Genomic DNA, 226,968 nt, shown 5'->3' with positions numbered 1-226,968 from the left:
CGAGCGCGACCATCAGCAGGCTGCCCATGAAGGCGTTGGCGAGACCGCCACCGTCTTCGCCGGGCGGCGGCGTCATTTCGGTGACAAGACTGGGGCCTAGCGCCGACAGGCCGTGTATCAGCGTCGTCCAGAGGATCCAGACCAGAAAAACCAGGCCGAGCACGGTGGCGAGACCGCAGAGCGTCAGCGCAATCGCGCTGCCGATCTGGCGGCGGCGGTAGAGGGAGCCCGAATAGGTGGCCATGATTACTCTCCCCTCTGTTTTGCCATGCGCACCAGCATGAGCTTGGCGGCGGCCAGAACGATGAAGGTCACGACGAAAAGAATGAGGCCAAGCGCGGAGAGCGACGATCTGTAGAGATCGTCCGAGGCCTCGGCAAACTCGTTGGCGAGCGTCGCGGCGATCGAGGTGCCCGGCTCCATCAGCGACACGGCGATATTATGGGTGTTGCCGAGGACGAAGGTCACCGCCATGGTCTCTCCAAGCGCGCGGCCGAGCCCGAGGAAGATGCCGCCGACGACAGCGGTGCGCGTGTGCGGGATGACGATGTCACGCACCACTTCCCACTTGGTCGAACCCAGCGCATAGGCCGATTCCTTCAGTTGCGCAGGAACGACCAGAAAGACGTCGCGCATGACCGAGGAGATGAAGGGGATGATCATGATCGCCAGCACGATGCCCGACGTCAGCATGCCGATGCCCAGCGGAGCGCCCGAGAACAGCGCGCCGATCACCGGGATCGGGCCAAGCCAGTCGATCAGCACCGGCTGAACGTAATCCGACATGAAGGGGGCGAAGGTGAAAAGACCCCACATGCCGTAAATGATCGAAGGGATGCCGGCGAGAAGCTCGACGGCGCCGCCGATCGGGCCGCGGATGGAGCGCGGCGCGACTTCGGTGATGAAAACCGCAATACCGAGACTGACGGGAACGCCGATGATCATGGCAAGCGCCGAGGTGACCAGCGTGCCGTAGATCGGCACGAGACCCGCGAACTGCTGGGCAACCGGATCCCATTCCGTGCCGGTCAGAAAGCCAAACCCGAAGGTCCGGAACGCCTGAAGCCCGCCCAGGGTCATGGAGGTTGCGGCGGCAAGCAATGCTGCGAGAACAAACAGGCCGCAGCCCAAAACTATCCAATAGAAAATACGATCGCCGGTCGCGCCATCGCGACGCTTCACGCCCGCTCCGGAGGCAGGCAGCGATGCCAATGCTTCGCTCATATTATACGCTCGACTGCTTTGAGGGGGTATCAAAGTCAAATGTCAAAGGCATTCGGAGCGGAAAGCCTGGCTTCCCGCTCCGAACGCGTGTCCTGCAGGGATCAGCCCTTGAAGGAAGCCGTCCAGTAGTCCTCGATCTGCTTCACCAGGGTCTCCGGAAGCGGAACGTAATCGAGGGAGGAAGCTTCCTTCTGGCCGTTTTCGAGGGCCCACTTGAAGAAGGCGAAGGCAGCCTTGGAGCGTGCCGCGTCCTTCGGGTCCTTATACATGATCGCCCAGGTCGTGGCGGTCACCGGCCAGGCCTTTTCGCCCGGAGCGTTGGTCATGATCAGGTAGAAGTCCTGAGCCTTGGTCCATTCGGCGCTCGCAGCGGCAGCCGAGAAGCTTTCGGCGCTCGGCTTCGGGTACTGACCGGCCGCGTTCTGGATCAGAGCGTAAGGCAGTTTGTTCTGCAGGGCGTAGGCATATTCGACGTAGCCGATCGAATCCTTGACGCGGGTGACGTAAGCGGCAACGCCTTCGTTGCCCTTGCCGCCGATGCCGACCGGCCAGTTGACGGCGGTGCCCTCACCGACCTTGCTCTTCCAGTCCTCGTTGACCTTGGAGAAGTAGTTCGTCCAGTTGAAGGAGGTGCCCGAACCGTCCGAACGGTGAACGACGGCGATCTGGCTGTCGGGCAGCTTCAAGCCCGGGTTCAGATCGGCGATGGCCTTGTCGTTCCACTTGGTGACATTGCCGAGGTAGATGTCGGCGAGAACCTTACCGGTGAACTTCAGCTCGCCCGACTTGATGCCCTTGACGTTGATGACGGGCACGATGCCGCCGACAACGAGCGGGAACTGGCCGAAGCCGCCGTCGGACAGCTCCTTCGGCTCGAGCGGCTTGTCGGACGCGCCGAAGTCAACCGTTGCAGCCTTGATCTGAGCGATACCGCCGCCCGAGCCGATCGACTGATAGTTCAGCTTGTCGCCGGTCTGCTTGTTGTAGTCCGCAGACCACTTGGAGAGGACCGGATAGACGAAGGTGGAGCCGGCGCCGGTGATGTCGGCGGCGGACGCCGAAACTGCCAGCGCGGCAACCAGACCCGCGCCGAGGCAGGCCGAAAGGAGTGTCTTGGTGAGCATATGAAGCGCTTCCCTAATGGAATTGAAGGACAACGAGACCAGCACCATGGAGGGGGTGTCCATTGTCGGGGGCGCTGAAATTCCCGTCACACGAGGCGGGCTAGGCGCGTTTTATTGCAGTTTGATGACGGATTTTGACCGTTGAAACCGACTGAGAGGCCGTGCATCGAAGGCTGCGCCCGCAGTCTTTCCGCCGAATCCGGGATTTAACAAAGCCTTAGCAAAAACATTGGGATAGATTGACGCATCGCTGTGGTGGATTGCCGCAGCCATGGCCGAAAATGTCGCTCTCAGACGTCAGAATTAAATCCCGAGCCGACCTCCTCCGTCAAGGCAGCGACGGCGGAATCCAATGGGCACTAAGCGGCGGTCTCTTCCCGCAGCTTGGTGGATATGTCGCGCGCCGACATAGGCTTGCCCATCAGATAGCCTTGAAGCTGATCGCACCCGGCGTCTCGCAGGATCGCAGCCTGGCGGCTGTTCTCGATCCCTTCGGCGGTGACCGGAATCTGCAGAGCGGTCGCAAGCGAGATGGTTGCCCGAAGAACATCCGCGCCATTTGTAGCCTCGTCGAGAGCGGACACGAGCGATCGGTCGATCTTCATGCGATCAAAGCCGAACTGCCGCAATGCGCCGATGCTTGCGTAGCCGCAGCCAAAGTCATCGAGCGCGAACTTGATGCCGACGCGCTTGAGCTGGTCGATCGAGCGCCGGGCCTGATCCGGATTGGTGATCAGAACGCCTTCGGTGATCTCCAACGTCAGTCGATGCGGATCGAAATCGAGTTCCCGCAGGAGCGAGATCACCTCGGCGGCAAATTCCGGATTGCAGAGCTGGATCGGCGAGACATTCACCGACAACGCCAGGTCGGGCCAGTTCCTGGCATGTTCGATCGATGTTTTCAGCATGTGAGCGCCGAGCGCATCGATGAGGCCGCATCTCTCGGCGAGAGGGATGAAAATCTCCGGGCTGATATTGCCTGTCGCCGTTCTCCAGCGCGCCAGCGCTTCAAGACCCGTGACAGCACCGGTCGAGGCGGAGACGAGAGGTTGGAAAACGGCTTCGATCGCGCCATCATTGATGGCGCTCTTCAACTGCCCTTCCAGCTCGGCGATACGTTGGCGCTCACGGTCCAGCTCGAAATCGTACTCGACCGCCTGGCCACGGCCATTTGCCTTGGCGCGATAAAGAGCCATATCCGCTCTACGCAGGAGCTCCAGCGGCGACACGTCGGTTGTGCGTGCAGCGGTGCCGATGCTTGCTCCAACCTCGATCGTTCGTCCGTCGATTTTGAAGGGTTCGGCAAAGAGCGCCAGAATGGCTCTTTCCATCTCCTCGCCCGAGGCGGACCCGACCTGCACGAGCGCGAACTCGTCGCCTCCGAGCCGGGCCGCATCAACGACTTCGGGATGACAAGACATCAGGGCGGCCGAGACCATCCGGATCAAATCGTCCCCAACCGCATGCCCCCAGGCATCGTTGACGGCTTTGAAGCCATCGAGGTCGACCAGATGGAGGCGGCGTGGAGAACCCGAGTCTTCCAGCTCTTCCAGCAGGTTGAGAAGCCCATGTCTGTTCAACAGTCCGCTCAGGCTATCATGGGTGGCCTCGAAAAGCGCCGTTTGCGCCAATTGGTGCAGGCGTCGAGCCTCGGATGCGCCCACCAGCAGAACACCGGACAAGAACAGCATGAGGATGATGGTAGCGGCTGCAATATAAGGATAGACCTGATGGAATACGGCGCTTCCCGGCGCTTTGCTGGGCCAGACGAGATGGCCGATAACCTGACCCCACATGTCCTTGATCGGCGTGTCCAGCAGGCCCTGTTCGGGCGCGGCCGCAAGGCGCAACCCTTCAAGCTCGTGTTCGTTCGAAAGCGTGTCGAGAACTTCCGATGTGAATTCCTTGTAAAGGGTCAGGACGCTGAGCTTCGGCAGCTCGCCATCTATCGTGAACGGCTGGATTGCCTGTGACGCGATCACCGCGAGACCGTTTTCGGTCCTGATGAAATTGATGATCGGTGCCTGTCCCGGATCGGCGGCCGCGTTGATCTGCCGATAGAAGGCTTCACCGAAAAACGCGCCCGGCTGGAAAGGCTTGCCTTTTGCATAAGCGGAAATGATCGAAGACCCGTCAGGCCCAATCACGATCGCCCCGTCGTATAGCGGATAGTCCTCGCTGGTTTTCCCCCAGTTTTCATAGGCCCAATCGGCTGCAGTCGGAGATGAGGTCGCGCTATAGGCGTCGTCCCATACGGCGTTATCCCTTGTCGTCGCGCTAAGGCGACTGACAAAGGCCGCAATCGCCGCACGGGCGGCGCGATTGGCCCTGGCGTCGTCGATCTCGTTTGCCGACCGAGTCATCGTGATGACCACGTGGCTCATGAGGCCGGTCAGTAAGAGGGCGACGACAAGAAAGCAGACGGTTGTCGCAATGATGGAAAACGTCTGGGCTCGAACGTGCCTACCTGCAAGTTTCGACGACATGCAAATTCCGAGAAGATCGATTGCAAGGTCATGTCTATGGGGACGGCAGGAGACATCATGTCCGCAATGCGCTGCGGATAAGGTCTAGCATTTGACGATGTAGGCGGCGTTAATGCGAAAGATCAAAAGCGTTTTATCTGGCAAAGAGACGCGGCAATTCGCAGAAGAAACGGCTGCAGTCGCCGCAAAGCGGGACAGGCCCCGTGTCGTCGCCGGTTTGCGGGGCGCTGCTCAGACCTTGATCACATAGTCCTTGCGAGTCGTTTCAACGACTTCCCACGTTCCCTTGAAGCCGGGTCTCAAGATCATCCGGTCGCCCGCCTTCAGATGAACCGGTTCGCCGCCGTCCTCCGTCACGATCGAATAGCCGGAGAGCAGGCTGAAATATTCCCACTCGTCGTAGACGATCCGCCATTTTCCCGGCGTCGCCTCCCATATGCCGGAATAGAGGCCACCTTCGGCCTCCTCCAGGCTCCAGGTGCGGAACTGCGGATCGCCGGAAACGATCCGGCCAGGCTCCGGAGCGCCGAACTCCGGATCGAGGTCATCGATGCCGAAGGTGATGAAATTCGCGGTGGTTACCATGGGTTCCTCCGATCTCAGTGTTCTTCGAAGCGACGCTTGCGGGGGCCAAGGCCAAGGTTGAAATCGTTGGATTTTTCATGCGCGTTCGCAGTATACGTTCAACATCTTCGCAGCATACCATTGCTCGGCCCCAATGCTCTCGCAGCATACCTATGTTCAGTTTTGCAACCGCAAAAAAGCGTACATTGCGACCAAGAAAATCATGCGCCTGTCCGCTGGAGCGGGGCTGACCGCCCAACTTTCGCAGGGAACGAAAGCTGGTGCGGACCGAGGCCGCATTGCGCATCGCAATCTCGAAGAGGGGTGTTGTCAAGACGGAGCGTCGGGTGATCATGTCATTCTCCTGAGAAAGAACCTGCCGCTACGGGACCTAGCACACCTCCTTGGCCAGGTGATCAATTTGTCGCGGCACTGGCGGCAGTTATCCTGTCCGTTAAGGTCGTGGTGATCTTGCGCTTTGCGATCCCAGGGCCACTCTATCAGGAACAATCGCAAAGCCCGCGAGTTAATGCTTCAGTCGGGCGTAAGCGTAATCGGAGCGCGGCGCTCTCCCCATCCCTCGGGTATCCGAGGTTGCTTCCAGCTTTCGAGCTGTGACGCGGGGTTCGAATCCCTGCCCCGACAACCATATTCGATACAAGCGAACAAAGCCTGCGATTTCTCGTCGGGCTATCTCAGCCTGACGTCGACACGGCACCCCTTCTCCGAGGGATGCCTGATCACCTCGCCATGGAACTGCGCCGCCATCGGCTTGACGAGTTTCGATCCGATCCCATCGCCAAGGTCGGGCGGGCACCCTGCCCCGTTGTCTGCCACAGTGCGGAGGATGTCCGCTCCTTCAAAGGTCAGCGTGATCTCCACGCTCCCGCCATCGTCGTTCGGGAAGGCGTACTTGAAGGCGTTTGAAGTCCGCCTTCGGGATGGTGATCAAAGTTTATGCCACTCAGTGAGAGGTAATCGCACGACCGCTGGACGCGAGATGCTCTGTAATGGCGCGCCGGATTCGGTAACCGTGTCGAAGAGCCTGTTGTCCAGGTCGATGACATTAAAGCGGACAGCGATGAATTTGAGGCGGTTTTCGGCAGGGACCGCGATCCCGACTTCCTGACCGTTGAATACGACAGCTTGCCTTTGCATAGCAGACCTCGGGCGCGCCACACAGGAGCACCATCTTAGAAAAGTGGAACAAAGGGGTACGACGCGTCAGATTGCCGCCGTAGGTCGGTATCGGATCGAGACGAGATCACGCACTCGCTGCGCCATGGCGAAGAAACGAAGTCGGACAAACAAAGTCATCATCCTCCCTCAAGCGAGGTCAAACGACCGCTGAGTATCGTCGGCGTGGGACGGTTATTCGGAACTCTTCTGCAAAAAATCTAGTCGAGAAACATCGAGCAAGCAACTGATTTTTGTGAGTATTTAGCGTTTTCAATCGTATGATAATTACCGCAGGTGCGAAGCAACAAATGATGTACGTTCGTCCGGCCCCATTGTCGAATGCCGCCGGCGGGGCCGAAGCATTGGCGAGGGCCGTAATTGGGGTGGAAGGTATTGTTGAACGCCACGTAAGAACGGTAGTGCGCATAGCACCAACGCTCGTGAGGCTAATTCCTGAATACTAGGGTCGATGTTCCGCTCCCACGCAGCCCTTCCAGACAGTAGCGATAGCCCTGACGGCTTCAGAAGTACCTGATTACGGTATATCCAGCGATATATCCGAGAGGGAACATTGTCGCCACAATGTGGCTAGATCGATAGTTCGACGTCATGGCAATGACGCTGGTTACTAGCCCGGCTGCAATTCCAACCGCGAGGACAGCTGGAAGGGCATTCGCCGCAAACGCGCCGGGGCCATCCCCTGATCCTCTGGAATACAAATAGACAACAACCATTGCGACAGTTGCCGTCATAAGCGTCCACCCTTGTCGCCAGAACGCGAGCGCGACAAAACCGACGATGTACGGCAAAACAAAAAGGATAAAGAACAACATCAGCATACCAAGGCGAAACCTTTAACAGCTACTAAACGGTAGTGGGCAAGAGAGGCGGACAACTTTCGACGCCGCAAATGTCGGCACAGCAGAAATAGACCGTATGTTCGTGGGGTGAAGGTGGCCCGCCCCCGCGCTAAGCTGAATTCGGGGATTGCTCTGGATAGGCCGGAGCCGAGCCCCACGCTTAAGCGAGGGCGAACCATGGAAGAGAATAGCGTAACTTTCATCGGCTTGGATACGTCGAAGCTGAAGATTTCAGTGGCGGTTGCGGATGGAGAGCGCAACGGCGAGGTGCGGTTTTTCGGCGACATCTCCTCGGAGCCGGCGTCGGTGGCATCGATGGTCAACAAGCTTTCCAAGCGTGGAGCCAAGCTTCATTTCTGCTATGAGGCAGGTCCGACCGGTTACGGTCTTTACCGGCAGATTGTCGAACTGGGGCATGACTGCGTGGTGGTGGCGCCGTCGCTGGTGCCCAAGCGAGTGGGCGACCGGGTGAAGACCAACCGCCGGGATGCCGTCAGCCTGGCGCGCCTGCACCGCGCGGGCGAGTTGACCGCGGTCTGGGTTCCGGATGAAGCTCATGAGGCGATCCGCGACCTGGTGCGGGCGCGCGAGGCTGCCAACGGCGCGTTGAAGCAGGCACGCCAGCAACTCCAGTCTTTTCTCCTGCGCCACGGCCGGATTTATACCGGTCGCACCCCATGGACGCGCGCCCATACAAGATGGCTGGCACGCCAGACCTTCGATCACCCCGCCCACCACATCCTGTTGGCGGAATATTGCCAAGCCATCGAAGATGCCGGCGTACGCCTGGACCGGCTGACCGAGTTGGTGGTGGAGACTGCAGCATCCTGGTCGATGGCCCCGGTTGTGGCCGCCTACCAATCGATGCGCGGCGTTGCATTCATGACGGCGGTTACCTTTGTCGTCGAAATCGGCGATGTCAGGCGCTTTGACAATCCTCGTCAGCTGATGGCCTATCTCGGTCTCGTGCCATCGGAGAGCTCAACCGGCGCACGGATCAAGCGGGGCGGGATCACCAAGGCGGGCAACGCAAGGGTGCGTCGGGTCCTCATCGAAGGCGCCTGGACGTATCGCTTCCCCGCACGTGTAAGTCCGAAGATCCAGACCCGGCTAGAGGGATTACCGAGGACAGTTCGAGAGATTGCCTGGAAAGGCCAAGTGAGGCTTTGCGCGCGGTATCGCAAGCTGATGGCGGCAGGCAAGCCGAAGGTCATCACAGTCACTGCCATTGCTCGGGAAATGGCAGCATTCCTGTGGGCGATCGGGCAGGAGGTCGCACCCACGGCAAAAGGCTAGACCTCATCGGTCAGCTTGAAGAGCAACGCTTTAGTGGAAACATAAAGGTCATCTGCTGTTGGACAAAGATGGAGGCAGGGCTCCGGTGGGGAATCCTCGCGCCTACTATGTGGCGGACACCGTCCATGCCCGATCCTAGATCGAGGTAGCCCCAGACGAACAAACGGAAATGCGGTATCCAACCCGCGCATAAGAGTATGCCAGCCGTCGTCAAAACGCCCTGTCTCCTCCTTTGTTCAACAGCTTCACACTGGTCCCTCCGTCGTCAAAGTCGGAAAGGAAAATCATGACCAAAAAGCTTGCAAATGAACATAAGAGTAGGCTGGCGGAACGTCCGGCGACCCGACCATTGCCTTCTGCCTGCCACATCTCCTGAACCCTAAGCCGCGGTATCCGCGGAACCGGAACTGGAAAGCTCGTCCATCTCTGTAAGTATTGTGGGCAGAAGCGTCCGGTTGGAGGCCATGACCGACATTAGTCCGATCCGCCGAGGGTGTGGTCGCCTGACATGGCCGAATGCCGTGCAACTCGATTACGAATTTCGTTTCGTTGTACCTGCGCATACGCCGCCCGACAACTAAGTCCTCGGCCATAGCGCTCGTGGAACCATTTAAGAGGCACGCAGCTTCTTTTGTGTGTTCAGCGCCGATGCAAAGTGGAACGCAGACACCGGTACAGCAGCGAACGCAAACTGACGCAACGTCGAAAGGAAGCTCGACTGCAACTCAGGTTGCATGAAGCCGCCGAACATCGACATAAATGCTGCAAAAACCAAGCCCTGGAGGATAGCGTATTCAGCTATTCGGGCTACGGAGCGTTCCCGCAGATTCTCGGGGGGAAAGAAACCAGCCAGTCCCTTCATCGCCAGCAAAAAGAGCGGAAACAGCAAGCCCAGCTTGAAGAGACTGGTCGGCGAGGAGGTCTGATCAGTGAGATATAAGCCCAGCGGAACGGCAAACGCGGGCACGAGAAAGACAAGGTAGTCCTTGAGCACTTGGCTTTTCACTGGTCAGCTTCCGTACTTTATCAATCGAAGATTGTAGTCTCCAGCGCGTTGATGTCAACGAGATGTGTGCTCGAAACGGATTCTGGAAACTAGAGCAACATATGTTGCAGCTCTCATATGCCGCAAGTGCCACAAGGCGCCTGTAGAATACGGAAGTAGACGTCAGCCCTCACAAGCTCTAGACCGAGTTCTTGCGAGGTCTTCGTCGCGGCTCTGAAAATCCAGCGAGGGCCGCGGCTTCCTCGGCGTCCGTCACGTGACGACCCCTTCGCGGGTGATCCGTTTCTTAACAAAAGAGTGCGAAATTTTATGGGGCATGCCAGCTCCGAGGACCGTCACCGAATTGCTAACCATGTTTTCAGCCCGTTCGCGAAAGCCCTACTTTTTTGAATTTTTCCGCCCTTCCAAAACGAAATCAGCGCCCGACTCTGCTCGAATCGGACGCTGATCCTATGGTTGAATTAGGCAAACATAGTCTGCGAAATTGCAAACGTTTGCTGCGAAGGACACTCAGATCTTCGAGAGCGCCTGCTCCAGATCGGCGATGATGTCCTTGACGTCCTCGATGCCGACGGAAAGGCGCACAACGTCGGGTCCGGCGCCGGCCGCGATCCTTTGTTCGTCGTTGAGCTGCCGGTGGGTCGTCGAGGCGGGATGGATGACGAGCGAACGGGTGTCGCCGATGTTGGCAAGGTGGGAGAAGAGCTCCAGCCCCTCGACCAGCGCCTTGCCCGCTTCGTAGCCACCGTTCACGCCGAAGGTGAAGACGGAACCTGCGCCCTTAGGCGAGTAGCGCTGCTGCAGGGCGTGGTTCGGATCGTCTTCGAGACCGGCATAGTTCACCCAGGCGATCTTGCTGTGCGCCTTCAGCCATCTGGCGACAGCGATCGCATTGTCGCTGTGGCGTTGCATCCTGAGCGGCAGCGTCTCGATGCCGGTCAGGATCAGGAAAGCATTGAAGGGCGAGATCGCCGGTCCGAGGTCGCGCAGGCCGAGCACGCGGGCAGCGATCGCGAAGGCGAAATTGCCGAAGGTCGCGTGCAGCACCATGCCGTTATATTCCGGCCGCGGGCTCGACAGCATCGGGTAATTGCCCGACTTCGACCAGTCGAAGGTGCCGCCGTCGACAATGAGGCCGCCCATGGAATTGCCGTGGCCGCCGAGAAACTTCGTCAGCGAATGCACGACGATGTCTGCGCCATGCTCGATCGGGCGGATGAGATAGGGCGTTGCCATCGTATTGTCGACGATCAGCGGCAGGCCGTTGCGGTGCGCGACGTCGGCGATCGCGGCAATATCAACGAAAGTGCCGCCGGGATTGGCCAGGCTTTCGATGAAGATACCGCGTGTCTTGTCGTCGATCTGGCTTTCGAAGCTTGCCGGATCGGCGGAATCGGCCCAGCGCACCTGCCAGCCGAAATTCTCGAAGGCGTGGCCGAACTGGTTGATCGAGCCGCCGTAGAGCCTGCGGGCTGCAATGAAATTCTCGCCCGGACGCATGATGGTGTGGAAGACGATCATCTGCGCCGCGTGGCCGGAGGCCACCGCAAGGGCGGCCGTCCCGCCCTCGAGCGCTGCGACGCGCTCTTCGAGCACGGCCTGCGTTGGGTTCATGATGCGGGTGTAGATGTTGCCGAAGGCCTGCAGGCCAAAGAGGGCAGCGGCATGATCGGAATCGTTGAACACGAAAGCGGTCGTCTGGTAGATCGGCGTTACGCGCGCACCGGTCGCCGGGTCGGGCTGTGCGCCCGCATGAATCGCTAACGTGTTAAATCCCGGATCGTTCTTGGCCATGTCGTCCCCCAGTTGTTATTGACGGGCGGATCATAGCCGCTCCGCGATGAAAGTTAATCGCGATCCATTTCAACCCGTGGGCGTTCCGTGGAAAATCCATCCAGCCGATCGCAGTTCAGGCGACGAGACGAGGATACTCGATCGCGGGGCAGCGGTTCATCACCATCTTGATGCCGGCGGCTTCCGCCTTGGCCGCGGCAGTATCGTCGCGTACGCCGAGCTGGGACCAGATGACTTTCGGCAGCGGCGTCAGCGCCAACGCCTCCTCGACCACTCCATCCAGATATTCGGAGGCACGAAAGACGTCCACCATATCGATCGGCACGGGAATGTCGGCAAGCCGGGCATAGACGGTGCGGCCGTGGATCTGTTTGCCCGCCTGCCCCGGATTGACGGGAATGACCTCGTAGCCGCGCGACAGCAGATAACCCATGACGCCGTTGCTCGGTCGGGCCGGATTGGGCGAGGCGCCGGTCAGCGCGATGGTTTTTACCGAATGCAGGATTCCGGCGAGATAATCATCCGTGTAGGCGTCGTGATTCATATCCGTTTCTCCACTTCCGAAAGCCCCTTGGCGCGGCCTGCAGGTTTTTTAGATTTCCTTGAAACCGGCCGCACGCTTTTGCGGTATATATGAAGTGGATACCACACGAGGATAATTCGATGAAAAAAATCGCTCTTGCCCTCACGCTCGTGCTCGCCGCATCGCCGGCCATGGCAATCTCGCGCTACAATCCACTCACCATGAACTGTGCCAGTGTGCGTGCGGCCATCCACAATCAAGGCGCCGTCATCTTCCGCTACCAGTCTCCCCGAGGGCTGCCGCTCTACGACCGCTATGTCCGCAACAGCGATTATTGCGACGCGACCGATTATGCGGAATGGGCCCATATCCCCTCGAAAGACGATCCGCGGTGTCCGGTCCTGAACTGTCAGAGCATCGACAACCTTGACGGGATGTTTTTCGTTCCGCATCATCAGCTTTGATGATTTTCGCGGATCAGACAGACGCGGAAACTGCTCGCCTCTCGCGCCTCATAATAGCCTTGGCTCAATCGCGCGCTGCGATTTTTTCTGGATTATGCAATCATTGGCTTAAATTTCCAGCTATATCAAAGTTATAGAATAATATCTATATTTCAGCGGCATAGAATAGTCGCCAATGGGAACCCTCCGGGCTATTTCTGTTTTTGTTCATGGTAATTCCGCCTTATGTTCCCTCGTCCATTAGAAACATCTCATAGTTGAAAGCCTAACGCAGATTGAACGCATGTCGCGCGCACGTAAAAATTGCCCCCTTGGTGGTCATTGTTGGCCAATTGGAGGGATGTCATTCGACGTTCTGACCGCAAGGCGCGACGGCTGCCGTTGATTTTCGTGCAAATCGCAGTTGTCTTTTCAAGAATTTAGGTCGCCTATGACGAAGCGTATGCTCTTTTTCGTCTCCTTCCGGATTTTTTCCCTTGCCTGTTGACGTCATCCTACTCGTTCTCTTCGGCGCATTGCTGCATGCGACATGGAACGCCATCGTCAAGGCCGGCAGTGACAAATCGCTGGACGCGGCGCTGATCTCAGCCGGCGGCGCGGTTTCGGCGCTGCCTTTCCTCGCCTTCCTGCCGTTGCCGCAAACCGCCGCCTGGCCGTTTATCGGCGCTTCGGCCGTCCTGCAGTTCGCCTATTTCCAGCTGGTCGCCGCCGCTTACCGGACCGGCGATATCGGCCTCGTCTACCCCCTCATGCGCGGCTGCGCGCCGCTGCTGATTGCCGCGACGAGCGGGGTCATCCTGCATGAAAGTCTTTCCGCCGGCGCTCTTGCGGGCATTATGACAATCTCAGCCGGCGTGCTGACGCTCGCTCTGGAGGCGCGGGCCGGCAGCGGCCGTGCCGTCATTTTCTCGCTCGCCAATGCCTGCGTCATCGCCAGCTATACCTATGTCGACGGCATCGGCGCGCGCCTTTCCGGCAATGCGGTTTCCTACACGTTGTGGATGTCGCTGCTGCCGCCCGTCCTGCTGTTTGCCTGGGCGACATTCCGGCGTGGCGCTTTCGCCGTGACCAAGCATATCCGCCACAACTGGTGGCGTGGCCTGATCGGCGGCGCGGGTTCGATCGCATCTTATGGGCTCGCACTCTGGGCGATGACAAAAGCGCCCGTCGCCACCGTTGCCGCTTTGCGCGAAACCGCAATCCTCTTTGCACTGGTGATCTCAGTCACCGTATTCAAGGAAAAGGCGAGTATCTGGCGCTACGCCGCCGGTGTCGTCATCGCCATCGGCGGACTGGTCCTGAAATTGGCGTGATCACTCGCCCTTCCATTCCGCCTTCCGTTTGCCGAGGAAGGCGCCGATCCCTTCCTGCGCATCCTGCGTCAGCATGTTTTCGACCATGACCTTGGCGGTGTAATCATAGGCCGCCTCCGCCGGCAGTTCGAGCTGGCGGTAGAAGGCCTCCTTGCCGATCTTCAGGGTCAGAGGCGATTTGCTGGCGATCACGCCGGCATATTTGGAAACAACCTGCGCCAGATATTGCTTCGGCACGATGCGATTGACGAGACCGAAATCCTTGGCGGTCGAGGCGTCGATCGTTTCGCCGGTCAACAGCATCTCCATCGCCTGCTTGCGATAGGCGGCACGGGTAACGGCGACCATGGGCGTCGAGCAGAACAGGCCGATGTTGACGCCCGGCGTGCAGAATGTCGAGGTATCCGTGCAGATCGCCAGATCGCAGGAAGCCACGAGCTGGCAGCCCGCGGCCGTGGCAAGCCCGTCGATCTCGGCGATGACCGGTTTCGATAGGTGCGAGATCCTCAGCATCAGATCGGCGCAGAGCCGGAAGGTTCTTTCGAAGAAGCCGGCGCCTTGATCTTCATCGGCGCGATGGGCCGTGAGTTCCTTGAGATCATGCCCGGCCGAAAAGACGTTGCCGGTCGAGGCAATGACGACAACGCGCACATCCGGGTCCACTTCGGCCTTTTCAAGCGCGGCCATCAGCGTTTCGAGAAGGGCGATCGATAGCACGTTGGTCGGCGGATTGTTGAGCACGAGCCGCAAGACGCCGTCCTGCAGCGAGCGTACCAGCAAGCCACCCTCCTCCATCCTGTCTGCGTCCTTCCGGAAGGATACGATCTCCGCCATGATGCTGCTCCTGCGCTCGATTTCCAGACAGCCGTTGTGCCACAAGGCGCCGGCAATTTCGAGCAGGATCGCCCTATCCCGGAGCACGCGGCCGCGGTCAGGACCAGAACCAGGACTTCGATGCCTCGGCCCTCGCCTGCGCACCGGTCAATCCGATATCGCGAAGCTCGTCCTCCGTCAGCTCCGAAAGCCTTCGGCGGCTGTGACGCTTTTCGAGGCGATGCTCGATGGCTGCCAGCAGCCGCCGACCCCGAGACATGATCTCGCGCAGTTTCGATCGGCCGACAACAGGGAATGTTTCAGTAAGCTCGCTTGTTTCCAAAGCCATCTCTTCTTCCTTTCCTCAACGAAGAGAAGATGCGCTGGAAGAAGCCGTGAAAGAAGCTTATGGATATTATGATATGCATAAGGATTTCTTTTGTATGCCTCTCAACCTCGATCAGCTCGCAACCTTCGTCAACGTCGCCGATCTCGGAACCTTTACGGCTGCGGCCGACAAGGAAGGACTGACGCAACCGGCCGTCAGCCTGCAGGTCAAAGCGCTTGAGCAGCGGCTCGGCGTCCGGCTGATCGAGCGTGTCGGCCGGCGGGCGCAGCCCACCGCGGCGGGGCACGACCTGCTCGTGTATGCACGGCGTCTGCTTCGCGAATCGGCGGCCGCGGAAGAGGCGATGACGCCATACCGAGACGGCGCGAGCGGTCGCGTGCGCATCGGCACCGGCAGCACGGCGTCGATCCATCTGCTTCCCCGCGTCGTCGCCGCCGCCAGGAAAAGCATGCCGGGCCTCGAAATCACCGTCCACATCGGCAACGCTGACAACATTCTGCGCGATCTGGAGGCCAACAACCTCGATATCGCCGTCGTCGCCCTGCCGGCCGCCGGGCGGAATTTCGAGATCGAACCGTTCTATGAGGAGGAACTGCTGGCCGTTGCTCCGGCGGGCAGCTCGATGCCCGAAGACGGGCCGGACGCCGCCTTCATGCGCGAGAAGACGCTGCTGCTTTATGAAGGCGGCAACACGCGGCGCGCGATCGACGAATGGTTGGCCGCCCCGGACAGCAGGATCCGGCCTGCGATGGAGTTCGGCAGTATCGAAGCGATCAAGGAGCTGGTGGCCGTCGGCCTCGGCTGGTCGATTCTGCCAGGGCTGGCGCTGAAGCGCGATCGCGCTGGCCTCGTGACGACATCGTCGCTGAAGCCCAAGCTTACGCGCCGGCTCGCCATGGTTCTGCGCCGGGACAAACATCTGACGCGGGGTTTGCGCGAAATGATGACATGCCTGCGCGAATTCAAAAGCTAGGCTGCGCGTCGCGACCGGCCGGAACGCCGCGGCACGGACGACACTAAAACAGCCAAACGTCGCCGGCCGTGAGCTGCAAATGTGAGGTATTATAATACCTCAGTCATAACCATTTGTTTTTGCTTATGATTTTTTCAGGCCGCCGGAAATGGCGATATTGACCCGATGTCATATTCCCTCTATACACCGCGCCAGAACGCAGCCTTTCCGGGCTGCTTTCTTTTTGGCATGCCTAAAGCGTGCCAATCCAAGCAACAAGAAACGCCCTTCAAGCTCCGGCCAAGGGTCCTAAAAGAGAGTATTCACTATGGCAACCTTCTCCCAGAAGCCTGCAGAGGTGGAGAAGAAGTGGGTGATCATCGACGCCGAAGGGCTGGTCGTTGGCCGTCTCGCTTCCATCATCGCTATGCGCCTGCGCGGCAAGCACAAGGCAACCTTCACGCCCCACGTTGACGACGGCGACAACGTCATCGTCATCAATGCCGACAAGGTCGTTTTCACCGGCAAGAAGTATTCCGACAAGGTCTACTACTGGCACACCGGTTATGCCGGCGGCATCAAGGAGCGCACCGCGCGCCAGATCATCGAAGGCCGCTTCCCGGAGCGCGTCCTCGAAAAGGCCGTCGAACGCATGGTTCCGCGCGGCCCGCTCGGCCGCCGCCAGATGAAGAACCTGCGCGTCTACGCCGGCGCCAACCATCCTCATGAAGCCCAGCAGCCGGTCGCCCTCGACGTCGCCGCGCTCAACAAAAAGAACGTAAGGAGCGCCTGATATGGCTGACCTCTCCTCCCTGAAGGATCTCGGCACGTCTTCCGAAGCTGCTGCTCCGGCACACGTCCGCAAGGTCGATTCGCTCGGCCGCTCCTACGCGACCGGCAAGCGCAAGAACGCTGTCGCCCGCGTCTGGGTCAAGCCGGGCTCCGGCAAGATCATCGTCAACGGCAAGGAATTCGCGGAATATTTCGCGCGTCCGGTTCTGCAGATGATCCTGCGCCAGCCGATCGTCGCGGCTGCCCGTGACGGCCAGTTCGACATCGTCGCAACCGTTGCCGGCGGCGGTCTCTCCGGCCAGGCCGGTGCGGTTCGCCATGGCCTGTCCAAGGCGCTCACCTACTTCGAGCCGGGCCTGCGCTCGGTGCTGAAGAAGGGTGGCTTCCTGACCCGCGACAGCCGTGTCGTCGAACGTAAGAAGTACGGTAAGGCCAAGGCTCGCCGTTCGTTCCAGTTCTCGAAGCGCTAATCGCTTTCAGACATGCTTTCATGGAAAGGCCGGGTTTTCGCCCGGCCTTTTTGTTTATTCGGGCTTGTGGAAGAAAGCCTCAAGCCGATAACCGTCGGGATCGACGATGAAGGCGGCATAATAGAACTGGCCATAGTCCGGACGAATGCCCGGCGCGCCGTTGTCCTCGCCGCCATTGGCAAGTGCGGCGGCATAAAAGGCGTTGACGGCTTCCTCGCTCGTGGCGACGAAGCAGAAATGCAGCCCCGAACCTCGATCGGCCGGCACCGGACGCTCCACTTCACTCACCCAGAAGGCAGGCCTCTCGGCGCCGTAGCCAATCGTTCCGTCAAAATTCGACAGCCGCTCATAACCGAGCGGCACCAGTGCAGCATCATAGAACTGGCGCGATCTATCGAGGCTTTTTACCCCGATCGAAATGTGATCGAACATTGCCTGTGGCTCCCTTGTGATTTGCCTGTCGCAGCTTCTTGGAAGCGATTTGAGAAGTCAACGCACGACCGAAGCCAAAGCGGCATCCGCTTGCAATCGGCCCGCCGCTCCCCTAGAGATCAAGGAACCCGCTCATGTCGACTGCATGGCCCTCTCCCTTTGCCAACACGCCCGAACCACCCTATTACGTCGTGACCTTTTCTTCTGTTCGCACAGAAGGGGACATGGTTACGGTGCTATGGCGGATCGGATGGCGGAGCTGGCGCTGCAGCAGCCGGGCCGTCTCGGGGCCGAAAGCGCGCGGGATGCCGACGGCTTCGGTATCACCAATTCATACTGGGCCGACGAGGAAAGCCTGAAGGCGTGGAAACAGGTCGTCAGCCATCTCGCCGCCCAACGCCTCGGCCGTGAGCGTTGGTACAAGCAATATAAGGTTCGCATTGCGCGGGTAGAACGCGCCTATGAATCTACCGCAGAGGAAGGAGCTTCCCATGGCGAATAAATCGATCGATCATGCCTTTACGGCGACCAGTCTCACCTCCGCCGCCACCGACCCGACCTTTGCCGGCGCGCTGTCCTTCATGCGCCGCCGTTTCACCAAGGACCTTGCCGGTGTCGACGTTGCCGTCTGGGGCATTCCCTTCGATGCCGCGACATCGAACAGGCCCGGCACGCGCTTCGGGCCGCAGGCGATCCGGCGCGCCTCGGCCATCTTCGACAATGATGCGCAATATCCTTTTAATCGCGATCTTTTCGCCGAGATGGCAGTGATCGACTATGGCGATTGCCTTCTCGACTACGGCAACCATCAGGACACGCCGGCCGCCATCGAACGCCAAGCGAATGTCATCCTCGACAGCGGCGCCTTCCTGCTGACGCTTGGCGGCGACCATTACGTCACCTGGCCGCTGCTGAAAGCCCACGTGGCAAAACATGGGCCGCTGGCGCTCGTGCAATTCGACGCGCATCAGGACACCTGGTTCGACGAAGAACGCCGCATCGATCATGGTTCTTTCGTGGCGCGGGCCGCCCGCGAAGGCATCATCGATCCCGACCGCTCGATCCAGATCGGCATCCGCACGCATGCGCCGGAGGATTGCGGCCTCAGTATCCTTTACGGTCACCAGGTCGAGGAGATGAGCGCCAGCGACATCGCCTCGGCGATCATCTCGCATACACGCGGCGCGCCTGCCTATCTCACTTTCGATATCGATTGCCTCGATCCGGCCTTTGCGCCCGGCACCGGCACGCCGGTTGCCGGCGGACCGTCGAGCGCCAAGATCCTCTCGGTGCTGCAGCGCCTGCACCAGCTCGATATCCGCGGCGCCGATGTCGTCGAGGTGTCGCCGCCTTACGACCATGCCGATATCACCGCCATTGCGGGGGCAACGGTGGCAATGTATATGCTGGGGCTTCATGCGGAGCGACGCGCCATCGCCGTGTCACAAGGCTGACTTATCATCGCTCAAACTGAATCCGGAAACCTTCATAACCCATTGAAAGCGCAGGTCTAACATGGCACCGAAAATCTTCATCGACGGCGAACACGGCACAACGGGTCTGCAGATCCGTACGCGCATGGCCGGCCGTCGCGATGTCGAGCTTCTGTCCATTCCCGAGGCCGAGCGGCGCAACGCCGCCATGCGCGAGGACATGCTGAACAGCGCCGACATCGCCATTCTTTGCCTGCCCGACGACGCGTCGAAGGAAGCGGTCCAGATGGTTTCGGCCAATAACAACGTCCGCGTCATCGACACCTCGACCGCCTTTCGCGTCAATCCGGGTTGGGCCTACGGTTTTGCCGAGATGGACAGCGAACAGGCCGACCGGATCAAGGCCGCCCGTTTCGTCGCCAATCCCGGCTGCTACCCCACAGGCGCAATCGGTCTCATCCGGCCGCTGCGCGCTGCAGGCATTCTGCCGGACGGCTATCCCGTCACGGTCAACGCGGTCTCCGGTTACACCGGCGGCGGCAAGCAGATGATCGCGCAGATGGAAAACCCCGATCACCCGGATGCCATCACCGCACCGCATTTCCTTTACGGCCTGCCGCTGACCCACAAGCATGTGCCGGAGATGACCGTGCACGGCCTGCTCGACCGCGCGCCGATCTTCTCGCCGTCGGTCGGCAAGTTCGCACAGGGCATGATCGTTCAGGTGCCGCTGCATCTCGGCGACCTCGCCGAAGGCACGACCATGGAGAGCATCCATGCCGCGCTCGTCGCCCATTATGCCGGGCAGGACATCGTCCATGTCGTGCGGCTCGCCGAAAGCAAGGCCCTGCCCCGTGTCAACGCCGTCGAACTCGAAGGCAAGGACACGATGAAGCTCTTCGTCTTCGGCACATCGGGCGGCTCGCAGGTCAATCTGGTGGCGCTGCTCGACAATCTTGGCAAGGGCGCCTCCGGCGCTGCCGTCCAGAACATGGACCTGATGCTCGCCTCGTAAGGCTCGGCCAGCCCGGCTTTACCACCAGTCTTCATCATGATCTGCCACCGCGGCCGCCTGCTCATGCTGGCGGCCGCGGCCTTGCTTTCAGCTCGATCAACACGGAGGATTGAGCTATGAGCAGGTTCCCGCTCGCAGCCAATCCCAAACAAGGAGACTGAGTCATGACGCTGGGTGCGCTCATCGCCGGCGTGCACGCATGGTTTACAACAGCCCTGCCCGACCACGGCATCTATGCGTTGATGGCGTTCGCCTTCATTGCCGGGCTCGCGCGCGGCTTTTCGGGGTTTGGCGCCGCGCTGATCTTCGTTCCGCTCGGCGGCGCGATCGTCGGTCCGAAAATGATCTCGCCGATCCTGCTAGTCATCGACGGCATCGCGTCACTCGGGATGATCCCGCCGGCCTGGCGCGGCGCCAACCGCCGAGAAGTCTTTGTCATGGCGGCAGGTGCCGCCCTCGGCGTCCCGGCCGGCACGGCGATACTGGCGTTGCTCGACCCACTGATCCTGCGCTGGAGCATCACGATCATCGCCATCAGCCTGCTTGCGCTGCTGGTATCGGGATGGCGCTACCATGGGGAGCCGACAGCGCCGCTCACCAGCGGCGTCGGGCTGATTGCCGGACTTTTCAGCGGCGCGGCGCAGCTCGGCGGGCCGCCTGTTGTCGCCTACTGGCTCGGCGGCAAGAGCGACTTCACACGCGTGAGGGCGAATGTCGTGCTCTATTTCTCGATTTCGAGCGTCTTCAGCGCCATCAGCTATTATTTCGGCGGACTGTTCGTGCCTGCCGTCTTCGCGCTCACCGTCGTCATCCTGCCGAGTTATGCGGTCGGCCTCTATGGCGGCTCGAAACTGTTCGGGCTTGCCGAGGAGCGGACCTTCCGCATCGCCTGCTACGTCCTCATCGCCGCCGCCGCGATCATCGGCATGCCGCTCCTCGATGGGGTGCTGCGCTAAGCTCGCCCGCTCAATCGCGTTCGGCGATCACCGTCTCGCGCGGATATTCGCCGTAAAAGCCGCGCCAGTTGGCGACCGCAAAACCGAAAACAACAAGCGCGCCGGCCTGATGCAGCAGGCCCCAATGAAGCGGCACTTGCATCAGCAAGGTAGCGATGCCGATCGCCGCCTGCACCGTCACCAACGAAAAGAGCACGACGGCGCGGCGCGCATGCGTGGTCCAAGGTGCTGCGCGAAGCGAGATCACCATGTTGATCAGCGTCAGCGCGAAGAGCGTATAGGCGCCGAAACGGTGGATGAACTGCACGGTTTTGGGGTTTTCGAAGGCATTGATCCAGAAGGGCTGCTGGATCAAAAGATCCGACGGGATGATGGCACCATCCATCAGCGGCCAGGTATTATAGGAAAAGCCGGCGTCGAGCCCCGCCACCAGAGCGCCGAGATAGATCTGAAACAGCGCGAAAATGGCGATCGCGGCGGCAAAGCCGCGCGAGCTTCGTGCCGGCGCCGGATCGTCCGAATGTCTGGAGAGACCGCGCATGATCCACATGCAGCTGGCAAAGATCAGGCAGGCCATGACGAGATGGGTCGCGAGCCTGTACTGGCTGACGTCGGTGCGGACGGCAAGGCCTGACGATACCATCCACCAGCCGATGAAGCCCTGCAGCCCGCCGAGCGCCAGAATGCCGGCGAGCGGCCAGCGCAGGCGTCGCTCGATCCGCCCTGTCAGCCAGAAATAAATAAGCGGCAGCGCGAAGATGACGCCGATGCCGCGGGCGATCAGCCGATGCGCCCATTCCCACCAGAAGATGCCCTTGAACTCATCGACAGTCATGGAGCTGTTCAACTGCTGAAATTCGGGAATGCGCTGGTAGAGGCGGAATTCCTCCTCCCATTCGGCGGCCGACAGCGGCGGAATGACGCCATGGATCGGCTTCCACTCGGTGATAGACAGGCCGGAATTGGTCAGCCGTGTGGCGCCGCCGACGAGCACCAGACAGAAGAGCGCCAATAGGACGAAACCAAGCCAAAGGCGAACGGCGCGGCGGTCGCTGTTCTGCTTGCGCATTTCACTCAGGATCGCCTGTTCCGTGGTGAGGTTCGCGACGGCCATGATGTCTCCTTCTGATCCGGCAGTTGATTTGCCCCACCGGCTCATGCAAAACAAGCCCCGAACCTTTGCGGCATGCCGTCGCGCCGGTTCGACCCCTCTATTGCAAGAGATAACCGATGCCCGTCCGTCTGCGCAAATTCATCGGCACGATCCTCATCATCGTGCTCGTGCTCGTCTATGCGCTGGTGGCGAACACGATCGCCGTTGCAACGCTCGGCAACGCGCCCTGGTGGGGACATCTGCTCTATTTCCTGCTGACCGGGCTGCTTTGGGTCTTGCCGGCAATGGTGATCATCAAATGGATGGCCGGACCGCGGCAGCAGTGAGCCCATTACAGCGCGTCGCATTGAACTTGATTCATGCGCAGCACACTTCCGCGCGGCATGCATTAATAGTGGAATAACCGTGATCGGCGGAAAACTTCGCCCATCGCGTGCGGTTAAACCAATTATACGTCCGGCACCCCTACCTTCCGCTCAATATTCTTGACCGGAGACCACCCGTGCAGACGCAAAAGCTCGATGTCCATGTACAGCCGTCGGACGGCGCAGCGCTGGCCGAGACGGCCATTTCCCGTCTGCGCCAGCTGAGCATGAAGCTCGCCATGGCCGAAATCGACATCAGCGTTTTCGACAGCATGCAGCCGCTGGAGGACGACTGGCGGGTGTTGGAACGCGACAACCTTCAATCCTTGCATCAAAGCTACGACTGGTGCGCCGCCTGGGTGAGCGCCTTTCAGCGGCCGCTTGCGATCCTCAAAGGCACCTATGCCGGCCAGGCCGCTTTCATTCTGCCGCTCGAGATCGTCAGGTCCCGAGGGCTTTCCATCGCGAAGTTCATCGCCGCCGACCACAGCAACATCAATACCGGCCTGTTTTCCGAGAATTTCGCAGAAAGCGGCGGCAGCATCGACGCCGAAAAGTTCGCCGGCCAACTCCAGCACGCGCTGAAGGGTCGGGCCGATCTCTTGCTGCTGCAGAACATTCCCCTGGAATGGCGCGGGCGGCAGACCCCGCTCACGGGGCTGCCGATGGTGCAAAACCAGAATCATGCCTATCAGCTGCCGTTCCACTCCACTTTCGAGGAAACGCTGAAGCAGCTCAATGCCAAGACCCGGCGCAAGAAATTCCGTGTTCAGTCGAAGCGCCTCGAGGCAGCCGGCGGCTTCGAATATGTCATCCCCGATACGTCGGAAGAACAGCACCACCTGCTCGATACGTTCTTCCGCCTGAAGAGTGTCCGCTTCGCCAACCTCGGCCTGCCCGACGTTTTCGCAGACAAGGAGACCCGGACCTTTCTGCACGGCCTCCTCGACAAGCGGGATGACGCCAACCAGTATTTCGCTCTGCAGATGCATGTGCTCCGACTCAAGGGCGAAAATCAGGGCCGCATCGCCGCGATTTCAGGGATTTCACGCAAGGGCGACCACATCATCTGCCAGTTCGGCGCGATCGACGAGGCGCTCGTGCCGGATACGAGCCCAGGCGAGTTCCTTTATTGGCAAACCATCTCGGGACTGCATGGCAAGGAAGTCGCGCTGTTCGATTTCGGCCTCGGCGACCAGACCTACAAGCGCTCGTGGGCGCCGGTCGAGACCGCGCATTACGACGTGGTGCTGCCGGTTTCGCCTTTCGGCATCGTCGGCGCCGCCGCTCACCGGATCGTCACCCGCAGCAAGGCGCATATCAAGGCGCTCCCGAAGCTCTATAAATTCGCCCAAGGCATCCGGGCCCGGATCGGTTGACCATTCAGGCGGCCCGGCCGAGTTCCTGCTCTGTCCCGTCGCCGTTCGACATCAGCACGACGCGCTCGTAACCCGCCGCCTGGAACTCCGTCATCAGCGTCACGAAAATCGTCTCCTCGACGTCCGGCAGGGAGAGGATGATCTCGACGTTCCGGCTGCGTGTCAGCCGTGAGACGCCGGCGACATCGGCAGCTCCGCATTCGACCACTACCAGGTCATAGGCGGCGGCGAGCGCATCAAGCAGCAGCGACAGCCTGTCGACGCCGCGCATGGCGCGGCGAACATCGCTCTGGCCCTGCGGGATCAAATGGGCATCGGACAGGCGATCGCTGTGGATCGTATCGCCAAAGGCGGCCTCGCCGCAAAGCAGATCGGTTACGCCAAGGGCGGACCGGTCTTCGGCCATCAGTGCGGTCGGGCATCCGGAACCGGTCATGTCAATCAGGATGACGCGACGGCCGGTATCGGCGAGCATGCGGGTCAGCGAAACCGTCGCCGCCGAACCATTGTCACCGGTCGGAGATATGGCGATGGCAAGCGGCGCGCGGCTGCCTGTGAGATAATCCGCAACGGAAGCGACCGAGAATTCATTGTCGTCCTCCGGCACCTCCTCAGCAGCCTTCGCTTCCTCGACGGCGTCATCTTCGTCCGCGACAATAGCGAGCATGCTTGGTTGAACGGGCTTTCTGACGGTCGCGACGACGACGGGAGCCGCTTCCCGCACGTCCTCTTCCTCGATCGCGCTGTTCTCCTCGGCCCGTCTCGGAGAAGTATCGACGGGGCGCAGCGCCCGGCCGCTGAAGAGCTCGGCCAGCATGATGACGATGGCGCTGACGATCAGCGTCGCGACGGCCGCTACGATGACGATGGGCACGACCTTGGGGAAATAGGGATCGACCGGCTCGATCGCCCTGGAAACGATGCGGGCATCGGCGGGGCTTGAATTGCTGTCGGCGCGGGAAGCGGCCTCGCGGTAACGCACCAGATAGGTTTCGAGCAGCTGGCGCTGGGCGTTTGCCTCGCGTTCCAGCGCGTTGAGGCCGACTTCGTCTTCGCCGGCGCGGGCGCTGTTGGCCTGAACCGCGTCCTTCTGGCGCTCGAGCTCCTTCGCTCTGAGATCGGCAACCTTGGTCTCGTTCTCGATGCTCGCTAGGATCTTCTGGGTCTCCTGGCGGATCTGGCCGCGAATATCAGAGAGCTGGGCGCGCAGGCTTTTCAGCCGCGGATGATTGTTGAGAAGGCTGGTCTGCAGGTCGGAAATCTGCGATTGCAGGCCCGATTCCGTCGCCTTCAGCCGCTGGATCGCCTGGGAGGACATGATGTCAGGCAGCGTATCGGACGCCTCGCCCGAAGACAGCGCGTTGCGCACCGCCTGCGCCCTCGCCTCGGCATTGGCCTTGTCGCCGCGCACGCGGGTCAGCTCGGCGGAAATATCGTTCAACTGCTGAGCGGGAAAGGTGGTCGTGCCGTTCGTCTGCAGCAGCCCATGGGTGGTGCGGTATTCGGCGACCTTCTTTTCGGCGTCGCTGACCTTCTGGCGCAGGCTTTCGATCTCCGGCTCCAGCCAGCGCGTCGCCTCGGAATTGGAGTCGAGCTTGGCGCCGCTCTGGGTCGAAAGATAGACATTCGCCATCGCATTCGGAATGGCGGCGGCGAGTTTCGGGTCTTTCGAGGTGAAATTGATGCCGATGACGCGCGAACCCGGTACCTGATAGACCTGCAGACGCTCGATGAAGGCGTCGATGATGCGCTCCTCGGGCGGGTTTTCCAGCGGGTTCTTCTTCAGGTGCAGCTTAACCAGGATGCTGCTCATGGCCGAGCCGTTGGCGGCATCGTCGAATTCCGGCAGGTTATAGAGCTTCAGGTCGTTGATCACCTTCTTGAGGAGATCGGCCGACTGCAGCAGCTGCACCTGGCTCGCAATATTCAGTTCGTCCATCAGCGGGGCGGCGCTGGCGTCGTTGATCTGCTGGGTATTGGCGAAAGCCGGCGCGCGCGGTTCGATGAGGATGCGCGTTTCGCTGCGATATTGCGGCGACATGATCTTGGCGCCGGCAAAGGCAACGCCCGCCCCCACGAGGGTAATCGCCAGAATCCTGAAACGGCGGGCCCAGACCGCGCGGACCAGCTGGCCAAGGTCGATGTCCACATCCTGATCACGAGCTACGCCGGACATGCTCTTACTCCACAACAAAGGTGCCGCAAGCGTAAACGACCATGGTAACTCAACGGTTAATGGTATTGCGCCTAGAAATGAGCGACGATCTCGAAAGGAACTCCGGAAATTGCTGCGCCCTTTACCGGGCATTAACCCTAACGGATCGATAACGGCTTCACCGAGTTCATTTTTTTCTGTGAGCAAAAGCGGATGCCCCTCGCCCGGCCCAATATCCTTTTGGCCCTGAGCCTTGCAGCCATGACGGCAGCATTGGGCGGCTGTACGACGTACAAGCCGGCTCCAAAGGCTTTCAACGAGGCGACCATCCAGCCCTATACGCTCGACAGCGGCGATCGGCTGCGCATCACCGTGTTCGACCAGCAGAGCCTGACGAACACCTATACGGTGGATCAGGCCGGCTATATCGCGTTTCCCCTCATCGGACAGGTCCCTGCCCGCGGCCGAACCCTGCAGCAACTTTCGGGGCAGATCGCCCAGAAATTGCAACAGGGCTATCTTCGCGATCCGGACGTCACCATCGACGTCGATCGCTACCGTTCGATCTTCCTCATGGGCGAAGTCGGCCAGCCAGGCCAGTATGCCTATGTTCCCGGCATGACGGTGCAGAACGCCATCGCCATTGCCGGCGGCTTCACCAGCCGCGCCAACCAGAGCATGGTCGACGTCACCCGCAAGATCAATGGCCAGGTGCTGACCGGCCGTATCAACATATCTGGACCGATCATCGCAGGCGATACGATCTACGTTCGCGAACGGCTTTTCTGAGCGATGGCAGAACAGAGGCCGCTCCGCATCCTCCATTGCTTCAGGTCGCCGGTCGGCGGGATCTTCCGTCATGTCCGCGATCTCGTCGAGGAGCACAGCAAGGCCGGTCATGAGATCGGCATTCTCTGCGACAGTTCGACCGGCGGCGAATATGAGGACCGCCTGTTCGACGACATTCGTCCCTTCCTCTCGCTCGGCCTGACACGCGTCCCGATCCGGCGCTCGATCAGCCCGTCCGACATTGCGACGATGTGGGATACATACAAGAAAATCAAAAGTTTGCGGCCGGATGTGCTGCACGGACACGGCGCCAAAGGCGGCGTGCTCGCGCGACTTGCCGGCTCAGCGTTGCGGGTGAACAGGTATCGCGTAGCCCGCCTCTATACCGCGCATGGCGGAAGCCTGCACTATTCGCGCTCGTCGCTCGGTGGACAGTTCGTCCTCAGGATGGAGCGCCTGCAGGAATATTTCACCGATGCGCTGGTCTTCATCTGCGAATACGAGCGCGACACCTATTCGCGCAAGGTCGGCCGGCCACGGACGAAGACCAGACTGATCTATAACGGCATCGGCGAGCGTGAATTCGCGCCAGTCTACACCCGGTCGGATGCCGTGCATTTCATCTATGTCGGAATGCTGCGGGACCTTAAGGGTCCCGATCTGTTTATCGATGCCTTCGCCAAGACCGAGCGGCTGCTCGGCAGGCCGCTGTCGGCCCTGATGATCGGCGACGGCCCCGACCGCGATCGCTACCGCGAGATGATGGTCGAGCGCGGACTCGGCAAGCGCATCGGCATGCTGCCGGCGATGCGCATCCACGAAGCCTTCGCCATGGCGCAAAATCTGGTCGTTCCCTCGCGCGCCGAAGCCATGCCCTATATCGTGCTCGAAGGGCTCGGCGCCGGCAAGACGATCATCGCCAGCCGCGTCGGCGGCATCCCCGAGGTGCTCGGCAAGGATAGTGCCGCACTTGTGGAGCCCGGCAATTCCGACGATCTCGCCCGCGTCATGGCGGAATCGTTGAGCACGCCCGGCTGGCACGCCAAGACGATGCCGCCGCCCGAAGCGATAAAGGCCGTGTTTTCCTCAAGCGTCATGGCGCGCGATGTCCTGAAATTGTATTATGAGCTGGTCAATCCCGCTGCCGGCCAAGTAATGCCCATCGCCTCGTAAATGTTTCTTAGGGGCTTCCTGTTATTTCGCTTGTGACAACGAGCGATAAAACCCCATGAACAAGCTGGAAAAAAGCGATCAATTCGACGTGGAAGCACTGCGCAAGCAGGTTTCCGACATCGAAGTGCGCGGCGACGCGGCTCAGGAAAAACCTTCCGAGCCGACAGAGATCAATCCCTATGCCCGGCAGATCGCCGAACAATTCCGCGACGGACCCTATTCGCCCGCGATCATCATCGGGCAGCTGCGGCTACTGGAATTCCTGGCACTCTTCGCCATCGCCCTGATCGCTCACACTTTCTGGTCCGGCGACGGCAGCGATTCCCTGTTGGCGCGGGCGGGCATGGCGGCGATCGCCTCGGCCCTGACCGTCATCGGCCTGCAGCTTGCCGATACCTACACTATCCCTGCGCTTCGGGCCAAGCTCCGGCTAATGCCGCGCATCCTCGGCTCCTGGACGATCGCGCTTCTCCTGACAGCCGGCCTGTTCGCGCTGGTCCGCGGAACGACCTGGGCGATGTTCGATGCCTATATCCCTTGGTTCACTGCAGGTGCGCTATTCCTTGCGGCCGAGCGCTTCCTCGTCGCCTATGGCATCCGCAACTGGGCGCGCAACGGCATCATGGAGCGGCGCGCCGTTATCGTCGGCGGTGGCGAGCCGGCCAAAGACCTGATCCGAATGCTCGAACAGCAGGCAGACAACGACATCCGCGTCTGCGGTATCTTCGACGACCGCGGCGAGAAGCGCTCGCCGATCATGGTCGCCGGTTATCCGAAGCTCGGTACCGTGGCGGAACTCGTCGAATTCGTGCGGCTGACGCGCATCGACATGCTGATCATCGCGTTGCCGCTTTCGGCCGAGGCCCGTATCTTCGATCTCCTGAAGAAGCTCTGGGTTCTGCCGGTCGATATCCGCCTTGCCGCGCATGCCAATAGGCTGCGGTTCCGGCCGCGCGCCTATTCTCATGTCGGCTCCGTGCCGATGCTCGACATCTTCAAGAAGCCGATCCGCGACTGGGATTCCGTCGCCAAGCGCGGTTTCGACATCTTCTTCACGATCGTCGCTCTTGCGCTGCTCTGGCCGCTGATGCTCGTGACCGCGATTGCCATCAAGGCGACCTCGGAAGGCCCTGTCTTCTTCATGCAGAAGCGCCACGGCTTCAACAACGAAATCATCAACGTCTTCAAGTTCCGCTCGATGTACACCAACATGAGCGACCCCACAGGCAAGGCCGCGGTCACCAAGGGTGATCCGCGCGTCACCCGTGTCGGCCGCTTCATCCGCAAGACCTCGATCGACGAGCTGCCGCAGCTTTTCAACGTGCTGAGGGGCGATCTCTCGCTCGTCGGCCCGCGTCCGCATGCCGTTCTCGCCCAGGCCCGCGACCGCGCCTTCGGCGATGTCGTCGAGGGTTATTTCGCCCGCCACCGCGTCAAGCCCGGCGTCACCGGCTGGGCGCAGATCAACGGCTGGCGCGGCGAGGTCGACAATGACGAGAAGATCAAGTTCCGCACGGCCTACGACCTCTATTACATCGAAAACTGGTCGCTGTGGTTCGACCTCAAGATCCTGTTCCTGACGCCCGTCCGGCTGCTCAACACGGAAAACGCCTATTGAGCGCGATCGAGGCGACATATCCCCGTGTCGCCCAGCCGCAGCGGATGACGCTGCGCCTGATCGGCTCGGCCTTCGTCGCCTTCGGCGTCTTTCTGTCCGGCTTCGTGATCGATGAGCCGGCGCCCTATGAGCTGTGGATGGCAGGACTGGTCGGCCTATGGTTCATTCTCGGCCTCAAGATCTCGCGCGGCGTGGCGCCACTGCTTGCTCTGCTTCTCACCTTCAATATCGGCGGCATGCTGTCGCTGACGCAGATGAAGGATCTGGCGACAGGGCCGATGTATATCGCCGTTTCGACCTTCCTGGCGCTGACGGCGGTCTTCTACGCGGCAATCATCGAGGATAGCCACAAGCGGCTGCCGCTGATGTTCAACGCCTGGACCTTTGCCGCTGTCGTCACTTCAACGCTTGGTGTGCTCGGCTATTTCCACGCCTTTCCGGGCTCGGAAGTCTTCACGCTCTATGATCGCGCCAAGGGCGCCTTTCAGGATCCGAACGTCTTCGGCCCCTTTCTGGTGCCGCCCTCGCTCTATCTCGTCCATGGCATTCTCGCTGGCGACCTGAAGAAAGCGCCGATGAAGGCCTTGGCCTTGCTCGTGCTCGCGCTCGGCATTTTCCTCTCCTTTTCCCGCGCGGCCTGGGGGCTTTTTGCCCTCGGCGTCGTGCTGCTGATCTTTATCATGCTGCTGAAAGAACGCAGCGGCGCCTTCCGCTTGCGGGTCCTGGTCCTCTCGCTGGCCGCGATCATCATGCTGGTCGCCTCGCTCTTGGTGGCCCTGCAGATCCCGAAGGTCAGCCAGCTGTTTTCAGCGCGCGCCCAGCTGGTGCAGCAGTATGACGGCGAGCATCTCGGCCGCTTCGAGCGCCACCGGATCGGCTTCACCATGATGATGGAGCGCCCGCTCGGCATCGGGCCGCTGGTGTTCGGCACGATGTTTCCCGAGGACGAGCACAATATCTGGCTGAAATCGCTGACCACCTACGGCTGGCTCGGCTTCGTCAGCTATGTCGGCATGCTGCTCTGGACGCTCACCATCGGCTTCCGCAACCTGCTGCTCGATCGGCCCTGGCAACCCTTCCTGATGATCGCCTGGATCTCCGTTCTCGGTCACGCGTCGATCGGCAACGTCATCGACATCGACCACTGGCGCCATGTCTATCTGCTGCTCGGCACGGTCTGGGGCTGTGTGGCACTTGAAGCACGCCACAAGCGCGGACGAAATCCCAAGGCAACGGCGTAAGGTATCGCCCCCATCGACCGGTACGAGGACGAAAAGACGCGCCGCGTTGCAGTGGCGCGGCTCTCTATTTCGTTGCTCCGGCCGTCAAGCCGGCAATGAACCGCCGCTGGAAGACCAGATAGGTCAGGATGAGCGGGGCAATGACAATAACCGCACCGGCGGTCAGAACCGGCGTGTTGACGGTGTAGCGCCCCTGGAAAAACAGCATGCCGAGAGGCAGCGTCCGATAGGCGTCATCGTTGACCAGAATGAAGGGAATGAGAAACTCGTTCCAGGTCCATATGAACAGGAACAGCGCCAGCGTCGACATTGCCGGCACCATGAGCGGGACGACGATCTTGCGCAGGATATAAAAGCGCCCGGCGCCATCGAGGACCGCCGCCTCGAGAATTTCTTCGGGCAATTGCTGCATCGCGCTGGCGAGGAAGATCGTCGAGAATGGTATCGACATCGCGATCTGCGGCACGATCACGGCGGCATAGGTATTGATCAAGCCAAGATAGCGCATTTCATAATAGAGGGGGATGATGAAGGCCTCCGCCGGCACCATCATGCCGATTGTCAGGATGCCGAACAGCGTGCGCCGGAGCGGAAATGACAGGAAAGCAAAGGCAAAACCCGTGAGCAGGCCCAAAAAGACGCTGGCTGCCACCACAGGGATGACAACGATAATCGAATTCCAGAAGTAGATGTTGAAATGACCGGCGTTCCAAGCGTCCAGGTAATTTTCGAAATGCGGATATGCGGGCAATGCGAACGCGCCCTTCAGGACGTCAGCCTTGCTCTTTATCGAGGTGAGAAGCAGAAGCAGGAACGGCGTGATCGTTACGAAAGCAAGAAGCCAGAGGATCAGGCGAAATGACAGCGTAGCGGCGGGGATGTTAGACGAACGGCTCATCAAGCCTGCCCTTTATTCTGCGAGCCCACCAACCGGTGAATTGCAAAGTTGATTGCGAATGTGAGGAGCGCACCGACAATGGCGATGGCGGCTGCGGCTCCGAACCGATTGAGCTCAAAGCCGAGCTGATACATGTAGATATTCGGCACGAGCGTCGCATTGGCAGGCCCGCCCCGCGTCATCGTGAAAATCAGGTCGAAACTCTTGATCGACGCAATGACCGTCAGGAGCAAAACCACCCTGATTTCAGGCATCAAAAGCGGCAGCGTAATCCAGAAAAAGGTCTTTCGCGCCGAAGCACCGTCGACCTTGGCGGCGTCGAAAAGCGATGGGTCGATGCGCTGAATTCCTGTGAGGAAGATGACCATGCAAAAGCCGAAGAAATACCAGGTCGCAACGATGCCGACTGCGGGAAGCACGAAGTCGAAATCTCCCAGCCATGGGAGTGCCAACATGCCCAAACCCACCCCTCTCAGAAACTGATTGAATGGGCCAAATGCGGGATTGTAGAGCCACGCCCAGATGATGCCCAACACGGCAGTCGGCATGATATATGGCAGGAACAGGAACGTACGCAGGGCAAGCTGTTCGCGTTGCTTCAGATTCCAGACGCACGCAGCAAGGGTTATGCCTAGCACGAGCGGCAGGACACAATAGAAAATCATGAGCTCGGCGTTATTGCGCAGGGCAATATAAAATCGATCATCGGAAAAGAGATCGACGTAATTGCCGAGGCCAACCCACTTGGGCACAGTGAGGCCGTCCCAGCTAGTCAGACTCAATCCCAAAGCCGCGACAATCGGCCCGAAGACAAAAGCCGTGTAAATGAGCAATCCAGGCAATAAATAGATCCAACTGGTACGTTCGGATCCATCAAGTGGGGAGCGCTTCATCCGGTACTCCATGAAGCCAAAGCTATCGTCGTTGCCCCGCAAGCCTGAGATCGCGGCGCTGATTTTTACCTAAAGCGCGTCGCGCTTTAGCTTTAGGTCTTTGTTTTTACGCATGTCGTTATCGCAAAACCGCTGCACAGTTTTATGCGACATGCTCTAAGGTCGACGAGACGCAGGCCACGAACGCGGCCTGCGTCCGCGCCATTTATTTCTGACCCTTCAGGTACGCCTGATAATCCTTGTCCATCGCGTCAACAAAGGCTTCGGGCGTGATCTTGCCCGACAAGAGAAGCGGCGTGTTGTCGTCGATTGTCTTCAGCATCGTCGGGCTCGACCAATCGGGGTAGTGGCCGAGCGCGTCGTTGGCGTTGAGCTTCTTCCACATATCGATGCCGGCGCTCAGAAGTGGCGTCAGCTTCGGCTTTGCGTCCGCCGCAAGCGATGTTGCCGGAAGATAGCTGGCATTGGCCCAGGTTTCGGCAGCCTTTTCCGAAACCATGTAGTCGATATATTCACCGGCCAGATCCTGCGTCTTCTTGTCTTTGGCAAGGCTCGTTATCGCCCAGGCAAGGTCCACGCCTCCGACACTCAGGGGCTTGGAAATACCCTTCGGGGCGGGAATGGCCATGAAGCCGATATCGGGATTGTGCTGCATATCACCGAAATACCAGGTCCCGGAGATCAGGAAGGCGCCCTGCCCTGATATGAAAAGCTGGACGGCGTCGTCACCCGAGATGCCCTCGAAACCGGGATAGAAATAGCCGCCCTGCGCCCACTTCTGCACAAGTTTGGCGGATTCGATATTACCCTTGGTGTTCCAGGAGCCGCCCTTGCCGTAAATCAGATTGTCAAGTTCGGCACGATTGCTCGCATCGATATGGGCCTGATCGATGGCGCCGATCATATGCAGGGCCAGATGCTGCTTTGCCGAGCCCATCATGAAGGGCGCGACACCTTTTTCCTTCAGCTTGTCGAGATCGGCCAGGAGCTCCTCGAAGGTTTGCGGCAGCGCTACGCCCGCATCATCAAGGATCTTCTTATTGTAGTAGAGGCCAACGATTTCGGCGAGGCCCGATATGCCGTAGGTCTTACCCACTCCGAATTTCGGTCCGTCCCAGCGGTCGCGAGCAAGTACGGAATCCGACTGCCGCTTGTCCCAGCCATATTTCTTGATGTAGTCGTCGACGGGCAGGAGCAGGCCTTCCTTGACCATCGCGCCCATATCGCCGGCGCCCTGGTTGACCTTCGTGATCACAGGGCCGTCGCCTGCCGAAACTGCAAGTTTCAACGTCAATTTCATGTCGTCGAAGGTTCTTGCGGTGCGTTTGATCGTGACACCCGAATGGGCCGCTTCGAACTCCTTGTTCAGTTGCTCGATAACCGCGCTCTGACCTTCATAGGTCTGGTCATCCCAGACAGCCAGATCGTCGGCGCGCGCCGCTGCTGAAAGGCTGAAGCTGACAAGCGCCGCGCCGGCGAGCGCGACGGCTGCTTTCAATTGCCGTGTTGACAGTATGTTGATCGACTTCAAGCTTCTATTCATCTGTTCCACCTCACTTGGTTTATTCTCCACTCTCCGTTCGGTCCTTGCGCTTAACAGCGGCCGAACGTTTTCTTTCCCCAGAGCTTTGCCGGGCTGGCGAATCTGAGGTAATCGTCAATGCATGAGCCTCCCTCGCAACCTGAAATGACAAAACGCCACGCAGGAGGTGGCAAAGTGATGGACAGCAACTGCTTCATCCGCCCGGCGACTGACGCGGACAGCGAAGCCCTTTTCGAAATCTGCCTCAAAACCGCCAATGGCGGCAAGGATGCCAGCGCGCTTTACAGCGACCCGCACCTGCCCGGTTACATCTGGTCGGTGCCTTATCTCAAATTCGCCGGAGACTTTGCCTTTGTCCTGGTCCAGGACGGCCGTACGGTCGGCTATGTCGTCGGCACGCCGGATACCAATAGGTTCGACAAAGACCTGGCTGCAAACTGGTGGCCGTTCGTCCGTGGGCAAATCGCCGACTTGGCACCCGTCTGTGCGCGCGACGCCGACGTGATAGAGCGAATTCACAATCCCCGCAGCGGAACGCCGTGGCTTCAAGACGAATATCCCGCGCATCTTCATATCAACATCCTTCCCGGCCTTCAGGCAAGCGGTTGGGGACGCAGGATGATCAGCACCGAGCTTCAGGCGCTTCGAAATCACGGAGTCGGCGCCGTACATCTCGGTGTCGACCCGAACAACGAAGGCGCCAAGGGATTCTACCGCCACCTCGGCTTTTCGCAATTCGAACGGGATGGCGCCATGGCCTTTGCAATGCGGATCGATGAAGGATCTTGCTAGAGCCGACGGCGCCGTAATGTTCATGACACTGGCTCCGCATTTGCAGCGTCCAGCCCATATTTCAGAACCGTTGCCGCCGGCATGGCGCTCCAACCTTGAAGCAGGGAGCCGCGCCCATAAGGCGGCGAGAAATATTCCACTGCGCCGATCCAGCCATTGTCGAGGCAGATTTCCCACCAGCGCGTCAACGCGTAGCGTGCGCCTCCAAGCCCGTGGCGAAGGCGCTCTTCGGCATAGGCTCCATCCCAATATGGCCAGTCCGAACCATTATGGTAGCGGTAGGGAAAAGCCGTCTTGGATCGTAAATCGCTCTGCCGCTTGAACGGCGGATAGGCGCACATGACACCCCAACTGCCATAGGGCTGCTGTCGATTGTTGCGTGTTTCCAGCTTAGTTTCAAAAGCCTGCAACAAGCCCACGGCCCGCTGCTTCGAAATCGCGCCGAATCGCGACAAGGTCAGGCTGTCGAGAACCAGATGATCCTCGACAAAAGCGCCGGGCGTTCCGTAATCGATATATCCTCCCGTTGCCGGCACAAAGAGTTTGGCTTCGATTTCCTGGCGGGCCAGATTTGCGGTGTTCAGCGCGCGTTCTGCAAGAGCCAGGTCATGCTCCTTGCCCAGCCTCGCCACCGCGTCCATGGCGCCGACAAAAAGTCCCAGATCATAAGAGACGAGGCCCTCACGATAGACATTGTCGGCCCAATCCCGGTCGTTGCGCGGTTTGAGCGGCAGAACGCTGCCGGGACCAGCCAGACTAAGATAGCGGTCGGTGATCGCCTTCACGACAGGCCAGTGTCGCTCCACCTCGGCCAAGTCTTTGGTTGCACTGAAATATTCGTCCAGGAAAAGAATGAAGAAAAGCGGGCTGTCAAAATGGTCGCTCCACCAGTCCTGCGGACGGTTGTGATATTCCGGAACTGCCCTTTTGTGATTTTTGGGATTGGCCTTGCTGTCGGCTACGAAGTGCTGCCAGGCCTGCGATTGCGCCGGCCCCGTCAAGATCACGCCGCTGGGGGCCTCTCCGTCCGGCTGTACCCCCTTGGCGAGAATCCGGATCTCGTCGCGCACCGCCTCCGGCGCCAGCGTCAAAAGGGGCTGCATCGTCCAGTAACCATCGCGGTAATAGGTCCGCGCGGGAGCACTGTAGGCCTGCCCCGCAGCAAGGCCCGCAAAGGCGCCGTTTTCGTCGCGCCTTATGCTGGAAAGGGCGGCATGCACACCCTGACTGACCATGCTGCGCATCAGTGGATCGGCCTCGGGCATCATATCGCAGCGCGCCACATATTCAGCGGCTTCTGCAAAGATGGCTTCGCTGCTGAGGCTCAGAGCTTTCTCGGCCTCATCTCGTGAGGCGCCGACGGCAATCCGCAAATCCGAACCCGAGGCTTCCACGATGAGAATGCCCCATGCCATTTCAATAGTCTGTCGATGATGGCTCCGAGTGGCCTTCGCCCTGGCGCCTTTGCCATCCGGCTCATGCCACCATGCGCAACGGCGCGCCGGATAGATGCCCTGGAGTGCGGCTCCCCTGATCAACATAACGGGCAGCGACTGTGCGACAAATACCCCGCCATGCTTCGAAACGACCCGGTTGGGGGCATAAGTGTAAGGGCCACCGATCGGGGAAAATCTCACACGTCCCAAAGTGCCTGCCCCCCACAAGGCAAGATCGGCATATCCTTCCGGATGGATGTCCCCCTGCAGGCGTGGCGCCATGATAGGCAGTAAGACGGGCTCTTGAGCGGAAAGCTGTCCATCGGTCGCGGGCTTTATCATGCGTAAATCCCCGGCAGCCAAATCAAAGAGACAACAGGACGCGAAGGAGAGAACAACTGGATGAGATCAGGCCAGTTCCTCTTTGGGCGATCTTCGCGGGCACGCAGTCAACCAGAGCATATGTATGGTGCATACTTCTCCTCGACCCTCTTTATTTCCATCGCGCATTGCATCGCACGTTTATCCCAGCCTACAGACGGCCTCCCATTTGTCAAGGACATAGACAAATTGTTAGTCCCGGTGTATGGAATTCCAAATTGTCGCGATAATTGTGGCTCCGCATGGCCCCAATTAAGTATGCGCTCCGAACTAATTGGAACGAGCTAGCCGGATGGCAATGACATCGCCCGTCACACAGACTCCCATCGCACGTAAGATTTCAACCAATGCCGTGATCAGAACCGTCCTGGCAAACGGGTCGATCTCCCGCGCCGATATCGCCAAGCTGACCGGCTTGTCGAAACAGACGATTTCCGATGTCGTGCGCGGCCTTGAGGATGACGGATGGCTGAAACCTGTCGGTCGGACCGATGGTCGCCCGGGCAGGAATGCGATCACCTACGAAATCAATGCCAGCGCGGGGCTGGCTGTTTCCATCGATCTGGGGGGCACCAAGATCGCTGCTGCCATCTGCGATCTGTTGGGAAATGTGGTTGCCGAAACCAAAATATCCACCGACCCTCGCGGCGGCACGCATCTCGTCAATCAGTTCAGCGACGCTATCGTCGAACTCGCGCTTGCGGCCGGAACGACCGCTGACAAGCTCCGTCTCGTCGTTTTAGGCAGTCCCGGCGTGCTCGATCCAGCTACCGGACATATCAACGTCGCGCCGAACATCCCCGGCGTCGACGCGATGGATCTGCGGCAAGTTTTCAGCGACAGAATGGGTATACCCGTGATCGTCGAAAACGACGTCAACCTCGCTGCGCAAGGGGAGAAATGGCGGGGACATGGTGTCGAAACCGACAATTTTGCCTTCATTGCCCTCGGAACCGGTGTCGGCATGGGCATTATCGCCAACGGAGCCCTATTGCGCGGCGCGCGCGGTGCGGCCGGAGAGATCGCCTATCTTCCGATCGGGGGGGATGCTTTTGACCCCGGCGGATTTACTCTCGGAACGTTCGAGAGCGCGGTTGGCAGCGTCGCGATGCTCCGCCGCTACATTGGCTTTGGCGGACGGAACGCATCCACGGTGGCCGATCTCTTTGCCGCATTCAATGCAGGAGAAACGAGTGCTGAGGCCGCGATCGAAGAGACCGCGAGGCTGGTGGCCGTCGCCATTGCCGCCATCGGAGCCACTCTCGACCCTGAACTGGTGATCATCGGCGGCAGCATTGGCGCAAGATCAGAACTTGTAGACGCGATCCGGCGCTTTCTGCCGCGTTGTACACCTTACCCGCCGCGTATCGAGATCAGCCGTTTCGGCAGCCGGGCCGCTCTCATGGGTGGAGTGGGGATCGCGGTCGAGCGCATGCATGACGATCTGTTTGGTGTAAAGCTGCGGGAAGTCTGAAGAATGCATGCAGCAGCAGTACGTTCGCCAATGAATCGCTACACCACTTGAGAAGCGCTGCAAATGCGCTAGATTTTCGACCATGATAACGGCAACGCAGATACGCGGCGCGCGCGCCATGATCGGAATGAGTCTCGAAGAGCTCGCCGCCGCAAGCGGCCTGCCGGTCGAGACCTTGACGGCGCTGGAAACCGGCGATTTCACGGGCGAGCTGCACGCGCTGTTCGACGTGCGCAACGCTCTCGAGGCACACGGCATCATCTTCCTGTCCAGTGGCAATCAGGACGAAGGCGGTCCCGGGATCCGGCTGCGTGCCCGCACCTCCAGCGACGACGGCATACGGCCGGAAAACCTCAACGCCGCCAACGACGACTGAGGGAACCAATTGGCCGCCAAGGCGTTTTCGCTGTCCCATCACAAATCGGGGCAGCCTCTTGAACCGCAGCAATAGTCTCTACGTCATCATCGCCGTTCTTGTCGTCGCCGTCATCGGCCTCGGCGCCTATGTCTTCCACGAGGAAAGCAAGCCGCAGGGGGTCGAACTCAGCATCGACAAGAACGGTGTGTCGATCGAGCAGAATTGAAGGTTAGAGATAGGTTTTTGCAAGGTCGGCGAGTTTGCCGCTGTCCTTTACGCCTTGCCTGTAGAGCTGGATGATGACCGCCCCGATCCGCTCGGCTTCCGGTGTCGTCTTGAGAAGGCCGCGTTCGTCGCAAACCTTGTCTAGCACTTGCGAAAGCAAATCGAGATCTTCCGAAAATAGCGGTAAATCATGGGGGTGAATTGACGATCGCAGCATCACGCCACAGCTCCCTCCGAGGGCAGACGCATTCACCGCCTGCATCGTCGGCCGCCCTCCACAACCGACAATAAAGTCATTATGCGCGAGCGCCTGAATTTTAGCAACGGCGCAAATTCTATGGAACAATATTTTGTCTCAGGCGTTAAGGCGCGTTTCGCGGCAGGATTAACAAGTGCAGACGCGAGCGAAGAGCGCTTGCCCTCCCCCGCGCGAATCCCTTCGTCAACGGCAACGGCAGCCTGCCCGTTCTCACCGATTTATCCGAAGAGATGGCCGGCCAAGTGCGGGCGCGATCATCCTTCGTTACGTTTGCGAAGACGGACGCGTTTCGCGAGCGCTAAGCGCTACGCACTTTGGCGCGACATGCTCCAGCTAGCTGTTGCGCCGGCTACCCGAGGCTGCGACCTGAAAAGGCATGAAGCCCTCCGTGATCACCTTGGCGCTGATCTCGATGACCCGCTCCTCGGCGAGTTCCGCGAGCGCCAGGGCAACATCGCCCTCCGACCAGCCGGCTTTGACCGCCTCGTCCGACAGAGCTTGGAACGCGCTGGCGAGACTCTGCCTGCAAGTTACATTCTGCTTAATATCGGCCATGCGCTCGCACTAGGCTATCTGTGACAGGGATAATGTCAATCTACACGTATTCGCGAGAATGCGAAGCGGTTTCAGATTACTTTCAATCCAAAACTGGGGCATTCAACTAATAAACTGGTATAGCCTTAACAAAAAGCAACAAGCACTTCACACTCCAATTGAAGGAGTGCCAAAATGAACTAAGGGATTTTCTTGCGACTACACCCTGGGGGAGCATTTCATCGCATTGTTTATTTTAAATGGTCGGGGCGACTGGACTTGAACCAGCGACCCCTTGACCCCCAGTCAAGTGCGCTACCGGGCTGCGCTACGCCCCGACCTGCCGAAACGGCTTGCTTCGTTTAGTTTTTCAGCGCGTGCAATGCAAGCGGAAAAAGCCTGCCTCCAAGAAAAAGAGACACTTGGCAGTGACGCTCAGACGCTTGCCAGCATCAACCGGCCATCAGCGGTTTGGCGAGGTTGCCATGTCTCATAATTGGCGATCGAAAAATGCGGTGTTTCGAAGGGTGTCGTGTGGGTTTCGGTGATGACGGTCACGTCGGCGCCGGCAGCCTCCCCGGCGAGAATGCCGGCGACGGCATCTTCGAAGACCAGGCATCTCGACGGATCGACACCGAGGCGGCTTGCGCCGAGCAGGTAGCCTTCGGGGCTGGGTTTGCCTGACTTGACCTCGCCACCGCTGACGATGACCTTCGGCATCGGAATGCCGGCAGCGGCCATTCGGCGCCTGGCGAGTTCGATCGGGGCCGAGGTTACGATTGCCCATCGTCCATCGGGAATGGCTTCGAGGAAGCGGACGGCGCCGGGGATTTCGACGATGCCGGTGACATCCTCCATCTCCTCGGCGAGGAGCAGGTCCGCTTCGTGGGCCGGATCGACGCCGGGCAGGCCCAGCCCGCGGATGACATCGCTGGCGCGAATGCCGTGAATCGTCTTCAGGAAAACCTCCGGCTCGAAGCCGTGGCGCCTTGCCCATTCGCTCCAGACACGTTCGACGACGGCGATGGAATTCAGCAGCGTTCCATCCATGTCGAAGAGGAAAGCATCATAAGACCTGTCGCGGATATCATGGAGAGTGGACACGGGTTTCTCCTTACGGGCGTGAGGCCGGGGCGCCTCCACGCAGGCGAGTAGCTGAGAGCAGCGGCAGCGTCAACGTCAGTCGTTGACGTCGGGGTGGGTGATCTTGCGCAGGTCGGCGAGGCCGCGTGTTGCATCGCGGCTGCCGGTTGCGGCGGCGGCTTCGAAGATGCGGCCCGCATCGTCGTACATTTTGAGATTGAGATAGCTGTAGCCACGCAGGACCATCAGGTCGATGCGCTCCTGCTGCAGCTGAGCGCGCTGATCGAGATAGATGAGGGTTTCGCGGTAACGCCCGGCGTCGAAGGCCGAAAGCGCGCGGTCGGCGAGGATCGCCACCTGCAGTTCGGCAGCGCGCTGGCGGTTCTGCGGCGCCTTGGTGGCCGCCACGGCGGCATTGCTGGAAAGGCCGGCGCGCAGATAGGCGAGGCTCTGACCATAGGCAGCGTCCTCACGAACCTTGCGGACCGGGCTCTGCAGAGCCGCCTCGAAGGCCGCAATTGCCTCCATCGGCCGATTGATATCCATCAGGCACCAACCACGCGACAGCGCATCGGCCGGGCTGAGTTGCCCGGCATCGAGGGTCGTCGAGCAGCCGCGCGTCTGGCGCGGGCCACGCTCGATGGTGACCGTCTGCATCGCGGGCTTCGATGGGCGAACGGCGGCTTCCGATCCCGGCCGCACCTCGGTACGACGCTCGACCGGATGCGGTTCATCCGCGACAGGACGCTGCGGCGGCAGGGTCGACGGCCGGGAAGCGGGTTGCTGCGGAGTGGCCTCACCCTTTTCCAGCGGCGACGTGACGGCATTCATCGCCTGCGACGAGGTGTCTTCGAGATTGGCGATCCGGGCCGACCGGCCGACCCAAGCCTGCTGGATGTCGCGCACGCCCTTGCGGTCGCCCAACTGTTCGCGGGTGACGACAAGGCCATAGGCGGATGGTTCGTCGTCAGGCTTCCACGCAAGCGCCGTCTCGAACCAGCGGGCGGCGGTCTGAAACTGGTTGAGAGAGCGGGCATACCAGCCGAACTGCTGGGCCGTCGGCACATATTTACGGGCGATGACTTCCACGGCGATGCGGTGCAGCACGTCTTCGCTCAGATCGGCCGGCGGCTGCAGCGCCATCACGTTGGCGGTGGCGGCGAGATAGGTGGCGGTCGCATCCTCGGAATCCGCGCGCCAGCGGAACATGACGTCCTCGGCCTCCACAGGCGCCTTGCGGGCGATCAGCGCCAGCGCCAGTCCCTGCGACGCGATTGCCGAATCCTCCTTGGCGCGGGCGGCCCGGAACCACTTCTCGGCATCGGCGTCGTTGTTGCGACGAAGCTGATACCAGCCGAGCAACAGCGCATCGGAGGCAAGCCCTTCAGTTCCCACAAGTTTTTCGATGCGGGCGACATAATCTGGCGCAACGGCAAGATTCGGGTCTTCATTGCCTTCAGCCATGAAGCGCCGCGCAAGATTGTCGCGGATCGCGTCGAATTCCTTGCTGCCGTCGGCTGCAGGCTTTTCCAGCGCGAGCAGTGCCTGCATCGGCTGGTAGCCAAGCAGCGTCGAGGCCTTTTCGACCGTCGCCTGCCGCTCGGCGGGATTGGTGCAGTTCTTCAGGATATAAGTGTAAGCATCCTGGCCGCGCTGCGCCCTCTTCGTGTGAATGAAGGCTTCGGCGACACGCCAGAGAACGTCGACCTCGCTGCAGGTGAGCAGGCTCGGGGTCGCGGCACCGATGTCGACTACCGTCGCATATTGCTTGAGGTCCGAAGCGTTGACGAGACGTGCGCGAGCTTCGGCGACATCGAGCCGGTCAAGCAGATCTGCTGGCGGCTGCCAACCTGCATCCGTTGCCTGGCGGTCGGCGATCGCCTTGCGCAGCTCCGCATAGCGGCTATCGGAATAAAGCTTCCACATGGCTTCGAGCTGCTTGTCGCCATTCTGCGGCACGGCGAGCGGATCGGCCGGCGGGACCCAGTTCGGGTAGAGCGCCTGCAGGCGGGAGATTTCGGCCTGCAGGCGCACCTTGTCGCCGCGGCTCGCGAAATAACGAAGCGCACTTTCATCGACGGCAGGCTGCGGCTGTGCCGCCGCTTGCTGCTGTGCCGGCGGCTCGGAAACGATGGGCGGGGTGACCGGCGTCGGCTGGGCCGCCGTTTGCGGCGCGGCCGGTTGTTGTGCCTCGGGCTGCGGCGCGGCGGTCTTCGGTTCAACCGTAACCGGTTCGGACGGCGGCGAGGAGGTGATCGCCTCGATCCTGTCGGCGACTGTCTGCACATTGAAATCCGGATCGGCGGCAGGAACCTCCGTCGGCTTGATGCGTCCCACCATCATCAACTCCGGCGCCGGCTTGGCGCCAGAGGCGAGACCGAACCTCTCCTGCAAGGCGGCACGGTCCCTCAGCCCGGTGACGAGGGTCCCGACCACGACTGCCGCTGAAATCGCCACGAGAGAAGACTTCACAGACACTCCGGATGCTTCTCCCCGATATAAGCCAGCCCCAGCAGCTGAAGCGTGGACGGATAATAGAGCTTGGGCGCAAATTGCAGGGCGGAGACCGGAAGCTTGGTCCCGTCGACTACACAGGCCACAACATCGTTAACAATTCGATAACCGGGGTCCGACAGCACGGTCTTCGGCCGGCCGGTGGTCAGGTCGACGGTAGCGAGGACACCACCTTGCGATATTCCCTGCCGCAAGCGGGTCAGCAGCGCCTTGTCGCTGACGCCCCCGCGGACGAGATAGAGCGGAATACGGATGGAGTTATAGGCGAATTCGGCATCGAAACCCTCTGCCGGCTGCGGCTTGCCGTGCAGACTTACCCATTCGGCCGGAAGTTTGCGTGGGCCGAACTGCATGGCGCTCAACAACGCCACGCCGTCTTCCGACAACTTCTTCCACTGATCCGACGGAGCAAGCGCCGCCATCACGGGGATAGCCTCGTAAACCCAGTAGGACGGGTTCACGACGGGACCGTCGTCGCGGTCGGCAGCGGCAAAGCCGTCGGTCCCCGGCATCAGCAGGGTCCGGTCGCCGGAACGGACCACGGTTTTGGCAAGCAGCGCCTGCGCCATCCGGGAGGCGGCGACGATATAGTCCTCGCGTTTCCACGCCGTGCCGGCAAGCGCCAGCGCATAGGCGATCAGCATATCGCCATCGGAGGCATTATTGGTGTCGGTGACGTGCGGCTTGACGTTCGGATCCCATTTCCACACCGCCAGGCCATCGTCGCGCAGCAGCAGCTCAGTGCGGGTGAAATACCAGATCTGCTCGAAATCGGCGGGGTTCGCCGAGAGATAGGCAAGCAGCATGCCGTAGCCCTGCCCCTCGCTGTGGCTGATATTGCCATTGCCATTATCGATGATGCGGCCGCTCGCATCGAGAAACTTCGCCTTGTAGGCGGACCATGCGCCGGCATTGATCATCGCCTGCTGCGCGATGGCAGGCGAGCCCGCGGGGGCGAGCGCGACCATTGCCGCCAGCATGAGCGCGCGCCACCTCCTCACTTCGACCGACCCAGTTTTCTCAGCATGCTCGCCGTGGTGAGGCCGATCAGCAGCAGGAAGACGACGAGCAGGAAAGCGTAGGAAAGAATATTTGTCGACAGCCAGTTGGCGGCGATCAGACGGTAATTGCCGATCGACCACGGAACGGAAGGCACGAAATCGAAGCGGGTGACGGGCACCGTCTCGATCTTTCCGGTCTTGCTCGAATAGGTGGTGATGTGGCCCGCGATCTGCGGCCAGTTCGATTGCGCGGTCACGACCTCGAGCCCTTCGCGCAAATCCTTCGCCGACGGCGCCGTCACCAAGGTCCATGAACCGCCTCCCGTAGGGCTGGAGCCTTGGGCGACCAGAAGCGTGGCGGCGTTGGACGGTGTGAAAATCTCCTCGGCGCCGGGGACGAATTGCAGCGAACTGCGGGAAATATCGAAGTTGCGCCAGAGCCAATCGCGGAAGGCGGTGATCCGGCTGCGCAATACACCACCGCCGACCTTGGAATTCCATTGCTCGAAGGCCGTGCCGGTATCGACGACGCCGGTTTGCGCATCGACGACCGGACGCCACGATGCCTGGCTGGCCGTGGAGATATTGGCCTGCGTCAGCGCGGTTGCCGGCATCTGCGAGATCGAGCCGATGAAGATAGCGTCATGATCGCCGATCGTATTCGGCGAGGCGACGGTTTCGACGGGGATCGGATGGCCGGCCATGATCGCCATCTGACCGAGCAGCGTGGCGGCGGCCGAAAGCGTGTCGGCATCGACGCGGTCGATGAAGAGCGGCGTCGGCTCCGCGGACCGCCCATAGGGATAGCCGGTACCGGCCATGGCAGCCAGATTCGGCCGCTGACCGACGCGGGCGAAATCGGGAATGTGCAATTCGGATGTGTCGAACAGGGCAAAGCGCGGATTGGCACCGGCGGTCGCCCCGGGCGCGCAAGCCGCATCGTCCTTGGTCATCAGGATCGCCTCGATCGCCACCGAATTGAGACCGGGCTTGAAGTGCCGCATCGTCACGCGGATCGGCAGATGACGCAGGATGCCGCCCGTGGTCGTGGTGATCGGCACGGTGGAAGCGATGTTGTCGTTGACGTAGATGTCGATGTGGCTACCGGGCAGCACGTTATCGGTGTAGGCGGCGTCGAGCAGCACCTTCGCCTCGCCGTAGGCATTGGCATAAAAATCGGCCGGCACGGCGACATTGAAGCTGGTACGGAACCGCCGGCCCGAAAACTCGGTGGTCTTCACGCCGAGTTGGGACAGAGCGATGTTCGTATCGGAAAAGACGAGCGGCGCGTTCGGTGCGCTCCAGCGCTCGGTGGTCAGCGCGTCGCGACGGATATCCTGGGATCTGTCCGTCGGCGAGACGATGGTATCGATCGCCGAGGAGACGGCCTGCCAGGAAGGGCCGCTGATGAGAAGCACCGGCGAACCGCTGCGCGGATCGGTGACGAACGCGGCCAGTGCCGCGCTTTCGGCGCCCGGCGGCAAGCCGGGGAAAAGCGGCCTCAATTCCGCCGCGGTACCGACGAGCACGCTGAGCTTGCCCGGCCCGGCGGCCGGAAGCGAATCGGTGCTGAAGGCGAAGATCTGGTTCGGCATGCTGCTCAGCACCGATAGGCCCTGCGCAAGCCGCAGCAGCGGCTTGGTGGTTCCGGGCTGTTCCAGCGCCGGAACAACGATGTCAAACTCGGTCTTGCCGGCGCCATCGACGCCGATCGCGCGGACGGCGTCCGCACTTGCCAACTGGGCGGCATCGCTGTCGGCGAAACGCAGATAGGTTCCAGCCGGATCGATGTTCGACCACAATTCGTAGGTGGATTGAATGCTGCAATCGGTGCGGTGGCGCTGGTCGGCCTCGAAGGTGACGACGTTGGCGCCCGGCTGCAACAGACCGGAGGGAACTTCGAAGGTGACGGCGGTCGGTCCATCCGGAGAGCCGATACGCTGCTGGCCGATCGGACGATTATTGAGATAGACGGTCAGCGCGGACGCTTCGGGCGCAACGACGATCGAATTCTGGTAGGCGAAGGTAAAGCTTGCCTTGGCCGCCGCCTGTTCCGGTGTCAGATAAACGGACCACGAACGCCGGTCGTATTCGCCGCTGAGACTGAGGTTCGAAAAGGGCAGCACGTAGCGACGGGCATCGCCGGCGCGCGGTGGCGCAGCTGCATTTGCCTCGACGGTAGGCTGGGATGCGGGCATGGTCGTCTGCGGCGGCACGGCGACCGGCGGCGCGGGCACAGCCGGAGCGGCAGGCGCGGGTGTGACCGAAACAGGAGGCGTGACGGGAGCCGGCGCGGTGGCGGCAGGCGGGGCGGCCGGCGTCAATCGCGGGGTAGCGGGCGCGCCGGGCGGCCGCTCGCCGGACATGTCGAAAGGCGATGTCTGCGCCTGGGCGAACGCAGAAGCATTTAGCAGGAGAAGCGAGGCAGCGAGGATTGTTCTCATCCGGCGTTGACCTTTGCCGCCTGCTGCTGCGCTTCCCGCTCCGGCCGCATACTGCGGAAGAAATAAACGAGGCCGCGGCTAGTCTGATAGAACGACAGGCCGAGGAACCAGATGGTGCCGCGGATGAGACCGGGGTTGCGGCGGCGTGACGTCTGGAACTGCGTCCACTGGTCGGAATTGGCGAACATCAGATCGGCGATCAGACGATGGTCAAGCGCGCTTTTCGGCACGTATTGGCAACCGAGATTGGTGATGTCGCCTGATGGCTCGATGTTGCGCACGATGAGCGGCAGCGTTTCCATATCCGCGCCGCTATAGGGCTGGAAGCGGATCTCGCCCGGCACGCCGACCACCAGTTCGTCGAGGTGCTTGTTGAAGATGTGAAGCCTGGCGCCATGGACGGAGACATCCTCGATCGAGGCTGCGTACGACTTGCCGTTGGCAGCGAATTCGCAGCGCCGGTTGACGCGGACGCGGCGGGACAAGGCGCGCTCGCCGCGCTCCGACACGACGCCGAGCGCGCAGCCGGCCATGATCAGGTTGATGACGTTCCATCCACCAACGACGAGCGTGACGTCGGCCTTATAGGGCTCGGCATAGATCCTGTAGATGGTGATGACGAGCGCGATGATCTGCACTGCAAAGATGACGAAGAACGGACGGCTGATTTCCGACAGGCGGCTGACGGCGATCGATTCGTCCTTGGCGGTGACCTTGAAGGTCGGCTTCCTCGGATTGAGCATGACCGAGACGACGGCCGGCAGCAGATGCACGGTCTGGACATATTCGTAGAGCTCGGAAATCCACGGCCACCGGAACGACCCGTAGAGGTAGTTCTGCATCATCAGGTTCACGAGCATATAGGCAAGCGTATAGGCAAGGAATTCGCCGCCAGAGGCGGTGAAGATTTCCAGATCGAAGAACAGGTAGAAGAGCGGCGCAAACAGGAAGATCGTGCGGGGGAACGGAAAGAGCCAGAAAAGCGTCGAGGACATGTAGCAGAGGCGCTGCGGGATCGAGAGCCCGCGCTTCAGAAGCGGGAAACGGAAGCGCAGGATCTGCATCATGCCCTGCGCCCATCGGCTACGCTGGCCGATGAAGCTTGCGAAGGTGGCCGGCTGCAGACCGGCGATCAGGGGCTTGTCGACATAGATGCTGTTCCAGCCGCTGCCGTGGAGCGCCAGCGCCGTCTCGCAATCCTCGGTGATGCTGATGCCGGAAAAGCCGTTCTGGGATTCGAGTGCCCTGCGGCTCAGAACCGCGGCCGAACCGCAGAAGAAGGCAGCGTTCCACTTATCGAGGCCGCGCTGGATGATGCCGTAGAACATCTCGTTCTCGCTCGGCATCCTATCGAAGGTGCGCAGATTGCGCTCCAGCGGATCGGGATTGATGAAGAAGTGCGGGGTCTGGACGAGAAAGAGCTTCGGATCGTCATCGAAGTAACCGACCGTCTCGAGCAGGAAATCGCGGGCCGGCGCGTGGTCCGCGTCGAAGACGGCGATGAGTTCACCGGTCGAATGCTTCATGCCGTTGTTGAGATTGCCGGCCTTGGCGTGCTCGTTGCGGTCGCGCGTGAGGTATTTGACGTCGAGATCCTCGCAGAGCTGCTTCAGCTCGATATGGCGGGCGGCAGCAGCCTGTGCCTCGAGCAGCTTGCCCGAATTGCGCTTCTGCAAAGTACCGCCATCGTCGAGCAGCCAGACATGCAGCTTCTCAGCCGGATAATCCATCGCCTTCGCGGCGGCCAGCGTGTTTCCAAGAAGACCGGCATCCTCGTTGTAGGATGGCACGAAGACGTCGACATGTGGGAAACGCTCGTTCTTGGCCGCCCGCGAGGGCCGCGACGGCAGCGGTGTGGCGACGATGAAGAGGCTGAGCGCCAGCATTGCGACGCTATACATTTCAGCAAGATAGAGCAGCAGGCCGGGGATGAAGTTTTCCGGCTGGTTCACCGGCGGCAGCGTGTTTGTGGTGCGCCAGTAGACATAGCGCAGCACGATCGAAGTGCCGAAAGCGAGCGCCACTAGGCGCCACGTTCCCTCGCCTTTCAGAATCTTGATGAGCGCCATGACGGTCACGACAGTGATGCTGGTGATGAGCTGGGTCTGCAAATTGACCGGCAGCGTGATCAGCACGATCATGCAGAGCGAAACCACGGCCCATATGATGACACTGCGGGCTTTGCGCATAGACGTTCCTTCGAAATTGCTCAACCGGGACACCGTGGGCGTTCCGGGCATGCTTATTATCTCCGGCAGACGGCTGTCATGGCCGCGTCGCCTACGCAGTCCGGCGACGGCACGGCGGCACCGATCGCCCTTGCTGATTGATCGTCCGGCCCGGCTGCTGCCGCGTCCGGCTTTGCGTTCGTCTGAGGTGTCTCGCCAGGCAGCGGCACACGCGGGCCAACCGGTGCCGGCAGCGGCGCGACGCCTTGAACTGGCGCGGCCGAGGCGCTGCGAACAAGAGCGGCGCGTGGCCGGCTGACAACGGCAGGCGCAGGCTCGTAACCGATCGGCATCGGGCTGGCGCGATAACCGCCCTCGTCGGGGTAGATCGGCTGACCGGAGCCTCCGAGTGCTGCGTCGGCGGGGGGCGCGTGGCCGTACGGGTTCCAGATCTCACCGTCGAAGGTGCCGGTGACGGTGTAGCCGTAGACGATACCGAGCAACTGACGCTCGCTCGCCCTGGCGTCACAAAGACGCAGGCGCAGCTGGATCATGCCGAAATTGCGCGCCTGAGTATTGGCGGCGACGCTCGAACGGATCTGCTGCCAGGCATAGATGCACGTGTCGCCGGCACGGCTAACGCCGGACGCGTAACCGAAGGGACCATAGCTGTTCTGCAGGAAGGTTGCGGATGTCGCCATTGGAACGCCCGGGGCCGAACGTGCCACCTCGCGGGCAATTCCACTCTCGTTGATCATGCTGAAGCCCGCATCGCCCGTGCCAGGATTTGCCCCGGAGGCCCCGAAGAACTGGACTTTCAGGAAATTCTGGCCAGGCACGGAGGATGAGGTAAATAGTGAGATGTTCTGCTCGACGCCATTGCCACGCTTGCGCTCGACGACGCTGACGATCGACGGACCTCCCGGCGGCGGCAGGACCAGCGCCTTTTCGGGCGCCACTGTCTCCGGCCCGGAAGGCTGACGCACACCGCCTGTCGATGTGCAGCCGGCCATCATGCCGGCCACGGCCACCAGCGATATCGTCTTACGCAAGTGCATGTTTCGAGCCGCCGCAATCGTCTTTCCAGATATCCATTCGCAAGCCGAAACGCGAGGGATCTTCGAATCAACGACCAGCAGGCCGTTCAGCTGACATAAACCGCCAACATGGTTAACGAAACGTAAAGAACCGAGTCCTGGCATCACCGGAAGAACCCGTGGACATTGTTCGGACGCTCAACCGTATGATGCACAAAACGATTCGCCAACAACTCAATCGTTCTCTCCCCGCGTTTGTCTCATCGGCAATGGCCGAAGCACGCGCGTCGGTAAGAGGGGAATTTCGACTGCCAAGCATCGACAAGCCCATCCGCGCTGCGAAAGGCAGACACGGGAACTATGCAGCATTGTCCGCGTTGCGTTGATGTCTGGGGCTGGAAAAGGAGAACTCCCATGCACAAGATCATGCTGGCCGCAGCAGCAATGCTGACCATCAGCTCCGCCGCCTTCGCGCAGAGCACCGTCATCGTCACCGATCCTGCACCGACAGGCTCGGTCGTACTGCCTGGTGAGGTGCGCACATATGTGATGGAGCAAAACACACCGTCTGTCGTCTATGACGGCGATATCACGGTCGGCGTAACGCTGCCGGATACAGTCGAAGTGCATAGGGTGCCGAATGTCGACAGCTATGCCTATACCGTCGTCAACAACCGGCGCGTGATCGTCGAGCCGCAAACGCACCGCGTGATCCAGGTCCTGGAATAACGCGATCAAAGCCTGTGAGCGTGCGGCCGCCTTGCGGCCTCACGTCCGCTCGCCTTCCCTTCTCGCAGGCGCATTGAGAAGCTCGCGGATCTTGTGGGCGAGCTGCTCGAGGCTGAAGGGCTTGGCGAGCAGGGAAACGCCGTGATCAAGCACGCCGTTGTGAACGATGGCATTTCGGGTGTAGCCCGTTGTGTAGAGGATCCTGATTGCCGGCCATTTTTGCTGAACGATATCGGCAAGCTGGCGTCCGCTCATCTGCGGCATGACGATATCGGTGAAGATCAGGTCGACGGCCGCATTCTGCTCCAGAAGGACAAGCGCCTCCATGCCGCTTGCCGCTTCCAATACGGTGTAGCCGAGTTCATGCAGGCTTTCGGCGGTCATGCTGCGGACGTGCTCATCATCCTCCACCACCAAAATCGTATCGTTGACGCTACCCTGGGGGATTGGGTGGGCGCCCACAGCGCTCAACCGAGGATCCGTTACGCCGACATGACGGGGAAGATAGATCTTCACCGTCGTGCCCCTGTCGATCTCCGAATAGATCTTGATGTGGCCGCCGCTCTGCTTGATGTAGCCGTAGACCTGGCTGAGGCCGAGACCGGTACCCTTGCCAGGTCCCTTGGTCGTATAGAACGGGTCGAAGGCGCGGTCGATGACTTCGGGCGACATGCCGGTACCGGTGTCGGTGATGCTGATCATCACATACTGGCCGGCCTCGACCTCGGAATGCATGCGCGCATATCGCTCGTCGAGTTCAGTATTGGCGGTCTCGATGGTCAGATGGCCGCCGCCGGGCATGGCGTCGCGGGCATTGACGGCAAGGTTCAGAATGGAGTTTTCGAGTTGGCTGAGATCGGCAAAGCTCTGCCAGAGACCGCCGGCAAGAACGGTCTCTATCCGGATCTGCTCGCCGAGGGTGCGCCGCAGCAGCTCCGACATGCCGCCGACCAGTTTATTGGCGTCGATGATCTCCGGGGCAAGCGGCTGCTGGCGTGAGAAGGCGAGAAGACGGGCGGTCAACACGGCCGCCCTTTGTGCGCCGTCCCTGGCATTCTGGATCGAATTCAGCAGGCGAGGATCCTCGTTTCCGGTCATGCGCCGCTGAGCGAGGTCGAGGCTGCCGATGATGATTGCCAGCATATTGTTGAAATCATGAGCGACGCCGCCGGTCAGTTGGCCGATCGTCTCCATCTTCTGCAATTGGCGGACCTGCGCCTGGGCGGCGGCATTCTCGTTCATCTCATGCTTGAGCTCGGCGGTACGCTCGGCAACCGTTTGTTCCAGGCGGGTATTGAAGCTGTTGAGCTCGCTGCGAAGGCGGCTCTGCCTGGAATGGGCGACGATGATCATCTCCATCAGCCCGACGATGATCCCCGCATTGACGAGATAGGTCGACAGGCCGATCCATTGCCCGGCGCTGACCGGCCAGAAGACATTGTGAGGTTCGACGAAAAACTGCTGGACGATGAAGCCGGCGACCACGGCCGCGAGAAGGCCCGGTCCCGCGCCACCGATGAAACTCGCGAGCAATATCGCCGGGAGGAAGCTCAGGAAGGGAAAACCGGAAAGATAGTCACTGGCTGCAATCCTTAGAAGAAAGGTCAAGCCAACCGCGACAAGCGCCAGCGGATATGTGTAACCGGGCCTGTGACGCAACCAGTCCGTGGCACTCAGCAAATCCATCCCAGGCCTCTTTCCCTCCGCTTCAGAAACGGTATCCCAGCTTTTGCACATCGAATTTCACCCGGCAATATGCTCTTTCTCACACGTCGGGGCAGCATGTCTTGACGAGCGCCAGCTGCGGTCCACATAAGCTTGATGCCCGGCAAGGGGAAATGGGTGAACGTGACCATGAAAGACATCTTCATCGTCGAGGACGATACGCTGATTGCCATGCTGCTCGAGGACATGCTCGGCGATCTCGGCTATCGGGTCTGCGCAAGCGCGCCCGACCTGGAACGGGCGCTGGCAACCGCCAAGGACTCGGAGTTCGACGCAGCTATTCTCGACGTCTCTCTTGCCGGCCACAGTTCGCTGCCGGTCGCAAAGCTGCTCGACGAACGCGGCAAACCCTATCTCTACGCGACGGGATATGGCAGCGCCCCCGAAGGCAGTACAGGCACACAGTCCGTGCTGCGGAAACCCTTTCAGCTCAGCGAACTCGAACAGGCGATGAAGCGGCTGACGCAAGCCTGACCTGCGTTCCAGCTCAGCGTACCTGGTCGAGCAGGCGCTTGCATTCCAGGAGATCGTAGAGCGCCTCCTGCAGCAGCGCCCTGTCTTCCTTGCCGACACTCGACTTGCCGATGGAAACCTCCGGCTGGTCGTCGTCGCCGGCGACAAAATTGAAAAATCGGCGGGTGATCGGCGGCTTCGCGCGGCCGACGATCTGATCTTCCTCGGCCATGCCGACACGCGGTTCGCCGACGCCCGCCTCCTGCACGCCCGACGCCAGCGCCTCGACGCTGGCGAGATCGCCGTGGCCGACCGATATGACGAATTTATTGCCGTTGGTCTTCAGAAGCTTCTGAACGCCCTTGATCGTGTAGCCGTGATCATAGAGCAAATGCCGGATACCCTTGAGGAGATCCACGTCCTCCGGCCGATAATAGCGACGGCCGCCGCCGCGCTTCATCGGCTTTATCTGGGGAAAACGCGTCTCCCAGAAGCGCAGCACATGCTGCGGCAGATCAAGATCGTCTGCGACTTCGCTGATGGTGCGAAAGGCATCGGGGCTCTTGTCCAACGTCATACTGCTACGCGACCTCGCGGCTCGATCCAACGGCGACTCATCATATTTCAAAGGTTTGGCGCCGACAATTCAAGTCATGTCTTGGCGTTGCGCACAAGCAAGGACGGCGTGCGAGGGAAAAAATGTCGTTCCTAAACGGGAAAGCGGTATCAGGAAGCCGGATTCTGCGGCTTCAGCTTGACCTTGCGAGAAACATGGGCCTTGAGGATGCGCGTCTTGAGCACATTCGACGCCTTGAAGGTCATGACGCGACGGGGGGAGATCGGAACCTCCTCGCCGGTTTTCGGGTTGCGGCCGATCCGCTCGTTCTTGTCGCGCACCTGAAAGGTTGCAAAGGACGAAAGCTTGACGGTTTCGCCACGCACGATGGCGTTGCAGATTTCATCGATGACGGTTTCGACCAGCTCAGCGGATTCGGTCCGGGAAAGCCCAACCTTTCGGAAAACGGATTCCGCCAGGTCTGCTCGCGTCACTGTTTTTCCGGTCATGGTTTCCCCGCCCATTACAAAATATTTTGTGAAAGCGAACGAAGAGTATTTGTCTTGCGCCTTACGGTCAAGCTCTTGTTCGCCGCCAGTTTTTTAGGATTCGTGCTTACCAGCGCAGCAGAACGGCGCCCCAGGTGAAGCCGCCGCCCATCGCTTCGAGCATCACCAGGTCGCCCTTCTTGATGCGGCCGTCGCCGGCAGCAGTCGCCAGGGCCAACGGGATCGAAGCGGCCGACGTATTGCCGTGCAGGTCGACGGTAACGACGACCTTCTCCGCATCGATGTTCAGCTTCTTCGCCGAACCGTCGATGATGCGCCGATTGGCCTGGTGCGGCACCAGCCAGTCGAGGTCTTCGGCGGTGGTACCGGTCGAATCGAAGGCGGCCTGAATGACATCGGTGATCATGCCGACAGCATATTTGAAGACCTCACGGCCTTCCATGCGCAGCTTGCCGACGGTGCCGGTCGACGACGGGCCGCCATCGACAAAAAGCTTGTCCTTGTGCGAGCCGTCCGAGCGCAGATGCGCGGTCAACACGCCGCGGTCGGAGGACGTGCCCTCGCCTTCGGCAGCTTCGAGTACGATCGCGCCTGCGCCGTCGCCGAAAAGTACACAGGTGGTGCGGTCGTTCCAGTCGAGAATACGCGAAAAGGTTTCAGCACCGACGACAAGAACGCGCTTTGCAAGCCCGCCGCGGATATAGGCATCCGCCGTCGTGACCGCATAGACGAAACCGGTGCAGACAGCCTGGACGTCGAAAGCGAAGCCATGGCTCATGCCGAGGCGGTTCTGGATATTGACCGAGGTCGCCGGAAAGGTGTTGTCGGGCGTCGAGGTGGCACAGATGACGAGATCGATATCCGCCGGCGTCAGGCCGCCATTGGCAAGCGCCGCGCGCGCGGCCGCCTCGCCGAGCGATGCCGTTGTCTCGTCATCGCCGGCGATATAACGCTGCCGAATGCCGGTGCGCTGGACGATCCATTCGTCCGACGTATCGACGATAGCCTCCATGTCGCGATTGGTCATCACGCGCTTCGGAAGTGCGGCTCCGAACCCGCGAACCACTGAACGGATCATATTCGATTGAACCCCGTAGCTCATGCCGCTTCCGGGCCTATGGGAGGCAGCCGCTTGGCATGATATTTCTTAAGATCGTTTTCTATTTTCTGATTGAGGCCGTTCTTAGCCATGTCGTAGCCGACTTCGATGGCGGCTGCGATGCCTTCCGCATTGGCCCCGCCATGGCTCTTGATGACGATGCCGTTCAGGCCGAGGAAGACGCCGCCATTGACCTTGCTCGGATCGAGCTTCTCGCGAAGCATGTCGAAGGCGCTCTTGGCGAAAAGGTAGCCGATGCGCGCGAGCAGGGTGCGCGACATGGCGGCACGCAGATATTCGGCGATCTGCTTGGCGGTACCTTCGGCCGTCTTGAGCGCGATATTACCGGAGAATCCTTCGGTCACGACGACGTCGACCGTGCCCTTGCCAAGATCATTGCCCTCGACGAAGCCGGAATATTCGAGCGAATCGATGTTCGCCTCACGCAGCAGCCGGCCGGCCTCCTTGACCTCTTCCTGGCCTTTCACCTCTTCGACGCCGACGTTCAGAAGACCGATCGTCGGACGTTCGATCTCGAAAAGCGCGCGCGCCATGGCACCGCCCATCAGAGCGAAATCCATCAATTGCTGCGCATCGGCGCCGATCGTCGCACCGACGTCGAGCACGATGCTCTCGCCCTTCAGCGTCGGCCAGATCGCCGCAATCGCCGGGCGCTCGATGTTGGCCATGGTGCGAAGACAGAACTTCGCCATCGCCATCAGGGCGCCGGTATTGCCGGCCGAGACCGCGACATCGGCATCGCCCGTCTTCACCGCCTCGATCGAACGCCACATGGTGGAGATATAACGGCCGCGGCGCAGTGCCTGGCTCGGCTTCTCCTCCATGCTGACGGCGAGCTCGCAATCGTGAAAGACCGATTTTTCCCTGAGTTTCGGGAACTTGGCGAGAACCGGTTCGCATTGTTCCTTGAGGCCGTAGAAAACGAAGGAAATATCCGGATGCCGATCCAGCGCTTTGGCGGCACCGGGGATGACAACCTGGGGACCAAAGTCGCCACCCATGAGGTCGATAGATATTCTGATCACGCGTCCCTGATCCTTCTTTTCGCCGAGGGCGAAATTTCGGCCAAAATACCGGTTTTGGCGTCGCTTACAACTGAATAGTATCAAATGCCAGCGAAGCTTAGTCCTTTTTCCAGTCCTTGAGGGCCGCGAAAGCGGAGGGCTTTTTATCGTTCTCGCCGCTATCCTCGATATGGCCGGCGAATTCGACACCCTCCTTGCGCGGATAGGGGTCGATCGCAAGAGCCGCGAATTCGGCAACCACCTCTCCGGCGTCGATCGTATCGCCTACGAAGGTCTCGGGCAGATCAGGACCGTCGGGATCAAGCAGCATCTCGCCGGCGTCATTGCCCGGCTGGCGGGCGAGCTTGGAACCCTCCGGCACGAAAATCTGCTCAAAATTCTCGTCGATCGCAGCTTCGACGGGTTCCAGCGTCACGACGCAGGACTGGACAATCTTCGCCTGCACGCGGCCTTTGACGCGAACGCCGTCACGCTTCCAGCGGGCAATCTGCAGGTCGGCGTGCAGACCGTCGACGGAAACGACGCTCCAGGCCTTCGCAAGCGCCTTCAGTTCGTTGTCGTCGGCCTCGATATGGACTTCGACGGGATTGGCCGAGATATGGCCGACCTTGACGTGATAGGAGAAGGGAACTTCGTCCCGATCGTGCTTCATTGCTTGCTCCTTCAGGCAACAGGCGGGAGCGTTGCCGAACCGGTGGCCATCACCTCTTCCGGAACAACAGACAGATGGGATTCCGCAGCCATCATCCATCCGGCAAGGCCGGACATGTCGGCCGGCGTCGTGGTTTCGGGGTAGATATTGCGCGTCAGTGCAAGAGCAAGCGCTTCGGCATCACCGGCATCCATTGCCTTCGAATAGGCTTCGAGCCGGCCGTAAAACATGCCGGCGAGCTTCTTCATGCGCTTCGGCACGCTGTTGTCGCCGATGCCGAGCTCGCGAATCGAATAGTCGATATCCTGGAAGAAGGCGTCGACGATCTCCTGGGCTATCTCCTGACCACTTACGGCAGAAGCCCGTGTGCGGCGAAAAAACAAAATCATGGCAATCGACAGCATCTCGAAACGGCCCATGACCGTGTCCGGCACATTCAGCCTGATATAGAGTTCGGGCATGCGCGCGGCCGCTGTCAGCGCCGCATATTGCCTGTCAACGATCGCCTGATTGTTGTTTTTCTTACGGAACAGCCCGAAGATCATGTTTTTTCCGGAAATGCCTCATTCTTCGCGCCGGCTGGCGTCCGGCCTTGTTGCATGATTTCGAAAGCTGGTTTACCGAAGCAGGCGCGAATTGCAATGCTGATCGTGACCAGTTTCGGGACGGCGCCCCTCAAGACGCCGGCGAGCCGAATTCGGGACATTCGACTCGGAATGGCCACAATGGTTTTGCAGGAGGGAAGCGTGCAAGGCCCCAAATGGCTGCTATCGACACTCAAGGGAGTAAATGTCGTTGAAGAAACGGTATTTCAAGTCTGACATGAAATTCTTCAGCAGCGCGGCCATTGCCTTCATAATCGCCTCCACATCAGCACTTTCGGGCTGCCAGACGAGCACGGTGCTTAATGGCGGCTACATCGTCGACCAGCAGTCGCTGAACCTGGTACCTGAAGGCTCCAGCCGCGAGCAGGTGCTGCTTTCGCTCGGCACGCCGTCGACGACGGCAACTTTTGATGGCGAAGTTTTCTATTACATCTCGCAGCGGCGCTCACGCGCCGTCGCCTTCCAGAAACTGAAGGTCGTCGACCAGAGCATTCTGGCCGTCTATTTCGACAAGAACGGCGTCGTCACCCGCCGCGCCAACTACGCGCTGCAGGACGGCAAGGTGTTCGACACGATCTCGCGCGTCACGCCGACCGGCGGCAAGGAACTCACCTTCCTGCAGCAGATGCTCTCCGGCGGCAGCGCCGCAAGCGCCGCGCGCAGCCTGTTCGGCGGTGGCGCCGGCGGCACGCCGCAGAATCCGAGCAGCCTGCGCTGATCGGACATGTCTTCAACGAAAAACCCGCCGGATCGCTCCGGCGGGTTTTTCAATGGTCACGGCGCCGCGGCGAACCGCAGCGCCTGGGCTCTACCGATCAGCCGGCAAGAATGGCAAGCAGCAGCAGCGCGACGATATTGGTGATCTTGATCGCCGGGTTGACGGCTGGGCCGGCGGTATCCTTGTAGGGATCGCCGACCGTATCGCCGGTGACGGATGCCTTGTGCGCATCCGAACCCTTCATGTGACGCACGCCGTCCTTGTCGACGAAACCGTCCTCGAAGCTCTTCTTGGCATTGTCCCAGGCGCCCCCACCTGATGTCATCGAAATGGCGACGAAGAGGCCATTGATGATGACGCCGAGTAGCGATGCGCCGAGAGCGGCAAAGGCCGAGGCCTTGGAACCGGAAATGAGCAGCACGCCGAAATAGACGATGACGGGTGCCAACACGGGCAGCAGCGACGGCACGATCATCTCGCGAATGGCTGCCTTGGTCAGAAGGTCGACGGCCTTGCCGTAGTCCGGCTTCTCCGTGCCCTGCATGATGCCCGGCTTTGCCTTGAACTGACGGCGCACCTCCTCGACGATCGAGCCGGCGGCGCGGCCGACGGCGGTCATGGCGATGCCGCCGAAGAGATAGGGGATCAAACCGCCGAACAGCAGGCCGGCGACGACGTAGGGGTTCGACAGCTCGAAGGAGATCGCGCCGATATTGGCGAAGTATGGATATTGATCGCCATGGGCCGCGAAATATTGCAGGTCGTTGGCGTAGGCGGCAAACAGCACCAGCGCACCGAGACCGGCCGAACCGATCGCATAGCCCTTGGTCACGGCCTTGGTAGTGTTGCCGACGGCGTCGAGCGCGTCGGTCGATTTGCGCACTTCCGGCGGAAGATGCGACATTTCCGCGATGCCACCGGCATTGTCGGTGACGGGCCCGAAGGCGTCCAGCGCAACGATCATGCCGGCAAGGCCGAGCATGGCGGTGACCGCAATGCCGGTGCCGAAGAGGCCGCCGAGCTGGTAGGTGGCCAGAATGCCGCCGACGATGACGATGGCCGGCAGGGCCGTCGATTCCAGCGAAACCGCCAGACCCTGGATGACGTTGGTGCCATGGCCGGTTACCGACGACTGGGCGATCGAAACGACCGGGCGCTTGCCGGTACCGGTGTAATATTCGGTAATGACGACGATCAGAGCGGTAACGACGAGGCCGACGAGACCGCAGATGAAGAGGTTCGTACCCGATATGTCGGCGCCGGCTACGGTGCCGAGCGAACCCCAGCCGACCGTCAGCGAGGTGGCCGCGCCGAGTCCGATGATGGACAGCAGGCCGGTGACGATCAGGCCCTTGTAGAGTGCACCCATGATCGAGCCGTTCGAGCCGAGCTTGACGAAGAAGGTGCCGATGATCGAGGTGATGATGCAAGCCCCGCAGATCGCCAGCGGATAGATCATCGCGGACTGGAGGATCGGCGCGCCGGCAAAGAAGATCGCGGCGAGAACCATGGTGGCGACGACCGAGACCGCATAGGTCTCGAACAGGTCGGCTGCCATGCCGGCGCAGTCGCCGACATTGTCGCCGACGTTGTCGGCAATCGTTGCCGGGTTGCGCGGATCGTCTTCGGGAATGCCGGCTTCCACCTTGCCAACGAGATCGCCGCCGACATCGGCGCCCTTGGTGAAGATGCCACCGCCGAGACGGGCGAAGATCGAGATCAGCGAGGCGCCAAAGCCGAGCGCCACGAGCGCATCGATGACTTCGCGCGAGCCGCTCTCATGTCCGAGCCCGAAGGTCAAAAATGTATAGTAGATGGAGACGCCGAGCAGCGCGAGACCCGCCACCAGCATGCCGGTGATGGCGCCCGATTTGAAGGCGATGTCGAGGCCGGCGGAAAGGCTGGCGGAAGCAGCCTGCGCGGTGCGCACGTTGGCACGGACGGAGACGTGCATGCCGATGAAACCGGCAGCGCCCGATAGTACGGCACCGATCAGGAAACCGATGGCGGCCGTTGCGGAAAGAAGCAGCCATGCCGCGATGAAAACAACAACGCCGACAATGGCAATGGTCTTATACTGGCGGGTCAGATAGGCCTGAGCGCCTTCGCGGATATAACCCGCGATCTCCTGCATGCGGCTGTTGCCCTGATCGGCGGCAAGCACCGACCGGGTTGCCCAGGCGGCATAGGCCACCGAGAGCAGACCGCATGCAATTACGCATAAAAGAATGGTCATTTCGCTCTTTCCTCCCGTAGGCCGGAGCTCACTCCTACTCCGGCGAAAACGCCGCCGAATCGCCTTTCCTCTCCACAGAAACGCCACAGCTAAGCGGTGCGGAGATTGCGTGGTCGATCACGTGGCGTCAAGACCGCAATGGGCGAAAACCATTGCAGTGCGACGAAAGAAGCGGGAAGATTATTTGGCGGCTAAGGACTTACTTCTTCGCCTCGCCGCGGACCTGCTTTGCAATGCGGTCGAGCACGGCGTTGACGAGCTTCGGCTCGTCGTCCTCAAAAAAGGCCTGGGCAATCTCGACATATTCGGTGACGATGACCGCGACCGGAACGTCCTTGCGATCGATGAGCTCGAAAACGCCGGCGCGCAGGATGGCGCGCACGGTGCTGTCGAGGCGCGACAGAGCCCAATCATCCTGCAATGCCTGGGCGATCAGTGGATCGAGGCGGACCTGATCGCGAACGACGCCGGAGACGATGGAACGAAACCAGGCGGCGTCGGCCTTCAGATAGGTCGCGCCGTCGAGTTCCTGGCCGAGGCGGTGCGCCTCGTATTCAGCCACGATTTCCAGAACGCCCGTGCCGCCGACATCCATCTGATAAAGCGCCTGGACCGCAGCAAGGCGGGCAGCGCCCCGCTGGTTCGCAGTCTTGACCGGCCGTTCCGTCTTGTCGTCGTTCATTCGTTATGCACCCAATTTCTGCTTCAGCCCGATCATCGTCAGAGCCGCGCGAGCGGCAAATCCGCCCTTGTCCTTTTCCGAGCGGCGTGCGCGCGCCCAGGCCTGTTCGTCGTTTTCAACGGTCAGGATACCATTGCCGATGGCAAGGGATTCGCTGACCGCGAGATCCATCAAAGCGCGCGAGGATTCGTTCGATACGATATCGAAGTGATAGGTCTCGCCGCGGATGACCATGCCGAGGGCGACATAGCCATCATAATGCGTGCCGCCATTGTCGTCCCCATCGAGCGACATGGCAATCGCCGCTGGAATTTCCAGTGCACCGGGAACGGTGACGACTTCGTACGTGGCGCCGGCTTCGTCAAGCGCAAAGGTCGCGCCTTCGAGCAGCGCATCGGCCATGTCGTCGTAGAAGCGGGCCTCAACGATCAAAATATGGGGAGCGGTCTCTCTTGGCATGGTTCACCTTCGGTTGGAGGGGCGTTTTCCACTCGGCAGCCCGCGGTCAAAACACGCCTTCGTGCGAATGGCAAGTGATTTCGCCAGATGCCGCAATGCGGAAAGAGGAAATATCCGCAAAGGGATAGCTGCGCGTGCCGCGCGCGGTCGGACAAGCCCCTTGACTTGGCTCTGCCCGATGCCTGGAAAACGGCAATTCGAGGGCAGTTTTCATGAACAATTTTTAATTGTTCTTCAGTGACTTACCCCATTGAAACGGGAATGGCGGGGCGCCACTTCGATATCGTAACGCAGACGATCCCCTGCAACGACAGCCGACCGTCAAAGCAGATGAAAGGATACTATCATGAACCGCGTTATCACCATTACCCTCGCAGCAACGCTCTCCTCCCTCGCCTTTGCCGGCATCGGTCGGGCCGAAAGCCTTGGAATGAATACCGCCCAAGGTATCGAGCAGACGCTCAGGACCTTCCAGAGCAATGATTTCAATATCGAGCAAGTGCACAACTGGCGCAATCTCGATGACGAGACGACCGGCCCGCGTTCGGCACCGGAGCGTTCCGGCGAGGCCATTCGCGGCATCCAAGCCTCGATCGACGCCAACAAGTCGCTTGCCCACCGGCTCAACAATGAAGGCGTCGATGTCCGCAATATCGTCAATGCCGAACAGGCGGCCGACGGAAGCATGACGTTCTACGTTCGCTGACGGCCTCTGCCCAATTCGTGGCGAGGCGCTCCAGGCATGGGCGGCGGTCTCCTCTCCGCCCATGCGGGGGTATCATGCGGAAAGCCATTGAATTTTTCCCCATGATGATAGCTTCTCTTCCTGCAACAGGAGAGCATCATGGCGACGGAAGCAAAAGCAGTGATCAATATCGCCGATCTCAAGCTCGACCACTGGAAACAGGGCGAGTTCTACGAAAGCGCCGATACTTCGTTCGGCGCGCTGCTGGGCCTTGCCGGCCTTGGCATCAGCTACAACGAGGTGCCGCCGGGCAAATCGAGCTGCCCCTTCCACAATCACCATGTCGAGGACGAGCTTTTCTACGTGATTTCGGGTGCCGGCGAATATCGCTTCGGCGACGAACGCCATTCGATCAAGGCGGGCGATGTGCTCGGCGCACCGGCCGGTGGGCCGGAAACGGCACACCAGATCATCAACACCGGCACGACGACGCTCATCTATCTCGGCATTTCGACGATGGCGAAGACGGAGATCGTCGAATATCCCGATTCCGGAAAGTTTCTTGCCAAAACGAACAGGGATGCTGCGAAGCGCTTCCGCCATATCGGGCGGCTTGAAAGCAATCTCGATTACTGGGACGGCGAGCCCGGCGCCTGAGAGCGCCATTTCCAAAAGGATCCGACGTGACCGACATCCCGACCCTCGAAACCGAGCGGCTGATGCTTCGCCCTCACCGCCTCGACGATTTTGCGGCCCATGCAGTGCTGTGGGCGAACGAAGACGTCGTTCGCTTCATCACCGGCGTGCCGTCGACGCGCGAGCAGAGCTGGAGCCGCATGCTGCGCATTGCCGGCATGTGGCACCATATGGGCTTCGGCTTTCTCGCGATCGTGGAAAAAGAAAGCGGCCTCTTCATCGGTGAAGCAGGCTTTCTGGAGGCTCGCCGCGAAATGGAACCCTCGATCGAGGGGACCATGGAACTCGGCTGGGCGCTGCTGCCCTCGATGCATGGCCGCGGTTATGCCACCGAGGCGCTGACCGCCCTGATCGGCTGGGCGGAAGTGCATTTTCCGGCAAGGCCAATGACCTGCATCATCAGCCCCGAAAACCAGGCGTCGCTGAGGGTTGCCGCCAAACTCGGTTTCCGCGAGACGGCGCGCACCCAATATAACGGCGAGATCATTCAGTTTTTGCGGTAGGAAATTCGGCGAGCCGGGCGGCATAACGCGCCATGGTATCGACTTCGAAATTGACGAAATCGCCGGCCTTACGGTCGCCCCAGGTGGTAACCTCGAGCGTGTGGCGAATGAGCAGGACGTCGAAATCCGCGCCGTCGACCGCGTTGACGGTCAACGAGGTGCCGTCGAGTGCGATCGACCCCTTGGGCGCCACGAATTTCGCCAGATGTTCGGGCGCGCGCAGGCGGTAACGCACGGCGTCGCCTTCCGATGTCACCGAGAGAATTTCCGCCTTGCCGTCGACATGGCCGGACACGATATGGCCGCCGAGCTCGTCGCCGATCTTCAGCGACCGTTCGAGATTGATGCGGCTGCCTTCGCGCCAGGTACCGATCGTCGTCAACCGCAGCGCCTCTTCCCAAGCTTCCACTTCGAACCAGCGGCCGTTGCTGCCTTCCTGCGGCAGGCCGGTGACGGTCAGGCAGATGCCGGAATGGGAGATCGACGCGCCCATATCGATGGTCGCGGGGTCGTAACTCGTCGCAACGCGGAGCTTGATGCCCTCTTTGAGCTGCGAAACGGCTTCGATCGTACCGACATCAGTGACAATTCCGGTGAACATCAATTCTCTCTTTCATATTCATCCAGGCGATCAGCGCCGAACATATAAGTGCCCCGGTGGGCGAAACCGGATGGTATGTCGGTTGCCTGCAACGGAGATTCAATACCTCCATCGCCGATGACAATGGGCGACTGATAGAGCTGGATGCGGTCGACGAGGTCGGCTTCGAGGAAAAGCTTCGCGGTCTTTGCGCCGCCCTCGATGAGAAGCGAGGAAATGCCGCGTGTGGCAAGGGCCGGCAGCAGGACATCGGGATGATAGGGGCTACAGTAGACGATTTCGACGCCAGCGGCTTCGAGCGCGGTGCCGCGGGTTTGAATGCCAACGTCGGTGGGTGGGACACCCTCCTCTGCCCTGCCGCTTGTGGGTGAGATGCCCGGCAGGGCAGAGGGGGGTAAGCCTTCCGCGTCAGCCCGCAATAAAGATACTTCCTCGCTCGCGACAACGATGACCGGCACTTCCCGCGCCGTCTGAACCAGCTTACTCGTCAGCGGCAGCGCCAGAAGAGGATCGAGCACGATACGAACAGGCGACTGCGCCTCAAGACCTGGTGTCCGCACCGTCAGCAGCGGATCGTCTGATATCGCCGTGCCGATCCCGACCAGAATCGCATCCGTCTCGGCGCGCAGCGCCTGGACCTGGGCGCGGGCTTGCGGGCCGGTGATCGCCACCTGCCCTGCCCCCTCTCGCCCGATCATGCCGTCAGCGGAAACGGCAAGCTTGAGAGTCACATAAGGGCGATTCTTCGTCTGGCGGGTGAGATAGCCGGCGAGCGAACGCCTGCCCTCTTCCTCCAGCACACCCGTCGTTACCTCGATGCCGGCGTTGCGCAGCATGGAAATGCCTCGGCCGGAAACCCTGATATCGGGGTCGGTTACGCTGATGACGACGCGGGAAACGCCGTAGGCAATCAAGGCCTCCGCGCAGGGCGGCGTCTTGCCGTGATGCGAACAGGGTTCGAGCGTGACATAGGCCGTGGCGCCGCGGGCGAGTTCGCCTGCTTCGGCGAGCGCCTGCGGCTCGGCGTGCGGGCGCCCGCCGAGCGCGGTCACGGCCCGGCCAACGATGAAGCCGTCGCGAACGATGACGCAGCCGACGGATGGATTGGTGGCAGTGCGCCCGAGATGCCGGCGCGAAAGACGGATCGCGGCAGCCATGAAGCGCTGGTCCTCAGGCTGAGCGATCCCCTCGCCCATGGTCAGACGTCCAGCGGATCGCGGGCGATCTTGGCGTTGATTTCCGAAATGACCTTCTCGAAATCCTCGGCAAGCGTGAAATCCCGATAGACCGAGGCGTAACGCACGAAGCCGACATCGTCGAGGCTCTTCATGGCTTCGAGCACCTGCAAGCCGATCTGCTCCGAGGAGATCTCGGTCTCGCCGGAGCTTTCCAACCGGCGGACGATGCCGGAAACAGCGCGCTCGATGCGGTCGCGCTCGACCGGGCGTTTGCGCAGCGCCACTTCGAAGGAGCGCACCAGCTTGTCGCGGTCGAACGGCACCTTGCGGCCGGTCTTCTTGATGACCATCAACTCGCGCAACTGCACGCGTTCGAAGGTGGTGAAACGGCCGCCGCAATCCGGACAGATACGCCGCCGGCGGATGGACGTATTGTCCTCCGCCGGACGCAGATCCTTAACCTGGGTATCTTCCGAACCGCAATAGGGGCAGCGCATCCCTACTCCTTACCCCATGTAGCCATACATGGGGAAGCGGTCGGTGAGGTTGACCACCTTGCCGCGCACGGCGGCTTCGACGGCGGCATTGCCTTCATCGGAATTGGCGACCTTCAGGCCGTCGAGAACCTCGACGATGAGGTTGCCGATTTCGCGGAATTCCGCTTCCTTGAAGCCGCGCGTCGTGCCGGCCGGTGCACCCAGGCGCACGCCCGAGGTGACGAAGGGCTTTTCCGGATCGAAGGGAATGCCGTTCTTGTTGCAGGTGATGTAGGCGCGGCCGAGAGCGGCCTCGGCGCGCTTGCCGGTGGCGTTCTTCTTGCGCAGGTCGACGAGCATCAGATGGTTGTCGGTGCCGCCGGAGACGACATCGAGGCCGCCTGCGATCAGCGTTTCGGCAAGCGCACGGGCGTTCTTGACGATCTGAGCGGCGTATTCCTTGAACTCCGGCTGCAGCGCCTCACCGAAGGCGACCGCCTTGGCAGCGATGATGTGCATCAGCGGACCGCCCTGCAGACCCGGGAAGACGGCCGAATTGAACTTCTTGGCCAGATCCTCCTCATTGGTGAGGATGACGCCGCCGCGCGGGCCTCGCAGAGACTTGTGGGTCGTGGTCGTCGCGACATGGCAATGGGGGAACGGCGACGGATGCTGGCCACCGGCAACGAGGCCGGCGATGTGGGCCATATCGACCATCAGATAGGCGCCGACGCTGTCAGCAATCTCGCGGAAGCGCTTCCAGTCCCAGATGCGGGAATAGGCAGTGCCGCCGGCGATGATCAGCTTCGGCTTGTGCTCTTCGGCCTTGCGGGCGACTTCATCCATGTCGAGCAGGTTGTCGCCTTCGCGCACGCCGTAGGAAACGACGTTGAACCATTTGCCGGACATGTTGACCGGCGAGCCGTGCGTGAGGTGGCCGCCCGAATTCAGGTCGAGACCCATGAAGGTGTCACCGGGCTGCAGCAGCGCCAGGAACACGGCCTGGTTCATCTGCGAGCCGGAATTCGGCTGGACGTTGGCGAAGTTGACGCCGAACAGCTTCTTGGCGCGCTCGATCGCCAGTTCCTCGGCGATATCGACGAACTGGCAGCCGCCGTAATAGCGCTTGCCGGGATAACCCTCGGCATATTTGTTGGTCATGATGGAGCCCTGGGCTTCCAGCACGGCGCGGGAGACGATGTTCTCGGAAGCGATCAGTTCGATCTCGTGCCGTTGGCGACCGAGTTCCTTTCCGATCGCGCTGAAGATTTCCGGATCGACGTCCGCAAGCGAGCGATTGAAGAAGGATTCGGTGGAAGCATTGGTCATGGGCGGGCTCCTCAACTGGAATGCGCTGAGGTATTAGCCTTCCGCCGGGGCGAGAGCAATACGAAGAACGACATTTGCTGGGCAAAGCGCGCGCTCTGACACTTTTGCGTCACCGCTCGGCGGCCACTTCAGTCACCACCTCTCCCTGCATAAAAAAAACCGCGCCGGGAAAGCGCGGTTTCAAGTCACGATGCAGAGGTCGCCGCTTATTACTGGACCGGCTGTTCCATGCCGGCCGTGGTATCGAGCGCCAGCTCGGCATTGCCGTCCATCTGGTAGATGTCGTCGCGGAACTGGACGACGCCGTCGGGCATGCCCCAGGCGGAGATATAGACGAAATAGACCGGCACTTCGGTGGCGAGCTTGATCGGCGTGTTGACGCCGGTTGCGATGACCTGCTCCATCTGCTGGCGGCTCCAGCCAGGCGTCTCGCGCAGCAGCCACGTCGACAGGTCGCGGACGTTCTGGACGCGCACGCAGCCCGACGATTCAAACCGCATGAGCTTGTTGAACAGGCCCTGCTGCGGCGTGTCGTGCATGTACTCGCCGTTCTTGTTGTAGAAGTTGATCTTCGTCGACGCCATGGCGTTGATCTTGCCCGGGTCCTGACGGAACATCAGGTTCGGCGCCTCGCCGTTCCAGTCGACGGTCTCGGGGGCGACTTCGTTGCCCTTGCCGTCGATCAGGCGGATGGCGTTCTTTTCGAGATAGGTCGGATCCTTGCGCATCAGCGGCATGATGTCCTTTTCGACAATCGAGCGCGGCGCGGTCCAGTACGGGTTGAGGATGACCTCGTAGATCTTCGAGTTGACGAGATGCGTCGGGCGGCTCAAGCGGCCGACAACCGCGGTATGGCGCGTCGCGACACTGCCGTCTTCGACGGCTTCGACATAGGCAGCCGGAATGTTGACCATCAGGTGGCGGCGGCCGAGATCCTCCGGGAAGGTCTGCAGGCGGACCAGATTGGTATTCAGCTGCTGAAGGCGCACATCGGCCGGAATGTTCATCGCCTTCAGCGTGAATTCGCCGAGAACGCCGTCGGCCGGCAGGCCATGGCGCGCCTGGAAGCGCTTGACGGCGCCATCGACATAGGAATCGAAGGCGCTCGACATGCCGGCCTCGCGCGGCAGGTCGCCGGTGATCGCAAGGCGCTGGCGCAGCGCCTGGACGGCGGGAGAGGAAACGCCGAGTTGCAGGCGCTGGTCCCCGGGATTGACTTCAGGCCAGCCGCCGGCGGCAGCGATCTGCTGATACTGCATGATCGCCTGCTGTGCGCTCGCGACCGACTGGGGGCTGAGGATCGGGGTGTTGGAAAGGACGGCGGTTGCCGTGCGCGAAGCCGCTTTGGCGTCGAACTGGTCGTCCCAGTTGCCGCGTTTCGGGGCATTCAGGAGCCCATCGAGCGCCGATTGCGCGAATGCGGGGGCGGCAAGCGCGCCGGCACCAACCGTTGCCGCGGACGCAAGGAAAGCGCGGCGCGAGAGAGCTTCAATTCCGTTTTTCTTCGACATTCGTCCCAACCACTCAATGCCGCCATAAAAAGCGCGGCCTTTTTGCGATATCACTGCGCCTGCAAACGCAGATCCCATCCATTCGTTCTTCCGGCGCATCAGGAAATTCCGCGCGTCCCATCACACGATTGCGATAGGAAAGCCTGGACGTTCCTGGTCCATTGAAAGCGCCGGTTGTCAGCCTTCCGCTGCCACACCAATATGGCCAATTCGTGTTGCCAGAGCGGGAGAGGACTCCGGTTGCCGGGGAACACAACGCAACGAACCATATGACGGGCTAAACCGTGCCGGTTAATAACGGCTAAAAAACGACTTGAATACCGGCCTTTGCGCTTGTCAGCCATGCGTTGCAAAGATGACACGCGGGCGCAAACGGCAAAACCGGACGCGCAGGGAACGCATCCGGTTTTCTTCAACCCTGGAAGGAGGTCTCGGGTCTCAGAGGCGATAGAGGATCTGATCGTTCCAGAAGCGATCCAGCCGCTGGAGCAGCTTGTTCATCTGGGTGAACTCGTCGGTGCCGATGCCGCCGACCTTGTCGATCGAGGCGATGTGGCGTTCGTAGAGCTTGGCGACCGTTTCGGCGATGTCCTGGCCGGTTTCGGTCAGGCTGATGCGGACCGAGCGGCGGTCGATGCGCGAGCGCTGGTGGTTGATGAAGCCTAGGTCGACCAGCTTCTTGACGTTGTAGGAGACGTTGGAGCCGAGATAGTAGCCCCGCGAGCGCAGCTCGCCGGCGGTCAGCTCGGAGTTGCCGATATTGAAAAGGAGCAGCGCCTGGATGGCGTTGACGTCGCTGCGACCCTGACGGTCGAACTCGTCCTTGATGACGTCGAGAAGACGGCGGTGAAGACGTTCGACAAGATGAAGGGATTCCATGTAAAGATCACGGATGCCCTGATCCTGCTGGTCACGGAAGTTCGATACCGCCTGCGGCTTGATTTTCGTATTCATGTTGACTGCCTCACTGTTTGGTTGGCGGTGTGTTTTCTTCCCGCCTTGAGTGAGACCCTATCGAATACATATAAAATTCGACTTAAACCGCAGGCTTAATGGAGCCTTACCGGAAACCCCACGTTGTCTCAGGGTAAATCAACGCTTACCTGACGGCGGTGACGGCGCTTTTCCAGCCAGAGCAGCAGGCGGAAAGTCCAGTAGACGGCGGCCACCATGACATGCAGCAGAATGATCAGCTTGTTGGGGCCGAATATGTCTGGCAGGAGGCCGTACATAAGAATCTGACCGCCGGCCGCCAACACCCAGATGACAGGACCCCAGGAGACGGTGAGCCATAGACCGAGGGAGGCGACAGGGAAAAGCACCGCCAGACTGGTGCTCGCCACCTTCCATGGCAGACTTAAAAGATCGAAGCGCCCGGCGCCGACCAGCGAATAGCCGACGAGCATCGCCCAATATTGCAGCCCGAACCAGAAGCAGGATACGGCCACCAGTCTCAGGAAGAGGATGAAGAGAAGATCCGCCAGCGTGCGTTTCGGTATCGTCGGTGAGTCGGTTTCCATAGCGCAAACTTCGGTTTGGGAGTTGTATCATTACGAGCAGTCTTCCGCCGCGGCCAATCGTCCGGTTTGGATTTTCCAGGCGCCATGATAATGAGCCCTCCAATAAATGGAATGGGCCAGGGATAGATATCATGCAGGACAGGACGCATCTCGTCGACGAAATCACCGGCCATCGCCGCATGCGGCGCAACCGCAAGGCGGACTGGACGCGCCGCCTTGTACAGGAGAACCGGCTGACCGTCGACGACCTGATCTGGCCGATCTTCATCGTGCCGGGTTCCGGCATCGTCGATCCGATTCCGGCCATGCCCGGCGTCAACCGCATGAGCGTCGACAAAGCCGTCGAAGCCGCACGGGAGGCGGCAGACCTCGGCATTCCGGCACTTGCGACCTTTCCAAACATCGAGATGGAGCTGCGCGACGAGACCGGTTCGAACAGCCTCGAAGCCAACAACCTGATCAACCAGGCAACAGCGGCGATCAAGAAGGCGGTGCCCAATATCGGCGTCATCACAGACGTCGCGCTCGATCCCTTCACCAGCCACGGCCATGACGGCATCCTGAGAGACGGCGAGATCGTCAACGACGAGACGGTCGATCAGGTGGCGCGCGCCGCCGTGATGCAGGCCGACGCAGGCGCCGACATCATCGCGCCGTCGGAAATGATGGATGGGCGCATCGGCGCGATCCGCATGGCGCTCGATGCGGCAGGCCATCAGAGCGTCGGCATCATGAGTTATGCGACGAAATTCGCTTCCGCCTTCTACGGGCCCTATCGCGAGGCGATCTCGACGGGCGGACTGCTGAAAGGCGACAAGAAGACCTATTATCTCGATCCCGCCAACGGCACCGAAGCGATCCGCGACGCCGCCCTCGACGTCGAGGAAGGCGCCGACATGCTGATGGTCAAGCCGGGCCTGCCCTATCTCGACATCTGCTGGCGCGTGAAGGAGGCCTTCGGCCTGCCGACTTTCGCCTATCAGGTGTCCGGCGAATATACGCAGATCAAGGCTGCAGCGATGAACGGCTGGATCGACGGTGAGCGGGCAATGCTCGAAACGCTGCTGTCGTTCAAGCGCGCGGGATGCGACGGCATCCTCACCTATTTCGCGGTCGAGGTCGCGAAAATTCTAAGCAAACGCTAGTACAGCGCGAATTATTGCATTTCGCCCTGCCATCACCATATCAGCGGCATCGCTTTTCCTGAGGAGATTGAGATGAGCTACAACCCCAATCCGCTTTATGCCGCCCCGGACGACTGGCGCGCCTATAGCGGCGTGTTGAGCCGCCGTGTCTTCGCCTTCATCCTCGACTACCTAATCGTGGCGCTGCTGTGCATTCCTGCGGCAATCGTGCTGTTCTTCCTGTCGATCGTCACCCTCGGACTGGGCTTTTTCCTCTACCCTGCACTCTTCGTCATCGTCGCCGGCATCTACTTCGGCCTGACTGTGGGCGGACCGAGCCAGGCCTCGCTCGGCATGCGCGCAATGGGCATCGCGATCGTGCGCGTCGACGGACGGCCGATGGATTTCCTGACGGCGATCGTGCATCTGGCGCTGTTCTGGATCCTCAACTCGGTGCTGACGCCGCTCATCCTGCTGGCCGGCCTGTTTATCGAGCGCAGCCGTCTCATCCACGACCTGCTGGTTGGCACGGTGACGGTGCGCACGGCTTGAAACCTCGACCAAGACTTCGTGGCGGAGACGAAAAAACTCTCCGCCTTCCCTTTGCCGGGCACGCGCGACGCTCCATATTTAAAATTAGAAGACTGAAATGGAGGGCGAGAACCGTCCCGCTGTTGACGTTTTTTATTCTTAGGTCATGCTGTCAGAAAACGGCACTGTCTCGACAAGGAAACTTCCGCGACAAATGAATACGCAGACGACGCCATCCCCGCAGTTTTATCTGACGGCTCCGGCTACGTGTCCGTATCTGCCGCATGAGATGGAGCGCAAGGTTTTCACCCATCTGGTCGGTCCGCGCGCCGCCGAGATGAACGATATCCTGACGCAGGGCGGTTTCCGCCGCTCGCAAAACATCGCCTATCGCCCAGCTTGCGAATCCTGCCGCGCCTGCGTTTCCGTGCGAATTCTCGCCCAGGAATTCGAGCCGACGAAATCGATGAAGCGAGTGCTCGCCGCCAATTCCGACGTGATTGCCACCGAATTCGCAGCCCAGCCTTCCAGCGAGCAATATTCACTCTTCCGGCGCTATCTCGATTTTCGCCACCAGCAGGGCGGGATGTCCGACATGACCGTGCTCGATTATGCGATCATGGTCGAAGACACGCATGTGAATACCAGAATCATCGAATATCGCCTGCGCGAGGAAGGCTCCGGACTGGAACCGAGGCCGAAAGGCGAACTGCTTGCCGCCGCTCTGACCGACACGATGAGCGACGGGCTGTCGATGGTCTATTCCTACTTCAATCCGGGACTCGAGCGGCGTTCGCTCGGCACCTTCATGATTCTCGACCATGTCAGACGTACGAAAGCGCTGGGCCTGCCGCACGTCTACCTCGGCTATTGGGTTCAAGGGTCGCGGAAAATGGACTACAAGACCCGTTTCCAGCCGCAGGAGCATCTGACCCCGCGCGGCTGGGAACGTTTCGACCCCTCCTCCATGCCCGAAAGCACCCACGACTGAATGTTCCCGACCTCACTTTCCGATCATCGGAAGGGTCTGCTGCTGACGGCGATCGGCGGGCTGGCGCTTTCCATGGATATTCCGCTCGTCCGCCTTGGCGATGGCGACATCTGGTCAGTGCTGGGAGCGCGAAGCGCGGCAACGGTTCTCGCTACGATGGTCATTCTTGCAGCGATGCGCCTTGCTTCGGGCAAATGGCCGGTTCTCGTTCCCGGGCGGCCCGGCGTGCTCGCCGGTCTGCTCTACGGCCTCTCCTCCCTCACCTTCGTGCTGGCTATCTTCAATACGACCACAGCCAATGTCGTCTTCATCGTCGCCTTCAACCCGATGTTCGGGGCGCTTCTTTCCTGGACTTTCCTTAGGGAGAAGCCGCAGCCCGCAACGCTCATTGCCATGGTGTTCATGATATCAGGCGTCGGGCTGATCGTGAACGAAGGGCTTTCCAGCGGCCATTTTTTTGGCGACGCCATGGCGCTTCTCAGCGCGCTTATTCTTGCCGCAGCCATCACGGTCGGGCGCGCCTCACGGCGGCAAATGGGCTTTGTGCCGCTGCTTGCCGCCGTCCTGCCGGCCGCGCTCGGCCTCGCGCAAGCGCTACCCTCAGGGCTTGTGATCGCCCATCCCGGCTGGATCCTCTTTAATGGCGCCATCATGATGCCGGTTGCGTTCTGGTGCCTTGCGACCGGGCCGCGCTACCTCTCCGCGCCTGAAGTCGGCATGTTCTATCTGCTGGAAACGGTGCTCGCCCCGATCTGGGTCTGGCTAATCTTTGCGGAAACGCCGGCGACAATGACACTCGTCGGCGGCGGCATCCTGGTGACGGCGATCGCCGGGCATTGCTTCTGGATGGTACGAGGGAAGAGCGCCATCCAGATTGCGGAATAGACGTTGTTACTTCCTCGTCCTGCGTGACTTCAGCGTGCCGCTCAACCCGTAGGCTTCAATTGCTGCTGTTCCAGCTCCCTGCCTAGCCCCTCAACCACATGCGCCCAGCCCCGACGGGTCTTTTCCTCGTGTTCGGCCCATTCGGCGCACATTTCGTGAGTCAGCGTCAGGCGGCTGCCGCCGCCGAGTGGTTCGATGTCGATTTCGACACGGTCGCAATTGTGATCGTGGTCCTCGACAGAAAAGCTGAAGGCCATATGCCGGGGACGCTTCAGTTCCAGGAAAACGCCCTGATGAAATGCGTCTCCGGTCGGGCGTCGGTCGACGATGAAGAAACGACCGCCGACATGGGGATCGATTTCGGCGCGGATGACATGACCGTCATCAGTCGCAAACAGGAAGCGCCGGGCGATTTCGGGGTTGAGCCAGGCGTCGTAGACGACAGCGGGCGGTGCCCTGTAGGTATGGCTGACATGCAATTTGATGGTGCTGGCGGGCATTCGATTTTCCTCCGGTAAGGGCGCACGCCTCTCCCAGGCGCACGTAGACACCGGCCATTCCGCCAGCCTCGGAACCGGCCTTCTCTCATTTTTGGTAACAGGAATGAGATAGAGGAGTTGCCGCGCCCGCCAAGAGCCGAGCGCGAATTTAGAGCATTCCATTTTTCTCCGATTTACGGAAATGCTCTATCTTTTTGTTTCTGCACAATTCCCTGCAAAAGCGCTGCACGCTTTTGCGGGGAATTGCTCGAGCCTTAACCGGCGAATTTGCCGCTGCGCGGGAAACCCTTGGGCACGGTGCGGCCGACGGTGGCGCGATCGGCCAGCCACTCGGCAAGCTCGTCCTTGTTTTTCGTGAACGTGCGGCCAGCGCTGTCTTCCCAGACAAGGCCGTCTGATATCGCGAAGCAGCGGACGTCGGAAATGCCGCCATCCTTGTAACGCTGCAGGCGCACGCCCTTGCCACGCGACATTTCCGGCACCTGCACCAGTGGGAAGACCAGCAGCTTGCGGTTTTCGCCGACGACGGCGACATGGTCGCCGCTGACCGGCACGAGCAGCTGTGTTTCCTCGGGCAGCGCGACATTCATGATCTGCTTGCCCTTGCGCGTATTGGCAACCAGCTCGGCCTCGGGAACGACGAAACCGTTTCCGGCAGTCGAGACGATCAGCTGCTTGCGCGACGGATCATGGACGAAAGCGGTCAGCACCGCCTGGTCGTTGTCCATATCGACCATGATGCGCAGCGGCTCGCCGTGGCCGCGGCCGCCCGGCAGCTTGTCACCGCCGAGGGTGAAAGCCTTGCCGCCCGTCGTGACGATCAAGATCTTGTCCGTCGTCTGCGCCGGGAAGGCCAGCTTCAGGCCGTCGCCTTCCTTGAAGGTCAGCGTCGCCGTATCGGCGATATGGCCCTTCAGCGCGCGGATCCAGCCCTTTTCTGAAATAACGACGGTGATCGGTTCCTTCTCGATCATCGCCTGCTGGATCGCTTCCTCGTCAGCTTCGGGCGCGTCGGCGAACTGAGTGCGACGGCGGCCGACCTCGGTCGCCTTTGCGAACTTCTTCTTCACCTCGCCGATTTCCCAAGCGACCGTCTGCCACTGCTTGTCGTCGGAGGCAAGCAGCGCCTCGATCTCGTCCTTTTCCTTGGTGAGTTCGTCGAACTCCTTGCGGATCTCGAATTCTTCCAGCTTGCGCAGGGCGCGCAGCCGCATATTGAGGATCGCCTCGACCTGATTATCGGTCAGATCCCATCGCGCCATCATGACGGGCTTCGGCTCGTCTTCCTCGCGGATGATCCGGATCACCTCGTCGATATTGAGGTAGGCGATCAGAAGACCGCCGAGGATTTCGAGGCGTCTGTCGATCGCCGCCAGACGGAAGCGGGAACGGCGCTGCAGCACTTCGCGGCGGTGATCCAGCCACTCCTTCAGCACCTCGTTCAGCGCCATGACCCTGGGAATACGGCCCATGGACAGGACGTTCATGTTCAGCGGGAAACGGCTTTCGAGCTCCGTCAGCTTGAACATCGATTCCATCAGGATCGTCGGATCGACGGTGCGGCTCTTCGGCACCAGGACGATGCGGATGTCCTCGGCCGATTCATCGCGGATGTCTTCCAACAGCGGCAGCTTGCGGGCAATCAACAGCTCGGCGATCTTCTCAATCAGCCGCGATTTCTGAACCTGGAAGGGAATTTCGGTGACGACGATCTGGTAGCCGCCGCGGCCGAGATCCTCGCTCTGCCATTTCGCCCGCACGCGGAAACCACCGCGGCCGGTGCGGTAGCTCTCGATGATGCTGTCACGGCTGTCGATGATGATGCCGCCGGTCGGAAAGTCCGGGCCGGGAATGAATTCGACGAGCTTCTCGACGGTCGCATCGGGATGCTTGATCAGATGCAGGGCAGCGTCGCAAAGCTCGTGGGCATTGTGCGAAGGGATCGAGGTCGCCATCCCGACGGCGATGCCGGAGGAGCCGTTGGCGAGCAGGTTCGGGAATGCGCCGGGGAGGACGACCGGCTCGGAATTCGATTCGTCGTATGTGTCACGGAAATCGACGGCATCCTGATCGATGCCTTCGAGCAGCAGCTCGGAAACCGCCGTCATCTTCGATTCGGTGTAACGCATGGCGGCGGGGCTGTCGCCGTCGATATTGCCGAAATTGCCCTGACCGTTGACCAGCGTGTAGCGCTGCGAGAAATCCTGGGCGAGACGCGCAAGCGCGTCGTAAATCGACTGGTCGCCGTGCGGATGGTAGTTACCCATCACTTCGCCGACGATCTTGGCGCATTTCCGGAAGGCCGACGTCGGCCTCAGCCCCATTTCGTTCATCGCGTAGACGATGCGGCGGTGGACGGGCTTCAATCCGTCGCGCACGTCAGGCAGGGCGCGGTGCATGATGGTCGATAGCGCATAGGCAAGATAGCGCTGCTCGAGCGCCGCCTTGAGGTCGACCGGTTGGATGTTGTCGTCGTCTCCGCCCGAGGGCGGCAAAATCTCTTGTCCCATGGGTCTTGACTAGCCCAGAAGAGGCTGGCGGGCAAGGAATCCGGCCTATTGCAACTGTGGATGAAGTCTTCCGGCTGACATCAAAGGATGAGACAAGCTCATCACCCACAATTTGGATTTCGTTTGCCGTTCCTTTCAACAAAAAATTAGTGGTCCACAATATAAAGCGGACCTAATCCGTAGTAGCGTAACTGCAGATTTCTGAACCGCCACACGCCACCAGAGGAATCACCCCATGAATTTTTCCCGGACAACGCGGCTGATGCTGACGGGCGCAGCCTTTTTCTCGCTCGCCGGCTCGGCTTTCGCTCTCGACGGCGCTGACCTGTTGAAGAAGCTCAATGCCGCCTATGCCGCACAGGGCGGAACGATTTCGGCTGACGGCATCGACATCAGCGGCACGACCGTGACCTTGAAGAATGTCAGCGTCAAACCAACCGCCGGCGAGAGCCTCCCCATCGGCGAAGTCACGCTTTCCGGCGTCGAAGAAGACGAGGACGGCGGCTACTACATCGAAGAAGCGGCCTTCCCCGACATCAACAAGACCCAAGACGGCGTCACCGTGACGGCACAGGAACTGACGCTCGGCGGCATCTCCGTCCCGTCAACCCCTGGCGGCGACACGCTCGATACCATGATGCTCTACGAAACCGCCCATACCGGCCCGCTGAAAGTGGTCAAGGACGGCGCGGAAGTCTTCTCCGTGCTCGAAAGCGATATGAATCTGACATTGCGCGAAGACGAATCCGGCTTCGATTTCGATGGCGCCTTCAAGAGCATGAAGGCCGACCTCAGCAAGGCCGAAGATGCGCAGAGCAAGGACGCGATCGAAAAGCTCGCCTTGCAGCACGTCCAGGGCGACATCACCATGAAGGGTGCCTGGGAACTCGCGCCCGGCACGATCGACGTTTCGGAAATCGCCTTCGACTTCACCAACATCGGCAAGCTGAACCTCGGCTTCAAGATTTCGGGCTACACGATGGCCTTCATGAAGTCGATGCAGGATGCGATGAAGGAATCCGAAGCCAATGCGAACAAGGAGCAGTCGCAGCAGGCGCTCGGCCTTGCCATGCTCGGCCTGATGCAGCAATTGTCCTTCGAGGGCGCGAAGGTGCGCTTCGACGATGCTTCCATTACCAAGCGCGCGCTCGATTATGCCGGTTCGCAGCAGAACATGTCCGGCAAGCAGATGGCGGATTCGCTGAAGGCGATGACGCCGATCATGCTGGCGCAATTGAATATTCCGGAGCTGCAGAATGCCGTCTCGGCCGCCGTCAACACGTTCCTGGACGACCCGAAGAGTCTGACGGTGAGCGCCGCCCCTGAGAAGCCGGTGCCGTTCCCGACGATCGTGGGCGCCGCCATGGGCGCGCCAAACACGTTGCCGCAGGTGCTCGGCGTGAAGGTTTCGGCCAACGACTGATCGCCCGATCTCGCGATGAAAGGCCCGGCAGCCTATGCCGGGCCTTTTTCGTTTTCAGGCGCGGTGGCGGGCGACTTCGGCGATCGCGAGAGCTGCGATATCGAGTAACTCCTCAACGGATGCCCCGTCCCTCGCCTGCACCGACATCCCTTGCACGATAGCGCCTAGGAACCGCGCCAGTGCGCGTGCGTTGGTCCCGGCCCTGATATCGCCCTCGCGAATGCCGCGCTCGATCCTTGCGGCGAAGGCATCCAGCGACTGGCTGCGCAGGGTCGCGACATGATCGGCAACGGCGTCGTTCTCGCTGGCGCAGTTCAGCACCGCCGTCGAGATCATGCAGCCTTTCGGATGCTCCGGCGCCGAAAAAATCGCGGCCGAACCCCGCAATATGCACTCGAAGGCGGAGACGGTGTCGATCGGCTCCGCGAGCGCGGAGAAAGTGTTTGCGCCGAGCATACGGTATTGCTGCAGCGCCTCGCGATAGAGATCGGCCTTCGAGCTGAAGGCGGCATAGAGGCTTTGCGGTGTGATGCCCATGGCAGCCGTGAGATCGGCGATAGATGCGCCCTCATAGCCACGCGCCCAGAAAGTCTCGCGGGCGGCCGTCAGGACCGCCTCGCGGTCGAAGGCCGGCGGACGACCGCGGCGGCGGGCGGCAGGATTTTTCACGTCAGCACTATTTTTCACAATGGTCACTCTAGAAATTCCGGGCGGCTTGCTATATTCAGGAACGATCATTGTGATTATAGGAGGTTTAGTCCGATGAGTCTTCCCCTCGAAAAGGCAGAGACCAACAGGAATTCGCCCCTTGCCGCGGCCGTCGACGCCGCGATCACAAGCGCGCTCGACGACAAGCGGCTTGTGGGAACGGTGGTGCTCGTCGCCCGCGACGGAGAAATCGCCCATCGCCGTGCCGCCGGCCTTGCCGATCGCGAGAACGGCGTGGCGATGCGCGAGGACGCCATCTTCAGACTCGCCTCCATCACCAAACCGATTGTCACCATCGCCGCGATGCGGCTCGTCGAGCAGGGAAGAATCGGGCTCGCCGACACGGTAACGAGATGGCTGCCGGACTTCCGGCCAAGGCTACCCGATGGCGGTGAAGCAACCATCCGCATCCGCCACCTGCTGACCCATACCTCCGGTCTCGGCTACAGTTTCTCCTACGAGGACGGCGGCCCATATGCCCGCGCCGGCGTTTCCGACGGCCTTGACCAACCGGGTCTGGCGCTTGCCGAAAACCTCCGGCGGATTGCCAGCGCTCCGCTGCGCTTCACGCCGGGCAGCGACTGGCAATATTCCGTTGCCATGGATGCTCTCGGCGGCGTCATCGAGGCGGAAACCGGCATGCCGCTGGGCGAGGCAATCGCTGATCTGGTGATGAAGCCACTCGGTCTTGCCGATACCGCATTTTCGGTTCGCGACCGCAGTCGGCTCGCTGCCGCCTATATGGATGCTTCACCTGAACCGGCGCTCATGGGAGAGAATGCGGTGGTGATGTCGCAGATGGGGCCCATCCGCTTCGCGCCGAACCGTATCTTCGATCCCGCCTCTTATCATTCGGGCGGCGCCGGCATGGCAGGAACGGCGGGCGATGTGCTCGCCGTACTCGAAACCATCCGCAAGGGCGGCGCACCGCTGCTTTCGAGCGAAACCGTAGCGATGATGACGACGGACCAGGCCGGCGGTCATCGCCAGCAATACGAACCTGGCTCCGGCTTCGGCTTCGGCTGGTCTGTAATCACCGACCCGGTCGCGGCAGGCGTCCCCTTCCCCGCCGGCACGCTGAAATGGGGCGGTGTCTACGGCCACAGCTGGTTCATCGATCCGGTCAACGGGCTGACCGTCGTTGCGCTGACGAACACGACGCTTGAAGGCATGTGGGGCAAGTTCACGGTCGATCTGCGCGAGGCGATCTATGCGGCCTTGTGAGCGACCGAAATAGCAAAAGCCCGGCGTTGACAGTCGCCGGGCTTTTCCGTTCGAAAATGAGCCGAACTCAGTCCTTCTTCACCGGCGGGATCGGCCGGATCGCGAGTTCGCGCAGCTGCGTCGGCGTTGCCGGGCTCGGCGCGCCCATCAGGAGATCCTGGGCCTGCTGGTTCATCGGGAAGAGCGAGATTTCGCGCAGGTTCTTCGCGCCGACGAGCAGCATGATAATGCGGTCGATGCCGAAGGCGGCGCCGCCGTGCGGAGGCGCGCCATACTGGAAGGCGCGGTAGAGGCCGCCGAAACGATCCTCGACGTCCTGCTGGCTCAGCCCCACCTTCTCGAAGGCGGCGACCATGGTTTCCGGCGACTGGTTACGGATCGAGCCCGAGGCGATTTCGAAGCCGTTGCAGACGGCGTCATACTGGAAAGCCTTGATCGTCAATGGATCTTGGTTCTGCAGCGCTTCGAGGCCGCCCTGCGGCATCGAGAACGGGTTGTGGGCGAAATCGACCTTCTTTTCTTCCTCGCTCCATTCGAAGAAGGGGAAGTCGACGATCCAGCACAGTTCGAAACGGTCGCGATCGACGAGGTTCAGCTCTTCACCAGCCTTGGTGCGCGCCTCACCCGCAAACTTGTAGAACTTTTCCGGCTCGCCGGCGACGAAGAAGCAGGCATCGCCGTCATCGAGGCCGAGCTGGGTGCGGATCGCGTCGGTGCGCTCCTCGCCGATGTTCTTGGCAAGCGGTCCGGCGCCTTCGAGCTTGTCGCCCTCCTTGCGCCAGAAGATATAGCCGAGGCCCGGCTGGCCTTGGCTCTGCGCCCAGGCGTTCATGCGGTCGCAGAAAGCGCGGCTGCCGCCTGTTTTGGCCGGGATCGCCCAGACCTGAACCTTCGGGTTGGAAGCGATCATGCCGGCGAAGACCTTGAAGCCGGAGCCCGCGAAATGCTCGGTCACCGCTTCCATGACGATCGGGTTGCGCAGATCAGGCTTGTCGGAGCCGTATTTGCGGATCGCCTCGTCATAAGGGATACGCGGCCATTCCTTGGTGACCGGCTTGCCCTCGGCAAACTCCTCGAACACCTTGGTCATCAGCGGGCCCATCGTGTTCCAGACATCTTCCTGGGTCACGAAGCTCATTTCGAGGTCGAGCTGGTAGAATTCGCCTGGCAGACGGTCGGCGCGCGGGTCTTCGTCGCGGAAGCACGGCGCAATCTGGAAGTAGCGGTCGAAGCCGGCAACCATCAGCAACTGCTTATACTGCTGCGGCGCCTGCGGCAGGGCGTAGAAGGTGCCGGGATGGATGCGGCTCGGCACGAGAAAGTCGCGCGCGCCTTCCGGCGAAGAGGCCGTCAGAATCGGCGTCGTATATTCGGTGAAGCCCGCACCGCCCATTTCGCGGCGCATGGCCGAGATGACCTGGGTGCGCTTGACGATGTTCTTGTGCAGGGTCTCGCGGCGAAGGTCGAGGAAGCGATACTTGAGGCGGACGTCTTCGGGATATTCCGGCTCGCCGAACACCGGCAGCGGCAATTCCTTGGCGGCGGAGAGGATTTCGATCTCCTGCGCATAGAGCTCGATCTCGCCGGTCGCCATCGTCTTGTTGACGGTATCCTCGGTGCGGGCCTTGACGAGGCCATCGATGCGGATAACCCATTCGCCGCGCACGGTTTCCGCCGTCTTGAAGGCCGGACTATCCGGGTCGGCGACGACCTGGGTGATGCCGTAGTGATCGCGAAGGTCGATGAAGAGAACGCCGCCATGGTCGCGAACGCGGTGGACCCAGCCGGCGATGCGGACGGTCGAGCCGACATCCGTCTTGCGGAGGGCGGCGCATGTGTGGCTGCGGTAGCGATGCATGATCTCAAATCCTGGATGTGCTGAGACGGCTGCAAGGGCTCCAAGACCCTCAAGCGCCGACAAGAAAATCGGGCGGAAAAGCGCATGGACGCTCCGATTTGTCAAGGCTTGGCGCGCGCAGCCGGGTGTTTGGTACGCCTTTATGGCGAGGCTGCGATCTCCGCGCTGCGGCAGTTTGGCTGCGCCTGCCGTATTGATGAAACTATCAGTCAACTTTAAAAGGACGGCATTCTCATCGCGGAGCACACTATGCCTCTCCTTACCCGCCGCAATCTGTTGAAGGCATCCGCCGTCGCCGGCGCCTATGGCGCCGGCATCGGCATTGCTGGTCGATTCGGGCTTGCCGAGGCAGCGCCCGAGCCGCAGTTGCTGACGGCGGTGAAGACCGAGGCGATGCTGACCGATGCGGGGCCGACCAAGGAGATCATGAGTTGGGGTCATGACGGGATGCCGCCGATTCTCAGGATGACCAAGGGGCGCCCCTATGCGGCGCGACTGAAAAACGGGCTCGACGAGCCGACGACGATCCACTGGCATGGGCTTCGCATCGACAACCGCATGGATGGCGTGCCCTTCATGACACAGCCTTACGTCTATACCGGCGACAGCTTCGATTACGCCTTTACGCCACCCGATGCCGGCACCTTCTGGTATCATCCGCATTGCAATACGCTGACGCAGATGGGGCACGGCATGACCGGGGTCATCGTCGTCGAAGATCCGGCCGATCCGGAGTTCGACGCGGAGGTGGTGCTCAACCTGCGCGACTGGCGGCTCGGCGGCGACGGCCAGTTCATTGCGCCCTTCCGGCCGCGCGACGCTGCCAAGAGCGGCACCTACGGCACGGTGCGCACCGCCAACTGGCATCGGGAACCACAATATGACGCGCCGGCCGGCGGGCTGGTGCGGCTGCGCATTGCGGTCACCGACGTCACGCGCATCTTCTCGCTGAAGATGGAAGGCGCCGACGCCACTGTGATTGCGATCGACGGCAATCCGGTGCCCAAGCGCTTCCCGCTCGATCTCTTGCAGATTGGGCCGGGCCAGCGGCTCGACCTTGCCGTGCGCATGCCTGATGGAGAAGGCGCCGTCGCGACGCTCGAAGATATCCGCGGCACGGCGCCAAAGGTCATCGCCAGCCTGCGGGCGGTCGGATCATCACTGAAGCGCAATATCGGCGATCTCGGGCCACTTGCCGAAAATCCGGTCCGCAAGGCCGATATTTCCGCCGCCGAGCAAATCCCGCTGGTGCTGAGCGCCACCGCCGAGAATACCGCCGTCGAAAGCATCTGCGGCACGCTCGGCTACAGCTTCTGGGCCATCAACAAAGTGCCATGGCCGGGTGATACGCCCGACCCGACGGCGCCGCTGGCGGAGCTGAAGCTCGGCAAGAGCTATATCTTCAACCTCGAAAATACGACGCCGCATGCGCATCCGATTCACCTGCACGGTATGAGCTTCACGGTGATTTCCTCCTCGACGCGGGAGGTGATGCCGCTGGTGACCGATACCTATCTGATCCAGCCGGACGAGAAGGTGCAGCTTGCCTTCGTTGCCGACAATCCCGGCGATTGGCTACTGCATTGCCATATCATCGAGCACCAGAAGACGGGCATGACGAGCTATGTCAGAGTGAGCTGAAGCTCGCTTTGCCACAGTTTGGACGTGATTCTTAACCAGCAATGCTGGAAGGCGTATGCTGTTGTATTGACATATCGAACCGAAAGGAGAAGGAAGGTTCAACCGACCTTTTCCTTGCGAATGAAATGATATGATCGAAACCACCGCCGATTTGGCGGCCGCCTGCAAAGAGCTGGCCAAGTCCGACTTTATTACCATCGACACCGAATTCCTGCGCGAGACGACATTCTGGCCCGAGCTCTGCCTGATCCAGATGGCGAGCCCGACGACGGAAGTTCTTGTCGATCCGCTGGCGAAGGGCATCGATCTTGCCCCCTTCTTCGAGCTGATGGCCGACACGAAAGTGTTGAAGGTCTTTCATGCGGCGCGCCAGGACATCGAAATCATCTTCAATCGCGGCAATCTCATTCCGCATCCCATCTTCGACACGCAGGTCGCCGCAATGGTCTGCGGCTTCGGCGACAGCGTCTCCTACGATCAGTTGGTCAGCCGTATCAAGAACGTCCACATCGACAAGTCGTCGCGCTTCACCGACTGGAGCCGCCGGCCACTCTCCGACAAGCAGCTGGAATATGCGCTGGCCGACGTGACCCACCTGCGCGACGTCTACCTGTCGCTGAAGGCGGAGCTCGATCGCGAAGGACGTACCTCCTGGCTGTCCGAGGAAATGGATATTCTGGAAGCGCGCGAAACCTACGACATGCATCCCGACGACGCCTGGCAGCGTCTGAAGATGCGCCTGCGCAAGCCGCAGGAGCTGGCGGTCCTGAAATATGTCGCCGCCTGGCGTGAACGCGAGGCCCGAGCCCGCAACGTGCCGCGTTCGCGCGTGCTGAAGGACGATGCGATCTACGAGATCGCCCAGCAGCAGCCCAAGGATTCCGAGGCGCTCGGCCGCCTGCGCACCATTCCGAAAGGCTGGGAGCGCTCGGCCGCCGGCGGTGCGGTTGTTGAGGCCGTCAATACGGCGCTTGCTCTTCCGAAGGCAGACATGCCGCATGTGCCGCGCCAGGCGCAGGCGCCCGAGGGGCTGCTGCTGCTGTCGAGCTCTTGAAGGTGCTCCTGAAGCTCATCTCGGAAAAACACGGTGTCGCGCCGAAGGTGATCGCCAATAGCGAGGATCTCGACAAGATCGCCGCCGATGGCGAGAAGGCCGAGGTCGCTGCCCTGCATGGCTGGCGGCGCGATCTTTTCGGCGAACCGGCGTTGCAACTGATCCAGGGCCAGATCGGACTGCGCTTCGTGGGTAGGAAGGTCGAAACCGTCAGCCTGTGAGACGACATCAAATTCGCTTGACGCCTTTTTCTCGGCTGAAACAATGGCTGGAGCGAACATCGCGGCGAAGAGGCGGCATGCGGGAAATATCTCCGACGCAGAACTGGATCCTGATCACGATCGTGCTGGCTGCCAGCGGCGTCGCCTATGATATGATGTTCTACTCCAATCAGACGCCCGTGGTCGGGGCAATCTTCGCGCTCTTCATCGGCATGCCGATCATAGCGTTCGAGCGCAAGGCGCTGTTTCGCGGCCTATACAGACGTATCCAGAAGCTGCCGACCTTTGCCTTCATCGTTACCGAGCTTGTCATCTACGAGATCCTGATGAGCATCGGCTTTGCCTGCGCCGCTCTGCTCCTCTCGTCGCTCGGCATGGTGAAGCCATCGTCGTTTCTCGATCTCGTCATCATGCCTTACGAGGTTTTCCTCTATGCGCTTGCCGTCTGCTCGGCGATGATCTTCATCCTGCGCGTGCGGGAACTGCTCGGCCGCGACGTTTTCCTCAGCATGCTCGTCAGCCGCTACCGCAATCCGGTTAGGGAAGAGCGTGTCTTCCTGTTCATCGACCTCGTCGATTCCACGGCTTTTGCCGAGAAGCACGGCGACCTCAGAGCGCAACAGCTGCTGAGCTCGCTGTTTGCGACCTTCGCCGAGCCCGTCAGGCGCCACAAGGGCATGATCAACGACTATGTCGGCGATGCCGCGATCATCACCTGGCCGCTGGCTCGCGGCATCAAGGGCGCTCGCTGCGTCCGCTGCATCTTCGACATTCTCGCCGATATCGAAGCCAATGCCGCCAGTTGGCGGAAAAATTACGGACAGGTGCCGAAGCTTCGCGCCGCCCTTCACGGTGGCGAGATCATCACCGCCGAAGTCGGCGTCGACCATCACAAGATCAGCTATTTCGGTGACACGGTGAACACCACCGCCCGGCTGGAGACGCTCTGCCGCAGCCTGAACCGGCCGGTGCTGATTTCCGCCGAGCTTGCCGGGCGCATGGAATTTCCAGACGAGATCTCCTGTGAGGATCTCGGAACTCACGCCCTCAGGGGACGCGGCCAGGCGCTCGGCGTCATTGCGCTTTCCTCGCGCGCGGTCACCGTGCTGAACACACCCGCGGTCATTCTGCACGGCTGAGCAACGGCTTGGCCCTCCGTCACCAAAGCTTCACCCAACCGTCAATTCGCTGACACCGAAGCCCTGTTAAGCGGAAGGCATTCGCATCCGTTCCCGGGGGATATTATGAAGAACGTCCTTTTTGCTTCCGTATCGCTTTTCATCCTGATTGCGGGCTCCGCTTCGGCCGACCAGCAGGAGTTTCAGGCCAAGCTCGCCGGCCAGGCGATACTGCCTGCAAACACCATGGTTCCGGCTCCGGCCGACGCGCCTGAATTCCTCAAGCATGCCGGCAAGTTTACGACGCCGGACCGCAAGCGCACCGAAGCGCTCGGCACCGTGCCCGGCAAGGACGGCGCCCGTGTCACCGATCTGAAGCTCCCCTTCGATGGTCAGGCGATCCAGGGTTTCTCGGGCATCAAGACGATGGCCGACGGCACCTTCTGGACGCTGACGGATAATGGTTTCGGCTCGAAGGCCAATTCTTCGGATGCCATGCTCTTCCTGCACCAGATGAAGTTCGACTGGGCCGCCAACAAGGCTGAGGTCGTCAAGAACATCTTCCTCTCCGATCCGAACAAGATCGCTCCGTTCCCGATCGTGCTCGAAGGCACCGATAAGCGGTACCTCACCGGCGCCGATTTCGATATCGAATCAATCCAGCCGGTTGCCGACGGCTTCTGGCTCGGCGACGAATTCGGTCCCTACATCCTGAAGATCGACACCGACGGCCGCCTGACCGACGTCTTCCCGACGACGCTCGATGGCAAGCCGGTGCTTTCGCCCGACAATCCGCTGATCCAGCTGCCGGGCAACCCGACCGCAAAGATGCCGGTCTTCAATCTGAAACGCTCCGGCGGCTTCGAAGGCCTCGCCATGTCGAAGGACGGCTCCAAGCTCTATGGCCTGCTCGAAGGCGCCATCTACAAGGATGACGGCCAGATGGAATCGGTCGACGGCCACACCGCCGTTCGCGTCATCGAATTCGACGTCGCCTCCAAGAAGTGGACAGACCGCAGCTGGCTCTATCCGTTCGAGGACAAGGGCGTGTCGATCGGCGACTTCAACATGCTCGACGAGACCACCGCTCTCGTCATCGAGCGCGACAGCGGCGCCGGCACCAAGGACAAGGCCTGCGCCGACCCGAAGCAGCCGAAGCCGGATTGCTTCGAAGCTCCGGCCGAACTGAAACGCGTCTACAAGATCGAGTTCAACGACGCCAATTCCGGCAAGGCCGTCCGCAAGATCGGCTATATCGATCTCCTTGATATCAGGGATCCCGACAACAAGAAGAAGGCCGGCAGCAAGGATGGCGTCTACGACATGCCGTTCGTCACGATCGAAAACGTCGATCGCGTCGATGCCACGCACATCATCATCGGCAACGACAACAACCTGCCCTTCTCCGCCGGCCGCGCAGTAGATAAGGCCGACAACAATGAATTCAGCCTGCTTGAAGTTGGCGAGTTTTTTGAACGCGAAGTAATTCGGCGTTCTGGCAGGGAATACGAGGGGCGGCGCAAACAGTGCGCCGCAAATCAGGCTACTCGAACCTGAACGCCAGCCTCTTGTTCGTCAATCTCGAGAGCTGCTGCAGGCGGCCGTCCAGGCGTTCGCCGGCGAAGTCGCGGTACTCCGGGGGCACGACGAATTCGAGGTCGAAATCCGGGCTCGACGACCTGCGGAAGGTCAGATTCCTGACGATGCCGGGCATCGAGGCCGAGAAGAGGTAGACGACGCGCAACATGCCGCCGAGCAGCTTGGCGCGGTCGATGAGCTGGGCCGTGGCGATCTGTGCCAGCGGGCCGGTGGCGCCGTCGTCGTGTAGGCCCTCGAAACGATAATAATTCGTCAGCGCGATGAAGGCGCGGCCGGGGTGGCTGATGCCGACGAAAGAGGAATGGGCGATGACGTTCAGCGCCTGCAAACCGCGATAGTCGGGATGAGCGCGCCAGCTGATATCGGCGAGCAGACAGGCCGCCTGCCGATAACGGCTTTCTTCTTCGGTTTCCTGGACGTCGAAGAAGGGCATCATCCGGCCCGTCCATTCCGCCAGTTCACGCGCATGCTCCGGCGAGCGGGCACGCAGGATCGCCAGTTCGCCCGCCGCTGCAAGCAGCGGATCGAGGCGACGTTCGGACTCCGACAGCAGTGAATAAAGATAGCCCTCGCGCACACCCTGCGCGGAGAAGGAAATCACCGAGGGCTTCATCGCGCTCAGCACTTCCTTCATGGCGACTGCGCCAAACGGCAGCAGCGAACGGCGGTGCTTGGAAACGGCCTGCAGCGCCGGCTCCTTGGAGTCGCGCGCGGTCGCCACCTGTTCGAGGAACAGCATGATGGCGTCGAGCGACACCTCATAACCCTGCATCATATGCAGCGGATAATTGGTGATCTCCATGTGCAGCTTGGCGATATTTCGCCAGGTGCCGCCGACGGCGTAGAAGGTGCGCCCCTCGCCTTTCGCCAGCAGCTTCGCCGTTTTCACCTGCTTGCGGGCAAAGGTCCGGGCCTTGGAAAGCGAACCGCCGGCATATTCCGACAGGCGCAGGCCGCCGAGCGGCAAGGTGATGCCCTTGCCGACCTCCTTGCCCTTGATGTCGATCAATTCAAGCGAGCCGCCGCCGAGATCGCCGGCAATGCCATCGGGATTGAAGAAGCCGCTGATGATGCCGAGCGAGGCGAATTTCGCTTCCTCCTCGCCTGACAGCACGCGGACATGGCGCTGCAGGATCGTCTCGGCCTGATGAATGAAATCAGGACCGTTGCTCGCCTCGCGCGCGGCGGCCGTCGCCAGAACATACATGGTCGAGGCGCGCGCCTGATCGGATAGAGCCTTGAAACGATGCAACGCCGCCAGAGCCCGGCCGACGCTCTCCTCATCCATCTTGCCGGTGAGGGCTATGCCCCTACCGAGGCCGCAAAGGACCTTTTCGTTGAAGAGGATGGTGGGAGAACGGGACAAGCCTTCGTAGACGACCAGACGAATGGAATTCGATCCAATGTCGACGACGGAGACCGGGGCGATTCCCGGAAGGCGCCCCTGGGCTTCAGATTCAACCATTTAGGTCCAGTTTTACTTGTTGTTGCGGCCTTCGAGCAGGCCTGCGATCAGCTTCGGCGCACTGGACTTCAAGGCTTCACCACGGCCCGACAGGCTCGGATTGGTCATGAAATACTGCTGCGCATTAAACGGTTCCTCGCCCCTGCGCACTTCCATGCGACGCGACGTACCGTCGGGCAATATCTCGTAGCTTTGTTGATTGTCAATCACGTTGCCGAGCATAATCTGTGACAAGACCTGCTCGTGAACGGTCGGATTCGTGAGCGGAACCATCGTTTCCACGCGGCGGTCGAGGTTTCTCGGCATCATGTCGGCCGAACCGATATAAACCAGCGCCTTGTCGGACGGCAGGCCGTGGCCGTTGCCGAAGCAGAAGATGCGGCTGTGCTCGAGGAAGCGTCCGACGATCGACTTGACGCGGATCTTTTCCGAGAGGCCGGGCACCTGCGGGCGCAGGCAGCAGATGCCGCGCACGACGAGATCGATCTCGACGCCGGCATGGCTGGCACGATAGAGCGCGTCGATGATGTCGGGATCGACGAGCGAGTTCATCTTCATCCAGATCGCCGCCGGGGCGCCGTTCCTGGCATGCTGGATCTCTTCCTCGATGTGACGCAGGATACGCGGGCGCATCGTGTAGGGCGAGATGGCGAGCTGCATGCCTTGCTCCGGCTCGCCGTAACCGGTGATGAAATTGAAGATGTTCGCCATGTCATGGGCGATGACGGGATTGCAGGTGAAATAGGAGAGGTCGGTGTAGATCTTCGCGGTGATCGGGTGGTAGTTGCCCGTTCCCAGGTGGCAATAGGTCCTGAGCTTGCCTTCCTCGCGGCGGACGACCATCGACATCTTGGCGTGGGTCTTGAGTTCGATGAAGCCGAAGACGACCTGCACACCGGCGCGCTCGAGATCGCGCGCCCAGCGGATATTCGCCTCTTCGTCGAAGCGGGCCTTGAGTTCGACCAGCGCCGTCACCGACTTGCCAGCTTCGGCGGCATCGATCAGCGCGCGGACAATCGGGCTGTCGTTGGAGGTGCGGTAGAGCGTCTGCTTTATCGCCAGGACGTCAGGATCGCGCGCAGCCTGGAGAAGAAACTGGACCACCACGTCGAAGGATTCGTAGGGGTGATGGACGACCATGTCCTTTTCGCGGATGGCGGCGAAGCAGTCGCCGGCATGTTCGCGGACGCGCTCTGGAAATCGCGCATTGTAGGGGAGAAACCTGAGATCGTCGCGCGGCGCCTTTGTGATCTCGGAGAGGGTGTTCAGCGCCAGAAGGCCCGGCAGAACGGCCACGCGGTTATCAGGAATGCTGAGCGCCTGGACAACGAACTGGCGCAATGAGGCCGGCATTTCCGAGTCGGTCTCAATGCGGATAACCTTGCCGCGGCGGCGGCGCTTCAACGCCGTTTCGAAGAAGCGGACCAGATCCTCGGCCTCTTCCTCGACTTCGATATCGCTGTCGCGGATGACACGGAAGGTACCGGAACCCTGCACCTCGTAGCCCGGGTAGAGCCGGTGGATGAAGATGTTGGCGACATCTTCCAGCGTGATGTAGCGGATCGTGGTCCCCTCGTCCGGCAAGCGGACGAAGCGGTCGAGCGCCGGCGGCAGGCGCAGCAGCGCCGTCATCGGCTCGCGGCCGCTCTTGCTGACAAGCTGCAGACCGATCGAGAAACCGAGATTCGGAATGAACGGGAACGGGTGGGCCGGATCGATCGACAGCGGCGTCAACACGGGGAAGATCGACTGTTCGAATTCAGCGGCCAGCCACTGGCGATCGGCATCGCTCAAGGCGCCGGGGCGCACGATCAGAATGTCTTCCTTGGCGAGATATTGCTGCAGGACGGCGAGTGAGGCCTGCTGCTCCATCTGCAGATGATCGATCTCCTGCAGGATCGAATCGAGCTGTTCGGCAGGCGTCTTACCGTCGGGGCTGCGGATGCCGATGTTCTGGCGCACCTGACCTTCGAGGCCGGCTACGCGCACCATGAAGAACTCGTCGAGGTTGGCGGCGGAGATCGACAGGAAGCGGACGCGCTCAAGCAGCGGATGCTCGGTGTTCAAAGTTTCTTCGAGGACGCGACGATTGAACTGCAGCCAGGAGAATTCCCGGTTGATGAAGCGCTCGGGACTCGTCAGCAATTCTTCCAACGGGGGGACGTTGTCATTGGTCTGCGGGAAGGCTTCCTGATTTTCTGCGACTGCGCTGTCCATGGTCCGCTTACCCCGTTTTCAATCGCGACGGCAATTATATCAGTTTCACGACGGAACTGTGACAGTCAATCGGCCGGTTCCGAATTTCCCAATTCATTCAATACTTCGGCAGCAAGAGACCGGGTGATTTTCGTGCCCCGTGATAGGGCCAGCCGGTCGAGCCTTTCGACGATCGTCTGGGCCGCATTCAGCGACCGCTCCATACGGTTAACGATATAGAGCACGAGTTTGTCATCTATATAAAGCTGCCGGTCGGCGAAGAGCTTGACTATCACCTGCGACAACAGCGCCTCGTCGGGCTCGCCGATCTCAACGACCGTGGCGGCCTTCAGCCGCGAACGCAGATCGGGCAGCAGAACCGGCCACGACATCGGCCAGAGGCGGCTTGTCATCAGCAGGCTGCTGCCGTTTTCGCGCACGCTGTTGATGACGTGGAAGAGCGCATTGTCGTCGAAGCCGAGGCGATCGGCATCCTCGAACAGCACCGGGCCGGCGGCGGCGGCAACCGCGGCGTCCGAGCCGAGCTCGGGATGGATGCTGACGGCGCCGCTCAATTCGCTCCAGATACGGGCGAGATGGGACTTTCCCGAACCGACGGGACCGGCGAGCACGACGACCGGCGACGGCCATGCCGGCCAGGCATCGACGATCGAAACGGCAGCGGCGAGACGCTCCGAAATCAGGAGGTCGTCACGGCCGCTTGCCGCATCGTGCGAAAAGGCCAAAGGCAGCTGCTCTCCGGCCTTGCGCTTCGGATCAGCGTTCTTCACGTCATTCATTGGGAACTGATTTCGTCTTCCGGGCGCGGGTGCTCGCAGACCCGCCAAAATAGAGATCGCTCTGAAGGTAGCGTGAAAGCGCAAAACGGACAAGGACGCCGACGGCCGCTGCCGCCGGCACGGCGACCAGAAGACCGACGAAACCGAAGAGCGCGCCAAAGGCAAAAAGCGCAAACATCAGCCAGACCGGATGCAGGCCGACGCTCGAGCCGACGAGCTTCGGCTGCAGGATATTGCCTTCCAGGAACTGGCCGCTGAAGAAGACGGCGAGCACCAGGCCGATCCAGAAATAATCTGGCCAAAACTGCACGATCGCCACGCCGATGGCGAGAACAAGCCCGACCATCGAGCCGACATAGGGAATGAAGCTGATCATACCGGCGAAGAGGCCGATCAGCAGGCCGAAATTCAGCCCGACGAGGGAGAGGCCGGCGGCATAATAGATGCCGAGGATGAGGCAGAGCGACCCCTGGCCGCGGATGAAGCCAGCGATCGCCTGGTCGATCTCCTTGGCGATCTGGCGGACCTCGCCGACATAATCACGCGGGATCCACTGGTCGACCTTGGCAACCATGCGGTCCCAATCGAGAAGGATGTAGAAGGCGACGACCGGGGTGACGACGAGCAGCGATATGACGTCGACAATCGCCTTGCCGGAATTCCAAATCTGCGCAAAGAGGCCGGTGAGGAAACCCATGCCTTCGGAGAGGATGGCGGAGAGATTGTCCTTGATCGTGCCGGCCTGGCTTTTGACCCAGTCCGGCAGCAGCGAATTCTGCGTCTGGGTGATGAACTGCTGCAACTGGCTGATATAACCCGGCAGCCGACCGGCGAAATCGTTGAACTGGCTGATGAGCACCGGAATGAGGATCATCAGCGCCAAGGCGAAAACGATGACGAAGGCAACGAGGATACCGACCGTCGCCATCATGCGGCTCAGTCCCAGGCGCTCCAGCCGATCGGCCACCGGATCCAGGAAATAGGCGATCGCCATGCCGGCGATGAAAGGCAGCAGGATCGAGCTGAAGACATAGAGAAAGGCGATGAAGAAGACGAGCACGGCCAGCCAGAAGAAGATCTGGCGCTTGAGACTGTTGCCGCTGACATGCTGTGGCATCGCTTCCCCGCTGATCGCTCGCCGCCGCCGAATGCCGCATCCGATCCGACGCGGCCATTCAGCACATAGGATGCAGGCGCAAAGATGGTCAACCCTGTTGCGCCAAATCCCGGAAAGGCTCAGGGAAGACGCGGGAAATTGGGGGCTTTTCCCATGCAGCGCTTGCATAAACGCCCCTGTCATGCAATTGCGACCGACAGATGACGCGGCATGTTAGCCGCCTGAAAATAGCCATCGGAGACCAGCATGAGCCAGTCTGGGAAAAACGGCCTGACCTACAGCGATGCGGGCGTCGACATCGATGCCGGCAACCTCCTCGTCGAGAAGATCAAGCCCGCGGTTCGCTCGACCCGCCGCCCCGGCGCCGACGGCGAGATCGGCGGCTTCGGCGGGCTCTTCGACCTCAAGGCCGCAGGCTTTACCGATCCGGTTCTCGTCGCCGCCAATGACGGGGTCGGTACCAAGCTGAAGATCGCGATCGACGCTGATTATCACGACACCGTCGGCATCGACCTCGTCGCCATGTGCGTCAACGATCTCGTGGTCCAAGGCGCCGAACCGCTGTTCTTCCTCGACTACTTCGCGACCGGCAAGCTCGATCCGGATCAGGGCGCTGCCATCGTCGGCGGCATTGCCGCCGGCTGCCGCGAAGCGGGCTGTGCGCTGATCGGCGGCGAGACGGCCGAAATGCCCGGCATGTATTCTTCCGGCGACTACGATCTGGCCGGTTTTGCCGTCGGTGCTGCCGAACGCGGCAAGCTGCTGCCATCAGGCGATATCGCCGAGGGCGACGTGATCCTCGGGCTTGCCTCATCCGGCGTCCACTCCAACGGTTTCTCGCTGGTGCGCAAGATCGTCGAACTGTCCGGCCTCGGCTGGGATGCGCCGGCGCCGTTCGTCGAAGGCAAGAAGCTTGGCGAAGCGCTGCTCGAGCCGACCCGCATCTATGTGAAGCCGCTCCTGAAGGCGATCCGCGAGACGGGTGCGCTGAAGGCGCTTGCCCACATCACCGGCGGCGGCTTCCCTGAGAATATTCCGCGCGTGCTGCCGAAGCATCTGGCCGCCGAGATCGATCTTGCGGCCGTCAAGGTACCGCCAGTGTTTTCGTGGCTCGCCAGGACGGGCGGCGTCGAGGCCAAGGAAATGCTGCGCACCTTCAACTGCGGCATCGGCATGATCGTCGTCGTCGCCGAAGAGAATGTCGCCGCCGTGTCGACGGCACTCGAAGCCGAAGGCGAAAAGGTCGTCACGCTCGGCCGCATGATCGCCCGCGACGAAGGCGCTGCCGGCACAGTCTACAAGGGCACGCTTGCCCTATGAGCACGCCGCGCAAACGCGTCGTCGTCTTCATCTCAGGTGGCGGCTCCAACATGATGGCGCTGGTCGCTGCGGCCAAGGCTGCCGACTATCCGGCCGAGATCGTCGGCGTGATCTCCGACAAGGCGGATGCCGGAGGGCTTGCCAAGGCAGCCGCCGAAGGCATCGCCACCTTCGCTTTCCCCCGCAAGGATTATGCCAGCAAGGATGCGCATGAGGCTGCGATCTTTGCCGCGCTCGATACGCTTTCACCTGACATCCTCTGCCTGGCAGGCTACATGCGGCTGCTGACGGCGACCTTCATTCAACGTTATGAAGGCCGCATCCTCAACATCCACCCTTCCCTGCTGCCGCTGTTTCCGGGCCTGCACACCCATCAGCGCGCCATCGACGCCGGAATGCGGATCGCCGGCTGCACCGTGCATTTCGTCACCGAAGGCATGGACGAGGGTCCGGTGATCGGCCAAGCCGCTGTCCCGCTCCTTTCCGGCGACACGGCCGAAAGCCTTGCCGCGCGCGTACTCACCGTGGAACACCAGATCTATCCGCAGGCGCTGCGGCTCTTTGCTGAAGGCCGAGTGACAATGGAAGGCGGTAAAGCTATTGGCAACGAGGCTTCGGCCGTCGCGCCCAAGGCTCAGCTCATCTCGCTGATCGGGGACTGCGGTTAGACACTACGCTGCTATCTGCACTAAGCAGGTTGCTTTTCCTCAACGGGATCGCATCACCAGTTCAGACAAATAAACATGCGCTATTCTCCGGCTATGAAATCGTTTCGGGAAAGCTGAAAAGCAAAGGGAAGCCTTTTGAAAGGACCGCTGCTTGTGAATGCAGCTTGGCGCTTTCTGGCCCACTCTTCGAAGAAGCCTTGCCCAAGGACTCGTTCGACGATGCCCTCAGTTTTAGCCTCATCAGTGATGGCGAGTTTGATGGATACAAGTCGATACCCTGAGCCAAACGATGCCTCAAGATTTCCCAGATCGACTTTTTGTGCCGTTGCGGGATCGGATAGATCCGAAAACGTTACCAACGCCGGATAAGAAGACCTTGGAACGTCCCTCGTCTGTCTCAACCGCTCCAAGTGATCGTTTTGTGCTCTGATTTCTTCACGAAGGCTCGCGGCATTTCCTGATCTGCTAAGAGGCGGCCTGAAAACCTGCTCGCTCGCCAAACCATCATATATTTTCGGAAGCACGAAGATGTATCTACTTGGAGCAAGCTCCACGACGACCGCTTCACCAGCGAGATCGCTGCTGAATCCACCGCCGCTGTCACCCAAACGAGCCCAACTAGGACTTTCGGACCAGCCGACGCTTTGCACGGACTCTCCCACGCGCCTCCCAGTGGGCGTTTCCACAACCACAATTATTTTCTGGTTCCAACGCCACGAATGGAAGCCAAACGCGTCGCATCCACCGAGGAGCGCCGGCTGAAGAAGGACCGCCAGAATGGCCGCATGGCGCCGTATGGGCATAAGCGTCTCGCGCAAAGTTAGATCATTCCAGAATATTGCATAAAGGCATCATCCTGGAGACCCTCAAGCAGAAGCCGCCTTTATGGCAATTACGTCTAACAACACAACCGCTGCACGCATTGCAAGGCCCTGCCACCCAGCGAGAATCAGATTCTTTAAAAGCTAAGCCGCCAGCGCCCGCAGCGGATGCAGCGTCCCGTCGCTGTAGACGAAGCGGCCGGCGTGGAAGGTGGCGCGAATGCGATTGATGTCACCCGGCTCGACCGCCACCAGATCGGCGCGCTGGCCGATGGCGATCTCGCCTCGATCCATCAGGCCGGCGGAGCGGGCGGCGTTGGCGGTCGCCATGGCGACGGCGGCCGGCAGGCCGCCTTCCACCGTGTCGGCGAGCTTGAAGATGCCGGGCACGAAGGCGGCCGGATGGTAATCGGCGGCGATGACGCTGAGCAGGCCGGCCCTGGCGGCATCGAGGGCGCTGAGATTGCCGGACATCGACTGGCCGCGGAGCGCATTCGGGGCGCCCATCAGCGTCCAGAGGCCGCGACGGCGTGCCTCTTCGGCCGCAGGTGCGGTGACCGGAAACTCGCTGATGGTGACGCCGAGATCATGCATCTCGGCGACCTTTTCGACGCTGTCGTCGTCGTGTGAGGCGAGCGACAGCTTATGCTTCAGCGACAGCGCGACGATCTCCTTCAGCTTGGTCTCGATCTCGGGATTGTTGCGCATGGCGATGCGCTTGGCGACGATCTCGGCCGCCATCTCCTCGGAGATGGCGCGGCGTTCGGAAATGCTGAGGATATAGCTCTGCAGGTTATTGTACTGGCCCTGGCCCGGCGTGTGGTCGGTGAGCGAAACCATATCGATCTGGTCGGCATTCAGCAGCCGCTCGAGCGCCGGGGCCGCGCCGACGTTGGTGATCTCGTAGCGGGCGTGGACGCGATGGTCGATCAGGAGATCGTCGCGCAGCCGGTTGATGCCCTCGATCACGGCCGACGTCGTCTCCAGCGAGCGCACATGGCCGTAGACGCTTTCGGTCGCGAAGGAGACGGCAGCGAAGGCGGTCGTAACACCTGCGGCGGCAAGCTTCTTGTCGAGTTCGTGAATGCCGAAATCGATCGGCATATGCGCATTTGGCCGCGGTGCAATCTCTCGCTCGATCATGTCGCCGTGCAGGTCGACGAAACCGGGCATCAGCAGCCGCCCGCCACCATCGATGGCAGCACCGGCAAGCGGCTCCGCCCTGATCTCGGCGATGGCGCCGTCCTCAACACGCACGGAACCTTCGCTCACCACCTCGTTTGGGAGAACGAGGGTGAAATTGCTGAGCCACATGGGCTTTCTCCTGACGCATCCGATGAGTGACAAGCCGCAGCGGATAGAACCGCTTCGTGACAGTCGTATGAAATTTTGGGCCCTATTACCTTATCGCGGAAACTTGTGCTTGGGAAACGGCCGGATCGGCCGGCGACGGATTCACGGTCATCGGTCCAGCCCAGCATTGACCAGGAGCCCACAAATTCAGATCGCAGTTGAATAGTCATAAAATAACTAGTAATGATACGACCATGACAACAATCAAACGCTCCCCAATCGCGCTCGCCGTCCTTGCAATGCTCATTGAAGAGCCGCTGCACCCTTACCGAATGCAGCGGCTCATCAAGGAACGCGGCAAAGACGAGGTAATCAATGTCACGCAGAGGGCAAGCCTCTATCAAACAATCCAGCGGCTCGAACGCGAGGGTTTGATCACCCCCCAGAAAACGATCCGGGACGACAAGCGTCCCGAGCGGACCGTTTACGAGATCACCGACAAGGGCCGCGACGTCGCGCTGGAATGGATGCGGGCGATATTGTCGACCCTGACGCGGGAATATCCGGAATTTCCCGCAGCCATGTCATTTCTTCCTCTGCTTACGCCTGAGGATGTGGCGAGCCAGCTTGAGCTCAGGGCAAGAGCCATCGAGTCGGAGCTTCGACGGATCGACAAGGCTTTGCAGGAAGCGCAGGCCGTTCCAAGGCTCTTTCTTCTCGAGATGGAATATGTCCGAGCGCTTCATGCAACCGAATTGTCCTGGGTCAACAGCATTGTCGAGGACCTCAGGGCCCAGCGCATTACCTGGACGGAAGAGTGGCTGAGGCAGATCGCCGCCGCGTTCTCCATCGATCCCAACCTTAACGAGAGGTAGCACCATGAAGGTTTTGATTATCGGCGCCGGAACTGGCGGTTTGGCACTCGCGCATCTGCTCAAGCAAGCAGGGATAGGCATAGCGGTTTATGAGCGCGACCTTGCTCCGAACACCGACACCGGCGGTTATCGCGTCGGCATCAGCCCGGCTGGAAGCCGAGCGCTGAAAGCCTGCATCCCCGGCCACCTCTACGACCTCTATGTCGCCACCTGCGCCAGGTCGCCGCGCTATTTCAACATGCTCACCGAACAGCTGGGCGACGTGCTGAACTTCGATATCGATGATGCAGGCCCGAACGCTCTCGACGGTGAAAAGAACGTCATTCGAAAGACGCTGAGGCGGGTTCTGCTCAGAGGACTTGAAGACGACGTCTTCTTCGGGAAGAGGCTTCAAGATTATACAAGTAACGCCGACGGGTCGGTCACCGCTCGCTTCGAGGATGGAAGCCTTGCGACAGGCGATGTCCTTGTGGGTGCGGACGGCACGAACTCCGCGGTACGCAAGCAACGCTTGCCGGAAGCGCGTCTGGAAGACACGGGAATGCTATCGCTCGGCGGCAAACTTCCCATGACGGTCGAGACGAAAGCTCTGCTGTCGGACAAAATGTTCCGAGGCATGTCGCTGATCATGGCGCCGATGGGTTTCGGCGCAATCATTCACTCGCTGGAGTTCGCCTCTAGCCGAAGCGATCCCGATTTTGCTGCTCGCTGGCCGGATTTCGTCGAAGCACTCGACGAGGACAGCATCGGCTGGGGCATATGGGGCGCTCGGCAAAATTTCCCGCGGGACACGACCGGCCTCGGCGGCGAACAATTGAGAGACCTCGGCTTGGAGCTCACCCGGGACTGGCACCCGCACATGCGTGCTCTCATTCGCATGACGGAGCCTTCGACGATCCACGATGTCAAGATGAGGACCTCCGTTCCGCTGAAGCCCTGGACGAGTTCGAATGTCACTCTGCTCGGCGACGCCGTCCATACGATGACGCCCGGACGAGGCGCGGGCGCCAATACAGCGCTTCGCGATGCCGCTCTGCTTGGACGCATGCTGGTTGAAGCGGACCGAGGACGAAAGCCGCTCGTCGAAGCCATACATGCCTACGAAGTCGAGATGCTTCGCTATAGTACCGAAGCAGTCCAAGAATCGAAAAGGCAGCTGGATGCCAGCGGTCTGACCCATCGGCCGATCGTCGGCAGGCTTCAGCTCGCTGTCACGCGCGGCGTCATGCGCATCATCAACGCGGTGCCTGCACTGAAGCAGCGCGCGTTTCAGCAGATGATGCGAGTTCGCGGGGAAAACTAAACCGGTCGCGAATCAAGTCGATCCACCCGACCGCCTTACCCGCTATTGAAGCCTGCTCTTGTTCAACAGCGCCCACTGCAGCAGCACGATCGTCTTGGTGTCGAAGATTTCGCCGGTTTCGATCATCCGGGCGGCCTCGTCGAGCGGGATTTCAAGGACTTCGATATCCTCGTGCTCCTCGTCCAGGCCGCCGCCTTCCGCGACGCGATCGGCGGTATCGATCAAGGCCGTGAAGAAATGAACGACTTCGGTGATGGCGCCCGGCGTAGTATAGGTTTTGAAGAGGAAGCGTGCATCCCGCAGGCGATAACCAGTCTCCTCCATCGCCTCGCGGCGGATCGCCGCTTCGGGATGATCGTCGTCGAGGAGGCCGGCCGGCACCTCGATCATCCAGGCAGGATCGCCGTTGAGATGAACGGCGAGACGAAACTGGCGGACGAGAACGACGAGGTCGCGCTTGGGATCATAGAGCAGGATGCAGGCGGCGGGCGTGCGGTGATAGACTTCGCGCTTCAGCCGTTGAGTCGCACCCTTGCGGTCGATGTAGTCGAGCAAATAGCTGCTCAGCCGCGTCCACCCATTCGACAGCGTTTCCTCGCTGACGATCTTCACCCGTGATTTCGGCTGCATCATGCTGCGTCCCTGCGAAGCCAGACCTTGTTGTCATGCACGGCCGCGCCGCCATAGGGCGCGACCGGATCGGCGCCGGTCAGCACATTGATGCCCTCGCCGTCGACATGCGCGTTGTTTGGCCAGAGACCTTCGGCAATCAGCACGCCGGGCTTTACCTCATTGGTGACGCGGGCATGGATGCGCAGATCGCCGCGGCTGTTGCCGATGCGGACGAGATCGCCATGAGCGATGCCATCGGCCTCGGCATCAACGGGATTGATCATCACTTCGGGACGGCCTTCCTTCTGACGCGAGGTCTTCGTTTCGGAAAAGCTCGAATTGAGGAAGTTGCGGGCGGGCGACGTGGCGAGACGGAAGGGATGCTCGGGATCGGCGACTTCGATGACATCGACTTGATCGGGGAACGCGGGAAGTTCCGCGTGTGGCCCGAGCACGCCGATCGCGGCCGGCGGCTTGTTCGGGGCGGGATCGTTCACCCAATCCGGCCGAAAATGGAACTTGCCGTCCGGATGGGCAAAACCGTTCAGGAAATGCGCCTCTTCAAAAGCCGGCTGGCGGTCAAACCATTTGTGTTCGAGGAAATGGTCGTAATCCGGCAGATCGCTCGCCTTCAGGACACGGTCGATCATCTCGCGGGCGGTGAAGCCGAAGCCGGGGCGATCGGCGACGCCGAGGCGTTTTGCCAGTTCCTCGATGACGAAGAGGTTGGTGCGCACGGTTGGCGGCGGCTCAACGAGCTTCGGCCCCAGCAGGATATGGTTCTGGCCGCCGGCGCGATAAATGTCGTCGTGCTCGACGAACATCGTCGCAGGAATGACGATATCGGCGATATCGGCCGTCTCGGTCATGAATTGTTCGTGGACGGCGACAAAGAGATCGTCGCGGGCGAAGCCCCGCTTAACCAGGCGCTGCTCGGGAGCGATGTTGGCAGGATTGGTGTTCTGGATCAGCATCGCCGTCACCGGGCCGCGATGGCGCAGCGCCACCGGATCTCCGGTCAGCACCCGGCCGATCTGCGACTGGTCGAGCATGCGGATTTCGGCATCCTTCATCGGACGGCCGGTCAATTCCGCATTGTTCATGCGGAAAATATCGCTGTTCGAATGGAATGCCCCGCCGCCCTCATATTGCCAGGAACCGAGGACGGTGGCGATCGAGGCCGCCGCATGCATGGCGACCGCGCCGTTGCGCTGGCGGGTGAAGCCGTAGCCGAGGCGGAAAAAGGTCTTTTTCGTCGTGCCGACGAGACGAGCGAAGGCTTCGATCTCTTCGACCGAAAGGCCGGTGATACCGGCAGCCCATTGCGGCGTCTTCGTTTTGAGATGCGTTTCGAGACCAGCGGGATCGTCGGCATATCTCGCCATATATTCGCGATCGGCGTAGCCGTCGCGGAAGGCGACATGCATGACGGCGCAGGCAAGGGCTGCGTCGGTGCCGGGTCTCACGATCAATGCCATGTCGGCCTGCTTCATCGTCGGATTGTCGTAGATGTCGACGACGACGATCTTGGCGCCACGCTCCTTGCGGGACTTGATGGCGTGGGTCATCACATTGACCTGGGTCGAGACCGCATTGGTGCCCCAGATGACGACGCAATCGGTCCGGCCCATCTCACGCGGATCGGGCCCGCGCAGCGTGCCCGTCGCCATGGTGAAGCCGGTCCAGGCGGGATTGGTGCAGATCGACGAGAAGAAGCCGGAATAACGCTTGGCATGACGCAGGCGGTCGATGGAGTCACGCTGTACCCACCCCATAGTGCCGGCATAGAAATAAGGCCAGATGGCCTCGCTGCCATCCTTTGCCTCGGCCTTCACGAAAGCTTCGGCGATCTCATCAAGCGCGTCGTCCCAGGAAATCTGCTGCCACTGCCCTGCCCCTTTGGCGCCGGCGCGGCGCAAGGGATGCATCAGTCGGTCGGGATGGTAGAGCCGCTCGGCATAGCGGGCGACCTTGGCGCAAATGACGCCCGATGTATAGGAATGATCATTGGCCCCACGCACGCGGCCGATGCGGCCGTCCTCCGCGATCTCGACCTCGAGGGCGCAGGTGGAGGGACAGTCATGCGGACAGGCCGTGTGGCCAACCCTCTTGTCCGGCTTCGGGGATTTGGCGTGGATGGGGGTCGCAATGTTCATAGGCTTTGTATATTGCAAGGCTTGTACGGCCAAAAGCCACAAAAACTCCGGATAACGCGAATTCATACGGGCATCAGCGAAAATGAACTACCGCCATATCTATCATGCGGGCAATTTTGCCGATGTGCTGAAACATGCCGTGCTGGCGCGGCTGATCCGTTACATGCAGAAGAAGGACGGAGCCTTCCGCGTGCTCGACACGCATGCCGGCATCGGGCTCTACGACCTCTCCTCGGAAGAAGCGCAGAAAACCGGCGAATGGCTCGAGGGCATCGGCAAGCTGATGGAGGCGGAACTCGGACCTCAGGTTTCCGAATTGCTGGAGCCCTACCTCTCGGCAATCCGCGAACTCAATCCTGAGGGCGGCATCCGCTTTTATCCCGGATCGCCGAAACTTGCCCGGATGCTGTTCCGGCCGCAGGACCGGCTGTCGGCGATGGAACTGCATCCCGAGGATTACGCACGCCTGCATCGGCTGTTCGAGGGCGATCACCACGTCCGCATCACCGAACTCGATGGCTGGCTGGCACTCGGCGCGCATCTGCCGCCGAAGGAGAAACGCGGCATCGTGCTCGTCGATCCGCCCTTCGAGGAGGAAGACGAATACCAGCGCCTGGCCACGGGACTGGAAAAGGCCTACCGCCGCTTTCCCGGCGGCACCTACTGCCTGTGGTATCCGCTGAAGAAGGGCGCGCCGATCAAGGAATTCCACGAAACGCTGCAGGCGCTCGACATCCCGAAGATGCTCTGCGCCGAACTCACCGTGCGCAGTGACCGCGGCATCACCGGCCTGACCGGCTCCGGCCTCGTCATCGTCAACCCGCCCTTCACGCTGAAAGACGAGCTGCACCAGATGCTGCCGGCGCTGAAGGATCATCTGGCGCAGGACCGTTTCGCCTCGCACCGCGCCTTCTGGCTGCGCGGTGAGAACAAGACCGTCAAGGACGATTGACCGGGCAAGCGGCATCGGGAATAGTCCGCGGCGCAGGTTCACAACCCAGTCAGGTGTCCCATGAAGCTCCTCTGCTCCCCCGCCTCGCCCTATTCCAGCAAGGTGCGGATGGCCGCGCATTCCCTGGGCCTCGAGTTGAACACCATTCGGGTCGATACCAACACCGGACCGGCGATCTTGGTGGACAACAACCCGCTCGGCAAGATCCCGACGCTTCTGACCGATGACGGGACCTCGATATTCGACAGCGTCGCGATCATGCATTATTTCGACCGGCTGACGAAAGGCGGGCTTTACCCCTCCAAGAAGAGCAAGCGCACCGATGCGGAAGTCCTCGAAGCGCTCTGCGACGGCATTTGCGACTGCCTGCTGGCGATCGTCTACGAGCGCCGCTTCCGTGACGAGGAGAAGGTTCATCAGCCCTGGATTGACCGGCAATGGAAGAAGGCGACGGCGGGGCTCGCCCATCTCGGCGCCAAGCCGCCAAAGCTCGGCAAGAGACTGAACGGCGGACATTTCGCACTCGCCGCCACGCTCGACTATCTCGACCTGCGCTTCAAAGACCAGTGGGAAGCCGATCATGCGCCACTGATCGACTGGCTGGCACAGTTCGAAAAGAAATTCCCCGCCCATCGCGAGCTCAAAGCCAGCGCCTAATGCGAAGACCGGGATCAAATGCATGCAAACGACGAGCGAACAGCAAAAAGCCGGGCAAAGTGCCCGGCTTCTTTATATTTGCATGGCCAGTCGGCTTAGAACTTGACGCCGATACCGAGCTTGACGCTGTTCTCGTCGTAACCGCGAGAGAAGCTGCCGGAGTCGAGGTTGTAGTCCTTGCTCTGGTAGTCGGTGTAGCGATATTCCAGGCGCGTCGTGATGTTGTTGGTCACGAAGGCTTCGACGCCGGCGCCGACCGTATAGCCGTAGGCCGTCTTGCTTTCAGACGAAGTGTCGTCGGAAACCTTGACGTTGCCGAGGGCAAGACCAGCGGTGCCGTAGAGCAGGAAGGGGTTCATGTCGTACCCGACGCGACCACGGACGGAGCCGTTCCAGCCATACTTGTTCTTTACGCCGCCCGAGGAGACGTCGTCGCCGCTGTAGCCGAGGTCGGATTCAACGCCGTAAACGATCTGGCCCTGCTGCCAGTTGTAGCCGGTGAAAACCTGGCCGCCGAAACCGTAGGTGTGACGATCGGAACCGAAGTTACCCATGTTATAGGTGCCGGCGCCGCCGAGATAGAAGCCCTCCCAGCTACCGGCCGGCTTGACCGGGGCGTCCTGGGCGACCGGTGCTTCCGGAACCTGATCAACGGCGTCAGCCGCCTGAGCTACCGAAACGCCCGCAATCGCAAAAGCGGAGGCCATGAGGCCAGCAATGAGTACACGCATACTTTTCTCCTTTCAGTCCCGCGCCGCTTATCATCTGTCTCTCAGCGAAGCATTGGCGGGAAAATTGCCAGATGTCCCTTCCGGATCGAGACTGAAATTGGAACTGAAATGCGGATTTGAAAGAGCCAAATTGTGATATCATTGTGGCTGCCGCATGGCTGAAATTCGATGTTGCTTGCGCGCAACATACGATTCATTAACCCTACTTAAGAGTTAATTTGCAAATACTTATTTTAAGAAATCGCATTCTTAAATAATACATAGAATATCTAGCTCGCCGGCGCAACGGCAGGGGCCTATTTATATAATCTCCACCCGCGCCTATATAGTCTGCAAACAGACTCGCGGCATCGGAAAGCAAGATTTTGAACCACAAAAGACTTCGCTCGGCTCTCGTAACGGGGGCTGCCAAAAGAATAGGCCGGGCAATCGCCGAAGACCTTGCTGCAAATGGCTTTTCCGTCGCGATCCATGCGAACGGCTCCCTTGGCGAAGCCGAGGAACTGGTGACGGAATTGCGGCGAAACGGATATCGGGCGGTCGCGTTGCAGGCCGACCTTACCGATATCGGCGAAACTACGGAGCTGGTCGCGAAGGCCTCTGAAGCGCTCGGGCCGCTCGATCTGCTCGTCAACAATGCGTCGGTCTTCCAGCATGATTCCGCGCGTAATTTCAACGCCGCCACATGGGCGCTGCACTTCGACCTGCATGTGCGTGCACCTTCCATTCTTGCGGCAGCCTTCGCGCAGCAGATGCCCCCTGAGGCAGCAGGGTTGATCGTCAACATCATCGATCAGCGGGTCTGGGCGCTGAGGCCCAGCTTCTATTCCTATACGCTCTCCAAGTCCGCGCTGTGGACGGCGACGCAAACGCTTGCCCAGGCATTGGCGCCGCACATCCGCGTCAATGCCATCGGACCCGGCCCCTCGATCCCGAGCGAGCGGCAGGCGCAGGAGGACTTCCAAGCGCAGGTTTCAGCCCTTATCTTGCAGCGAGGGCCGGCACTGGAGGAATTCGGACAAACGATTCGCTTCCTTTACGACACGCCCTCGATCACCGGCCAGATGATTGCCCTCGATGGCGGCCAGCACCTTGCCTGGCAAACGCCCGATGTGGCGGAGATTACGGAATGAACGGACGAAAGCTGCCGGATGGCGGCGTTCTCTACGACGATACGGATGAGAGCGAAGACGATATCGAGGTGGAAGGCGACGTTTCCGTCTCGCCCCCTGCGGCTGTGGTCGACTGGAACGCGGGCAGTCTCAACGAGACCGGGCTCGTCGGCGCCGAACTGATCGGCGAATTCGTCAAGCGGCTGCCGAACAGCCCCGGCGTCTACCGCATGTTCAATGCCGAGGGCGACGTGCTCTATGTCGGCAAGGCGCGCAGCCTGAAGAAGCGCGTCGGCAATTACGCCGTCGGCCGCGTGCATTCCAACCGCATCGCCCAGATGGTGCGCCAGACGGCGAACATGGAATTCGTGACGACTCGCACGGAAACCGAGGCGCTGCTTCTGGAAGCGAATCTGATCAAGCGCTTACGGCCGCGCTTTAACGTGCTGCTGCGCGACGACAAATCGTTTCCCTATATCCTCATTACTGGGGATCACCGGGCGCCCGCCATTTTCAAGCATCGCGGTGCTAGGGCGCGAAAGGGCGATTATTTCGGACCATTCGCTTCGGCCGGCGCGGTCGGGCGCACGATCAATTCACTGCAGCGCGCCTTTCTGATCCGCACCTGCACTGACAGCGTCTTCGAAACGCGCACCCGCCCCTGCCTGCTTTACCAGATCAAGCGTTGTTCCGGGCCTTGCACGCACGAGGTCAGCGACGAGGGTTACGGCGAACTGGTTCAGGAGGCGAAGGACTTCCTGTCCGGCAAGAGCCAGAAGGTGAAGGCGCATATGGCCGAAGCCATGAACCAGGCGGCAGAGGATCTCGATTTCGAACGGGCAGCGATCTATCGTGATCGCCTGGCGGCACTTTCCCACGTCCAGAGCCACCAGGGCATCAATCCGGCCGGCGTCGAGGAGGCTGACGTTTTCGCCATCCATCACGAAGGCGGCGTCTCCTGCATCCAGGTCTTCTTCTTCCGCACGGGTCAGAACTGGGGCAACCGCGCCTATTTCCCGAAGGCCGACCCGCAACTATCAAGCGCCGAAGTGTTGAATGCCTTCCTCGCGCAGTTCTACGACGACAAGCCCGTGCCGAAGCAGATCATGCTGTCGGAGACGGTCGAGGAGCTGGAACTGCTCGCCGCAGCGCTCAGCGAAAAGGCCGGCCACAAGGTTTCCATCCTCGTACCGCAGCGCGGCGAGAAGCGCGATCTCGTCGAGCACGTCGTCGGCAATGCGCGCGAAGCGCATGGACGAAAGCTTGCCGAGACGGCGTCGCAGTCACGTCTGCTCGAAGGCTTCAAGGAAACCTTCGGACTTGCCTATGCGCCGCAGCGCATCGAGATCTACGACAACTCTCATATCATGGGCACCAATGCCGTCGGCGGCATGGTGGTGGCGGGGCCGGAAGGCTTCGTGAAAAACCAGTACCGAAAGTTCAACATCAAATCGACCGACATCACGCCCGGCGACGACTTCGGCATGATGAAGGAAGTCATGACGCGGCGGTTCTCGCGACTGATCAAGGAGGAAGGCATTCCCGACCGGACGGCGCAGCCCGCCGCTTCCGACGCAGCCGACATGCCCTTCCCCGCCTGGCCCGACGTCATCCTCATCGACGGCGGCCAGGGGCAGATGACCGCGGTGCGCGCGATCCTCGCCGAGCTCGGCATCACCGACAGCGTGACCGCGATCGGCATCGCAAAGGGCGTGGACCGCGATGCCGGGCGCGAGCGCTTCTTCCCGCCGGGACGCGAGAGCTTCACGCTGCCGCCGCGCGATCCGGTGCTCTACTTCATCCAGCGCATGCGCGACGAGGCGCACCGTTTCGCGATCGGCTCGCACCGGGCGCGGCGAAAGAAGGAAATGGTCAAGAACCCGCTCGATGAGATCGGCGGCATCGGCCCATCACGCAAACGCGCGCTGCTCCAGCATTTCGGCACGGCGAAGGCGGTTTCGCGTGCCGCCCTGTCCGACCTGATGACGGTGGAAGGCATATCGGAAGCCGTCGCCAGGCAGGTCTATAACCATTTCCACGACGACGCCGCGAAATAACCGGCGTCCGTCGCAAATTCCACGCAAAGGCCGCGAAAAGACAGAAAGAATGTTGACGGTCCGCAGCCAAAGCCGTCATCTACCCACGCATCAATTCAGAGAATGATCCCATGGCATCGCGTGCGTACAGCATTCCCAACCTTCTGACCTACGGCCGCATCCTCGCCGTGCCGCTGATCGTTCTCTGCTTCTTCGTCGAGGGCAGGCTGTCGATCAGCAATACGGCGCGCTGGGTGGCGCTGTGGATCTTCATCATCGCCTCGATCACCGATTTCCTCGACGGCTATCTCGCGCGCATCTGGAACCAGACCTCGAATATCGGCCGCATGCTCGATCCGATTGCCGACAAGCTGCTGGTCGCCTCGATCCTGCTGCTTGTTGCGGCCGATCAGACCATCGCCGGCTGGTCGATCTGGGCGGCGATCATCATTCTCTGCCGCGAAATCCTGGTTTCGGGCCTGCGCGAATATCTGGCGGCGCTGAAGGTCAGCGTGCCGGTGACGCGGATCGCTAAGTGGAAGACGACGCTACAACTCGTCGCCATCGCCTTCCTGCTTGCCGGCCCCGCTGGTGACGAGATTTTCCCCTATACGACGCAGACCGGCATCGCGCTCCTGTGGATCGCGGCACTGCTGACCATCTATACCGGCTACGATTATTTCCGCGCCGGGCTGAAACATATCGTGGATGACGAAGAATGACGCGGCTTGTCTATTTCGCATGGGTGCGAGAGCGCATCGGCAAGGGCGAGGAGGAGATCGACCTCCCCTCCTCCGTCATCACCGTCGCCGATCTCCTGAATCATTTGAAGACGCTGGGCGAAGAATATGAGACGGCGCTTCAATATCCCGAGGTGATCCGCGTAGCGCTCGACATGGAGCATGTCGAGCATGACGAGCCGATTGGCGCTGCACGGGAGATCGGGATATTTCCGCCGATGACGGGGGGATGAGACAGTGATGGTGGTGCTGTGTCGCTACCCCCCTCTGTCCTGCCGGACATCTCCCCCACAAGGGGGGAGATTGGCTGGAAGCACGAACCTCCCCAACCAATCAACCACGCAGCCCGGCAAAGCTGTAGATGGGCGCGGTGGTCAAGCCGCCCGTAATCTCCCTCCTTGTGGGGGATATGTCCGGCAGGGCAGAGGGGAGGTAGCAGGGCACGCCCTCGCTATAGCCTCCGCCACGGCATCAAAACAATTGGCGATGTTATCATGACCATCACCCCCACCATTCGCGTCCAGCGCGAAGACTTCGACCTGCAGGCCGAGGTCGACCTGCTCTCCAAGGGCAAGCCCGGCATCGGCGCCATCGTCACCTTCACCGGCCTCTGCCGCGATGAGGGTGGCACGCTTGCAGCCCTCGAACTCGAGCATTATCCCGGCATGGCCGAAGCCGAGATGACCCGTATCGGCGAACTCGCCATCGAGCGCTTTGGCCTTCTCGGTCTGACCGCCATCCATCGCTACGGGAAGATCGCAGCCGGCGACAACATCGTGCTCGTCATCGCGGCCGCGCCGCACCGGCAGGCGGCGTTCGATGGCGCCAATTTCGTCATGGATTTCCTGAAGACTGCGGCTCCCTTCTGGAAGAAGGAGCACGGCAAGGACGGCGCCGCCGGCGACTGGGTCGCGGCGAGAGACGCCGACGACGCGGCGCGCGACAAATGGAAGTAAGCTAAAGAACCACACGCTCACGGCGGCTCATGACCAGCAGTAGCACGAGCAGCGAGAAGATAACGAGATCCCGCCATATGAAGGGTCCGTAGGCGCCCCACAGCGTTTCGACGACGGCAAGGCCGGCGGCGCCACCCGCCGAACGCAGCGGATCGGAATAGCCGCCGACAGCGGCGATCAGCAGCACCTTCAGCCCGAACATCAGGCCGGCGCCGAAATCCATCGAGCCGTAATAGAAGGTCGCGAGGATGCCGCAGATCGTGGCGACGAGGCTAGCTGCCGCATAAGCGACGAGAAAGACGCGATTGGAACTGGTGCCGCAGAGCTCGGCGGCGAGCGGATCATCGGTGACGGCGCGCCAGATGCGGCCCCAGGCCGTGCGCCTCAGGATCAGCGCGCCGATCGCGACGATGGCGCACATCAGCGCCGTATCGATCAGCTGGATATGGGTGAGTGTCACCTTGAACGGGCCGTCGCTCCAGAAGACCACTACGTCGTTCAGGAACGGCGGCAGCCAGATGGCCCGGGTATCGGCGGCAAGGCGCGCCGTCTCCATCAGCACGATCATCATGCCGAGGGCGGCGACGATGACCGTGTTCGGTGACTTCTTGACCAGCGGCATCATGATCGAGCGGCCGATCCATATGCCCGCCCCCAGCGAATAAACGATCGAGGCGCAGGCGCCGACGGCGAGAGCCGCCGGCAACACCAGCCAGAACCTGACATAGGCGAGTTCGGTAAAGAGCAGCAGGATCTGGCCGGAGAAAGCGAAGATCGCCCCATAGGTGATGTCGGCTCGTTTCGTCACGCCGAAGGCCACCGCATAGCCGAAGGCGAGCGCGGCATAGAGAGCGGCGAGCGGAACAGCATTCGCCAGCTGCTGCAAGAGATAGGCCATTCCAGACACTCCGGATCGTTGAAAATATAACTAGTAAAATGCGTTTAGCCAGTTATATTTTCAGCATGAGCTTTTCTTGGACCCCTCACCGCTTTGCGGGTGGCGCGCTGGCGCTCGATGTCGCCAACAGCGTCGTTCTGCGCCACGACGCCAAGCGGCGGATCGACCGTTTCGCGGTCCGGGACCAGATGCGCAGCTTTCCCAGCGCCGCCGCCGAATTCTGCGCCGAACGCGCCCTCTTCGGCAATGTCGCGCCGGTAGCCGCCGAACATGAGGTAGATTTTATCGCCCTGCGAGAAGCAATCGACCTCTATTTCCGCAAGCGTATACTTGATGGCGGCGACGACCGATTGCTGGCCGGATTGCTAGAGGCACTGGCGACGACGTTGCGTCATGCAAGCCCCGGCAGCCTGGCCGCGGCGACGGCCCATTCGGTGCTCCGGCTGATCGCTATGCCTGATCCGGAGCGCATGAAGATCTGCGGCAATTGCGGCTGGCTGTTCATCGATCGCAGCAAGAACAGGAGCCGCGCCTGGTGCGACATGGCGATCTGCGGCAACCGCGCCAAGGCGAACCGGCACTATCGCCGCAAGAAGGAGGAGACGCCATGAGGAAACATCTGATCGTAGCGGCGGCAGCAACAGGCCTTCTGCTGTCCGCCTGCCAGCGTCAGGCCGAAAACCTGGTCGAGGTCACCGGCCATCTCTTCGTCTTCAACTATCGCGTGGCGAGCGCCACCTATCTGCTGACGCTGAAGAAAACAGGCCCGATCCCCGACGGGTCGGTCATCATCGCCGAATTCGAAAACCCTCAAGGCGGCGATCCTCTGGTGCTGAACCAGAAAATCTATCCGATCGACGACAAGATCGCGCTGCAAAGCGAAAACCTGCACTGCGTGCGCAAGGACCGTCCCTACTCCGTCGGCGTCCGGCTGGTCGACAAGGACGGCAAGGTGCTGCAGGAACTGAAGACGCAGTTCCGATCCGACCTGGACCAGACCGTGCTGCCGAGCAAGCCGCTCGTCGTTGGTGCGCTTTATGACAAGAACCCTGAGGTCTTCAAGCCCGACGGTAGCGTCGATTTCTCGAACACCGACAAATGCCCTGTGTAGAAATGACAACGATAGAAAAAGCCGGAGCGTAGCCCCGGCTTTCGAGAGTCAATTCAAGGCATTATCGGCGAATGCCGAGCGTGGCTTCAGCCGACGATTTCGGTGTCGGAGAACCAGTACTTGATTTCCTGGGCAGCCGTTTCAGGAGCATCCGAGCCGTGAACGGAATTTTCGCCGATCGACAGAGCGTGAACCTTGCGGATCGTGCCTTCGTCAGCGTTTGCCGGGTTGGTCGCGCCCATGATCTCGCGGTTCTTGAGGATGGCGCCTTCGCCTTCCAGAACCTGGACGACGGTCGGGCCGGAGGTCATGCCTTCGACGAGTTCGCCAAAGAAGGGACGGTCCTTGTGAACGGCGTAGAAGCCTTCGGCTTCGCGACGGCTCATCCAGACGCGCTTGGAGGCGACGACGCGCAGGCCGGCATCTTCGAGCATCTTGGTGATGGCGCCCGTCAGGTTGCGCTTGGTTGCATCCGGCTTGATCATCGAGAAGGTGCGTTCAATCGCCATAGTCAAATCCTCTGTTTTCTCGGGAAAAGTGGGCGGTCTTTACCCGCCCCAACGCCCGAAAACAAGAGGCCGGCGGCAATTTCACGCCGCTGTCACAGTCCGGCCGCGGCTTTGGTGAAGATCGAGGCAGCGTTCGAACCAGGCGATGACGGGATCGTCGGCAGCCAGCATGGCGAGGCCCGCGGACACCCGCAGCCACTGCAGCGCGCCGAAGACGATGTAGTCGGCAAAGAGCGGTGTCTGCCCGCCGATGAAGGGCTGAAACTTCAGCATATGCCGGAGCGGCTTCAGCTTGGCGCCGAAGGCAGCCTTCTCCGCCTCGCTGTCGGCGGCAAAGACCTCCAGCGGCTTGCCGAGGCGGATCTCACGGCTTTCGCGGAAGTAAGCCTTGTCTCCCTCGTCGAGGATCGCATGGACGTCGAGAAGGGCGATCCGCATGATCGCCGGGTGGATGATCATCTGCGAATAACCTTCCACCATGCGCGACAGCGCCTTGCCGCCCTCGCCGTTGAACAATGACTGCCGCTCGGGATAGGCCTCCTCCAGATAGAGGGCGATCGCGAAACTGTCGGAGATCAGCCGGCCATTGTCGTCGAGGACGGGCACGGTCGGGGAGACGCCGCCGCCGATCGCTCGGATGCGGGCGTAGGTGGTCGGAATCTCCTCGAAATCGAGTCCCTTATGCGCCAGCGCCATCACGGCCTTCCAGCAATGCGGTGAAAAGAAGCGCCGCTCGTCTGCGCCGCATAGGGAATAGAGGGCTCTGGTCATGACAGTCCTTTCGAGATCGAAGCTTCATCCATTCCACGACAGAAACTGCAGGCGATCAAATCAGGAAATTTCATGGGCACATCACTGCGATTTGCGGGGAACTCGGGCTAGAATGGAGCGACGACAAGGGGGACCGGATGCTCAGACATTACAGGATGTTCGCAGCCTATAACCGCTGGGCCAACGCCCGGGTCTATGCGGCCGCTGCCGAACTCAGCGACGCGGAATTCCGCAGCGACCATGGCGCCTTCTTCGGCTCGCTGCATCGCACGCTCAATCATCTGCTCGTCGCCGACCGCATATGGATGAAGCGCTTCACCGGTACCGGCGAAGCGCCGGCGACGCTCGATGCCGTTCTCTATGAAGAGTTGGATATGCTTGCCGCGGCGCGCAGAACCGAGGACGAGCGTATCATCGCCTGGACGGGCCTGCTCGACGAGACAACCCTTGCCGGAAACTTCACCTACGTGGCGGTGACACAGCCGATCGAGATCACCCAGCCGCTGTCAGGCGCGCTCGCGCATCTCTTCAACCATCAGACCCACCATCGCGGCCAGTGCCATATGACGCTGACGGCGCTCGGCAAGCCGAGCCTCCAGCTGGATCTCATCTACTTCCTGCGCAGCGAGGGCCGCGAGTGGATGTGAGGCCAGTTCTAAACTAAAAAATGGAGCATGATGCCGTCCGAAAACCGCTCACACTTCGGCATCATGTTCTGGCCATCAAGACGGCATTAACCGCCTTTGCCGGTTCTCCCGCCGATCCAGCGTTTTGCGTTGAAAATTCAGCGTCTTTTAAAGGCTTGCGGTCATAGCGGAATATGAGAGATGAGATCGGGCCGCGAGGGATCGTCATGCCGAATGCAAGCGCAAACGCACTGGTACCGAACGAGGCCGCACGCCGGGCTGCGATGACGGATATCCAGAAGATCGCCCAGCACATGGCGCGGTTGAACGTTGCCGCACTGCCACGCAACTACGAACTCTTCCACGAAGCAATCATCGGGCTCAATCCGGGCCTTGCCCAGGATATCGCCGCGCTTGGACCTCAGCCGCAACAGGCGATGCTCGACGAACTCGGGCTGAAATACCGCCTCGTCGGCCATTGTGGACTGGCGGGTGAGACATCAAGGAACGAGGCGAGCCGGATGTTGCGCGATGTTGCGGAGAGACTTGCTGAAGGTCTCAAGCACAAGAACGCCTTTGCACGCGCCTGCGGCACGATCCTGAAATCCGTCTCCGGACATGAAGACCAGAGCCTTGCCGCCTTCATCAGTGAGGTCGATTATCTCACGGCTTCGCTCGCAACCGTCCTTTCGGCGGAGATGGAAATCAGCGCTAAACTGCAGGAAGACATCAAGACGCTGGAAACGCTGGAGCGCGGTTTTTCGGCCATGCAAGCGGCTGGTGTCACCGACAAGCTCACCGGACTTCCGAACCGCATCGCGCTGAACCAGACGGTGGCCGATCTCTACGAGCGCGAAGAAGGTGCGGCCGGCAGCGCGCTGATCATGGTCGATATCGACAATTTCACCGAACTCAACGGCAAATACGGTACACAGGCCGGCAACAAACTCCTGAAGAAACTCGCCGGTCTCTTCCGCAAATGCATCAAGAAGAACGACTTCGTTGCCCGTACCGAGGGCGACGAATTCGCGCTGTTGTTTTCCAACGTCGGCATGCAGGATGCGATTGCGATCGCCGAGCGCCTGCGCGCGTCCGTCGAGGACAATCTGGTCTTTGCGACTTCGGACGGTGCCGATCCCGGCAGGTTGACTATTTCGGCCGGCGTGGCGCTCAGCGCCGACGCGGCAACACCGGGACAATTGCAGGCCAACGCCCGCGTGGCGCTTCTCGCCGCTCAGTCCAATCCTCGCCAGCCGGTGCAGGCTTTCGGCCGCTGAGCCCCAGACGAGCTTGGCCTACCGCGGGACAAGCATGCGCTCTTGCCTTGGCCGGCGCTTTCGGCCAAAACGCCGGCCATGATCACGATTACCGACATCTCCGCCCGCATCGCCGGGCGCCTGCTTCTCGACTATGCCAGCGTCTCGCTGCCTTCGGGCACGAAGGCGGGGCTCGTCGGGCGCAACGGCGCCGGTAAGTCGACGCTGTTTCGCGTCATAACAGGCGATCTCAGCGCGGAGAGCGGATCGGTGTCGATCCCGAAGGGCGCGCGCATCGGCCAGGTGGCACAGGAAGCGCCGGGGACCGAGGATTCCCTGATCGAGATCGTGCTTGCTGCGGACAAGGAGCGCGCTGCGCTGCTCTCCGAAGCAGAAACCGCAAGCGATCCGCACCGCATCGCCGAAATCCAGATGCGCCTCGTCGATATCGACGCACATTCGGCCGAAGCACGCGCGGCAAGCATTCTCGCCGGCCTCGGCTTTGACCAGGCGGCGCAAGCCCGCCCCGCCTCCTCCTTCTCGGGCGGCTGGCGCATGCGCGTCGCCCTTGCTGCCGTGTTGTTTGCCGAACCAGACCTGCTTCTGCTCGACGAGCCGACCAACTATCTCGACCTCGAAGGCACGATGTGGCTGGAGGATTATATCCGCCGCTATCCGCATACGGTCATCATCATCAGCCACGACCGCGATCTGTTGAACAACGCGGTCAATTCCATCGTCCATCTCGACCAGAAGAAGCTCACCTTCTACCGCGGCAATTACGACCAGTTCGAGCGGCAGAAGGCTGAAGCCGACGAGCTGCAGACGAAGGCCAAGGCGAAGAACGAGGCGGCGCGCAAACATCTGCAGAGCTTCATCGATCGCTTCAAGGCCAAGGCTTCCAAGGCAAGGCAGGCTCAGTCCCGCGTCAAGGCACTGGAGCGCATGGGAACGGTCGCGGCTGTCATCGAGGACCACGTGCAGCCGATCACCTTCCCCGAGCCGGAGAAGCAGCCGGCCTCGCCGATCGTCGTAATCCAGGGCGGCGCCGTCGGCTATCAGCCCGGCAAGCCGATCCTGAAGAACCTCAGCCTGCGCATCGACAATGACGACCGCATCGCCCTGCTCGGCTCGAACGGCAACGGCAAGTCGACCTTCGCCAAATTCATTTCCGGCCGGCTTGCGCCGGAGAGCGGTGAGGTCAAGCTCGCTCCGGGCCTGAAGATCGGCTTTTTCGCCCAGCACCAGCTCGACGACCTCATTCCCGAACAGTCGGCGGTGGAGCATGTGCGCCGGCTGATGCCCGCCGAGCCGGAGGCCAAGGTGCGTGCCCGCGTCGCGCAGATGGGGCTGGCGACCGAGAAGATGGCAACGGCCGCCAAGGATCTTTCCGGCGGCGAAAAGGCCCGCCTGCTGATGGGGCTCGCCGCCTTCCATGCGCCGAACCTGCTCATCCTCGACGAACCGACCAACCATCTCGACATCGACAGCCGCAGGGCGCTGATCGAGGCGCTGAACGATTACGACGGCGCCGTCATTCTGATCTCGCACGATCGCCATCTGATCGAGGCGACGGTCGACCGCCTCTGGCTCGTCAACGGCGGCACCGTCACCACCTTCGAAGGCGACATGAACGAATATCGCGACCTGATCGTCAGCTCCGGCAGAAAGAAAGACGAGAAGCCGCAAGCCGCCGACGACACGACCTCGAAGGCCGACCAGCGCAAGCTCAATGCGGAAAAACGCGCTTCGCTGACGCCGCTCAGGAAAAAGATCAATGAAATCGAATCCTTGACGGCAAAGCTGGAGAAACAGATTCAGGTGCTTGATACGGAACTTGCAGATCCGGTTCTCTATGAAAAGACGCCAGCCAAGGCGGCGGAGAAGGCAAAGCAGCGCGGCGAGGCCGCGGCAAAACTCGCCGCCGCCGAGGAAGATTGGCTGATGCTGTCGGCCGAATACGAAGAAGCAATGGCAGGATAGCCACACACATCGAGGAAACGCGGCGAACAGCCATTTTTCGGCGCAATTCCTGCCAATCTCAACCGATCGTTAACCATAATTCGAAAGGTTGCCTCAACATTCATTACTGATTTGTTGAGCCCTTTCATGCACCGTTTCCTCGTTCTGTCCTGCATCGCCCTGACGGCCGCCCTCACCGCCTGCAGCACGACCAGACAAGCTCCTGACACATCGATCAAGACATCCTCGGTGATTGCGCCTGAAGGACGCAAGCCAGCCGACAAGAGCGATGGCGATGCCGCAGCGCCGCTTCTTGCCGGACCGCATCACCTGGCCGGACGGACGCTGGAGGTCTCCTCGCTCGCCGATATCAAACTGAGTGACAAGGAAGTGATTCTGAGCTTCGACGACGGCCCGATCCCCGGCCGGACGGACAAGGTGCTGGCGATCCTCGACCAGTTCGGCGTCAAGGGCGCCTTCATGATGGTCGGCCAGATGGCCGAGTTGCACCCGGCGCTCGCCCGCAAGGTGGCGATGGACGGCAACGCTATCGGAAGCCACACGTACCGGCACGCCAACCTGAGTGCGCTGAGCTTCGACGCAGCGATGGCCGAGGTGACGAAGGGCGAAATGGCGGTGACCAGAGCGGCCGGAACGGATGTCGCCTTCTTCCGCTTCCCCTATCTTGCCGATAGCCACAGACTGCGCGCCGCAATCGCCATGCGCGACATGGTGGTCATGGATGTCGACATCGACAGCAAGGACTATTTCACCACGACGCCGTCCTCCGTGACGCAGCGGACCATGAACCTGCTGCACAAGCGCGGCCGCGGCATCATCCTGATGCACGACATCCACAAGCGCACCGCAACGATGCTGCCGACGCTGCTTTCGAAACTCGAAGGCGAAGGCTACAAGGTCGTGACGCTGAAATTCAGGAAGACGCAGGCTCCGAGCAATCTCGTCGCCTCGGCCGATTTCGTGACGACCCGCTAAAGGCGGGTTGCCAAGCCCGGGATGGCTGCCTACCTGTGTCACATCAACGAAGCCAGGCAGGTCGGACATGAATCTTCATCTCGAAACGGACGATGATCCTCGCACCCGTCGGTTCATCGACGAACGCAACGCGCTCTCCGATACGGCCCTCAGAACTCCCGAGTTCATCGTGGATCGCGATGCGATTAAGGCGCTGATCGAGCGGCAGGACAGACTTATCGTCCCGGCGCGCCGGGGCGGTTGGCTGTTCGATTTCCGTCAGACCGCGGACAACCCGCTCGGCGTCTGGTTCCGTCTGCCGGCCGGGCAGAACCCCTTGCCGGATGCGGATTGGGAGCCGGTGTTCGATCTCGACGCCTTCTGCGCAAGTGAAGGCAAGCGCTGGAGCTGGCGTGGAGTTGTAACTTGCGCCTGGGAACCGACGCGGGTGCTGCTCAGCCTTTCGGATGGCGGCTCGGACCTTGTCCGCCTGCTCGAATTCGACGCTGAGAGCAAGCAGATCGTGGAGGGCGGCTTCGACCTGCCCGCCGTACGATCGCACGCCAATTGGCTGAGCCGCGACGAGATCTGCTATTTCGGCTCAATCGATCGTTTCTCGGCGACCCGTTCAGGCTGGCCGCGCGTCGGGCGTCGATTGAAGCGCGGCCAGCGGCCGGAAGATGCCGACATCATTTTTGAAGCCGCGGACGAGGACGTTTACGGCTTCAATCTGATCATCGATCCAGCCCTATTCGGGGCTTCGTCGCCTGCCGGTCTGATCAGCATTTTCGGCGCCGCCCATGAGATCGGCGTTGCGAGCGCGTTCCTCATCGCAGATGACGGAACCCGGCGGCGCATCGACCTTCCCGAAGAGGCCGATTTTCAGTTCAATCACAACCATTGCCTTTGGCGTGCAAAGACCGACGAGCGCGTTCCCACAGGCAGCCTCGTGCTGCAACGCTTCGACCCCACCTCCGAGACGCCGTTGCTCAAGCCGGAGCGGATCCTGTTTCAGCCTGCCGAGGGCCAGTCCGTCTCGCAGATGATGCTGATGCGTGAGTGGTGCGTCTTCATCATCTCCGATCGGCTGCGGCCGCGCCTCTTTGTTTTAGACCTGACCATACCCGATGCCGAACAGCGCGAGATCGCCCTGCCCGCCGACATGCAGACGGTTCATGTCAGGACGGTCCATGCGGATCTGCACCTTGGCGACGATACGCTCTACGTGATTGGTCAGGGCTTCCTGCAGCCTCCGGCCTGCTACCGTCTCGAGCTATCGGATCGCAGCAGAGAGGCCGGGCCGATTTTCGTCACGGTAGCGCCGAGCTATTTCGATGCGACCGGCATGTCTTCCGAACTGCTGGAGGCTGTTTCCGAGGACGGGACGAAGGTCCCCTACCGGCTGGTCCTGCCGAAAGACTGGACCAAGGGCGCGCTGCCGGTACTGCTTTACGGCTATGGCGGCTTCGATGTCTCGCTGTCGCCGAACTATTCCGGCGTGACGGGACGCTGGCTCGAACAAGGCGGCGCCTATGTGCAAGCCTATATTCGCGGCGGCGGCGAATTCGGCCCCGACTGGTACCGCAGCGCCAAGCGGCAGGGACGAGACAAGGCCTTTGCCGATTTCGTCGCCATCGCCCGCGATCTCGTCGCCCGGGGCTACACCGTACCGTCACGGATCGCTTGCCAGGGCGGCAGCAATGGCGGCCTGCTGACCGGCGTGATGCTGACGCGCTATCCGCAGGATTTCGGCGCCGTCTGGTGCCAGGTCCCAGTGCTCGACATGATCCGTTTCCACCTGTTCAGCGCCGGGCAAGCCTGGATGGACGAATATGGCGACCCTGATATGCCGGAGGACCGGGACTTCATGCTCGGCTATTCGCCGCTTCACAATGTCAGGCCTGCGACCGACGTTACCTACCCGCCGGTCTATATCGAAAGCTCCGCAAATGACGACCGCGTGCATCCCTCGCATGCGCGCCGCTTTGCCGCGCGGCTGGAAGAGGCGGGACACCGGCCGCTCTTCCATGAATTCGGCTCGGGCGGACACGGCGGCGACGGAAATTCCGAAGAGCGCGCCGCCCGCGCGGCGATGGGTTACAGCTTCCTTCGCCAGACCATCATGCGGTAGAATGAAATAGAATTGGAGGAGGAGAGCTTGTCGGCGCGCCTCTTTCTGCTACAAACAGGCTCAATAAATCATACTTTTCAAACAGGCTCGAGCGAAACACCATGTCCCCTATCAACCTCGCCATCGTCGGCGTCGGCAAGATCGTCCGCGACCAGCACCTTCCCTCCATCGCCAAGAACGCGGATTTCGAGCTCGTCGCAACGGCAAGCCGCCACGGCACGGTCGAAGGCATCAAGAGCTATACGACGATCGACGCCATGCTGGATGCCGAACCCTCGATCGATGCTGTTTCGCTCTGCATGCCGCCGCAATATCGCTACGAGGCGGCCTATAAGGCGCTCGTCGCCGGCAAGCACGTTTTCCTGGAAAAGCCGCCCGGCGCGACGCTCAGCGAAGTTGCCGATCTCGAGGCGCTTGCGGCAAAGCAGGGCGCATCGCTTTTTGCCAGCTGGCATTCGCGCTATGCGCCGGCTGTCGAAGCGGCCAAGGCGTTTCTGGCCTCGACGACGATCAACAGCGTGCACGTGATCTGGAAGGAAGATGTCCGCCACTGGCATCCGAACCAAGAATGGATCTGGCAGGCCGGCGGCCTCGGCGTTTTCGATCCCGGCATCAACGCGCTGTCGATCGTCACTCATATTCTGCCGCGGCCGGCCTTCATCACGCAGGCCGTGCTCGAATTTCCTGAGAATCGCGATGCGCCGATCGCTGCCGACATTCACTTCCGCGATGCCGGCGGACTGCCGGTTCATGCCGAATTCGACTGGCGCCAGACCGGCAAGCAGAGCTGGGATATCGTTGCGGAAACGGCAGCCGGCCAGATGGTCCTTGCCGAAGGTGGCGCCAAGCTTTCCGTCAACGGCACGCTGACATTCGCCGAGCCGGAGCAGGAATATCCCTCGCTCTATCGCCGCTTCGCCGAGATCATCAAGGCCGGCAAATCGGATGTCGACCTCGCGCCGCTGCGCCACGTCGCCGACGCCTTCATGCTCGGCAAGCGGAAATTCGTCGAGGCATTTCACGATTGATCGGCCCTTGCCGGCAGATGCCTCCGCTCCAGCTAAATGCTAAAGTCGTGGTCCAACACTTGAAGGCCGCCTCCATGCAGCAGGAGCAGGATGAATCGTTTGGATTGGGTGTCCGGCATCTGACGGTCAGGCTTTCTGACCCCAACGGGAAATGGCGCGAGGCCTATCTGCTGGAGGAGACCAGGATACGCCAAGCGCTTGGCCCTCTGGCGCTCGATATCCAGCATTTCGGCAGCACCGCCATTCCAGGCATCAAGGCAAAGCCGATCATCGACATCCTGGTCGGCGTTCGGCGGTTCGAGGATGGGCTTGCCTGCATCGGGCCGATGGAAACGATCGGCTATGACTATGCCGGTGCGGATATCGTGCCAGACGACCACCTCTTCGGCCGGGGCATCGTGGGCGAGACGCGAACACATCTTGCCCATGTGGTCGAATTTCAGGGCTTCAACTGGAGGCGGAACATTTTCTTCCGCGACAGGCTGCAGAACGACCCGGCCCTGGCCTTCGCCTACGAAGAACTAAAAATCGACCTTGCGCAGAAATTTGCCGAGAGCCGCGCGGCCTATACCGGCGCAAAGAAGGATTTCATCGACAAGGTTCTGGCCGAGGCCGGTTTGGCCTGACGATCGACGTCAGGCCTTCTTCTCCCATCGCCCTTCCGGTGTCTGCTGCCAGTAGGTGAGGTTATGCCCCTCGCCTTTCAGCCTCTTCCAATGGGCACGGGCGGCCTCCAATTGCTCCTGATCGTGACCGTCGAACATGAAGACGATGCGCTCATAGGCGGCAACCGGCGGCGGCTCGGCGCCGTCGACAATGAAACGCACGGTCGCCGCATTGGCATTATCAGGCGTTACCGTCAAAAGCACCGGTTGGCTCTCGGCAAAATCACTTTCGTCGGTGCCGTGCGGCAGGAAACTCTCTTCGCGGAAGGTCCACAGATGTTGATCGAGCGCATCGCGCCGCGCAGGCTCCCGCGTCTGGACGGCGACGCGCCAGCCGCGCTCGACGCTTTTGTCGATGAGCGGCGGGAGCGCGTCTTCCAGCTTCGTTTCGGTCAAATGATAGAAAAGAACGTCCGTCATCAGGATTCGTAGTGGGCGCGAACGAGCTCGTCGAGCAGGCGTACGCCGAAGCCGGAGCCCCAGGACTGGTTGATCTCGTCCTGCGGCGAGCCCATCGCCGTGCCGGCGATATCGAGATGCGCCCAGGGCGTGTCCTGCACGAAGCGCTTGAGGAAATGCGCCGCCGTGATCGAGCCGGCCTGCCGGCCGCCAGTATTCTTCATGTCGGCGAACTTGCTGTCGATCAGCTTGTCGTAGTCCTTGCCGAGCGGCATGCGCCAGAGCTTCTCGTTTGTGGAAAGGCCGGCTGCCGTCAGTTGGGCGGAGAGTTGGTCATCGTTGGAAAACAGGCCGGCATGCACGTTTCCGAGGGCCACGACGATCGCGCCGGTCAGCGTGGCGAGATTGATCATGAACTGCGGCTTGAAACGGTCGTTGCAGTACCACAGCGCATCGCAGAGCACGAGGCGGCCTTCGGCATCGGTATTGATCACCTCGATCGTCTGGCCGGACATCGAGGTGACGATATCGCCAGGACGCTGGGCGTTGCCATCGGGCATGTTTTCGACCAGGCCAATGATGCCGACGGCGTTGACGGCCGCCTTGCGCGAGGCGAGCACATGCATGAGGCCGGTAACGGCTGCAGCACCGCCCATGTCGCCCTTCATATCTTCCATGCCGGCCGCCGGCTTGATCGAGATGCCGCCGGTATCGAAGACGACGCCCTTGCCGATGAAGGCGATGGGGCGATCCTTGCCCTTGGCTCCCTTCCACTGCATGACCGCAAGCCGCGGCGGGCGCACGGAACCCTGGGCGACGCCGAGAAGGGCGCCCATGCCGAGACGGCGCATCTCCCGCTCCGTCAGGATTTCCACTTCGACGCCGAGCTTTTCCAGATCATTCGCCTTTGAGGCGAACTCGACGGGACCGAGCACGTTCGGCGGCTCATTGACGAGATCACGGGCAAGATTGACGCCGTCGGCGATCGCTTCGGACTCGGAAAACGCCTTCCTGGCGCTGCCTGGATCGGCGGTGACGATCGTCACCTTGACCGACTTCGCCGGCTTCTCCTCGTCGTCGCCCTTCTTCGTCTTGTAAGTATCGAAGCTATAGGCGCGCAGCAGCATGCCGAGAGCGAAATCGGCGGCTACTCGCGCACCCGTCTCAAGTCCGGCGACGTCGATAAAGACGGCGACCTTGTCGGTATTCTTGATTTTCGATGCGGCAGCACCACCGGCCTTCAGCCAGTCGTGCCCAGTGAGTTCGGCAGCCTTGCCAAGCCCGATGACGACGATGCGCTCGACAGATGAGCCTTCCGGGGCGACGATATCGAGCGCGCTCATGGATTTCGCGGAGAACCGGCCGATCTTCGCGGCTCTGGCGACCACGCCGGCCGGGTCGACCGCTTCGACGCCCGCAGCGCTCTCGGCATCCGTCGTCTTCAACAGGATCGCCAGGCCGCCATTGAGCTTAGCCGATTTTGAGAATGAAATTTCGAACTTTGCTGACATATCTTCTCCGCAGGGATTCTTTGAAATCCGTCCCTAACGGATAATTTCGCCTTTGGCGGGTCTGTCAATGGCTTGCGACAATTGTTATGGTCGCCCGCGTCCATCAGGACCCCTCATGTTTTCGTCAGTTTCGTAGATATTCGCGTTGACAGTTTTTTCGAAAAATCGATGGCGGCACCTGGCAATCCGCCTGCCGAAAACGACTTTCGGCGCATTCATGCTGCTGTTCTGGACGTGGTGGGCCTTGCTTGTCGCATTCCGCGCCTTTCCCGGAATAGACATCTTTTTTTCCCGGCTTTTTTTCGTGGCGGCAGATTGCGACGCCGCTGCCGCCCCCGGCAGCATCTGCGGCGGATTTCCATATCGCGACTCGGCAACTTTCGACCTGTTGCGTACCGCCTTCTTTCGCCTTCCCTACATTGTGGCGATCGTCATGGCGTGGAAACTCATCGAATGCTACCAGCAGCACGGCGCGACCTTCAATGCCGAGCGCGCCCGCAAGCTCAAGGTCGCCTTGGGCACGCTGCTGATCGGGCCGGTCTTGCTCGTCAATGTCATCCTCAAGGAACACTGGGGCCGGCCGCGGCCGGTGCAGACCGACATTTTCGGCGGCGCGCTGCACTTCGCCGAGGCGGGCTCGCTTGCCGGCAAGTGCGTTTCGAACTGCTCTTTCGTCTCCGGCGAGGCGGCGAGTGCCGGCTGGCTCTTCTGCCTTCTGCTCTTCGTTCCGAAATCCCTGCGCTATGCGCTGTTCCCGCCCCTCGTCGCGATCTCGATCCTGACGCCGGCAATGCGCCTATCCTTCGGCGCACATTATCTTTCCGACGTCGTGCTCGGGTGGCTCTCCTCGCTCGTCGTCTTCGCCGCGCTGCTGGCGTTAACTGAGTCGCAACAGAGCCAAAAAAATTCTGAAATTTGAATGAATTTTTGACACCAGCTTGTCGCAAAAGCGCGACAAAGAGCGTAGAGGGATTTTCCTGCAAGCCGTTTGGGCGTGCAGGTGCTTTCAAGGGCCGGCATGAAACTACTCGAGACATACATATTGCGGCGCGTCGGCCAGATGTTTCTCGTGGCGCTCCTGCCCGTGCTGGCGATCATATGGACGACTCAGGTTCTGCAACGCATCAACCTCGTCACCGATAGCGGCCAGTCGATCGGTTCGTTCGCCAAACTGGCGACGATGATTCTGCCGTCGATCATTCCCGTCGTTCTGCCCTTTGCCCTCGTTATCGCGATCACCCAGACGCTGACGACGATGAACAATGATTCCGAGCTCACAGTCATCGACGCGGCCGGGGCACGGCGCAGCATCCTGATCCGCCCGATCCTGCTGCTTGCCGCCGGCATCAGCGTTTTTTCCTTTTTCGTCGACAACGTAGTCGAGCCGCGCGCAAAGACCGTCGTGCGCCAGATGATTGCCGAAACCTATGCCGACCTCTTATCGTCGGTGATCGAGGAGAAGACCTTCCGCAAGCTTGACGAAGGCCTCTATGTGCAGATCTCGCAGCGGATGGCCGGGCGTATGCTGAAGGGCCTGTTCGTCGCCGACGAGCGCGATCCGAACTACGAGCTGATCTATTATGCGAAGGAAGGCGCCGTCGACGACACGGGCACGACCTTGATCATGCATGACGGCGAGGTGCATCGCAAAACACCCGACGGCAACGTCTCGGTCATCAATTTCGATTCCTATTCCTTCGATCTCTCGGACATGACGGAGAATCGCGGTCAGGCGACGCTGAAAGCCAGCGACCGCGACCTGTGGTTCCTGTTCAATCCCGATCCGAACGACAAGGACTATACGATCCGACCGCAGACCTACCGAGCCGAATTGCATCGGCGGCTGACAGACTGGATCCTGCCCGTGGTCTTCGCGCTGTTTTCACTGGCGATCGCCGGCGACGCGCGTTCGCATCGCGAGGCGCGGCTGCACCCCATGGTCAGCGCGCTCGCCTATGCTTTCACTCTGCGCTGGGCGGCCTTCTACGCGGCCAACCAGATCGATACCGATCCAGAATATATAGGCGTCCTTTACGCAATTCCGATCGTCAGCAGTATCGTCTCGATCGTCTTCCTCGGCATGCACAAACGACTGGTCATGCCTTCGTTCCTCAGGGATCGCATGTCATCGTTCTGGAGACGGACGCAGGAAAGACTGCTTGCTGCCACCAGCGGGACCGACGGGGGCGCCGCCCAATGATGTTCGGGACATTGTCGCGTTATTTCTTTCGCCGCTACCTGGTGACGACGGGCTGGTTCCTGATCGGCGTATCGGCGATCGCATTCCTCCTCGATTTCAGCGAGACGGCGGGCCGCATGTCCGGCCTGCCCGGCTACACGATCGGCGGCGGCGTTCTGATGACCGCCGTGCGCCTGCCGCTGATCCTGCAGCAGACAGTACCCTTCGTCGCGCTCTTCGTCGGCATCACGGTGCTGATCGGGCTCAACCGCAAATACGAACTTGTGGTAACGCGCGCGGCCGGCGTTTCGGTGTGGCAGTTCATGTTCCCGTTCATCGTGGGCTCGCTGGTGCTCGGCGTGCTGACCATGACGGCACTCAATCCGCTTGCCGCCTGGGGGCAGCGCCAGGCGCTCCTCGTCGAATCCGACTGGCGCGGCGAAAACGCGGTTCTGCGCAAGGCGCCGCAGATTCCGTGGCTGCGCCAGATCAGCGGCCGGGACGACGTCATCATCGGCGCTCAGACGATCCAGGATAACGGGACCAAGCTGGTCGACGCCGTGCTGATCCATTTTGATTCAGGCGGCCAGGTCATTCTGAGACAGGACGCTTCCACCGCAAAATTGGAAGATGGTTACTGGCAACTTAACAACGTCGTCGAGCGCAAGCCTGGCGAAATCCCTGTGCGTAAAGCTTCGGTTCAACTTCGCACCAATCTGAAACAGGATTTCGTCCAGGAGCGGCTGACGGCGCCGGAAACAATTGGTTTCTTTGACCTTTCCAATCGCATTGCGGCGGCCAAATCCTTCGGCATTTCAACCAAGGCACTGGAGACGCAATTCAACTCCCTGTTGTCCCAGCCGTTGCTGCTGGTGGCCATGACTCTCATTGCTGCAACAGTGTCCCTAAAATTTAGCCGGTTCAACCAATCCCGCTCCGTGATTCTGGGTGGCATCCTCGCGGGCTTCATGCTTTATGTCATCACCGTGCTTGTAAAAGCATTCGGAAGCAGTGGAGTCGTGCCTCCCTTCGTGGCGACGTGGATACCGGTGGTCGTCGCGTTGGCGTTGGGCGCGACTATTCTGCTTCATCAGGAGGACGGCTAGTGGCGGCAGGCGACCGCAAGTATTTTAGTAAACAGTTGGTTGCCCTGCTTGCCGGTGCGACTCTATGTTCCTATTTCGGCAGCGTCCCGGTTTCCTACGGCCAGGTTGCTACCCCTGAACAAAATCTCGAGAAGAAGATCCCCGAAGGCGCCAAGCTTATGCTTTCCGCCAACGAACTCCTGTATAATCGTGACGCCCAGCTGGTGTCGGCGGTCGGCGGCGTGCAGATCAACTATGGCGGCTACAAGATGGTCGCGCAGAAGGTCGATTATAATCAGAAGACGGGCCGGATGATGGCCACCGGCAATATTGAGCTGGTCAGCCCCGACGGCAACCGGATCTATGCCGACAACCTTGACGTGACCGACAATTTCGCCGACGGGTTCCTGAACGCGTTGCGTATCGAGACATCAGACAATACGCGTATTGCCGCCGAAAGCGGCGAGCGCGTCGGCGGCACGCAGATGATCCTCAACAAGGGCGTCTACACGGCCTGCCTTCCCTGCGCCGAAGATCCGAAGCGCGCGCCCTTCTGGCAGGTCAAGGCCAAACGGGTGATTCAGAACGGCGTGACACACACGATTCGTCTGGAACGGGCCCGCTTCGAGCTGCTCGGTTATCCGATCGCTTTCGTGCCATTCATCGAGGTTCCCGATAACACGGTAAAGCGCAAGTCGGGCTTTCTCTTTCCGACGATGAGCCTGTCGCAGAATCTCGGCTTCGGCCTTTCGATTCCTTATTACTACGTCATCTCGCCGAGCATGGACGCGACGGTCACTGCCACCGGCTACACGGCGCAGGGCTTTCTCGTCGAAGGTGAATTCCGTCAGCGCTTCGAAAACGGCACGCATATCCTGCGCGTTGCCGGCATAGACCAGGCGAAGCCCGACAATTTCACCTCAGGCACCAGCGATGCCGAAGCCGGTCAGCGCGCCATGGTGGCCTCGAAGGCCGAGTTCCAGATCAATCCGCGCTGGACGTTCGGCTGGGACGTCATGATGCAGAGCGACAACAATTTCTCGAAAACCTACAAACTCCGGGGCCTGAGCGCCACGGATCGCACGAACCAGGTTTATCTGACAGGTCTCGGGAAGCGCAATTATTTCGACATGCGGGCGTTCTATTTCGACATCCAGGATGCCGACCGGAAGAACACCGCCGAAAAGCAGCAGGCGATTGTCTATCCCTCGCTCGACTATCACTATGTGGCGCCGCAGCCGCTTGCGGGCGGCGAACTTTCGGCTGACGTCAACCTCACGAACATTTCCCGCACCCACGACGACTTCTATACCGTCGACGGCTTCGACCGTTTCCGCGGCCTGAGGGGGCAGACCTCGCGCCTGACCGCCGAACTGCAGTGGAAGCGCACCTATGTCACGCCGACTGGCCTTGTCATCACGCCGCTTCTGGCGGCGCGCGGCGATGCCTTCGCGCTGAACATGGATAACCCTACCGGCTACACCGGCGGCTACGACGACAGCAATTCTGCGACCCGCTCGATGTTCACGGCCGGGCTGGAAATGCGTTATCCGATCCTCATGACGACGGATAACAGCACCCATATTCTCGAGCCGATCGCGCAGATCTATGCCCGTCCGGACGAGCAGCTTGCCGGCCGGCTGCCGAACGAGGATGCACAGAGCTTCGTCTTCGATGCCACCTCGCTGTTCGACCGCGACAAATTCTCGGGCTACGACCGTGTCGAAGGGGGTACCCGCGCCAATATCGGCATCCAATATACCGGTACGTTCGACAGCGGCTACAAGCTGCACGGCATCTTTGGCCAGTCCTATCAGATCGCCGGCCAGAACTCGTTCGCGACCGACGACCTCGTCAATGTCGGCGCGGATTCGGGCCTCGAAACAGCACGCTCCGACTATGTCGGCCTCGGCGGCATCGAGACACCTTTCGGCGTTTCCACGACGTACTCCTACCGCCTCGACGAGAAGGATTTCGATTTCCGTCGCGGCGACCTGACCACGGCCTACAGCAACGACACCTTCGCCACGCAGATGACTTACACCCATGTCAGTGCCCAGCCGGCATATGGCTTCAACAAAGACAACGACGAGATCCAGTCGAACAGCAGCATCAAGTTCAAGGATTACTGGTCGATCTTTGGCGGCATCGCCTGGGATTTGAACAACGACGTCATCAGCCGCCGGACGCTCGGCATCTCCTATCAGGATGAATGCACGATCTTCACGATCGCCTATACCGATACCAGGGACCCCGGCAACGAGTCGGCAAGCGACTGGACGATCGGAGCGCGGCTGACCTTCCGCACGCTCGGCGATATCAAGATCGGCACCAACACCCTCGAATGACGGACGGCGAAAGATGGTCTCAGGTCATTGTTTCGCCGTAAGCCTGTGCAGGACATTGCCGCCAGTCGATATCTGAGGCATAGGGGTTTCGCGCCATGTTGGGAGCGATTTCCGCGTGTCTCGCACTGTGGTAAGAACGCCGCGAACCCGTCTCGCGGCGCCATCGGGAGGTCAACAATGATTGACGCGAAGAAAGCCATAAGAACCTTCATCGCCGGAGCAGCGCTGAGCCTGCTGGCAGGCTTTGCCGGTCCGGCGCTTGCGGTAAGTGAAGTCAAGGCCGTGGTGAACGGTACCGCCATCACCAGCGGCGATGTCGCCAAGCGTCAGGCCTTCCTGCGCCTGCAGCACACGAAAGCGGACGCCAAGGCTGCGGAAGAGCAGTTGATCGACGAGGCGCTCAAGCGGCAGGAAATCGCTCGTGTCCGCATGTCGGTTTCGCAGCAGGACGTCGATGCCTCTTTTGCGCGCTTTTCGAACGGCAATAAACTTTCCGTCGAGCAGATGTCACAGATTCTGGATCGCGCCGGCGTCGGGGTCGACCATTTCAAGGCTTTCATCGCCGTACAGATGAGCTGGCCGCGTCTCGTCAACGCGCGCTACGGTTCGGCATCGCATATGTCGAACTACGATCTGGTCTCGCGCATGATGCAGAACAACAAAGAAAAGCCGGTGACGACGGAATATATGCTGCAGCAGATCATTTTCGTCGTTCCTGAAGCCAAGCGCGCCGCCATCACCGGCAAGCGCAAGAGCGAGGCCGAGGCATCGCGTTCGAAATTTCCGGGCTGCGATCAGGCAAAGGTTTTTGCCGCGACGATGCGCGATGTTTCTGTGCGTGATCTCGGCCGCATGCTCGCTCCCGAAATTCCTGCGGATTGGAAGCCGCTGGTCGAACAGGCCAAGGGCACCACGACCGGTACCCGCGTGACCGAAAAGGGCGTCGAATATCTGGCGATTTGCAGCCAGCGTCAGGTTTCCGACGACCAGGCGGCTGAGATGGTCTTCCGCCAGGAAGACCTCGACAAGTCCAAGGCCGACAAGAGCGGCCCGCCGGAAAACGAAAACAGCAAGAAATATCTGGATGAACTGCGCAAGAAGGCGCAGATCGCCTACCGCTGATCGACGATGGCGACACCCTTTTCGCGACCGCTTGCACTAAGTCAGGGTGATCCCGCCGGCGTCGGCCCGGATATCACCCTGATGGCTTGGCTGCGCCGGCGCGAACTCGGGTTGCCGCCATTTTTCCTGATCGGCGACCCCGAAGTATTGGCATTGAGAGCCCGCCAGCTCAATCTGGCGGTATCGATCCGCGAGACAAACAAGGCCAGTGAGGCCGCCGGCATGTTTGCCGATGCGATGCCCGTCATGCCGGTCCCGGCCGGGATCGAGGTGGTGGCCGGGGAGCCGCACGAAGCAACAGCCAAGGGTACGATTGCGGCAATCGAAAGAGCCGTCTCGCTGGTGATCGGCGGCGAGGCGCTTGCTGTTGTAACTAACCCAATTTCGAAGGCCGTGCTTTACGATGCCGGCTTCCGATTTCCCGGCCATACCGAATTTCTCGCCGATCTCGCCGCCAGGGCGACGGGCAGGCCGGTGACGCCCGTGATGATGTTGGCAGGCCCGAAGCTCAAGGCTATCCCTGTCACTATTCACATTCCGGTCCGGGACGTGCCGCAGGCGCTGACCGTGGAACTCATCATGGAAACCTGCCGGATCGCCCATCAAGACCTGAGGCAGCGCTTCGGCATAGAGGCGCCGCGGCTTGCCGTTGCCGGCCTCAACCCGCATGCCGGCGAAGGCGGAGCGATGGGCAAGGAGGATGAAGCTATGATCCGTCCGGCGATCGAGCTCTTGCGCGACGAAGGCATCGATGCGATTGGCCCCCTGCCCGCCGACACGATGTTTCATGACGAGGCGCGAGCGCGATACGACGTCGCCGTCTGCATGTATCACGATCAGGCGCTGATCCCGGCCAAGACACTCGGTTTCGACGATAGCGTCAATGTCACTCTCGGACTTCCCTTCGTGCGCACCTCGCCGGATCACGGCACCGCTTTCGGCATTGCCGGCAAGGGGTTGGCGCGCGAGCAGAGCCTCGTTGCGGCGCTGAAGCTCGCAGCCCAGCTCGGCCGCACCATGGAAAGCCGCCGCTGATGGCAGCACTTGACGGCCTGCCGCCGCTTCGCGACGTCATCCAGCGTCACGGCCTCGATGCGCGCAAAGCGCTCGGGCAGAACTTCCTGCTCGACCTCAATCTCACGCAGAAGATCGCTCGCACGGCCGGCCCACTCGAAGATGCCACGATCTTCGAGGTCGGCCCCGGTCCCGGCGGCTTGACGCGCGCAATCCTCGCGCTCGGCGCCAAGAAGGTTATCGCCATCGAGCGTGACTCGCGCTGCCTGCCGGCGCTTGCCGAAATCGCCGATCATTATCCCGGCCGGCTGGAGGTGATCGAAGGCGACGCGCTGAAAGCCGATTTCGAGACATTGGCGCCGGAAGGCCCGGTCAAGATCATTGCCAATCTGCCTTACAATGTCGGTACGCAGCTGCTGGTCAACTGGCTGCTGCCGAAAGCCTGGCCGCCATTCTGGCAATCGCTGACGCTGATGTTCCAGAAGGAAGTCGGCGAGCGTATCGTCGCTTGCGAAGATGACGACCACTATGGCCGTCTCGGGGTGCTCTGCGGTTGGCGGACGCAGGCGCGCATGGCCTTCGACGTGCCGCCGCAAGCCTTTACGCCACCGCCGAAGGTGACCTCCACGGTGGTGCATCTAACACCCCGCGAGAACCCCATCCCCTGCTCTGTCGCCAACCTGGAGAAGGTGACACAGGCCGCCTTCGGTCAGCGCCGCAAGATGCTGCGCCAGAGCCTGAAATCGCTTGGCGGAGAAAAACTGCTCGTCAGCGCCGGAATCGATCCCGCGCGTCGGGCCGAGACCTTATCGGTCGAGGAATTCTGCCTTCTCGCAAACAGTCTCTAAAACACGTCGCGCAAAAGTGTGCGACGGTTTTGCGACGACGACATGCGGAAAACAAAAGACCTGAAGCGCGGTAAGCGGCTCTAAAAGATCGCGACGCGCTTTAGAGCGACGGCGTCTCTTCCAGCAGTTCGCGGACGAAATCGAACATGCCATGGCGGCGGTCGCGGCGCAGGCGTTCGGCCTTGACGATCGACTGAACCGCGTCGAAGGCAGTGTTGAGGTCATCGTTTACGATAACATAGTCGTATTCTCGCCAGTGGGCGATCTCGGCGCGGCTGTTGGCAAGGCGCGTCTGGATGACCTCTTCGGAATCCTCGGCACGGCGATGAAGCCGCGACTGGAGTTCGGTCATGGTCGGCGGCAGCACGAAGATCGAAACTACATCGGCCGACATTTTCTCCTGCAATTGCTGGGCGCCCTGCCAATCGATATCGAAGAGCATGTCGCGGCCCTCCGCCATGGCCTGCTCGACCGGCTCGCGCGGCGTGCCGTAGAAATTGCCATGCACCTCGGCCCATTCGAGCAGCGCGTCGCTATCGCGCAGCCGCTCGAACTCGCGCACGCTCTTGAAGTGGTAGTGTACACCCTCGACTTCGCTCGGTCGGCGCTGGCGCGTCGTGACGCTGACGGAAAGACCGATATGCTTGTCGGTCTCCAGAAGCGTGCGCGCGATCGTGGACTTGCCGGCGCCTGACGGCGACGAAATAACAAGCATCAGACCGCGGCGGGCGATCTGCACGGGCGAGATTTTCGCCGGTTTCATGTCCTACTCCAAATTCTGGACCTGCTCGCGGAACTGGTCGATCACGACTTTCAATTCGATGCCGGCGGCGGTAACCGCCGAGGCATTCGACTTCGAGCAGATGGTATTCGATTCGCGGTTAAATTCCTGTGCAAGGAAGTCCAGCCGGCGGCCGGCCGGGCCACCTTTCACCAGGAGATCGCGCGCTGCGGCGATATGCGCCTTCAGGCGATCGATTTCCTCGCGCAGGTCCGCCTTGGTCGCCAGCAGCGCAGCTTCGGCGTGCAGCCTTTCGCGGTCGAGTGCGGCCATGCCGTCCATCAGCAATGCGATCTGTGCGGCAAGCCGCGCGGCGATCTCCTGTGGGGAGCGCGACGGATCGATCTCGATCGTCCGGGTCAGCCCTTCGATCGTCGTGACGTGATCGAGGAGAATGCGAACAAGCGCTGCCCCTTCCTGCTCACGCATCGCCCTCAGATCGGAAAGGGCGGCCAGCAGACCGGCGGCGATATCGGCGTCACGCGCGGCGAGCGCCTCTTCGCTATCCTCGCCCTCGCGAAATTCGACGATACCGCGCACCAGAAGCAGCGTATCGAGCTTCAGCGGCGCCGGATCGATCACGCCGCCCAGCTGCTGGCGCATGGCAAGCACGGCGGCGAGAGCCTCCTTGTTCAGCACCGCCTCGAAACGATTCTCACCGGCAGTGACGGATAGCGATGCCTGCAGGTTGCCGCGGCTGAAGCTCTCTCCGGCAAGGCGGCGGACCTCAGTCTCCATGCGTTCGAGGCCGGGCGGCAGGCGCAGGCGCAGGTCGAGGCCCTTGCCATTGACCGAGCGCAGTTCCCATGCCCAGCGCCAGCGGCCGCTCGTTCCCTCGCGCCGCGCAAAACCGGTCATGGACTGCAAAGCCATGCGAGCCTCCGAAATCTCTCAGTTGATCTTCTTTTTCTTCGGCGGCACGGTAGTGGTACCATTGTCCGCCGGCTGTTCTTCAGGTTGGCCGTCGACGGCAATGTTCGGGTCGGAGCCCTTGTCTGCCTCGAGCTTACGCCAGCGCTTGACGTTGGTATTGTGCTCTTCGAGTGTCGCAGCGAAAACATGGCCGCCGGTGCCGTCGGCGACGAAATAGAGATCCTGCGTCTTCCAGGGATTGGCGACGGCTTCCAGCGCATCCTTGCCGGGATTGGCGATCGGCGTCGGCGGCAGGCCCTTGATGACATAGGTGTTATAAGGCGTGTCCCGCTTCAGGTCGGACTGGTAGATCGGCCGGTCGGCCGGTTTGCCCTCGCCGCCGAAGAGCCCATAGATGATCGTCGGGTCCGACTGCAGGCGCATGCCCTTGCCAAGGCGATTGAGGAAAACCGAGGCGACATGGGCACGCTCATCGGCAACGCCGGTTTCTTTTTCGACGATCGAAGCAAGCGTCACGAATTCCTCTTTGGATCGCAGCGGCAGTGAAGAATCGCGCTTGTCCCAGATCTGCTCCACGAGCTTCAGCTGCGCCGCTGCCATCTGATCGATGATTTCCGAGCGCTTGGTGCCGCGCGAGAATTTATAGGTGTCCGGGCGCAGGCTGCCCTCGGCCGGGAGTGCCGCCGGCAGATCGCCTTCTAGAACCGGATCCTGCAGCATGCGGTCGAACATCTGGCGGACCGTCAGGCCCTCGGGAAAGGAAACGGAATAAAGAATGGACTTGCCCGATTTCAGGAGCTCCATGATATCGCTCATAGAGGCTTTCGCTTTGATCTCGTATTCGCCGGCCTTCAGGCTCTCACCGGCGGAAAGATGCGTTGCCGTGAGATAGCGGAAGATGCGGGCATCGCTGATGATCGCGTTGCGCTCGAGGTTCGAGGCGATTTCGGCCAGACCGGCGCCATTGCGGACGATGAAATTGGTGTTGGTCTGCAGCGGACCGGGGCTCTGATAGGTGGATGTGGCGTAATAGAAGCCGATGACGGCTACGATGCAGACCAGAACCGCCATCGTCATGATGAAATTCAGGAAAAGAACGACCTGGCTGCGGGCATTCTTGGAGCGCTTCGGTGGTTCCGGGACGCGCTCAGGACGCAGGGCTTCATTTGGCGATTTCGGGATGATCGGTCCCTTTTGCCCCTGCGCATCGTTGCTCTGGTTCGTCGTATCGCTCACCGGCAATCCTCTAAAACTTGGCCCTCACTTCGCTATTTCGCGAAGCAATGCGGCAAAAGCAGGTCTTGCCGACGCTCAATGCGCCGGGCACTCACCACGCTTTCGCATGTCCCGCCATACCGCGCACGGAATCCCTGTTACGCCGCGGACAGGGTTCCGTTCGCCGCCTATGGCGCTTCGTCAGGCGTAACGACGCAGCACGAGCGATGCGTTCGTGCCGCCAAATCCGAACGAGTTGGACAGCGCCACGTTGATTTCTCGCTCACGCGCCTTGTGCGGAACAAGATCGATCGCCGTCTCGCGTTCGGGATTGTCGAGATTGAGCGTCGGCGGCGCGATGTTGTCGCGGATGGCGAGCGTGGTGAAGATCGCTTCGATGGCGCCGGCAGCGCCGAGAAGATGTCCTGTCGCAGACTTGGTCGACGACATGGAGATTTTCGACGCTGCGTTGCCGACCAGCCGCTCGACAGCGCCGAGTTCGATCGTGTCGGCCATGGTCGAAGTGCCATGGGCGTTGATGTAGTCGATATCGGCCGGCGTCAGCCCGGCGCGCTTCAGCGCCATCGCCATGCAGCGGCCGGCGCCCTCGCCGTCTTCGGAGGGTGCCGTGATGTGATAGGCATCGCCCGACAGGCCGTAGCCGACGATTTCGGCATAGATCTTGGCGCCGCGCGCCTTGGCGTGCTCGAGTTCCTCAAGCACGACAATGCCGGCACCCTCGCCCATGACGAAGCCGTCGCGGTCGCGGTCATAGGGACGGGAAGCCTTCTGCGGGTCGTCGTTGTGCTGGGTCGACAGCGCCTTGCAAGCAGCAAAACCTGCCAGCGAAATACGGCTGACGGGAGATTCCGTGCCGCCGGCAACCATGACGTCGGCGTCACCAAGCGCGATCAGCCGCGCGGCATCGCCGATCGCGTGCGCGCCCGTAGAACAGGCCGTGACGACCGAATGATTGGGTCCGCGCAGCTTGTGGCGGATCGAGACCTGGCCGGAAACGAGATTGATCAGGCGGCCGGGAATGAAGAAGGGAGAGATGCGACGCGGGCCCTTGTCGCGCAGGGTGTAACCCGCCTCGACGATGCCTTCGATGCCGCCGATGCCGGAGCCGATCAGCACGCCGGTTGCGATCTGATCCTCATCGGTCTCGGGATGCCAGCCGGCATCGGCAAGCGCCATGTCGGCGGCGGCCATGCCGTAGATAATGAAGGGATCGACTTTGCGCTGCTCCTTCGGCTCCATCCACTGATCGGCATTGAAGGTGCCTTCAGTACCGTCACCGAGCGGGATACGGCAGGCGATCTTGGCGGGAAGGTCATCGACCTCGAATTCGGTCACGAGGCGGGCGCCGTTCTGTCCGGCAAGCAGCCGGGACCACGTCACCTCTGTTCCGCATCCCAAGGGTGATACCATGCCGGTACCGGTGATGACGACACGTCTCATCGCGTGCTTTCCCCCGTCTCTTATGTTCTATGGAGAAATATGCAGATAAGAAAAGGGCGGACTCCAGGCCCGCCCTTTCTCAAATGCATAGGATCAGGCCTGGGCCTTCTCGATAAACTTCACGGCATCTCCGACCGTCAGGATCGAGTCGGCAGCGTCGTCAGGAATTTCGACGCCGAATTCTTCTTCGAAAGCCATGACAAGTTCGACCGTGTCGAGCGAGTCAGCGCCCAGATCGTCGATAAAGCTGGCGCTCTCGACGACCTTGTCGGCATCGACGCCAAGATGATCAATAACAATTTTCTTTACGCGTTCTGCGATATCGCTCATGTCGGTTTCCTCGACCTTATGTCCTGATCAGAGTGCCATTGCGGCACCCCTACCCTGTTTCAGCCTGCGATGTTTTCAGACATCCTCGGCAAACTCGTTTACCCGGCTTCAGAGATGTCCCAGGCTTGCGAAAAGCCCGCCGGTCCGTCTGCTTTCTCGGGACGACTGTTCACAGTCATGGCCCGCTTAACATGCTTTATGTCCGCCGCAAAGCCAGAAAATCAACGGTTCGTGATTGCTCAACATGCTATTGGCGGAAATTATTCCCATGCCGACAGTTTGTCGTTTCAGATCATCGCCATGCCGCCGTTTACGTGCAGCGTCTGACCGGTCATATAGGCGGCCTCGGAGGAGGCGAGATAGGCAACGGCCGAAGCGACCTCACCACCCGTGCCCATGCGCCTCATCGGGATCGCCCCCATGATCGCTTCCTTTTGCTTGTCGTTCAGCTTGCCGGTCATGGCGCTTTCGATGAAACCCGGCGCGACGCAATTGACCGTCACATTGCGGGTGGCGATCTCCTGCGCCAGCGACTTGGTGAAGCCGATCATGCCCGCCTTGGAAGCGCAGTAGTTGGCTTGGCCCGGATTGCCGGTGACGCCGACGACGGAAGTGATGTTGATGATGCGGCCGTAGCGGCGGCGCATCATCGGATGCGTCAGTTCGCGCGTCAGGCGGAAGGTGGCGGTCAGGTTCACCTCGAGAACGGCATCCCAGTCCTCGTCGCTCATGCGCACGAAGAGCCCGTCCTTGGTGATGCCGGCATTGTTGACGAGGATATCGACGCCTTCGAGATCGGCCTCGGCCTTCTGGCCGAGCGCCTTGACCTCGTCACGGTCGGAGAGGTTCGCAGGGAAGATCTTGACGCGCTCGCCGAGCTCGGCCGCCAGCGCTTCCAGCTTCTCGACGCGGGTGCCGTGCAGGCCGACGATGGCGCCCTGCTTATGAAGAAGGCGGGCGATTTCCTCGCCGATGCCGCCTGATGCGCCTGTCACGAGTGCCTTGCGGCCGGAAAGATCGAACATGGAAACGTTCCTTATTGTGGTGATGCCAATCAGGCCATGAGGGCGGCGACGGCCGCGTCGATATCCGCCGGACCGCCGACGGAGATGCCGTTGATCGTCTTGTCGATGCGACGAGCAAGGCCGGTCAGCACCTTGCCGGAGCCGAGTTCATAAAGCGTCGTCACGCCATTTGCGGCAAACCATTCCACCGTCTCGCGCCAGCGGACCTGACCGGTGACCTGCTCGACGAGAAGCGCGGCGATCTCCTCGGCACTGGTGACCGGAGCTGCACGAACGTTGGCGATGACAGGAACGGCCGGATCGGCCTTCTTAACGCCGGCCAGTGCTTCACGCATGGCGTCGGCGGCAGGAGCCATCAGCGTCGAATGGAACGGAGCCGAAACCGGTAGCAGGATAGCGCGCTTGGCGCCCTTGTCGGTCGCAAGACCGGCAGCCTTCTCGACAGCCGCCTTCTCGCCTGAGATCACGATCTGGCCGCCGCCATTGTCGTTGGCGATCTGGCAGGCGCCGGTGGCGGCCGCCTCCTCACAGACAGCGACGACATCGGCATGTTCGAGGCCGATGATCGCGGCCATCGCGCCAACGCCGACGGGGACGGCCGCCTGCATGGCATTGCCGCGAATGCGCAGGAGCCGGGCGGTATCAGCGAGGGAAAAGGTTCCGGCAGCGCACAGCGCGGAATATTCGCCGAGCGAGTGGCCGGCGACATAGGCGACCTTGGACTTCAGATCCAGTCCCTTGGCCTCGAGGACACGAACAACGGCAATCGAGACGGCCATCAGCGCCGGCTGGGCGTTCGCCGTCAGGGTCAGCGTGTCCTCGGGACCGTTGAACATGACGTCCGAAAGCTTTTCACCGAGTGCCTCGTCGACCTCTTGGAAAACCGCGCGGGCTTCCGCGAAATTTTCGGCGAGATCCTTGCCCATGCCGACGGCCTGACTGCCCTGGCCGGGAAAAGTAAAAGCGATGGTCATTCTGGTATCCCTGATTGCGCCTCTCAAGGCTATTTCGCCTCCAATTGCCATTCTTTCCGGCAGAGTCAAGTGGCGGCCCGCTCTGTCTCAGGGCAATCGCTTCAGCCTAATGGCGTTCCGGATAGCCCGTTTTTGGCAGCGCGATTGACGAGGGACAATTCCATGGCGACGGATCTCGTGCGACATCCAAAGGACAAGTATTGCCAAATGCGGGCGTGACGCGAACCCGATCGTTCGGCTTTTGTAATCTAAGGGTAATCTTTGCCACGTCACTGGGTGGGTGGGAAATGGCATGAGATCCGGAGGCATGCATTGCGTATATTGTTACTCGAGGACGAGCGCGAAATGGCGGCAGCGCTGATCGAAGCGCTCAGCCGCCGCGATATTATCGTCGACCATGTGCGCACCGTCGCTGATGCCGAACTGATGGCGCGGGTCGGGGTCTATGACGTGCTCGTGCTGGATCGTCGCTTGCCGGACGGCGAAGGCCTCGATCTCATCCCCGTGCTTCGCTTCCAGAAAATTACCGCTCCGGTCCTGATGCTGACGGCACTTGGCGGCGTCGATCATCGTGTCGAGGGGCTCGACGGCGGCGCCGACGATTATCTCAGCAAACCCTTTGCGATCGAAGAACTGCTGGCGCGATTGCGCGCGCTGCAACGGCGTTCGCCAACCGTTTCCGCCGAACGTTTTTCCCTCGGCAATCTGACGCTTGATCCGCGCAGCAGCGAAGTTGCCGTTGCGGGCGATTTCATCGATCTGGCCCGACGCGAGTATCTTGTGGTCGAGGCCTTGATCCGGCGTGCAAACCGCATCGTCACGCGCTCGATGCTCGTCAACGCCGTTTACACCATCGACGATCAGATCGAGTCGAACGCGCTTGATGTGCACGTGTCGCGAATCCGCCGCAAGCTCAGCCTTGCCGGCGCATCGGTCGAAATTCGCGCTGTCCGCAACATCGGATATCTGCTTCGGGTAAGCACATGAGACTGCGCAAGAGCCGCTCGCTCAAATGGATACTGACACGGCGTCTGATCGGCCTTCAGGCATGTCTTCTGGTGTTCTTCTTCGTGCTGCTCGCGGGCTGGGTCTGGATCATCGACCCGGAACTTGAAGATACCAATGAATCGGTCATCCGCGTCCTTGCAGAGCACGTGGAACGCAAAGCCGACGGTACGCTCAACGTCATCGAGGCGCCGGAGCTTGCCGAGTTGACACGTCGGTATCCGGATTTGTGGTTCATCGTCAGGGATGAAAGAAACAATATCTACCAGCGCGGCGCATTTCCAAAGGAGCTGCTGAGCGAAATCTTCCCGATGTCCATTGACGGAGCAACGTTAAAGGATGGCCCGACCAAGCATGTAGCGGTCGGCAATCGCGATACGCCGATCGGTCGCCTTCAGTTTGTTACATCGACCGACCGCATCGGCGCGAAAAACCAGGACGTCAACATCTGGATCAATCTCGATATCGATCTTCCAGAGAGTGGCGGGGATGCAGAAATGTTCTGGCTAGGCGTTGTTCCGGCAACCGGTGCCATTCTGGCGATCCTCGTGGTTCCGATCCTGTTGGTCACAGGTGCGGCAACGCTGATCGTCACACCCTATTCGATCGGCCGCTCCCTGACGGGTCTCGTCGACACGGCAAACCAGGCAAAGACGATCGAGTTCGAAACACGATCGACCCACCTCGATGTTTCGAAAGTTCCGAGCGAGATCATTCCGCTTGTCGACGCCTTCAATCACACGCTTTCAAAGCTTGATCACGGCTATAACAAGCATAGCCGTTTTCTGGCGGATGCCGCCCACGAATTGCGCACACCGATCGCCATCGTCCGAACGCGAGCAGACCTTTTGCCTGAAAGCGCGGACAGTCGCCAGCTGCTGCAAGATATCGACCGTCTTTCCAGGGTCGCGCATCAATTGCTCGACATGCAGGCTATTGGCGCTGATTCTCGAACCGCCCAGATGGTTGACCTGAACCAGCTTGCCGGACGGATCGCGGCCGATCTCGCGCCTGGCGTCATCGACGCGGGTTACGATTTCTTCTTCGAGCCGGCTCCCGCCGAGGCACTCTTCATGATCTATCCCTCGACGATAGAGCTTGCGGTCACCAACCTGATCCGCAATGCGGTCGATCATTCAGGCTACAAGGGCACGATCGCGGTCACGGTCGACGGGCGAGGCTTCATCGATGTCTCCGATGAAGGGCCTGGCATCCCTGCCGCGGAGCGCGTGCGCGTGCTGGAACCCTTCTATCGGCTGAATACCCACTCGTCCGGCGCAGGGCTGGGGCTCAACCTGGCACAGAAAGCGGCCGAGCTTCATCTCGGGCGGCTGCTGTTTGCCGATACCGACGGCGGTTTCCGAGTGCGCCTCGAGATCGGCGGATTGGGTGCCGGCCGGCAGCACTCCTTTTAGGCAGCCGCACGCAATAGGCGTCAATCGCAGAGGTCTCCTCCATTGGTAATGCGCTCGTAATTTTCGCCTCGTAGCGAGCGTTAAAACCAACTGGAGCCGCCGCTGTGCCTATGAAAACACGTCCAATGCCTTCTTTTCTCACCTTGGCAGCCATCGCGCTGCTGGCAAGCTGTGCATCGCAAATCATGAAAAACTACGTCGGAGGACCGGTGGATGCGGTGATACTGGACTATGGGCCGCCCGACAACGTCATTGAACTCGGTGTCGATCAGCGAGCCTTCCAGTGGCGGCGCATCAACACGGAGGCGGTGACGGGCACCACCAATGGAGAAATCCGTCAAACGCGCCATGGCGAACGCTACGAAATCTCCCAATCGCCCGGCTACGTCAAAGAGACGGAGTGCTTCTATACATTCTTCGTGCGTTCCTCCGGGACCCGTTGGTACGTCACGAGCTTCCGCAGGCCGCAGCTCGAATGCGAGTGACGATCTATTGCAGCCGATGACTACCGACATTCGGATTTCATGGAGAGATGCATGTTCAGCCATTTGTCCCGATTGCGGAATGCGTTTCGTCGGAAGCTTCCCGATCCCTCCGGATCGGACAGATTCTTCGGCGCGGTGCTTCTTTTTTTAATATGCCTGATGTTGGTACTCTTTGCCCGTCACGCGGTCGCGGGAGAAACAGCTCCCCTGGAACCGTGGATTCGGGCCTGGAGTGCCTGCGGAGGCGCCAATCATATCCTTTGGTGAGATATTGCTATCGATCCCGGCCAGGCGGGAGGCAAGAGGCTGGCGAGCTCGGGGATTGCCAGCCAGGTCTTTCACGCCGTCCTGAAAGCCCGGTTTTGCTCTTGCGCTCCGCCAAATCCGACCTAGATTTGCGCGGTCCCTCCCAAGGCTTCCGCCTCACGACCGCACCGGGGTTTTCCATGAAGTACAATTCACTAGGCCGCACCGACATCTCCGTTTCAGAAATTTGCCTTGGCACCATGACCTGGGGTTCGCAGAACAGCGAAACCGATGCTCATGCGCAGATGGATTACGCTGTCGAAAAGGGCGTCAATTTCTTCGACACAGCCGAACTTTACCCGACCACTCCGGTTTCGGCCGAAACCCAGGGCCGGACCGAAGATTATATCGGCAGTTGGTTTAATAAATCAGGCAAGCGCGGGGATATCGTGCTCGCCACCAAGGTCGCCGGCCGCGGCCGCGACTATCTGCGCGGCGGCGAAGGTGCTGACGCAAAGAATATCCGCCTGGCGCTGGAGGCCAGCCTGACGCGGCTGAAGACGGATTATGTCGACCTCTATCAGATCCACTGGCCGAACCGCGGCCATTTCCATTTCCGCCAGAACTGGAGCTACAATCCCTTCAACCAGGATCGCGAGAAGGCCGTTGCCAACATGCTCGACATCCTGGAAACGCTCGGCGCACTGGTGAAGGAAGGCAAGATCCGCGCGATCGGCCTTTCCAACGAAACCACTTGGGGCATCCAGAAATATCTGACGCTCTCCGAACAGAAGGGCCTGCCGCGTGTTGCCAGCGTCCAGAACGAATATAATCTGCTCTACCGCCACTTCGACCTCGATCTTGCCGAGCTCTCGCATCACGAGGATGTCGGGCTGCTCGCCTATTCGCCGCTCGCCGGCGGCATCCTGACCGGCAAATATGTCGACGGCGTCAGGCCGAAGGGTTCGCGCGGCTCGATCAACCACGATATTGGCGGCCGCCTGCAGCCACTGCAGGAGCCGGCGACCAAGGCCTATCTGGAGATCGCCCGCAAATACGGCCTCGACCCGGCGGCAATGGCGCTCTCCTTCTGCCTTTCGAGGCCTTTCATGGCCTCTGCCATCATCGGCGCGACCTCGATGGAGCAGTTGAAGGTCGATATCGGCGCGGCCGACCTGACGCTTTCGGATGACGTCCTGGCGGAGATCGCCAAGGTGCATCGACAGTATCCGCTGCCGCTTTGACCGCTTTTTCTTTTCATGCGCCCGATGCCGGCCCTCGGCCTGCGTCGGGCTCGACTGTCCGATTGCGCTTGCCTTTCCCCGAAAAATCCGTATAAGCGCGCCTGTTCGTTAACCCGGTCTTCTGGCTGGTGGCTGAACGGAGGGCCGGTTTGCATTTTGCAAATCGTTCGGAACGGAAGCGTTCCAGCCTCCCGTGTCTCCGCTCTCGACCGTCTCGGAAACGCTTTTCTTGCCTGGGCCCGCCCAATCAGGAGCAGTCGTTGAGGCTTAGCCGCCGAATATCGGGTTGAACCAAACGCAAGAAAGGCAAAGCTGTCATGGCTCTTTATGAACATGTATTCCTTGCCCGGCAGGATATTTCCGCTCAGCAGGTCGATGCCCTCGTAGAACAGTACAAGGGCGTGATCGAAGCTAACGGCGGTAAAGTCGGGCGTATCGAGAACTGGGGCCTCAAGTCCCTCACCTACCGCATCAAGAAGAACCGCAAGGCTCACTACGCCCTGCTGGACATCGATGCACCGGCTGCTGCGATCCAGGAAATGGAACGTCAGATGCGCATCAGCGAAGACGTTCTTCGCTACATGACCATCGCCGTCGAGAAGCACGAAGAAGGCCCGTCTGCCATGATGCAGAAGCGCGACCGCGACGACCGCGGCCCGCGTGAAGGCGGCGACCGCGGCCCGCGCCGCGAGTTCGGCGACCGCGGCCCGCGTCCGCCGCGCGAAGGTGGCTTCGGCGACCGTGAAGACCGTCCGCGCCGTCCGCGCGAAGATCGTGCATAAGGGAGATTTGAGATATGGCTGAAACTTCCTCCGCTCCGGTCCGCCGCCCGTTCCATCGCCGTCGCAAGACCTGCCCGTTCTCCGGCGCAAACGCACCGCGGATCGACTACAAGGACGTACGTCTGCTGCAGCGCTACATTTCCGAGCGCGGCAAGATCGTTCCGTCCCGCATCACGGCCGTTTCCCAGAAGAAGCAGCGCGAACTCGCCCAGGCGATCAAGCGCGCCCGTTTCCTCGGCCTGCTGCCCTACGTCGTCGCCTGATCGGCGAACGAGACCGTCGTTGAGGGAAGGCATTCGTGCCTTCCCTTCTCCCTTCCGCGATGGGCGTGGATCGGAACTCTTAAAACCCATGTTGAGACGTTTCTGAATTCGATTCAGCAACATCCTCTAACTGCTTGATGAAGCAGGACAGCGACCTTGAAACGACCGAACTTTAGAACGCTGCTGATCGGCGCACTCGCCGGATTGACCGCCGCCCTGCTGGTGCTGGGCGCGAGCGTGCAGCCGTCGTTTTTCAGCGCGCTTCTTTATACGGCCTCGGCGCTGCCGATCCTGCTCGTCGGGCTCGGCTGGGGCAATGCCGCCGCTATCTCCGCCGTCGTCACGGCGGCAGCTCTCGGCGCGGTTTTCATCTCTCCTTCCTTCGCGCTGATCATGACTCTGGTGACGCTGCTGCCGGCCGGCTGGCTCAGCCATCTCGCCAATCTCGCGCGTCCCGCCTCCGAACTCGGCGGCCCCGACCATCTGCTCGCCTGGTATCCGCTTTCCGATATCCTGCTGCATCTCTGTGGTCTGGTGACGATCGCCGTCATCGTCATCGGTGTGATCATCGGCTACGGACCTCAGATTACCGATCCGATCGTCGATCTGCTCATCACCTCGGTCAAACAGCAGCAGCCGGAATTCATGCCCGATCCGGCAGCGACCGCGCAGACCAAGTCGCTGATCCTGCTGATGCTGCCCGCGATCCAGGGCGGCATGTGGGTCGGCATGCTGTTCGCAGCTTATTATTGCGCCGTGCGTATCGTCGCGGCATCCGGCAGGGGCCTCCGCCCGCGCGAGGACATTCCCTCTTCGCTTCGCATGAACCGCAATTCGATCTTCATCTTCCTGGCAGGACTTGCCGCCTGCTTCTTCGGCGGCGTTCCGGCGCTGGTCGGCGCCACCGTGATCGGCACCTTCGGCGCCGGTTTCATGCTCTCCGGTTTCGCCTCGCTGCATTTCCGCACACGCGGCAAGGACTGGCGCATACCGGCCCTCATCCTCTGCTACCTGGCCTCGATGCTCATGTTGCTGCCAGCTCTCCTCATCCTCGTTTTGGGTCTCAGCGATACGCGCAAGGCGATCGCGCTGACCCCGACGAAAGATGCCGATGCCCCCAAACAATCCGACACGAAAATCTGAGACACAAGAAAGGAAAAAGAAATGGAAGTCATCCTTCTCGAACGCATCTCCAAGCTCGGCCAGATGGGCGAAACCGTAAAGGTTCGCGACGGCTTTGCCCGCAACTACCTGCTGCCGCTCGGCAAGGCGCTGCGCGCCAACGCCGCCAACAAGGCCCGCTTCGAATCCGAGCGTGCGACGCTCGAAGCCCGCAACCTCGAGCGCAAGTCGGAAGCCCGGAAGATCGCCGACGTTCTCGACGGCAAGTCCTTCATCGTCGTGCGTTCCGCCGGCGAAACCGGCCAGCTCTACGGCTCGGTCGCTGCCCGTGACGTCGTCGAAGTTCTCGCCGCCGAAGGCTTCAACATCGGCCGCAACCAAGTTCACCTCAACACGCCGATCAAGGCGATCGGCCTGCACAAGGTCGAGCTTCAGCTGCATGCCGAAGTCGAGATCCATGTCGAGCTGAACGTCGCCCGCTCCGCCGAAGAGGCAGAGCGTCAGGCCAAGGGCGAAGAACTCACCTCGGTCGATGCAATCTACGGCGTCGACGAAGACGCGCTGCGTCCGGAAGATTTCTTCGATCCGGAAGCTGACGGCATCGACGAAGACGAAGCATAATTCTCGCCGGAGCGATCCGCGACACGAAAGCCCGGCCATCGCGCCGGGCTTTTTCTTTTTCCGCTCGGTATTCATGCGGCGATTGGGTCGCCTTTTAACGGGGGATTGTCCGGATGTTTTTGCTGCGTGCCTGATGTCATCGCGCTAACATGACCTTCTCCGGAACGAATGAGCTGAGTCGGCTCCGTACCGTGTCCTGTCGGTGACACTCCGGGTATTTCTCCTTTGTCTCGCTTTGGACTGTGGAGAAGTCGAACAATGTGCACAGCGTTCAGGATTTAAGCGAAGTGAGCCCCGCTCCTTTCGCAAGCCCTTGATTTTCTCCATCCGGAATTGCAAATCCGGATTTGGAAAAAGACAGAACGGATGATGATGAACGACGCCGCTCGAAAGATTGCAGCCGTTGCTCCGTCGGAGCAGCATTATCGCGAAGCGCCCAACAATATCGAAGCCGAGCAGGCGCTCCTGGGTGCCATCCTCATGAACAACGACGCCTATTACCGGGTGTCCGACTTCCTGAAGCCGACCCATCTCTATGAACCGCTGCATCGGAAGATCTTCGAGGTTGCCGGGGATATCATCCGCATGGGCAAGATCGCCAACCCGGTGACGATCAAGACCTTCCTGAAGGCCGACGAGAAAGTCGGCGACATGACCGTTTCGGAATATCTGGCGCGGCTCGTCACAGGCGCCGTAACCATCATCAACGCAGAGGATTACGGCCGGGCGATCTACGATCTCGCGCTGCGCCGGGCGCTGATCACCATCGGCGAGGACGTCGTCAATATCGCCTATGACGCGCCGCTCGACATGCCGCCGCAGTCGCAGATCGAAGATACCGAACGCCGTCTCTTCGAACTGGCGGAAAACGGCCGTTATGACGGCGGCTTCCAATCCTTCAACGATGCCGTCGCCCTCGCCATCGATATGGCAGCTGTCGCCAAGGAACGCGACGGCGGCCTCTCCGGCATTTCCACCGGCATCCATTCGCTCGACGCCAAGATGGGCGGCCTGCAGCGTTCGGACTTGATCATCCTTGCCGGGCGCCCCGGCATGGGCAAGACCTCGCTTGCCACCAACATCGCCTACAACATCGCCGCCGCATTCGAAGGCGAAGTCCAGTCGGACGGCAGCACGAAGGCCAAGAATGGCGGTGTGGTCGGCTTCTATTCGCTCGAAATGTCGTCCGAACAGCTCGCCACCCGTATCATCTCGGAGCAGACGGAAGTCTCGTCTTCGAAGATCCGCCGCGGCGACATCAACGACGCCGATTTCGAAAAGCTTGTCGCCTGTTCGATGATGATGCAGAAGGTGCCGCTTTATATCGACCAGACCGGCGGTATCTCGATCGCCCAGCTTTCGGCGCGAGCGCGCCGCCTCAAGCGCCAGCGCGGCCTCGACGTGCTCGTGGTCGACTACGTGCAGCTGATGACCGGCTCGGGCAAATCGAGTGACAACCGCGTCCAGGAAATCACCCAGATCACCACCGGCCTGAAGGCGCTCGGCAAGGAACTCAACGTTCCGATCATCGCCCTCTCGCAGCTCTCGCGTCAGGTCGAAAGCCGCGACGACAAGCGCCCGCAGCTCTCCGACCTTCGCGAATCCGGCTCGATCGAGCAGGACGCCGACGTCGTGCTCTTCGTGTTCCGCGAGGAATACTACGTCAAGAACCAGGAGCCGCGCGATCCTCACGATCCGAAATATCCTGAATGGGAAGCGCTGTTCGACAAGGTGAAGGGTACGGCCGACGTGATCATCGCCAAGCAGCGTCACGGACCGACAGGCACGGTGAAGCTCGCCTTCCAGGCGGAATTCACGCGCTTCGCCGATCTCGCAGATCCCTCCTTCATACAATACGAGGAACATTGACGCGGTCTTGCCGCGCCAATTCCTTTAGAGCCCCGCAGCCCGCAACAGAGCGACCGTTGCGACGCCGACCACGACGCTCGCCAGCATCGGCAGGCGGCGCGCGGCGATCGCTGTCGCCGCGCAGGCCAGCGTCTCCGCCCAGCCGGTCGCAAAGGCGGTCGGGGCAATGACGGCCATCAGCACGGCCGGTGGAATGGCTTCGATCGCCGTTCTCCGGCGCTCATCCATCGCGACATGACGGATCAAGACGAGGCCGCTGAGACGGGTGAAAATCGTTGCGGCGGCCATCGCAATGATGGCGATCAAGGTGTTGAGGTCGAGGATCATGCCGCCTGCTCCCGCACCCTGCCCTGCCAGAGAGCCGTTGCCAGCCCGGCCAGCGCACCGGCGGCGATATACCAGACGCCGGGCACGAAGTGGTGGACCGCCACGGACGCGACACCGCTTGCGGCAAGGACTGCGCCGGTTTCCGGCCCCTTCCAGAAGCCCATGACCAGCACGACGAAGACGGCCGGAAAGGCAAAGTCGAGGCCGATGACGGCAGGATTGCCAAGAAAGGCGCCGAGCAGAGCGCCCGCGAGCGATGAGCCGACCCAGGTGAGGTAGAAGGGCGTGACGATGCCCGCATACCAGGCGGGCGTCAGCTGCGTGCTGCCGGCGCGGAACTCCGCCATGGCCCAGAGCTCATCGGCAAGGAAGAGCATGGCGATATAACGTTTGACGCCCGAGAAGGATTGCATTTTCGTGCCGATCGACGCGCTCATCAGCACGTGGCGAATATTGACCAGCAGGGCCGCGAAGCCGACGCCAATCAAGCTTGCCGGATGCGTCCAGATGTCCATTGCCACGAATTGTGAACCGCCTGCAAAGACAAGTGCGCTCATCAGCGTCGTTTCCAGCGGCGAAAGGCCCTTAGTGGCCGCGACTGCGCCAAAGACCAGGCCGATCGGCAAGACAGCGACAACAAGCGGAAAAATGGCGCGCATTCCGGCGAGAAATTCGCCAGCAAGAAATTCGCCGGTTGGCCGGCTGTGCTGCAACATGGCAACCTCCTGATCAAGATCGCGGAGGCTTAGCCCAGCCTGCAACGGCCGTATTGAACGAAAGTGATCAGCCCGTGCGGAATTGACCGGGTGTCACGCCCGTGCGCGCCTTGAAGTGCCGAGTGAAATGCGCCTGATCGGCAAAGCCACATTCGAGCGCAATATCGGCCGGCATGCGCCCCTGCCGCAGCAGCCGGCGGGCTACCTGTACGCGCCGGTCGGTGAGGAAAGCGTGCGGCGTGATGTAATATTCCTTGCGGAAGGCGCGGATGAGGTGAGCGCGGCTCAATCCCGCCACCCCGGCCAGTTCCTCGAGACCGACGTCGCTGTCGAAATTCTCGACGAGGTATTCGCGGGCGCGGGCGACGGCGCTCCGCTCCTTGGTATCGACAGGCACGACGATGGTGCTGCCGTGACGCGCAAAAATCGCCGCCAACACCGAGAACATGCTTTCATCGGACTCCAGCGCGCCTGCGCCCCTTTCCAGCGTGCGATGGGCGGCATGAAAGGCATTGGCGAGCTGCGGATCGCGCGGAAGGCCGCCTGAGAAAGACGGCGTCGCGTGGAAGGCCTTGCCCGTCACATCCTCCAGAATATCGACGAACAGCTTCATGTCGGGATAGATCATGCGGTAGCGGTAGCCCTCGCCGCCGGGGGCGCCGTCGTGAATGACGCCCGGATCGATAAGATAGAGGTCTCCCGGGCCGGTCTCCTCCCGCCTGCCGCTCAGCGTGGCGATCTGAGTGCCGCTTTCTATCGCGCCGATGCTGAACGTATCATGCGCATGCGGCGCATATTCATGCGTCAGGAAGGTAGCGCTCAGGCACTCCATGTCGCGAAAGCGGCTGTCCCGCCAGAAGCGGGCCGATTCGACATTGGCAAGCGGCATGGCGTCTGCCGCCTCTTTCTGCGATACGTTCTGCATCTGACAAGGTTAGCGCGGAAGCCGGCATGCGTCTTGAACAAAAGTGATCATGGAGGCGGCAAAGGTGGTATGTCACCGCTTGCACTTTCCCTTGGCCACAATGCTCTTTAGACTGGGTGAAGTGGTTCTCCCTTCAATATTTGCGGCAGTTCATGACAGATTTTCCTATCCCCTTCGAAGAAGATGACCTTTTCGCTTCAGCAGGCCTGCGGCTGACTGTCGACCTGACCGCGCTCACGGAGAACTGGCGCGACATGGCGCGCCGATCCGGGGCTGCGCGCGCAGCAGCCGTCGTCAAGGCGGATGCTTATGGCATGGGGATCGAAGATGCCGGCGAAGCGCTCTATCTGGCGGGCGCGCGGGATTTCTTCGTCGCAACCGTCGATGAAGGGGTGACGCTTCGCCTCTATGCGCCCGAGGCGCGCATCTTCGTGCTCTCGGGCATATGGCCGGGCACCGAGCGGCGCTTCTTCGAGAATGATCTGGTGCCGGTGATTTCTTCCGACGAACAGCTTGCCTTCTGGATGGCAGTGCTTGCCGATTACGGTGACTACCCCTGCGCACTGCATGTCGATACCGGCTTCAATCGGTTGGGATTGCGCGTCGACGATTCGCTGGCGCTGGTCGACGACGTGTCGCGGCCGGCAAGCTTTGCGCCGGTGCTCGTCATGAGTCATCTCGCCTGTGGCGACGATCCCAGCCATGCGATGAACCGGCGTCAGCTCGAATCATTCCGCAGGGTTAGCGCCGCCTATGAAGGCATCGATTCAAGTCTTGCCGCCTCGGCTGGCATCTTTCTCGGCGAGGATTATCATTTCGACCTGACCCGCCCCGGCATTTCGCTCTACGGCGGTGAGGCGGTCAGCGGCATGGCGAACCCGATGCGGCCGGTCGCCACCGCTGAAGCACGCATCATCCAGGTGCGCACCGTCGAGGCCGGCGAGACCGTCAGCTATGGGCGGGCGCTGCAGCTTCGCCGTGAAAGCCGGCTGGCGATTGTATCTGCCGGTTATGCCGACGGTTACATGCGTAGCCAGTCGAGCGGTGGCGTGCCGCTGCGCCAGGCAGTAACGCAAGGCGGACACGGCTTCATCGCCGGGCACAAGGTCCCAGTCGCCGGCCGGATAACCATGGACCTGACGATCTTCGATGTCACCGACCTTCCCGAGAATGCTGTGCGCGCCGGCGATTATGTCGAGCTATTCGGAAAGAACATACCGGTCGACGACGTGGCGCGGGCGGCAGGCACCATCGGATACGAGATCCTGACCAGCATGGGGCTGCGCCACGAACGGCGCTATGTCGCGGAGGAATAGCGGTCAGCGGCTGCTGAGCGCAAGGCGGACACCGAGCGCCACGAAAAGCGCGCCGAGACCCCGATCGAGCCACAGGCCGATCCTTTGATTGTTCCGGAGTGCGTCGGCAAGGCGCCCTCCGAGCAGGACGAGCGGCGGTTCGATGAAGGCGGCAACGACGATGATGAGCCCGCCATGCAGCATGAGCTGGGCCCATGCCGGCCCTGCCCCTTCGACAACGAATTGCGGCAGGAAGGCCAGGAAGAAGATCGCTACCTTCGGATTGAGAAGCGACACCAGGATTCCCTGCCGGTAGATCTTCGCGGCCCGCATTTTTTCACCGGCAGTTTTTACCAGGCCACTCCCGCCGCTGGCCCGCAAGGCCTGGATGCCCAGCCAGACGAGATAGACAGCGCCGATCCATTTGACCGCGGAGAAGGCGACGGCGGAAGCGGCAAGCACGGCGGAAAGGCCGAGTGCAGCCATCAGGACGTGCAGGCACGCGCCGGACCAGACGCCGAACAGCGCGGAGAAGCCGGCGCGTTTTCCACTTTTCATCGTGTGACCGAGAATGAAAGCGATGTCAGGACCGGGCGAAAGGTTGAGCAAGACTGCCGCCGACAGAAATGCAAGCCAGTGCGCGAGCGAATAATCGAACATCTTCTACCATTCCGGATAAACACGGCTAAAGGATAGGCACGCAAAGCGCTGATGGGGAAATCATTAGTTTTGATCCGTCGCGATAGCCATTATCTCAAGCATGACAATGATTCGATGAAGCCTATGGATCGCTTCATTCGGTAAATCCGGACTGAAAGAGTAGCTTGATGGCGAAGGCCAGGACACAGTTCATCTGCCAGAATTGCGGCGCAGTCCATAACCGCTGGGCCGGCAAATGCGATAATTGCGGCGAGTGGAACACCATCGTCGAGGAAGACCCGATGGGCGGCATCGGCGCCGGCCCCGGCAAGACGCCGAAGAAGGGCCGTCCGGTGACGCTGACGGCGCTGTCGGGTGAGATCGAGGAGGCGCCGCGCATCCACACCGCCATGTCAGAGCTCGACCGGGCGCTCGGCGGCGGCTTCGTGCGCGGTTCGGCGGTGCTGATCGGCGGCGATCCCGGCATCGGCAAATCGACGCTGCTGATGCAGGCCGCCGCCGCCCTTGCGCGGCGCGGCCAAAAGATCATCTACGTTTCCGGCGAAGAGGCGGTGGCGCAGGTCCGTTTGCGGGCGCAGCGTCTGGCGGCGGCCGATACAGATGTGATGCTGGCAGCGGAAACCAATGTCGAAGATATTCTGGCGACCCTCGCCGAGGGCAAGCGGCCGGACCTCGTTATCATCGATTCCATCCAGACGCTGTGGAGCGAACTCGCCGAATCCGCGCCGGGAACGGTGACGCAGGTACGCACCGGCGTGCAGTCGATGATCCGTTTCGCCAAGCAGACGGGTGCGGCGATGGTGCTCGTCGGGCATGTGACCAAGGACGGGCAGATTGCCGGTCCGCGCGTCGTCGAGCATATGGTCGACGCCGTGCTCTACTTCGAAGGCGATCGCGGCCATCATTACCGCATCCTGCGCACGGTCAAGAACCGCTTCGGCCCGACGGACGAGATCGGCGTCTTCGAAATGTCCGACCGGGGTTTACGCGAAGTCGCCAACCCCTCAGAACTCTTTCTCGGCGAACGCAACGAGAAATCGCCAGGTGCAGCGGTCTTCGCCGGCATGGAGGGCACCCGCCCCGTGCTCGTCGAAGTGCAGGCGCTAGTGGCGCCGACTTCGCTCGGCACGCCACGGCGCGCCGTGGTCGGCTGGGATTCGGCAAGGCTGTCGATGATTCTGGCTGTGCTGGAAGCCCATTGCGGCGTGAGACTCGGCCAGCACGACGTCTATCTCAATATCGCCGGCGGTTACCGCATCTCCGAACCGGCGGCCGATTTGGCCGTCGCCTCGGCGCTCGTTTCCTCGCTTGCCGGTATTGCCCTTCCTGCCGATTGCGTCTATTTCGGCGAAGTCAGCCTGTCGGGCGCCATCCGGCCGGTTGCGCACACCGCCCAGCGCCTCAAGGAAGCCGAGAAGCTGGGGTTTTCGGCAGCACTGCTTCCATCCGCCTCCGCCGAACTGCCCAAGGGCTCGGGCGGTCGCTGGAGCGAGGTCGAAAGCCTGCCGGATCTGGTCGCGCGCATCGCCGGGTCGAAGGGGGCGCTGCGTGTGGAAGACGAGGTTTGATCCTTTCATTGCCAAGATTGGTAATGATATAGGAGGCACACGATAAGGCGCGACACGGCCGCCAAGCGGCAGTCCTGGAGTTGAAATTACATGCCCATTACGATTTTCGACGGTATTGTCATCGGCGTCGTGCTCTTCTCCGCCGTGCTGGCGATGGTCCGCGGCTTCTCGCGCGAGATCCTCTCGATCGCGAGCTGGGGCGGCTCGGCGGCTGCGGCCTATTACCTCTATCCGTATCTGCTGCCCTACGCGAAGAAATATACCGATGACGACCGGATCGCGATCGTCGGTTCGGCAGCGGTCGTCTTCCTGATCGCGCTCATCGTCATTTCCTTCATCACCATGAAGATCGCCGATTTCATCATCGACAGCCGCGTCGGGGCGCTCGACCGCACGCTCGGCTTCCTGTTCGGAGCCGCGCGCGGCGTGCTGCTCCTGGTCGTCGCCGTCGCCTTCTGGAACTGGCTGGTCGATGTCGACCACCGTCCGGCCTGGGTCAACGACGCGAAGTCGAAGCCCTTCCTGGATTCTGATGGTCGTAAAGCTGAAATCGGTTCTGCCGGAGCAATTTGCCCAGATGATACCGGCAAGCATCCGTGATAAGCTTCAATCGCCGGCACAGGGCGCTGAAGGTACCAACCCGCCGACGGGCGATCAGGCTCCGGCGGAAGACGCTCCGACTGCGCCTGCACAGCAGCCGGCGAATTGACACAGTGTTCAAGAGCTTGACCCGCCTTTCGGCAATTGCCATTTGAGCGGGACGAAATGAGGGGTCCGGCCGGGCATTCCAGCTCCGCCGGGCTTCAGTTATTTCTGGAAATGCCGATCCATTCTTGTGAGAGCAGAGGCCCGCAGAAATGAACCAGTCCCATTCCTTCCCGACCGACGATCCGCTCGACGGAGATACGCTGCATGAAGAATGCGGTGTTTTCGGAATTCTGGGACATCCCGATGCCGCCACACTCACGGCTCTCGGCCTGCATGCCCTGCAGCATCGCGGGCAGGAAGCGGCCGGCATCGTCTCCTTCGACGGCAAGCGCTTCTATCAGGAGCGCCATATGGGCCTCGTCGGCGACCATTATACCAACCCCATGACGCTCGCCCGCCTGCCGGGCGGCATGTCGATCGGCCATACGCGCTACTCGACGACAGGCGAAGTGGCGATGCGCAACGTGCAGCCGCTCTTTGCCGAACTTGAGGAAGGCGGCATCGCCATTGCCCATAACGGCAACTTCACCAACGGCCTGACGCTGCGCCGCCAGATCATCGCGACCGGCGCCATCTGTCAGTCGACCTCCGATACCGAAGTCGTTCTGCACCTCATCGCCCGCTCCCGCCACACTTCCACAGCCGATCGCTTCATCGATGCCATCCGCCAGATGGAAGGCGGTTATTCGATGCTCGCCATGACCCGCACCAAGCTGATCGCCGCGCGCGACCCCACCGGCATCCGCCCGCTCGTCATGGGCGAACTCGACGGCAAGCCGATCTTCTGCTCGGAAACCTGCGCGCTCGATATCATCGGCGCCAAGTTCATCCGCGACGTGGAGAACGGCGAGGTCGTCATCTGCGAAATCCAGCCTGACGGCTCGATCAGCATCGACGCGCGCAAGCCCAGCAAGCCGCAGCCGGAGCGCCTCTGCCTGTTCGAATATGTCTATTTCGCCCGGCCGGACTCGGTCGTCGGCGGCCGCAACGTCTACACGACGCGCAAGAACATGGGCATGAACCTTGCCAAGGAATCGCCTGTCGATGCCGACGTGGTCGTGCCGGTGCCGGATGGCGGCACGCCTGCAGCTCTCGGCTACGCGCAGGAAAGCGGCATTCCCTTCGAATACGGCATCATCCGCAACCACTATGTCGGCCGCACCTTCATCGAGCCGACGCAGCAGATCCGCGCCTTCGGCGTGAAGCTGAAGCATTCCGCCAACCGGGCGATGATCGAAGGCAAGCGCGTGGTGCTGGTCGACGATTCCATCGTGCGCGGCACGACGTCTCTCAAGATCGTGCAGATGATCCGTGAGGCCGGCGCGCGTGAAGTTCATCTCCGCGTCGCCAGCCCGATGATCTTCTTCCCCGACTTCTACGGCATCGACACGCCCGATGCAGACAAGCTGCTTGCAAACCAGTATGCCGATGTCGAAGCCATGGCCAAATATATCGGCGCGGATTCACTTGCCTTCCTGTCGATCAACGGCCTCTACCGTGCCGTCGGCGGCGAGGACCGCAATCCGGCCCGCCCGCAGTTCACCGACCATTACTTCACCGGTGACTATCCGACCCGCCTGCTCGACAAAAATGGCGAGTCGATGGGCAACAAGCTTTCGATGCTTGCCAGCAACGGCTGAACCGCTTCCGTTTTGACTTTCTGATCTGGGGCGCTTATTGCGCCCCTTACCTTTTCAAGCACAGCCAGGACCGGAGCAGATGAACATCAATCTTGACGGCAAGATCGCGCTGGTCACCGGCGCATCGCGCGGTATCGGCTATTTCACGGCCCTCGAACTCGCGAAGGCCGGCGCGCATGTGATTGCCTGTGCCCGCACCGTCGGCGGCCTGGAAGATCTCGATGATGCCATCAAGGCCGTCGGCGGCTCTGCGACGCTGGTTCCGTTCGATCTCGCCGACATGGAAGCGATTGATCGTCTCGGCGGCTCGATCTTCGAGCGCTGGGGCAAGCTCGACATCCTCGTCGCCAATGCCGGCGTGCTCGGCGTCATCTCGCCGATCGGCCACATCGAGGCGAAAGTCTTCGAGAAGGTCATGAATATCAACGTGAACGCCACCTGGCGGCTGATCCGCTCGGTCGACCCGCTGTTGACGCGCTCGGATGCCGGCCGCGCCGTCATCCTGTCTTCGGGTGCGGCCCACAAGTGCCGGCCCTTCTGGGGCGCCTATTCCGCTTCCAAGGCGGCCGTCGAGGCGCTGGCCCGCACATGGGCCGGCGAGAGCCAATCGACGCCGCTGCGCATCACCAGCGTCGATCCGGGTGCGACCCGCACCGCGATGCGGGCGCAGGCCGTGCCTGGCGAAGATCCGATGACGCTACCGCATCCGTCCGAGGTGGCGAAAGCGATCCTGCCGCTGGTCGGACCCGGTGTGACCGAGACCGGCAAGCTGTTCATCGTGCGCGAGAATAAGCTGGTGGATTACCGGCTGCCTGGATAATCCGGTGACCGAGAAGGAAATTTGGACAGACGAAGACTTTGATGTGATGGGCTGGCACGATTGCCGCCTCTATTCAATCTCGCTTCCGAATGAAAACTTCGAGTTCAAAATTGATATCGACTACATTTTTAGGTGGGAAAGACGAGATGATCTTTTCCTCGGTTTCTGGATATCGGAATGCGATCTCATCTTTCACGACATCTCCGATCTCCAGGTCGCAATCGAGCCTGAAAACACCATTCCGACAACCATATCTGATATCACCCGGAAAAATATGCGCCCCACTCCCAGCGGCGGACTGTTCGTTTGGGATTACCGGATTGAGTTGGACAAAGGTGCCATCTGCTTTTCGGCAGCGGGTTTCACTCAAAAATTGCGTTCCCAACCAAAATTCCCCCAGAGCCAGGACCTCAACAATCGATAACGATTTGACCGCAACGGCAGATCGAATTCGCTGTTTCGGATCGCTTTATTCTCCTTGACCAAACCTCGATCCCGCGCCATAAAACGCGCCATGAAAACGGTTACCTGCATTATTTGCCGGAAGATTATTCGCTAGCCTAAAGCTGGCCTGGCCGTTTTCGTCTCCCAAATCTCCAAGATGCGAAACGCCCCGGCCTGCCGGCAGCGGTATTTTCTGCTTTGTGTATTTTGGGAGAGTGAAATGGGCGGCACGCCGGAACTGAAGCTGTACAACACGCTGACGCGGGAGAAATCGGTCTTCAAGCCGATCGATGCCGAGAACGTCCGCATGTATGTGTGCGGCCCGACGGTCTATGATTTCGCCCATATCGGCAATGCCCGGCCGGTCATCGTCTTCGACGTGCTGTTCCGCCTGCTGCGCCATGTCTATGGCGAAAATCACGTCACCTACGCCCGCAACATCACCGACGTCGACGACAAGATCAATGCGCGGGCACTGAGGGATCATCCCGGCCTGCCGCTGAACGATGCGATCCGGGCGGTGACGGAAAAGACCGAGACGCAATTTCACGCCGATGTCGCCGAACTTGGTTGCCTCGAGCCGGACGTCGAGCCGCGCGCCACCGACAATATCGAGCAGATGATTGAGATCATTCAGAAGCTGATCGGCAACGGTCATGCCTATGTGGCGGCAGGCGAGGTGCTGTTCGACACCAAATCCATGGCGGATTACGGCCAGCTTTCGAAGCGTCCGCTCGACGAACAGCAGGCCGGCGCTCGCGTCGCCGTCGACGCCCACAAGAAGAACCCGGGCGATTTCGTGCTGTGGAAACTGTCGAGCCATAACGAACCCGGCTGGGAGAGCCCTTGGGGCCGCGGCAGGCCGGGCTGGCATATCGAGTGCTCCGCGATGAGCCGGCGCTATCTCGGGGATGTCTTCGACATTCACGGCGGCGGGCTGGACCTGATCTTCCCGCATCATGAAAACGAGATCGCCCAGTCGCGTTGCGCCCACGGCACCGAGGTAATGGCGAATATCTGGATGCATAACGGCTTCGTGCAGGTCGAGGGCCGCAAGATGTCGAAATCCGAAGGCAATTTCGTCACCATCTACGACCTTCTCCACACCGAAGCCTTCGGCGGCCGCAAATGGCCGGGCGAAGTACTGCGTCTGGCGATGCTGATGACGCATTACCGCGAGCCGATCGATTTTTCGATCAAGCGACTGGAAGAGGCCGAACGTCTGCTCGCCAAATGGCCGGCGACGGAAGCCGGCGATGCCGCGCCCGATGAAACCGTGCTGAACGCGCTTGCCGACGACCTCAACACAGTCGCGGCGGTTCAGGCATTGCATGCGCTGGCGCAGGCGGCCCACACTGATCCCGCCGCAGGCGCTACCTTTGCCGCAACAGCCTCACTCCTCGGTGTCTTACCGAAGAAAACGGAGATCGACGCAGCCGTGGCAGCGGCGGTCGATGCGCTGGTCGCCATGCGTCTCGAAATGCTGAAGGCGAAGAATTTCGCCGAGGCCGACAATATCCGCGACGAACTGACGGCAAAAGGCATCCAGTTGAAGGACGGCAAGGATGCGGTGACGGGCGAGCGCGTGACGACGTGGGAGGTTAAGCGATAGGATGAGTTGGGTGGCGAGACATACCCCCCTCTGCCCTGCCGGGCATCTCCCCCACAAGGGGGGAGATTGGCTGGGAGCGCCCGCTCGCCCTAATCAAACGCCGCAGATGACCGGAGCCATTTGGCGTACGATCGAGATTTCGCGAAGCCGCTGCATCTTGCCGATCTCCCCCCTTGTGGGGGAGATGTCCGGCAGGACAGAGGGGGGTGTAGCCCGGAGCGAAAGACAAAATATGTCACACACACCAGTTCCTCCGCAACGGCGGGCAAATGCCAAGCGTATGCGCAAGGCTATGACCGATGCCGAACTGAAACTCTGGAACGAACTTCGTGCCCACCGCTTGATGGGGCTTGGCTTCCGCAGGCAGATGCCGATCGCGGGTTATATCGTCGATTTCGCCTGCCCAACCCATCGCCTTATCGTCGAAATAGACGGCTCGCAGCATGCCATTCCCGAAAACGTCGCCTATGACGACATCAGGACTGAACGTCTAAATGCAGACGGCTGGACGGTCCTGCGCTTCTGGAACGACGATATCCTGCGCGATATCGACAACGTGTGCAGTCACATCGTCCGCACCATCGGAAAGGACCTGCCATGACCAAGACCTATTCCGGCGGATGCCAGTGCGGTGCGGTGCGTTTTCGCGTCAGCGGCGAACTGAAGGACTCCTCGATCTGTCATTGCCGCATGTGTCAAAAGGCGTTCGGAGCCTATTATGCGCCGCTGATTTCAGTGCGTGGCGCCGAGTTCGAATGGACACGCGGAGCGCGCAAAAAGTTCCGCTCTTCCAATTTTGTCGAGCGCGGTTTCTGCGGCGATTGCGGCACGCCGTTGACCTATGAGGCGCCGGATGGAATGGCGGTTGCCGCAGGTGCATTCGACGATCCGTCGCAGCTGCCGCCGACCATCCAGTGGGGCGTTGAAGGCAAGATCGGATTCGTCGATCATCTGCACGAACTGCCGGCAGAGCAAACCGAGGCGGATCTGACGGCGGGCTCCTTCCTGCACGAGCTCGTTTCCTATCAGCATCCCGACCACGATACGCCGGTCTGGCCGCCGGAGGATCGCGCGTGATGAAAATGACAGGACTGACGGGCGGATGCCAGTGCGGGGCGGTTCGTTATCGCGCCCGCGGCGAACTCGACTATCCCCACATCTGCCATTGCCGCATGTGCCAGAAGGCGGCCGGCAATTATTTCCTGCCGCTCGCTGCGGCCAAGCGCGAGCAGTTCGAGCTGACGCGCGACGAGCCGAAATGGTTCAACTCGTCCGATCTCGTGCGGCGCGGCTTTTGCGGCGATTGCGGCACGCCGCTGTTCTACGATATTCCGGAAACGGATTTCATCAACATCACGCTCGGCTCGCTGGACGATCCCGATGCGGTCAAGCCGGTGATGCAATCCAACACCGGCGGCAAGATGTCCTGGTTCCACGCACTCGACGGGCTGCCGGTGGAAGCCGAGCCTGAAACGCCCGACCGCGAGAACGCGATCGCTGCAAGCAATCATCAGCACCCCGATCACGATACTTCCAACTGGCCACGGAGAATTCCATGACGGATAAGATCAGAACAGGCGGATGCCAGTGCGGCGCCGTGCGCTTCCGCATATCAGGCCCGCTGGGGCGGCCGTCGATCTGCCATTGCCGCATGTGCCAGAAGCAGTTCGGCGGCTTTTTCTCCGCGCTCGTCACCGCACCTGAAGAAGGGATGGAATGGACGCGCGGCGAGCCGAACTATTTCCAGTCCTCGGTCAATATCGAGCGCGGTTTCTGCAGCAATTGCGGCACGCCGATGACCTACCGGCATCCTGGCGGCCTGGAGCTTGCGATCGGCACCTTTGACGACCGCAGCGATCTCGCACCACGGATCCAGGTCAATTACGATGCCCGCCTGCCTTGGATCGAGACGATCTTCGACGCGCCGGTTCACAAGGACCCGGATTTCTACGCTCGGCAGGAAGCGATCATCTCCTTCCAGCATCCCGACCACGATACCGCCGTCTGGCCCGCAAAAGGCGTGAAGATATGACCGAAGTGCTGCGCACGCTCTATCCTGAAATCGAACCATACGCTTCCGGCCATCTCGATGTCGGCGACGGACACGAGATCTATTGGGAGCGCTCGGGAACCCCGGGCGCCAAGGCGGCCGTCTTCCTGCATGGCGGCCCCGGCGGCGGGATTTCGCCCGCCCATCGCCGGCTTTTCGATCCCGCGCTCTACGACGTCATGCTGTTCGACCAGCGCGGCTGCGGCAGGTCGACGCCGCATGCGGAACTCAACGCCAACACGACGTGGCACCTCGTCGCCGATATCGAGCGCCTGCGCGAAATGGCCGGCGTCGACAGATGGCAGGTCTTCGGCGGCTCCTGGGGCTCGACGCTGGCGCTCGCCTATGCCGAGACGCATCCGGAGCACGTATCCGAACTCATCCTGCGCGGCATCTATACGCTAACCAAGGCCGAGCTCGACTGGTACTATCAGTTCGGCGTGTCGGAAATGTTCCCGGACAAGTGGGAGCGCTTCATCGCGCCCATTCCTCCGAAAGAGCGCCACGAAATGATGCATGCCTATCATCGCCGCCTGACGCATGAGGACAGGAACGTGCGCCTCGAAGCGGCGCAGGCCTGGAGCATCTGGGAAGGCGAGACGATCACGCTGCTGCCGGAGCCTTCGACGAGCGGCAAGTTCGAGGAGCCGGAATTCGCTTATGCTTTTGCACGCATCGAGAACCACTTCTTCGTCAATGCCGGCTGGATGGACGAAGGGCAGCTGATCCGCGATGCCGGCAGGCTCAAGGATATCCCCGGCGTCATCGTGCATGGCCGCTACGACATGCCCTGCCCCGCCAAATATGCCTGGCTGCTGCACAAGGCCTGGCCGAAGGCAGAGTTCCACCTGATCGAGGGCGCCGGCCATGCCTATTCGGAGCCGGGCATTCTCGATCAACTGATCCGGGCGACGGACAAGTTCGCCGGGAAGCAAGACTAGTGCTGCAAGCCGTGTTTACGCCCCGGATAAAAGCATTCAATGCCTGGGAGGCATCGTGGTGACCAAGGAAAAAATCTACCTCTTCGACACGACGCTCCGGGACGGGCAGCAGACGCCCGGCATCGACTTTTCCGTCGAGGACAAGATCGCGATCGCCACCATGCTGGACGAGTTCGGCCTCGATTACGTCGAGGGCGGGTATCCCGGCGCCAATCCGACGGATACAGCCTTCTTCAGCGAGAAGCGCACCAGTAGGGCCGCCTTCGTCGCCTTCGGCATGACGAAGCGGGCGGGTGTCTCGGTCTCCAACGATCCCGGCATTGCCGGGCTGCTGCAATCGAAGAGCGATGCCATCTGTTTCGTCGCCAAGAGCTGGGACTATCATGTCGCAGTCGCGCTCGGCTGCACCAACGACGAAAACCTCGAATGCATTGCCGAAAGCGTCAAGGCGGCGGTCGGCGCAGGCAAGGAGGCGATCGTCGATTGCGAGCATTTCTTCGACGGCTTCAAGGCCAATCCCGCCTATGCGCTCGCCTGTGCCAAGACCGCCTATGAGAGCGGCGCGCGCTGGGTCGTGCTTTGCGACACCAATGGCGGCGCACAGCCGCCCGAGGTGCGCGCTATCGTCGAGGCGGTGATTGCCGCCGGCGTTCCCGGCCGCTGTCTGGGCATTCACGCCCACAACGATACCGGCCAGGCGGTCGCCAATTCGCTCGCTGCCGTGGAAGCCGGCGTCAGGCAGATCCAGGGCACGCTGAATGGCATAGGCGAGCGTTGCGGCAACGCCAATCTGGTGACGCTGATCCCGACCCTGGCGCTGAAGAGCACCTATACCTCACGCTTCGAAACGGCGATCGACGAGGAGAGGCTGCTGAACCTCACCAGGCTCTCGCACGCCTTCGACGAGTTGCTCAACCGCTCGCCCGACCACCAGATGCCCTATGTCGGCGCGTCCGCCTTCGCCACCAAGGCCGGTATCCATGCTTCCGCTCTGCTGAAAGATCCGCGCACTTACGAACACGTGCCGCCGGAAAGCGTCGGCAATTTCCGAAAGGTGATGGTCTCGGATCAGGGCGGCAAGGCGAATTTCATCAATGCGCTGAAGCGACGCGGCATCATCGTCGCCAAGGACGATCCGAAACTCGACCTGCTGATCTCGATCGTAAAAGAGCGAGAGGCTTCCGGTTATGCCTATGAGGGTGCGGATGCGAGCTTCGAGCTGTTGGCGCACCGCACCTTGGGCACCATCCCTAACTTCTTTTCGATCGACGGCTTCCGGGTGATGATCGAGCGGCGCTTCGATTCCCATGGCCGCATCAAGATCGTTTCGGAAGCCGTGGTGAAGATCACCATCGACGGCCAGACGCTGATGTCGGTTGCCGAGGCCGAAGGACCGGTCAACGCGCTCGACCTCGCGCTGCGCAAGGATTTCGGTAAATACCAGCATGAGATCGACGATCTGGTGCTCGCCGATTTCAAGGTGCGTATCCTCAACGGCGGCACAGCGGCAATCACCCGCGTGCTGATCGAATCCACCGACGGTGACGGCGTGCGCTGGTGGACGGTTGGCGTCTCGGATAACATCATCGACGCTTCGTTCCAGGCGCTGATGGACTCCGTCATCTATAAGCTGATGAAGAACCGGCAGCTGGCAGGCAAGATCGCGGCGGAATAAGTCCATTCCGCCGGTTCAGCGAAAAGACCGCCGTCCAAATACCATCCGTTCACTTCGGGCGCCGATGCGGCCGATGCCTGTTTGCGTCTTGCGCTTCAAATCCTCTCAAGCTTCATTCAACGAAATGAATTGGCCTATTCACGGCGCTTAAGCTAGGCCGGATCAGAAGAAGAACAAATATGGAAACACTCGATGTCGACCGATGTATCCGCTCCGCTGATCAAGAACGAAGATAGTCCGCGCGGCTTCGCCTTTGCGCTGACGGCTTACCTGCTCTGGGGCTTCCTGCCGATTTATATGAAGGCGGTGGCGCATATTTCGCCCGCCGAGGTGATCGCACATCGCATCATCTGGTCGCTGCCGGTGGCCGGCATCGTGCTGATCGTGCTCGGGCGCACCCAGGATATCCGCACGGCACTCCGCTCGCCGCGCATGCTGGCGATGGCGACGCTGACGGCGGCGCTGATCACCGTCAACTGGGGCACTTACGTCTGGGCGATCGGCGCCGGCCATTCGCTCGATGCCGCACTCGGCTATTTCATCAATCCGCTGTTCAGCATCTTTCTCGGATCGGTGCTCCTCAAGGAGAAGCTGCAGCCGCTGCAGATCGCGGCGATCGCGCTTGCGGCGCTCGCGGTCATCGTTCTCGCATTCGATAGCGGCGGCATTCCCTGGGTGGCGCTGACGCTGGCGATCTCCTGGGGTTTTTATGCCCTTTTCCGCAAGACGCTGCCGCTCGGCCCGAACCAGGGGTTCTTCCTCGAGGTGCTGCTCCTCAGCGGGCCTGCCCTCCTCTACATCCTCTATCTCGAATTCGGCAGCGGCCAGGGCCATCTCTACCGTACCGGCCTTGCGGACACGGTCCTGCTGCTCGGCTGCGGCATCATCACCGCCGTACCGCTGATGATCTATGCAAACGGCGCCAAGCTCTTGAAGCTCTCGACGATCGGGATCATGCAGTATATCGCCCCGACGATGATCTTCCTGATCGCCGTCTTCGCTTTCCACGAGCCGCTCGGCACGGCTCGCATGGTCGCCTTCCCGCTGATCTGGGCGGGGCTGTTCCTCTATAGCTGGTCGATGCTGAGGGGAAGCCGCGGACGCTAAAGCATGTCGCGCAAAAGTGTGCCGCGGTTTTGGCGATAACGACATGCAAAAAACAAAGACTTAGACCACGGGCGTCTTCGACGCCCGCTTGCGCGCCTACATCTTGGAAATTACCTCGTTCTCGCCGTCGCGATCGGCGGCAAGTTGGGCGGCCTGGGCCATGATCGCCGGAATGATGCCGGAAACCTCGTCGACGATAAGCGGCTGCACCCGGTGGGCGGTATGCAGGAAGCCTTCCTCGGTCATATGGCGCATCAATTCCATCATCGGATCCCAGAAGCCGTTGATATTGGCAAAAACCATCGGTTTCTCGTGACGGCCGAGCTGCGCCCAGGTCATGATCTCGACGATCTCCTCCAGCGTGCCGATGCCGCCAGGCAGGGCGACGAAGGCATCGGAGCGCTCGAACATCGTGTGTTTGCGCGCATGCATGTCAGGAGTTACAATAAGTTCGTTGAGCTGACCAAGCGAGTGGCGAGTCGCTTCCATATCGATCAGGAACTCGGGAATAATGCCCGTGACCTGACCGCCGCCTGAAAGCGTCCCGCTTGCAACCGCGCCCATAATGCCTTTGGTGCCCCCGCCATAGACAAGGCGCAGGCCGTATTCGGCGATCTCTCTTCCGAGAGCACGCCCGGCCGCCATGTGAGAGGGATCGCGTCCCGGCCTGGAGCCGCAGTAAACGCAGATGGATCGAATCGATACGGATTGTTCGGTCATAGGGGCAAAACAACTATTCCATTTCAATGCAGTCAAGAAAATTGACTGAAAAGCAGCATACCTAGCTTGCCGAAATGCTTTGAATGCTTGTGAAAAGCAGCGGGAATCGCTAGCAATTTTCGTTACTACGGCAAATTGCCGCCTTGGGAGACATAATGATGAAGAACCGTGCCGGCTTGCTGGCCCTTGCAGTGCTCGTAATCGCAATCTTACTGATGGTGTTTTTCGTCATGCCGCGCATCGGCGGGGATGCAGCCAAAGTCGGCGACGCCATCAACCAGGCGAGCACGGACCTCAAGAACACGGTTAACGAGTCGGCAAAGACATCGCGCTCCGCTGTGGCCGACTCGGCTGCCGTGGCCGAACAGGTGGGCAGCCTCTCCGCCGCAGCCGGCACTTCCCTCAGCGAACTTAGGACATTGTTTGCCGACGGCAAGGGACCGGCTCTGGATGTGCTCACCGCATCCAAGACCAAGGCGATCGGCGCGCTCAAGGCGCTTGCCGATTTCGCAATCCCCGACGGGCTCGATCCAGCAACCCAGACCGTTGCCGCGAAGGCCAAGGACGGCGCGGCAAAGGCCCTCGCCATCGTTCAAGCCCTGCCTGAGAACGTCGCCGATGCGCTTGCCGCGATCGCCAAGGCCGAAGCCGCGCTGACCGGCGCGCCCGAGCCTGCCGCAGCGACCACGGCGGCGAAGGATGCCGGCCCGAAGCTTCCAGCCTTCGACGTGCTGCGCGTCGAGCCCGATGGCTCGACCGTGATTGCCGGCTCGGCCGAACCTAACGGCAAGCTCGAAGTGCTCGATGGCGAAAAAGTAGTGACCACGGCCGATGTCGGTGCGAGCGGTGATTTCGCCGCTGTGCTCGACGATCCGCTTTCGGCGGGCGACCACCAGCTGGTACTCAAATTCACCAGCAAGGACGGCAAGAGCATGCTTTCCGAAGAGGTCGCGACGATTTCCGTGCCGAAGGACGGCAATGGCGCCGATCTGCTCGCCATGGTCTCCAAACCCGGCGCAGCGAGCCGCATCATCACCGCCCCCAAGGGCGGAACCGAAGTCGCCGACGCCTCCAATCCGGCGTCGCCGCTTGCGGACAAGCCGGCGACAGGCGAAACCTCGGCTGCGCCAGCCGCCACTCCGGCCCCGACCGGCGAGCTGGCGCTCCAGACGCCGGGCCTGCCGGATGCCGCCTCCGGAAGCGCCAATCCCCAACCCGCCGCCCCCGGCACTGCCGAATCCGGCAAGACGGTTGCGCCCGACGTGATGGTCAATGCCGTAGAGATCGAGGGCAACAAGATCTTCATCGCCGGCACGACACGCTCCAACGCCAAGGTGCTTGGTTATGCCGACGACAGCCTTGTCGGCCAGGACACCGCGGGCTCCGACGGCCATTTCGTCATCGACGGCGTCGCGGCGCTCTCGGTCGGCGACCACAAGATCCGCGTCGACGTCGTCGATGCCGCCGGCAAGGTAATTGTGCGCGCTTCGGTGAACTTCAACCGCCCGGCGGGCGATCAGGTCAGGGTTGCCGCGCAATCCGTTCCCTCCGATGCAAGCGGCGCTTCTTCGCTGGTGCCGCTCGATGAAGGCGAGCTCGGCAAACGCAAGGCCGAGGCTGGCAAGGCCTTCGGCCTGCTGAAGGGGTTGTTTGCCGATGGCAAGCAACCTGGCGACGAACAGCTTGCGGCAGCGCGCTCGGCAACCGAATTCGCACTGCGCTCGGTCGCCGACTTCCGCCCGGCAGTCGATGCCTCCGACGTCTTCAAGCAGGCCTCCGGCTCGGCCTCGCAGACCGCCGCCAATGCCCTGAAACTGCTGCAGGGCCTGCCGAAGGATGCGAAATCCGTCGGCGCCGCACTCGACCGGCTCGGCGCGATCATCGCCGAACTTACCGCGACGCCCGCTCCCGCAGCGCCGGCGGCAAACGACGCGGCCAGCAACGAGCCGAAGACGATCCAGCAGGCGCCGCTGACAGCAAACAATGCGGCGGTCATCATCCGCCGCGGCGATACACTCTGGCAGATCTCGCGCCGCACCTATGGCCTTGGCGTCCGCTACACGACGATCTACATCGCCAATGAGGACAAGATCGTCGATCCCGATCGCATCCGGCCGGGCCAAATCTTCGGGCTGCCGAAAGATGCATTGCCGAACGCCGAAGAGCTGCACCGCAAACGTCTTTCCGGCCAGCACCTTTAAGAGCGACGAAACAAACGGACGGGCCGGGCGGAATAACCGCCCGGCCCGTCTTTTCCTGAACCCCGCATTTGTTGTATTCGTCCGCCCGGCACCCTATCTGGCGATGGCGGGCTAAGTTCGCGGGAAGCGCTGTCGGGCATGTCCCGCACTTTGCCGGGCATCGCAGCGCCGCGACCGCGGCAAGTTCATCCGGGCTGGAGACACGCATGGCAAACGGCAAGACAGTCTCGGAATCCCATCTGCTACGGACGCTTTTCAACCTCTGGCCCTATATGTGGCCGGCCGGCCGCACAGATCTCAAGATGCGTGTCGTCTGGGCTTCGGTCTACCTGCTGATCTCGAAGTTCGTCCTGCTGCTCGTTCCCTATTTCTTCAAATGGTCGACAGATGCGCTGAACGGCAGGATGGATCTTGCCGGAACCGTGCCGCCGATCCTTGCGGGCGCCATCGCGCTTGTTATCGCCTATAACGTCACCCGGTTGATCCAGCTCGGCCTCAACCAGCTGCGCGACGCGCTTTTTGCCAGCGTCGGGCAGCATGCGGTGCGCCAGCTCGCCTACAAGACCTTCGTGCACATGCATGAACTATCGCTACGCTTCCATCTGGAGCGCAAGACAGGCGGTCTCTCGCGCATCATCGAGCGCGGCACCAAGGGTATCGAGACGATCGTGCGCTTCACGATCCTCAACACAGTCCCGACCCTCATCGAATTCCTGCTGACGGCGGTGATCTTCTGGTGGGGCTATGGCTTCTCCTATCTCGCCGTCACAGCCTTCACCGTCTGGGCCTATATCTGGTTCACCATCCGCGCCTCCGACTGGCGCATCGCCATCCGCAAATCGATGAACGACAGCGACACCGACGCCAACACCAAGGCGATCGATTCCCTCCTCAATTTCGAGACGGTCAAATATTTCGGCAATGAGGAGATGGAGGCCAAGCGTTTCGACAAATCGATGGCGCGCTACGAGAAGGCGGCAACCGATGTCTGGACTTCGCTCGGCTGGCTGAACTTCGGCCAGGGCGTCATCTTCGGCATCGGCACGACGATCATGCTGGTGCTGTCGGCCCTAGCGGTGCAGCGCGGCGAGCAGACCGTCGGCGATTTCGTCTTCGTCAATTCGATGCTCCTGCAGCTTTCGGTGCCGCTCAACTTCATCGGCTTCGTCTACCGTGAAATCCGCCAGGGCCTGACCGACATCGAGCAGATGTTCGACCTTTTGGAAGTGAGGGCCGAGGTCAAGGACGCGCCCGATGCCGCCGAACTGCGGATCGGCCAAGGCGCGATCTCCTTCAAGGACGTGCATTTCTCCTATGATCCGGCCCGCCCGATCCTGAAAGGTATCTCCTTCGAGGTGCCTGCCGGCAAGACGGTCGCAGTCGTCGGCCCGTCCGGTGCTGGCAAGTCGACACTGTCGCGCCTGCTCTACCGTTTCTACGATATTCAAAGCGGCGCGATCACCATCGACGGCCAGGATGTCCGCACGGTCACCCAGAAGAGCCTGCGCTCGGTGATCGGCATGGTGCCGCAGGATACCGTCCTCTTCAACGACACGGTCGCCTACAATATCCGCTACGGCCGGACATCGGCCAGCGACGGCGAGGTCTTCGCGGCGGCTGAGGTGGCGCAAATCGCCCATTTCATCGAAATGCTGCCGGAGGGTTTCGAGACCAAGGTCGGCGAGCGCGGGCTGAAGCTTTCGGGCGGTGAGAAGCAGCGCGTGGCGATCGCCCGCACCATCCTCAAGGCGCCGCCGATCCTGATCCTCGACGAGGCGACATCGGCGCTCGACACGACCACGGAACGGGAAATCCAGACGGCGCTCGATGTGGTTTCGAAGAACCGCACGACGCTTGTTATCGCCCACCGGCTGTCGACCGTCATCAGCGCCGACGAGATCATCGTGCTCAAAAGCGGCGAGATCGCCGAACGCGGAACACATGCCGCCCTTCTCGAAAAGAACGGCCTCTATGCGTCGATGTGGAACCGCCAGCGCGAAGCGACGCAGGCGGAGGAACATCTGAAGCAAGTGCGCGAAAGCGACGACATGGGCGTGATTACACGGCTTGCCCCGGCAAGCTGAGTGCGCAGGCCGAAGACGGGCGCCGGCTTTTATTGTTCAGAACCCCGGCGTGGGAACCGGGGCCGGGGTCACGGCATTGCCCCGGAGACGGTTTTTCGCTAACCAGCAAAAAACGGCAACGCAAGGAGACCGGCAGCCATGAGCCTGCTCAACACGGTTCGCAACACGATCGTCCCCGTGCACAAGGAGGGCTATCCCTTCGTCGCCGCCTTCTTCGTCGCATCGTTGGTTTTGGGGTGGATCTTCAAGCCGCTCTTCTGGATCGGCATGATCTTCACGCTCTGGTGCGCCTATTTCTTCCGCGATCCGGAGCGTGTGACCCCGCAGGACGACGACCTGGTGATCTCGCCTGCCGACGGCAAGGTCTCGGCGATTCAGATGGTCACCCCGCCGGCCGAGCTCAACCTCGGTTCCGAGCCGATGCTGCGCATCTCGGTTTTCATGAACGTCTTCAATTGCCATGTGAACCGGGCGCCGATGCGCGGACGCATCGTCAGCATCAATTACCGCTCCGGCAGCTTCGTCAATGCCGAGCTCGACAAGGCAAGCGAAGACAACGAACGCAACGGGCTGGTGATCGAAACCCGCCACGGCCAGATCGGCGTCGTCCAGATCGCCGGCCTCGTGGCGCGGCGCATCCTCTGCTGGGCCAATGCCAACGAACCGTTGGATGCCGGCGAGCGCTTCGGGCTGATCCGGTTCGGTTCGCGGCTTGACGTGTTCCTGCCCGCCGGTGCTGCGCCGCGCGTCTCGCTCGGCCAGACGGCGGTTGCCGGCGAAACGGTCATTGCTGAATTCGCTTCGGCCAAGGGGCCCGTCATCAGCCGCCGCAGCTAAGATTGGAGCGCGATATGGAAACGCCCTTTCCGCCCTTCGAGCCCAACGGACCGGATGATTCTGCCCGAGGTCCGCGTCTGCGCGAAATTCCGCTCCGGCTCGTCGTTCCGAACCTCATCACCATTCTGGCGATTTGCGCCGGGCTGACCGGCATCCGGCTCGCTTTCGAAAACCGCTACGAGCTCGCCGTCGCCATGGTGCTGCTTGCTGCCTTCCTTGACGGCATCGACGGGCGCGTGGCGCGGCTGATGAAGGCGACTTCGAAGTTCGGCGCGCAGATGGACTCGCTTGCCGACATCGTCAATTTCGGCGTGGCGCCCGCCCTCGTCGTCTATGTCTTCGCGCTTGACCAAGCGCGCTCCCTCGGCTGGATCGCCGCGTTGATCTATGCGATCGCCGCCGGGCTTCGCCTTGCTCGCTTCAATGTCATGGCCGAACGCGAGAACAAGGCGAGCTGGCAATCGGAATATTTCGTCGGCGTGCCGGCGCCGGCCGGCGCCATGCTGGTGCTGTTGCCGGTCTATCTCGGCTTCCTTGGGCTTGCGACCGACCGCACCTTCGCCTTCATTTCATCGATCTACACGGTCGCCATCGCCTTCCTGCTGATCAGCCGGCTGCCGGTCTGGTCGGGCAAATCGGAAGGCAATCGGTTGCGACGCGATCTCGTCCTGCCGATGATGCTTGGCGTCGTGCTCTACGTGGCTCTCTTGATGAGCTACACTTGGGAGGTGATGGTCTTTACCGTCGCCGCCTATCTCGTATCGCTTCCCTTTGGCGCGCGCAGATGGCGTCGGAAATACGGGACCCTGACGATCGAGGAACCCGGCGTCGGCGACGACGATATCGGCCGGCATATCTGACCTTCGAGCATTTCCCGATTTCTCCGCATGACGGAAATGCTTCTCTCTTTCCCTCTCTTCATTCTGATTCACGGGACAAGCGTGCGTTGCTCCCGGGGAAGGGCGTGGGCTTTTACCGGGAAAACAGGTCAGCGTTTTCCCCAGAAAAACCGCTGTGCACTTTTATCGGAACCGCTTCCTTCAGTAAGTATTAACCAACGTAGGCTTCAGTTAAGCCTCGCGAATTATGGTGCGCAGTTACAAATCCTGATAGGCTACGCCTCTGATTTGTCGCTATTTATGACGAAACAGCAAAACATAAAATCACTAGGGAAGAACCAAGTAATGGAGAGTATCGTGACCACGAAGAAGAGCAGTAGCGGCGAGCAACAGGCGGCCAAACCCGACCTCAGCGCCAACTATCGCCCGGTCGCCCTGAAGGCCGTCGCCGCAGCCTCGCTCATGACCAAGAACAAGCCGGGCAGCGTCAAGAAGTCCGCTTGAAGCGCAACGCTTAGGTCCGACCTCGGTGCGCTTTTGGGTAATATGCGTTAGGCGCCGCTGACGATGTGAATGACGAGGCCTGCCGTCAGAAGCCTCAAGACAATGCCTTGCGACATGCCAACCCGACAAACCAGATGAAGCAAGCGGATGCGCACCGGTGCCGTCCGCGAAACGCCCGCATCCGGCCGGCCTCTAGACGTGGCCGGCATCAGCGGGCCGATACCTTCAGAAGAAGCTGAGCTGGCCGTCATCGGGCCTTTGCTTTTCCGGCGCCTTGAGCGGCTTTTCGATGGTGACCGGCTCCTGCAGGTCGGGTCCCATATTGGCAACCTTGTTGACCTTGTCGGAAACCGGCACCGCCTCGAAAAAATCGTCCTGCACGGGCCGCATAAGGTCAGCTACCTCGCGCGGTTCCTGCGTCTTGCAATCGAGCCAGCGCGTGAAATCCTCCGGCTTGATGACGACGGGCATGCGATCGTGGATCGCTGAAATGCCGGAATTGGCCGCGGTCGTCAGGATCGCGCCGGTATCGACCTCGGAACCGTCGGCCGAGGACCATGTCTCCATCAGCCCGGCAAAGGCAACGACCCCGCCCCGACGCGGCCTGATCCAATAGGCTTGCGGCCTCTCCCCGCTTTCCTTGGAAGGGCGATGCCATTCATAAAAGCCGGAGGCCGGGATCAGCACGCGGCGATGGCGCATCGCCGCGCGGAAGGACGCTTTGCCGATTGCGGTCTCGGCACGGGCGTTGATCAGCAATGGGAAATCTTTCGGGTCCTTGACCCAGGCGGGCGTCAGCCCCCAACGCACGAGTACGGCGCGGCGATCAGGCAGGTTGCTGCCTTGCTCCCTGCCCTCGCCCGAAATAACGACGAGGATCGGTTGCGTCGGCGCGATGTTGTAGCGCGCCGGAAAATCATCGAGATCGAGACCGGAGAAGAAGTCGCGCAGGTCGGCAATGGGGCTTGTCAGGGCGAAACGTCCACACATCGGCCTGTCTTTGCACCCGACGCCTACCCGGTCAAGCCGCCTCAGCCTCTCGGTGCGAACAGGATGAGGCTGGCGCCGGCGAGGCAGATCAAGGCGCCGCCGATATCGTAACGGTCCGGCGTGCGGGCTTCGATGAGCCAGAGCCAAAGCAGCGAAGCGACGATGTAGATGCCGCCATAGGCGGCGTAAGTGCGACCGGCGGCCTCGCTCGGCGTCAGCGTCAAAAGCCAGGCAAAAAGCGCGAGCGAGACCATGCCCGGCGCCAGCCACCAGATCGGCTTTTCGAGCTTCAGCCACGCCCAGAAGGCAAAGCAGCCGGCGATCTCGAAGATCGCGGCGAAGGCGTAGACGATGTAGGTCACGGAAGCACCTTTCGAATCCCCGCCATCACTATCCTCACGAAAACTGGGGAAGCAAAGCAGCGGTGGCATGCAAATATCGGCTCATCGGATAGGATGGGCGATCAGCGCAAGAGCAACCTTATGACCTTCACCGCCAAAGCCGCCTCCTCAGCCATTCTCGAACGCGACGGACGATTCCTTCTGGTGTTGCGGCGCAATCCGCCTTCCGCCGACATGTATGCCTTTCCGGGAGGGCGGGCCGAGCCGGGCGAGACGCCGGAGCAGACGGCGCTGCGGGAATTCCATGAGGAAACGGGTATCTCGGTACGCAATCCGCGTTTGTTTTCGACATATGACCTGAAGACTCACGCTGCCGACGGCAGCGTCAGCAGTCATTTCCTGCTGTCGGTCTTTTGCGTCGACGCGGATAGGGATGCAGAGGCAGAGGCTGCCGACGATGCCGCCGCCCTCGGCTGGTATACGCTGGAGGAAATCCGCAGACTGCCGGTGCCGCAGAGCGTGCTCGAATGCGCGGAGCGACTGGCGAGCGGCGAATAGAAGTGGAAATTTGGCAGGGTGCCTTGTTGCTGTCATGCTCAGCGTATCAACTAGGAACATGATTCCCGTTCGGCGCGTTTTCCTGTCCCTGCTCGTCCTGGCCGGCCCCACGCTGGCCCAAGGCAAGAATGCGGCGCCTCCGCCGGTGGAGGAAACTCAGCCACCGGCTGCCGTAATCGTGCCCTACGACGACAAGCTGGCGAGGCTCGCCGAGGTACTGGGTTCGGTTCATTATCTGAGGATACTTTGCAAGGCGCCTGACGGTGACGAGTGGCGAAAGGGCATGCAGCAACTGCTCGATTCGGAGACCGGCAACGAGCCGCAGCGCAAGGAAAAGCTCACTGCAGCCTTCAATCGCGGCTATCGCGCCTTTGCCTCGGTCTATACGGATTGCACCGCGGCGGCCATCGTGGCAGAAGAGCGCTACCGTAACGAAGGTGCAACACTCGCCACAGAAATTACTTCGCGCTTTGGAAATTAACGTATAATTAACCTGTTTTCGCATGCGGACGTGTCGTTTTGGGAAAAGGCTGTTAGTGTTGTTAACGGTGCAGTAAGACATGAGAAGTTCTGAGGAAAAGACAATGGAAGCAAGCCTCAACGACATCGACGACATGATCGTCCACGAGAAGATGCAGGCGGCTCTGGAGTACCAGAACGAGGCTTGGGCCGACGGCATGGCCGACGGAATCGAGCCTGAAATCATTGCCGATGCCGCCATTGCGCATGCGTTGCGCGAGACGATCAGACTGCATGGGGAGAGCAGCGCCGAAGCCCTGCTCGATTCGCTGCGCGACCGCATGCTTGCCGGCGAATTCTCCGCCAACCGCACCCTGCAATAACCAATATCAGAGAGTTCGATGCGCACCGGTAAAGAGAAAGTTTCGCGAATTCCGCTCGCGCCGGTGCTGCTTGCGGTCAGCCTTGCCGCCGGTAATGTTTTCTTGGCGCCTGCAGCATACGCGCTTTCCGAACTGCACAAGATCCCCGGCCAGGCGGCCAACGACACTCCGGCTGCACCGGGGAACACTCAAGGGCAGAGCCAGCCGCAAGGCGGAGCCGCTTCCGGCGTTCCCATGGCCGATCCGCTGGTCAAAAGCCAGAACAACCAGGGTGTCGACAAGACGCCGGGTGCTCAGGATAATTCCAAGCCCGTCGAGGTAATCTACGATATTAGCAAGGCGCCCGAACCGGTTCGCAAGATGCGCGAGCAGATCGTCGAAGCGGCCGCCTCCGGCGATCTCGAGCGGCTGCGGCCCTTGATGGGCACCGGCGCGGACCAGACGCAGGTCACTGTGGGCGAGCCGACCGAAGATCCGATTGGGACCCTCAAGGATCTCTCCGGCGACCCCGATGGAGACGAGATTCTCGCCATCATGCTCGACATCGTCTCGACAGGCTTCGTGCATGTCGGCCAGGGCACCCCCGATGACATGTATGTCTGGCCCTATTTTGCCGAAAAGGATCTCAAGTCGCTGACGCCGCCGGAGCGCGTCGAGCTGCTGCGCATCGTTACGGCAGGCGATCTTTCCGACATGCAGGAATTCGGCGGGTATAATTTCTACCGCGTTGGCATCACGCCTGACGGCAAGTGGAAATTCTTCACCGCTGGCGACTGACGCCGATCTCGCTTGCGCCTTTTGCATGCTGTGTGGCGCTTGCGATCCATCCTGCAAAGACATACCTCTGAGCGATAACCAACGCGACGGGTTCCGCCATGCCAGACGTATTCCTGAAAGATCGCTCGCTGCTCTTTGTCAGCGGCACGGAAGCCCAGTCCTTCCTTCAGAACCTGATCACAACCGATATCGTTTCGCTCGAGCCCGGCGAGGCTCGGCCCGGAGCGCTGCTGACGCCGCAAGGCAAGATCCTGTTCGACTTCATGATCTGGCAGGACGGCGACGGCTACACGATTGAAACGGATGCCGGCCAGCGTGATGGCCTGCTGAAACGGCTGACGATGTACAAATTGCGTGCTGCCGTCACTCTTGCGCAGCATGCCGAAGAGGGTGTTACCGTTTCCTGGGGCGGGGGAGCCGACGACGCCCGGGACAGCCAAGGCGTCCGGGACAGCCGTTTCGCCAAGGCGGGCGTTACGCTGACCCGTCGGGCAGGAAGATACGGCAACGACGCGGAGACGCTCTACGACGCACTGCGCATCAGCCTCGGCATCGTGGTATCGGGACCGGACTTTACCCTGCAGGACGCCTTTCCGCATGACGTGCTGATGGACCTGAACGGCGGCCTCTCCTTCAGGAAGGGTTGTTATGTCGGCCAGGAGGTCGTCTCGCGCATGCAGCACCGGGGCACTGCGCGCCGGCGCGTCGTTACGGTATCCTCGACAACGGCTTTGCCGGCGACGGGAACTGAGATCACTGCTGGGGGAAAACCTGTGGGAACGCTCGGTTCGGTCGATGGCGGCAGCGGACTTGCGATCGTGCGCATCGACCGCGCCGGCGCCGCGATGGCGGCGGATACACCACTGCTCGCCGGCGAAACGCCGGTTTCCCTTGCCCTGCCGGGATGGTCCGGCCTTGTCTTTCCCACCAGCGCTGACGAGGCCAGCGCGTGACAACGGCGAAAGCTCCGCGCGCCTGGCAACGCATGCTGTCCGGGCGCAGGCTCGACCTGCTCGACCCTTCGCCGCTCGATGTCGAACTCGCCGACATCGCCCACGGGCTTGCGCGCGTTGCCCGCTGGAACGGCCAGACATCAGGCGACCATGCCTTTTCGGTGGCGCAGCACAGTCTTGTCGTCGAGGAAATTTTTCGCCGCTTCAACGATCCGCGGCCCGAGGAATGCCTGATGGCGCTGCTGCACGACGCGCCGGAATATGTCATCGGCGACATGATATCGCCGTTCAAATCGGTGGTCGGCGGCGGGTACAAGACGGTGGAAACGCGGCTGGAGGCCGCCGTGCACCTGCGTTTCGGCCTGCCGCCGCATCCCTCGCGCGACCTCAAGGAACGGATCAAGAAGGCCGACACGATCGCCGCCTATTTCGAGGCAACCGTGCTCGCCGGCTTCACGCCCGCCGAGGCGCAGAAATTCTTCGGCCAGCCACGCGGCATCAACAAGGACATGCTGATGATCGAGCCCCTGCCCGCCCTGGAGGCACAGCGGCTGTTCTGCGAACGCTTCGCGGCGATCGACGCCGCGCGGGGGATACGACCGTGACCTTCATCATCGTCTCGCCGCTGGCGCGTATCGCCGAAATGGCGGTGCGCCATAAGGCGCGCGACATGATCAGCCTGATCGCCAAAGAACAGGCCTTTCACCGGCCGGGCGTGATCGCGGCCGACCGTCATCTGATGTTGGCAATGAACGATATCACCTTCAAGGGCACCGGTGGTCTCGTCGCGCCTGACGAGACGCATGTCCGCGGGATTATCGACTTTGCCGCTTCGTGGCGGCAGGAGACACCGCTGCTCATTCATTGCTGGATGGGCGTATCACGATCGCCGGCGGCCGCCCTGATCGCAGCACTTTCACTCGCACCGGATCAGAGCGAAGAAGCACTGGCGCAACGGCTGCGGGTCGCCTCGCCCTTCGCGACACCGAATGCGCGTCTTGTCGAGATCGGCGACGCACTGCTTGGCCGCAACGGCCGGCTGATTGCGGCCGTGCGGACAATCGGGCGCGGTGCGGATGCCGATGGCAATGCACCTTTCGTGCTGGCGATTCGGGACATTTCCGACGGTTGACCCTGCCGCCACCTGCTCCATCTAGCCCTCGACGCAAAAACAGCAGGGTCAGCTCATGGAACAGCAGGCAACCGGTGTCCTCCTCGCCACGCGCACTGCGCTCAGCCAGGCAAGCGCGCTTGCCGTGCAATATTCCTTCTCCATCCTCGGGGCCGTTATCCTGCTCGTCGTGGGCTGGGCGCTGGCCGGCTTTGCCAGCCGCTGGGCCTATGAAGGCCTATCGCGCATCCATGGCATCGACGAAACGCTGGCGCGGTTCTTCACCAATATGCTGCGCTATGCGCTGCTCATTCTGGTGTTCATTACCGTGCTCGGCCAATTCGGCGTGCAGACAGCCTCGATCATCGCCGCACTCGGCGCGGCAGGCCTGGCGATCGGACTGGCGCTGCAAGGAACGCTGCAGAATATCGCAGCCGGCATCATGCTCCTGATCCTAAGGCCATTCCGCGTCGGCGAATATATCGAGACCAGCAGCGTTGCCGGCACGGTACGCGAGATCGGATTGTTTGCGACGGAACTCAGAACCGGCGACGGTCTCTATCGATTGGCGCCGAATTCGACGCTCTGGAATACGCCGATTACCAATTACAGCCGCGAGGCCACGCGGCAGAACGACCTGAAGATCGGCATCGCTTATGAGGATGATCTCGATCTGGCGATGGAGACGCTGATGGGCCTTGCCAAAGCCGATTCCCGAGTCCTGTCGTCACCGGCGCCAAGCGTTTTCATCGACAGTCTCGGCGATTGCGCAATCTTCGTGACCCTGCGCTATTGGGCGAAGACAGCCGATTGGTGGCAGGCCAGCCGAGACATGGTGAAGCGCGCAAAATTCGCCTTCGATGACAAAGGCATTACCATTCCCTATCCGCAGGTCACCTACAATCCAGCCGCGGCGGCAAACGACACAGACGCCCCGCCGGCCAAGAAATCCAACGGCAGGCCATCGACCGAAAAACCGGCGCAGACGCGGCAATGAGACTGGCCTACTGGATCACCCCACAGGCAAGTCTTTCGCCGGCATCACCTGACGGCTGGCTGCGATAGTCATCCGAATTGGCGTGCACCATCAATGCGCGGCCGCGGATGCCATCGGTCTTGCCGTCGAGCGTCACCATGGTATCGAAAATCTGCGCCCTCAGCATGCCATCCTGTCCGACATATTGGTTGGGCATGTCGCCGGGGTGCGGCCCCTTGGCGGCGAGAATTCCGTGTTCTGCCTTCTCGGGATTGAAATGACCGCCCGCCGATTCATGATGGCTCGCAGCGTCGCAACGGCCGGTCTCGTGAACATGGAAGGCCACCCATTTGTTCGCCGGTAGTCCCGATATCTCGACTTCGATCAGAACGCCGCCGTTTGCCGCAGCTGTCAGCTGCGCCCGGCCGTCTTCCTTGCCGTCCTTGTCGACGAAATTGGCGACCGCCGTCTGCTTGTCCTGGGCGCCTGCCGGAAACGCAGCCGCAAGCAGGCTCAGGGCGGCGATGGTGCACATGGCTTTCATGGAGATCTCCTTCCGTCCGGTTGTCCTCTTGAACGTATCAGCCCGGAAGGTGTTCCTGACTGGAAGCGCATCGAGCCTGCGACAGCGCGCTCCGGAGCGCATAACCTCGCCGAAAATCATTCCAATATCGAACGAGAAAAGCCGGCCAAACGGCCGGCTTGCGGATCGCCCGGATCGAAACGCCGCTTAGGCGACGGCGTCGAAATCGAATTGGCCGTAGGTATTGCGGTAGAGATCGTCCGATCGATCGCCTGATGTCGGCGCGGTCTGTTGCAACGGGTAGGGAACGGCGATGCTGTTTGCCGTGCCGCCGTTACGTGTATCCATCATCAATGCAACAAGACCGCCGGAGAATTTCGGCTGCGTCGCGTCGCTGGCATTGTCGTCATCCAACAATTCCTTGATGATGCCAGGCCTCTCATCGGCAGCGCGTTCACCGCGACTGAGTACGCCGTCGCCGTTGGAATCGAGCCGCGACAGTGTTGCCAGATACGCGTATGAAGTGTTTGAAACGGATGTGGTGCGGGTCATACAAACCTCCATCCACCGCCTTTTGCCGGTGATGTTTGTACGCAATACGAAGGTGAGAAATCAGGTGTTGAATCGCTGGTTAAACTGATTTGCGCAGTGCGTCAATTAGTTGTTAACTTCCCATTAACGATGATTGACAAAGGGTAACGGAACGCGCCTCACTCAGCCTTCGGCGCGTGTCGTCCAGAGAACGCCAACCAGTATTTCAGCGATTTTACACATATAAAACAAACCTATAACGACGCGTAATCACCGCTGCGCTGCAACCGAATATTAATTCGGCCCATACAAAATGGGCTCTGCGAATTATCACCAGATAGTTCAGCCTCTTGAAAAGCAATTTCTGCATGCGTTTTGAAAGGATTTCCATGTCCGTCACGATGAGGCACGTTCATCAAAAGACACCTTCTGCCGTCGCGGCTATCCTGGAAGACGCGCCGGTATGAAGGCCCAAGCTCTCTTCTGGCAGCAATGCAACCAGGCGGTTAGCGACGACGGATCAATCGATGCCGAGCGTCTCATGGAGCTGGTGATCGCGACCTATCGCGGCTACGAAAGCGACTATGACGAAATCGAAAGAAGCTCAGAAACGCTGCTGAGGGAAAATCATGCGTTGAGAGGCAACGTCTCCGCCGTCAACCAGGCATTCGACGAGCAGAAGAAACTCTTCGAGATCGTTCTCAACAATCTGCCGCTCGGCCTCAGCGTCTTCGACGCCGACCAGCGGCTCAGCCTATCCAATACCCGCTTCCGTCAGCTCTTCGGCCTGAAACGGGAAGATGTCCTCCCAGGCGCTGCGATCGGCGATCTCATCGGGAAGATACGCGGCACGGAGAGCGTTGGTGCGAAGCCCCGCCGGCGGAGCAGGAAACCCTTCCCGACAACCACAAGAAGCGGCAGTTTCCGCCAGCGCGAATGGTTGATGGAGGACGGCCGCATCATCCAGAGCATGGTGACCATCCTTTCCGACGGCAGCAATATATCGATCCACGCCGATATTACCGAGGATCGAAAGGCGGCCGAGCGCATCACCTATCTCGCCCACCACGATCCGCTGACCGGACTTCCGAACCGCATCCATTTTCGCGAACAGGTCGATGCGGCACTCGCCGAGCGGAAGCCGGATGAGCAGATAGCACTCGTGCACCTCAATCTCGACCGGTTCAAATCGATCAACAACACGATGGGCGTTTCGGTCGGCGACAAGATCCTGCAGCAGGTTGCCGAGCGCATCCGCGCATCGGCCGGCTCGGAGAACACCCTGGCGCGGCTTGGTTCGGACGAATTTGCCATTCTACAGACGTGCAAGCAGCAGCCGTGGAACGTGACGGCGCTGGCCGACCAGATCCGCCGTGAGCTTTCCGAGCCATTCCTCCATGGTGGGAAAGAGGTGGAACTCGGCGTCTCCATGGGCATCGCAATCGCCCCGGACGATGGCAAGGAAACCGATATCCTGCTGAAGAACGCTGCCGTGGCGCTGTCGCACGCCAAGGCGGACGGGCGCAAGCGCGAACGTTTCTTCACCGGCGAGATGGAAGCGCAGATGCAACTTCGTCACGCGCTTGAGGCCGACCTCCGCGCCGCCGTCGAGAACGAGGAATTCGAGCTGCATTACCAGCCGCTCTACGACCTTTCGCTGCGGCGCATCTGCGGCTTCGAAGCCCTGATCCGCTGGAACCACCCGATTCGCGGCCGCGTGCCGCCAATGGATTTCATTCCGCTTGCGGAAGAGGTCGGCCTCATCGTCGATATCGGGCGCTGGGTTCTGCACCGCGCCTGCAACGATGCAGCGCTATGGCCGGAAAACATCAAGGTCGCCGTCAATGTTTCAGCTATCCAGTTCAGCGGCAGCGACTTGCTGCAGGACGTCAGCGAGGCGCTTGCCGCCGCCTTGCTGACGCCGTCGCGGCTCGAGCTCGAAATCACCGAGAGCGTCCTGATGGAAAATCTCGACGAGGTGCTTCCGATCCTGCATGCGCTTAAGGAGCGCGGCATCCGCATCTCGATGGACGATTTCGGGACCGGCTATTCCTCGCTGAGCTATCTTTCGAGCTTTCCCTTCGACAAGATCAAGATCGACAAATCCTTCGTCAACGACGTCGTCGACAACAAGGAGGCGCATGCGATCATGCACGCGATCATCCTGCTCGGCGACGCACTCGGCATGCGCGTCACCGTGGAGGGCGTCGAAACGGCCGCGCAGCTGGCGCTGCTCGAATGCGAGGAATGCGACGAAATCCAAGGCTACCACATCAGCCCCCCGAGACCCGCGCGTGATGTGCCCCATCTTCTCTCGCTGCCGCCGAAGGACGGTGCGTGACGGGCCTTCTCGGGATTGAAGGTACGGATCGCGCTCGATTGCGACTCGCACGGCAAGCCGCTACACAATCGGCTTCAAGTTCTGCAGGCCTTCGTTGCCGCATCTTAAGAGCCATATCCGCGTTCGGGCCGATGTTTTGTCGGTAGACCGGTTTCCAATGACAGGTGATGCAATGTTCGAGGCCGAAGCTTTCTTTCCCCATGAAACGCTCGCAGCGGCGCTGATCCCACATGCGGCCGAAGGCGACGATGGCTCGCACGACCTTGCCCATATCCTGCGCGTCTTCAGGAACGCCATGCGCATCCATGCCGGAGAAGGCGGAGACAGGCGCGTTCTCGCCGCTTCCGTGCTTCTGCACGATTGTGTCGCCGTCGAGAAGAATTCACCGTTGCGGGCACAGGCATCGGCGCTGGCGGCGGAGAAGGCATCGGCAATCCTGTTGAAACTCGGCTGGAGCAACGAGGATATCGAAGCTGCGGCCCATGCCATTACCGCGCACAGCTTCTCGGCCGGGGTGGCGCCGCGAACGCTGGAGGCGAAAATCCTGCAGGATGCGGATCGTCTCGACGCAATCGGCATGGTCGGCGCCGCACGCTGCTTCTATATCGGCGGGCGACTGGGATCGGGGCTCTATGATCCGTTCGATCCGGCAGCGAAGAACCGTCCGCTCGACGACAAGCGTTATGCCATTGACCACTTCCAGACCAAGCTGTTCAAACTGGCGGAAGGATTCCAGACTGAGACCGGCCGCAGGCTGGCGGCGGCACGCGATAAGAGCCTGCGCGAATTCCTCTCGGCCTTCATGGACGAGATCTAGGGGACGAAATTCAGGAGAATGGCATGCGTATCAGCGACCTCTTCATCTATCCTCTTAAGAGCGCCCGCGGCATTGCGCTGCCCGCCGCCGACATAGACGCCTATGGGCTTCCCGGCGACCGGCGGGCGATGATTACCGATGCGCAGGGGCATTTCATCACCCAGCGCGAATTGCCGGATCTCGCGCGCATCGATGTGCGGCCGGAGCCGGGCGCCTTCCGACTGCTGATGCATGGAAAGCCTGACATCTCGGTGCCGCCGCCACAGGCCGAAACACGTATGGACGTGACCGTGTGGAAATCGACCGTCAGCGCCGCCATTGCCGATGCAGAGAGCAATCGGCAGCTTTCGGAGTGGCTCGGCCGCGAGGTGCGGCTAGTGTTCTTCGACGGGCAGGCACGGCGGACGGCGAATGCCGAATGGGCCGGAGACGGCACGCCCGTCAGCTTTACCGACGGCTACCAGATCCTGGTCACGACGACCGGATCGCTTAAGGCTTTGAACACCGATCTCGCCGCCCACGGCGAAGGCAGCGTCGGCATGGAAAGATTCCGCCCGAACATCGTCATCGATATCGACGAGGCGTGGCCCGAGGACCGCTGGGCGGCAATCGAGATCTCCGGCATCCGCTTCGATCTCGTCAAACCCTGCTCCCGCTGCATCATGACGACGCAGGACCAATTGACCGGATCGCGGGATGTGGCAAACCCAATGCCGGCCATGGGCCGCATCCGCATGTCGGCAGACCGGCGTGTGCCCGGCCCGCTCTTCGGCTGGAACACAACGCCGCGCGGCATCGGCAGGATCTCGATCGGAGACGCGGTCCGTGTCGTCGAAGCGAGACCGGAAGGCTGGGCGCTCAAACGCCGCACCGCAGCCTGAGACCGTCAGACGCGGGCAAGCGCGGCGTCGATCTCCGCCATGGCATCGACCGACAACGGTCCTTTTTCCAGTGCGCCGGCGTTTTCCTCCACCTGAGCGACGGTGCGGAACCCGGGAATCGGAAGGGTGTGCGGCGAGCGAGCCCAGAGCCATGCAAGCGCTCCCTGGGTCAGCGTGCGGCCGCCCGACCTCAGAAGGTCGCGGACGGCGTCGAGCCTCGCGGCAAATTCCGGCGCCATGCGCCCGTCCTTGAAATAAACCATCCAGTCGAGCGCCGCGCCCCGGACATCCCTCGCGCCCACCGCCTTGTCGGCGGTGAACTTGCCGGTCAGCAGCCCCATCGCCAGCGGCCCACGATTGATGGAGATCAGATCTTCCCTCTCGATCAGCCCGATCATTTCCGGCACGGGATCGAAGACGTTCATCGTATGCTGTATCGAGACGAAGCCCTGGCGGCCGACATGACGGGCGGCGCGATCCGGATGATCTGTGCTCCAGCCGAAAGCATCGATCTTGCCTTCGGCGCGTAGCGCCTCCAGCACGTCGAAGACGGCATCCGACTGCTCCAGCGGAAAGTCGTTGATGTGGAACTGGAGGAGATCGAGGCGGTCTCGCTTGAGACGGCGAAGCGACGTTTCGACCGAGCGGCGGATGAAGGCCTCATCGGCGAAGGCGCCGATTGCCTGCTTCGTTGCCGGATCGGTGGCGAAGCCGAATTTGGTGGCGATGGCGATATCGTCACGATTGCCGATCGCCCGGCCGAGCACCTCTTCCGAATGACCGGCGCCATAGTTTGAGGCCGTGTCGAAGAAGCGGATGCCGAGCTCGATGGCGCGGTTGATCGCTTCCACCGATTCATTATCGTCGACATCGCCCCAGCCGAGCGGCGTATCGCCGGCGAAGAACGGGCCTCCGATCGCCCAGCATCCCATGCCGAGACGCGGAATTTCGCGGCCGTTCCAGAGTGTGATCGTCGTCGGTGATGCGGGCTTGGTCAGCATGAGGTCCTCCTCGATTGGCAGTCACCAAGACATAGGAAGCGCTCATCAGCGGGTAAACCGCCAAATCCGGAGGATGTTTTGCAGCCGTAAAAAACAAATGTCAGGCGGACATGCCGTTTGTGCTGGAAAGCGTCCGCGAGGCTGGATTAAGCGCCTTGAGCGCCGCCTGAACGAAGCCTTCCCGAGCTGCGGAGGCCTCAATGCCGCGCGGCTCGCAGACATGGCGATGCAGAAAGAATCCCGTCAGACGGAATGCGGCTGCAAGGCTGTCGAAATCAGCCGCATGGTTGCCTTCAGCGGCCAGGAACGGCGGCAGGAGCAGCATCTTGTCCGCCCAGGGGGCGCCGGCGCTGCGGCTGACGGCGCGGCCGGATTTCGGCGAGACATAGACGAGATCGGAACGGACGCCCGTCGCAGCGCATTCGGCAAGATCGAGACCGAAGCCCAGATCGTTTAGCACCGCAAGTTCGAAACGCACGAAAAGCTCGCCGGCATCAACCGGATTGTGCAGATGATCGAGAATGACTTCGAGCGCATCGAAGAGATGCGGATGCGGATCACGCTCCGGCAGCAGCCGCAACAGCGCGCCCATCGCCTGGACTCCGTAGACGGCCGTCGCGGTTTCCATCAGACGGGCGGCTCGCAGCGTCACCGGCTCGATGCGGAATTCCCCGAGATGTTCGTCCAGCCGGGCACGCCAGATGACCTCAACCGCATTACCCGGCTGCAACACCGGCTGCATGGCGCGCGAGCGGCCGGAACGCACCATGCCGAGATGGCGGCCGCGATCGCGCGTCATCACCTCGGCGATGACACTCGTCTCGCCGTGGCGCTTGACGCCCAGAATGATCGCATGATCCTGCCATTGCATCGAAAGAAGTCCCTACTGATGACGAATCCATCCTAATGCAAGGGCTGCCTTATGTCATGAAACCCTTCTGGCAGCGGTGCGCGCCGTCAGGCTGCGGCCGTGGCCGCGTCAGGCTGCGGCCGTGGCCGCGTCAGGCTGCGGCCGGGAAAAGTCTCTGCAGGAATTCTCCCATCGCCTTTTCGTCGAAAGGCTTCACCAGAAGCGGTATGTGCTGCAGGTCGGACGGGAAATCGCGGGGATCTGAATAGCCGCTGACGAAACCGAAAGGGATGCCGACATCGAGAAGATGGCGGGCAAATCCGAAGCTCATGCCTTCGCCGAGATTGACGTCGAGGAGAGCGAAATCATAGGTCTCCGCAGCGATTGCGGCTCTGGCCTGCTCAAGACTGCCGACGATATCGATGCTCTCAACACCGGCCAGGCGCAGAATATCTTCCGCCTCCATCGCGATGATCAGACTGTCTTCCAGAACCAGAACACGGAGCGCGCTCATGATTCCAAGCCTTTCGACGGGCGCTTGCAGCAGTGCCCCGGCCGTATCGCCAACATCATTACCCTCTGGTATCCGCATGGCCTGTATCCGGTGAATTCCGCCACCATTTCTTGAGTAGAACATTTTTCCGCCCGGTCGATAAGAATCAGGATCGGAGGAAAGACGACAGCCGACCTTATTTTCCCCGCCGATATTGCGCATTTAAAAAAGACATAACGAAACGGGCCGGCTAAGGCGTCGCGATCGCTCGGATCGCTTTCCGCACTGTAAGTCTCTGGTTTTCTGCGTGTTTCGATCGTAAGGCCCCCCACATAATTTGGGCGACATGCGCTAGATGAATGGGCGTTTGCCTTCTCCAAGCCCTTCCCAGCCGGCAATCGCCATCAATTCCTCGCCATTCAGCACCTCGCACCCTCGCTCCTGCCAGCGGATCAACCCGCGTTCGCCAAGTTTCTTCAAGGTCTTGTTGGTGTGGACGATGGAAAGACCGAGGGTGTCGGCAATATGCTGCTGGGTAATGGGGATGAATTTGCGGCCATTGAAGAGATTAAGCTGCCGGCCGCGTTCGAAGAGGAAGGCAATCAGATAGGCCGCTCTTTCCAGCGCCGTGCGACGGCCGATGCTCAGGAGATGCTCGTCCAGCATTCGCTCCTCGCGCGCGGCGATCCAGGTAATGTCGAAGGCGAGCGAGGGGTGCTTGTTATAAAGCGTCATCAGCCTGTCGCGCTCGAAGACGCAGAGCGAAACAGGTGAAAGCGCTTCGACGGAATGCTGCATCTCGCCGGCGATCGTTCCCTGCAGGCCGATCAGATCACCCGGCATGATATAGTTGAGGATCTGGCGGCGCCCGTCCTCCAGCATCTTGTAGCGAAAGCCCCAGCCGGCGAGCACCGTGAAAAGATGAGCGCTGTGCGCACCCTCGACGAGGATGGTGGAGCCGGCATCGACGGCAAGCTCGCCCCGCTTGAACCGGGCGACGAATTCCAGCTCCTCACGGCTGAATTCCCTGAAATGCGGCAGCGGCCGCAAGGGACATTGCTCGCAAGGCGTCTTGAAAGAATGGATGGGTTTCGACGTTGTCATACCTGCCCTGCGGTCGCGCAAACCGGTGGCCCATCATTGGGCGCACCGTCGAGCAAGCAATGCGCAAAGGCTGGATTCGTTCCGCAACGGGGCGGGTTTTTTCCAAGGAAACAAGGGGCTGGCGTCCGCCCGATGAAATCCTTGCCGTGGCTATTTCGGGAAATCGAGACCCATTTCACGGAACCGTTCGGGATCGTCGCCCCAATTCTCGCGAACCTTGACGAACAGGAAGAGATGGACCGGCTGCTCGAGAATCTCGGACAATTCCTTGCGGGAGGCAGTCGAGATCGCCTTGATGGTTTCGCCGCCCTTGCCGAGGGCAATCTTCTTCTGGCTGTCGCGCTCGACATAGATCACCTGCTCGATGCGCACCGAGCCGTCCTTGCGCTCTTCCCACTTCTCCGTTTCGACATGCGATGAGTAGGGAAGCTCCTGGTGCAGACGCAGAAACAGCTTTTCGCGGGTGATCTCGGCGGCAAGCTGGCGCATCGGCAGATCGGAAATCTGGTCTTCCGGATAGTACCAGGGACCTTCGGGAAGTGTGTTCGCCAGATAGTCCATAACGTCGTCGCAGCCGGAGCCATTTTCGGCTGATATCATGAAGGTGCGATCGAAGGCGATCTTCTCATTGGCAGCGGCAGCCAGCGCCAGCAGATCCTCGCGATTGACGCGGTCGATCTTGTTGAGCACCAGGATTTTGGGCTGCTGGACCTCCTTGAGGCCTTCGAGGATGGCTTCGGCATCGCCACGCAGGCCGCGCTCGCTGTCGATCAGGAGCATGATCAGATCGGCATCCTTGGCGCCGCCCCAGGCCGACGTCACCATGGCGCGGTCGAGCCGGCGGCGCGGCTTGAAGATGCCGGGCGTATCCATGAAGACGATCTGGGCGTTGTCGTGAATCGCGATGCCGCGGACGATCGCGCGCGTCGTCTGCACCTTGTGGCTGACGATCGAGACCTTGGCGCCGACGAGGCGATTCACCAGCGTCGACTTGCCGGCATTGGTCGGCCCGATCAGCGCGACAAAGCCCGAATGCGTCGGGCCACTGGTTTCGGCGGCGGCTTCTGCCGCAATATCTTCTTCTTGTGTCATCGTTCCGTCAGTTTCCGGCAGGCGATTGCTGCCAAATGCCTTCGCGCTCAAGCATCTTCGTCGCCGCGACCTGTTCGGCGGCACGCTTCGACCGCTCTACGCCGGTTTCCGGCTTTACGCCAGCAACCTCCACCGTCACCTTGAAGCGCGGATCATGATCCGGCCCGCTGCGTTCATCAACCCGGTAGACGGGGGTGACGCCGAATTTTGCGTGCGACCATTCCTGCAATTCGGTCTTGGCATCGCGCTTGGCGCCATCGGCCCGTACCGCCCTGCCCTGCCAGTAGCGCAGGATGAAGCGGCGGGCGACTTCGAGGCCGCCATCGAGATAAATCGCGGCGATCAGGCTTTCGACGACGTCGGCGCGCACGTTCATCATGCGCTTGCCGGTCAATTTCTTCACGTCGGCGCCGGTGCGGATATAGAGGTGGAGATTGAGTTCGTCGGCGACGGCGGCACAGGTTTCGGCGCTGACGAGCTGGTTGAGGCGAACCGAGAGCTCACCTTCCCCCGCCGTGCCGAACGTGCGGAACAGAAGCTCGGCGATGCAGAGCCCGAGGACCCTGTCGCCAAGGAATTCCAGCCGTTCGTAATTGCCGCCCTTTTCCGTGCGGGCGCTGGCATGCGTCAGGGCACGATCCAGGCGTTCCTTCTCGGCGAAGTCGTGACCGATCAGGGCTTCGAGCTTTGCGCGGTCGGCCGCAGAAAGCGTCTGCGCCTTACTCATTCAACAACCTTGAAGAGGCGATCCCAGCGCATGTTCGTCGGCCACTTCCAGATTTCGCGGAAGGAAGTGTCGTTGCCGAGCGAAAAGAAGATGACGCTGGCGCGGCCGACAAGGTTTTCCGCTGGCACGAAGCCGACGTCGAAGCGGCTGTCGAGCGAGTTGTCGCGGTTGTCGCCCATCATGAAATAATGGCCTTCCGGCACGATGAACTCGCGGGTGTTGTCACCGCGCGACACCGGGGACTGGTCGAGCGTGTCGTAGGTCTTGCCGTTATCCAGCGTTTCGCGGAAAACCGGCACATCCGCACCCGGATCAAGCTTGTAGTCCGAGGTGAAGCTGCCGTCCGCGACCTTGGGAACCGGCTTGCCATTCACGTAGAGAACGCCGTCGGTGACCTGGATATGATCACCCGGCAGGCCGATGCAGCGCTTGATGTAATCGACTTCGGGATTGGGCGGAAAGCGGAAGACGACGATATCGCCGCGCTTCGGATCGGAGCCGAACAGACGGCCGCTGAAGATGTCGGGCGAGAAGGGCAGCGAATATTTCGAATAGCCGTAAGCGAACTTATTGACGAAAATGTAGTCGCCGACGAGCAGCGTCGGCATCATCGAACCGGATGGGATCGTAAAGGGCTGGAACAGCACAGTTCGGATCACCATCGCCAAAATCAGCGCCTGAATGATGACCTTGATATTTTCCCAGAGGGCGTTCGGCTTGGTTTCGACTTTTTCGGACACGCAGTCTTATTCCTTCAAGACGCCACGCAGGCGCAATTTTTTCTGTCGTTCTCTCTAGCGGCTTCGGTCGATTGCGGCAATGGCGACAACGTCAAAAGCGACGAGAGGTCGCGATCAAGGGCTTTGGGGCAACGCCTCGATAATAACGAAGGCCTGCGCCAAGGGATAATCATCCGTTATTGTCAAATGAATGGCGGGCCTATGGCCCGCGGGCAGCATCGATTCCAGCACGACAGCGGCAGCACCCGACAAAACCATGGTCGGCTTGCCGCTCGGCAGGTTCACCACACCCATGTCCTTCCAGAAGATGCCTTGCGCTATGCCGGTGCCGAGCGCCTTGGAGCAGGCCTCCTTGGCAGCGAAACGCTTGGCATAGGATGCGGCGCGGTTTGCACGCCGGTCGGAACGCGCGCGCTCGATCTCAGTGAAGCAGCGATGGGTGAAGCGCTCGCCGAAGCGCTCGATGGACTTCTCGACACGGCGAATGTCGATCAGATCGCTGCCAATGCCGATGATCATGCCGGAACCTTCCGTCGCTTACAAATCTGCATCGGCTTCATACGCTCGGCATGTCGCCGGCCGGATCGGCAAGGCGCAGGCGCGCCTTTTCCATCAGCCGTATGCGGCGGCGCGTCTGAAAACCCCTCACCGTGTAGAATGTCAGCGCATAGAGCGCAACGGCGGTGACGATCCCCGGCGGGATGGCGCCGAGCAGCATCGGCTCCAGCACCGGCTTCCACAGCTCCATGAAGTTCAGCTTATGGAACAGGGCGGCAAGATCCACCGCCTGACCGGCCAGATGGTCTTCGCGGCTCAACAACAGATGGCCGATCTCCCAGGTGATGCCCCAGATGAAGGGATAGGTCAGCGGATTGCCGAAGGCCGCGCAGCCGAGGGCGGCGGCAACCATATTGCCGGAGAGGAAATAGGTGATGACGAAAGCCATGATGAAATGAACGCCGATAAAGGGCGTCCACGAGACGAAGACACCCGCGGCGACGCCGGCCGCAACAGCATGCGGCGAGGCGCTCAGGCGCAGGACGCGCATTGTCAGATAACGGATCGGGCGAAGGAAACCTTTACGGGGCCATAGCAGCTCCCGCATCTTTTCCTTAAATCCCGCAGGCTTGCGACGGCGAAACAACATGGCCGGTATTTAGTGTAGCGCATACGGCCATGACAAGAGCGGCAAATGCTACCGTTTGAAAAACAAGCCGCTGGTCCTCTCTCTATCGAGGAGTCTCTTCACGTCGAGGGGCGTCCGTTATGCATAACGTCCCTCACTCACTTCAAGTATAAGCGCAGTATCAGCGATTGCGGAACAGACCGCGGTCGACCTGGCGCTGACGAAACTCGAGATCAATACGATCGAACGAGCCATTGAGATAGGCCATTTCACGTTCCTGGGTGCTCGGAGCACGAAAGGCGCGGGCGATTTTCCTGATAGGGTCAAACATTATCTTGTCTCATCTTCTGTTTGCGTTTCGATGACCAGAAGATAGTCCCGACAAGGGTTAATTACCACCGCCGCAACATGGAGACAGCCATGCGCTATGCGCATTGCTTGCCGTTTTGATGCGCCATTGCAGCCATCAAACGATCACAAAATGTGCAATTTTTCGATCGCACCCGCGAAAGATTTAACAGAAGTTTAATCGTAGAGCCGCCGGACAGTGGCAATGCAGTCCAGTTCTTTCATTTGGGCGAGCAGCTGATTGAGCTGGCGCAGATCCCAGACCTCGACCTCAAGCATCATCTCGGTGAAATCGGCGGCCACCCGCACCGTGTTCAGCAAGCGGATATTGACGTCGAGGCCGGCTACCGTCTGGGCCACCTTGGCCAGTGTACCGGGCTCATTCAGCGCGTTCACCAAGATGCGGGCCATGAAGCGCGACTTGTTGGCTTCGTCGAGATCCCAGCGGACGTCGATCCAACGGTCGGGTTGATCGTCGAAACGCTGCAGGCTCGGCGACTGGATCGGATAGATGGTGATGCCGTTGCCCTGATCCATGATCCCGACGATGCGATCGCCGGGCACGGCGCCAGTCGTCGCGAACTTGACGTCGACATTGCCGGACAGGCCGCGGATCGGGCCGATTGCAGCATCGGCGTCGAGATCCGGGTGGCTGCCGTCGTGCCCGGCCTTGGCCTTGCCGGGAATCTTGAAGATCATGCCGGCAGCACTTCGGACGTTGAACCAGCCATCGTCGCCGGAGGGCTTCACGGTGACGCGCTCATCCTGGTGATCGGGATAAACAGCGCGCAGCACGTCGAGCGAGGACATCTCGCCGCGGCCAACGGCGGCGATCGCATCCTCCACATCCTTCTGGCCGAGACGATGCAGCGCCGGCTTCATGGCTTCGCGCGAAAAGATCTTGCCGGCCCTGTCGAAGGTGCGCTCCAGAATGCGATGGCCGAGGCCCGCATACTGCTTGCGGATCGCCATGCGGGTGGCGCGGCGGATGGCGGCGCGGGCCTTGCCCGTTACAACGATCTCCTCCCAGGCAGCAGGCGGAACCTGCACGCCGGAACGGATGATCTCGACCTCATCGCCGTTTGCAAGCCGCGTTACCAGCGGCATGATGCGGCCGTTGATCTTGGCGCCGACCGTGGTGTCGCCGATATTGGTATGCACCGCATAAGCGAAATCGATCGGCGTGGCGCCGCGCGGCAGGGCGATCAGCTTGCCCTTCGGCGTGAAGCAGAAGACCTGGTCCTGGAAGAGCTCAAGCTTTGTGTGCTCGAGGAATTCTTCCGGACTATCGCCCTCGGCGAGCGCCTCGATCGTATGGCGCAGCCAGGAATAGGCATTGGATTCGCGAGAAAGGATGTCGCCATCGGCATTGGTGGCGCCGTCCTTGTAGAGCGCGTGGGCGGCGATGCCGAATTCGGCGATTTCGTGCATGCGCTTGGTGCGGATCTGCAGTTCGATGCGCTGACTGGAGGGACCGACGATCGTGGTGTGCAGCGAACGGTAGTCGTTCTGCTTCGGCGTCGAGATATAGTCCTTGAAGCGGCCCGGCACGACCCGCCAGCGCGTGTGGACGATGCCGAGCGCGCGATAACATGAGGGGATGTCCTCGACGATCAGACGGAAGCCGTAGACATCGGAAAGCTGCTCGAAGGAAAGCGATTTCGACTGCATCTTGCGAAAGACCGAATAGGGCTTCTTCTGCCGGCCTTTGACATAGGCGCTCGTCACGCCACTCGCGACCAGCAGATCCCGCAGTTCGGCCTCGATCTTCTTGACGATGCCCTCGTTGCGCTTCGAAAGCTCTTCCAGCCGCTTGGTGACGGTCTCGTAGGCTTCGGGGTTCATATGGCGGAAGGAGAGTTCCTCCAACTCCTCGCGCATATCCTGCATGCCCATGCGGCCGGCAAGCGGCGCATAGATTTCCATCGTCTCCTCGGAAATGCGGGCGCGTTTGTCGGCCGACATGTGATCGAGGGTGCGCATATTGTGCAAGCGGTCGGCAAGCTTGACGAGCAGGACGCGGACATCGTCCGATATGGCGAGCAGCAGCTTGCGCAGGTTTTCCGCCTGCTTGGCCTTTTTGGTGACGAGATCGAGTTTCTTGATCTTCGTCAGACCCTCCACGAGGCGGCCGATATCCTCGCCGAAGAGTTCATCGATCTCGGCACGCGTTGCCGTCGTATCCTCGATCGTATCGTGCAGGAGGGCAACTGCGATCGTCGATTCATCGAGATGCATGTCGGTGAGGATGGCGGCGACTTCGAGCGGATGCGAAATATAGGGATCGCCGCTCGCGCGCTTTTGCTGGCCATGCTTCTGCATGGCGTAGACGTAAGCTTTGTTCAGCAGTGCTTCATTGGCATCGGGCTTGTATTGCTGAACCCGCTCCACGAGCTCGTACTGCCGCATCATTCCAAAGCCACTCCGATAAAAATAAAAGCGCGCCAATCAACGATTGGCGCACACATGGGCAATAATATGCCTAAGCAATAAAGGCGCAAGATTGACGATTGGTAATCGTCGTCCCTTTTATGCGCTTAGTAGTCGTCGCTCTTTTCCGGCGGCACCAGGCCTTCGATGCCGGCAAGCAGCTCTTCTTCCGACATCTGGTCGAAAGTGATCGTTTCCGGCAGGTCGTCCTGCTCCTCGCTGTCGGCCGCGGCAACGCCACCGGCGGCGATCATGCTTGCCGGATCGGGCTCGGGCTCGTCGACTTCGACATGCTTCTGCAGCGAATGGATCAGGTCTTCCTTGAGGTCATCGGGCGAAAGCGTCTCGTCAGCAATCTCGCGCAGAGCCACAACAGGATTCTTGTCGTTGTCGCGATCGATGGTGATCGAGGCACCCTGGGAAATTAGCCGGGCGCGGTGGCTGGCGAGCAGAACCAGCTCGAAGCGGTTCTCCACCTTGTCAATGCAATCTTCAACTGTGACACGGGCCATTGCCTGTCCTTTGCGGTCGTCATTTCGGGATTAGCACGCCCGATACAATTAAAACCGGGCAAATACAAGTTTTTCGTTCTGGTTACCCTCGTCTTTGTCCCCGCCTGGCCTAAATTTCCATGGAGAACGTCACAATTCTACCGATGGTTGCTTGGAATATGCCGAATCGTGCCCTAAATCTTTCATATATGAATAATTCATAAAGTAAGGATCGGATCGAAATTACGGCACAAGCCATTGTTTTTATTAAGTTCTGTGTCTGCGGATTTCGATTGCTCTCATTGGATTGGTAAGCGATGTTTGACCCACGCGAAAAAATTGCACTCTTCATTGACGGCGCCAACCTCTACGCTGCATCCAAGAGCCTCGGCTTCGATATAGATTACCGCAAGCTTTTGAAAGCATTTCAGAAACGCGGCTATCTGCTGCGCGCTTACTATTACACCGCTCTGATCGAGGATCAGGAATATTCGTCGATCCGACCCCTGATCGATTGGCTTGACTATAACGGCTATAAGGTCGTCACCAAGCCTGCCAAGGAATTCACGGACTCGATGGGACGCCGCAAAATCAAGGGCAACATGGATATCGAGCTTGCGATCGACGCCATGGAACAGTCCGAAACGGTCGACCATCTCGTCATCTTTTCGGGCGACGGCGATTTCACGAACCTCGTCGAGGCGCTGCAGCGCAGAGGCCGCAAGGTCTCGGTGATCTCGACCATGGCGACCCAACCGCCGATGATCGCCGACGACCTGCGCCGTCAGGCCGACCATTTCATCGATCTCTTGTCTCTGAAAGCCGAAATCGGCCGCGACCCTTCGGAAAGGACACCGCGCCCGGCCGAAGTCGCCCCCGCGAGCGATTTCGAAGACTAAGCCGATTTCACACTTGAAGCCGCGTGAAGCCTCCGTACTCGTCAGAGCGCGGAGGCTTTTTCGTTTCAGGGTGAGCGAGCAAGACATATGGCGTGACGGCAATCGCCACAGATACGCTCAACCATTGTCCTTCAGCAGGCGGCTCTTCTGCCGATTCCAATCGCGTTCCTTCTCGGATTCGCGCTTATCGTGGAGCTTTTTGCCCTTGGCGAGCGCCAGTTCCATCTTCGCTCGGCCCCGATCGTTAAAATAGATCTTCAGCGGGACGAGCGTCATGCCTTCGCGGTTGACGGCAGAACGCAGGCGATGGATTTCACGCCCCGACAGCAGCAGCTTCCGGCGCCGGCGCGGTTCGTGGTTGAAGCGGTTCGCCTGCAGATATTCCGGCAGATAGGAATTGATCAGCCAGATCTCGCCGTCTTCATCCGAGGCGTAGGATTCGGCGATATTGGCCTTGCCCTCGCGCAGCGACTTGACCTCGGTGCCCTTCAGCACGAGACCTGCCTCGTAGGTATCGATGATCTCGTAGTTGAAACGGGCCTTGCGGTTTTCGGCCACGATCTTGTTCACCACGCGCTGGCTGCCTTTGGGGGCCATGACGATATTCCATTGCTTAGGGCGCGAGGAGCGCGCCCCATTTCTTAGCCTCTATGTAAGGGAACGACCCGGCCTTGTGAAGACGGCCGGTCTCTTCAGTTCAGCAGGCCGGAGTGGCGCAGCGCTGCGTCAATCGCCGATTCCGTTGCCGGCTCCAGCGTCGAAAGCAGCGGCGAGCGGACGTTGCGGCTCATGCGGCCGAGCTTGGAAAGGCCATATTTGGCGCCGCAAAGTCCCGGCTCCATGAAGATCGCCTTGTGCAGCGGCATCAGGCGGTCCTGATAGTCCAGCGCGCGGGCATAATCGCCGGCCAGCGTCGCCGCCTGGAAATCAGCGCAGAGGCGCGGGGCGACATTGGCCGTAACCGAAATGCAGCCGACGCCGCCATGGGCGTTAAAGCCGAGCGCCGTCGCATCCTCGCCGGACAATTGCCGGAAATCCTTGCCGCAAGTGATGCGCTGTTCGGAGACGCGCTCGATCTTGCCCGTCGCATCCTTGACGCCGACGATGTTCTTGTGCGCCTTGGCGAGCGCACCCATGGTTTCCGGCGTCATGTCGACCACCGAGCGTCCGGGGATGTTGTAGATATAAATCGGCAGATCGACGGCTTCGGCAATCGCCGAAAAATGCGCGATCAGGCCCTTCTGCGTCGGCTTGTTGTAATAGGGAGTGACAACAAGCACGGCGTTTGCGCCGACCTTTTCGGCATGCTGGGCAAGCTCGATCGCCTCGCGGGTGTTGTTCGAACCGGCGCCGGCCATGACGGGAACGCGTTTGGCGGCGACTTCGATGCAGAGTTCCACGACCCGCTTGTGCTCGGGATGCGAGAGCGTCGGGGATTCGCCTGTCGTGCCGACTGGAACGAGACCGCTGCTGCCTTCCTTGATCTGCCAGGCGACATGCGCGGCGAAGCTGTCTTCATCGAACAGCCCGGCATCGGTGAAGGGAGTGACGAGGGCGGGAATGGACCCATTGAACATGCAAAGCTCCTCACGACCAAATCCTTGCTTCGGCCGCATTCCATGAATATTTTGCGCACCATAGAGCGCCGAAATCATCACGACAAGCGCGCTGAGTTCGGTTTAGGGCAAATTCCGATAGCAGATGTGAATGAAATTTACCTGCATTGGTAAGGTTTCGTTAAGATGCCTCTAGCCAAATGGCAGGGCGTGTTTTCGTTGCGAGATCCCGGATGAAAAAAGCTGTCCTGATTCTGTCCGCCTTCGGCCTCGTTGCCGCTGCGTGGGGCAGCGTTGCGTCGCCGCTTCCCGGCGAAAGCACTGCCGCGCCTGATGTCAGGCCGCTTGGCTTCATTCCCGAGACAGCCATGCCGGAATCGATCACAACCGGCGCTATTCCACGCAGCCCGGCTATCGCTCCTGTCAACAGCGACCTGAAAGCCGGCCTCGATGCGCTGTCCGACAAGAACCCGCAGCTGGCGGTTTCGATCCGCGACAGCATGCGCGACGATGCGCTCGACCGCCATATCCTCACCTGGGCGATCGCCGTCTCCGGGTTGAAGGGCGTTCCTTCCTATGAAATCGCCAGCGCTTCGCAGGAGCTGAAGGGCTGGCCGGGTCTTTCTCGGCTGCGAGCCTATTCCGAACGTGCCCTCTATGATGAAAACCCCGCTCCATCCGCCGTGCTCGCCGCTTTCGGTGACACGGCACCCGAGACGGTACAGGGCGCCGTCATCCTCGGCCGAGCGCTGGTTGCAACAGGCAGCCAAGCGCAGGCAGCCAAATATATCCGCAAGATCTGGCGCGCAGAAGCTCTCGACAAGCCGATGGAGGACAAGATCCTCCTCGAGTTTTCCGCTCTGTTGACGCCTGCCGATCACAAGGCGCGGATGGACTATCTGATGTATCGCGGCCGGGTGGCGCAGGCCAAGCGCTTCGGCGACATGGGTCAGGCGCAGTCGCTCTATAAGGCCTGGGCTGCCGTCGATGCCAAGGCCGGCAATGCCGGGGTGCTGCTCAATTCAATCGACGCGAAATGGCGCGGCGATGCAGGCCTCCTGTTTGCGCGAATCGAGTATCTGCGCAAACAGGACAAATATGTTGAGGCAGCGGCGCTTCTGGAGCAGATGCCACGCGAGCGCAGCGAACTCGTCAATTCCGGTGAATGGTGGAACGAACAGCGCATCGTCAGCCGCGGTCTCGTCGACCAGGGGCAATTCAAGCCCGCCTATCGCATCGTCGCGAACTACGCCGCAACGAGCCCGACGGACATCGTCGAAGCGGAGTTCCACGCCGGGTGGTATGCGCTTCGCGGCCTGCAGGACGCGGAAACGGCGGAAAAGCATTTCCGCAAGATCCTCGAGACGTCCAACGGGCCGATCTCGGTTTCCCGCGCCTGGTATTGGCTGGGGCGGGCTGCGGAGGCCGGCGGCCCCGGCAAATCAAGCGAATTCTATGCGAAGGCCGCGAATTTTCCCGGCACGTTCTACGGACAACTCGCGGCCGAAAAACTGGGGCGAAAGACCTTGAATGTCGCCTATCCCTCGCCAAGCGCGGCCGACCGGCAACGCCTACAGGCCCGCGAAGCCGTACAGGCGATTGCACGCCTGGAGGCTGCCGGCCATGGATGGCGGGCCGACACGCTCTATCTCGCGCTCGCCGACCAACTGCAAAGCCCCGGTGAACTGGCAATCCTTGCGACACAGGCCGAACAATCGGGTAATCATCATCTCTCCCTGCAGATCGGCAAGGTCGCCTATGGGCGCGGCATCGATGTGGCCGCACTCGCCTTCCCCGTCGGCGTGATTCCTGCGAACGCCAATATTTCCGGCTCCGGCAAGGCGCTTGCCTATGCCATCGCCCGGCAGGAGAGCGCCTTCAACCCAGCGGCCGTGTCGGCAGCGAATGCGCGCGGCTTGCTGCAGCTTCTGCCGGGAACGGCGCAGGCGGTGGCCAAGCGCCACAACATCGCCTATTCGAAGGACAAGCTGACCGCCGATGCCGGCTATAACGCGACACTCGGCGCGCATTATCTCGGAGAGCAGATCGAAGCCTTCGGCGGCTCCTATATCCTCACCTTCATCGCCTACAATGCCGGGCCGAAGCGGGTGCCGGAATGGATCGGCCGCTACGGGGATCCGCGCGGCAAGCCGGTCGACGAAATCGTCGACTGGATCGAGCGTATCCCCTTCCCCGAGACGCGCAATTACGTGCAGCGGGTGATGGAGAATTACGAGGTCTACAAGGCCCGCCTGGGTCAGCCGACCGATATCGAGCGCGATCTCATTGGCGGACGCAGCGCCTCCTGAACCCGTTTGGCGCGGCTCGAAAAGCACGCTACATCTTCGAGACCCAACAGATCTCGAGGGATGCGATGCCGGATACTTACGCAACCGACTTCCAGGAACGATACTACAGTTCTTCCGATGGGCTGAAACTTTACGCTCGTGACTACCGGCCCCGCGAAGCCGCAGCCACGGGACTGCTACCGGTGATCTGTCTGGCGGGCCTCACCCGCAATACGCGGGATTTCCATCCGCTTGCGCTGCTTCTCTCTCAAGACGAAGCCATGCCGCGCAGGGTGATCGCGCTCGATTCTCGCGGACGGGGAAACTCGGCGTGGGACGAGAACAAGTCGAACTACAATCTCGCAATGGAAGTAGGCGACGTTATTACCGCTTGCGCTGCACTCGGCATCGAGCGGGCAATCTTCATCGGCACGTCCCGGGGCGGGCTGATTTTGCATCTGCTTGCGGCGATGCGGCCGGATCTTCTCGAAGCCGTCATCTTCAACGATATCGGGCCTGTAATCGAGGCGGAGGGGCTGGTACGGATCCGCGATTACCTCAACAATGGCAGGCGGCCAGCGGACTGGAACGAGGCGGCCGAGATACTGAGGGAAAATCATCGTGCGGCGTTTACCGCACTTGAAGAGCAAGATTGGCACGAGATGGCGCACGCTCTCTACCGTGACGTCAGCGGAAAGCCGGTCGCCGATTTCGACCCCGCCATCGCGGAGGCACTTCAATCAGTCGATTTCAGCCAACCGCTGCCTGATCTTTGGGCGCAGTTCGAAAGCCTGAACCAGCTGCCGCTCTTGTTGATCCGCGGCGAAAATACGTTGCTGCTTTCACAGGAAACCGCGAACGAAATGGCGCGACGGCATTCGGGATTGGCTCTGCATGCCGCTTCAGATCAGGGACACGCGCCACTTCTACACGTGGGGAGCATTCCGACCGCAATTCAGGCTTTTCTTACCGGCTGCCGATAGGCGTTACCTTTTCGTGCTCGACTTGTCGGAACGGCGGCCGAAAAGCAGAAAGCCCGGCTCAAGAGCCGGGCTTTCCTCATTGCCTAATCAAATCAGATTAGAACGAACGCTGCAGACGGAAGTAACCCGTCGTGGAGTCGTCGCCATCATCCGGATCGAGGTACTGAACCGAAGCCTTGGCGTAGAAGTTATCGACGATCTGGTAATCAACCGTCAGACCGACCTTCCAGGCATCGCCGAGACCGTCGAAGTCGTCCGGAACAGCCTTGCCGCCGCCAAAGTAGTTGCCGTAGTACTGAACGGCCGGGGTGATCTTCAGCTTGTCAGTCGCCTTGATGGCGTATTCAGCAGCAACAGCCCATTCAGCCGCAGAGTAGTAGGAGTTCGGGCCGGAAGAATATACGCCGGCGAGGCCGAGCGTGCCGGGACCGATGTCAACCGTACCCATAGCGCGGACAGCACCGTCTTCGTTGTCGGCGTCGTAGCCGGCAGTGATCTGGTAGCTGAAGATACCAGCCTTTCCGCCGAGACCAACGGCAACGCCGAAGTTGTTCGGACCTTCGCCAGCCTTGTAAACGCCGTCTTCCAGTTCGTCGACGCTGATACCAGCGTAGAAGTCACCGGTTTCGTACTGATAACGGATGGAGTTGTGCAGTGTTTCGACCGAACCGATGTCGTCGGTTTCGCCGGAGAGGCCATCGTCCCACCAGCTATAGAAGAGACCGGCGCGGAAGCCCGCGACGTCGAGGTAAGCGGAGTCGAGCTTGGCTTCCTGGCTGGAGGCATTGTCAGCATTGAACTGCATGACGATGACGCCGGTCAGCGGACCGTATTCGGTATCGCTCTTGGCCGTGAACTGAACCTGACCGCGGGTAACTGCATCCCAGTCAGAATCGCCGCCGACGTCTTCGCCAACGTTAACCTGGAAACGGATGTAGCCTTCGATCTTGAGGCAGGTTTCGGTGCCCGGGATGTAGAAGTAGCCGGTGCCGTAAGCGTCGCAGACGCGAACATATTCAACCGGTTCCGGCTCAGCAGCAACAATAGCGTCAGCAGCCTGAGCACCGGATACTACTGCGAGAGCAGCAGCGGAGCCGAGAAGAAGGCTCTTGATGTTCATAAATGACCTCCAATTCAAAGTTTCGATCGGGTTTGGGATCTTTCGCTGAGCAGCGTTCCCTGCCCCATCCCCGTGTTTCAAGAAGTGGACGATCAGTCGCCCTCGCTTCCGATGCTGAAAATACAAGACGGCAGCCGTCACGCAATCACCAACTTACTCGGATGGGGGGTTTACCGGAGCCTTCCCGACGTCCTGTTGCTGAAAGGACACAAGTCGGGCAGGCGGGCCTGATTTCCTTTATGCTTTGTTAAGAAAACGCTGATTTTGCGGCTGCTTAGGCGAGATCGACAAAGCGCTGGACTTACGCTTCACGACACATTTGGGACGCTTTTCGGACAAGTTCGCGTCTTTGACGTCGAGATCCGGATCGCAGGAAGCGTAACCGAACGTTCACGGACCCGCTTTTGCCCGCCCGTCTGATCCTGGGTGCGGGAATGATTCCCGCAGGCGATTCTCCTCGATCGAGGCGAAGGATCTTCCCAGCATTCAGCCGTCGGGCACAGCCGACTAAGCGAACACGATTCTCCGTCAGGGGCTAACGACCGATATATGTTGGGAATGCCCGACCTGAGACATAGGTGACGTTTTGTACCGGAGACATGGGTAACACTTTTCGGTTTTGGCGGGAGGTGTTGATGCCGTGGAAAGAGACTTCGGTGATGGAGGAACGTCTACGTTTTGTCGCCCGGCTGCTTGAGGGCGAAGGCATGAGCGATGTGTGCCGGGAGTTCGGCATCTCGCGCAAGACCGGTTACAAGATCTTCAACCGCTACAAGGATGATGGCCTGGAGGCGCTGACGGATCGGTCTCGCCGGCCGGTGCGTTACGCCAATCAACTGCCTGAGCCGGTCGAGGCGATGATCATCTCGTGCAAGAAGAACAAGCCGCATTGGGGTGCCAGGAAGATCAGAGAACTGCTGGTCAAGCGCCTGGCCGGCGATGTGCGCATTCCCGCCAAGAGCACGGTGCACGCGGTGCTCGACCGGCACGGGCTGGTCGCTCATGCCCGCAGGCGACACCGCTTTCGGGCTGAGGGAACGGCCCTATCGCAAGCATTGCTGCCGAACGATCTGTGGTGTGCCGACTTCAAGGGCGAGTTCAAGCTCGGTGACGGCCGATACTGTTACCCGCTGACGGTCACCGACCAGATGTCACGCTTCCTGCTCGCCTGCGAGGCCTTCGAATCGACAAAGGAGGTGGGTGTGTTCGAGGCGTTCCGCCGATTGTTTGCCGAACGCGGTCTGCCGAATGCCATCCGCAGCGACAACGGCCTGCCATTCGCCAGTCCCAACGGCCTCTACAATCTGTCGAAGCTGTCGGTCTGGTGGCTGCGGCTCGGCATCGGCCTCGAGCGCATCAGGCCGGGCCATCCGCAAGAGAATGGCCGGCATGAGCGCATGCACCTGACGCTGAAGAAAGAGGCGACGCGTCCACCCGGCAAAAATATCCTACAGCAGCAGGCCCGCTTCGATGCATTCGTCAGCGAATTCAATACCGAACGGCCGCATGAAGCCCTGGCGATGAAGGTGCCGGTCGATCTCTACACGCCATCGGCGCGCCGATATAACGGGCTACCGGAGATCGATTATCCGTTCCACGACCGTGACGCACTGGTGACCAATTGCGGCCGCATCTGCATGCACCGCAAGAAGATCAATATCTCCACCGTGCTGGCCGGACAGAAACTCGGCATCAAGGAAGTCGACGACGGTATTTGGCTCGTCAGCTTCATGCACTATGATCTCGGATATATCGACCTGGAGCAGAGGACCTTACAAACCATCGACAACCCGTTCGGCACGAGGTTGTCACCCATGTCTTAGGTACGATCTGTTACCTATGTCTCCGGGCTGGACAGAAATCAAAATGGCGGAGAAGATGGGATTCGAACCCACGATACGCTTTTGACGTATACTCCCTTAGCAGGGGAGCGCCTTCGACCACTCGGCCACCTCTCCGGTGCGGCCTAACTATGGTGACCGGTCTGTGAATGCAAGGGTTTTTTGAGCTTTCACCAGAAGAAATACTCCGGGCAGTCTTCCAGCTGGCTGTGCAAACGGGCCTGGTTCCGCAGCACCGATCCGCGGAAATTGATCTCGCTTCGTTCCCCGTCACAAAAAAACAGGGCTAGTCTGGCCGTCAGGCTCCCGGGAAAGGATCGGCAAGGCGGCTGTGCCATCGGCAACGATCCTTTTCACCGGTCGTTTCCTATCTTAGCCCAACAGGCTCTTTAGATCCGCGGAAGGATCAGCGAGAATCGATTTGTCGGGATTAATGCCCGATTCAAGCAGCTTCTTGCCTGTGACATAGGCTTTCGCGTCGTTGATTGCGTCGACGGCGATCAACTGCCCTTCCCTAAAGTACCAAACCGAATGCGCACCTTCTCGGGCGCCGGGGCGCTGCAACGTCTCGTCATAACCGAGATTGAAGCCGGCGATCTGCAGCTTGACGTCATACTGGTCGGACCAGAACCACGGCTTGGGCTCATAAGGCTCGCTACCGCCGGCGATGACGGCCGCCGCCGCCTCGGCCTGGTCGACGGCGTTCTGCACCGATTCGAGCCTGATGCGGCCGCCCTGCCAGGGAAGCGCTGCGCAATCGCCCGCCGCGAAGATCGACGGATCGGAGGTGCGGGCGAATTCGTCGACGATGATGCCGTTGGCGACTTCAAGGCCGGCTTCCTTGGCGAGCTGGTCGTTCGGCACGACGCCGATTCCGACGACGACGAAGTCAACATCAATGACCGATCCGTCGGAAAGCGCTGCACCGGAGACGCGGCCATCTTTGCCGATCAGATGCTTGAGGCCCGTCTTCTCGCGAATCATGACGTCGTGGGTCTCATGGATCGCGCGCATGATGTCGGCCGTTTCCTTCGCCGCAACCCGCTGCAGAATTCGGTCGGCCATCTCGATGACGGTGACCTCAAGGCCGCGGTGGCGTGCGACGGCTGCCGCCTCAAGGCCGATATAACCACCGCCGATGATGAGCACTCGGCGGCCGGGGCGCATTTCATCAGCCAGAAGATCGGCGTCACGTTTGTCGCGAGCGACATAAACGCCTTCGAGGTCGCCGCCGATCGCGGCCGGCAGTTGGCGAGGCGTCGAGCCGGTGGCGAGCACAAGTGTGCCGTAGTCGAGAACGGAGCCGTCCTGCAGCAAGACCTGTTTGTTGTCTCGGCTGATCTGCTCGGCCCAGGTCGAAAGACGAAGGTCGACGTCATTGTCGGGATACCAGTGCTCCGGGCGGAACAGCAGGCGGTCGAAACTCATTTCGCCGAGCAGATATTTTTTCGAAAGCGGCGGACGCTGATAGGGAGCGACGTCTTCTGCCCCGATAAGGCTGATCGGGCGCGTATCCTTCAACGCACGCAGCTTGGCCGCCAATGCGAAACCGGCCTGTCCCGCGCCGATGATCACCAATCTATCCGTCACGATATCACTCCCGAAACCTGAGCCCGACAACCTTGCCGAGGCCTATCCCCTGCTCCGCGCGCCGTCAACGGAAAGCGGCATCTTACATTCAGCCTATCTCGATCCAGCGACGCTCGTGGAAGGACTGTGCCATGGCATGCACCGACTTCTCTATCCTGAGACCGTCTTCGAATGTCACGATCGACGACGGCTCGCCCGATATTGCCCGAATCAACTCGCGGCATTCGATGATCTTCAGATCGTTGAAACCGAGTCCATGGCCGGGCGCCGGAATGAAGCGATCATAAGGCCGATGGGCAGGTGCCGCCAGTATCTTGCGGAAGCCCTGTTCGGAGCCACGCCCCTCGGCCTGATAGAGTTCGAATTCGTTCATGCGCTCCTGATCGTAAACGATCGAGCCTTTCGAGCCGAAAATCTGCAGAGCGATGCGGCCCTTGCGTCCCCAGGCGGCCCGATTCGCCATCAACACCGCGGAAATACCGCCGCCAAGCCGCATCAGCACATTGGCGGCATCATGGTTTTCGACCGCGCGGCGGCCCCCCTCGCTCAAAGGGCGATCCGGATAAGGCTTTGCCATATCCGTTATGACAGCTTCGACATGACCGAAAAGATACCAGAGCAGCGACAGCGGGTGCACGGCGAAATCGTCGAGCGCGCCGTAGCCGGCGGAAAGCTCGCTCTTCCAATAGAAGAAGGCGTCGGGATCGGCCATGAAATCCTCGTCCATCTCGACGCGGATATGATTGACCACGCCGATGGCGCCCTCGCCGACGAGCGTCTTGATGTGCCGCATGACCGGATTCTGGATGTAGTTGTAGCCAAGGGCGGCGACCTTGCCGGATTTCTTTGCCGTTTCAAGCATGCGCTCGGCATCGGCATACGCCGGCGCCATCGGCTTTTCGCACCAGACATGCTTGCCGGCCTCCAGGGCAGCAATCGCCATCTCGGCATGGAACTGGTTGGGCGTGGTGACGGAGACGACGTCGACATCGGGGTCAGCGATCAATGCCTTCCAGTCGGCCGTGGCCTTCTCAAAGCCGAATTCACCAGCCCGCGCCTCAGCGAGCCCGGCATTGGCTTCCGCAAGATGCACGAGACGCGGACGCTCGACATCGCCGAAGACCGTCTTCACCGCATTCCACGCCAGGGCGTGGCACTTGCCCATATAACCGGTGCCGATCAAACCGATGCCGAGTGGCTTCATTTTCCGTCTCCTCCAGAGCTATGCCGCGGATTTTTGGAATATTTGGATCATTTTGACAAGAGACTACTGGCGGAGCTTTTCCGGCCTTCAGCCGGATAAACTGTTCAAAACCCTTCAATTACAGGAGATTAAAAACAATTAGGCGAGCCGTTTGAAATCGTCTATGCTCGGCAATTATGGAATATTTGTTTCATCTGGTGAGCCGCAAGCATGGATAACGATTCTCCGAGGCACGCGCGTGTGCCGCGCGATTTCGAAAGTCTGCGCAGCACCATCATCGAGCGCAAGGCGAGCATGCCGAAGCGGTTGGCGCAGGTCGCCGCCTTTGCGCTCGGCAATCCCGATGAGATCGCCTTCGGCACGACGGCGAGTATCGCGGCCGCTTCCGACGTCCAGCCTTCGACATTGGTGCGGCTGGCACATCATCTGGGCTATGAGGGCTTCTCCGATCTTCAGAGCATCTTCCGCGAAAGGCTGCGCGACCGGACACTGAGCTATGAAGAGCGCCTGGTTACGCTGGAGCAGTCGAGCGGCGACGACGAGGACGCCAATCTGCTTTCTGGCTTCATTGCCGCGGCAAACCAGTCGGTCAATCGGTTGGCGGCGACAGTGCAGAGCGACACTTTTACCAAAGCGGTGAATATCCTAGCCAGCGCCGAAACGATCTATCTGATTGCCAAGCGACGCTCCTATCCGCTGACGGCGCATATGACCTACGCTTTTTCCAAGCTCAACATCCGTCACCAGATCGTCGCCTCGCCGAACGGCGTCGATCCTGAGATGGTGCAGTTCGCAACGCCCAAGGATGCGGCGATCGCGGCGAGCTTCTCGCCCTATGCGGCCGACAGCCTCACCCAGAGCCAGGAGCTTGCCGATCGCGGCGTGCCCGTCATCGCGATCACCGATTCGGCCTTCTCGCCCCTTGCCGCCTGCGCCACGCATTGGTTCGAAGTCGCAGAAGCCGATTTCGCCGGCTTCCGTTCACTTTCGGCCTCGATGGCGCTCACCATGGCGCTGCCTGTTGCCATCGCCGAGCGGCGCCGCAAGCGTCAGCACTCAAAACCCGCAAAAGTGAAAATGGAATAAACATTCCGAATTGACAATTTTGTGGAACCAATGTTTCATTATTGAAAATTCGCAGGCACTGGAAGCCGCGCAAAATCTAGCGGGAGGACATCATGGTACAATCGAATCCGGGCATACAGCCGGAGCCGGCGCTTGATGTAATCACCATCGGCCGCTCATCGGTCGATCTTTATGGCCAGCAGATCGGGTCGCGATTGGAGGATATCGCCTCCTTCGCCAAATCCGTCGGCGGCTGTCCATCAAACATCGCCATCGGCACGGCGCGGCTCGGCCTCAAGTCCGGTCTCATCACTCGCGTCGGCGACGAGCAGATGGGACGCTTCATCCGCGAGCAGGCGGCGCGCGAAGGTGTCGCTACGGACGGCATCGTCACCGACAAGGAACGGCTGACGGCGCTGGTGCTGCTTGCGGTCGAGGCCGAGGGCGTGTCGCCAATGATCTTCTATCGCTCCGACTGCGCCGATATGGCGCTCGAAGAAAGCGATATCGACGAAAACTTCATCAAATCCTCGCGCGCCGTTCTCGTTTCCGGCACGCATTTCTCAAGGCCGAATACCGAGGCCGCACAGCGCAAGGCGATCCGCATCGCCAAGGCAAACGGCCGCAAAGTCATCTTCGACATCGACTACCGGCCGAATCTCTGGGGCCTTGCCGGTCATGCAGAAGGCTTCGAGCGCTATGTGAAATCCGACCGCGTCTCCTCGAAGATGAAAGAAACGCTGCCGGATTGCGATCTCATCGTCGGCACCGAAGAGGAAATTCTCATCGCTTCCGGCGCTGATGACGTGCTCGGCGCACTGAAAGAGATCCGCCGCCTGACACCGGCGACGATCGTCCTGAAACGCGGCGCCATGGGCTGCATCGTCTATGACGGGCCGATCGCCGACGACCTCGAAGCCGGCATCGTTGGCCAGGGTTTCCCGATCGAGGTGTTCAATGTGCTCGGCGCCGGCGATGCCTTCATGTCCGGCTTTCTGCGGGGCTTCCTGCGCGACGAGCCGCTGAAAACCTGCGCCACCTGGGCCAATGCCTGCGGTGCGTTTGCTGTCTCCCGCCTACTCTGCTCGCCGGAATATCCGACCTGGGCGGAACTCGATTTCTTCCTCAAGACCGGGAGCAAACATCGCGCGCTTCGCAAGGACGAGGCGATCAACCATATCCACTGGGCATCGACCCGGCGCGGCGAAATCCCGCTGTTGATGGCGCTGGCGATCGATCACCGTTCGCAGCTCGTCAGCGTCGCCGATGAACTCGGCGTTGGCCATGACAGAATCGTCGCCTTCAAGCGGCTGGCGGTCGAGGCGGCGGCCCGGGTTTCGAACGGCCGCGATGGCTATGGCATGCTGATCGACGAACGATTCGGCCGCGACGCCTTCTTCGATGCGGCGACGAAGAATTTCTCCTGGATCGGCCGGCCGGTGGAACTGCCGGGCTCGAAGCCGCTGCGCTTCGAATTCAGCCAGGATATCGGCTCGCAGCTTGTGGAATGGCCGCTCGGACATTGCATCAAATGCCTGTGCTTCTATCATCCCGATGATCCGGCCGACTTGAAGACGGAGCAGCAGGAGAAGCTGCGCACGCTTTTCGAGGCCGCGCGCAAGGTGGGCCGCGAACTCCTGGTGGAGATCATCGCCGGCAAGAACGGCCCGCTCACCGACGATACGATCGCAACCGCGCTCGAAGAACTCTACGCGCTCGGCATCAAGCCGGATTGGTGGAAGCTCGAGCCGCAGGCGTCGCGCGACGCCTGGAAGAAAATAGATGCGGTGATCGCCAAAAACGATCCATGGTGCCGTGGTATCGTGCTCCTCGGGCTCGAAGCGCCCGCCGACGAGCTGATCTCCTGCTTCGAGGCGACGCTGGCAGCTCCCTCGGTGAAGGGCTTCGCCGTCGGTCGGACGATCTTTGCCGATCCGGCGCGCGCCTGGCTCTCGGGCAACATGAATGACGAGGAGGCGATCGCTGATATGGCCGGCCGCTTCCGGCAGTTGACAGAAGCCTGGCTTAAGACGCGCGGGCTTCACTGAGAATTAAGACCCCTCCCCAACCCCTCCCCACAAGGGAGAGGGACTTAACTTGGGGCACCGCCTCGCAACTAGGCGGCAGCCGTCCTGCTGGGAGAAGCGCTACAATAGGCGTGGAACGGCGCGGCAAGTTAGCCCCTCCCCTTGTGGCGAGGGGTTGGGGAGGGGAACAGACAAAGAGTTAAAAGATTCGGGAGGCCCCGATGGGCAAGACAGTACGGTTGACGATGGCGCAGGCCGTCGCGCATTTCCTGAAAGTACAGATGACGATCGTCGACGGCAAAAAGGTGCCGATCTTCGGCGGTGTCTGGGCGATCTTCGGCCATGGCAACGTCGCCGGCATCGGCGAGGCTCTCTATCAAGTGCGCCAGGAATTGACGACCTACCGCGCCCATAATGAGCAGGGCATGGCGCATGCCGCGATCGCCTATGCCAAGGCGAGCTTCCGCCAGCGCTTCATGGCCTGCACGACCTCCATCGGTCCCGGCGCGTTGAACATGGTGACGGCCGCAGGCGTCGCGCATGTCAACCGCATTCCCGTTCTCTTCCTGCCAGGCGACGTCTTCGCCAACCGTGCGCCCGATCCGGTGCTGCAGCAGATCGAGGATTTCGGCGACGGTACGGTGTCCGCCAATGATGCCTTCCGTCCTGTTTCACGTTACTTCGACCGAATCACCCGGCCAGAACAGATCATCACGGCGCTGAAACGTGCCATGCAGGTGTTGACCGATCCGCTCGATTGCGGGCCGGTGACACTGTCGCTCTGCCAGGACGTTCAGGCGGAAGCCTTCGATTATCCGGAAAGCCTGTTTGAGGAAAAGGTCTGGACGACCCGCCGGCCGCAGCCGGACGCGGACGAACTCGCGAACGCCATCGCGCTGATCAAGGCATCGCAGAAGCCAGTGATCGTTGCCGGCGGCGGCGTGCTTTATTCGCAGGCGACGAAGGAGCTTGCCGCCTTCGCCGAAGCCCATGCCATTCCCGTCGTCGTCACCCAGGCCGGCAAGTCGTCGATCAACGAGACCCATCCGCTGGCGCTCGGCTCGGTCGGCGTCACCGGCACTTCGGCTGCGAATGCGATTGCCGAAGAGACGGATCTGGTGATCGCCGTCGGCACGCGCTGCCAGGATTTCACCACCGGCTCCTGGGCACTCTTCAAGAACGATAGCCTGAAGATGGTCGGCCTCAATATCGCCGCCTATGACGCGGTGAAACACGACAGCCACCCGCTGGTGGCCGATGCCCGCGAGGGTCTGAAGGCGCTTTCCTCGGGCCTTTCCGGCTGGAAGGCACCGGCGGCACTCGCCGAGAAGGCCGCCGCTGAAAAGAAAGTCTGGATGGAGGCTGCGGCCAAGGCGATGGCGACCACCAATGCCGCCCTGCCCTCCGATGCGCAGGTAATCGGTGCGGTCGTGCGTACGATCGGCGGCGATAACACGACACTGCTTTGCGCTGCGGGCGGCCTGCCGGGCGAATTGCACAAGCTCTGGCCGGCAACGGCGCCGGGTAGCTATCACATGGAGTACGGCTTCTCCTGCATGGGCTACGAGATCGCCGGCGGGCTCGGCGCCAAGATGGCGCATCCCGAGCGCGATGTCGTCGTCATGGTCGGCGACGGCTCGTACATGATGATGAATTCCGAGCTTGCGACCTCGGTCATGCTCGGCCTCAAGGTCAATATCGTCGTGCTCGACAATCGCGGCTATGGCTGCATCAATCGATTGCAGATGGGCACCGGCGGCGCGAACTTCAACAATCTGCTGAAGGACTCCTATTACGAGGTGATGCCGGAGATCGATTTCCGCGCGCACGCCGAAAGCATGGGCGCCATCGCCGTCAAAGTCAGTTCCATCGCAGAACTCGAGCAGGCGATCGTCGATTCCAAGAAGAACGACCGCACGTCAGTCTTCGTGATCGACACCGATCCGCTTGTTACCACCGAGGCCGGCGGTCACTGGTGGGATGTCGCGGTGCCGGAAGTCAGCCCGCGCGAAGAAGTCAACCAGGCGCGCAAGGGCTACGTCGAAGCCCGCGCTTCCCAGCGCATCGGCTGAACAGGTTATCGCCAATTTTCGGGAGGAGCGGAATCGCTCCTCCGCAATGTCTTTAAGGAGAATATTGATGAAGGCCAAACTCGGCATGTCGCCCATCGCGTGGTGGAACGACGACCTTCCTGAACTCAGCGACGATGTCTCCCTCGAGGAATGCCTGCGGCAGTCGCGCGGCGCCGGTTTCACCGGCATGGAGCAAGGCCGCCGTTTCCCCAGCAATCCGGAAGAAATGCTGCCGATCCTGCGCGCCGCCGACGTGACGCTGTGCGGTGGCTGGTTCTCCGGCACGCTTGTCAATGAGGAGCTTGCAGCCAACAAGGACCGCATTGCGCCGATGATCGAACTGTTCAAGGCGGTCAACGCGCCCTGCATCGTCTATGGCGAAGTCGGCCGTTCCATCCAGGGTGACCGCTCCAAGCCGCTCGCGACCAAGCCGCGCCTTTCCGATGACGAGATGAAGGCCTATGCGCGCCGCGTCACCGAATTCGGCGAATGGTGCGCCGAACAGGGCATGCCGCTCTCCTATCATCACCACATGGCGGCCGTAGTCGAAACCGAACCGGAACTCGACGCCTTCATGCGTAATTCGGGCGAAGGCATCCCTCTGCTGCTCGACGCCGGGCATCTCGCCTTTGCCGGCGGCGATGTGCTGCGCGCCATCGACAATCACCACGCCCGCATCAACCACGTCCACGTCAAGGACATCCGCAAGTCCGTGGTGGATGGGCTCGACCGCAGCCGCCAATCCTTCCTCGATGCTGTGGCGCTTGGCGCCTTCACGGTTCCCGGCGACGGCTCGCTCGATTTCGGCGCCATCGTCCAGCGCTTCGCCGATCACGGCTATGAAGGCTGGTTCGTCGTCGAGGCCGAACAGGATCCGCGTAAGGCGCCGCCGCAGAAGATGGCGGAGATCGGCCATGCCGAACTGATGCGTGTCATGACGGCCGCGGGCTATACCGTTGAAACGGAAGGCTTTCCCAAGGGATAAAGGCAAGATCTGCCGGACCGCTGGAGCAAGCAGCCCCTCATCCGCCATCCGGGCACCTTCTCCCGCTGAGGAGAAGGGGAATAGAGGCGGCGCGGCACATCCCTTCTCCCCTCGGGGAGAAGGTGGCGGCAGCAGGATGAGGGGGCCGCGCCCACCAACTTACGAGGAGAAACACCGATGCCAAACCTCAAGGTCAAACCGTCCGGCACACATGGCCGCGTCACGCATGTCACCCCGGAAAATGCCGGTTGGACCTATGTCGGCTTCGATCTGCACCGGATCAAGCCGGGCGAGACCATTTCGGGAGAGACGGGTGATCGGGAAGTCTGCCTGGTCTGGGTGACCGGCAAGGGCAAGGCTTCGGCCGGCACCCGTGATTTCGGCACGCTCGGCGAGCGTATGAACCCCTTCGACGGCGCGCCGCATGCGCTTTATATCCCGATGGAATCGACTTGGTCAGTCACGGCGGAGACCGAACTGGAACTTGCCGTCTGCTCGGCGCCCGGCGGCGGCGCCTATGAGGCGAAGGCGATTCCGCCCGGCACGCATCCGCAGGTGACGCGCGGCAAGGGCACGAATGTTCGCTACGTCAACAATATCATGCCCGAGGATGACAGCTCGGCGCATTCGCTGCTCGTCGTCGAGGTGATCACGCCAGGCGGCCACACCTCCTCCTATCCGCCGCACAAGCACGACCAGGACGACCTGCCGAACGAAAGCTTCCTGGAAGAGACCTATTACCATCGTCTCAACCCGCCGCAGGGTTTCGGTTTCCAGCGCGTCTATACCGATGACCGCTCGCTCGACGAGGCGATGGCGATCGAGGATGGCGATGTGACGCTGGTGCCGAAGGGCTATCATCCTTGCGCGGCAACACACGGTTATGATCTCTATTATCTCAACGTCATGGCAGGCCCAAAGCGGATCTGGAAGTTCCACAATGCTCCGGAACACGAGTGGCTGCTGAAGGCGTGAGAGCCGAGTTCGATTGCTAAATAATCTGACAGCGCAAATCCGCCGCTGATGGTTCACTGCCTCCATCCAAACAAGGATGGAGGATCATCATGCATAGCTCGAATTTCACCGTACCGGCCGACCATCTTCGCTCTTCGCGCGATATCAGATCCGGCGTGCTTCCTCAGGCAATCGCGGCAGTCCGCTGGCTGGCGCGCAAGATCAGCGAACGGCGCAACCGCAATGCGCTGATGGAACTTTCCGACGATCAGTTGAAGGATATCGGCCTTTCCCGGGGGCAAACGGAAAGCGACGTCCATGTCTATAGTCGCTACTGAAACATCCGCCTCATTTGTGATAGTGTCCCTACGGGCCGCCTTATCGGCGGCCTGTCTGATCAGGAACCTCTGATGTCGCAGTTTTCAATAGCACTGCTTCTGAAAACAAAGACCGTCACGATTCGTGACATCGTCTGCAATGGCGAATGCCGCCATAAGAGCGACGAGGAGTGCGCCCACAAGACGAGCCTCGTCTATCCCTATCGCGGCGTTTTCATGCGTCATGTCGGCCGCAACGATACGGTCGCCGAAGCCAATCAAATGCTGTTTTTCAACGCCAGCCAGGGCTACCGCATCAGCCATCCCATCGAGGGCGGCGATGCCTGTATCGATCTCGCGATCGACGAATCCCTGCTCGAAGAGCTGGCGCCGAAGGAGCAGATACAGGCCGGCCCATCATTTTCCTTCCGTCGCCAGCGCCGGCGGATCGATCCGCGTGCGCAGGCATTGGTCGCTCTTCTGCGTCATGGTCTCAGCCGCAACATCGCCGAAACGCTGGAGGCGGAAACACTGGCGCTGACGCTCGTGCGCCGCTCTCTCGGCGAACGCACGTCACATGCGGCAGGCGCGAGCACCGGCCGGCAGAAGCTAGTCGACCGGGCGAAGCTGGTGCTTTCCTCCGATCTCGCGCGGCGCTGGACACTTGGAGAAATCGCCTCCGAAGTGGGTGTTTCACCCGTTTATCTTACCCAGGTCTTCCAGCAGGTCGAGGCGACACCGCTTTACCGCTATCAGCTCAGACTGCGGCTTGCCCGCGCGCTCGATCTGCTCAGCCGGTATGACGATCTGACCGCACTCGGGCTCGATCTCGGTTTTTCCAGCCACAGCCATTTCAGCGCTTCCTTCAAAAAGGCCTTCGGGCAGAGCCCAGCCGAATTCCAGCGCTCGGCGCAATTGCGCCGCAGGTAAAGGTCCGCCACATCGCTAAAGATTTCGACAGCGGCGATGTGATCGTCGGTGATCTTATGAGCCTGCCCCGATCCCGGGACCATCAAACGGAGGATCACCAGATGAAGAAGACCACATGCGCTGCCTGCGACTGTGAACTCGGCGCAGAGACCATCACCGTCAAGCTCGGCGGCAAGACCGTCGAGGTTTGCTGCGAGGAATGCGCCAAGGCGCTGAACGAGGCCGACGCCGCGACATCGGCCGCTTCGAGTGACAAGGAATAGAAGATATGAGCAAAAGCCGCGCCGGGAGCGCGGCTTTTCCATGTCAGGCGGGCAGAAGCCCATAGCGCCAGCCGCGGCGTTTGGCGTTCTGCGACAGCACCAGAAAGGCAAGCACGAGCATTCCCGCCTCAGCAAAGACCGGCACCATCCATATCCCCTGCTCGCCAAAGATCAGAGGCAAGAGAAAGGTGAGCGGCAGGGTCAGCAGATAGGGCCGCGACAGGCCGAAGATCGCGGCGCGCGGAGCATCGCCGATCGACTGGAAATAGGACGAGAGAATCAACATCTGCCCGAAGAGGAAATAGGCGCCGATCGTCCATGGCAGGATTCGCCTGACTTCGGCGATGATAGCGGGGTCGGCGACGAAGACGGCGCCGAGACGGCTTGCCGACAGCTCGACGGCGATCTCCACCAGAGTGCAATAGACGAGCGCTGCGCCCATCGCGATCTGCAGGCTGCGGCCGACGCGGAGACCGAGACCGGCGCCGTGATTGTTGCCGACGATCGTCTGCAGCGCAATGCTGAGACCGAGCAGCGGCAGATAGGTGAAGGTCATGATCCGCGTGATGATGCCGTAGGCGGCAACAGTCGCGACATAGTCATGCTCGCTCCAGAACGAGACGTTGAGGAGAATAGCGGCGGAAGCCAGCGAGATGCCGATGAAGCCAAGGCTCATGGGCGCGCCGAAGGCGATGATGGCGCGCCATTCGGCAAACGCCAATCCCCGGGAGGACTTGAGCGCCGTCGGCCGGCGCCAACGATAGGCGAGCACGGCTGTAAGACAGACGAATTGCGATGCGATGGAGCCCATTGCCGAACCGAGCACACCCCAATGCATCACCGCCATGAACAGCCAGTTGGCAAGGATGTTGAGCAGCGAGGCCGACAGCGTCACCAGCGTCATGAAACCGATCTTGCCTTCGCAACGCAGCCCGACGAGATGCAGCGACAGGAAGAAGCTGACCGGTGCAAAGGCGATCATCACCCCCATGAACAGCATGGCGTTATGACTAACAGCCACGTTTCCGGCAGCGCCTGCATCGATGATCTGCCGCCCCAGGGTCCAATAGACCGTATTGAGGATCAAGATAACCGCAAGCGCCAGCGTATGGGCGCCGGCAAATAGCTGTCGCGCGCCCTGGCGATCGCCGGCACCGAGCCGCCGGGCGAGAATGCTCGCCATGCCGTTCGAAACGAGCGATTGCAGCGCAACCAGCAGCATCAGCCCGGGGAAAATCAAGCTGACGGCGGAAAGCGCGTCCGGGCCGACATAGGCGCCGAGGAAATAGGCGTCGACCACAGTGAAGAGGCCGTTGACGGTGGTGATCGCAATGATCGGCGCTGCCGTCCAGAGGAAAACGCCCGGCAGCCAGCCGGTGAGAAAGGCATTGCCTTCGGAAAGATCGGTCATGGTGAAATCCGTGCAATATCGGGCGGGCTCCGACCCCGGCTTGAAATGATCCGGATTCGGGCGCCTCGAAGAAGAAGAAAAACAATCTAGAGGTCGAGTACCAGGTGCGGCAGGCCGTTGGAGGTCTTCCTCGGCGAGACCCCATCGGCATCGATCTGCGCTGTCACGCGCCGGCGAAAGGCGGAAAAGCTTTCGAAAGTCACGACATCGACCGGCTCGTCGAAATGGATGGTGATCTTGTGAAGATCACCGCCCGGCAGAGCCGAAAGCGCCAGAATTTCGCCGGTGAACGGCTGATTGAGGTAACGGCCGCGAATATGCGCGCCGACGAAAAGTGACGTCTTCGGACTGGCATTGGGTTTTGCCGCAAGGGCAGAGAGCGTATTCCAGTCACGCGCGCCATGCTGGCGAGCAATCAGTTCCAGGGCCGCGCTGTGGGTCAGCGCAGTGCCGCGATCGTTCATCGCCTGGCGCAGGCGCTTGGCCTGGGCCTTCAGTTCTTCAATACCGGGATAGGTCGTCGTCATGGCGTGAGCCTTCAAAAGGCATGCTCTTCGACTGCGGATGGGAGCTCGCATTGCCGCCAGTCAGCATGCACAAAGGGCCGTGACCATGATCGCGAGGACTTCACCATGGATTTTCATCCGCGAGCGGCCGGTGCCTCGAACCGGCCGTCTGTATGCGCGAATGCCGCCTCCATGTCAAGAATGACGCACCCGCGCTACGAATGAGCAAATTTGGGGCAGAACTGCACAAAATCGGGGCGATTCGCCTATAGCCTTTGCAGAAAGCTTCAATCTTAACGATGCTCTTCAGCAATTGTCAGCACTCCCGCGTTATAATCCTGTCATACAATGAGCGGAGGCTAAAAGGGCCTTTCAGATGCACCTCGACACCGAACACCCCAAGCCGGAACGTGCTTACAGAGAATTCAATCTCGACAGACCCGGCAACATCATCTTCGTCGGCCATCACCTCAGCACCGGAACGCAGGTACGCTGCCTGATCCGTACAATCACCCTTGCCGGCGCACTGCTCGAAGTGAGCCCGAGCCTGGAAATGCCAAGCCATTTCTTCCTCGAGATCCTCGGTATCCATGACGAGATCGGCGCGACCGTGGTCAAGCGCGAAGGCGAATTGGTAACGATCAGCTTCAACATGCTGATCAATCCGGAATTCCTGCACCATGTGCTGCGGCTGAGCTTCGAAACCTGAGGCCTGCTGCGATCCGTGATTCGTCACCGCGCGGTACCCTTGTTTCGGCGCCCCGCCTTGCGGTGAGACGCGCAATAGCAGGAATGACCCAGAGAAATCCGCGCCACTCCGGCCGGTCAAGCGGATCGGCAAAAGGATCGCGGCGCTCCCGGCGATCGTGGACTTTCAATTCGTTGAAGAGAACAACCCAGTTGAGAAGCATTGCTCCGTCCTCCATCTATTTGCTGGAGTAGTTGAGCTAAGGCGTCACGCCCTTGCTATGTAGAGGCGCGGGGGAAAGGGGGTTTTCATCCATGAAAGACGCGAGCTGGGACGACCTTCAACTTTTCTTCCATGTCGCGACCGGCGGTGGACTTTCGGCGGCGGCATCGCGCACCGGGCTCAGCGCGCCGACGATCGGCCGGCGCATGTTGGCGCTCGAACGGGTGACGGGTCGCTCGCTGTTCAGTCGCGGCCCGACCGGCTATGTGCTGGCAAAGGATGGGCAAGAACTGCTCGATCGCGTCCGGCTGATGCAGGAGGCGGCGAGCGCAATCTCCGATTGGCGCGGCGATGTGCTAACGCTGCCAATCGTCTCGACCGCCGCCGACAGCTGGACCTCGCGCTTCATCGCCGACCATCTGGCCAGCGTCTGGACACCGAGGGACAGCTTCCGCATGTGCTACAAGACCCGCGATGTGAGCGTCGATTTCACCTATCGGGAGGCCCATGTCGCCATTCGCCACGGCCGACCCGATAGCGGCAACGTCGCGATCCGCCGGTCGGTCACTGTAGCGCATGCGGCTTACCAGTCGGCCCGCTACGACGAGACCAACTGCAACTGGATCTCGCTCGGCACCGATATCGCCATCACGCCGGCGGACAAATGGACTTTCGAACAGCCGGATTATTGGATCACCAGCTGGACGAACACGCCACATATGCTCTTTTACCTCATCCGAGGTGGTGCCGGTCGTGGCATACTTCCCTGTTTCATCGGCGATCGGGAGCGCGAACTCGTCCGCGCCGGCCCTGTAATCGATGAGCTGACCTACGACATGTGGATCGTCGCACATGATGACGAACGGCAACGGCCGGAGGTCAGGACTGTTATCGACCGCCTGGCGGCGCTCTTTGGCGATCATGAAGATTTGTTTGCCGGGCAAAAAACGGCAACGTGACCTATCGACACAGAAAACGCGGGGCGATCGGCCCGCGTTCCCTCGGTTTGTCGCAGCCGTTTCAGGCGGCGAGATGCCGTTCGATCTCATCGACCGGCATATTGGTATAGTCCTTCGCCAATTCGGCCGAGATCACCGACTGCGTCTCGGCCCCGAGCGCGGGTCGCAATACGCCGAGCGCTTTCGGCGGCGCAACGATGACGATGCGGCGAGCGTCCTTTTCGTGCACCAGTTCGTCCAGCCTCTCCGCCACTTGTTTCAGAAATTGCGCTTCGGCCTGGTCCTGCCAACTGGTCTCCTCGACGGCACTTCGGCTGAGGCCATCGGCGGCGTGGCTGCGGCCGGGCTTGTCGGTGCCGATCTCACGATCGGGCTCGCTCGGCTGTTTCAGGGTTTCCAGCACCTTCAGGTTCATCGATTGGGCATCGCCGGCATTCTGCATGATCAGAGCCTTGGCTCCGTTGCAGACCACGACCCATGATTCCCAAGGGACTCTGACATCGGTCATCTTCAACTCCTCGCTGTCGTCATTCGAAGCGCGCGCCCCGCGTCATCGGTTAAGGCAGAACGCCCGGCCATTGAAAGAGTTCGGAAAATTGCGTCGAAATCGATCGGGCGGCGATCCGACCGGCCGTTGCTGCGTAGAAGGACTTGTTCGGGAGATTGACGATGAAGACAGCCCTGCTCGCCTATGCCGGCGCCTTCCTCACCCTTCTTGTCTGCGACGGGATTTGGCTCGGCCTCATCGCCCGCAGCTTCTATCGCCAGCAGTTGGGGGCGCTGATGCTGCCCTCGCCCAATCTTGCGGTCGCCGCGCTATTCTATCTGTTCTTTACCGCCGCGGTGGTCGTGCTAGCCGTGCAGCCGGCGCTGTCGGCCGGCTCGATCACAACCGCGCTTGCCTACGGTGCCATTCTGGGACTGGCGGCTTATGGGACCTACGACATCACAAATCTCGCCACGCTCCGGAGCTGGCCGCTCGCCATGAGCCTGATCGACATGGCCTGGGGCACGGCTCTGACAGCGCTGACCGCCGCCGGCGGATATTTCGCCGTCAGATTTATCGGCTGAAACGAGAGCCCGAGGCGAAGATCCCGCGTCCCGATAATGGACATCCGGGCGTCCCGCTTGGAAACAAAGTTTAAACTCGTTAAAATTGTAATTTTATATTTGACGAATGCGCAAAACATTCATGTGACCTTGGTTCGAGCAAGACCCGCTTGAATGAGATCAAGATGCCCCTGCTTGAGATCAAGACCCCGAATGTGCCCTGTCTGACGGAGAATGTGAGATGACTATGCTCCGCGCCACACACCTTGCCACGGTCAAATCCGCCATCTACGACCTGCGCTGGGAGGAATTCAACGTTAAACGGCCCGCCCGTATCGTTGCCGTCCGGCCGTGCCTCACCGGCGTCTCCATGCGAAGCGCCGAGATCATCGATATCTCGCAGGGCGGCGCCACCTTCATCGTGTCGACTACCGCCGGCCTGCCGAAACACTATTATCTCAACATTCTCGGTCTGGCCTATCGCATAGGCTGCGCCGAGGTCTATCGCCACAAGGAACGCATCGGGGTGCGGTTCATCAACATCCTGGATCCTGAGGTTCTGCGCCGCGTCGTGCGCACCGACTTCCTCGTCGGCAACACGGAAGCGATCGCCGCCCGGCGGGCACCCATTTTCCGCGCGTGAACAGGCAGGCGATAGCCCGGCTGCGGAAATAATCTTGCTTGCCTTGGCCGTGCCCGGGCCTATTGTTGCGCCAATCGTCAATATGCCCGGGAAATCGCCTTCGCATGTCCGCTTTTTCGCGCTTTACGCCTCTTGCCAGCGCCCTGCCCTCCACAGTTCCCTTCGTCGGTCCCGAGGCGATCGAGCGCCAGCGCGGGCTTGCCGTTCTGGCCCGTATCGGCGCCAATGAGAACGGCTTCGGCCCGGCCCCTTCCGTCCTTGCGGCGATGCGCAAGGAGGCCGGCAATATCTGGAAATACAATGATCCGGAAAACTTCGCGCTCAGGGAAGCGCTGGGCGTCCATCTCGGCGTTCCGGCCGCTAATATTGCCATCGGCAGCGGCATCGATGAATTGCTCGGCCAGATCGTCCGGCTGGTGATCGAGCCTGGCGGGCCTGTCGTCACCTCTCTCGGCGCCTATCCGACCTTCAATTTCCATGTCGCCGGCTTCGGCGGCCGGCTGGTGACCGTTCCCTACGCAAACGACCGCGAGGATCTCGACGGGCTGCTCGATGCCGTCAAGCGCGAAAACGCGCCGCTCATCTATTTCGCCAATCCCGACAATCCGATGGGAAGCTGGTGGGATGCCGACAGGATCGTCGCCTTTGCCCGGGGGCTGCCCGAAACGACGCTGATGGTGCTGGACGAGGCCTATAGCGAGACCGGACCGGCAAATTCGCTGCCTTCGATCGCCTCGCTCATCGACCTGCCGAATATCGTTCGCACCCGTACTTTCTCCAAGGCCTACGGCCTTGCCGGATCACGCACCGGTTATGTGATCTCGACGGCGGGCACCGCGCAGGCCTTCGACAAGATCCGCAATCATTTCGGCATGAACCGGCTGGCGACGGCCGCAGCGCTCGCCGCCCTGGAGGATCAGGCCTATCTGGTCGAAGTGGTCAGCAAAATCCACGCGGCGCGGGATCGGATCGCCGGCATCGCCCGGGCGAACGGTCTCCAGCCGCTGCCGTCGGCGACGAATTTCGTGGCGATCGATGCCGGACGCGACGGCGTCTATGCTAAGGCGATCGTCGATGGCCTGATGGAGCATGGCGTCTTCATCCGCATGCCGGGCATCGCGCCGCTCAACCGCTGCATCCGCGTCAGCGTCGGGCCAGAGGCTGATCTGGCGCTTCTCGAAGAAACGTTGCCGCAGGTGCTGAAAAAGATCGGCCGATAACAGAAGAACCGCGCCCGGTGGAGGATCCGGCCGCGGTTCTCTTCTCCCGGCATCGGCCCTCTTCAAGCGCCCGCCAACCCCCTCTTTCGAGGTTGTTATTTCTTCGAATTGTCGGCAGGAGACGGTCTCAGTGAACCGTCATCCATTCGCGGGCGGCACGCAGCGCTGCTGCGAGCTGCATCTTGTTCATGGCAGCGGCCACGTCGGCGCGAAGCTCGGCGGCGCGGTCGTTGCCCTTGATCGCGGCGATGTTCAGCCACTTGTGGGCGGCAACCAGATCGACGTCGCAGCCGCGGCCGGTCGCATACATCAGACCCATTTCGCAGAAGATATCGGCGCTGTTGTTGTCGCCACCCATGGTGGCCGTTTCAGCATTATGCATTTCAAAGCGTGCCATCGGTTTTATCCCTGTTAGCCTGTTTATGACTTACCCTGTTTTACCTTCTGGCCTTGCCGTCTATCGCAGCTTTCGGCCCTTCCGGTCCGGCGGGTTTGCCCCGCTCGTTTGATGGGTTCACTATGCCAAACGGCTTTCAAAAAACGCCTAAAATGCATGATTAATTTGCGACAAACAAAGTGCAAATGCTTGGTAAAATTGGATTTTTGTTAAACATCGGATTGCCTGCATTTTAAGGATTTTCGCTTGGATTTTACGAAAAATTCAGATTTGAAAATAAAGGGATCGTTCATCATGAAATCAGCAGGCTATGTATTTACAAGCCCGCCGCATGGCTTTTTTCTCTCGTTTTCATCCGATCCGCAGAACAGTCATCAGGCTTATTTACCTTTACGTTCGCGTCAGCTATTTTCGCGACCGACAAGGACATCAGGGAGGAAAAGATGATCCGCAGCTTCGTTCTCGCCGGCACTATTGCACTGGTCGCGGGTATCGCACACGCCGAGGAGCCGATCGTCGGCAACTGGAAGACGGCCGCCGGCGATACGGCGGTGATCGCATCCTGCGGCGGCAGTTACTGCGTGACGTTGAAGACCGGTAAATATGCTGGCCGCAAGATCGGCACGCTTGCGGGAACCGCCGGCAGCTATGCCGGCGAAATTACCGATCCCGCCGCCGACAAGACCTATAGCGGCTCGGGCAAGGTTTCCGGCAATTCCCTGAAGATGCAGGGCTGCGTGATGAAGGTCCTCTGCAAGACGCAGACCTGGACGCGGCTCTGACGCCGCAGCCCCTATTCAACGATTTCTCAAACGCAGAAGCATGCCGAAACATCGGCATGCTCGAAGCCTCGTGGAGGACCTTTCGATCCTCCCATTGCCCCCCGAGCCTGCCCCGCAAGCTGAACGGCGGATGAACCGGCATCTCAGCACTCGTTCAGCCGCCCTATGGCAAAACTCTTCCCACGATAGAGTTGCGTATCGGGGGCAAGGCAATGAACATCTATATTCTGGCAAGACGCCTTAGCATCATCACACTGTTCGCCGCGATTTTCGCGATCACATTTTCGGCGGCGGTGGTCCGGAACGGCGGCGGCGGCACGCAGTCGCATTTCGGGGCGAGTTATACCTGCCTGGAAACGAAGGGCAGCTTCTGCGCGCCATCGGTGCAGTAACGGCCTCAGACACGGAAGAGGATAAAATAATCTGATTCCGTCGGCGCGTCGTTTGCTTGTCAAGAACGACTCTCTATAATGCGTCATGAGCAAACGAATCTCCCCTTTATCGCCCCTCGACATATCCTCCCCTGCACATTTCCAGCCTCAGAGCTTCGATGATCCCGCCAAGGCTGTGGAGACGCTGACGGCGCTTTACGAGCGTAATACGGCGTTCCTCATCCAGAGTTTCACCGAACTTGCGCAGGGTGCTGAGATCACTTCGCGCTACCGCGCTTTCTATCCGCAGGTCAGCATCGAGACGACGAGCTTCGGCCACATCGATTCGCGCCTTTCCTATGGTCATGTCACGGCGCCAGGCATCTATACGACGACCGTCACCCGGCCGAAGCTCTTCAAGCATTATCTGAAGGAGCAGCTGACGCTCCTGATGAAGAGCCACAATGTCCCCGTCGTCGTTTCGGAATCGACGACGCCGATCCCGCTGCACTTCGCCTTCGGCGAGGGCGCGCATGTGGAAGCATCGGCAGCCGCCTTCGTCGACATTCCGCTGCGCGATATTTTCGACACGCCGGATCTCAACACCACCGACGACGAGATCGCCAATGGCGAATATATCCCGCCGCCGGGAGAACCTTCGCCGCTTGCGCCGTTCACCGCGCAGCGGATCGACTATTCGCTCGCCCGCCTGTCGCATTATACGGCGACGCATGCCGAGCATTTCCAGAATTTCGTGTTGTTCACGAACTACCAGTTCTACATCGACGAGTTCTGCAGCTGGGCGCGCAAGCTGATGGCAGAGGGCGGCGACGGCTATACAGCCTTCGTCGAACCGGGCAACATCGTCACTCTGCCAGGCTCGAACGTGCCGGAAACGGATGCCACACTCGCCCGCCTGCCGCAGATGCCGGCCTACCATCTGAAGAAGAAGGGCCATGCCGGCATCACCATGATCAATATCGGCGTCGGGCCTTCCAACGCCAAGACGATCACCGACCACGTCGCCGTGCTGCGCCCGCATGCCTGGCTGATGCTCGGCCATTGTGCCGGTCTTCGCAACAGCCAGCGTCTCGGCGACTATGTTCTCGCCCATGCCTATATGCGCGAGGACCATGTTCTCGATGACGACCTGCCGGTCTGGGTGCCGATCCCGGCGCTCGCCGAAGTGCAGGTGGCGCTGGAAGCGGCCGTTGCCGAAATCACCGGTTACGAGGGCTTCGAGCTGAAGCGCATCATGCGCACCGGCACCGTCGGCACGATCGACAACCGCAACTGGGAACTGCGTGATCAGCGCGGGCCGGTGAAGCGGCTCTCCCAGGCGCGCGCGATCGCGCTCGACATGGAATCGGCCACGATCGCCGCCAACGGCTTCCGCTTCCGCGTGCCCTACGGCACGCTGCTCTGCGTCTCCGACAAGCCGCTGCATGGCGAATTGAAGCTGCCGGGCATGGCGACGGCCTTCTACCGCACACAGGTCAACCAGCATCTGCAGATCGGCATCCGCGCCGTGCAAAAGCTTGCCGCCATGCCGCCGGAAGCTTTGCATTCACGCAAGCTGCGCAGCTTCTTCGAAACGGCCTTCCAATAGGCCGTTTCCTCATCGATCCGTCACGACAGGTGCCGCCTGCTGTGCAAGCATCTGCGGCCTGTCGGCGGCAATGTTCAGTCCTGCGATCAACAGCGTGAAGGCGAGGAAGGTAAAAGCGACGCGCAGAAGAACTTTCAGCCCATCGCTTTCGAGGTACTCCATTTCACGTTTTTCATGGCGGCGTGCCCAGATCTGGCTTGCCACCGCAATTTCAAGAATATTCATTGCCATTCTCCTCGACAGGTTTCGACGAAGCCTTGTCGAGTGCTGTCCTGCGGTATCGACACCGGACCGGTAAAAAGATTTTTTCTCGTCGATGTCGAAATGCGTGGAGACCGTTCGTCCAGGAGTATTGATACCCCGCAAGGAGGCTGCCTGCGATGAAATACCTTTGCCAGGTCTGGTTCGATGGCGCGATACTCGACGCCATGACGAAAGAGGCGAAAGCCGGATTCGACACGAATTGCCTCAACTATGACAGGCATCTCGCCGAAAGCGGGCATATGATCATCTCCAAAGCGCTGCAACCGCCGAAATCGGCCGTGACCGTCCGGGTGCGCAACGGCGAGATGTCGGTGACGGACGGCCCCTTCACAGAGACGAAGGAGGCACTAGGCGGCTTCATTCTGATCGAAGCCAAGGATCTTAACGACGCGATCCGTATTGCCGCCGGTATCCCGCTTGCCAAGCTCGGCGCGATCGAGGTGCGGCCAATCCACGAATTCGGAGCCAAATGAGGAAAGAGCGATGAAATTTCTATGCCAGATCTGGTTCGACACGGAAAAAAGCAAGCTGGTCCCTCAGAGCGAATGGGATGCGCTCACGCAAGAGTGCATCATCAGCGACAATCGCTGGCGCGAAAGCGGTCACCTATTGGTGGCGCTCGCCCTGCATGAACCGTCAACTGCGATTACCGTCCGCCTGCGCAATGGCGAAGCCTCCGCGACCGATGGCCCATTTGCCGAAATCAAAGAGCACCTCGGCGGTTTTGTGCTTGTAGAAGCCGAAAATATCGAGGAGGCGAAGACGATCGCGTCGAGTTTTCCGATCCTCAGATATGCCTCAATCGAAGTGCGCCCGACTTACGCGATTCAGGATGGGAAATAGCCATGCGTTACCTCTGCCTGATCTATAATTCCACCGACATCGATGGCACGCTGACGCCTGATGAAGGCAATGAGCTGATCAAAGCCCATTTCGCCTTCGACGAGGAGCTGCTCCGCGACGGCATCATGATCCATTCCGATGCGCTGGAGACGCCTGATACGGCGATGGTGCTGCGCGTTCGCAACAACACGCTTTCGGCCACCGACGGACCCTATGTCGAGACGAAGGAATATTTGGCGGGCTTCTACGTCATCGAGGCGCCGGACATGGCGAAGGCGAAGGAGATTGCCGCACGGATTCCTTCGGCTCGTTTCGGCGCGGTCGAGCTGAGGCCGGTGCGGACGCTGACCCTGCCGGATTGAGGTGCGCCTTTGGAAAACGTGATCGAGGAGATCTACCGAACGCAATCGCGCCGGGTGCTCGCAACGCTGATCCGCCTTCTCGGCGATTTCGACCGGGCAGAGGAAGCCCTCCACGATGCCTTTGCCGCAGCCGCCCGGACATGGCCGGCGGACGGCATTCCCGGCAACCCTTTCGCATGGCTCGTTTCGGCGGGACGCTTCAAGGCGATCGATACGATCCGGCGCCGGGCGCGCTTCGACGCCTCGCAGCAGCACATCGAGGACAGCCTATACACGGTCGACGAAACGGAGATCGGCGATATGGAAGCGATCGAAGACGACATGCTGCGGCTGATCTTCACCTGCTGCCATCCCGCTATACCAGCCGACGCGCAGACGGCGATGGCGCTTCGGGAAATCTGCGGATTGACCACCGAAGAGATCGCCCATGCCTTCCTCATTCCGGCGCCGACGGTGGCCCAGCGGATCGTGCGCGCCAAGGGCAGGATCCGGGCGGCGAAAATTCCCTATGAAGTGCCGGGCCGCGAGGCGTTGCCGGAGCGGCTCGACCGGGTGCTGCACGTCATTTACCTCGTCTTCAACGAAGGCTATTCAGCCTCCTCGGGCGAAGAGGTCGTCCGCGCCGACCTGACCGCAGAGGCGATACGGCTGGCGCGACTGCTTCTGACGCTTCTCCCGCATCCCGATGTTTCCGGCCTGCTGGCCCTGATGCTGCTGCAGGACTCCCGCCGCCACGCCCGCCGCGGCGAGCAGAGATCGCTGGTGCTGCTTGCGGATCAGGACCGCTCGCTCTGGGACAATGAGAAGATCTCGGAAGGCCTGGCGCTGCTTGCCGAGGCGATGCGAGCGGGAGAGATCAGCACCTATACGCTGCAAGCAGCGATTGCCGCCGAACATGCCCAGGCACCGGGGACTGAAGAAACCAACTGGCGGCAGATCGCCTTCTATTACGATCTGCTTCTGGCGGCCCAGCCCTCCCCGATCGTCGAGCTCAATCGCGCGGTTGCGGTCGCGATGGCGGAAGGGCCGGAAAAGGGCCTGGACCTGATCGATGCCATTCTGGGCCGTCGGGAGCTGCAGGCTTATCACCTCGCCCATTCGGCGCGCGCCGATTTCCTGCGTCGCCTCGACCGGAGAGAAGAGGCGATCGCGGCCTATGAAACAGCGCTGTCGCTCTGCCGGCAGGAGCCGGAGCAGGCGTTTCTGAGAAAACGGATTTCAGAGCTTGCCGCGACGTCCGAGCGGCAGTGAGATCGCCGTGCCGGTGAGCGCCGAGACAATGATCAGCAGATGGGCATTGACGCTCGCCTGCGCCAGCGCGGCGAGAGCTGCCCGCTCGCTCGACGCTCCGAGAGCAATGGCACCTGCGGTGATTCCGGCCGGATAGGTGCCGACACCGCCGGGCGCATGCACGGGCAGCACGGAAGAGAGCTCACCGCCGAGCGCGCCGCCAAAGCTTGCCGCCATCGGCAGCACCCCCATCAGGCCGAGCGCCCAGGCAAGGACGACCACTTTCACCAGCCAGTTGACGATCGTCATCGCCCAGGCGCGCGCAAAGGCGACGGCATCGAGCGGCAAGCCGTTTTCGATCTCCACGACGAATTTCTGCGCCTTGGCGGGCAGAAGCCTGGCGGCAAGGCGCAGCAACGGCTTGCGGGCAGCAAAACACGCAACAGGCAAAAGCAGGAAGGCCGTCCAGAGCAACCAGGCAGCCACCATGTTGGCGGCCGCGAGCGCAAAGCCGATGCCGGCGGCGGCCAGAAGCGCATGCAGGTCGAGCAGCCGCATGACGAAGAGCGCCGAGGTTCCCCGCGTCAGCGGAATGCCGAACTCGGTGCGCATCAAGAGGGGAAAACTGGTCTCGCCGGTGCGGAAAGGCAGCATGATGTTCAGCAGATTGTGGATCTGCGTGACGCGGAAGAGCGTCGTGAAACGGCCCGCCGTTTCCTTCGGGAAATAATCGTAGATGCGCCAGGTGCGCAGGAAATAGGTGCTCGTCAGCGCCACCAGCGCGCCGATTACGGGGCCTGCGCCGACATCGGCCCACTGTTTGATGATGACGGGCCAGCCCCAGAACCATTGCACGAAGAGCGCATAGGCTGCGACTATGACGACCGTCAGCACAGTCATGCGATTGCGCATAAACCAGGACTGCCGGCTTTCAACGATCGAACTCTTCATGTACTAGGCAATCCTCGCTTGGCGTCGGCTTGGGGCTCCGGTTCCGTCGCCCGGCCTTTTAGGAGAAATGAAGGTTGCGCACAACGCCGGAGTTGACGGCGATGGCGGTGGACTCGCTTCCACGCAGGCGACCGACGGGTAGATGATGGCGCCTTGCCGGCTTGACGTGGAGATCGATGTTGGAGCGGATTACCAAAGGCATTACGGGCGCAAGCATTTTTCTGGCATGCTATTTCCTGCTGAATATCGCGCTACGGCTGGCATTGCCGCACACTCTTGATCTCGACGAAGCGGAACAGTCGTTCTTTTCGCAATATCTGCTGGCGGGCTACAACGAACAGCCGCCTTTCTACAACTGGATGCAATATGCCGTCGTCTCGGTGACCGGCATATCGATGGCGGCGATTTCGATTCCGA

The 226,968-nt window shown here is 60.9% G+C and carries 222 protein-coding genes, 2 tRNA genes and 8 pseudogenes (2 of these 232 only partly in view); 127 read left to right on the top strand and 105 right to left on the bottom strand.

What is annotated here, in order from left to right; translation table 11 throughout:
- The 8 genes and pseudogenes from pstA to NE852_RS07960 all read right to left on the bottom strand — a co-directional run.
- On the bottom strand, positions 1–244 hold the 5' portion of the coding sequence (pstA, locus tag NE852_RS07990; protein ID WP_008521934.1) for a phosphate ABC transporter permease PstA. It extends 614 nt beyond the left edge of the window; 244 of the gene's 858 nt are visible here — the first part of the coding sequence; it begins with the start codon at positions 242–244; the stop codon falls past the left edge of the window.
- Positions 245–246: 2 nt separating this feature from the next.
- Positions 247–1,224 carry a phosphate ABC transporter permease subunit PstC gene (gene pstC / locus NE852_RS07985; protein WP_008521935.1) on the bottom strand — a complete coding sequence of 326 codons (978 nt, stop codon included), beginning with the start codon at positions 1,222–1,224 and terminating at the stop codon, positions 247–249.
- A gap of 101 nt (positions 1,225–1,325) precedes the next feature.
- Complete coding sequence (gene pstS, locus NE852_RS07980) at positions 1,326–2,348, bottom strand: phosphate ABC transporter substrate-binding protein PstS (protein ID WP_258156382.1); 1,023 nt, start codon at positions 2,346–2,348, stop codon at positions 1,326–1,328.
- 359 nt (positions 2,349–2,707) lie between these two features.
- Positions 2,708–4,834, bottom strand: coding sequence for a bifunctional diguanylate cyclase/phosphodiesterase (locus tag NE852_RS07975; RefSeq protein WP_008521937.1), 2,127 nt, complete (start codon positions 4,832–4,834; stop codon positions 2,708–2,710).
- Between the two features lie 231 nt (positions 4,835–5,065).
- Complete coding sequence (locus NE852_RS07970; RefSeq protein WP_008521938.1) at positions 5,066–5,419, bottom strand: cupin domain-containing protein; 354 nt, start codon at positions 5,417–5,419, stop codon at positions 5,066–5,068.
- A 669-nt stretch (positions 5,420–6,088) separates the two neighbouring features.
- On the bottom strand, positions 6,089–6,280 hold the full coding sequence (locus NE852_RS32715; RefSeq protein WP_008521939.1) for an ATP-binding protein: 192 nt from the start codon (positions 6,278–6,280) through the stop codon (positions 6,089–6,091).
- 82 nt (positions 6,281–6,362) lie between these two features.
- Positions 6,363–6,556: pseudogene (locus NE852_RS07965) on the bottom strand (hypothetical protein).
- A gap of 371 nt (positions 6,557–6,927) precedes the next feature.
- Positions 6,928–7,023, bottom strand: a pseudogene (locus NE852_RS07960) (BA14K family protein); the annotation flags it as partial.
- A gap of 591 nt (positions 7,024–7,614) precedes the next feature.
- Between NE852_RS07960 and NE852_RS07955 the strand changes: the two are divergent.
- Positions 7,615–8,733 carry an IS110 family transposase gene (locus NE852_RS07955; protein ID WP_008536701.1) on the top strand — a complete coding sequence of 373 codons (1,119 nt, stop codon included), beginning with the start codon at positions 7,615–7,617 and terminating at the stop codon, positions 8,731–8,733.
- A 610-nt stretch (positions 8,734–9,343) separates the two neighbouring features.
- Here the strand turns inward: NE852_RS07955 and NE852_RS07950 are convergent.
- The 3 genes from NE852_RS07950 to NE852_RS07940 form a co-directional block, all read right to left on the bottom strand.
- Positions 9,344–9,739: a hypothetical protein gene (locus NE852_RS07950; RefSeq protein WP_008521942.1), complete on the bottom strand. Its 396-nt coding sequence runs from the start codon at positions 9,737–9,739 to the stop codon at positions 9,344–9,346.
- 510 nt (positions 9,740–10,249) lie between these two features.
- Positions 10,250–11,533 (bottom strand): O-acetylhomoserine aminocarboxypropyltransferase, encoded by a 1,284-nt coding sequence (locus NE852_RS07945; RefSeq protein WP_008521943.1) that lies wholly within the window; start codon positions 11,531–11,533, stop codon positions 10,250–10,252.
- Between the two features lie 115 nt (positions 11,534–11,648).
- Entirely contained in the window at positions 11,649–12,077 is a 429-nt protein-coding gene (locus NE852_RS07940; RefSeq protein WP_008521944.1) for a CoA-binding protein, read from the bottom strand.
- Between the two features lie 119 nt (positions 12,078–12,196).
- Between NE852_RS07940 and NE852_RS07935 the strand changes: the two genes are divergently transcribed.
- Both NE852_RS07935 and NE852_RS07930 read left to right on the top strand, forming a co-directional pair.
- A complete protein-coding gene (locus NE852_RS07935) occupies positions 12,197–12,520 on the top strand; it encodes a hypothetical protein (RefSeq protein WP_008521945.1) in 324 nt (107 codons plus the stop codon).
- A 476-nt stretch (positions 12,521–12,996) separates the two neighbouring features.
- Complete coding sequence (locus NE852_RS07930; RefSeq protein WP_008521946.1) at positions 12,997–13,833, top strand: EamA family transporter; 837 nt, start codon at positions 12,997–12,999, stop codon at positions 13,831–13,833.
- Here the strand turns inward: NE852_RS07930 and NE852_RS07925 are convergent, their stop codons facing one another.
- Positions 13,834–14,667 (bottom strand): enoyl-CoA hydratase, encoded by an 834-nt coding sequence (locus NE852_RS07925; RefSeq protein WP_008521947.1) that lies wholly within the window; start codon positions 14,665–14,667, stop codon positions 13,834–13,836.
- Between the two features lie 97 nt (positions 14,668–14,764).
- Positions 14,765–14,995 carry a DUF1127 domain-containing protein gene (locus tag NE852_RS07920; protein WP_008521948.1) on the bottom strand — a complete coding sequence of 77 codons (231 nt, stop codon included), beginning with the start codon at positions 14,993–14,995 and terminating at the stop codon, positions 14,765–14,767.
- 73 nt (positions 14,996–15,068) lie between these two features.
- On the opposite strand from NE852_RS07920, the gene NE852_RS07915 reads away from it, so the two are divergent.
- From NE852_RS07915 to rpsI, 3 genes are all read left to right on the top strand, one after another.
- On the top strand, positions 15,069–15,968 hold the full coding sequence (locus tag NE852_RS07915; RefSeq protein WP_258156381.1) for a LysR family transcriptional regulator: 900 nt from the start codon (positions 15,069–15,071) through the stop codon (positions 15,966–15,968).
- A gap of 307 nt (positions 15,969–16,275) precedes the next feature.
- The gene (gene rplM / locus NE852_RS07910; protein WP_008521951.1) at positions 16,276–16,740 is read left to right on the top strand and encodes a 50S ribosomal protein L13; all 465 of its coding nucleotides are present in this window, start codon (positions 16,276–16,278) and stop codon (positions 16,738–16,740) included.
- A 1-nt stretch (position 16,741) separates the two neighbouring features.
- Positions 16,742–17,209 (top strand): 30S ribosomal protein S9, encoded by a 468-nt coding sequence (gene rpsI, locus NE852_RS07905; protein WP_008521952.1) that lies wholly within the window; start codon positions 16,742–16,744, stop codon positions 17,207–17,209.
- A 54-nt stretch (positions 17,210–17,263) separates the two neighbouring features.
- On the opposite strand, the gene NE852_RS07900 is transcribed toward rpsI, so the two are convergent.
- Positions 17,264–17,641, bottom strand: a complete 378-nt coding sequence (locus NE852_RS07900) for a VOC family protein (RefSeq protein ID WP_008521954.1) — start codon at positions 17,639–17,641, stop codon at positions 17,264–17,266.
- A gap of 134 nt (positions 17,642–17,775) precedes the next feature.
- On the opposite strand from NE852_RS07900, the pseudogene NE852_RS07895 reads away from it, so the two are divergent.
- The 4 genes and pseudogenes from NE852_RS07895 (at position 17,776) to NE852_RS07880 (ending at position 21,045) form a co-directional block, all read left to right on the top strand.
- Positions 17,776–18,143, top strand: a pseudogene (locus NE852_RS07895) (antibiotic biosynthesis monooxygenase family protein).
- A complete protein-coding gene (speB, locus tag NE852_RS07890; protein WP_258156380.1) occupies positions 18,133–19,095 on the top strand; it encodes an agmatinase in 963 nt (320 codons plus the stop codon). The pseudogene NE852_RS07895 and the gene speB overlap by 11 nt, the downstream one beginning before the upstream one ends.
- A gap of 61 nt (positions 19,096–19,156) precedes the next feature.
- Entirely contained in the window at positions 19,157–20,089 is a 933-nt protein-coding gene (gene argC, locus NE852_RS07885) for an N-acetyl-gamma-glutamyl-phosphate reductase (RefSeq protein WP_008521972.1), read from the top strand.
- A 164-nt stretch (positions 20,090–20,253) separates the two neighbouring features.
- Positions 20,254–21,045 (top strand): sulfite exporter TauE/SafE family protein, encoded by a 792-nt coding sequence (locus tag NE852_RS07880; RefSeq protein ID WP_008521973.1) that lies wholly within the window; start codon positions 20,254–20,256, stop codon positions 21,043–21,045.
- A gap of 10 nt (positions 21,046–21,055) precedes the next feature.
- Here NE852_RS07880 and NE852_RS07875 read toward each other — a convergent pair whose 3' ends face one another.
- A complete protein-coding gene (locus NE852_RS07875) occupies positions 21,056–22,159 on the bottom strand; it encodes a COX15/CtaA family protein (protein ID WP_008521976.1) in 1,104 nt (367 codons plus the stop codon).
- A 116-nt stretch (positions 22,160–22,275) separates the two neighbouring features.
- Here NE852_RS07875 and NE852_RS07870 point away from each other — a divergent pair, with 116 nt between their 5' ends.
- Both NE852_RS07870 and NE852_RS07865 read left to right on the top strand, forming a co-directional pair.
- Positions 22,276–22,485: a DUF2842 domain-containing protein gene (locus NE852_RS07870; protein ID WP_003573983.1), complete on the top strand. Its 210-nt coding sequence runs from the start codon at positions 22,276–22,278 to the stop codon at positions 22,483–22,485.
- A 176-nt stretch (positions 22,486–22,661) separates the two neighbouring features.
- Complete coding sequence (locus NE852_RS07865) at positions 22,662–23,903, top strand: GNAT family N-acetyltransferase (protein WP_008521979.1); 1,242 nt, start codon at positions 22,662–22,664, stop codon at positions 23,901–23,903.
- Positions 23,904–23,907: 4 nt separating this feature from the next.
- Here NE852_RS07865 and NE852_RS07860 read toward each other — a convergent pair whose 3' ends face one another.
- Complete coding sequence (locus NE852_RS07860; protein ID WP_258156379.1) at positions 23,908–26,079, bottom strand: GumC family protein; 2,172 nt, start codon at positions 26,077–26,079, stop codon at positions 23,908–23,910.
- Between the two features lie 192 nt (positions 26,080–26,271).
- On the opposite strand from NE852_RS07860, the gene NE852_RS07855 reads away from it, so the two are divergent.
- From NE852_RS07855 to NE852_RS07840, 4 genes are read left to right on the top strand one after another with little or no spacing between them, the layout of a single operon-like run.
- Positions 26,272–26,847 (top strand): polysaccharide biosynthesis/export family protein, encoded by a 576-nt coding sequence (locus NE852_RS07855; RefSeq protein WP_008522001.1) that lies wholly within the window; start codon positions 26,272–26,274, stop codon positions 26,845–26,847.
- A 3-nt stretch (positions 26,848–26,850) separates the two neighbouring features.
- Complete coding sequence (locus NE852_RS07850; RefSeq protein WP_258156378.1) at positions 26,851–28,020, top strand: glycosyltransferase family 4 protein; 1,170 nt, start codon at positions 26,851–26,853, stop codon at positions 28,018–28,020.
- Positions 28,021–28,075: 55 nt separating this feature from the next.
- Positions 28,076–29,638: an undecaprenyl-phosphate glucose phosphotransferase gene (locus NE852_RS07845; protein WP_008522016.1), complete on the top strand. Its 1,563-nt coding sequence runs from the start codon at positions 28,076–28,078 to the stop codon at positions 29,636–29,638.
- Positions 29,635–30,879 (top strand): O-antigen ligase, encoded by a 1,245-nt coding sequence (locus NE852_RS07840; RefSeq protein ID WP_008522018.1) that lies wholly within the window; start codon positions 29,635–29,637, stop codon positions 30,877–30,879. The genes NE852_RS07845 and NE852_RS07840 overlap by 4 nt, the downstream gene beginning before the upstream one ends.
- Positions 30,880–30,943: 64 nt before the next feature.
- On the opposite strand, the gene NE852_RS07835 is transcribed toward NE852_RS07840, so the two are convergent.
- From NE852_RS07835 to NE852_RS07825, 3 genes are all read right to left on the bottom strand, one after another.
- Complete coding sequence (locus NE852_RS07835) at positions 30,944–31,777, bottom strand: carbohydrate ABC transporter permease (protein ID WP_258156377.1); 834 nt, start codon at positions 31,775–31,777, stop codon at positions 30,944–30,946.
- Positions 31,777–32,670 (bottom strand): carbohydrate ABC transporter permease, encoded by an 894-nt coding sequence (locus tag NE852_RS07830; protein ID WP_008522030.1) that lies wholly within the window; start codon positions 32,668–32,670, stop codon positions 31,777–31,779. Before NE852_RS07830 ends, NE852_RS07835 begins: the two co-directional genes overlap by 1 nt.
- A gap of 205 nt (positions 32,671–32,875) precedes the next feature.
- Positions 32,876–34,213: an extracellular solute-binding protein gene (locus NE852_RS07825; protein ID WP_008522032.1), complete on the bottom strand. Its 1,338-nt coding sequence runs from the start codon at positions 34,211–34,213 to the stop codon at positions 32,876–32,878.
- A 177-nt stretch (positions 34,214–34,390) separates the two neighbouring features.
- Here NE852_RS07825 and NE852_RS07820 point away from each other — a divergent pair, with 177 nt between their 5' ends.
- Complete coding sequence (locus NE852_RS07820; RefSeq protein WP_008522034.1) at positions 34,391–35,005, top strand: GNAT family N-acetyltransferase; 615 nt, start codon at positions 34,391–34,393, stop codon at positions 35,003–35,005.
- A 20-nt stretch (positions 35,006–35,025) separates the two neighbouring features.
- On the opposite strand, the gene NE852_RS07815 is transcribed toward NE852_RS07820, so the two are convergent.
- Complete coding sequence (locus tag NE852_RS07815) at positions 35,026–36,783, bottom strand: glycogen debranching protein (RefSeq protein ID WP_258156376.1); 1,758 nt, start codon at positions 36,781–36,783, stop codon at positions 35,026–35,028.
- A gap of 331 nt (positions 36,784–37,114) precedes the next feature.
- Here NE852_RS07815 and NE852_RS07810 point away from each other — a divergent pair, with 331 nt between their 5' ends.
- From NE852_RS07810 to NE852_RS07800, 3 genes are all read left to right on the top strand, one after another.
- Complete coding sequence (locus tag NE852_RS07810) at positions 37,115–38,296, top strand: ROK family transcriptional regulator (protein ID WP_008522036.1); 1,182 nt, start codon at positions 37,115–37,117, stop codon at positions 38,294–38,296.
- A gap of 82 nt (positions 38,297–38,378) precedes the next feature.
- Entirely contained in the window at positions 38,379–38,672 is a 294-nt protein-coding gene (locus NE852_RS07805; protein ID WP_008522038.1) for a RodZ family helix-turn-helix domain-containing protein, read from the top strand.
- 58 nt (positions 38,673–38,730) lie between these two features.
- The gene (locus tag NE852_RS07800; RefSeq protein WP_258156375.1) at positions 38,731–38,880 is read left to right on the top strand and encodes a hypothetical protein; all 150 of its coding nucleotides are present in this window, start codon (positions 38,731–38,733) and stop codon (positions 38,878–38,880) included.
- A 3-nt stretch (positions 38,881–38,883) separates the two neighbouring features.
- On the opposite strand, the gene NE852_RS07795 is transcribed toward NE852_RS07800, so the two are convergent.
- The 9 genes from NE852_RS07795 to bcsN form a co-directional block, all read right to left on the bottom strand.
- The gene (locus tag NE852_RS07795; RefSeq protein ID WP_037170563.1) at positions 38,884–39,096 is read right to left on the bottom strand and encodes a hypothetical protein; all 213 of its coding nucleotides are present in this window, start codon (positions 39,094–39,096) and stop codon (positions 38,884–38,886) included.
- Between the two features lie 375 nt (positions 39,097–39,471).
- The gene (locus NE852_RS07790; protein WP_008522054.1) at positions 39,472–39,693 is read right to left on the bottom strand and encodes a hypothetical protein; all 222 of its coding nucleotides are present in this window, start codon (positions 39,691–39,693) and stop codon (positions 39,472–39,474) included.
- Between the two features lie 240 nt (positions 39,694–39,933).
- Positions 39,934–40,010, bottom strand: a tRNA-Pro gene (locus NE852_RS07785).
- Between the two features lie 97 nt (positions 40,011–40,107).
- Positions 40,108–40,776 (bottom strand): HAD family hydrolase, encoded by a 669-nt coding sequence (locus NE852_RS07780; protein ID WP_008522056.1) that lies wholly within the window; start codon positions 40,774–40,776, stop codon positions 40,108–40,110.
- A gap of 75 nt (positions 40,777–40,851) precedes the next feature.
- Positions 40,852–43,227, bottom strand: a complete 2,376-nt coding sequence (locus NE852_RS07775) for a cellulose synthase (protein WP_258156374.1) — start codon at positions 43,225–43,227, stop codon at positions 40,852–40,854.
- The gene (locus NE852_RS07770) at positions 43,224–44,270 is read right to left on the bottom strand and encodes a glycosyl hydrolase family 8 (RefSeq protein ID WP_037170564.1); all 1,047 of its coding nucleotides are present in this window, start codon (positions 44,268–44,270) and stop codon (positions 43,224–43,226) included. Before NE852_RS07770 ends, NE852_RS07775 begins: the two co-directional genes overlap by 4 nt.
- Positions 44,267–46,714, bottom strand: coding sequence for a cellulose biosynthesis cyclic di-GMP-binding regulatory protein BcsB (locus NE852_RS07765; protein WP_258156373.1), 2,448 nt, complete (start codon positions 46,712–46,714; stop codon positions 44,267–44,269). Before NE852_RS07765 ends, NE852_RS07770 begins: the two co-directional genes overlap by 4 nt.
- The gene (bcsA, locus tag NE852_RS07760; RefSeq protein ID WP_008522080.1) at positions 46,711–48,903 is read right to left on the bottom strand and encodes a UDP-forming cellulose synthase catalytic subunit; all 2,193 of its coding nucleotides are present in this window, start codon (positions 48,901–48,903) and stop codon (positions 46,711–46,713) included. The genes NE852_RS07765 and bcsA overlap by 4 nt, the downstream gene beginning before the upstream one ends.
- A 56-nt stretch (positions 48,904–48,959) precedes the next feature.
- Positions 48,960–49,940, bottom strand: a complete 981-nt coding sequence (gene bcsN, locus NE852_RS07755; protein ID WP_008522082.1) for a cellulose biosynthesis protein BcsN — start codon at positions 49,938–49,940, stop codon at positions 48,960–48,962.
- Positions 49,941–50,333: 393 nt separating this feature from the next.
- On the opposite strand from bcsN, the gene NE852_RS07750 reads away from it, so the two are divergent.
- Complete coding sequence (locus tag NE852_RS07750; RefSeq protein ID WP_008522084.1) at positions 50,334–50,648, top strand: DUF1236 domain-containing protein; 315 nt, start codon at positions 50,334–50,336, stop codon at positions 50,646–50,648.
- Between the two features lie 39 nt (positions 50,649–50,687).
- Here NE852_RS07750 and NE852_RS07745 read toward each other — a convergent pair whose 3' ends face one another.
- Complete coding sequence (locus NE852_RS07745) at positions 50,688–52,334, bottom strand: response regulator (protein ID WP_258156372.1); 1,647 nt, start codon at positions 52,332–52,334, stop codon at positions 50,688–50,690.
- Positions 52,335–52,502: 168 nt separating this feature from the next.
- On the opposite strand from NE852_RS07745, the gene NE852_RS07740 reads away from it, so the two are divergent.
- On the top strand, positions 52,503–52,847 hold the full coding sequence (locus NE852_RS07740) for a response regulator (RefSeq protein ID WP_037170565.1): 345 nt from the start codon (positions 52,503–52,505) through the stop codon (positions 52,845–52,847).
- A gap of 13 nt (positions 52,848–52,860) precedes the next feature.
- Here the strand turns inward: NE852_RS07740 and NE852_RS07735 are convergent, their stop codons facing one another.
- The 6 genes and pseudogenes from NE852_RS07735 to NE852_RS07710 form a co-directional block, all read right to left on the bottom strand.
- The gene (locus NE852_RS07735) at positions 52,861–53,403 is read right to left on the bottom strand and encodes a MerR family transcriptional regulator (RefSeq protein WP_037170566.1); all 543 of its coding nucleotides are present in this window, start codon (positions 53,401–53,403) and stop codon (positions 52,861–52,863) included.
- Between the two features lie 149 nt (positions 53,404–53,552).
- Positions 53,553–53,891, bottom strand: coding sequence for an integration host factor subunit alpha (locus tag NE852_RS07730; RefSeq protein ID WP_008522090.1), 339 nt, complete (start codon positions 53,889–53,891; stop codon positions 53,553–53,555).
- Between the two features lie 106 nt (positions 53,892–53,997).
- Positions 53,998–54,969, bottom strand: a complete 972-nt coding sequence (locus NE852_RS07725) for a beta-ketoacyl-ACP synthase III (protein WP_008522091.1) — start codon at positions 54,967–54,969, stop codon at positions 53,998–54,000.
- Between the two features lie 20 nt (positions 54,970–54,989).
- Positions 54,990–56,036, bottom strand: a complete 1,047-nt coding sequence (gene plsX / locus NE852_RS07720; protein WP_008522093.1) for a phosphate acyltransferase PlsX — start codon at positions 56,034–56,036, stop codon at positions 54,990–54,992.
- 97 nt (positions 56,037–56,133) lie between these two features.
- Positions 56,134–56,688 (bottom strand): DUF177 domain-containing protein, encoded by a 555-nt coding sequence (locus tag NE852_RS07715; RefSeq protein WP_008522094.1) that lies wholly within the window; start codon positions 56,686–56,688, stop codon positions 56,134–56,136.
- A gap of 11 nt (positions 56,689–56,699) precedes the next feature.
- Positions 56,700–57,289: pseudogene (locus tag NE852_RS07710) on the bottom strand (ubiquinol-cytochrome C chaperone family protein).
- A gap of 188 nt (positions 57,290–57,477) precedes the next feature.
- Here NE852_RS07710 and NE852_RS07705 point away from each other — a divergent pair.
- On the top strand, positions 57,478–58,011 hold the full coding sequence (locus tag NE852_RS07705; protein WP_008522098.1) for an outer membrane protein assembly factor BamE: 534 nt from the start codon (positions 57,478–57,480) through the stop codon (positions 58,009–58,011).
- A 97-nt stretch (positions 58,012–58,108) separates the two neighbouring features.
- Here NE852_RS07705 and NE852_RS07700 read toward each other — a convergent pair whose 3' ends face one another.
- From NE852_RS07700 to ribH, 3 genes are all read right to left on the bottom strand, one after another.
- Complete coding sequence (locus NE852_RS07700; RefSeq protein WP_258156371.1) at positions 58,109–60,247, bottom strand: sodium-translocating pyrophosphatase; 2,139 nt, start codon at positions 60,245–60,247, stop codon at positions 58,109–58,111.
- Positions 60,248–60,446: 199 nt separating this feature from the next.
- On the bottom strand, positions 60,447–60,929 hold the full coding sequence (nusB, locus tag NE852_RS07695; protein ID WP_258156370.1) for a transcription antitermination factor NusB: 483 nt from the start codon (positions 60,927–60,929) through the stop codon (positions 60,447–60,449).
- 3 nt (positions 60,930–60,932) lie between these two features.
- Positions 60,933–61,388, bottom strand: a complete 456-nt coding sequence (ribH, locus tag NE852_RS07690; protein WP_008536836.1) for a 6,7-dimethyl-8-ribityllumazine synthase — start codon at positions 61,386–61,388, stop codon at positions 60,933–60,935.
- 346 nt (positions 61,389–61,734) lie between these two features.
- On the opposite strand from ribH, the gene NE852_RS07685 reads away from it, so the two are divergent.
- The 3 genes from NE852_RS07685 (at position 61,735) to NE852_RS07675 (ending at position 63,272) form a co-directional block, all read left to right on the top strand.
- Positions 61,735–62,094, top strand: coding sequence for a hypothetical protein (locus NE852_RS07685; RefSeq protein ID WP_258156369.1), 360 nt, complete (start codon positions 61,735–61,737; stop codon positions 62,092–62,094).
- A 138-nt stretch (positions 62,095–62,232) separates the two neighbouring features.
- Complete coding sequence (locus tag NE852_RS07680; protein WP_258156368.1) at positions 62,233–62,730, top strand: cupin domain-containing protein; 498 nt, start codon at positions 62,233–62,235, stop codon at positions 62,728–62,730.
- A 26-nt stretch (positions 62,731–62,756) separates the two neighbouring features.
- On the top strand, positions 62,757–63,272 hold the full coding sequence (locus NE852_RS07675; protein ID WP_008522134.1) for a GNAT family N-acetyltransferase: 516 nt from the start codon (positions 62,757–62,759) through the stop codon (positions 63,270–63,272).
- On the opposite strand, the gene NE852_RS07670 is transcribed toward NE852_RS07675, so the two are convergent.
- The 7 genes from NE852_RS07670 to NE852_RS07640 form a co-directional block, all read right to left on the bottom strand.
- A complete protein-coding gene (locus NE852_RS07670) occupies positions 63,253–63,873 on the bottom strand; it encodes a riboflavin synthase (protein ID WP_008522136.1) in 621 nt (206 codons plus the stop codon). The two genes, NE852_RS07675 and NE852_RS07670, sit on opposite strands and share 20 nt — an antisense overlap.
- Positions 63,873–65,069 carry a bifunctional diaminohydroxyphosphoribosylaminopyrimidine deaminase/5-amino-6-(5-phosphoribosylamino)uracil reductase RibD gene (ribD, locus tag NE852_RS07665; RefSeq protein ID WP_258156367.1) on the bottom strand — a complete coding sequence of 399 codons (1,197 nt, stop codon included), beginning with the start codon at positions 65,067–65,069 and terminating at the stop codon, positions 63,873–63,875. Before ribD ends, NE852_RS07670 begins: the two co-directional genes overlap by 1 nt.
- Positions 65,070–65,071: 2 nt before the next feature.
- Positions 65,072–65,548, bottom strand: coding sequence for a transcriptional regulator NrdR (gene nrdR / locus NE852_RS07660; RefSeq protein WP_258156366.1), 477 nt, complete (start codon positions 65,546–65,548; stop codon positions 65,072–65,074).
- Between the two features lie 9 nt (positions 65,549–65,557).
- Positions 65,558–66,856, bottom strand: a complete 1,299-nt coding sequence (glyA, locus tag NE852_RS07655; protein WP_008522150.1) for a serine hydroxymethyltransferase — start codon at positions 66,854–66,856, stop codon at positions 65,558–65,560.
- Positions 66,857–67,065: 209 nt separating this feature from the next.
- Positions 67,066–68,367, bottom strand: a complete 1,302-nt coding sequence (locus NE852_RS07650; protein WP_008522152.1) for a murein L,D-transpeptidase — start codon at positions 68,365–68,367, stop codon at positions 67,066–67,068.
- Positions 68,368–68,805: 438 nt separating this feature from the next.
- Entirely contained in the window at positions 68,806–69,321 is a 516-nt protein-coding gene (gene ldtR, locus NE852_RS07645; protein WP_008522155.1) for a transcriptional regulator LdtR, read from the bottom strand.
- A gap of 128 nt (positions 69,322–69,449) precedes the next feature.
- A complete protein-coding gene (locus NE852_RS07640; protein WP_258156365.1) occupies positions 69,450–69,887 on the bottom strand; it encodes a DUF6163 family protein in 438 nt (145 codons plus the stop codon).
- 131 nt (positions 69,888–70,018) lie between these two features.
- Between NE852_RS07640 and hemB the strand changes: the two genes are divergently transcribed.
- The 4 genes from hemB (at position 70,019) to NE852_RS07620 (ending at position 73,418) form a co-directional block, all read left to right on the top strand.
- Positions 70,019–71,032, top strand: coding sequence for a porphobilinogen synthase (gene hemB, locus NE852_RS07635; protein ID WP_258156364.1), 1,014 nt, complete (start codon positions 70,019–70,021; stop codon positions 71,030–71,032).
- A 72-nt stretch (positions 71,033–71,104) separates the two neighbouring features.
- Positions 71,105–71,563: an RDD family protein gene (locus tag NE852_RS07630; protein ID WP_008522167.1), complete on the top strand. Its 459-nt coding sequence runs from the start codon at positions 71,105–71,107 to the stop codon at positions 71,561–71,563.
- Positions 71,564–71,756: 193 nt separating this feature from the next.
- A complete protein-coding gene (locus tag NE852_RS07625; RefSeq protein WP_008522169.1) occupies positions 71,757–72,533 on the top strand; it encodes an arginyltransferase in 777 nt (258 codons plus the stop codon).
- Positions 72,534–73,418 (top strand): DMT family transporter, encoded by an 885-nt coding sequence (locus NE852_RS07620; protein ID WP_008522171.1) that lies wholly within the window; start codon positions 72,534–72,536, stop codon positions 73,416–73,418.
- A 41-nt stretch (positions 73,419–73,459) separates the two neighbouring features.
- Here NE852_RS07620 and NE852_RS07615 read toward each other — a convergent pair whose 3' ends face one another.
- Positions 73,460–73,918 carry an SRPBCC domain-containing protein gene (locus NE852_RS07615; RefSeq protein ID WP_008522172.1) on the bottom strand — a complete coding sequence of 153 codons (459 nt, stop codon included), beginning with the start codon at positions 73,916–73,918 and terminating at the stop codon, positions 73,460–73,462.
- A gap of 254 nt (positions 73,919–74,172) precedes the next feature.
- A complete protein-coding gene (parC, locus tag NE852_RS07610) occupies positions 74,173–76,428 on the bottom strand; it encodes a DNA topoisomerase IV subunit A (RefSeq protein WP_008522174.1) in 2,256 nt (751 codons plus the stop codon).
- Between the two features lie 235 nt (positions 76,429–76,663).
- On the opposite strand from parC, the gene NE852_RS07605 reads away from it, so the two are divergent.
- Complete coding sequence (locus NE852_RS07605) at positions 76,664–77,851, top strand: membrane protein (RefSeq protein WP_008522176.1); 1,188 nt, start codon at positions 76,664–76,666, stop codon at positions 77,849–77,851.
- Between the two features lie 54 nt (positions 77,852–77,905).
- On the opposite strand, the gene NE852_RS07600 is transcribed toward NE852_RS07605, so the two are convergent.
- Positions 77,906–78,547 carry a TetR/AcrR family transcriptional regulator gene (locus tag NE852_RS07600; protein ID WP_258156363.1) on the bottom strand — a complete coding sequence of 214 codons (642 nt, stop codon included), beginning with the start codon at positions 78,545–78,547 and terminating at the stop codon, positions 77,906–77,908.
- A gap of 66 nt (positions 78,548–78,613) precedes the next feature.
- Between NE852_RS07600 and NE852_RS07595 the strand changes: the two genes are divergently transcribed.
- A complete protein-coding gene (locus NE852_RS07595; protein ID WP_008522186.1) occupies positions 78,614–79,783 on the top strand; it encodes a serine hydrolase in 1,170 nt (389 codons plus the stop codon).
- Between the two features lie 67 nt (positions 79,784–79,850).
- Here NE852_RS07595 and aspS read toward each other — a convergent pair whose 3' ends face one another.
- On the bottom strand, positions 79,851–81,641 hold the full coding sequence (aspS, locus tag NE852_RS07590; RefSeq protein ID WP_258156362.1) for an aspartate--tRNA ligase: 1,791 nt from the start codon (positions 81,639–81,641) through the stop codon (positions 79,851–79,853).
- A gap of 249 nt (positions 81,642–81,890) precedes the next feature.
- Here aspS and NE852_RS07585 point away from each other — a divergent pair, with 249 nt between their 5' ends.
- The 4 genes and pseudogenes from NE852_RS07585 to NE852_RS07570 form a co-directional block, all read left to right on the top strand.
- Positions 81,891–83,282, top strand: coding sequence for a multicopper oxidase family protein (locus NE852_RS07585; RefSeq protein WP_258156361.1), 1,392 nt, complete (start codon positions 81,891–81,893; stop codon positions 83,280–83,282).
- A gap of 130 nt (positions 83,283–83,412) precedes the next feature.
- Positions 83,413–84,557, top strand: a pseudogene (gene rnd / locus NE852_RS07580) (ribonuclease D).
- A 77-nt stretch (positions 84,558–84,634) separates the two neighbouring features.
- Positions 84,635–85,696, top strand: a complete 1,062-nt coding sequence (locus NE852_RS07575) for an adenylate/guanylate cyclase domain-containing protein (protein WP_008522225.1) — start codon at positions 84,635–84,637, stop codon at positions 85,694–85,696.
- Between the two features lie 105 nt (positions 85,697–85,801).
- Positions 85,802–87,145, top strand: a pseudogene (locus NE852_RS07570) (esterase-like activity of phytase family protein); the annotation flags it as partial.
- Between the two features lie 73 nt (positions 87,146–87,218).
- On the opposite strand, the gene ppx reads toward NE852_RS07570, so the two are convergent.
- From ppx to NE852_RS07550, 4 genes are all read right to left on the bottom strand, one after another.
- Positions 87,219–88,739 carry an exopolyphosphatase gene (ppx, locus tag NE852_RS07565; protein ID WP_008522229.1) on the bottom strand — a complete coding sequence of 507 codons (1,521 nt, stop codon included), beginning with the start codon at positions 88,737–88,739 and terminating at the stop codon, positions 87,219–87,221.
- Positions 88,740–88,751: 12 nt separating this feature from the next.
- Positions 88,752–90,956 carry an RNA degradosome polyphosphate kinase gene (locus NE852_RS07560; protein WP_008522231.1) on the bottom strand — a complete coding sequence of 735 codons (2,205 nt, stop codon included), beginning with the start codon at positions 90,954–90,956 and terminating at the stop codon, positions 88,752–88,754.
- Between the two features lie 65 nt (positions 90,957–91,021).
- A complete protein-coding gene (gene hdaA / locus NE852_RS07555) occupies positions 91,022–91,735 on the bottom strand; it encodes a DnaA regulatory inactivator HdaA (RefSeq protein WP_008522233.1) in 714 nt (237 codons plus the stop codon).
- Positions 91,728–92,852, bottom strand: a complete 1,125-nt coding sequence (locus NE852_RS07550; RefSeq protein WP_258156360.1) for an AI-2E family transporter — start codon at positions 92,850–92,852, stop codon at positions 91,728–91,730. The genes hdaA and NE852_RS07550 overlap by 8 nt, the downstream gene beginning before the upstream one ends.
- 246 nt (positions 92,853–93,098) lie before the next feature.
- Between NE852_RS07550 and purM the strand changes: the two genes are divergently transcribed.
- Together purM and purN are read left to right on the top strand one after the other, a co-directional pair.
- Complete coding sequence (gene purM / locus NE852_RS07545) at positions 93,099–94,172, top strand: phosphoribosylformylglycinamidine cyclo-ligase (RefSeq protein ID WP_258156359.1); 1,074 nt, start codon at positions 93,099–93,101, stop codon at positions 94,170–94,172.
- Positions 94,169–94,840, top strand: a complete 672-nt coding sequence (purN, locus tag NE852_RS07540; protein WP_258156358.1) for a phosphoribosylglycinamide formyltransferase — start codon at positions 94,169–94,171, stop codon at positions 94,838–94,840. Before purM ends, purN begins: the two co-directional genes overlap by 4 nt.
- A gap of 80 nt (positions 94,841–94,920) precedes the next feature.
- Here purN and NE852_RS07535 read toward each other — a convergent pair whose 3' ends face one another.
- Together NE852_RS07535 and NE852_RS07530 are read right to left on the bottom strand one after the other, a co-directional pair.
- Complete coding sequence (locus NE852_RS07535; RefSeq protein WP_258156357.1) at positions 94,921–95,490, bottom strand: hypothetical protein; 570 nt, start codon at positions 95,488–95,490, stop codon at positions 94,921–94,923.
- 315 nt (positions 95,491–95,805) lie between these two features.
- Positions 95,806–96,975, bottom strand: coding sequence for an alpha-D-ribose 1-methylphosphonate 5-triphosphate diphosphatase (locus NE852_RS07530; protein WP_258156356.1), 1,170 nt, complete (start codon positions 96,973–96,975; stop codon positions 95,806–95,808).
- Between the two features lie 233 nt (positions 96,976–97,208).
- On the opposite strand from NE852_RS07530, the gene NE852_RS07525 reads away from it, so the two are divergent.
- Complete coding sequence (locus tag NE852_RS07525; RefSeq protein WP_008522242.1) at positions 97,209–97,829, top strand: PadR family transcriptional regulator; 621 nt, start codon at positions 97,209–97,211, stop codon at positions 97,827–97,829.
- 4 nt (positions 97,830–97,833) lie between these two features.
- The gene (locus tag NE852_RS07520) at positions 97,834–99,132 is read left to right on the top strand and encodes an NAD(P)/FAD-dependent oxidoreductase (protein ID WP_008522243.1); all 1,299 of its coding nucleotides are present in this window, start codon (positions 97,834–97,836) and stop codon (positions 99,130–99,132) included.
- A gap of 42 nt (positions 99,133–99,174) precedes the next feature.
- On the opposite strand, the gene NE852_RS07515 is transcribed toward NE852_RS07520, so the two are convergent.
- Together NE852_RS07515 and NE852_RS07510 are read right to left on the bottom strand one after the other, a co-directional pair.
- Positions 99,175–99,765 carry an NUDIX domain-containing protein gene (locus NE852_RS07515; RefSeq protein ID WP_037170569.1) on the bottom strand — a complete coding sequence of 197 codons (591 nt, stop codon included), beginning with the start codon at positions 99,763–99,765 and terminating at the stop codon, positions 99,175–99,177.
- Positions 99,762–101,966 carry a molybdopterin-dependent oxidoreductase gene (locus NE852_RS07510; protein ID WP_258156355.1) on the bottom strand — a complete coding sequence of 735 codons (2,205 nt, stop codon included), beginning with the start codon at positions 101,964–101,966 and terminating at the stop codon, positions 99,762–99,764. Before NE852_RS07510 ends, NE852_RS07515 begins: the two co-directional genes overlap by 4 nt.
- Positions 101,967–101,982: 16 nt before the next feature.
- Between NE852_RS07510 and NE852_RS07505 the strand changes: the two genes are divergently transcribed.
- Together NE852_RS07505 and NE852_RS07500 are read left to right on the top strand one after the other, a co-directional pair.
- Positions 101,983–102,852, top strand: coding sequence for a 23S rRNA (adenine(2030)-N(6))-methyltransferase RlmJ (locus NE852_RS07505; protein WP_008522259.1), 870 nt, complete (start codon positions 101,983–101,985; stop codon positions 102,850–102,852).
- Between the two features lie 60 nt (positions 102,853–102,912).
- Positions 102,913–103,509 carry a glutathione S-transferase gene (locus NE852_RS07500; protein ID WP_008522260.1) on the top strand — a complete coding sequence of 199 codons (597 nt, stop codon included), beginning with the start codon at positions 102,913–102,915 and terminating at the stop codon, positions 103,507–103,509.
- Between the two features lie 95 nt (positions 103,510–103,604).
- Here NE852_RS07500 and NE852_RS07495 read toward each other — a convergent pair whose 3' ends face one another.
- Complete coding sequence (locus NE852_RS07495) at positions 103,605–104,240, bottom strand: outer membrane protein (RefSeq protein ID WP_008522263.1); 636 nt, start codon at positions 104,238–104,240, stop codon at positions 103,605–103,607.
- A gap of 365 nt (positions 104,241–104,605) precedes the next feature.
- Between NE852_RS07495 and NE852_RS07490 the strand changes: the two genes are divergently transcribed.
- From NE852_RS07490 to NE852_RS07470, 5 genes are all read left to right on the top strand, one after another.
- Positions 104,606–105,373 (top strand): SDR family oxidoreductase, encoded by a 768-nt coding sequence (locus NE852_RS07490; RefSeq protein ID WP_008522265.1) that lies wholly within the window; start codon positions 104,606–104,608, stop codon positions 105,371–105,373.
- Positions 105,370–107,409: an excinuclease ABC subunit UvrC gene (gene uvrC, locus NE852_RS07485; protein ID WP_008522270.1), complete on the top strand. Its 2,040-nt coding sequence runs from the start codon at positions 105,370–105,372 to the stop codon at positions 107,407–107,409. Before NE852_RS07490 ends, uvrC begins: the two co-directional genes overlap by 4 nt.
- Positions 107,410–107,519: 110 nt before the next feature.
- Positions 107,520–108,110, top strand: coding sequence for a CDP-diacylglycerol--glycerol-3-phosphate 3-phosphatidyltransferase (gene pgsA / locus NE852_RS07480; protein WP_008522272.1), 591 nt, complete (start codon positions 107,520–107,522; stop codon positions 108,108–108,110).
- The gene (gene moaD / locus NE852_RS07475) at positions 108,107–108,361 is read left to right on the top strand and encodes a molybdopterin converting factor subunit 1 (protein WP_008522273.1); all 255 of its coding nucleotides are present in this window, start codon (positions 108,107–108,109) and stop codon (positions 108,359–108,361) included. The genes pgsA and moaD overlap by 4 nt, the downstream gene beginning before the upstream one ends.
- Before the next feature lie 261 nt (positions 108,362–108,622).
- Positions 108,623–109,084: a molybdenum cofactor biosynthesis protein MoaE gene (locus NE852_RS07470; protein WP_008522275.1), complete on the top strand. Its 462-nt coding sequence runs from the start codon at positions 108,623–108,625 to the stop codon at positions 109,082–109,084.
- A gap of 1 nt (position 109,085) precedes the next feature.
- Here NE852_RS07470 and NE852_RS07465 read toward each other — a convergent pair whose 3' ends face one another.
- A complete protein-coding gene (locus NE852_RS07465; protein WP_008522277.1) occupies positions 109,086–109,982 on the bottom strand; it encodes a branched-chain amino acid ABC transporter permease in 897 nt (298 codons plus the stop codon).
- Between the two features lie 65 nt (positions 109,983–110,047).
- On the opposite strand from NE852_RS07465, the gene NE852_RS07460 reads away from it, so the two are divergent.
- Together NE852_RS07460 and NE852_RS07455 are read left to right on the top strand one after the other, a co-directional pair.
- Positions 110,048–110,593, top strand: a complete 546-nt coding sequence (locus NE852_RS07460) for a CGNR zinc finger domain-containing protein (RefSeq protein ID WP_008522279.1) — start codon at positions 110,048–110,050, stop codon at positions 110,591–110,593.
- Complete coding sequence (locus NE852_RS07455; RefSeq protein WP_008522281.1) at positions 110,590–111,093, top strand: hypothetical protein; 504 nt, start codon at positions 110,590–110,592, stop codon at positions 111,091–111,093. The genes NE852_RS07460 and NE852_RS07455 overlap by 4 nt, the downstream gene beginning before the upstream one ends.
- Positions 111,094–111,179: 86 nt before the next feature.
- On the opposite strand, the gene ndk is transcribed toward NE852_RS07455, so the two are convergent.
- Positions 111,180–111,602 (bottom strand): nucleoside-diphosphate kinase, encoded by a 423-nt coding sequence (gene ndk, locus NE852_RS07450; protein ID WP_004680549.1) that lies wholly within the window; start codon positions 111,600–111,602, stop codon positions 111,180–111,182.
- A gap of 81 nt (positions 111,603–111,683) precedes the next feature.
- Positions 111,684–112,373, bottom strand: a complete 690-nt coding sequence (locus tag NE852_RS07445) for a glutathione S-transferase family protein (RefSeq protein WP_037170572.1) — start codon at positions 112,371–112,373, stop codon at positions 111,684–111,686.
- 137 nt (positions 112,374–112,510) lie between these two features.
- Between NE852_RS07445 and NE852_RS07440 the strand changes: the two genes are divergently transcribed.
- The 7 genes from NE852_RS07440 to NE852_RS07410 all read left to right on the top strand — a co-directional run bounded on the left by NE852_RS07440 (position 112,511) and on the right by NE852_RS07410 (position 120,977).
- On the top strand, positions 112,511–113,020 hold the full coding sequence (locus NE852_RS07440) for a DinB family protein (RefSeq protein WP_008522291.1): 510 nt from the start codon (positions 112,511–112,513) through the stop codon (positions 113,018–113,020).
- A 206-nt stretch (positions 113,021–113,226) separates the two neighbouring features.
- The gene (locus NE852_RS07435) at positions 113,227–114,276 is read left to right on the top strand and encodes a GGDEF domain-containing protein (protein WP_008522292.1); all 1,050 of its coding nucleotides are present in this window, start codon (positions 113,227–113,229) and stop codon (positions 114,274–114,276) included.
- Between the two features lie 78 nt (positions 114,277–114,354).
- Positions 114,355–116,238 carry an ABC-F family ATP-binding cassette domain-containing protein gene (locus NE852_RS07430; RefSeq protein ID WP_258156354.1) on the top strand — a complete coding sequence of 628 codons (1,884 nt, stop codon included), beginning with the start codon at positions 114,355–114,357 and terminating at the stop codon, positions 116,236–116,238.
- 126 nt (positions 116,239–116,364) lie between these two features.
- Positions 116,365–117,213 carry a polysaccharide deacetylase family protein gene (locus NE852_RS07425; protein WP_008522304.1) on the top strand — a complete coding sequence of 283 codons (849 nt, stop codon included), beginning with the start codon at positions 116,365–116,367 and terminating at the stop codon, positions 117,211–117,213.
- 67 nt (positions 117,214–117,280) lie between these two features.
- Positions 117,281–119,323: a prolyl oligopeptidase family serine peptidase gene (locus tag NE852_RS07420; RefSeq protein ID WP_008522306.1), complete on the top strand. Its 2,043-nt coding sequence runs from the start codon at positions 117,281–117,283 to the stop codon at positions 119,321–119,323.
- A 101-nt stretch (positions 119,324–119,424) separates the two neighbouring features.
- Complete coding sequence (locus tag NE852_RS07415) at positions 119,425–120,351, top strand: Gfo/Idh/MocA family protein (protein WP_258156353.1); 927 nt, start codon at positions 119,425–119,427, stop codon at positions 120,349–120,351.
- A gap of 74 nt (positions 120,352–120,425) precedes the next feature.
- Positions 120,426–120,977, top strand: a complete 552-nt coding sequence (locus NE852_RS07410; protein WP_008522310.1) for a GrpB family protein — start codon at positions 120,426–120,428, stop codon at positions 120,975–120,977.
- Positions 120,978–120,986: 9 nt separating this feature from the next.
- Here the strand turns inward: NE852_RS07410 and NE852_RS07405 are convergent, their stop codons facing one another.
- Entirely contained in the window at positions 120,987–121,436 is a 450-nt protein-coding gene (locus NE852_RS07405; RefSeq protein WP_008522312.1) for a DNA polymerase III subunit chi, read from the bottom strand.
- Positions 121,436–122,926 (bottom strand): leucyl aminopeptidase, encoded by a 1,491-nt coding sequence (locus tag NE852_RS07400; protein ID WP_008522314.1) that lies wholly within the window; start codon positions 122,924–122,926, stop codon positions 121,436–121,438. Before NE852_RS07400 ends, NE852_RS07405 begins: the two co-directional genes overlap by 1 nt.
- Before the next feature lie 145 nt (positions 122,927–123,071).
- Here NE852_RS07400 and NE852_RS07395 point away from each other — a divergent pair, with 145 nt between their 5' ends.
- The 7 genes from NE852_RS07395 (at position 123,072) to rsmA (ending at position 131,522) form a co-directional block, all read left to right on the top strand.
- Positions 123,072–123,845 carry a phosphatase PAP2 family protein gene (locus NE852_RS07395; protein WP_008522316.1) on the top strand — a complete coding sequence of 258 codons (774 nt, stop codon included), beginning with the start codon at positions 123,072–123,074 and terminating at the stop codon, positions 123,843–123,845.
- 99 nt (positions 123,846–123,944) lie between these two features.
- Entirely contained in the window at positions 123,945–125,126 is a 1,182-nt protein-coding gene (gene lptF / locus NE852_RS07390; RefSeq protein WP_008522318.1) for an LPS export ABC transporter permease LptF, read from the top strand.
- Positions 125,123–126,211, top strand: a complete 1,089-nt coding sequence (gene lptG, locus NE852_RS07385) for an LPS export ABC transporter permease LptG (RefSeq protein ID WP_008522320.1) — start codon at positions 125,123–125,125, stop codon at positions 126,209–126,211. The genes lptF and lptG overlap by 4 nt, the downstream gene beginning before the upstream one ends.
- Positions 126,211–128,538 (top strand): LPS-assembly protein LptD, encoded by a 2,328-nt coding sequence (locus NE852_RS07380; protein ID WP_008522322.1) that lies wholly within the window; start codon positions 126,211–126,213, stop codon positions 128,536–128,538. The genes lptG and NE852_RS07380 overlap by 1 nt, the downstream gene beginning before the upstream one ends.
- A 177-nt stretch (positions 128,539–128,715) precedes the next feature.
- Entirely contained in the window at positions 128,716–129,660 is a 945-nt protein-coding gene (locus NE852_RS07375; protein WP_258156352.1) for a peptidylprolyl isomerase, read from the top strand.
- 6 nt (positions 129,661–129,666) lie between these two features.
- Positions 129,667–130,695 carry a 4-hydroxythreonine-4-phosphate dehydrogenase PdxA gene (pdxA, locus tag NE852_RS07370; RefSeq protein ID WP_258156351.1) on the top strand — a complete coding sequence of 343 codons (1,029 nt, stop codon included), beginning with the start codon at positions 129,667–129,669 and terminating at the stop codon, positions 130,693–130,695.
- Positions 130,695–131,522, top strand: a complete 828-nt coding sequence (gene rsmA, locus NE852_RS07365; protein WP_008522337.1) for a 16S rRNA (adenine(1518)-N(6)/adenine(1519)-N(6))-dimethyltransferase RsmA — start codon at positions 130,695–130,697, stop codon at positions 131,520–131,522. Before pdxA ends, rsmA begins: the two co-directional genes overlap by 1 nt.
- 100 nt (positions 131,523–131,622) lie before the next feature.
- Here rsmA and gmk read toward each other — a convergent pair whose 3' ends face one another.
- From gmk to fabD, 7 genes are all read right to left on the bottom strand, one after another.
- Positions 131,623–132,285, bottom strand: coding sequence for a guanylate kinase (gmk, locus tag NE852_RS07360; RefSeq protein WP_008522339.1), 663 nt, complete (start codon positions 132,283–132,285; stop codon positions 131,623–131,625).
- Positions 132,286–132,288: 3 nt separating this feature from the next.
- Positions 132,289–133,176 (bottom strand): YicC/YloC family endoribonuclease, encoded by an 888-nt coding sequence (locus NE852_RS07355; protein ID WP_008522341.1) that lies wholly within the window; start codon positions 133,174–133,176, stop codon positions 132,289–132,291.
- Positions 133,177–133,194: 18 nt separating this feature from the next.
- A complete protein-coding gene (gene mltG / locus NE852_RS07350; protein WP_008522342.1) occupies positions 133,195–134,412 on the bottom strand; it encodes an endolytic transglycosylase MltG in 1,218 nt (405 codons plus the stop codon).
- A gap of 180 nt (positions 134,413–134,592) precedes the next feature.
- Positions 134,593–135,852 (bottom strand): beta-ketoacyl-ACP synthase II, encoded by a 1,260-nt coding sequence (fabF, locus tag NE852_RS07345; protein WP_008522344.1) that lies wholly within the window; start codon positions 135,850–135,852, stop codon positions 134,593–134,595.
- Positions 135,853–135,945: 93 nt separating this feature from the next.
- Positions 135,946–136,182, bottom strand: a complete 237-nt coding sequence (locus NE852_RS07340; RefSeq protein ID WP_003547058.1) for an acyl carrier protein — start codon at positions 136,180–136,182, stop codon at positions 135,946–135,948.
- A gap of 287 nt (positions 136,183–136,469) precedes the next feature.
- A complete protein-coding gene (fabG, locus tag NE852_RS07335; protein WP_008522356.1) occupies positions 136,470–137,207 on the bottom strand; it encodes a 3-oxoacyl-[acyl-carrier-protein] reductase in 738 nt (245 codons plus the stop codon).
- Positions 137,208–137,236: 29 nt separating this feature from the next.
- Positions 137,237–138,181, bottom strand: coding sequence for an ACP S-malonyltransferase (gene fabD, locus NE852_RS07330; protein ID WP_008522358.1), 945 nt, complete (start codon positions 138,179–138,181; stop codon positions 137,237–137,239).
- A gap of 312 nt (positions 138,182–138,493) precedes the next feature.
- Between fabD and NE852_RS07325 the strand changes: the two genes are divergently transcribed.
- The 9 genes from NE852_RS07325 (at position 138,494) to NE852_RS07285 (ending at position 147,233) form a co-directional block, all read left to right on the top strand.
- Positions 138,494–139,168, top strand: coding sequence for a response regulator transcription factor (locus tag NE852_RS07325; protein WP_037170574.1), 675 nt, complete (start codon positions 138,494–138,496; stop codon positions 139,166–139,168).
- On the top strand, positions 139,165–140,601 hold the full coding sequence (locus NE852_RS07320) for a HAMP domain-containing sensor histidine kinase (RefSeq protein ID WP_008522360.1): 1,437 nt from the start codon (positions 139,165–139,167) through the stop codon (positions 140,599–140,601). Before NE852_RS07325 ends, NE852_RS07320 begins: the two co-directional genes overlap by 4 nt.
- A 125-nt stretch (positions 140,602–140,726) precedes the next feature.
- A complete protein-coding gene (locus NE852_RS07315; RefSeq protein ID WP_008522362.1) occupies positions 140,727–141,086 on the top strand; it encodes a hypothetical protein in 360 nt (119 codons plus the stop codon).
- Positions 141,087–141,532: 446 nt separating this feature from the next.
- Positions 141,533–142,576 (top strand): aldo/keto reductase, encoded by a 1,044-nt coding sequence (locus tag NE852_RS07310; protein ID WP_008522364.1) that lies wholly within the window; start codon positions 141,533–141,535, stop codon positions 142,574–142,576.
- Positions 142,577–142,893: 317 nt separating this feature from the next.
- Positions 142,894–143,358: a 30S ribosomal protein S6 gene (gene rpsF, locus NE852_RS07305; RefSeq protein WP_008522366.1), complete on the top strand. Its 465-nt coding sequence runs from the start codon at positions 142,894–142,896 to the stop codon at positions 143,356–143,358.
- A 14-nt stretch (positions 143,359–143,372) separates the two neighbouring features.
- A complete protein-coding gene (gene rpsR, locus NE852_RS07300) occupies positions 143,373–143,621 on the top strand; it encodes a 30S ribosomal protein S18 (protein ID WP_125846826.1) in 249 nt (82 codons plus the stop codon).
- Positions 143,622–143,777: 156 nt separating this feature from the next.
- Positions 143,778–144,764: a DUF2232 domain-containing protein gene (locus NE852_RS07295; protein WP_258156347.1), complete on the top strand. Its 987-nt coding sequence runs from the start codon at positions 143,778–143,780 to the stop codon at positions 144,762–144,764.
- Positions 144,765–144,785: 21 nt separating this feature from the next.
- A complete protein-coding gene (gene rplI / locus NE852_RS07290; RefSeq protein WP_008522381.1) occupies positions 144,786–145,364 on the top strand; it encodes a 50S ribosomal protein L9 in 579 nt (192 codons plus the stop codon).
- 372 nt (positions 145,365–145,736) lie between these two features.
- Positions 145,737–147,233, top strand: coding sequence for a replicative DNA helicase (locus tag NE852_RS07285; protein WP_258156659.1), 1,497 nt, complete (start codon positions 145,737–145,739; stop codon positions 147,231–147,233).
- Positions 147,234–147,257: 24 nt separating this feature from the next.
- Here the strand turns inward: NE852_RS07285 and NE852_RS07280 are convergent, their stop codons facing one another.
- The 3 genes from NE852_RS07280 to NE852_RS07270 form a co-directional block, all read right to left on the bottom strand.
- The gene (locus NE852_RS07280) at positions 147,258–147,560 is read right to left on the bottom strand and encodes an AzlD family protein (RefSeq protein WP_008522382.1); all 303 of its coding nucleotides are present in this window, start codon (positions 147,558–147,560) and stop codon (positions 147,258–147,260) included.
- Positions 147,557–148,276: an AzlC family ABC transporter permease gene (locus NE852_RS07275; RefSeq protein ID WP_008522384.1), complete on the bottom strand. Its 720-nt coding sequence runs from the start codon at positions 148,274–148,276 to the stop codon at positions 147,557–147,559. Before NE852_RS07275 ends, NE852_RS07280 begins: the two co-directional genes overlap by 4 nt.
- Positions 148,277–148,343: 67 nt before the next feature.
- Complete coding sequence (locus NE852_RS07270; protein WP_258156658.1) at positions 148,344–149,165, bottom strand: AraC family transcriptional regulator; 822 nt, start codon at positions 149,163–149,165, stop codon at positions 148,344–148,346.
- Positions 149,166–149,353: 188 nt separating this feature from the next.
- Between NE852_RS07270 and alr the strand changes: the two genes are divergently transcribed.
- A complete protein-coding gene (gene alr / locus NE852_RS07265; RefSeq protein ID WP_008522390.1) occupies positions 149,354–150,517 on the top strand; it encodes an alanine racemase in 1,164 nt (387 codons plus the stop codon).
- A gap of 3 nt (positions 150,518–150,520) precedes the next feature.
- Here the strand turns inward: alr and NE852_RS07260 are convergent, their stop codons facing one another.
- Positions 150,521–151,156: a LysE family translocator gene (locus NE852_RS07260; protein WP_008522392.1), complete on the bottom strand. Its 636-nt coding sequence runs from the start codon at positions 151,154–151,156 to the stop codon at positions 150,521–150,523.
- Positions 151,157–151,323: 167 nt separating this feature from the next.
- Between NE852_RS07260 and radA the strand changes: the two genes are divergently transcribed.
- The 13 genes and pseudogenes from radA (at position 151,324) to rarD (ending at position 163,721) form a co-directional block, all read left to right on the top strand.
- A complete protein-coding gene (gene radA, locus NE852_RS07255) occupies positions 151,324–152,724 on the top strand; it encodes a DNA repair protein RadA (RefSeq protein ID WP_008522393.1) in 1,401 nt (466 codons plus the stop codon).
- 90 nt (positions 152,725–152,814) lie between these two features.
- Positions 152,815–153,433: pseudogene (locus NE852_RS07250) on the top strand (CvpA family protein).
- A 148-nt stretch (positions 153,434–153,581) separates the two neighbouring features.
- Entirely contained in the window at positions 153,582–155,072 is a 1,491-nt protein-coding gene (purF, locus tag NE852_RS07245; RefSeq protein ID WP_008522397.1) for an amidophosphoribosyltransferase, read from the top strand.
- Positions 155,073–155,151: 79 nt separating this feature from the next.
- On the top strand, positions 155,152–155,892 hold the full coding sequence (locus NE852_RS07240; protein ID WP_008522398.1) for an SDR family NAD(P)-dependent oxidoreductase: 741 nt from the start codon (positions 155,152–155,154) through the stop codon (positions 155,890–155,892).
- A 4-nt stretch (positions 155,893–155,896) separates the two neighbouring features.
- The gene (locus NE852_RS07235; protein ID WP_008522400.1) at positions 155,897–156,316 is read left to right on the top strand and encodes a hypothetical protein; all 420 of its coding nucleotides are present in this window, start codon (positions 155,897–155,899) and stop codon (positions 156,314–156,316) included.
- 240 nt (positions 156,317–156,556) lie between these two features.
- On the top strand, positions 156,557–157,948 hold the full coding sequence (gene cysS / locus NE852_RS07230; protein ID WP_258156346.1) for a cysteine--tRNA ligase: 1,392 nt from the start codon (positions 156,557–156,559) through the stop codon (positions 157,946–157,948).
- 232 nt (positions 157,949–158,180) lie between these two features.
- Positions 158,181–158,549, top strand: a complete 369-nt coding sequence (locus tag NE852_RS07225; RefSeq protein ID WP_128623476.1) for an endonuclease domain-containing protein — start codon at positions 158,181–158,183, stop codon at positions 158,547–158,549.
- Positions 158,546–159,025: a GFA family protein gene (locus NE852_RS07220; protein ID WP_008522411.1), complete on the top strand. Its 480-nt coding sequence runs from the start codon at positions 158,546–158,548 to the stop codon at positions 159,023–159,025. Before NE852_RS07225 ends, NE852_RS07220 begins: the two co-directional genes overlap by 4 nt.
- 5 nt (positions 159,026–159,030) lie before the next feature.
- A complete protein-coding gene (locus tag NE852_RS07215; protein ID WP_037170577.1) occupies positions 159,031–159,507 on the top strand; it encodes a GFA family protein in 477 nt (158 codons plus the stop codon).
- Positions 159,504–159,980 carry a GFA family protein gene (locus tag NE852_RS07210; RefSeq protein WP_008522416.1) on the top strand — a complete coding sequence of 159 codons (477 nt, stop codon included), beginning with the start codon at positions 159,504–159,506 and terminating at the stop codon, positions 159,978–159,980. Before NE852_RS07215 ends, NE852_RS07210 begins: the two co-directional genes overlap by 4 nt.
- The gene (gene pip, locus NE852_RS07205) at positions 159,977–160,939 is read left to right on the top strand and encodes a prolyl aminopeptidase (protein ID WP_258156343.1); all 963 of its coding nucleotides are present in this window, start codon (positions 159,977–159,979) and stop codon (positions 160,937–160,939) included. Before NE852_RS07210 ends, pip begins: the two co-directional genes overlap by 4 nt.
- 58 nt (positions 160,940–160,997) lie before the next feature.
- Positions 160,998–162,614 carry a citramalate synthase gene (gene cimA / locus NE852_RS07200; protein WP_008522426.1) on the top strand — a complete coding sequence of 539 codons (1,617 nt, stop codon included), beginning with the start codon at positions 160,998–161,000 and terminating at the stop codon, positions 162,612–162,614.
- Positions 162,615–162,806: 192 nt separating this feature from the next.
- Positions 162,807–163,721 carry an EamA family transporter RarD gene (gene rarD, locus NE852_RS07195; protein WP_008522428.1) on the top strand — a complete coding sequence of 305 codons (915 nt, stop codon included), beginning with the start codon at positions 162,807–162,809 and terminating at the stop codon, positions 163,719–163,721.
- Positions 163,722–163,817: 96 nt separating this feature from the next.
- On the opposite strand, the gene NE852_RS07190 is transcribed toward rarD, so the two are convergent.
- Complete coding sequence (locus tag NE852_RS07190; RefSeq protein WP_008522430.1) at positions 163,818–164,441, bottom strand: TIGR00730 family Rossman fold protein; 624 nt, start codon at positions 164,439–164,441, stop codon at positions 163,818–163,820.
- Between the two features lie 155 nt (positions 164,442–164,596).
- On the opposite strand from NE852_RS07190, the gene NE852_RS07185 reads away from it, so the two are divergent.
- The 5 genes from NE852_RS07185 to NE852_RS07165 all read left to right on the top strand — a co-directional run bounded on the left by NE852_RS07185 (position 164,597) and on the right by NE852_RS07165 (position 170,906).
- A complete protein-coding gene (locus NE852_RS07185; protein WP_258156342.1) occupies positions 164,597–166,642 on the top strand; it encodes a LysM peptidoglycan-binding domain-containing protein in 2,046 nt (681 codons plus the stop codon).
- A 206-nt stretch (positions 166,643–166,848) separates the two neighbouring features.
- Positions 166,849–168,726, top strand: coding sequence for an ABC transporter ATP-binding protein/permease (locus NE852_RS07180; RefSeq protein ID WP_008522451.1), 1,878 nt, complete (start codon positions 166,849–166,851; stop codon positions 168,724–168,726).
- A 138-nt stretch (positions 168,727–168,864) separates the two neighbouring features.
- Entirely contained in the window at positions 168,865–169,563 is a 699-nt protein-coding gene (locus NE852_RS07175; RefSeq protein ID WP_008522453.1) for a phosphatidylserine decarboxylase, read from the top strand.
- A gap of 14 nt (positions 169,564–169,577) precedes the next feature.
- A complete protein-coding gene (gene pssA, locus NE852_RS07170) occupies positions 169,578–170,423 on the top strand; it encodes a CDP-diacylglycerol--serine O-phosphatidyltransferase (RefSeq protein ID WP_008522454.1) in 846 nt (281 codons plus the stop codon).
- 336 nt (positions 170,424–170,759) lie between these two features.
- Positions 170,760–170,906, top strand: coding sequence for a hypothetical protein (locus NE852_RS07165; RefSeq protein WP_164841411.1), 147 nt, complete (start codon positions 170,760–170,762; stop codon positions 170,904–170,906).
- Between the two features lie 225 nt (positions 170,907–171,131).
- Here NE852_RS07165 and NE852_RS07160 read toward each other — a convergent pair whose 3' ends face one another.
- Together NE852_RS07160 and NE852_RS07155 are read right to left on the bottom strand one after the other, a co-directional pair.
- A complete protein-coding gene (locus tag NE852_RS07160; RefSeq protein WP_008522460.1) occupies positions 171,132–171,896 on the bottom strand; it encodes an SOS response-associated peptidase in 765 nt (254 codons plus the stop codon).
- 41 nt (positions 171,897–171,937) lie between these two features.
- Positions 171,938–172,258, bottom strand: a complete 321-nt coding sequence (locus NE852_RS07155) for a YnfA family protein (protein ID WP_008522462.1) — start codon at positions 172,256–172,258, stop codon at positions 171,938–171,940.
- Between the two features lie 120 nt (positions 172,259–172,378).
- Between NE852_RS07155 and NE852_RS07150 the strand changes: the two genes are divergently transcribed.
- From NE852_RS07150 to NE852_RS07115, 8 genes are all read left to right on the top strand, one after another.
- Positions 172,379–172,795: an NUDIX hydrolase gene (locus tag NE852_RS07150; RefSeq protein WP_037170581.1), complete on the top strand. Its 417-nt coding sequence runs from the start codon at positions 172,379–172,381 to the stop codon at positions 172,793–172,795.
- 34 nt (positions 172,796–172,829) lie between these two features.
- Positions 172,830–173,276, top strand: a complete 447-nt coding sequence (locus NE852_RS07145; protein WP_037170580.1) for a TIGR02301 family protein — start codon at positions 172,830–172,832, stop codon at positions 173,274–173,276.
- 103 nt (positions 173,277–173,379) lie between these two features.
- Entirely contained in the window at positions 173,380–173,637 is a 258-nt protein-coding gene (locus NE852_RS07140) for a hypothetical protein (protein WP_008522468.1), read from the top strand.
- Between the two features lie 18 nt (positions 173,638–173,655).
- On the top strand, positions 173,656–174,414 hold the full coding sequence (locus NE852_RS07135) for a hypothetical protein (protein ID WP_008522470.1): 759 nt from the start codon (positions 173,656–173,658) through the stop codon (positions 174,412–174,414).
- Positions 174,415–174,512: 98 nt separating this feature from the next.
- Positions 174,513–175,367, top strand: coding sequence for a folate-binding protein YgfZ (locus NE852_RS07130; protein WP_008522472.1), 855 nt, complete (start codon positions 174,513–174,515; stop codon positions 175,365–175,367).
- Complete coding sequence (locus tag NE852_RS07125; protein WP_008522474.1) at positions 175,364–175,972, top strand: HD family hydrolase; 609 nt, start codon at positions 175,364–175,366, stop codon at positions 175,970–175,972. The genes NE852_RS07130 and NE852_RS07125 overlap by 4 nt, the downstream gene beginning before the upstream one ends.
- Positions 175,969–176,499: a tyrosine phosphatase family protein gene (locus NE852_RS07120; RefSeq protein ID WP_008522476.1), complete on the top strand. Its 531-nt coding sequence runs from the start codon at positions 175,969–175,971 to the stop codon at positions 176,497–176,499. Before NE852_RS07125 ends, NE852_RS07120 begins: the two co-directional genes overlap by 4 nt.
- A gap of 55 nt (positions 176,500–176,554) precedes the next feature.
- Positions 176,555–177,475: a mechanosensitive ion channel family protein gene (locus NE852_RS07115; protein WP_008522479.1), complete on the top strand. Its 921-nt coding sequence runs from the start codon at positions 176,555–176,557 to the stop codon at positions 177,473–177,475.
- 7 nt (positions 177,476–177,482) lie between these two features.
- On the opposite strand, the gene NE852_RS07110 is transcribed toward NE852_RS07115, so the two are convergent.
- Entirely contained in the window at positions 177,483–177,998 is a 516-nt protein-coding gene (locus tag NE852_RS07110; protein WP_008522480.1) for a superoxide dismutase family protein, read from the bottom strand.
- A gap of 186 nt (positions 177,999–178,184) precedes the next feature.
- Positions 178,185–178,529: a hypothetical protein gene (locus NE852_RS07105; protein ID WP_008522482.1), complete on the bottom strand. Its 345-nt coding sequence runs from the start codon at positions 178,527–178,529 to the stop codon at positions 178,185–178,187.
- 442 nt (positions 178,530–178,971) lie between these two features.
- Here NE852_RS07105 and NE852_RS07100 point away from each other — a divergent pair, with 442 nt between their 5' ends.
- The 3 genes from NE852_RS07100 to NE852_RS07090 all read left to right on the top strand — a co-directional run bounded on the left by NE852_RS07100 (position 178,972) and on the right by NE852_RS07090 (position 182,547).
- Positions 178,972–180,849, top strand: coding sequence for a bifunctional diguanylate cyclase/phosphodiesterase (locus NE852_RS07100; protein WP_008522484.1), 1,878 nt, complete (start codon positions 178,972–178,974; stop codon positions 180,847–180,849).
- Between the two features lie 172 nt (positions 180,850–181,021).
- Positions 181,022–181,666: an HD domain-containing protein gene (locus tag NE852_RS07095; RefSeq protein WP_008522486.1), complete on the top strand. Its 645-nt coding sequence runs from the start codon at positions 181,022–181,024 to the stop codon at positions 181,664–181,666.
- Between the two features lie 23 nt (positions 181,667–181,689).
- Positions 181,690–182,547, top strand: a complete 858-nt coding sequence (locus tag NE852_RS07090) for an MOSC domain-containing protein (RefSeq protein WP_008522488.1) — start codon at positions 181,690–181,692, stop codon at positions 182,545–182,547.
- 5 nt (positions 182,548–182,552) lie between these two features.
- Here NE852_RS07090 and NE852_RS07085 read toward each other — a convergent pair whose 3' ends face one another.
- The 12 genes and pseudogenes from NE852_RS07085 to rpoZ all read right to left on the bottom strand — a co-directional run bounded on the left by NE852_RS07085 (position 182,553) and on the right by rpoZ (position 192,970).
- Positions 182,553–183,548, bottom strand: coding sequence for an aldo/keto reductase (locus NE852_RS07085; protein ID WP_258156341.1), 996 nt, complete (start codon positions 183,546–183,548; stop codon positions 182,553–182,555).
- A gap of 100 nt (positions 183,549–183,648) precedes the next feature.
- On the bottom strand, positions 183,649–184,419 hold the full coding sequence (recO, locus tag NE852_RS07080; RefSeq protein WP_008522501.1) for a DNA repair protein RecO: 771 nt from the start codon (positions 184,417–184,419) through the stop codon (positions 183,649–183,651).
- 130 nt (positions 184,420–184,549) lie between these two features.
- A pseudogene (locus NE852_RS07075) lies at positions 184,550–185,019 on the bottom strand (hypothetical protein).
- A gap of 223 nt (positions 185,020–185,242) precedes the next feature.
- The gene (locus NE852_RS07070) at positions 185,243–185,995 is read right to left on the bottom strand and encodes a Crp/Fnr family transcriptional regulator (RefSeq protein ID WP_008522507.1); all 753 of its coding nucleotides are present in this window, start codon (positions 185,993–185,995) and stop codon (positions 185,243–185,245) included.
- 150 nt (positions 185,996–186,145) lie between these two features.
- On the bottom strand, positions 186,146–187,087 hold the full coding sequence (gene era / locus NE852_RS07065; protein WP_008522508.1) for a GTPase Era: 942 nt from the start codon (positions 187,085–187,087) through the stop codon (positions 186,146–186,148).
- A 7-nt stretch (positions 187,088–187,094) separates the two neighbouring features.
- On the bottom strand, positions 187,095–187,814 hold the full coding sequence (gene rnc / locus NE852_RS07060; protein WP_008522509.1) for a ribonuclease III: 720 nt from the start codon (positions 187,812–187,814) through the stop codon (positions 187,095–187,097).
- Positions 187,811–188,554 carry a signal peptidase I gene (lepB, locus tag NE852_RS07055; RefSeq protein WP_008522510.1) on the bottom strand — a complete coding sequence of 248 codons (744 nt, stop codon included), beginning with the start codon at positions 188,552–188,554 and terminating at the stop codon, positions 187,811–187,813. The genes rnc and lepB overlap by 4 nt, the downstream gene beginning before the upstream one ends.
- A gap of 114 nt (positions 188,555–188,668) precedes the next feature.
- Positions 188,669–189,073: a holo-ACP synthase gene (gene acpS, locus NE852_RS07050; RefSeq protein WP_258156338.1), complete on the bottom strand. Its 405-nt coding sequence runs from the start codon at positions 189,071–189,073 to the stop codon at positions 188,669–188,671.
- Between the two features lie 37 nt (positions 189,074–189,110).
- Positions 189,111–189,701, bottom strand: a complete 591-nt coding sequence (locus NE852_RS07045; RefSeq protein WP_008522522.1) for a DUF2062 domain-containing protein — start codon at positions 189,699–189,701, stop codon at positions 189,111–189,113.
- A gap of 160 nt (positions 189,702–189,861) precedes the next feature.
- Entirely contained in the window at positions 189,862–190,011 is a 150-nt protein-coding gene (locus tag NE852_RS07040; RefSeq protein WP_008522523.1) for a DUF3563 family protein, read from the bottom strand.
- 194 nt (positions 190,012–190,205) lie between these two features.
- Positions 190,206–192,440, bottom strand: a complete 2,235-nt coding sequence (locus tag NE852_RS07035; protein ID WP_258156337.1) for a bifunctional (p)ppGpp synthetase/guanosine-3',5'-bis(diphosphate) 3'-pyrophosphohydrolase — start codon at positions 192,438–192,440, stop codon at positions 190,206–190,208.
- Positions 192,441–192,565: 125 nt separating this feature from the next.
- Positions 192,566–192,970, bottom strand: a complete 405-nt coding sequence (rpoZ, locus tag NE852_RS07030) for a DNA-directed RNA polymerase subunit omega (RefSeq protein WP_003574261.1) — start codon at positions 192,968–192,970, stop codon at positions 192,566–192,568.
- Between the two features lie 296 nt (positions 192,971–193,266).
- Between rpoZ and NE852_RS07025 the strand changes: the two genes are divergently transcribed.
- Positions 193,267–193,848 carry an NYN domain-containing protein gene (locus tag NE852_RS07025; protein WP_097589708.1) on the top strand — a complete coding sequence of 194 codons (582 nt, stop codon included), beginning with the start codon at positions 193,267–193,269 and terminating at the stop codon, positions 193,846–193,848.
- A 117-nt stretch (positions 193,849–193,965) separates the two neighbouring features.
- Here NE852_RS07025 and smpB read toward each other — a convergent pair whose 3' ends face one another.
- Both smpB and dapA read right to left on the bottom strand, forming a co-directional pair.
- On the bottom strand, positions 193,966–194,445 hold the full coding sequence (gene smpB / locus NE852_RS07020; RefSeq protein ID WP_008522540.1) for an SsrA-binding protein SmpB: 480 nt from the start codon (positions 194,443–194,445) through the stop codon (positions 193,966–193,968).
- 95 nt (positions 194,446–194,540) lie between these two features.
- Positions 194,541–195,425 carry a 4-hydroxy-tetrahydrodipicolinate synthase gene (gene dapA, locus NE852_RS07015; protein ID WP_008522541.1) on the bottom strand — a complete coding sequence of 295 codons (885 nt, stop codon included), beginning with the start codon at positions 195,423–195,425 and terminating at the stop codon, positions 194,541–194,543.
- 212 nt (positions 195,426–195,637) lie between these two features.
- Here dapA and NE852_RS07010 point away from each other — a divergent pair, with 212 nt between their 5' ends.
- Together NE852_RS07010 and NE852_RS07005 are read left to right on the top strand one after the other, a co-directional pair.
- Positions 195,638–197,713: a lytic transglycosylase domain-containing protein gene (locus NE852_RS07010; RefSeq protein WP_258156336.1), complete on the top strand. Its 2,076-nt coding sequence runs from the start codon at positions 195,638–195,640 to the stop codon at positions 197,711–197,713.
- 65 nt (positions 197,714–197,778) lie between these two features.
- A complete protein-coding gene (locus NE852_RS07005; protein WP_258156335.1) occupies positions 197,779–198,675 on the top strand; it encodes an alpha/beta fold hydrolase in 897 nt (298 codons plus the stop codon).
- A gap of 97 nt (positions 198,676–198,772) precedes the next feature.
- Here the strand turns inward: NE852_RS07005 and NE852_RS07000 are convergent, their stop codons facing one another.
- A complete protein-coding gene (locus NE852_RS07000) occupies positions 198,773–199,795 on the bottom strand; it encodes a porin (protein ID WP_008522552.1) in 1,023 nt (340 codons plus the stop codon).
- Positions 199,796–200,430: 635 nt separating this feature from the next.
- Here NE852_RS07000 and NE852_RS06995 point away from each other — a divergent pair.
- Positions 200,431–201,618, top strand: a complete 1,188-nt coding sequence (locus NE852_RS06995; RefSeq protein WP_258156334.1) for a helix-turn-helix domain-containing protein — start codon at positions 200,431–200,433, stop codon at positions 201,616–201,618.
- A 44-nt stretch (positions 201,619–201,662) separates the two neighbouring features.
- Here NE852_RS06995 and NE852_RS06990 read toward each other — a convergent pair.
- The 3 genes from NE852_RS06990 to NE852_RS06980 all read right to left on the bottom strand — a co-directional run bounded on the left by NE852_RS06990 (position 201,663) and on the right by NE852_RS06980 (position 204,430).
- Positions 201,663–201,753, bottom strand: a tRNA-Ser gene (locus NE852_RS06990).
- Between the two features lie 255 nt (positions 201,754–202,008).
- The gene (locus tag NE852_RS06985; protein WP_008522556.1) at positions 202,009–203,226 is read right to left on the bottom strand and encodes an NAD(P)/FAD-dependent oxidoreductase; all 1,218 of its coding nucleotides are present in this window, start codon (positions 203,224–203,226) and stop codon (positions 202,009–202,011) included.
- Between the two features lie 88 nt (positions 203,227–203,314).
- Positions 203,315–204,430, bottom strand: a complete 1,116-nt coding sequence (locus NE852_RS06980) for a Gfo/Idh/MocA family protein (protein WP_008522557.1) — start codon at positions 204,428–204,430, stop codon at positions 203,315–203,317.
- Between the two features lie 210 nt (positions 204,431–204,640).
- Here NE852_RS06980 and NE852_RS06975 point away from each other — a divergent pair, with 210 nt between their 5' ends.
- From NE852_RS06975 to NE852_RS06940, 8 genes are all read left to right on the top strand, one after another.
- The gene (locus NE852_RS06975) at positions 204,641–205,516 is read left to right on the top strand and encodes a MurR/RpiR family transcriptional regulator (RefSeq protein ID WP_008522564.1); all 876 of its coding nucleotides are present in this window, start codon (positions 204,641–204,643) and stop codon (positions 205,514–205,516) included.
- A gap of 92 nt (positions 205,517–205,608) precedes the next feature.
- A complete protein-coding gene (gene iolC, locus NE852_RS06970; protein ID WP_008522565.1) occupies positions 205,609–207,543 on the top strand; it encodes a 5-dehydro-2-deoxygluconokinase in 1,935 nt (644 codons plus the stop codon).
- Positions 207,544–207,743: 200 nt separating this feature from the next.
- Entirely contained in the window at positions 207,744–209,594 is a 1,851-nt protein-coding gene (gene iolD, locus NE852_RS06965) for a 3D-(3,5/4)-trihydroxycyclohexane-1,2-dione acylhydrolase (decyclizing) (RefSeq protein WP_008522566.1), read from the top strand.
- A 67-nt stretch (positions 209,595–209,661) separates the two neighbouring features.
- Positions 209,662–210,579 (top strand): myo-inosose-2 dehydratase, encoded by a 918-nt coding sequence (gene iolE, locus NE852_RS06960; RefSeq protein ID WP_008522567.1) that lies wholly within the window; start codon positions 209,662–209,664, stop codon positions 210,577–210,579.
- Positions 210,580–210,756: 177 nt separating this feature from the next.
- On the top strand, positions 210,757–211,554 hold the full coding sequence (gene iolB, locus NE852_RS06955; protein ID WP_008522568.1) for a 5-deoxy-glucuronate isomerase: 798 nt from the start codon (positions 210,757–210,759) through the stop codon (positions 211,552–211,554).
- A gap of 89 nt (positions 211,555–211,643) precedes the next feature.
- Positions 211,644–211,871 carry a DUF1127 domain-containing protein gene (locus NE852_RS06950; RefSeq protein ID WP_008522570.1) on the top strand — a complete coding sequence of 76 codons (228 nt, stop codon included), beginning with the start codon at positions 211,644–211,646 and terminating at the stop codon, positions 211,869–211,871.
- Positions 211,872–211,943: 72 nt separating this feature from the next.
- A complete protein-coding gene (locus NE852_RS06945) occupies positions 211,944–212,780 on the top strand; it encodes a helix-turn-helix transcriptional regulator (protein ID WP_008522572.1) in 837 nt (278 codons plus the stop codon).
- Between the two features lie 101 nt (positions 212,781–212,881).
- Complete coding sequence (locus NE852_RS06940; protein ID WP_008522574.1) at positions 212,882–213,043, top strand: hypothetical protein; 162 nt, start codon at positions 212,882–212,884, stop codon at positions 213,041–213,043.
- Between the two features lie 43 nt (positions 213,044–213,086).
- On the opposite strand, the gene NE852_RS06935 is transcribed toward NE852_RS06940, so the two are convergent.
- Both NE852_RS06935 and NE852_RS06930 read right to left on the bottom strand, forming a co-directional pair.
- Positions 213,087–214,454, bottom strand: a complete 1,368-nt coding sequence (locus tag NE852_RS06935) for an MATE family efflux transporter (protein WP_008522576.1) — start codon at positions 214,452–214,454, stop codon at positions 213,087–213,089.
- A gap of 86 nt (positions 214,455–214,540) precedes the next feature.
- Positions 214,541–214,981, bottom strand: a complete 441-nt coding sequence (locus NE852_RS06930) for a glyoxalase superfamily protein (protein WP_008522577.1) — start codon at positions 214,979–214,981, stop codon at positions 214,541–214,543.
- Between the two features lie 355 nt (positions 214,982–215,336).
- Here NE852_RS06930 and NE852_RS06925 point away from each other — a divergent pair, with 355 nt between their 5' ends.
- Positions 215,337–215,669, top strand: coding sequence for a hypothetical protein (locus tag NE852_RS06925; RefSeq protein WP_008522579.1), 333 nt, complete (start codon positions 215,337–215,339; stop codon positions 215,667–215,669).
- Here the strand turns inward: NE852_RS06925 and NE852_RS06920 are convergent.
- Positions 215,620–215,871, bottom strand: a complete 252-nt coding sequence (locus NE852_RS06920; protein WP_128623478.1) for a hypothetical protein — start codon at positions 215,869–215,871, stop codon at positions 215,620–215,622. The two genes, NE852_RS06925 and NE852_RS06920, sit on opposite strands and share 50 nt — an antisense overlap.
- A 91-nt stretch (positions 215,872–215,962) precedes the next feature.
- On the opposite strand from NE852_RS06920, the gene NE852_RS06915 reads away from it, so the two are divergent.
- Positions 215,963–216,829, top strand: a complete 867-nt coding sequence (locus NE852_RS06915; RefSeq protein ID WP_008522581.1) for a LysR family transcriptional regulator — start codon at positions 215,963–215,965, stop codon at positions 216,827–216,829.
- A 61-nt stretch (positions 216,830–216,890) separates the two neighbouring features.
- Here NE852_RS06915 and NE852_RS06910 read toward each other — a convergent pair whose 3' ends face one another.
- A complete protein-coding gene (locus NE852_RS06910; RefSeq protein WP_008522583.1) occupies positions 216,891–217,337 on the bottom strand; it encodes a host attachment protein in 447 nt (148 codons plus the stop codon).
- Between the two features lie 161 nt (positions 217,338–217,498).
- Between NE852_RS06910 and NE852_RS06905 the strand changes: the two genes are divergently transcribed.
- From NE852_RS06905 to NE852_RS06895, 3 genes are all read left to right on the top strand, one after another.
- A complete protein-coding gene (locus tag NE852_RS06905) occupies positions 217,499–217,900 on the top strand; it encodes a DUF2177 family protein (protein WP_008522584.1) in 402 nt (133 codons plus the stop codon).
- Positions 217,901–218,120: 220 nt separating this feature from the next.
- The gene (locus NE852_RS06900; RefSeq protein WP_008522585.1) at positions 218,121–218,522 is read left to right on the top strand and encodes a pilus protein PilZ; all 402 of its coding nucleotides are present in this window, start codon (positions 218,121–218,123) and stop codon (positions 218,520–218,522) included.
- A 104-nt stretch (positions 218,523–218,626) separates the two neighbouring features.
- Entirely contained in the window at positions 218,627–219,742 is a 1,116-nt protein-coding gene (locus NE852_RS06895) for a pyridoxal phosphate-dependent aminotransferase (RefSeq protein ID WP_008522587.1), read from the top strand.
- Between the two features lie 127 nt (positions 219,743–219,869).
- Here NE852_RS06895 and NE852_RS06890 read toward each other — a convergent pair whose 3' ends face one another.
- Positions 219,870–220,139: a sel1 repeat family protein gene (locus NE852_RS06890; RefSeq protein WP_008522589.1), complete on the bottom strand. Its 270-nt coding sequence runs from the start codon at positions 220,137–220,139 to the stop codon at positions 219,870–219,872.
- A gap of 443 nt (positions 220,140–220,582) precedes the next feature.
- Here NE852_RS06890 and NE852_RS06885 point away from each other — a divergent pair, with 443 nt between their 5' ends.
- The 3 genes from NE852_RS06885 to amn all read left to right on the top strand — a co-directional run bounded on the left by NE852_RS06885 (position 220,583) and on the right by amn (position 222,901).
- A complete protein-coding gene (locus tag NE852_RS06885) occupies positions 220,583–220,921 on the top strand; it encodes a DUF2147 domain-containing protein (protein ID WP_037170614.1) in 339 nt (112 codons plus the stop codon).
- A 212-nt stretch (positions 220,922–221,133) separates the two neighbouring features.
- Positions 221,134–221,313: a hypothetical protein gene (locus NE852_RS06880; protein WP_008522599.1), complete on the top strand. Its 180-nt coding sequence runs from the start codon at positions 221,134–221,136 to the stop codon at positions 221,311–221,313.
- Between the two features lie 85 nt (positions 221,314–221,398).
- Positions 221,399–222,901: an AMP nucleosidase gene (gene amn / locus NE852_RS06875; protein ID WP_008522606.1), complete on the top strand. Its 1,503-nt coding sequence runs from the start codon at positions 221,399–221,401 to the stop codon at positions 222,899–222,901.
- Between the two features lie 9 nt (positions 222,902–222,910).
- Here the strand turns inward: amn and NE852_RS06870 are convergent, their stop codons facing one another.
- Entirely contained in the window at positions 222,911–223,267 is a 357-nt protein-coding gene (locus NE852_RS06870) for a DUF2850 domain-containing protein (protein ID WP_245270518.1), read from the bottom strand.
- Between the two features lie 14 nt (positions 223,268–223,281).
- On the opposite strand from NE852_RS06870, the gene NE852_RS06865 reads away from it, so the two are divergent.
- Genes NE852_RS06865 through NE852_RS06850 form a run of 4 tightly spaced genes read left to right on the top strand, consistent with a single transcriptional unit; the run spans position 223,282 to position 225,621 of the window.
- Positions 223,282–223,638 carry a YciI family protein gene (locus tag NE852_RS06865; RefSeq protein ID WP_008522608.1) on the top strand — a complete coding sequence of 119 codons (357 nt, stop codon included), beginning with the start codon at positions 223,282–223,284 and terminating at the stop codon, positions 223,636–223,638.
- A gap of 10 nt (positions 223,639–223,648) precedes the next feature.
- Complete coding sequence (locus NE852_RS06860) at positions 223,649–224,008, top strand: YciI family protein (protein WP_008522609.1); 360 nt, start codon at positions 223,649–223,651, stop codon at positions 224,006–224,008.
- Positions 224,009–224,010: 2 nt separating this feature from the next.
- Positions 224,011–224,370, top strand: coding sequence for a YciI family protein (locus tag NE852_RS06855; protein ID WP_008522610.1), 360 nt, complete (start codon positions 224,011–224,013; stop codon positions 224,368–224,370).
- 9 nt (positions 224,371–224,379) lie between these two features.
- Positions 224,380–225,621 carry an RNA polymerase sigma factor gene (locus NE852_RS06850; RefSeq protein ID WP_008522612.1) on the top strand — a complete coding sequence of 414 codons (1,242 nt, stop codon included), beginning with the start codon at positions 224,380–224,382 and terminating at the stop codon, positions 225,619–225,621.
- Here NE852_RS06850 and NE852_RS06845 read toward each other — a convergent pair.
- A complete protein-coding gene (locus NE852_RS06845; protein ID WP_008522614.1) occupies positions 225,589–226,551 on the bottom strand; it encodes a lysylphosphatidylglycerol synthase domain-containing protein in 963 nt (320 codons plus the stop codon). The genes NE852_RS06850 and NE852_RS06845 overlap by 33 nt on opposite strands.
- Before the next feature lie 176 nt (positions 226,552–226,727).
- Between NE852_RS06845 and NE852_RS06840 the strand changes: the two genes are divergently transcribed.
- A protein-coding gene (locus tag NE852_RS06840) for a glycosyltransferase family 39 protein (RefSeq protein ID WP_008522615.1) crosses the window boundary here: on the top strand, positions 226,728–226,968 show its beginning. The gene runs 1,247 nt beyond the window's last position; 241 of the gene's 1,488 nt are visible here — the first part of the coding sequence; it begins with the start codon at positions 226,728–226,730; the stop codon falls past the right edge of the window.

Source organism: Rhizobium sp. Pop5 (assembly GCF_024721175.1).
Lineage (GTDB): Bacteria > Pseudomonadota > Alphaproteobacteria > Rhizobiales > Rhizobiaceae > Rhizobium.
Note: the sequence above shows the minus strand (reverse complement) of the source record. Positions and strands in the feature narration are given on the sequence as shown.

Excerpts from the sequence above, each read along its gene's own strand:
- pstC (WP_008521935.1), bottom strand. The coding sequence starts at position 1,224 with ATGAGCGAAGCATTGGCATCGCTGCCTGCCTCCGGAGCGGGCGTGAAG.
- pstS (WP_258156382.1), bottom strand. The coding sequence starts at position 2,348 with ATGCTCACCAAGACACTCCTTTCGGCCTGCCTCGGCGCGGGTCTGGTT.
- NE852_RS07975 (WP_008521937.1), bottom strand. The coding sequence starts at position 4,834 with ATGTCGTCGAAACTTGCAGGTAGGCACGTTCGAGCCCAGACGTTTTCC.
- NE852_RS07970 (WP_008521938.1), bottom strand. The coding sequence starts at position 5,419 with ATGGTAACCACCGCGAATTTCATCACCTTCGGCATCGATGACCTCGAT.
- NE852_RS07955 (WP_008536701.1), top strand. The coding sequence starts at position 7,615 with ATGGAAGAGAATAGCGTAACTTTCATCGGCTTGGATACGTCGAAGCTG.
- NE852_RS07945 (WP_008521943.1), bottom strand. The coding sequence starts at position 11,533 with ATGGCCAAGAACGATCCGGGATTTAACACGTTAGCGATTCATGCGGGC.
- NE852_RS07940 (WP_008521944.1), bottom strand. The coding sequence starts at position 12,077 with ATGAATCACGACGCCTACACGGATGATTATCTCGCCGGAATCCTGCAT.
- NE852_RS07935 (WP_008521945.1), top strand. The coding sequence starts at position 12,197 with ATGAAAAAAATCGCTCTTGCCCTCACGCTCGTGCTCGCCGCATCGCCG.
- NE852_RS07925 (WP_008521947.1), bottom strand. The coding sequence starts at position 14,667 with ATGGCGGAGATCGTATCCTTCCGGAAGGACGCAGACAGGATGGAGGAG.
- NE852_RS07920 (WP_008521948.1), bottom strand. The coding sequence starts at position 14,995 with ATGGCTTTGGAAACAAGCGAGCTTACTGAAACATTCCCTGTTGTCGGC.
- NE852_RS07915 (WP_258156381.1), top strand. The coding sequence starts at position 15,069 with ATGCATAAGGATTTCTTTTGTATGCCTCTCAACCTCGATCAGCTCGCA.
- rplM (WP_008521951.1), top strand. The coding sequence starts at position 16,276 with ATGGCAACCTTCTCCCAGAAGCCTGCAGAGGTGGAGAAGAAGTGGGTG.
- rpsI (WP_008521952.1), top strand. The coding sequence starts at position 16,742 with ATGGCTGACCTCTCCTCCCTGAAGGATCTCGGCACGTCTTCCGAAGCT.
- NE852_RS07900 (WP_008521954.1), bottom strand. The coding sequence starts at position 17,641 with ATGTTCGATCACATTTCGATCGGGGTAAAAAGCCTCGATAGATCGCGC.
- speB (WP_258156380.1), top strand. The coding sequence starts at position 18,133 with ATGGCGAATAAATCGATCGATCATGCCTTTACGGCGACCAGTCTCACC.
- argC (WP_008521972.1), top strand. The coding sequence starts at position 19,157 with ATGGCACCGAAAATCTTCATCGACGGCGAACACGGCACAACGGGTCTG.
- NE852_RS07880 (WP_008521973.1), top strand. The coding sequence starts at position 20,254 with ATGACGCTGGGTGCGCTCATCGCCGGCGTGCACGCATGGTTTACAACA.
- NE852_RS07875 (WP_008521976.1), bottom strand. The coding sequence starts at position 22,159 with ATGGCCGTCGCGAACCTCACCACGGAACAGGCGATCCTGAGTGAAATG.
- NE852_RS07870 (WP_003573983.1), top strand. The coding sequence starts at position 22,276 with ATGCCCGTCCGTCTGCGCAAATTCATCGGCACGATCCTCATCATCGTG.
- NE852_RS07860 (WP_258156379.1), bottom strand. The coding sequence starts at position 26,079 with ATGTCCGGCGTAGCTCGTGATCAGGATGTGGACATCGACCTTGGCCAG.
- NE852_RS07855 (WP_008522001.1), top strand. The coding sequence starts at position 26,272 with ATGCCCCTCGCCCGGCCCAATATCCTTTTGGCCCTGAGCCTTGCAGCC.
- NE852_RS07850 (WP_258156378.1), top strand. The coding sequence starts at position 26,851 with ATGGCAGAACAGAGGCCGCTCCGCATCCTCCATTGCTTCAGGTCGCCG.
- NE852_RS07845 (WP_008522016.1), top strand. The coding sequence starts at position 28,076 with ATGAACAAGCTGGAAAAAAGCGATCAATTCGACGTGGAAGCACTGCGC.
- NE852_RS07835 (WP_258156377.1), bottom strand. The coding sequence starts at position 31,777 with ATGAGCCGTTCGTCTAACATCCCCGCCGCTACGCTGTCATTTCGCCTG.
- NE852_RS07830 (WP_008522030.1), bottom strand. The coding sequence starts at position 32,670 with ATGAAGCGCTCCCCACTTGATGGATCCGAACGTACCAGTTGGATCTAT.
- NE852_RS07825 (WP_008522032.1), bottom strand. The coding sequence starts at position 34,213 with ATGAATAGAAGCTTGAAGTCGATCAACATACTGTCAACACGGCAATTG.
- NE852_RS07820 (WP_008522034.1), top strand. The coding sequence starts at position 34,391 with ATGGACAGCAACTGCTTCATCCGCCCGGCGACTGACGCGGACAGCGAA.
- NE852_RS07815 (WP_258156376.1), bottom strand. The coding sequence starts at position 36,783 with ATGATAAAGCCCGCGACCGATGGACAGCTTTCCGCTCAAGAGCCCGTC.
- NE852_RS07810 (WP_008522036.1), top strand. The coding sequence starts at position 37,115 with ATGGCAATGACATCGCCCGTCACACAGACTCCCATCGCACGTAAGATT.
- NE852_RS07805 (WP_008522038.1), top strand. The coding sequence starts at position 38,379 with ATGATAACGGCAACGCAGATACGCGGCGCGCGCGCCATGATCGGAATG.
- NE852_RS07795 (WP_037170563.1), bottom strand. The coding sequence starts at position 39,096 with ATGCTGCGATCGTCAATTCACCCCCATGATTTACCGCTATTTTCGGAA.
- NE852_RS07790 (WP_008522054.1), bottom strand. The coding sequence starts at position 39,693 with ATGGCCGATATTAAGCAGAATGTAACTTGCAGGCAGAGTCTCGCCAGC.
- NE852_RS07765 (WP_258156373.1), bottom strand. The coding sequence starts at position 46,714 with ATGAGAACAATCCTCGCTGCCTCGCTTCTCCTGCTAAATGCTTCTGCG.
- bcsA (WP_008522080.1), bottom strand. The coding sequence starts at position 48,903 with ATGCGCAAAGCCCGCAGTGTCATCATATGGGCCGTGGTTTCGCTCTGC.
- bcsN (WP_008522082.1), bottom strand. The coding sequence starts at position 49,940 with ATGCACTTGCGTAAGACGATATCGCTGGTGGCCGTGGCCGGCATGATG.
- NE852_RS07750 (WP_008522084.1), top strand. The coding sequence starts at position 50,334 with ATGCACAAGATCATGCTGGCCGCAGCAGCAATGCTGACCATCAGCTCC.
- NE852_RS07745 (WP_258156372.1), bottom strand. The coding sequence starts at position 52,334 with ATGGATTTGCTGAGTGCCACGGACTGGTTGCGTCACAGGCCCGGTTAC.
- NE852_RS07740 (WP_037170565.1), top strand. The coding sequence starts at position 52,503 with ATGAAAGACATCTTCATCGTCGAGGACGATACGCTGATTGCCATGCTG.
- NE852_RS07735 (WP_037170566.1), bottom strand. The coding sequence starts at position 53,403 with ATGACGTTGGACAAGAGCCCCGATGCCTTTCGCACCATCAGCGAAGTC.
- NE852_RS07730 (WP_008522090.1), bottom strand. The coding sequence starts at position 53,891 with ATGACCGGAAAAACAGTGACGCGAGCAGACCTGGCGGAATCCGTTTTC.
- NE852_RS07725 (WP_008522091.1), bottom strand. The coding sequence starts at position 54,969 with ATGATCCGTTCAGTGGTTCGCGGGTTCGGAGCCGCACTTCCGAAGCGC.
- NE852_RS07715 (WP_008522094.1), bottom strand. The coding sequence starts at position 56,688 with ATGAAGCACGATCGGGACGAAGTTCCCTTCTCCTATCACGTCAAGGTC.
- NE852_RS07705 (WP_008522098.1), top strand. The coding sequence starts at position 57,478 with ATGTCGTTGAAGAAACGGTATTTCAAGTCTGACATGAAATTCTTCAGC.
- NE852_RS07700 (WP_258156371.1), bottom strand. The coding sequence starts at position 60,247 with ATGACCATTCTTTTATGCGTAATTGCATGCGGTCTGCTCTCGGTGGCC.
- nusB (WP_258156370.1), bottom strand. The coding sequence starts at position 60,929 with ATGAACGACGACAAGACGGAACGGCCGGTCAAGACTGCGAACCAGCGG.
- ribH (WP_008536836.1), bottom strand. The coding sequence starts at position 61,388 with ATGCCAAGAGAGACCGCTCCCCATATTTTGATCGTTGAGGCCCGCTTC.
- NE852_RS07685 (WP_258156369.1), top strand. The coding sequence starts at position 61,735 with ATGAACCGCGTTATCACCATTACCCTCGCAGCAACGCTCTCCTCCCTC.
- NE852_RS07680 (WP_258156368.1), top strand. The coding sequence starts at position 62,233 with ATGGCGACGGAAGCAAAAGCAGTGATCAATATCGCCGATCTCAAGCTC.
- NE852_RS07670 (WP_008522136.1), bottom strand. The coding sequence starts at position 63,873 with ATGTTCACCGGAATTGTCACTGATGTCGGTACGATCGAAGCCGTTTCG.
- ribD (WP_258156367.1), bottom strand. The coding sequence starts at position 65,069 with ATGGGCGAGGGGATCGCTCAGCCTGAGGACCAGCGCTTCATGGCTGCC.
- nrdR (WP_258156366.1), bottom strand. The coding sequence starts at position 65,548 with ATGCGCTGCCCCTATTGCGGTTCGGAAGATACCCAGGTTAAGGATCTG.
- glyA (WP_008522150.1), bottom strand. The coding sequence starts at position 66,856 with ATGACCAATGCTTCCACCGAATCCTTCTTCAATCGCTCGCTTGCGGAC.
- NE852_RS07650 (WP_008522152.1), bottom strand. The coding sequence starts at position 68,367 with ATGTCGAAGAAAAACGGAATTGAAGCTCTCTCGCGCCGCGCTTTCCTT.
- ldtR (WP_008522155.1), bottom strand. The coding sequence starts at position 69,321 with ATGAATACGAAAATCAAGCCGCAGGCGGTATCGAACTTCCGTGACCAG.
- NE852_RS07640 (WP_258156365.1), bottom strand. The coding sequence starts at position 69,887 with ATGGAAACCGACTCACCGACGATACCGAAACGCACGCTGGCGGATCTT.
- hemB (WP_258156364.1), top strand. The coding sequence starts at position 70,019 with ATGCAGGACAGGACGCATCTCGTCGACGAAATCACCGGCCATCGCCGC.
- NE852_RS07630 (WP_008522167.1), top strand. The coding sequence starts at position 71,105 with ATGAGCTACAACCCCAATCCGCTTTATGCCGCCCCGGACGACTGGCGC.
- NE852_RS07625 (WP_008522169.1), top strand. The coding sequence starts at position 71,757 with ATGAATACGCAGACGACGCCATCCCCGCAGTTTTATCTGACGGCTCCG.
- NE852_RS07620 (WP_008522171.1), top strand. The coding sequence starts at position 72,534 with ATGTTCCCGACCTCACTTTCCGATCATCGGAAGGGTCTGCTGCTGACG.
- NE852_RS07615 (WP_008522172.1), bottom strand. The coding sequence starts at position 73,918 with ATGCCCGCCAGCACCATCAAATTGCATGTCAGCCATACCTACAGGGCA.
- parC (WP_008522174.1), bottom strand. The coding sequence starts at position 76,428 with ATGGGACAAGAGATTTTGCCGCCCTCGGGCGGAGACGACGACAACATC.
- NE852_RS07605 (WP_008522176.1), top strand. The coding sequence starts at position 76,664 with ATGAATTTTTCCCGGACAACGCGGCTGATGCTGACGGGCGCAGCCTTT.
- NE852_RS07595 (WP_008522186.1), top strand. The coding sequence starts at position 78,614 with ATGAGTCTTCCCCTCGAAAAGGCAGAGACCAACAGGAATTCGCCCCTT.
- aspS (WP_258156362.1), bottom strand. The coding sequence starts at position 81,641 with ATGCATCGCTACCGCAGCCACACATGCGCCGCCCTCCGCAAGACGGAT.
- NE852_RS07585 (WP_258156361.1), top strand. The coding sequence starts at position 81,891 with ATGCCTCTCCTTACCCGCCGCAATCTGTTGAAGGCATCCGCCGTCGCC.
- NE852_RS07575 (WP_008522225.1), top strand. The coding sequence starts at position 84,635 with ATGCGGGAAATATCTCCGACGCAGAACTGGATCCTGATCACGATCGTG.
- ppx (WP_008522229.1), bottom strand. The coding sequence starts at position 88,739 with ATGGTTGAATCTGAAGCCCAGGGGCGCCTTCCGGGAATCGCCCCGGTC.
- NE852_RS07560 (WP_008522231.1), bottom strand. The coding sequence starts at position 90,956 with ATGGACAGCGCAGTCGCAGAAAATCAGGAAGCCTTCCCGCAGACCAAT.
- hdaA (WP_008522233.1), bottom strand. The coding sequence starts at position 91,735 with ATGAATGACGTGAAGAACGCTGATCCGAAGCGCAAGGCCGGAGAGCAG.
- NE852_RS07550 (WP_258156360.1), bottom strand. The coding sequence starts at position 92,852 with ATGCCACAGCATGTCAGCGGCAACAGTCTCAAGCGCCAGATCTTCTTC.
- purM (WP_258156359.1), top strand. The coding sequence starts at position 93,099 with ATGAGCCAGTCTGGGAAAAACGGCCTGACCTACAGCGATGCGGGCGTC.
- purN (WP_258156358.1), top strand. The coding sequence starts at position 94,169 with ATGAGCACGCCGCGCAAACGCGTCGTCGTCTTCATCTCAGGTGGCGGC.
- NE852_RS07530 (WP_258156356.1), bottom strand. The coding sequence starts at position 96,975 with ATGTGGCTCAGCAATTTCACCCTCGTTCTCCCAAACGAGGTGGTGAGC.
- NE852_RS07525 (WP_008522242.1), top strand. The coding sequence starts at position 97,209 with ATGACAACAATCAAACGCTCCCCAATCGCGCTCGCCGTCCTTGCAATG.
- NE852_RS07520 (WP_008522243.1), top strand. The coding sequence starts at position 97,834 with ATGAAGGTTTTGATTATCGGCGCCGGAACTGGCGGTTTGGCACTCGCG.
- NE852_RS07515 (WP_037170569.1), bottom strand. The coding sequence starts at position 99,765 with ATGATGCAGCCGAAATCACGGGTGAAGATCGTCAGCGAGGAAACGCTG.
- NE852_RS07510 (WP_258156355.1), bottom strand. The coding sequence starts at position 101,966 with ATGAATTCGCGTTATCCGGAGTTTTTGTGGCTTTTGGCCGTACAAGCC.
- NE852_RS07505 (WP_008522259.1), top strand. The coding sequence starts at position 101,983 with ATGAACTACCGCCATATCTATCATGCGGGCAATTTTGCCGATGTGCTG.
- NE852_RS07500 (WP_008522260.1), top strand. The coding sequence starts at position 102,913 with ATGAAGCTCCTCTGCTCCCCCGCCTCGCCCTATTCCAGCAAGGTGCGG.
- NE852_RS07495 (WP_008522263.1), bottom strand. The coding sequence starts at position 104,240 with ATGCGTGTACTCATTGCTGGCCTCATGGCCTCCGCTTTTGCGATTGCG.
- uvrC (WP_008522270.1), top strand. The coding sequence starts at position 105,370 with ATGAACGGACGAAAGCTGCCGGATGGCGGCGTTCTCTACGACGATACG.
- pgsA (WP_008522272.1), top strand. The coding sequence starts at position 107,520 with ATGGCATCGCGTGCGTACAGCATTCCCAACCTTCTGACCTACGGCCGC.
- moaD (WP_008522273.1), top strand. The coding sequence starts at position 108,107 with ATGACGCGGCTTGTCTATTTCGCATGGGTGCGAGAGCGCATCGGCAAG.
- NE852_RS07470 (WP_008522275.1), top strand. The coding sequence starts at position 108,623 with ATGACCATCACCCCCACCATTCGCGTCCAGCGCGAAGACTTCGACCTG.
- NE852_RS07465 (WP_008522277.1), bottom strand. The coding sequence starts at position 109,982 with ATGGCCTATCTCTTGCAGCAGCTGGCGAATGCTGTTCCGCTCGCCGCT.
- NE852_RS07460 (WP_008522279.1), top strand. The coding sequence starts at position 110,048 with ATGAGCTTTTCTTGGACCCCTCACCGCTTTGCGGGTGGCGCGCTGGCG.
- NE852_RS07455 (WP_008522281.1), top strand. The coding sequence starts at position 110,590 with ATGAGGAAACATCTGATCGTAGCGGCGGCAGCAACAGGCCTTCTGCTG.
- ndk (WP_004680549.1), bottom strand. The coding sequence starts at position 111,602 with ATGGCGATTGAACGCACCTTCTCGATGATCAAGCCGGATGCAACCAAG.
- NE852_RS07445 (WP_037170572.1), bottom strand. The coding sequence starts at position 112,373 with ATGACCAGAGCCCTCTATTCCCTATGCGGCGCAGACGAGCGGCGCTTC.
- NE852_RS07440 (WP_008522291.1), top strand. The coding sequence starts at position 112,511 with ATGCTCAGACATTACAGGATGTTCGCAGCCTATAACCGCTGGGCCAAC.
- NE852_RS07435 (WP_008522292.1), top strand. The coding sequence starts at position 113,227 with ATGCCGAATGCAAGCGCAAACGCACTGGTACCGAACGAGGCCGCACGC.
- NE852_RS07430 (WP_258156354.1), top strand. The coding sequence starts at position 114,355 with ATGATCACGATTACCGACATCTCCGCCCGCATCGCCGGGCGCCTGCTT.
- NE852_RS07425 (WP_008522304.1), top strand. The coding sequence starts at position 116,365 with ATGCACCGTTTCCTCGTTCTGTCCTGCATCGCCCTGACGGCCGCCCTC.
- NE852_RS07420 (WP_008522306.1), top strand. The coding sequence starts at position 117,281 with ATGAATCTTCATCTCGAAACGGACGATGATCCTCGCACCCGTCGGTTC.
- NE852_RS07415 (WP_258156353.1), top strand. The coding sequence starts at position 119,425 with ATGTCCCCTATCAACCTCGCCATCGTCGGCGTCGGCAAGATCGTCCGC.
- NE852_RS07410 (WP_008522310.1), top strand. The coding sequence starts at position 120,426 with ATGCAGCAGGAGCAGGATGAATCGTTTGGATTGGGTGTCCGGCATCTG.
- NE852_RS07405 (WP_008522312.1), bottom strand. The coding sequence starts at position 121,436 with ATGACGGACGTTCTTTTCTATCATTTGACCGAAACGAAGCTGGAAGAC.
- NE852_RS07400 (WP_008522314.1), bottom strand. The coding sequence starts at position 122,926 with ATGTCAGCAAAGTTCGAAATTTCATTCTCAAAATCGGCTAAGCTCAAT.
- lptF (WP_008522318.1), top strand. The coding sequence starts at position 123,945 with ATGAAACTACTCGAGACATACATATTGCGGCGCGTCGGCCAGATGTTT.
- lptG (WP_008522320.1), top strand. The coding sequence starts at position 125,123 with ATGATGTTCGGGACATTGTCGCGTTATTTCTTTCGCCGCTACCTGGTG.
- NE852_RS07375 (WP_258156352.1), top strand. The coding sequence starts at position 128,716 with ATGATTGACGCGAAGAAAGCCATAAGAACCTTCATCGCCGGAGCAGCG.
- pdxA (WP_258156351.1), top strand. The coding sequence starts at position 129,667 with ATGGCGACACCCTTTTCGCGACCGCTTGCACTAAGTCAGGGTGATCCC.
- rsmA (WP_008522337.1), top strand. The coding sequence starts at position 130,695 with ATGGCAGCACTTGACGGCCTGCCGCCGCTTCGCGACGTCATCCAGCGT.
- gmk (WP_008522339.1), bottom strand. The coding sequence starts at position 132,285 with ATGAAACCGGCGAAAATCTCGCCCGTGCAGATCGCCCGCCGCGGTCTG.
- NE852_RS07355 (WP_008522341.1), bottom strand. The coding sequence starts at position 133,176 with ATGGCTTTGCAGTCCATGACCGGTTTTGCGCGGCGCGAGGGAACGAGC.
- fabF (WP_008522344.1), bottom strand. The coding sequence starts at position 135,852 with ATGAGACGTGTCGTCATCACCGGTACCGGCATGGTATCACCCTTGGGA.
- NE852_RS07340 (WP_003547058.1), bottom strand. The coding sequence starts at position 136,182 with ATGAGCGATATCGCAGAACGCGTAAAGAAAATTGTTATTGATCATCTT.
- fabG (WP_008522356.1), bottom strand. The coding sequence starts at position 137,207 with ATGTTCGATCTTTCCGGCCGCAAGGCACTCGTGACAGGCGCATCAGGC.
- fabD (WP_008522358.1), bottom strand. The coding sequence starts at position 138,181 with ATGACCATCGCTTTTACTTTTCCCGGCCAGGGCAGTCAGGCCGTCGGC.
- NE852_RS07320 (WP_008522360.1), top strand. The coding sequence starts at position 139,165 with ATGAGACTGCGCAAGAGCCGCTCGCTCAAATGGATACTGACACGGCGT.
- NE852_RS07315 (WP_008522362.1), top strand. The coding sequence starts at position 140,727 with ATGCCTTCTTTTCTCACCTTGGCAGCCATCGCGCTGCTGGCAAGCTGT.
- NE852_RS07310 (WP_008522364.1), top strand. The coding sequence starts at position 141,533 with ATGAAGTACAATTCACTAGGCCGCACCGACATCTCCGTTTCAGAAATT.
- rpsF (WP_008522366.1), top strand. The coding sequence starts at position 142,894 with ATGGCTCTTTATGAACATGTATTCCTTGCCCGGCAGGATATTTCCGCT.
- rpsR (WP_125846826.1), top strand. The coding sequence starts at position 143,373 with ATGGCTGAAACTTCCTCCGCTCCGGTCCGCCGCCCGTTCCATCGCCGT.
- rplI (WP_008522381.1), top strand. The coding sequence starts at position 144,786 with ATGGAAGTCATCCTTCTCGAACGCATCTCCAAGCTCGGCCAGATGGGC.
- NE852_RS07285 (WP_258156659.1), top strand. The coding sequence starts at position 145,737 with ATGAACGACGCCGCTCGAAAGATTGCAGCCGTTGCTCCGTCGGAGCAG.
- NE852_RS07280 (WP_008522382.1), bottom strand. The coding sequence starts at position 147,560 with ATGATCCTCGACCTCAACACCTTGATCGCCATCATTGCGATGGCCGCC.
- NE852_RS07275 (WP_008522384.1), bottom strand. The coding sequence starts at position 148,276 with ATGTTGCAGCACAGCCGGCCAACCGGCGAATTTCTTGCTGGCGAATTT.
- NE852_RS07270 (WP_258156658.1), bottom strand. The coding sequence starts at position 149,165 with ATGCCGCTTGCCAATGTCGAATCGGCCCGCTTCTGGCGGGACAGCCGC.
- alr (WP_008522390.1), top strand. The coding sequence starts at position 149,354 with ATGACAGATTTTCCTATCCCCTTCGAAGAAGATGACCTTTTCGCTTCA.
- NE852_RS07260 (WP_008522392.1), bottom strand. The coding sequence starts at position 151,156 with ATGTTCGATTATTCGCTCGCGCACTGGCTTGCATTTCTGTCGGCGGCA.
- radA (WP_008522393.1), top strand. The coding sequence starts at position 151,324 with ATGGCGAAGGCCAGGACACAGTTCATCTGCCAGAATTGCGGCGCAGTC.
- purF (WP_008522397.1), top strand. The coding sequence starts at position 153,582 with ATGAACCAGTCCCATTCCTTCCCGACCGACGATCCGCTCGACGGAGAT.
- NE852_RS07240 (WP_008522398.1), top strand. The coding sequence starts at position 155,152 with ATGAACATCAATCTTGACGGCAAGATCGCGCTGGTCACCGGCGCATCG.
- cysS (WP_258156346.1), top strand. The coding sequence starts at position 156,557 with ATGGGCGGCACGCCGGAACTGAAGCTGTACAACACGCTGACGCGGGAG.
- NE852_RS07225 (WP_128623476.1), top strand. The coding sequence starts at position 158,181 with ATGTCACACACACCAGTTCCTCCGCAACGGCGGGCAAATGCCAAGCGT.
- NE852_RS07220 (WP_008522411.1), top strand. The coding sequence starts at position 158,546 with ATGACCAAGACCTATTCCGGCGGATGCCAGTGCGGTGCGGTGCGTTTT.
- NE852_RS07215 (WP_037170577.1), top strand. The coding sequence starts at position 159,031 with ATGACAGGACTGACGGGCGGATGCCAGTGCGGGGCGGTTCGTTATCGC.
- NE852_RS07210 (WP_008522416.1), top strand. The coding sequence starts at position 159,504 with ATGACGGATAAGATCAGAACAGGCGGATGCCAGTGCGGCGCCGTGCGC.
- pip (WP_258156343.1), top strand. The coding sequence starts at position 159,977 with ATGACCGAAGTGCTGCGCACGCTCTATCCTGAAATCGAACCATACGCT.
- rarD (WP_008522428.1), top strand. The coding sequence starts at position 162,807 with ATGTCGACCGATGTATCCGCTCCGCTGATCAAGAACGAAGATAGTCCG.
- NE852_RS07190 (WP_008522430.1), bottom strand. The coding sequence starts at position 164,441 with ATGACCGAACAATCCGTATCGATTCGATCCATCTGCGTTTACTGCGGC.
- NE852_RS07185 (WP_258156342.1), top strand. The coding sequence starts at position 164,597 with ATGATGAAGAACCGTGCCGGCTTGCTGGCCCTTGCAGTGCTCGTAATC.
- NE852_RS07180 (WP_008522451.1), top strand. The coding sequence starts at position 166,849 with ATGGCAAACGGCAAGACAGTCTCGGAATCCCATCTGCTACGGACGCTT.
- NE852_RS07175 (WP_008522453.1), top strand. The coding sequence starts at position 168,865 with ATGAGCCTGCTCAACACGGTTCGCAACACGATCGTCCCCGTGCACAAG.
- pssA (WP_008522454.1), top strand. The coding sequence starts at position 169,578 with ATGGAAACGCCCTTTCCGCCCTTCGAGCCCAACGGACCGGATGATTCT.
- NE852_RS07160 (WP_008522460.1), bottom strand. The coding sequence starts at position 171,896 with ATGTGTGGACGTTTCGCCCTGACAAGCCCCATTGCCGACCTGCGCGAC.
- NE852_RS07150 (WP_037170581.1), top strand. The coding sequence starts at position 172,379 with ATGACCTTCACCGCCAAAGCCGCCTCCTCAGCCATTCTCGAACGCGAC.
- NE852_RS07145 (WP_037170580.1), top strand. The coding sequence starts at position 172,830 with ATGCTCAGCGTATCAACTAGGAACATGATTCCCGTTCGGCGCGTTTTC.
- NE852_RS07140 (WP_008522468.1), top strand. The coding sequence starts at position 173,380 with ATGGAAGCAAGCCTCAACGACATCGACGACATGATCGTCCACGAGAAG.
- NE852_RS07135 (WP_008522470.1), top strand. The coding sequence starts at position 173,656 with ATGCGCACCGGTAAAGAGAAAGTTTCGCGAATTCCGCTCGCGCCGGTG.
- NE852_RS07130 (WP_008522472.1), top strand. The coding sequence starts at position 174,513 with ATGCCAGACGTATTCCTGAAAGATCGCTCGCTGCTCTTTGTCAGCGGC.
- NE852_RS07115 (WP_008522479.1), top strand. The coding sequence starts at position 176,555 with ATGGAACAGCAGGCAACCGGTGTCCTCCTCGCCACGCGCACTGCGCTC.
- NE852_RS07110 (WP_008522480.1), bottom strand. The coding sequence starts at position 177,998 with ATGAAAGCCATGTGCACCATCGCCGCCCTGAGCCTGCTTGCGGCTGCG.
- NE852_RS07105 (WP_008522482.1), bottom strand. The coding sequence starts at position 178,529 with ATGACCCGCACCACATCCGTTTCAAACACTTCATACGCGTATCTGGCA.
- NE852_RS07100 (WP_008522484.1), top strand. The coding sequence starts at position 178,972 with ATGAAGGCCCAAGCTCTCTTCTGGCAGCAATGCAACCAGGCGGTTAGC.
- NE852_RS07095 (WP_008522486.1), top strand. The coding sequence starts at position 181,022 with ATGTTCGAGGCCGAAGCTTTCTTTCCCCATGAAACGCTCGCAGCGGCG.
- NE852_RS07090 (WP_008522488.1), top strand. The coding sequence starts at position 181,690 with ATGCGTATCAGCGACCTCTTCATCTATCCTCTTAAGAGCGCCCGCGGC.
- NE852_RS07085 (WP_258156341.1), bottom strand. The coding sequence starts at position 183,548 with ATGCTGACCAAGCCCGCATCACCGACGACGATCACACTCTGGAACGGC.
- recO (WP_008522501.1), bottom strand. The coding sequence starts at position 184,419 with ATGCAATGGCAGGATCATGCGATCATTCTGGGCGTCAAGCGCCACGGC.
- NE852_RS07070 (WP_008522507.1), bottom strand. The coding sequence starts at position 185,995 with ATGACAACGTCGAAACCCATCCATTCTTTCAAGACGCCTTGCGAGCAA.
- era (WP_008522508.1), bottom strand. The coding sequence starts at position 187,087 with ATGACACAAGAAGAAGATATTGCGGCAGAAGCCGCCGCCGAAACCAGT.
- rnc (WP_008522509.1), bottom strand. The coding sequence starts at position 187,814 with ATGAGTAAGGCGCAGACGCTTTCTGCGGCCGACCGCGCAAAGCTCGAA.
- acpS (WP_258156338.1), bottom strand. The coding sequence starts at position 189,073 with ATGATCATCGGCATTGGCAGCGATCTGATCGACATTCGCCGTGTCGAG.
- NE852_RS07045 (WP_008522522.1), bottom strand. The coding sequence starts at position 189,701 with ATGTTGTTTCGCCGTCGCAAGCCTGCGGGATTTAAGGAAAAGATGCGG.
- NE852_RS07040 (WP_008522523.1), bottom strand. The coding sequence starts at position 190,011 with ATGTTTGACCCTATCAGGAAAATCGCCCGCGCCTTTCGTGCTCCGAGC.
- NE852_RS07035 (WP_258156337.1), bottom strand. The coding sequence starts at position 192,440 with ATGATGCGGCAGTACGAGCTCGTGGAGCGGGTTCAGCAATACAAGCCC.
- rpoZ (WP_003574261.1), bottom strand. The coding sequence starts at position 192,970 with ATGGCCCGTGTCACAGTTGAAGATTGCATTGACAAGGTGGAGAACCGC.
- NE852_RS07025 (WP_097589708.1), top strand. The coding sequence starts at position 193,267 with ATGTTTGACCCACGCGAAAAAATTGCACTCTTCATTGACGGCGCCAAC.
- smpB (WP_008522540.1), bottom strand. The coding sequence starts at position 194,445 with ATGGCCCCCAAAGGCAGCCAGCGCGTGGTGAACAAGATCGTGGCCGAA.
- dapA (WP_008522541.1), bottom strand. The coding sequence starts at position 195,425 with ATGTTCAATGGGTCCATTCCCGCCCTCGTCACTCCCTTCACCGATGCC.
- NE852_RS07010 (WP_258156336.1), top strand. The coding sequence starts at position 195,638 with ATGAAAAAAGCTGTCCTGATTCTGTCCGCCTTCGGCCTCGTTGCCGCT.
- NE852_RS07005 (WP_258156335.1), top strand. The coding sequence starts at position 197,779 with ATGCCGGATACTTACGCAACCGACTTCCAGGAACGATACTACAGTTCT.
- NE852_RS07000 (WP_008522552.1), bottom strand. The coding sequence starts at position 199,795 with ATGAACATCAAGAGCCTTCTTCTCGGCTCCGCTGCTGCTCTCGCAGTA.
- NE852_RS06995 (WP_258156334.1), top strand. The coding sequence starts at position 200,431 with ATGCCGTGGAAAGAGACTTCGGTGATGGAGGAACGTCTACGTTTTGTC.
- NE852_RS06980 (WP_008522557.1), bottom strand. The coding sequence starts at position 204,430 with ATGAAGCCACTCGGCATCGGTTTGATCGGCACCGGTTATATGGGCAAG.
- NE852_RS06975 (WP_008522564.1), top strand. The coding sequence starts at position 204,641 with ATGGATAACGATTCTCCGAGGCACGCGCGTGTGCCGCGCGATTTCGAA.
- iolC (WP_008522565.1), top strand. The coding sequence starts at position 205,609 with ATGGTACAATCGAATCCGGGCATACAGCCGGAGCCGGCGCTTGATGTA.
- iolD (WP_008522566.1), top strand. The coding sequence starts at position 207,744 with ATGGGCAAGACAGTACGGTTGACGATGGCGCAGGCCGTCGCGCATTTC.
- iolE (WP_008522567.1), top strand. The coding sequence starts at position 209,662 with ATGAAGGCCAAACTCGGCATGTCGCCCATCGCGTGGTGGAACGACGAC.
- iolB (WP_008522568.1), top strand. The coding sequence starts at position 210,757 with ATGCCAAACCTCAAGGTCAAACCGTCCGGCACACATGGCCGCGTCACG.
- NE852_RS06950 (WP_008522570.1), top strand. The coding sequence starts at position 211,644 with ATGCATAGCTCGAATTTCACCGTACCGGCCGACCATCTTCGCTCTTCG.
- NE852_RS06945 (WP_008522572.1), top strand. The coding sequence starts at position 211,944 with ATGTCGCAGTTTTCAATAGCACTGCTTCTGAAAACAAAGACCGTCACG.
- NE852_RS06940 (WP_008522574.1), top strand. The coding sequence starts at position 212,882 with ATGAAGAAGACCACATGCGCTGCCTGCGACTGTGAACTCGGCGCAGAG.
- NE852_RS06935 (WP_008522576.1), bottom strand. The coding sequence starts at position 214,454 with ATGACCGATCTTTCCGAAGGCAATGCCTTTCTCACCGGCTGGCTGCCG.
- NE852_RS06930 (WP_008522577.1), bottom strand. The coding sequence starts at position 214,981 with ATGACGACGACCTATCCCGGTATTGAAGAACTGAAGGCCCAGGCCAAG.
- NE852_RS06925 (WP_008522579.1), top strand. The coding sequence starts at position 215,337 with ATGCACCTCGACACCGAACACCCCAAGCCGGAACGTGCTTACAGAGAA.
- NE852_RS06920 (WP_128623478.1), bottom strand. The coding sequence starts at position 215,871 with ATGCTTCTCAACTGGGTTGTTCTCTTCAACGAATTGAAAGTCCACGAT.
- NE852_RS06915 (WP_008522581.1), top strand. The coding sequence starts at position 215,963 with ATGAAAGACGCGAGCTGGGACGACCTTCAACTTTTCTTCCATGTCGCG.
- NE852_RS06910 (WP_008522583.1), bottom strand. The coding sequence starts at position 217,337 with ATGACCGATGTCAGAGTCCCTTGGGAATCATGGGTCGTGGTCTGCAAC.
- NE852_RS06905 (WP_008522584.1), top strand. The coding sequence starts at position 217,499 with ATGAAGACAGCCCTGCTCGCCTATGCCGGCGCCTTCCTCACCCTTCTT.
- NE852_RS06900 (WP_008522585.1), top strand. The coding sequence starts at position 218,121 with ATGACTATGCTCCGCGCCACACACCTTGCCACGGTCAAATCCGCCATC.
- NE852_RS06895 (WP_008522587.1), top strand. The coding sequence starts at position 218,627 with ATGTCCGCTTTTTCGCGCTTTACGCCTCTTGCCAGCGCCCTGCCCTCC.
- NE852_RS06890 (WP_008522589.1), bottom strand. The coding sequence starts at position 220,139 with ATGGCACGCTTTGAAATGCATAATGCTGAAACGGCCACCATGGGTGGC.
- NE852_RS06885 (WP_037170614.1), top strand. The coding sequence starts at position 220,583 with ATGATCCGCAGCTTCGTTCTCGCCGGCACTATTGCACTGGTCGCGGGT.
- NE852_RS06880 (WP_008522599.1), top strand. The coding sequence starts at position 221,134 with ATGAACATCTATATTCTGGCAAGACGCCTTAGCATCATCACACTGTTC.
- amn (WP_008522606.1), top strand. The coding sequence starts at position 221,399 with ATGAGCAAACGAATCTCCCCTTTATCGCCCCTCGACATATCCTCCCCT.
- NE852_RS06865 (WP_008522608.1), top strand. The coding sequence starts at position 223,282 with ATGAAATACCTTTGCCAGGTCTGGTTCGATGGCGCGATACTCGACGCC.
- NE852_RS06860 (WP_008522609.1), top strand. The coding sequence starts at position 223,649 with ATGAAATTTCTATGCCAGATCTGGTTCGACACGGAAAAAAGCAAGCTG.
- NE852_RS06855 (WP_008522610.1), top strand. The coding sequence starts at position 224,011 with ATGCGTTACCTCTGCCTGATCTATAATTCCACCGACATCGATGGCACG.
- NE852_RS06845 (WP_008522614.1), bottom strand. The coding sequence starts at position 226,551 with ATGAAGAGTTCGATCGTTGAAAGCCGGCAGTCCTGGTTTATGCGCAAT.